Annotated in this window: 191 protein-coding genes and 4 pseudogenes (1 of these 195 cut by a window edge); 105 read left to right on the forward strand and 90 right to left on the reverse strand. The window is 59.6% G+C overall.

Annotation, left to right across the window (positions count from 1 at the left end; all coding sequences use genetic code 11):
* The 5 genes from ACTHLA_RS13030 to ACTHLA_RS13050 form a co-directional block, all read right to left on the reverse strand.
* Positions 1-307, reverse strand: a 307-nt coding sequence (locus ACTHLA_RS13030; RefSeq protein WP_440189936.1) for a copper resistance protein B, incomplete at its 3' end; no start/stop codon positions are given.
* Positions 297-1,964 carry a multicopper oxidase domain-containing protein gene (locus ACTHLA_RS13035; protein ID WP_440189939.1) on the reverse strand — a complete coding sequence of 556 codons (1,668 nt, stop codon included), beginning with the start codon at positions 1,962-1,964 and terminating at the stop codon, positions 297-299. The genes ACTHLA_RS13030 and ACTHLA_RS13035, both read right to left, overlap by 11 nt.
* A gap of 60 nt (positions 1,965-2,024) precedes the next feature.
* Entirely contained in the window at positions 2,025-2,357 is a 333-nt protein-coding gene (locus ACTHLA_RS13040) for a hypothetical protein (RefSeq protein ID WP_440189942.1), read from the reverse strand.
* Between the two features lie 49 nt (positions 2,358-2,406).
* Positions 2,407-4,839 carry a copper-transporting P-type ATPase gene (locus ACTHLA_RS13045; RefSeq protein ID WP_440189945.1) on the reverse strand — a complete coding sequence of 811 codons (2,433 nt, stop codon included), beginning with the start codon at positions 4,837-4,839 and terminating at the stop codon, positions 2,407-2,409.
* 8 nt (positions 4,840-4,847) lie between these two features.
* The gene (locus ACTHLA_RS13050) at positions 4,848-5,120 is read right to left on the reverse strand and encodes a metal-sensitive transcriptional regulator (RefSeq protein ID WP_440189948.1); all 273 of its coding nucleotides are present in this window, start codon (positions 5,118-5,120) and stop codon (positions 4,848-4,850) included.
* Between the two features lie 467 nt (positions 5,121-5,587).
* On the opposite strand from ACTHLA_RS13050, the gene ACTHLA_RS13055 reads away from it, so the two are divergent.
* Genes ACTHLA_RS13055 through ACTHLA_RS13065 form a run of 3 tightly spaced genes read left to right on the forward strand, consistent with a single transcriptional unit; the run spans position 5,588 to position 8,085 of the window.
* Positions 5,588-5,863: a metal/formaldehyde-sensitive transcriptional repressor gene (locus ACTHLA_RS13055; protein ID WP_440189951.1), complete on the forward strand. Its 276-nt coding sequence runs from the start codon at positions 5,588-5,590 to the stop codon at positions 5,861-5,863.
* A gap of 6 nt (positions 5,864-5,869) precedes the next feature.
* The gene (locus ACTHLA_RS13060) at positions 5,870-6,994 is read left to right on the forward strand and encodes a nickel/cobalt efflux transporter (protein WP_440189954.1); all 1,125 of its coding nucleotides are present in this window, start codon (positions 5,870-5,872) and stop codon (positions 6,992-6,994) included.
* Positions 6,995-7,050: 56 nt separating this feature from the next.
* Positions 7,051-8,085 (forward strand): YncE family protein, encoded by a 1,035-nt coding sequence (locus ACTHLA_RS13065; protein WP_440189957.1) that lies wholly within the window; start codon positions 7,051-7,053, stop codon positions 8,083-8,085.
* A gap of 159 nt (positions 8,086-8,244) precedes the next feature.
* Here the strand turns inward: ACTHLA_RS13065 and ACTHLA_RS13070 are convergent, their stop codons facing one another.
* Positions 8,245-11,466, reverse strand: coding sequence for an error-prone DNA polymerase (locus tag ACTHLA_RS13070; RefSeq protein ID WP_440189960.1), 3,222 nt, complete (start codon positions 11,464-11,466; stop codon positions 8,245-8,247).
* Between the two features lie 143 nt (positions 11,467-11,609).
* Here ACTHLA_RS13070 and ACTHLA_RS13075 point away from each other — a divergent pair, with 143 nt between their 5' ends.
* Positions 11,610-12,092: a hypothetical protein gene (locus ACTHLA_RS13075; protein WP_440189963.1), complete on the forward strand. Its 483-nt coding sequence runs from the start codon at positions 11,610-11,612 to the stop codon at positions 12,090-12,092.
* Positions 12,093-12,367: 275 nt separating this feature from the next.
* Here the strand turns inward: ACTHLA_RS13075 and ACTHLA_RS13080 are convergent, their stop codons facing one another.
* From ACTHLA_RS13080 to ACTHLA_RS13090, 3 genes are all read right to left on the reverse strand, one after another.
* Positions 12,368-13,885 (reverse strand): Y-family DNA polymerase, encoded by a 1,518-nt coding sequence (locus tag ACTHLA_RS13080; RefSeq protein WP_440189966.1) that lies wholly within the window; start codon positions 13,883-13,885, stop codon positions 12,368-12,370.
* Positions 13,806-14,561: an ImuA family protein gene (locus ACTHLA_RS13085; protein WP_440189969.1), complete on the reverse strand. Its 756-nt coding sequence runs from the start codon at positions 14,559-14,561 to the stop codon at positions 13,806-13,808. The genes ACTHLA_RS13080 and ACTHLA_RS13085 overlap by 80 nt, the downstream gene beginning before the upstream one ends.
* Positions 14,562-14,970: 409 nt before the next feature.
* Positions 14,971-15,573, reverse strand: a complete 603-nt coding sequence (locus ACTHLA_RS13090) for a cation transporter (RefSeq protein WP_440189972.1) — start codon at positions 15,571-15,573, stop codon at positions 14,971-14,973.
* 118 nt (positions 15,574-15,691) lie between these two features.
* On the opposite strand from ACTHLA_RS13090, the gene ACTHLA_RS13095 reads away from it, so the two are divergent.
* Entirely contained in the window at positions 15,692-16,345 is a 654-nt protein-coding gene (locus ACTHLA_RS13095) for an SOS response-associated peptidase (protein WP_440189975.1), read from the forward strand.
* 375 nt (positions 16,346-16,720) lie between these two features.
* On the forward strand, positions 16,721-16,912 hold the full coding sequence (locus ACTHLA_RS13100) for a hypothetical protein (protein WP_440189978.1): 192 nt from the start codon (positions 16,721-16,723) through the stop codon (positions 16,910-16,912).
* Positions 16,913-16,947: 35 nt separating this feature from the next.
* Here the strand turns inward: ACTHLA_RS13100 and ACTHLA_RS13105 are convergent, their stop codons facing one another.
* A complete protein-coding gene (locus ACTHLA_RS13105; RefSeq protein ID WP_440189981.1) occupies positions 16,948-17,229 on the reverse strand; it encodes a hypothetical protein in 282 nt (93 codons plus the stop codon).
* 339 nt (positions 17,230-17,568) lie between these two features.
* Here ACTHLA_RS13105 and ACTHLA_RS13110 point away from each other — a divergent pair, with 339 nt between their 5' ends.
* From ACTHLA_RS13110 to ACTHLA_RS13125, 4 genes are all read left to right on the forward strand, one after another.
* A complete protein-coding gene (locus tag ACTHLA_RS13110; protein WP_440189984.1) occupies positions 17,569-18,021 on the forward strand; it encodes a MucR family transcriptional regulator in 453 nt (150 codons plus the stop codon).
* Between the two features lie 498 nt (positions 18,022-18,519).
* Positions 18,520-18,855, forward strand: a complete 336-nt coding sequence (locus ACTHLA_RS13115; protein ID WP_440189987.1) for a helix-turn-helix domain-containing protein — start codon at positions 18,520-18,522, stop codon at positions 18,853-18,855.
* Positions 18,848-19,633 (forward strand): type II toxin-antitoxin system HipA family toxin, encoded by a 786-nt coding sequence (locus ACTHLA_RS13120; RefSeq protein ID WP_440189990.1) that lies wholly within the window; start codon positions 18,848-18,850, stop codon positions 19,631-19,633. The genes ACTHLA_RS13115 and ACTHLA_RS13120 overlap by 8 nt, the downstream gene beginning before the upstream one ends.
* A 77-nt stretch (positions 19,634-19,710) precedes the next feature.
* Positions 19,711-19,995: a hypothetical protein gene (locus ACTHLA_RS13125; protein ID WP_440189993.1), complete on the forward strand. Its 285-nt coding sequence runs from the start codon at positions 19,711-19,713 to the stop codon at positions 19,993-19,995.
* A 277-nt stretch (positions 19,996-20,272) separates the two neighbouring features.
* Here ACTHLA_RS13125 and ACTHLA_RS13130 read toward each other — a convergent pair whose 3' ends face one another.
* The 4 genes from ACTHLA_RS13130 to ACTHLA_RS13145 form a co-directional block, all read right to left on the reverse strand.
* Positions 20,273-21,277 (reverse strand): relaxase/mobilization nuclease domain-containing protein, encoded by a 1,005-nt coding sequence (locus ACTHLA_RS13130; RefSeq protein ID WP_440189996.1) that lies wholly within the window; start codon positions 21,275-21,277, stop codon positions 20,273-20,275.
* Positions 21,274-21,828 (reverse strand): hypothetical protein, encoded by a 555-nt coding sequence (locus ACTHLA_RS13135; protein ID WP_440189999.1) that lies wholly within the window; start codon positions 21,826-21,828, stop codon positions 21,274-21,276. Before ACTHLA_RS13135 ends, ACTHLA_RS13130 begins: the two co-directional genes overlap by 4 nt.
* 264 nt (positions 21,829-22,092) lie before the next feature.
* Complete coding sequence (locus tag ACTHLA_RS13140) at positions 22,093-23,028, reverse strand: ParB/RepB/Spo0J family partition protein (protein ID WP_440190002.1); 936 nt, start codon at positions 23,026-23,028, stop codon at positions 22,093-22,095.
* Positions 23,025-23,843 (reverse strand): ParA family protein, encoded by an 819-nt coding sequence (locus tag ACTHLA_RS13145; RefSeq protein WP_440190005.1) that lies wholly within the window; start codon positions 23,841-23,843, stop codon positions 23,025-23,027. Before ACTHLA_RS13145 ends, ACTHLA_RS13140 begins: the two co-directional genes overlap by 4 nt.
* Positions 23,844-24,150: 307 nt before the next feature.
* On the opposite strand from ACTHLA_RS13145, the gene ACTHLA_RS13150 reads away from it, so the two are divergent.
* On the forward strand, positions 24,151-25,197 hold the full coding sequence (locus ACTHLA_RS13150) for a hypothetical protein (RefSeq protein WP_440190008.1): 1,047 nt from the start codon (positions 24,151-24,153) through the stop codon (positions 25,195-25,197).
* On the forward strand, positions 25,197-26,096 hold the full coding sequence (locus ACTHLA_RS13155) for a GSU2403 family nucleotidyltransferase fold protein (RefSeq protein WP_440190011.1): 900 nt from the start codon (positions 25,197-25,199) through the stop codon (positions 26,094-26,096). Before ACTHLA_RS13150 ends, ACTHLA_RS13155 begins: the two co-directional genes overlap by 1 nt.
* A gap of 59 nt (positions 26,097-26,155) precedes the next feature.
* Here ACTHLA_RS13155 and ACTHLA_RS13160 read toward each other — a convergent pair whose 3' ends face one another.
* The 13 genes from ACTHLA_RS13160 to ACTHLA_RS13220 all read right to left on the reverse strand — a co-directional run bounded on the left by ACTHLA_RS13160 (position 26,156) and on the right by ACTHLA_RS13220 (position 42,849).
* Entirely contained in the window at positions 26,156-26,575 is a 420-nt protein-coding gene (locus ACTHLA_RS13160) for a single-stranded DNA-binding protein (RefSeq protein ID WP_440190014.1), read from the reverse strand.
* A gap of 324 nt (positions 26,576-26,899) precedes the next feature.
* The gene (locus ACTHLA_RS13165) at positions 26,900-27,343 is read right to left on the reverse strand and encodes a Fic family protein (RefSeq protein WP_440190017.1); all 444 of its coding nucleotides are present in this window, start codon (positions 27,341-27,343) and stop codon (positions 26,900-26,902) included.
* Between the two features lie 295 nt (positions 27,344-27,638).
* Positions 27,639-28,568 carry a DUF2493 domain-containing protein gene (locus tag ACTHLA_RS13170; RefSeq protein WP_440190020.1) on the reverse strand — a complete coding sequence of 310 codons (930 nt, stop codon included), beginning with the start codon at positions 28,566-28,568 and terminating at the stop codon, positions 27,639-27,641.
* A 237-nt stretch (positions 28,569-28,805) separates the two neighbouring features.
* On the reverse strand, positions 28,806-29,849 hold the full coding sequence (locus tag ACTHLA_RS13175) for a DUF7146 domain-containing protein (RefSeq protein ID WP_440190022.1): 1,044 nt from the start codon (positions 29,847-29,849) through the stop codon (positions 28,806-28,808).
* Positions 29,846-34,180, reverse strand: a complete 4,335-nt coding sequence (locus ACTHLA_RS13180; protein WP_440190024.1) for a strawberry notch-like NTP hydrolase domain-containing protein — start codon at positions 34,178-34,180, stop codon at positions 29,846-29,848. The genes ACTHLA_RS13175 and ACTHLA_RS13180 overlap by 4 nt, the downstream gene beginning before the upstream one ends.
* A 153-nt stretch (positions 34,181-34,333) precedes the next feature.
* The gene (locus ACTHLA_RS13185; RefSeq protein ID WP_440190027.1) at positions 34,334-34,765 is read right to left on the reverse strand and encodes an antirestriction protein; all 432 of its coding nucleotides are present in this window, start codon (positions 34,763-34,765) and stop codon (positions 34,334-34,336) included.
* 133 nt (positions 34,766-34,898) lie between these two features.
* Positions 34,899-35,543, reverse strand: a complete 645-nt coding sequence (locus tag ACTHLA_RS13190; RefSeq protein ID WP_440190030.1) for an antitoxin of toxin-antitoxin stability system — start codon at positions 35,541-35,543, stop codon at positions 34,899-34,901.
* Positions 35,536-35,949, reverse strand: coding sequence for a hypothetical protein (locus ACTHLA_RS13195; RefSeq protein ID WP_440190033.1), 414 nt, complete (start codon positions 35,947-35,949; stop codon positions 35,536-35,538). The genes ACTHLA_RS13190 and ACTHLA_RS13195 overlap by 8 nt, the downstream gene beginning before the upstream one ends.
* Positions 35,950-36,055: 106 nt before the next feature.
* Positions 36,056-36,517, reverse strand: a complete 462-nt coding sequence (locus tag ACTHLA_RS13200; protein WP_440190036.1) for a hypothetical protein — start codon at positions 36,515-36,517, stop codon at positions 36,056-36,058.
* Positions 36,518-36,587: 70 nt separating this feature from the next.
* A complete protein-coding gene (locus ACTHLA_RS13205; protein ID WP_440190039.1) occupies positions 36,588-38,705 on the reverse strand; it encodes a ParB/RepB/Spo0J family partition protein in 2,118 nt (705 codons plus the stop codon).
* Positions 38,706-39,224: 519 nt separating this feature from the next.
* On the reverse strand, positions 39,225-40,364 hold the full coding sequence (locus tag ACTHLA_RS13210; RefSeq protein ID WP_440190042.1) for a replication initiator protein A: 1,140 nt from the start codon (positions 40,362-40,364) through the stop codon (positions 39,225-39,227).
* 179 nt (positions 40,365-40,543) lie between these two features.
* Entirely contained in the window at positions 40,544-41,602 is a 1,059-nt protein-coding gene (locus ACTHLA_RS13215; RefSeq protein ID WP_440190045.1) for a ParB/RepB/Spo0J family partition protein, read from the reverse strand.
* Between the two features lie 11 nt (positions 41,603-41,613).
* Positions 41,614-42,849 carry an AAA family ATPase gene (locus ACTHLA_RS13220; RefSeq protein WP_440190048.1) on the reverse strand — a complete coding sequence of 412 codons (1,236 nt, stop codon included), beginning with the start codon at positions 42,847-42,849 and terminating at the stop codon, positions 41,614-41,616.
* A 195-nt stretch (positions 42,850-43,044) separates the two neighbouring features.
* On the opposite strand from ACTHLA_RS13220, the gene ACTHLA_RS13225 reads away from it, so the two are divergent.
* The 13 genes from ACTHLA_RS13225 to ACTHLA_RS13285 all read left to right on the forward strand — a co-directional run bounded on the left by ACTHLA_RS13225 (position 43,045) and on the right by ACTHLA_RS13285 (position 57,076).
* A complete protein-coding gene (locus ACTHLA_RS13225) occupies positions 43,045-43,323 on the forward strand; it encodes a hypothetical protein (RefSeq protein ID WP_440190051.1) in 279 nt (92 codons plus the stop codon).
* Between the two features lie 209 nt (positions 43,324-43,532).
* Entirely contained in the window at positions 43,533-44,159 is a 627-nt protein-coding gene (locus ACTHLA_RS13230) for a lytic transglycosylase domain-containing protein (protein ID WP_440190054.1), read from the forward strand.
* Positions 44,160-44,168: 9 nt separating this feature from the next.
* A complete protein-coding gene (locus ACTHLA_RS13235) occupies positions 44,169-44,471 on the forward strand; it encodes a TrbC/VirB2 family protein (protein WP_440190057.1) in 303 nt (100 codons plus the stop codon).
* 3 nt (positions 44,472-44,474) lie between these two features.
* Entirely contained in the window at positions 44,475-44,792 is a 318-nt protein-coding gene (locus ACTHLA_RS13240; RefSeq protein WP_440190060.1) for a VirB3 family type IV secretion system protein, read from the forward strand.
* Positions 44,793-44,795: 3 nt separating this feature from the next.
* Positions 44,796-47,234 (forward strand): VirB4 family type IV secretion/conjugal transfer ATPase, encoded by a 2,439-nt coding sequence (locus ACTHLA_RS13245; RefSeq protein WP_440190063.1) that lies wholly within the window; start codon positions 44,796-44,798, stop codon positions 47,232-47,234.
* A gap of 325 nt (positions 47,235-47,559) precedes the next feature.
* Positions 47,560-48,537 carry a type IV secretion system protein gene (locus tag ACTHLA_RS13250; RefSeq protein ID WP_440190066.1) on the forward strand — a complete coding sequence of 326 codons (978 nt, stop codon included), beginning with the start codon at positions 47,560-47,562 and terminating at the stop codon, positions 48,535-48,537.
* A gap of 8 nt (positions 48,538-48,545) precedes the next feature.
* The gene (locus ACTHLA_RS13255; RefSeq protein WP_440190069.1) at positions 48,546-49,346 is read left to right on the forward strand and encodes a type IV secretion system protein; all 801 of its coding nucleotides are present in this window, start codon (positions 48,546-48,548) and stop codon (positions 49,344-49,346) included.
* 5 nt (positions 49,347-49,351) lie between these two features.
* Positions 49,352-50,104, forward strand: coding sequence for a virB8 family protein (locus tag ACTHLA_RS13260; protein WP_440190072.1), 753 nt, complete (start codon positions 49,352-49,354; stop codon positions 50,102-50,104).
* A gap of 8 nt (positions 50,105-50,112) precedes the next feature.
* Complete coding sequence (locus ACTHLA_RS13265; RefSeq protein WP_440190075.1) at positions 50,113-50,922, forward strand: TrbG/VirB9 family P-type conjugative transfer protein; 810 nt, start codon at positions 50,113-50,115, stop codon at positions 50,920-50,922.
* Positions 50,912-52,246 carry a type IV secretion system protein VirB10 gene (gene virB10, locus ACTHLA_RS13270; protein WP_440190078.1) on the forward strand — a complete coding sequence of 445 codons (1,335 nt, stop codon included), beginning with the start codon at positions 50,912-50,914 and terminating at the stop codon, positions 52,244-52,246. The genes ACTHLA_RS13265 and virB10 overlap by 11 nt, the downstream gene beginning before the upstream one ends.
* The gene (virB11, locus tag ACTHLA_RS13275) at positions 52,218-53,336 is read left to right on the forward strand and encodes a P-type DNA transfer ATPase VirB11 (RefSeq protein WP_440190081.1); all 1,119 of its coding nucleotides are present in this window, start codon (positions 52,218-52,220) and stop codon (positions 53,334-53,336) included. Before virB10 ends, virB11 (ACTHLA_RS13275) begins: the two co-directional genes overlap by 29 nt.
* Positions 53,333-55,336: a type IV secretory system conjugative DNA transfer family protein gene (locus tag ACTHLA_RS13280; RefSeq protein ID WP_440190084.1), complete on the forward strand. Its 2,004-nt coding sequence runs from the start codon at positions 53,333-53,335 to the stop codon at positions 55,334-55,336. The genes virB11 (ACTHLA_RS13275) and ACTHLA_RS13280 overlap by 4 nt, the downstream gene beginning before the upstream one ends.
* 255 nt (positions 55,337-55,591) lie before the next feature.
* A complete protein-coding gene (locus tag ACTHLA_RS13285) occupies positions 55,592-57,076 on the forward strand; it encodes an LPD7 domain-containing protein (protein ID WP_440190087.1) in 1,485 nt (494 codons plus the stop codon).
* 64 nt (positions 57,077-57,140) lie between these two features.
* Here the strand turns inward: ACTHLA_RS13285 and ACTHLA_RS13290 are convergent, their stop codons facing one another.
* Both ACTHLA_RS13290 and ACTHLA_RS13295 read right to left on the reverse strand, forming a co-directional pair.
* Entirely contained in the window at positions 57,141-57,527 is a 387-nt protein-coding gene (locus ACTHLA_RS13290; protein ID WP_440190090.1) for a helix-turn-helix domain-containing protein, read from the reverse strand.
* Positions 57,528-57,640: 113 nt separating this feature from the next.
* Positions 57,641-57,916, reverse strand: a complete 276-nt coding sequence (locus ACTHLA_RS13295; protein WP_440190093.1) for an HU family DNA-binding protein — start codon at positions 57,914-57,916, stop codon at positions 57,641-57,643.
* A gap of 255 nt (positions 57,917-58,171) precedes the next feature.
* Here ACTHLA_RS13295 and ACTHLA_RS13300 point away from each other — a divergent pair, with 255 nt between their 5' ends.
* From ACTHLA_RS13300 to ACTHLA_RS13310, 3 genes are read left to right on the forward strand one after another with little or no spacing between them, the layout of a single operon-like run.
* Positions 58,172-58,846: a response regulator transcription factor gene (locus tag ACTHLA_RS13300; protein ID WP_440190096.1), complete on the forward strand. Its 675-nt coding sequence runs from the start codon at positions 58,172-58,174 to the stop codon at positions 58,844-58,846.
* A 54-nt stretch (positions 58,847-58,900) separates the two neighbouring features.
* Positions 58,901-59,248, forward strand: a complete 348-nt coding sequence (locus tag ACTHLA_RS13305; protein ID WP_440190099.1) for a hypothetical protein — start codon at positions 58,901-58,903, stop codon at positions 59,246-59,248.
* 10 nt (positions 59,249-59,258) lie between these two features.
* Positions 59,259-59,702 (forward strand): hypothetical protein, encoded by a 444-nt coding sequence (locus tag ACTHLA_RS13310; protein WP_440190102.1) that lies wholly within the window; start codon positions 59,259-59,261, stop codon positions 59,700-59,702.
* A 94-nt stretch (positions 59,703-59,796) separates the two neighbouring features.
* Here the strand turns inward: ACTHLA_RS13310 and ACTHLA_RS13315 are convergent, their stop codons facing one another.
* Complete coding sequence (locus ACTHLA_RS13315; RefSeq protein ID WP_440190105.1) at positions 59,797-61,074, reverse strand: MFS transporter; 1,278 nt, start codon at positions 61,072-61,074, stop codon at positions 59,797-59,799.
* 298 nt (positions 61,075-61,372) lie between these two features.
* Between ACTHLA_RS13315 and ACTHLA_RS13320 the strand changes: the two genes are divergently transcribed.
* Entirely contained in the window at positions 61,373-62,329 is a 957-nt protein-coding gene (locus ACTHLA_RS13320) for a hypothetical protein (protein ID WP_440190108.1), read from the forward strand.
* 600 nt (positions 62,330-62,929) lie between these two features.
* On the opposite strand, the gene ACTHLA_RS13325 is transcribed toward ACTHLA_RS13320, so the two are convergent.
* The 3 genes from ACTHLA_RS13325 to ACTHLA_RS13335 form a co-directional block, all read right to left on the reverse strand.
* Positions 62,930-64,411, reverse strand: coding sequence for a methyl-accepting chemotaxis protein (locus ACTHLA_RS13325; RefSeq protein ID WP_440190111.1), 1,482 nt, complete (start codon positions 64,409-64,411; stop codon positions 62,930-62,932).
* Between the two features lie 436 nt (positions 64,412-64,847).
* Positions 64,848-67,184 carry a S8 family peptidase gene (locus tag ACTHLA_RS13330; RefSeq protein WP_440190114.1) on the reverse strand — a complete coding sequence of 779 codons (2,337 nt, stop codon included), beginning with the start codon at positions 67,182-67,184 and terminating at the stop codon, positions 64,848-64,850.
* A gap of 9 nt (positions 67,185-67,193) precedes the next feature.
* The gene (locus ACTHLA_RS13335; protein WP_440190117.1) at positions 67,194-68,177 is read right to left on the reverse strand and encodes an AAA family ATPase; all 984 of its coding nucleotides are present in this window, start codon (positions 68,175-68,177) and stop codon (positions 67,194-67,196) included.
* Between the two features lie 452 nt (positions 68,178-68,629).
* Here ACTHLA_RS13335 and ACTHLA_RS13340 point away from each other — a divergent pair, with 452 nt between their 5' ends.
* A complete protein-coding gene (locus ACTHLA_RS13340) occupies positions 68,630-70,063 on the forward strand; it encodes a helix-turn-helix domain-containing protein (protein WP_440190120.1) in 1,434 nt (477 codons plus the stop codon).
* A 285-nt stretch (positions 70,064-70,348) separates the two neighbouring features.
* On the opposite strand, the gene ACTHLA_RS13345 is transcribed toward ACTHLA_RS13340, so the two are convergent.
* The 5 genes and pseudogenes from ACTHLA_RS13345 to ACTHLA_RS13365 form a co-directional block, all read right to left on the reverse strand.
* Entirely contained in the window at positions 70,349-72,616 is a 2,268-nt protein-coding gene (locus tag ACTHLA_RS13345; RefSeq protein ID WP_440190123.1) for an ATP-binding protein, read from the reverse strand.
* Positions 72,617-72,649: 33 nt separating this feature from the next.
* Positions 72,650-72,979, reverse strand: a complete 330-nt coding sequence (locus ACTHLA_RS13350) for an AAA family ATPase (RefSeq protein ID WP_440190126.1) — start codon at positions 72,977-72,979, stop codon at positions 72,650-72,652.
* The gene (locus ACTHLA_RS13355) at positions 72,976-73,587 is read right to left on the reverse strand and encodes a metallophosphoesterase family protein (RefSeq protein WP_440190542.1); all 612 of its coding nucleotides are present in this window, start codon (positions 73,585-73,587) and stop codon (positions 72,976-72,978) included. The genes ACTHLA_RS13350 and ACTHLA_RS13355 overlap by 4 nt, the downstream gene beginning before the upstream one ends.
* 84 nt (positions 73,588-73,671) lie before the next feature.
* Positions 73,672-74,100: pseudogene (locus ACTHLA_RS13360) on the reverse strand (metallophosphoesterase family protein); the annotation flags it as partial.
* Entirely contained in the window at positions 74,100-80,015 is a 5,916-nt protein-coding gene (locus ACTHLA_RS13365) for a DUF3320 domain-containing protein (RefSeq protein WP_440190129.1), read from the reverse strand. The pseudogene ACTHLA_RS13360 and the gene ACTHLA_RS13365, both read right to left, overlap by 1 nt.
* A gap of 387 nt (positions 80,016-80,402) precedes the next feature.
* On the opposite strand from ACTHLA_RS13365, the gene ACTHLA_RS13370 reads away from it, so the two are divergent.
* The 5 genes from ACTHLA_RS13370 (at position 80,403) to ACTHLA_RS13390 (ending at position 84,918) form a co-directional block, all read left to right on the forward strand.
* On the forward strand, positions 80,403-81,998 hold the full coding sequence (locus tag ACTHLA_RS13370) for a hypothetical protein (protein ID WP_440190132.1): 1,596 nt from the start codon (positions 80,403-80,405) through the stop codon (positions 81,996-81,998).
* 44 nt (positions 81,999-82,042) lie between these two features.
* Positions 82,043-82,351 (forward strand): E2 domain-containing protein, encoded by a 309-nt coding sequence (locus tag ACTHLA_RS13375; protein ID WP_440190528.1) that lies wholly within the window; start codon positions 82,043-82,045, stop codon positions 82,349-82,351.
* Between the two features lie 63 nt (positions 82,352-82,414).
* Positions 82,415-83,550, forward strand: a protein-coding gene (locus tag ACTHLA_RS13380; protein WP_440190135.1) for an IS3 family transposase whose coding sequence is annotated in 2 segments (ribosomal slippage) — positions 82,415-82,670 and positions 82,670-83,550 — 1,137 coding nt in all. Because the reading frame shifts where the segments join, the coding sequence is not laid out codon by codon here.
* A gap of 62 nt (positions 83,551-83,612) precedes the next feature.
* A complete protein-coding gene (locus ACTHLA_RS13385) occupies positions 83,613-83,990 on the forward strand; it encodes an E2 domain-associated cysteine-rich protein (protein WP_440190138.1) in 378 nt (125 codons plus the stop codon).
* 13 nt (positions 83,991-84,003) lie between these two features.
* The gene (locus ACTHLA_RS13390) at positions 84,004-84,918 is read left to right on the forward strand and encodes a TIR domain-containing protein (protein WP_440190141.1); all 915 of its coding nucleotides are present in this window, start codon (positions 84,004-84,006) and stop codon (positions 84,916-84,918) included.
* A gap of 99 nt (positions 84,919-85,017) precedes the next feature.
* Here ACTHLA_RS13390 and ACTHLA_RS13395 read toward each other — a convergent pair whose 3' ends face one another.
* From ACTHLA_RS13395 to ACTHLA_RS13410, 4 genes are all read right to left on the reverse strand, one after another.
* On the reverse strand, positions 85,018-85,500 hold the full coding sequence (locus ACTHLA_RS13395) for an RES family NAD+ phosphorylase (protein WP_440190144.1): 483 nt from the start codon (positions 85,498-85,500) through the stop codon (positions 85,018-85,020).
* Positions 85,497-85,982 (reverse strand): antitoxin Xre-like helix-turn-helix domain-containing protein, encoded by a 486-nt coding sequence (locus ACTHLA_RS13400; protein WP_440190147.1) that lies wholly within the window; start codon positions 85,980-85,982, stop codon positions 85,497-85,499. Before ACTHLA_RS13400 ends, ACTHLA_RS13395 begins: the two co-directional genes overlap by 4 nt.
* A 253-nt stretch (positions 85,983-86,235) precedes the next feature.
* Positions 86,236-86,547, reverse strand: coding sequence for a helix-turn-helix domain-containing protein (locus ACTHLA_RS13405; protein WP_440190150.1), 312 nt, complete (start codon positions 86,545-86,547; stop codon positions 86,236-86,238).
* A gap of 64 nt (positions 86,548-86,611) precedes the next feature.
* Complete coding sequence (locus ACTHLA_RS13410) at positions 86,612-86,983, reverse strand: helix-turn-helix domain-containing protein (protein WP_440190153.1); 372 nt, start codon at positions 86,981-86,983, stop codon at positions 86,612-86,614.
* 32 nt (positions 86,984-87,015) lie between these two features.
* Here ACTHLA_RS13410 and ACTHLA_RS13415 point away from each other — a divergent pair, with 32 nt between their 5' ends.
* From ACTHLA_RS13415 to ACTHLA_RS13425, 3 genes are all read left to right on the forward strand, one after another.
* Positions 87,016-87,273 carry a hypothetical protein gene (locus ACTHLA_RS13415; protein ID WP_440190156.1) on the forward strand — a complete coding sequence of 86 codons (258 nt, stop codon included), beginning with the start codon at positions 87,016-87,018 and terminating at the stop codon, positions 87,271-87,273.
* Positions 87,270-87,842, forward strand: a complete 573-nt coding sequence (locus ACTHLA_RS13420; protein ID WP_440190159.1) for an RNA polymerase sigma factor — start codon at positions 87,270-87,272, stop codon at positions 87,840-87,842. Before ACTHLA_RS13415 ends, ACTHLA_RS13420 begins: the two co-directional genes overlap by 4 nt.
* A 66-nt stretch (positions 87,843-87,908) precedes the next feature.
* The gene (locus ACTHLA_RS13425; RefSeq protein ID WP_440190162.1) at positions 87,909-88,859 is read left to right on the forward strand and encodes a FecR family protein; all 951 of its coding nucleotides are present in this window, start codon (positions 87,909-87,911) and stop codon (positions 88,857-88,859) included.
* A gap of 200 nt (positions 88,860-89,059) precedes the next feature.
* Here the strand turns inward: ACTHLA_RS13425 and virB11 (ACTHLA_RS13430) are convergent, their stop codons facing one another.
* From virB11 (ACTHLA_RS13430) to ACTHLA_RS13470, 9 genes are all read right to left on the reverse strand, one after another.
* Positions 89,060-90,016 carry a P-type DNA transfer ATPase VirB11 gene (gene virB11, locus ACTHLA_RS13430; protein ID WP_440190165.1) on the reverse strand — a complete coding sequence of 319 codons (957 nt, stop codon included), beginning with the start codon at positions 90,014-90,016 and terminating at the stop codon, positions 89,060-89,062.
* A complete protein-coding gene (locus ACTHLA_RS13435; RefSeq protein ID WP_440190168.1) occupies positions 90,013-90,648 on the reverse strand; it encodes a TrbI/VirB10 family protein in 636 nt (211 codons plus the stop codon). The genes virB11 (ACTHLA_RS13430) and ACTHLA_RS13435 overlap by 4 nt, the downstream gene beginning before the upstream one ends.
* Before the next feature lie 368 nt (positions 90,649-91,016).
* On the reverse strand, positions 91,017-91,607 hold the full coding sequence (locus ACTHLA_RS13440) for a TrbG/VirB9 family P-type conjugative transfer protein (RefSeq protein WP_440190171.1): 591 nt from the start codon (positions 91,605-91,607) through the stop codon (positions 91,017-91,019).
* A 107-nt stretch (positions 91,608-91,714) separates the two neighbouring features.
* A complete protein-coding gene (locus ACTHLA_RS13445; protein WP_440190174.1) occupies positions 91,715-92,515 on the reverse strand; it encodes a virB8 family protein in 801 nt (266 codons plus the stop codon).
* Positions 92,512-93,735, reverse strand: coding sequence for a type IV secretion system protein (locus ACTHLA_RS13450; protein WP_440190177.1), 1,224 nt, complete (start codon positions 93,733-93,735; stop codon positions 92,512-92,514). The genes ACTHLA_RS13445 and ACTHLA_RS13450 overlap by 4 nt, the downstream gene beginning before the upstream one ends.
* Positions 93,732-96,089 (reverse strand): VirB4 family type IV secretion/conjugal transfer ATPase, encoded by a 2,358-nt coding sequence (locus ACTHLA_RS13455; protein ID WP_440190180.1) that lies wholly within the window; start codon positions 96,087-96,089, stop codon positions 93,732-93,734. Before ACTHLA_RS13455 ends, ACTHLA_RS13450 begins: the two co-directional genes overlap by 4 nt.
* Positions 96,086-96,370: a type IV secretion system protein VirB3 gene (locus tag ACTHLA_RS13460; protein WP_440190183.1), complete on the reverse strand. Its 285-nt coding sequence runs from the start codon at positions 96,368-96,370 to the stop codon at positions 96,086-96,088. Before ACTHLA_RS13460 ends, ACTHLA_RS13455 begins: the two co-directional genes overlap by 4 nt.
* Positions 96,371-96,373: 3 nt before the next feature.
* Positions 96,374-96,694 carry a TrbC/VirB2 family protein gene (locus ACTHLA_RS13465; protein ID WP_440190186.1) on the reverse strand — a complete coding sequence of 107 codons (321 nt, stop codon included), beginning with the start codon at positions 96,692-96,694 and terminating at the stop codon, positions 96,374-96,376.
* 116 nt (positions 96,695-96,810) lie between these two features.
* Entirely contained in the window at positions 96,811-99,075 is a 2,265-nt protein-coding gene (locus tag ACTHLA_RS13470) for a hypothetical protein (protein ID WP_440190189.1), read from the reverse strand.
* 691 nt (positions 99,076-99,766) lie between these two features.
* Here ACTHLA_RS13470 and ACTHLA_RS13475 point away from each other — a divergent pair.
* Positions 99,767-102,298 (forward strand): TonB-dependent receptor domain-containing protein, encoded by a 2,532-nt coding sequence (locus ACTHLA_RS13475; RefSeq protein WP_440190192.1) that lies wholly within the window; start codon positions 99,767-99,769, stop codon positions 102,296-102,298.
* Between the two features lie 51 nt (positions 102,299-102,349).
* Positions 102,350-104,446: an Atxe2 family lasso peptide isopeptidase gene (locus ACTHLA_RS13480; protein ID WP_440190195.1), complete on the forward strand. Its 2,097-nt coding sequence runs from the start codon at positions 102,350-102,352 to the stop codon at positions 104,444-104,446.
* Here ACTHLA_RS13480 and ACTHLA_RS13485 read toward each other — a convergent pair.
* The 6 genes from ACTHLA_RS13485 to ACTHLA_RS13510 all read right to left on the reverse strand — a co-directional run bounded on the left by ACTHLA_RS13485 (position 104,387) and on the right by ACTHLA_RS13510 (position 108,300).
* Complete coding sequence (locus ACTHLA_RS13485) at positions 104,387-105,148, reverse strand: asparagine synthase-related protein (protein ID WP_440190198.1); 762 nt, start codon at positions 105,146-105,148, stop codon at positions 104,387-104,389. The two genes, ACTHLA_RS13480 and ACTHLA_RS13485, sit on opposite strands and share 60 nt — an antisense overlap.
* A 62-nt stretch (positions 105,149-105,210) precedes the next feature.
* Positions 105,211-106,101 (reverse strand): hypothetical protein, encoded by an 891-nt coding sequence (locus ACTHLA_RS13490; protein ID WP_440190201.1) that lies wholly within the window; start codon positions 106,099-106,101, stop codon positions 105,211-105,213.
* Positions 106,101-106,727 carry a lasso peptide biosynthesis B2 protein gene (locus ACTHLA_RS13495; RefSeq protein ID WP_440190204.1) on the reverse strand — a complete coding sequence of 209 codons (627 nt, stop codon included), beginning with the start codon at positions 106,725-106,727 and terminating at the stop codon, positions 106,101-106,103. The genes ACTHLA_RS13490 and ACTHLA_RS13495 overlap by 1 nt, the downstream gene beginning before the upstream one ends.
* A gap of 58 nt (positions 106,728-106,785) precedes the next feature.
* Positions 106,786-106,932, reverse strand: coding sequence for a hypothetical protein (locus ACTHLA_RS13500; RefSeq protein ID WP_440190207.1), 147 nt, complete (start codon positions 106,930-106,932; stop codon positions 106,786-106,788).
* A 116-nt stretch (positions 106,933-107,048) separates the two neighbouring features.
* A complete protein-coding gene (locus tag ACTHLA_RS13505) occupies positions 107,049-107,702 on the reverse strand; it encodes a GntR family transcriptional regulator (protein WP_440190210.1) in 654 nt (217 codons plus the stop codon).
* A gap of 238 nt (positions 107,703-107,940) precedes the next feature.
* The gene (locus tag ACTHLA_RS13510; protein ID WP_440190213.1) at positions 107,941-108,300 is read right to left on the reverse strand and encodes a hypothetical protein; all 360 of its coding nucleotides are present in this window, start codon (positions 108,298-108,300) and stop codon (positions 107,941-107,943) included.
* Positions 108,301-108,422: 122 nt separating this feature from the next.
* Between ACTHLA_RS13510 and ACTHLA_RS13515 the strand changes: the two genes are divergently transcribed.
* Both ACTHLA_RS13515 and ACTHLA_RS13520 read left to right on the forward strand, forming a co-directional pair.
* Positions 108,423-108,584: a hypothetical protein gene (locus ACTHLA_RS13515; protein WP_440190545.1), complete on the forward strand. Its 162-nt coding sequence runs from the start codon at positions 108,423-108,425 to the stop codon at positions 108,582-108,584.
* Between the two features lie 497 nt (positions 108,585-109,081).
* Positions 109,082-110,449, forward strand: a complete 1,368-nt coding sequence (locus ACTHLA_RS13520; protein WP_440190216.1) for a hypothetical protein — start codon at positions 109,082-109,084, stop codon at positions 110,447-110,449.
* Positions 110,450-110,576: 127 nt separating this feature from the next.
* On the opposite strand, the gene ACTHLA_RS13525 is transcribed toward ACTHLA_RS13520, so the two are convergent.
* Positions 110,577-112,610 carry a tetratricopeptide repeat-containing sulfotransferase family protein gene (locus tag ACTHLA_RS13525; protein WP_440190219.1) on the reverse strand — a complete coding sequence of 678 codons (2,034 nt, stop codon included), beginning with the start codon at positions 112,608-112,610 and terminating at the stop codon, positions 110,577-110,579.
* Between the two features lie 264 nt (positions 112,611-112,874).
* Between ACTHLA_RS13525 and ACTHLA_RS13530 the strand changes: the two genes are divergently transcribed.
* Positions 112,875-114,431 (forward strand): ISL3 family transposase, encoded by a 1,557-nt coding sequence (locus tag ACTHLA_RS13530; protein ID WP_440190222.1) that lies wholly within the window; start codon positions 112,875-112,877, stop codon positions 114,429-114,431.
* Between the two features lie 53 nt (positions 114,432-114,484).
* On the opposite strand, the pseudogene ACTHLA_RS13535 reads toward ACTHLA_RS13530, so the two are convergent.
* Positions 114,485-114,565 (reverse strand): annotated as a pseudogene (locus ACTHLA_RS13535) (IS6 family transposase); the annotation flags it as partial.
* A 209-nt stretch (positions 114,566-114,774) separates the two neighbouring features.
* Here ACTHLA_RS13535 and ACTHLA_RS13540 point away from each other — a divergent pair.
* The 3 genes from ACTHLA_RS13540 to ACTHLA_RS13550 all read left to right on the forward strand — a co-directional run bounded on the left by ACTHLA_RS13540 (position 114,775) and on the right by ACTHLA_RS13550 (position 116,733).
* A complete protein-coding gene (locus ACTHLA_RS13540; protein WP_440190225.1) occupies positions 114,775-116,019 on the forward strand; it encodes an ATP-binding protein in 1,245 nt (414 codons plus the stop codon).
* A 138-nt stretch (positions 116,020-116,157) separates the two neighbouring features.
* The gene (locus ACTHLA_RS13545) at positions 116,158-116,451 is read left to right on the forward strand and encodes a recombinase family protein (protein ID WP_440190228.1); all 294 of its coding nucleotides are present in this window, start codon (positions 116,158-116,160) and stop codon (positions 116,449-116,451) included.
* Positions 116,452-116,583: 132 nt separating this feature from the next.
* Positions 116,584-116,733: a helix-turn-helix domain-containing protein gene (locus ACTHLA_RS13550; RefSeq protein WP_440190531.1), complete on the forward strand. Its 150-nt coding sequence runs from the start codon at positions 116,584-116,586 to the stop codon at positions 116,731-116,733.
* 162 nt (positions 116,734-116,895) lie between these two features.
* Here ACTHLA_RS13550 and ACTHLA_RS13555 read toward each other — a convergent pair whose 3' ends face one another.
* From ACTHLA_RS13555 to ACTHLA_RS13570, 4 genes are read right to left on the reverse strand one after another with little or no spacing between them, the layout of a single operon-like run.
* The gene (locus tag ACTHLA_RS13555; protein WP_440190231.1) at positions 116,896-118,158 is read right to left on the reverse strand and encodes a histidine-type phosphatase; all 1,263 of its coding nucleotides are present in this window, start codon (positions 118,156-118,158) and stop codon (positions 116,896-116,898) included.
* A gap of 2 nt (positions 118,159-118,160) precedes the next feature.
* A complete protein-coding gene (locus tag ACTHLA_RS13560; protein WP_440190234.1) occupies positions 118,161-119,105 on the reverse strand; it encodes a family 43 glycosylhydrolase in 945 nt (314 codons plus the stop codon).
* A 27-nt stretch (positions 119,106-119,132) separates the two neighbouring features.
* Entirely contained in the window at positions 119,133-119,900 is a 768-nt protein-coding gene (locus ACTHLA_RS13565; RefSeq protein ID WP_440190237.1) for an FCD domain-containing protein, read from the reverse strand.
* A gap of 15 nt (positions 119,901-119,915) precedes the next feature.
* Positions 119,916-122,765 carry a glycosyl hydrolase 115 family protein gene (locus tag ACTHLA_RS13570; protein WP_440190534.1) on the reverse strand — a complete coding sequence of 950 codons (2,850 nt, stop codon included), beginning with the start codon at positions 122,763-122,765 and terminating at the stop codon, positions 119,916-119,918.
* Between the two features lie 188 nt (positions 122,766-122,953).
* Here ACTHLA_RS13570 and ACTHLA_RS13575 point away from each other — a divergent pair, with 188 nt between their 5' ends.
* The 6 genes from ACTHLA_RS13575 (at position 122,954) to ACTHLA_RS13600 (ending at position 132,484) form a co-directional block, all read left to right on the forward strand.
* The gene (locus ACTHLA_RS13575) at positions 122,954-124,462 is read left to right on the forward strand and encodes a CoA-acylating methylmalonate-semialdehyde dehydrogenase (RefSeq protein ID WP_440190240.1); all 1,509 of its coding nucleotides are present in this window, start codon (positions 122,954-122,956) and stop codon (positions 124,460-124,462) included.
* A gap of 89 nt (positions 124,463-124,551) precedes the next feature.
* Entirely contained in the window at positions 124,552-125,514 is a 963-nt protein-coding gene (locus ACTHLA_RS13580) for a substrate-binding domain-containing protein (protein ID WP_440190243.1), read from the forward strand.
* Between the two features lie 17 nt (positions 125,515-125,531).
* A complete protein-coding gene (locus tag ACTHLA_RS13585; RefSeq protein WP_440190246.1) occupies positions 125,532-127,037 on the forward strand; it encodes a sugar ABC transporter ATP-binding protein in 1,506 nt (501 codons plus the stop codon).
* The gene (locus tag ACTHLA_RS13590) at positions 127,024-128,019 is read left to right on the forward strand and encodes an ABC transporter permease (RefSeq protein ID WP_440190249.1); all 996 of its coding nucleotides are present in this window, start codon (positions 127,024-127,026) and stop codon (positions 128,017-128,019) included. Before ACTHLA_RS13585 ends, ACTHLA_RS13590 begins: the two co-directional genes overlap by 14 nt.
* Positions 128,016-130,298: a GH92 family glycosyl hydrolase gene (locus tag ACTHLA_RS13595; protein ID WP_440190252.1), complete on the forward strand. Its 2,283-nt coding sequence runs from the start codon at positions 128,016-128,018 to the stop codon at positions 130,296-130,298. The genes ACTHLA_RS13590 and ACTHLA_RS13595 overlap by 4 nt, the downstream gene beginning before the upstream one ends.
* Complete coding sequence (locus ACTHLA_RS13600; RefSeq protein ID WP_440190255.1) at positions 130,295-132,484, forward strand: GH92 family glycosyl hydrolase; 2,190 nt, start codon at positions 130,295-130,297, stop codon at positions 132,482-132,484. The genes ACTHLA_RS13595 and ACTHLA_RS13600 overlap by 4 nt, the downstream gene beginning before the upstream one ends.
* 6 nt (positions 132,485-132,490) lie before the next feature.
* Here the strand turns inward: ACTHLA_RS13600 and iolG are convergent, their stop codons facing one another.
* A complete protein-coding gene (gene iolG, locus ACTHLA_RS13605; protein ID WP_440190258.1) occupies positions 132,491-133,474 on the reverse strand; it encodes an inositol 2-dehydrogenase in 984 nt (327 codons plus the stop codon).
* A 176-nt stretch (positions 133,475-133,650) separates the two neighbouring features.
* On the opposite strand from iolG, the gene ACTHLA_RS13610 reads away from it, so the two are divergent.
* From ACTHLA_RS13610 to ACTHLA_RS13635, 6 genes are all read left to right on the forward strand, one after another.
* Complete coding sequence (locus tag ACTHLA_RS13610; protein WP_440190261.1) at positions 133,651-134,514, forward strand: MurR/RpiR family transcriptional regulator; 864 nt, start codon at positions 133,651-133,653, stop codon at positions 134,512-134,514.
* Between the two features lie 85 nt (positions 134,515-134,599).
* Complete coding sequence (locus ACTHLA_RS13615; protein ID WP_440190264.1) at positions 134,600-136,540, forward strand: bifunctional 5-dehydro-2-deoxygluconokinase/5-dehydro-2-deoxyphosphogluconate aldolase; 1,941 nt, start codon at positions 134,600-134,602, stop codon at positions 136,538-136,540.
* A complete protein-coding gene (gene iolD, locus ACTHLA_RS13620) occupies positions 136,537-138,372 on the forward strand; it encodes a 3D-(3,5/4)-trihydroxycyclohexane-1,2-dione acylhydrolase (decyclizing) (protein ID WP_440190267.1) in 1,836 nt (611 codons plus the stop codon). The genes ACTHLA_RS13615 and iolD overlap by 4 nt, the downstream gene beginning before the upstream one ends.
* Positions 138,369-139,274, forward strand: coding sequence for a myo-inosose-2 dehydratase (gene iolE, locus ACTHLA_RS13625; RefSeq protein ID WP_440190270.1), 906 nt, complete (start codon positions 138,369-138,371; stop codon positions 139,272-139,274). Before iolD ends, iolE begins: the two co-directional genes overlap by 4 nt.
* Entirely contained in the window at positions 139,271-140,077 is an 807-nt protein-coding gene (gene iolB / locus ACTHLA_RS13630; RefSeq protein ID WP_440190273.1) for a 5-deoxy-glucuronate isomerase, read from the forward strand. Before iolE ends, iolB begins: the two co-directional genes overlap by 4 nt.
* The gene (locus ACTHLA_RS13635) at positions 140,056-141,597 is read left to right on the forward strand and encodes a tryptophan halogenase family protein (protein WP_440190276.1); all 1,542 of its coding nucleotides are present in this window, start codon (positions 140,056-140,058) and stop codon (positions 141,595-141,597) included. Before iolB ends, ACTHLA_RS13635 begins: the two co-directional genes overlap by 22 nt.
* A gap of 104 nt (positions 141,598-141,701) precedes the next feature.
* Here ACTHLA_RS13635 and manD read toward each other — a convergent pair whose 3' ends face one another.
* The 3 genes from manD to galA form a co-directional block, all read right to left on the reverse strand.
* Entirely contained in the window at positions 141,702-142,913 is a 1,212-nt protein-coding gene (manD, locus tag ACTHLA_RS13640; RefSeq protein WP_440190279.1) for a D-mannonate dehydratase ManD, read from the reverse strand.
* 213 nt (positions 142,914-143,126) lie between these two features.
* Positions 143,127-145,985, reverse strand: a complete 2,859-nt coding sequence (locus ACTHLA_RS13645) for a TonB-dependent receptor (protein WP_440190282.1) — start codon at positions 145,983-145,985, stop codon at positions 143,127-143,129.
* Between the two features lie 531 nt (positions 145,986-146,516).
* Positions 146,517-149,012, reverse strand: a complete 2,496-nt coding sequence (gene galA / locus ACTHLA_RS13650; RefSeq protein ID WP_440190285.1) for a beta-galactosidase GalA — start codon at positions 149,010-149,012, stop codon at positions 146,517-146,519.
* Positions 149,013-149,219: 207 nt separating this feature from the next.
* On the opposite strand from galA, the gene ACTHLA_RS13655 reads away from it, so the two are divergent.
* From ACTHLA_RS13655 to ACTHLA_RS13680, 6 genes are all read left to right on the forward strand, one after another.
* Positions 149,220-149,993 (forward strand): FadR/GntR family transcriptional regulator, encoded by a 774-nt coding sequence (locus tag ACTHLA_RS13655; RefSeq protein WP_440190536.1) that lies wholly within the window; start codon positions 149,220-149,222, stop codon positions 149,991-149,993.
* Between the two features lie 497 nt (positions 149,994-150,490).
* Positions 150,491-153,121, forward strand: coding sequence for a TonB-dependent receptor (locus ACTHLA_RS13660; RefSeq protein WP_440190288.1), 2,631 nt, complete (start codon positions 150,491-150,493; stop codon positions 153,119-153,121).
* A gap of 118 nt (positions 153,122-153,239) precedes the next feature.
* A complete protein-coding gene (locus ACTHLA_RS13665) occupies positions 153,240-155,549 on the forward strand; it encodes an alpha-N-acetylglucosaminidase (RefSeq protein ID WP_440190291.1) in 2,310 nt (769 codons plus the stop codon).
* Positions 155,546-156,697: an acyltransferase family protein gene (locus ACTHLA_RS13670; RefSeq protein WP_440190294.1), complete on the forward strand. Its 1,152-nt coding sequence runs from the start codon at positions 155,546-155,548 to the stop codon at positions 156,695-156,697. The genes ACTHLA_RS13665 and ACTHLA_RS13670 overlap by 4 nt, the downstream gene beginning before the upstream one ends.
* 3 nt (positions 156,698-156,700) lie before the next feature.
* Complete coding sequence (locus ACTHLA_RS13675) at positions 156,701-157,639, forward strand: BadF/BadG/BcrA/BcrD ATPase family protein (protein ID WP_440190297.1); 939 nt, start codon at positions 156,701-156,703, stop codon at positions 157,637-157,639.
* A complete protein-coding gene (locus ACTHLA_RS13680; protein WP_440190300.1) occupies positions 157,636-158,421 on the forward strand; it encodes a GntR family transcriptional regulator in 786 nt (261 codons plus the stop codon). The genes ACTHLA_RS13675 and ACTHLA_RS13680 overlap by 4 nt, the downstream gene beginning before the upstream one ends.
* Before the next feature lie 201 nt (positions 158,422-158,622).
* On the opposite strand, the pseudogene ACTHLA_RS13685 reads toward ACTHLA_RS13680, so the two are convergent.
* Together ACTHLA_RS13685 and ACTHLA_RS13690 are read right to left on the reverse strand one after the other, a co-directional pair.
* Positions 158,623-158,904 (reverse strand): annotated as a pseudogene (locus ACTHLA_RS13685) (transposase); the annotation flags it as partial.
* A 29-nt stretch (positions 158,905-158,933) separates the two neighbouring features.
* Entirely contained in the window at positions 158,934-159,830 is an 897-nt protein-coding gene (locus tag ACTHLA_RS13690) for a LysR family transcriptional regulator (RefSeq protein ID WP_440190303.1), read from the reverse strand.
* A gap of 113 nt (positions 159,831-159,943) precedes the next feature.
* Here ACTHLA_RS13690 and ACTHLA_RS13695 point away from each other — a divergent pair, with 113 nt between their 5' ends.
* The 6 genes from ACTHLA_RS13695 to ACTHLA_RS13720 all read left to right on the forward strand — a co-directional run bounded on the left by ACTHLA_RS13695 (position 159,944) and on the right by ACTHLA_RS13720 (position 163,622).
* Positions 159,944-160,579 carry a DsbA family protein gene (locus ACTHLA_RS13695; protein WP_440190306.1) on the forward strand — a complete coding sequence of 212 codons (636 nt, stop codon included), beginning with the start codon at positions 159,944-159,946 and terminating at the stop codon, positions 160,577-160,579.
* A gap of 197 nt (positions 160,580-160,776) precedes the next feature.
* The gene (locus tag ACTHLA_RS13700) at positions 160,777-161,655 is read left to right on the forward strand and encodes an MBL fold metallo-hydrolase (protein WP_440190309.1); all 879 of its coding nucleotides are present in this window, start codon (positions 160,777-160,779) and stop codon (positions 161,653-161,655) included.
* A gap of 3 nt (positions 161,656-161,658) precedes the next feature.
* Positions 161,659-162,048: a nuclear transport factor 2 family protein gene (locus ACTHLA_RS13705; protein WP_440190312.1), complete on the forward strand. Its 390-nt coding sequence runs from the start codon at positions 161,659-161,661 to the stop codon at positions 162,046-162,048.
* 20 nt (positions 162,049-162,068) lie between these two features.
* Positions 162,069-162,560 carry a nuclear transport factor 2 family protein gene (locus ACTHLA_RS13710; RefSeq protein ID WP_440190315.1) on the forward strand — a complete coding sequence of 164 codons (492 nt, stop codon included), beginning with the start codon at positions 162,069-162,071 and terminating at the stop codon, positions 162,558-162,560.
* 287 nt (positions 162,561-162,847) lie between these two features.
* A complete protein-coding gene (locus ACTHLA_RS13715) occupies positions 162,848-163,015 on the forward strand; it encodes a hypothetical protein (protein ID WP_440190318.1) in 168 nt (55 codons plus the stop codon).
* Positions 163,016-163,427: 412 nt separating this feature from the next.
* Positions 163,428-163,622, forward strand: a complete 195-nt coding sequence (locus tag ACTHLA_RS13720; protein ID WP_440190320.1) for a hypothetical protein — start codon at positions 163,428-163,430, stop codon at positions 163,620-163,622.
* Positions 163,623-163,829: 207 nt separating this feature from the next.
* Here the strand turns inward: ACTHLA_RS13720 and ACTHLA_RS13725 are convergent, their stop codons facing one another.
* The 5 genes from ACTHLA_RS13725 to ACTHLA_RS13745 form a co-directional block, all read right to left on the reverse strand.
* Positions 163,830-165,341 (reverse strand): tryptophan halogenase family protein, encoded by a 1,512-nt coding sequence (locus ACTHLA_RS13725; protein ID WP_440190323.1) that lies wholly within the window; start codon positions 165,339-165,341, stop codon positions 163,830-163,832.
* A 138-nt stretch (positions 165,342-165,479) separates the two neighbouring features.
* Positions 165,480-168,536: a TonB-dependent receptor gene (locus ACTHLA_RS13730; protein ID WP_440190326.1), complete on the reverse strand. Its 3,057-nt coding sequence runs from the start codon at positions 168,534-168,536 to the stop codon at positions 165,480-165,482.
* Positions 168,537-169,096: 560 nt separating this feature from the next.
* The gene (locus ACTHLA_RS13735) at positions 169,097-169,276 is read right to left on the reverse strand and encodes a TlpA family protein disulfide reductase (RefSeq protein ID WP_440190329.1); all 180 of its coding nucleotides are present in this window, start codon (positions 169,274-169,276) and stop codon (positions 169,097-169,099) included.
* 66 nt (positions 169,277-169,342) lie between these two features.
* Positions 169,343-169,684: a hypothetical protein gene (locus ACTHLA_RS13740; RefSeq protein WP_440190332.1), complete on the reverse strand. Its 342-nt coding sequence runs from the start codon at positions 169,682-169,684 to the stop codon at positions 169,343-169,345.
* A 48-nt stretch (positions 169,685-169,732) separates the two neighbouring features.
* The gene (locus ACTHLA_RS13745; protein WP_440190335.1) at positions 169,733-170,203 is read right to left on the reverse strand and encodes an Ig-like domain-containing protein; all 471 of its coding nucleotides are present in this window, start codon (positions 170,201-170,203) and stop codon (positions 169,733-169,735) included.
* Positions 170,204-170,343: 140 nt separating this feature from the next.
* On the opposite strand from ACTHLA_RS13745, the gene ACTHLA_RS13750 reads away from it, so the two are divergent.
* The gene (locus tag ACTHLA_RS13750) at positions 170,344-175,113 is read left to right on the forward strand and encodes a polymorphic toxin-type HINT domain-containing protein (protein WP_440190338.1); all 4,770 of its coding nucleotides are present in this window, start codon (positions 170,344-170,346) and stop codon (positions 175,111-175,113) included.
* Entirely contained in the window at positions 175,110-175,802 is a 693-nt protein-coding gene (locus tag ACTHLA_RS13755; RefSeq protein ID WP_440190341.1) for a hypothetical protein, read from the forward strand. Before ACTHLA_RS13750 ends, ACTHLA_RS13755 begins: the two co-directional genes overlap by 4 nt.
* Before the next feature lie 315 nt (positions 175,803-176,117).
* Here the strand turns inward: ACTHLA_RS13755 and ACTHLA_RS13760 are convergent.
* Both ACTHLA_RS13760 and ACTHLA_RS13765 read right to left on the reverse strand, forming a co-directional pair.
* Positions 176,118-177,064, reverse strand: a protein-coding gene (locus tag ACTHLA_RS13760) for an IS630 family transposase (RefSeq protein WP_440190344.1) whose coding sequence is annotated in 2 segments (ribosomal slippage) — positions 176,118-176,725 and positions 176,725-177,064 — 948 coding nt in all. Because the reading frame shifts where the segments join, the coding sequence is not laid out codon by codon here.
* Positions 177,065-177,193: 129 nt separating this feature from the next.
* Entirely contained in the window at positions 177,194-177,862 is a 669-nt protein-coding gene (locus ACTHLA_RS13765; RefSeq protein ID WP_440190347.1) for a hypothetical protein, read from the reverse strand.
* 466 nt (positions 177,863-178,328) lie between these two features.
* Between ACTHLA_RS13765 and ACTHLA_RS13770 the strand changes: the two genes are divergently transcribed.
* From ACTHLA_RS13770 to ACTHLA_RS13825, 12 genes and pseudogenes are all read left to right on the forward strand, one after another.
* Complete coding sequence (locus ACTHLA_RS13770) at positions 178,329-178,916, forward strand: type II secretion system protein (RefSeq protein ID WP_440190350.1); 588 nt, start codon at positions 178,329-178,331, stop codon at positions 178,914-178,916.
* A gap of 20 nt (positions 178,917-178,936) precedes the next feature.
* Positions 178,937-179,686, forward strand: a complete 750-nt coding sequence (locus ACTHLA_RS13775) for a hypothetical protein (protein WP_440190353.1) — start codon at positions 178,937-178,939, stop codon at positions 179,684-179,686.
* On the forward strand, positions 179,683-180,216 hold the full coding sequence (locus ACTHLA_RS13780) for a GspMb/PilO family protein (protein ID WP_440190356.1): 534 nt from the start codon (positions 179,683-179,685) through the stop codon (positions 180,214-180,216). The genes ACTHLA_RS13775 and ACTHLA_RS13780 overlap by 4 nt, the downstream gene beginning before the upstream one ends.
* On the forward strand, positions 180,204-180,674 hold the full coding sequence (locus ACTHLA_RS13785) for a hypothetical protein (protein ID WP_440190359.1): 471 nt from the start codon (positions 180,204-180,206) through the stop codon (positions 180,672-180,674). Before ACTHLA_RS13780 ends, ACTHLA_RS13785 begins: the two co-directional genes overlap by 13 nt.
* A gap of 36 nt (positions 180,675-180,710) precedes the next feature.
* Positions 180,711-182,609, forward strand: a complete 1,899-nt coding sequence (gspD, locus tag ACTHLA_RS13790; RefSeq protein ID WP_440190362.1) for a type II secretion system secretin GspD — start codon at positions 180,711-180,713, stop codon at positions 182,607-182,609.
* Positions 182,596-183,240 carry a hypothetical protein gene (locus tag ACTHLA_RS13795; RefSeq protein ID WP_440190365.1) on the forward strand — a complete coding sequence of 215 codons (645 nt, stop codon included), beginning with the start codon at positions 182,596-182,598 and terminating at the stop codon, positions 183,238-183,240. The genes gspD and ACTHLA_RS13795 overlap by 14 nt, the downstream gene beginning before the upstream one ends.
* Complete coding sequence (gene gspG / locus ACTHLA_RS13800; RefSeq protein ID WP_440190368.1) at positions 183,213-183,665, forward strand: type II secretion system major pseudopilin GspG; 453 nt, start codon at positions 183,213-183,215, stop codon at positions 183,663-183,665. Before ACTHLA_RS13795 ends, gspG begins: the two co-directional genes overlap by 28 nt.
* Positions 183,666-183,668: 3 nt before the next feature.
* Positions 183,669-183,944: pseudogene (locus tag ACTHLA_RS13805) on the forward strand (prepilin peptidase); the annotation flags it as partial.
* 54 nt (positions 183,945-183,998) lie between these two features.
* A complete protein-coding gene (locus tag ACTHLA_RS13810; RefSeq protein ID WP_440190539.1) occupies positions 183,999-184,403 on the forward strand; it encodes a prepilin peptidase in 405 nt (134 codons plus the stop codon).
* Between the two features lie 121 nt (positions 184,404-184,524).
* Complete coding sequence (locus ACTHLA_RS13815) at positions 184,525-186,198, forward strand: GspE/PulE family protein (RefSeq protein ID WP_440190371.1); 1,674 nt, start codon at positions 184,525-184,527, stop codon at positions 186,196-186,198.
* 3 nt (positions 186,199-186,201) lie between these two features.
* Complete coding sequence (locus ACTHLA_RS13820) at positions 186,202-187,428, forward strand: type II secretion system F family protein (protein WP_440190374.1); 1,227 nt, start codon at positions 186,202-186,204, stop codon at positions 187,426-187,428.
* A 21-nt stretch (positions 187,429-187,449) separates the two neighbouring features.
* Positions 187,450-188,298, forward strand: a complete 849-nt coding sequence (locus tag ACTHLA_RS13825) for a hypothetical protein (protein ID WP_440190377.1) — start codon at positions 187,450-187,452, stop codon at positions 188,296-188,298.
* A 310-nt stretch (positions 188,299-188,608) separates the two neighbouring features.
* Here the strand turns inward: ACTHLA_RS13825 and ACTHLA_RS13830 are convergent.
* A protein-coding gene (locus tag ACTHLA_RS13830) for an IS3 family transposase (RefSeq protein WP_440190380.1) occupies positions 188,609-190,095 on the reverse strand; the annotation gives its coding sequence in 2 pieces (ribosomal slippage) (positions 188,609-189,666 and positions 189,666-190,095; 1,488 coding nt in all).
* Between the two features lie 766 nt (positions 190,096-190,861).
* Between ACTHLA_RS13830 and ACTHLA_RS13835 the strand changes: the two genes are divergently transcribed.
* Complete coding sequence (locus ACTHLA_RS13835; protein ID WP_440190383.1) at positions 190,862-195,130, forward strand: RHS repeat-associated core domain-containing protein; 4,269 nt, start codon at positions 190,862-190,864, stop codon at positions 195,128-195,130.
* A 47-nt stretch (positions 195,131-195,177) separates the two neighbouring features.
* Complete coding sequence (locus ACTHLA_RS13840) at positions 195,178-195,747, forward strand: hypothetical protein (RefSeq protein ID WP_440190386.1); 570 nt, start codon at positions 195,178-195,180, stop codon at positions 195,745-195,747.
* Between the two features lie 169 nt (positions 195,748-195,916).
* On the opposite strand, the gene ACTHLA_RS13845 is transcribed toward ACTHLA_RS13840, so the two are convergent.
* Positions 195,917-196,617, reverse strand: a protein-coding gene (locus ACTHLA_RS13845) for an IS6 family transposase (RefSeq protein WP_440190389.1) whose coding sequence is annotated in 2 segments (ribosomal slippage) — positions 195,917-196,473 and positions 196,473-196,617 — 702 coding nt in all. Because the reading frame shifts where the segments join, the coding sequence is not laid out codon by codon here.
* A gap of 565 nt (positions 196,618-197,182) precedes the next feature.
* Between ACTHLA_RS13845 and ACTHLA_RS13850 the strand changes: the two genes are divergently transcribed.
* From ACTHLA_RS13850 to ACTHLA_RS13860, 3 genes are all read left to right on the forward strand, one after another.
* Positions 197,183-197,665 carry a MarR family winged helix-turn-helix transcriptional regulator gene (locus ACTHLA_RS13850; protein WP_440190392.1) on the forward strand — a complete coding sequence of 161 codons (483 nt, stop codon included), beginning with the start codon at positions 197,183-197,185 and terminating at the stop codon, positions 197,663-197,665.
* Positions 197,662-199,098 carry a chloride channel protein gene (locus ACTHLA_RS13855; RefSeq protein WP_440190395.1) on the forward strand — a complete coding sequence of 479 codons (1,437 nt, stop codon included), beginning with the start codon at positions 197,662-197,664 and terminating at the stop codon, positions 199,096-199,098. Before ACTHLA_RS13850 ends, ACTHLA_RS13855 begins: the two co-directional genes overlap by 4 nt.
* A 115-nt stretch (positions 199,099-199,213) precedes the next feature.
* A complete protein-coding gene (locus tag ACTHLA_RS13860) occupies positions 199,214-200,791 on the forward strand; it encodes an MFS transporter (protein WP_440190398.1) in 1,578 nt (525 codons plus the stop codon).
* 157 nt (positions 200,792-200,948) lie between these two features.
* Here the strand turns inward: ACTHLA_RS13860 and ACTHLA_RS13865 are convergent, their stop codons facing one another.
* The gene (locus ACTHLA_RS13865; protein ID WP_440190401.1) at positions 200,949-201,173 is read right to left on the reverse strand and encodes a hypothetical protein; all 225 of its coding nucleotides are present in this window, start codon (positions 201,171-201,173) and stop codon (positions 200,949-200,951) included.
* 401 nt (positions 201,174-201,574) lie between these two features.
* On the reverse strand, positions 201,575-201,976 hold the full coding sequence (locus tag ACTHLA_RS13870) for a helix-turn-helix domain-containing protein (RefSeq protein WP_440190404.1): 402 nt from the start codon (positions 201,974-201,976) through the stop codon (positions 201,575-201,577).
* A 255-nt stretch (positions 201,977-202,231) separates the two neighbouring features.
* Between ACTHLA_RS13870 and ACTHLA_RS13875 the strand changes: the two genes are divergently transcribed.
* Positions 202,232-202,996, forward strand: a complete 765-nt coding sequence (locus ACTHLA_RS13875) for a helix-turn-helix transcriptional regulator (protein WP_440190407.1) — start codon at positions 202,232-202,234, stop codon at positions 202,994-202,996.
* 5 nt (positions 202,997-203,001) lie between these two features.
* On the opposite strand, the gene ACTHLA_RS13880 is transcribed toward ACTHLA_RS13875, so the two are convergent.
* From ACTHLA_RS13880 to ACTHLA_RS13895, 4 genes are all read right to left on the reverse strand, one after another.
* Positions 203,002-203,238: a hypothetical protein gene (locus ACTHLA_RS13880; RefSeq protein ID WP_440190410.1), complete on the reverse strand. Its 237-nt coding sequence runs from the start codon at positions 203,236-203,238 to the stop codon at positions 203,002-203,004.
* 126 nt (positions 203,239-203,364) lie between these two features.
* The gene (locus tag ACTHLA_RS13885; RefSeq protein ID WP_440190413.1) at positions 203,365-203,586 is read right to left on the reverse strand and encodes a helix-turn-helix domain-containing protein; all 222 of its coding nucleotides are present in this window, start codon (positions 203,584-203,586) and stop codon (positions 203,365-203,367) included.
* Positions 203,587-203,711: 125 nt separating this feature from the next.
* Positions 203,712-204,365: an acyl-homoserine-lactone synthase gene (locus tag ACTHLA_RS13890; protein ID WP_440190416.1), complete on the reverse strand. Its 654-nt coding sequence runs from the start codon at positions 204,363-204,365 to the stop codon at positions 203,712-203,714.
* Positions 204,366-204,456: 91 nt separating this feature from the next.
* Entirely contained in the window at positions 204,457-205,203 is a 747-nt protein-coding gene (locus ACTHLA_RS13895) for a helix-turn-helix transcriptional regulator (protein WP_440190419.1), read from the reverse strand.
* A gap of 186 nt (positions 205,204-205,389) precedes the next feature.
* Between ACTHLA_RS13895 and ACTHLA_RS13900 the strand changes: the two genes are divergently transcribed.
* Entirely contained in the window at positions 205,390-206,316 is a 927-nt protein-coding gene (locus ACTHLA_RS13900; protein ID WP_440190422.1) for a fatty acid desaturase, read from the forward strand.
* A 547-nt stretch (positions 206,317-206,863) separates the two neighbouring features.
* Here ACTHLA_RS13900 and ACTHLA_RS13905 read toward each other — a convergent pair.
* Both ACTHLA_RS13905 and ACTHLA_RS13910 read right to left on the reverse strand, forming a co-directional pair.
* Positions 206,864-207,418: a cytochrome b gene (locus ACTHLA_RS13905; protein ID WP_440190425.1), complete on the reverse strand. Its 555-nt coding sequence runs from the start codon at positions 207,416-207,418 to the stop codon at positions 206,864-206,866.
* 79 nt (positions 207,419-207,497) lie between these two features.
* Complete coding sequence (locus ACTHLA_RS13910) at positions 207,498-208,631, reverse strand: ABC transporter substrate-binding protein (protein WP_440190428.1); 1,134 nt, start codon at positions 208,629-208,631, stop codon at positions 207,498-207,500.
* 152 nt (positions 208,632-208,783) lie between these two features.
* On the opposite strand from ACTHLA_RS13910, the gene ACTHLA_RS13915 reads away from it, so the two are divergent.
* From ACTHLA_RS13915 to dctA, 11 genes are all read left to right on the forward strand, one after another.
* A complete protein-coding gene (locus tag ACTHLA_RS13915) occupies positions 208,784-209,452 on the forward strand; it encodes a response regulator transcription factor (RefSeq protein ID WP_440190431.1) in 669 nt (222 codons plus the stop codon).
* On the forward strand, positions 209,452-210,879 hold the full coding sequence (locus tag ACTHLA_RS13920) for a sensor histidine kinase (RefSeq protein WP_440190434.1): 1,428 nt from the start codon (positions 209,452-209,454) through the stop codon (positions 210,877-210,879). The genes ACTHLA_RS13915 and ACTHLA_RS13920 overlap by 1 nt, the downstream gene beginning before the upstream one ends.
* Positions 210,880-211,041: 162 nt before the next feature.
* The gene (locus ACTHLA_RS13925) at positions 211,042-212,370 is read left to right on the forward strand and encodes an MFS transporter (RefSeq protein WP_440190437.1); all 1,329 of its coding nucleotides are present in this window, start codon (positions 211,042-211,044) and stop codon (positions 212,368-212,370) included.
* A 337-nt stretch (positions 212,371-212,707) separates the two neighbouring features.
* Positions 212,708-214,948, forward strand: coding sequence for a TonB-dependent siderophore receptor (locus ACTHLA_RS13930; RefSeq protein WP_440190440.1), 2,241 nt, complete (start codon positions 212,708-212,710; stop codon positions 214,946-214,948).
* Between the two features lie 170 nt (positions 214,949-215,118).
* Positions 215,119-217,170 (forward strand): PepSY domain-containing protein, encoded by a 2,052-nt coding sequence (locus ACTHLA_RS13935; protein WP_440190443.1) that lies wholly within the window; start codon positions 215,119-215,121, stop codon positions 217,168-217,170.
* 18 nt (positions 217,171-217,188) lie between these two features.
* A complete protein-coding gene (locus ACTHLA_RS13940; protein WP_440190446.1) occupies positions 217,189-218,004 on the forward strand; it encodes a hypothetical protein in 816 nt (271 codons plus the stop codon).
* 13 nt (positions 218,005-218,017) lie between these two features.
* A complete protein-coding gene (locus ACTHLA_RS13945; protein WP_440190449.1) occupies positions 218,018-219,058 on the forward strand; it encodes an ABC transporter substrate-binding protein in 1,041 nt (346 codons plus the stop codon).
* Between the two features lie 133 nt (positions 219,059-219,191).
* Positions 219,192-219,908 carry a hypothetical protein gene (locus ACTHLA_RS13950; protein ID WP_440190452.1) on the forward strand — a complete coding sequence of 239 codons (717 nt, stop codon included), beginning with the start codon at positions 219,192-219,194 and terminating at the stop codon, positions 219,906-219,908.
* A gap of 4 nt (positions 219,909-219,912) precedes the next feature.
* Complete coding sequence (locus tag ACTHLA_RS13955) at positions 219,913-220,569, forward strand: response regulator transcription factor (RefSeq protein ID WP_440190455.1); 657 nt, start codon at positions 219,913-219,915, stop codon at positions 220,567-220,569.
* Between the two features lie 155 nt (positions 220,570-220,724).
* Positions 220,725-221,702 carry a YncE family protein gene (locus ACTHLA_RS13960; RefSeq protein WP_440190458.1) on the forward strand — a complete coding sequence of 326 codons (978 nt, stop codon included), beginning with the start codon at positions 220,725-220,727 and terminating at the stop codon, positions 221,700-221,702.
* 56 nt (positions 221,703-221,758) lie between these two features.
* Positions 221,759-223,096, forward strand: a complete 1,338-nt coding sequence (gene dctA, locus ACTHLA_RS13965) for a C4-dicarboxylate transporter DctA (protein WP_440190461.1) — start codon at positions 221,759-221,761, stop codon at positions 223,094-223,096.
* 95 nt (positions 223,097-223,191) lie between these two features.
* Here dctA and ACTHLA_RS13970 read toward each other — a convergent pair whose 3' ends face one another.
* A complete protein-coding gene (locus ACTHLA_RS13970) occupies positions 223,192-223,575 on the reverse strand; it encodes a hypothetical protein (protein WP_440190464.1) in 384 nt (127 codons plus the stop codon).
* A gap of 134 nt (positions 223,576-223,709) precedes the next feature.
* On the opposite strand from ACTHLA_RS13970, the gene ACTHLA_RS13975 reads away from it, so the two are divergent.
* Entirely contained in the window at positions 223,710-225,056 is a 1,347-nt protein-coding gene (locus ACTHLA_RS13975; RefSeq protein ID WP_440190467.1) for a diguanylate cyclase, read from the forward strand.
* A gap of 109 nt (positions 225,057-225,165) precedes the next feature.
* Here the strand turns inward: ACTHLA_RS13975 and ACTHLA_RS13980 are convergent, their stop codons facing one another.
* The 3 genes from ACTHLA_RS13980 to ACTHLA_RS13990 are packed head-to-tail and all read right to left on the reverse strand — an operon-like array spanning position 225,166 to position 227,284.
* Positions 225,166-226,563 carry an alpha/beta hydrolase family protein gene (locus ACTHLA_RS13980; protein WP_440190470.1) on the reverse strand — a complete coding sequence of 466 codons (1,398 nt, stop codon included), beginning with the start codon at positions 226,561-226,563 and terminating at the stop codon, positions 225,166-225,168.
* A gap of 35 nt (positions 226,564-226,598) precedes the next feature.
* On the reverse strand, positions 226,599-226,979 hold the full coding sequence (locus ACTHLA_RS13985; RefSeq protein ID WP_440190473.1) for a hypothetical protein: 381 nt from the start codon (positions 226,977-226,979) through the stop codon (positions 226,599-226,601).
* Positions 226,976-227,284, reverse strand: coding sequence for an autorepressor SdpR family transcription factor (locus ACTHLA_RS13990; protein ID WP_440190476.1), 309 nt, complete (start codon positions 227,282-227,284; stop codon positions 226,976-226,978). Before ACTHLA_RS13990 ends, ACTHLA_RS13985 begins: the two co-directional genes overlap by 4 nt.
* A 509-nt stretch (positions 227,285-227,793) precedes the next feature.
* Here ACTHLA_RS13990 and ACTHLA_RS13995 point away from each other — a divergent pair.
* Both ACTHLA_RS13995 and ACTHLA_RS14000 read left to right on the forward strand, forming a co-directional pair.
* Positions 227,794-229,548 (forward strand): ABC transporter permease, encoded by a 1,755-nt coding sequence (locus ACTHLA_RS13995; RefSeq protein WP_440190479.1) that lies wholly within the window; start codon positions 227,794-227,796, stop codon positions 229,546-229,548.
* 11 nt (positions 229,549-229,559) lie between these two features.
* A protein-coding gene (locus ACTHLA_RS14000) for an ABC transporter ATP-binding protein (RefSeq protein WP_440190482.1) crosses the window boundary here: on the forward strand, positions 229,560-230,686 show its 5' portion. Its footprint extends 184 nt past the window's final position; the window shows 1,127 of its 1,311 coding nt (coding positions 1-1,127); the start codon lies at positions 229,560-229,562; the stop codon falls past the right edge of the window.

Raw genomic sequence — 230,686 nt, forward strand, 5'->3', positions numbered from 1 at the left:
GACGCACGCCCATCTGCGCATCCCAGAAGGTTGCGATGTTACGGCTGTACAGGGCCCAGACCTCGGCATGCTCGGTCTTGGCGCCCGACCGTTCGCCCTCGCTTGTCAGCCACCGCTTGTTGTCATCGCCGCCGATCCAGCCATCGAGGTCCCAGCTGGCGGTGTTCTGACCGTCATAGCGGCCCAGATCGGTCTCCAGTCGGATAGAATGAAACACGCTCTGGCCATGTGACGACATATCCGTGGCCTGCGCCGCCGTGGCGCACAGCATCAGGGCGGCGGTCATCAGTATCGCTTTAGTGCGCATGATCGCCTCCCTTCATGTCTTTCATGTGCGACATGTCCATTTTGGGCATATCCATTTTGGGCATCTGATCCGGCTTTTGCCCGGGTGGCAGCACGACAAAGTGCGTCATCATGCCAGACATCATGTGGTAGAGCAGATGGCAGTGCAGCGGCCATTCGCCGGGGTTATCGCCGCTTACCAGCACCGAAACCGTCTGCCCCGGCGGCACGATCACCGTATGCTTGTTGGGCAGCTTGTCAACGTCCTGACCATTATCCAACTGGAAGAACATGCCGTGCAGGTGCATGGGGTGCGCCATCATCGTTTCATTGACGAAGTTGATGCGGACGCGCTCACCATAGCCGATCTCGATACGCGAGTCCGGCCCGAACTTTTTACCATTCAGCGTCCAGATATAGCGCTCCATATTGCCGCCCAACCTGATCTCGATGGTGCGGTCCGCCTCGCGCGTATCGGTCTGCGTACCGGCATAGGCCAGATCGCTGTAATCGAGCACCTTGGCGCCGTCAGGTGCGCCGGACTGCGGCCAGCCCGCCTCGTCCGCCATCGATGACATATCCATGTGCGGATCGTCGCGCATCATGACCTCCATATTCATATCGGCCATGTTGAGCAGCGGACGCGGGCGCGGCGTTGGCGCCGGGCCACGCGTGCCTTCCTTTGGCGCGAGGGTGGCCAGGGCAAAGCCGGTGCGGTCGATCGATTCCGCCGCGATGGTATAGGCCTTGTCATCCGTCGGGGTGACGATGACGTCATAGGTTTCAGCATTGCCGATGCGAAATTCGTCGACTGTGACCGGCGTGACAGGCTGACCGTCGGCGGCCACCACGGTCATCTTCAGACCCGGAATGCGCACATCATACATGGTCATAGCCGAGGCGTTGATCAGGCGTAAACGCACGCTCTCGCCCGGCGTGAAAAGGCCGGTCCAGTTCTCGGCATTGGTCATGCCGTTGACGAGGAAATGATAGCCTTCGACATCGGCAATATCGGTGCGCAACATGCGCATCTTGCCCCAGCTCATTGAGGTCTTCAGCGCCTTGCCGAAGCCTTCCGTTTTCGCGTCTTTGAAAAAGTCGCCTAGGGTGCGGCGGTGGAACTGATAATAGTCCGACGACATCTTCAGGTGCGACAGGATCGCCTCGGCGCTTTCGGTGCTGAAATCCGACAGCACCAGCACATAGTCATGATCGGCAGGTATGGGCGCGCGTACGCGGTGATCGGGCGCAGGGTCAATGACGATGCCGCCGTAAAGCCCGTCCTGTTCCTGCCCGCCGGAATGGGAATGATACCAGTAGGTGCCCGCCTGTTTGATGGGAAAGCGATAGGTGTAGGTCGCGCCCGCAGCGATGCCGTCAAAGCCGTTAAAGCCGGGCGCACCGTCCTCGGCGGCGGGGACGATCAGGCCGTGCCAGTGCACCGAGGCGGTGTCTTTCATCGTGTTGACGACGTGAATGACCGCCTCATCGCCTTCGGTGAAACGCAAAGTCGGCCCCGGCAGCGTGCCGTTGATGGTGATTTTTTCGGTGGTCTTGCCGTCCAGCGTGACCTTCTGGCGGGCAAGGGTTAGCGTATATTCGACCGTCTTTGCGGTCGTCGGCAGGGCGCTTAGCCCGCCGCTACATATGAGCAATAACGCCAAAATAGCGTGTTTCATGGAGATATCCTGAGGGTATGAGGAAACGGGCCGCGCCGGGAATAGCGCGACGACGAAGCATCAGACCGTAAGGCGTGGCGGGCGTTTAAGCGTATCGGAGGGGCTGCAAGGCCAGGCCGCATTGGGCGCGACATGCAAAGCCATGCGCGTAAAGCCCGGAAGCTGGATGGCGCTCACCGGCAAGACCGCCAGCGTACCGGGGCAATGACTGAGCGGACAGCTACAACCATCATGGCAACAGTCTTTTGAGGTGTTGGCCTTTTCAGGGTGCGCCTGATGCTCAGCACACGCCTTGGTGCTTATCTGGGCGTGCATCATGTGCATGGCCTCAGTCGGCTGCGCCAAGGCGTGCAGGGGAGAAGCGATCGTTACAAAGACGAACAGCAACGCCATCCACAAACCTGTCCAACCTCGGTTCTGCATATGTGACCTACATCGCACCCTACAATTTAGCGCTGCGTATGCGCAGGGCGTTGCCGATCACCGAGACCGAACTGAGCGACATGGCCGCGCTGGCGATCATCGGCGACAGCAAAATCCCAAAGACGGGGTACAAGACGCCCGCCGCCAAAGGCACGCCCAGACCGTTATAGATGAAGGCGAAGAACAGGTTCTGACGGATATTACGCATGACGATCTGGCTGAGACGGCGCGCGCGGACAATACCGCTCAGATCACCCTTGACCAGGGTCAGACCGGCGCTTTCCATGGCGATGTCGGTGCCATTGCCCATGGCAATGCCGACCGTGGCCGCCGCCAGCGCCGGGGCGTCATTGACGCCATCGCCCGCCATCGCCACCTTGCGCCCCTGACGCACCAGATCTTGCACCACCTCGGCCTTGCGTTGCGGCAGGACATCGGCTTCGAAATCGTCAATGCCGAGATCGCGCGCAATGGCGGCTGCCGTCACCTTATTGTCGCCGGTCAGCATAACGATCTTCAGCCCCTCAGCGCGCAGAGCGTCGAGCGCCGCCGCCGTATCGGCCTTGATGGCGTCGGCAATGGCGATCAGCCCCGCCGCCTGACCATCAATGGCGATGAAGACCGTGGTCTGCCCCTGTTCGCGATGGGCCTTCGCCTTCTGGGCCAGCCCGCTAAGATCGAGTTTCAGGGCTTCGAACAGCGCACTGTTGCCCAGGGCGACCTTCGCCCCGTCAACGAGACCCGTTACCCCCTGCCCGGTCATGGACTGGAAGTCGCTGACCTCAAAAAGGTGCAGCCTGCGATCCTTGCCAGCCGCAACAATGGCTGCGCCCAGCGGATGCTCGCTTGAGCCTTCCAGCGACGCCGCCAGCGACAGCAGCCGCGCGTCGGTGAAACCCGGCAGGGTGTCGATGGCCACCAGACGCGGCTTGCCTTCGGTCAGGGTGCCGGTCTTGTCCACCACCAGCGTATCGACCTGCTGGAACGCTTCCAGCGCCTCGGCGTCGCGCACCAGAATACCCGCGCGGGCGGCACGGCCCGTTCCGGCCATGATCGACATCGGCGTCGCCAGTCCGAGGGCGCACGGACAGGCGATGATCAGCACCGCAATCGCGCTCAGAATGGCATAGGCCAGCTTCGGTTCCGGCCCGACCAGCCACCAGACGACAAAGGTCAGGGCCGCCACCGCCATGACGACCGGCACGAACCAGCCCGAGACCTTGTCGGCGACGCGCTGGATCGGCGCGCGCGAACGCTGGGCCGAGGACACCATATTGACGATCTGCGACAGCAAGGTATCGCCGCCAACGCGTGTCGCCTTCATGACGAAGGACCCGGCCTGATTCACCGTGCAGCCGGTGACCGCATCGCCCGCCGTTTTCGCCACCGGCATGGCCTCGCCCGTGATCATCGCCTCATCGACATGGCTGTCGCCGCTGAGCACCTCGCCATCGACCGGCACCTTTTCGCCGGGACGGACGCGCAAACGATCCCCGCTTTGCACCTCGGCCAAAGGCACGATTTCGTCCGTACCGTCAGCGCGGATGCGTGTCGCCTCATTGGGCGCCAGCCGCAACAGGGAGCGGATCGCCTCACCGGTCTGGGCGCGCGCCTTCAGCTCCAGAACCTGCCCCAGCAGGACGAGAGCGGTAATGACGGCGGCGGCTTCGAAATAGACCTTACCGCGCGCTTCCGGCGGGAACAGGCCCGGCAGCAGCGCCGCAACCAGGCTGTAGACAAAGGCGACGCCCGTCCCCAGCGCAATCAGGGTGAACATGTTGAGGTTGCGGGTCTTGAGCGAGTCCCAGCCACGCACAAAGAAGGGCGCACCCGCCCACAGCACCACCGGCGCGGACAAGGCCATCTGAATGAAGAGCGAGACGCGTTCCGGAATCAGGTGAGACAGGCCGAAAACGTGACCGCCCATCACCAGGATCAACAAAGGCACGCTCAACGCCACAGCCACCCAGAAACGTCGGCTCATATCCGTCAGTTCGTGATTGTCGCCATCGTCGAGGCTGACCGTTTCGGGTTCCAGCGCCATGCCGCAGATCGGGCAACTGCCCGGGCCTTCCTGACGAATTTCAGGGTGCATCGGGCAGGTGTACATCCCGCCCTCCTTCACCATGCCAGCAGGTTTCGGGGCCGCAGAATGACCGGAGCAGCAGCTATGGGACGCCGGTTCAAAATCGGGATGAGGATGCCCCTTATGATCCCCATGATGGCCTGAAGCAGCGGCCTCGCCCTCGGGCACGAGAAACATCTGACATTTGGGGCAACGTCCCGGCCCGTCCTGACGCACCTCGGGGTGCATGGGACAGACATAGATGCCCTTGGCCTCCACGGTGGGCGCCTGGGCCTCAGTGTGGTTTTCGGCCTTGTGATGGCAGCACGCCCCACCGGAAGCGTGATCGCCGGAAGTGTGTTTGTTGGGCGTGTGTTCGTTTGGCATGACCATACCTATTCGTACTTCTTCAGAAGCGTCATGATTTCCGCCAGTTGCGTATCGCGCCGCGCTTCGTCCTCGCAGCAGGACTTGGTCAGGCAGGATTTCATGTGCGTTTCCAGAACGCTCAACTCGATCGTTTTCAGGGCCGAGCGCACGGCGCGCAACTGGGTGAGGATGTCGACGCAGTACTGCCCGCTCTCGATCATCCGCTTGACGCCCTCAATCTGGCCGCCCGCGCGGTTCAGGCGCGGTAGTTCTTTTTGGTGCGAAGGGTGGGCGGACATAGGAGAGCCTCATATACCCAATGGGGTATGCTATAAATATACCTTAATGGGGTATGCCGCAAGGGGGATTCGCCCGCGGCCAGAAATTGTCCGAGATCAGAGTTTGAGGTTAGGCATAAGATAGGGTGAATTCTTGTTTCGGGCGCTCGAAGGTTGGAGCGGCTTTTTCTGGCCAACCAATAGGCCCTTGTTCCAAGGTTGGCTGTGAGTGGGTAATGGGTCTTCAGACATGACGGTTTCTCCGCCGGCCCTCCCACCGCAACTCGCTTCTGCATCTGAGCAATATACCACAGCTTCTATCGATCGCCGACGCGGTGATATCGGGGCAAATGTCTGCTTTGGGCGACCTATCAGATCGAACTCGGGATGACCTCATTGGGGCGCTGAGGCGAAGTGAGGCTGCGCTGTTAGGCCTCGACAGGTTTGCGAAAATATAGCATAGGTAGGTATCGTATATTGGACTCCACATGCACGCTGATAAAGACAAGGACAAGCTTCTGGCCCGCGTCCGCCGCATCAAGGGGCAGGTCGAAGCGATTGAACGGGCGCTGATCGCCGAGGCCGAAAGCGAGAAGATCCTCCACGCCATCGCCGCCGCGCGTGGCGGGATTTCCGGCCTGATGGGTGAGGTGGTCGAGCATCACGTCCGCCATCACCTGGCCGACGATCCTGACCATCCCGGCGTGCTGAGGCCGCAGGCCCAGCAGGCGCTCATCGACATCTTCAATTCTTATATCAAGTAAACCACCATGAACGATTTCGCTCATCTTTTGCAGCAAGGCGCGAATAACGCCTGGCTGTTCATTCCCTCCGCCATCCTGCTCGGCGCCCTGCATGGGCTGGAACCGGGGCATTCCAAGACCATGATGGCCGCCTTCATCGTCGCGGTGCGTGGCACCATCGGTCAGGCGGTGCTGCTGGGGCTGTCGGCAACGGTGTCGCATACGCTGATCGTCTGGCTGATCGCACTGGGCGGCCTTTATCTTGGCCAGAACTGGAACAGCGAGACGGTTGAACCCTATATGCAGGTCATCTCCGCCGTCATTATGCTGGGGATCGCGTTCTGGATGATGTGGCGCACCTGGTCCTATGGCCGGGGCGATCACGGTCACGGCCATGATCATGACCATCACCACGATGAGAGCAAACGTGTCGAAACGGGCCATGGCCGGGTGCGTCTGGACATCTTCGAGCAAGGGCAACCGCCGCGCTTTCGTCTTTATCGCGAAACCGGATCAAGCTGGCGCGCCGAAGAGGTTCAGGTCGAAACTGTACGCCCAGATGGCGCGGCCCAGGTCTTCACTTTCGTGCAGAAGGGCGGCTTTCTGGAATCGTTGGATGATATTCCCGAACCGCATGCGTTTAAGGCGCGTCTTGTTCTGGGGCACGGCGGCCATGCCCATAGCTACAGCCTTGTCTATGAAGAACACCATCACCACCACCATGATGACGCGCCAGACGGCGTTGTGGCAGGCTTCGCTGGCGCCGAACCCTATGCCGACGCCCATGAGCGTGAGCACGCCGAAGAGATCGAGCGTCGCTTCGCTGGTCAAAAGGTCACGACACCCCAGATTATCATGTTCGGGCTGACGGGTGGCCTTATCCCGTGCCCGGCCTCGATCACGGTGCTGCTTCTATGTCTGCAACTGAAACGGATTGCTTTGGGGGCGACCCTGGTATTTTGCTTCAGTATTGGCCTTGCCCTGACCATGGTCGCGTCGGGCGTTCTGGCCGCATGGAGCGTCAGGCATGTGTCCAAACGCTTCAAGGGCTTCGGCAAGCTGGCGAACCGGGCGCCTTATCTGTCCGGCGCTTTGATTATCGCCGTCGCCCTCTATGTCGGGTGGACGGGGCTGAAGGTTTTGATGGGGTGAGGCCGTGCCTTTATGCGGCTTTCGTGTAGAGTAGCAGGGACGATAGGGCATCGGGTGTGAAGACCATGGCGCGGTATGCAATCCATTTCTTCCTGGCGGGCTTGATGATGGCGGGCACAGTGGCGCTTGCCGGATGCGCCCATGCGACCAGGGCCGCTCAGCCGTCACTGGTGCTGGAAAGAACGATCCCGCTGGCCGATGTGAAGGGTCGAATTGACCATCTGGCGCTGGACCTTACCCACCACCGCTTGTTTGTGGCGGAAATCGCCAACGGCTCGGTCGATGCCGTGGCATTAGATGCGGGTTCTGGGGAAGGGGGAGCTGTGGCGGGCCGCATCACCGAGCTGAGCGAACCGCAAGGACTGGTCTATCTGCCGCAGGGCAACGAACTGGTCGTTGCCTGTGGCGGCGATGGTTCGATCCGATTCTATGACGCCAGCACCCTGACCTTAAAGCGCAAACTGGACGGATTTGACGATGCTGACGATATCAGGATCGATCCGTCGAACGGGCATGTCGTTATCGGCTTTGGCGCAGGCGGCCTGGTGATTATCGATCCGGCAAGCTACAGCGTGATCGGTAAGATCGCCCTGCCGTCCCACCCCGAAGGTTTTGAGATTGCGCCCGATGGCAAGATAGCCTTTGTCAACCTGCCGCGCAGCCTGTCGATTGCGGTCGTCGATATGTCTAAGGGCCAGCAGGTTTCGTCCTGGTCTACCGGGACGGTGCTTGAGAATTTCCCGATGGCGATCAATACGGCGGAGCACCTTATTGCCGTCGGCTTCCGGCTGCCCGGTCGGTTTGTGACCTTCGATGACCGGACAGGTGGCATCACATCCAGTCTCAGCGGCTGCGGGCAGACCGACGATCTATTCTACGACGCTAAACGCCAGCGCTACTACATGCTGTGCGGTACGGGCTCCATCGATATCTTCGGCAAGCGCAAGGGACAGATCGCTAGACTCGACGACTTCTCGACCGGTGGCCGCAGCCGGACAGGTCTGTTCTCAAGTGAGGCGGATCGTCTCTATGTCGCCGTCAGCGCCGCAACGCAAACGCCCGCGCATGTGTTGGTTATCGCACCGCAATAATTTTAGGATTATAGCCGCAATGTGAGTGGCACTATGGCCCACGATGCTGACCCGATACATAATCTGGTTGCGCGGAAGCGGGATATCTATGTCCGCTTTCGGGCATGCCGTGTAATTACCCAAGACATGACCGCTAAGGGCCAACTGCGGTCGACCCCCTCACCTAAAATCCCGGCTCGCATGCTGCAGGGGCGCGTCTTTACGCGCTATCCTCGGATCCTCCCGACTGCCGCCATTGCGGAACTCATCGCCCGCCTGACACGGCGGCTGCAGGACGTCGCCGCGTTGCCCAACTTCTGACAGCAGGTGCGATAAATCGACGAGGCTGCGCGCGATCAGGTGCACGACCTCACCTTCGCGTTGAATATGGCCCGTGACGAGGATCATGGAAGCGCCCTGCAATTGCCTGCGATATTGCTCCCCGACCTGTTCCCAGACCACGACATTGGCGTCGCCGCTTTCATCCTCGATGGTCATAAAGACTACGCCTCTGGCCGAGCCCGGCTTTTGCCGCACCAGCACCATGCCGGCGACCTGAACATAGCGTCGGTCCTTTGAGCTCATGGCCTCCTTGCAGGTGATCAGGCCCCTCGCCTTCAGGTCGTCTCGTAGGAAGGACAAAGGGTGAGCACGCAGGGAGAGGCCGAGATTGTTATAGTCCTCGACCACCTCGGCGCCGGGACGCATGGGTTTAAGGTCGACCTTTGGCTCCTGCGTAACGGACATGGCCATATCTTCATCCAGGCCTTCGCGATCGAACAAAGGCAGTGGCGCGCCGTTCAAGGCGCGAATAGCGAAAAGCGCCTCACGCCTTGCCAGTTTGAACGCCTCCATGAAGGCATCCGCATGGGCGAGCCGCCGCAAGGACGCCGAGCTCGCGCCGGCGCGCCGCCACAGGTCCTGTATCGAGGTGAAGGGCCTTTGGTCGCGGTGCAGGACCAGATTGACAATATCGGCGGCGCGCAGGCCCTTCACCATCTGGAACCCCAGCCGGACCGCAAAGCGACCTATCCTGTTCGTCGGCTCCAGTGTGCAATCCCAGCGTGAGGCCTGGATGCAGACCGGACGCACCTCGACGCCGTGCTCGATGGCGTTTCTGACGATCTGCGCGGGGGCATAAAAGCCCATAGGCTGACTGTTGAGCAAGCTGGCGCAGAAGACGTCTGGGTGGTGGCATTTCATCCAGGCGGAGGCATAGGCGATCAGGGCGAACGACGCGGCGTGGCTTTCGGGGAAGCCATAGGAGCCGAAGCCCTCCAACTGCCCGAAAAGCTGCTCAGCGTAATCGCGGCTATATCCGTTCGCCAGCATGCCATCGATGATCTCGTCATGGAATTTCGACACCCCGCCCGTATGCTTGAAGGTCGCCATGGCGCGGCGCACAAGATCAGCCTTGCCGGGCGAGAAGCCCGCGCATTCGACCACCACCTTCATGGCCTGTTCCTGAAACAGCGGCACGCCGAGCGTCTTGCCTAAGATGGCTTCCAGTTCGGGTTTGGGAAACGACACCGGCTCCTTACCTTCGCGGCGACGCAGGTAAGGATGGACCATATCGCCCTGGATGGGTCCTGGCCTGACGATGGCGACCTCGATGACCAGGTCATAAAAGGTGCGCGGCTTGATGCGCGGCAGCATGGACATCTGGGCGCGCGACTCGATCTGGAAGGTCCCCAGCGTATCGGCGCGCCTGATCATGGCGTATGTCCTGGGGTCCTCCGCCGGAATGGTAGCAATATCGAGCGCGATCCCCTTATGCTGCTCAAGAAGATCGAATGAGCGCTTCATGCAGCTCATCATCCCTAAGGCCAGGCAATCGACCTTCATGAATTTGAGCGCGTCGATATCGTCCTTGTCCCATTCGATGACCTGACGATCCTTCATGGCGGCGGGCTCGATCGGGACGAGTTCATCCAGCCGGTCATGGGTCAGGACAAAGCCGCCGGGATGCTGCGATAGGTGCCGCGGCACATTGAGCAGTTGCAGATGCAGATCGATCGCCAGGCGCAGACGCCGGTCATTGAGGTTCAGGCCTAAGCCTTCGGCGTCTTCTGTCCTGAAGCCGCCGCGATGCCAGTGGCTGATCTGTTTGGAGATGGTCTTGATCGTATCTTCCGGATAGCCCATCACCTTCAGGACCGCCCGGATCGCGCCACGGGTGCGAAACCGCGTCACGACGGCGGTCAGCGCCGCATGGTTGCGCCCATAGGCCTCAAACACCCATTGCAGCACCTCTTCGCGCCTCTGATGCTCGAAATCGACGTCGATATCGGGCGGCTCACGTCGCTCTTCGGAGATGAAGCGCTCGAATAAAAGGTCATTGCGGTCCGGATCGATCGAGGTGATGCCCAGCACGAAACAGACGCAGGAATTGGCGGCGGAGCCTCTGCCCTGACACAGGATGTCCCTGGAGCGCGCGAACCGGACGATAGAATTGACGGTCAGAAAATAGGGCGCGTAATCGAGCTTCTCGATCAGGGCGAGCTCATGCTTTAAGAGCCCGATCACCTTTTCGGGCACGCCTTGCTGATAACGCCACTTCGCGCCCTGCCAGACAAGGCGCTTTAAGGCCTCATTGGCGGACAGGCCCGGCAGCAATCGCTCTTCGGGGTACTGGTATTTGAGCTCATCGAGCGAGAAGCGACAGCGGTCGGCGATCTCCTGCGTGCGCGACACGGCGTCCGGATAGTCCGCAAACAGTCGCCGCATCTCCGCCTCGTCCTTGAGATAACGATCGGCATAGAGATGGCGGCGCTCGCCGATCTCGTCGATCGTGCAATTATGGCGGATGCAGGTGACGACATCGTGCAACCGGTCGCGGTCATGCACATGATAGAGCACGTCATTGGTGACAAGGGTTGGCACGCGCAATGAAAACGCCATCTGCGCCAGCTCATGCAGCCGCAGATGATCGCCCTGTCGGCGGCGCAAACTGAGCGCCATATAGGCGCGATCGCCAAACAGAGCCTTGAAGCGGCGCAGACGCTGCGCGCACAGTTCATCCGGCTGGTCGGGGACGAAGACAGCGATCAGGCCGTCATGAAAATCCTCGACATCCTCCCACCCCAGATCGCATTTGCCCTTGCCCGCGCGCTTCTTGCCCAGCGACAAAAGCCGACACAGATGGGCATAGCCGGCGCGGTCCATCGGATAGACGAGCAGCGATGTCCCATCCCTCAGCTCCAGCCAGCCGCCGATAATCAGCCGTACGCCTGTGGCTTGCGCCGCCACATGGGCGCGCACCATCCCCGCCAGCGTATTGTGGTCGGTGATCGCAAGCGCCTCCATGCCCAGCGCCTTAGCCTCGAAGAACAGCTCATCGGGCGATGAGCAGGCGCGCAGAAAGGAAAAGTGCGAGGCGCATTGCAGTTCGACATAGGACATGTTCCTATTTTGTTCTTAATGTCGCCAGAGTCAATCCGCGCCCTGGATTTGACAGACCTTAAGGTAATTTCGCGTTTCCTTCGCGGCGCTAAACTATGACAAGGTCGCCTGCGTAGAATTTACGAGTAAACCCAAGCGAATCCATGACCCAGCCCACTCGCCCCAGGACAACGCATGAGCCCGTCTACGAATTGCGCGCCAGGCGTCGGTTGCGCTGGATTTCCTACCTCGTGAAGACGGTTGGCGAGGTCTGTGCGCCGGATCTGTGCGACAAGTTCGGCATATCGCGAAGGCAGGCCTCAAGCGATCTGTCGCTCTATCAAAGGCTGTTTCCGAAGGTCATCCATTACGATCCGAGGATCGCCAGATATGTGGTCGTCGGCGATCCGCCGCCGGAGCACGACGAAGGCAATGCCCGGGTGCTGATTAAATTGCAGGCCAATGGCGACTACGCCATCCTGGTCGACCATGCCGCCCCCGTGCAGGTCTACGTCACAGGTCCAGACGGCGTCACCAGAGAGGTCAACACGCTACAGGGCGTCGTCACGTCACAGATGATGGATAGGCTGATTGAAGACGGCGACCTGCGTAAGTTTACCCCGCAAAGACCCGCGCCGACCCCATGATGCTTTATTCGGGCTCATTCCCGTTCGCGGGCTCTGGCCGTTGAGCGTCATGCGCGTCATGCGTCTGTCGGGGGCGGTAAAGCATCCTCGTCGCCGTATCGCAGCCCTCAAGCCCATCGTCCCTGTCGTCGGGCCGTAACAGAGCGACCATCCATCTCCATAGTGGCTGCAACCCCATCGCGCCCTCCCCCCACTTCGCCGTTCGATAAGCGAAGTCTAGCGCACAATTGCCTGAGGCTCAACGCGACCGGGTCCGCAAAGGGACGGCCCTCGCCCTAAGCGAACTTTCCATGCAGGAACCAGCTCAGGGCGCCTGTATCGCTGTTGACGCCGTCGCCCGTGCGGAAGACCCAGAAACGCTCGCCTGAATCGGCCTCCAGGATATAATAGTCCCGCACCTGTCCGTCTTCGTCCTCGCTCAGCCACCACTCGCCCTTGATGCGCTCAGGCCCATCGGCCCTGGCGACATGGTAGCGCTGGCCGCGCCATGTAAAGGCGCGCGGCGGATGGTCGGGCAGGACCGCCAGCGCCTGGATCGCTTCAGGACAACGATAAAGCCTGGGCGGTCGCTTAAAGCCCGCATTGCGGCTGGAGCTTGCCGCAGCCTGTGTCGGTCCAATCCTGCGAACAGAACGCTCAGGCATGTCGGTCGCCAGCGAAACCGCGCGGTAGAGGCGCTTGTCACCATAACGGTTGGCGAGCGTGTCCCACAGATCCTCGACATCGGCCCTGGTTTCCGAAGAAAAATCCGCTTTCGTCTGGCTAAGCGTCAGTCTTTCGGCCTGGGCGACCACGAGCTTCATCTTCTCGATGCCAAAGCCCGGCTCAACCGCTTCGATCTTGTCGCAGAGGAGTTTCGACAGACGCTTTATATCCCGCACGGGCCTTGCGGTCATGACCGAGGTCGTGAGGATACGGTTATCGACGCGGACATGGTGCAGATCGAGCCGCCTGGCGCCTTTGCCCTCAACCTCCAGCCTGTCGCAGATCTGCCCGACGAGACGGCGGGTGTACTTTTCGATCGTCTCCGGCGCGCCAATCGGTTCGGCGAAGACGCGTTCGACGAAGATCAGCTCAGGGCTCTCCACAGGCGTAATTGGCTCATGCACACGACCGAAGGCCTGATCGACGCGGCGAAACAGCTCAGGCCCGAAACGCTGCGTCATCGCCGCCCGCGGCTTGGCGGCAAGCTCGCCGATCGTCTCGATGCCGAGGACCCGCAGCTCATCGATCAGATCATTAAATAAGCGCAGGGCCATCACCGGCAGATTGATGATCGCCTCGCCTGTCTGTCCCGCCGGAACGATCCTGGCGGCTTCACCCCCAAACCGCGCCACGGCGTGCGCTGCGCCCCATGTGTCGGCCAGGGCCGCCCGCGCCGTGACGCCGGCCGTCTCAAGACGGCGCAGCAGATCGCGCATCAGCCCCTCCTCACCCCCGAACAGATGATCGCAACCGGCGGTATCGAGGACAAGGCCATCTGGCGGATCCGACGCGACCCTGGGCGAATAGCGCCGCAGCGCCCACAGGGCGAGTTTCTCAAGACCTTCAGCGTCGGCCTCCGGCCTGGCGTCCAGGAGGTCAAGCTCAGGCAGCAGAAGCTGAGCGCGCGCGACCGGCATGCCCGGATAGACGCCATAGCGGCGCGCCAGATCATCGGCGCTGAAGATGACGCGCTTTGAACCAAGCTTCGTCTTCAGCGCCAGCGGGACATCACGAGACGGCGCGCCAGGCAGGCGTCTTTGTCTGTCCGTCGGCCAGTACGGCAGGTAGATGGATAAAACCCTTGTCATCGCAGGCTTCAACCTCGAACTCGGCGCAGTCCGCGCCACGGCAACGCATCAATTCCAAAAACCATCTTGGCCGCCCCAGCCCTCGCACCGGCAAGGGCGCCGATGGCAGTTCGGTGACCCGCCAGCGTGTACAGGTTGCGGTCGGCGCGCCAAAGTCACGCGCATCGACCTGTCGTCGCCAGCGCCGGACGATCAGCGCCAGGCTTCCTGTCGCCTCGGCGGCCATCTGCAGCCTTTGTGACGCCACGCGCGACAGTTTGGCGACCTCGCCGACGACGCAGGCGAGCCCGCCGTGCCGCAGGGCCTCCTCGCAGCAGCCTAAGATCGCCTCATCATCGGCCGCTTCGAAAAAGACGACGCGGTCTTCGGACAGACCGAAACCGCTTAAGGCCGGGCTGAACAGATCAGCCTGCGCATAGGCCCACAACACCTGACCCGATGTGCGCGCCGCGATCCCGGCCGCAAAGGAGATGGCTGCGGCGCCATCTACCGCGCCATGGGCGCCGCCAGCGATCTCATGAAGGGCGCCAAGCCAAAGCCCGCCCTTGGGAAGGCGCTGATCGATCTCTGGTACGCCGAATGGTAAGACGCCGTCAGAACGCGCCGCGCCACTCTTGCCGAGGCGCTCGATGCGCTCTCGTAAGGCGGTAAGTTGCGCGCGGTCGCCAGCGGCCATGGCATGATCGGTCCTTCTCAGTGCGCCCATGAGGGCAAAAGCGATATTGTGTTCGCTTTTTGTTCTTAAAAATGACTGCCGTCAAGATGCCGTCATGGCGCTTACCGCCTCTGTCATGCGTCATCAGAAGACACGGAGGAAGGATTCATGCGCCCGAACAAACACTTCGCCTGATATGTTCAGGTGAAATTTTTTGACGAGACGCCCGCCAGAGAGGGGCAAGGTCTCAGCGCTTTATCCCGTCACAGGGATAGCGGAGAGCTGGTCAATCCCAGGCCCGACCTCGTCAAGGCCTCCGCTACGCGCCACCACTTCACCGACGCCATGGCCTTTGGCGGCAGGCTGTCGCAAGGGGGTGGAAATCAATGGATCTTCATGAGCGCCGGTCAGGCCTCCAGGTCGGAGCGAGCTAGGGTTGCACCGAGCGGTGTTCCTCGTGGGCGGCCTCCCAGATTTCGCGGGCGGCGTCGAGGTTCATCCAGGCGATCGCGAAGCCGACGACAAGGTCGGGCCAGGCGCTCGGCCATAAGACGGTAATCCCAGCGGCGGCCATGATGGCTATATTGGCGAAGGCGTCGTTCCGGGCCGACAGGAAGGCGGCCCTGGTCAGGCTGCCCCTGTGATGACGGAAGCGGGCCAGCACGAAGGCGCAGCTCAGATTAACGAAAAGCGCGCCAAGGCCGGTCAGCGATAGCGCCCGAGGCTCGGGCGGCGCGAACGAATGGAACTTTTGCCAGGCGGTCCACACAAAGGCGCCGGCCGGCGCAAGCAGGATGACCGCCATCAACATGCCGACGCGGGCGCGCAGTTTTGCAGGCCAGCCGAGCGCCACGACGATCAGGAGATTGACCGAAGCATCCTCGAAGAAATCGACGCTGTCGGCGAACAATGACACCGAGCCGATCATCCGGGCGACGATGAACTCGATAACGAAATAGGTTAGATTGACGAGCGCGACGACCGCAATAGCTGTCCGCAACGCGTGATGAGCCTTCTGGTCGTCGTCTGACATCGAGCCTCCCCTGATCCTGCGCCCTGGCTCTATGAGCAAGGCGGGATCAAAAAGCCGCACAACGCCCGCCTTGCGCATGCTGCCGAGATGAGGAATGCTCCACGGCAGGGAGGACGCTATGTGTAATCTATACTCCATGCGCAGCAACAAGGAAGCGATCCGGGACATTACCCGCTTCCTGCGCGCTACCCCTGAGATGGACAATCTCGCCCCCTACCCCGCCATCTTCGCCAATGGCTGGGGCCCGATCGTGCGCAACACGCCTGCCGGGCGCGAACTGGCGCGGGTGCGCTGGGGCATGCCCTCGCCGAAATTTGCGCTTCAGGGCAAGAGCTATGACAGCGGCGTCACTAATGTGCGCAATACCGCCTCACCCCACTGGCGGCGCTGGCTGGAGGTGGAGAACCGTTGCGCCGTCCCGGCGACCTCATTTTGCGAACCCGATCAGGCGACGGGGACAAAGGCCAATACCTGGTTTGCGCTGGATCAGGACCGTCCGCTGTTCTTCTTCGCGGGTATCTGGACGCCCGCCTGGACCAGCGTCCGTAAGGTGAAGGATGGCGAGACGACGGACGATCTTTATGCGTTTCTCACCACCGATGCCAATGCCGAGGTGGCCGCCGTCCATCCCAAGGCCATGCCCGTTATCTTGCGCACGGCTGATGAGGTCCAGGCCTGGCTGACCCTGCCGCAGGCCGAGGCGCTCCTCATGCAAAAGCCGCTGCCGGACGGGTGTTTGAAGACGGTCTCCGTGGGCGTCAAGCAGGACTGAGGTCCGTGGCGAAGCAGCTTTGAGGTCGGGTCAATTTGTCCGTGACGTCCCCGAGCTTGGAACCGGGCTTTGTGTACAGGCCATTGCCCGTCGCGCCCGTTTCACAGTGAAGCACGTGCTCGCGCGGCGATATTTGGCGCGACTTGACGAGCGCGCCTATCCAGCCAGGCTATGAACACGCCGGACGCCAAGGCGCCGACAAGACCATATACGTGCAGAGCCCACAGCTTACGCCTCCACAGTTCTACGCAAAATGTCATTCGCGCCAGACTACATCACGATGAAAACATGAGTCACGTGAATGCAAGCTATGTGGTTATATAAAGTATGTGCAATTTTAAGTGATGTGTTTCATGGCGCCACTTAGGAGGTGATATGTTGGACCTCCATGCGGTCGCATTGGCCGCCTTCGCCGACCTGATCGGAGGCGGGGCTGAACGATCTGAAGTGATCGACACCTTAAGGTGTCTGGCGCCGACGCATGTGTCAGGTAGACGTAAAATGCTGCTGGATGACTATATTGCACGCCTTGTTTTTGATGTTAGCGCCGGAACGACGACACCATAGACGGCGGCGGAAGGTTTAGCGGAATCGCTGATCGCTTAGACAGATGAGATCTCTACGGCAGCCATCTTCACTAAAGCACTACGCTCGTCAGAATAAGTCGCCACCAGATAAGGGCTTGATGATTGTATAAGCGCATGGCCGTCGATGAAGTCGGGATGATCAGCCGCCAGCGTCTTCAAGACCTTTAGGTATTTAGCCCATGTGATCCGACCGGAATCGCGTTGCTCCAGCGCCTCATCCAGCGCCTTTACGACGAGGTCATAGTCCTCGCCGTGCTGGAATTCGCCTCCGTGATCATAGACCTCAAACCTGATCAAGACCCGCCTCCTCCTCGAATGTCGAGCCACGAACCTCGCGTCGCTCCTCAGGCATTGATAGGTCAAGTCGCTCGCTACGCAAACTGCTTGTCGCGAAGTCTTCGGTCTCGCACCTGGAGTAAGGCGGCGTGACGCCACCAAGTCTAACGCTCCTGCCTCGCCCCTAATAAAACGCGATAGCATTCGGGACAATCAACAATCATAACTTGCAGTTCGGTTGCTATTTGCAACCCGATGCTAAGCAATGTGCGTGATAAAGAAGATTTGACAAAGGCTAGATTTAACGACTATAGCGCGAGGCCAGAATTTCTTTAACGTCATTTCATGAACAGGTGAGTAATGGAAGAAAATGCAAATCTGAGGGACATGGTCGTCGAAATTGTCGCCGCCTATGTCAGCAAGAATTCTATCCCGGCCTTAGAATTGCCAGCTCTGATTTCGAGCGTGCACAAGTCGATCGCAGGTCTCGCCAATGGCGATGACGCCAAGCCTGCCGAACCGCAGCAACCGGCTGTCTCGGTCAAGAAATCGGTCGGTTCCGATTACATCATCTGCCTGGAAGACGGTCGCAAGTTCAAGTCTCTGAAACGTCACCTGCGCACCAAGTACGGCATGAGCCCGGAAGACTACCGCGCCAAGTGGGGCCTGCCCAAGGATTATCCGATGGTCGCGCCCTCCTATGCTGAAGCGCGCTCCAACCTGGCAAAGCAAATGGGTCTGGGCCAGGGGGGGCGCCAAGCCGCGCGGTCGCAAAGCCGCCAACTCTTAACGAGAGGCCCGCTTGGCGCTTGAACCGTCAAGAGTTTCCGGTCCTTATTGCGCACGACGATAACGGTTGCGTGAGACGCGGACTTGGCGCTTGAGGCGGTTCGCCGACTGTGGTTGAGGTGGAATTCGCATCGCCCTCCCCCCCCTCGGGCGATGCGGTGTCAGCAAGGCCGATCGCCCCCCGATCGGCCTTGCATTGTCTTCGGGCTTGACGCCACGGCCAAGCCACAGCCAAAGCGCCCTCACCTTCGGGATTACCATCTTATCGCTCTGGCTGGCTTTGATGACGTAGACGCTCGCGACAGCCCAAATGGTGACATAGTGAGTTTGTCACTCATGTCATTGGAGATTGCTATGCTTGGCGTTTGCACCATCGGTTTGGACTTAGCGAAGAATGTAATTCCGGTCCACGGGACGCTTCCACGTCGCGAGGGTTAGGTTTGTTCCGGCATCACTACCAGTCGTGAGAAAATGTAATCTTCGTGCTACATAATTAGATTATATGTAGCACGAAGATATCAAATGCCAACACCACACACCCCTCCAGCCGCCGTAAAGCGCGCGCTGCGCAAGCTTGGCGCCGACCTCCACGACGCTCGCCGGCGTCGTAAACTGCCGATGGCGGTTGTGGCCGAGCGCGCCTTCACATCGCGTTCAACCTTGCAAAAGGTCGAGGCTGGCGACACCAATGTCAGCATCGGTATCTATGCAGGGGTCCTACAGGCGCTGGGCCTTCTCGATGGATTGAGCCAGATCGCCGATATCGGTAACGACAAGGTCGGGCAGGCGTTAGCCAGCGCAGACCTGCCTAAGCATGTCCACCTGAAGCGGTCGACGAAGCCGTCTCGCGATGCGTGATTTCGAAGTTCACGAAGACCTTCAGCTCATCTTCACCCCAGGTTCCTCGCTTGGCGGCGCGCGCCCCAAGGCGTCGGTAATCGATCAGCATGGCTACCTCGCTATCGCCAAGTTTCCCAAAGAGACCGATGACTACAGCATGGAAACCTGGGAGGAAATCGCGCTGCGCCTGGCGAGGCAAGCGGGTATAGCCACGCCAACGCATGAGCTATTCGAAGTTGCCGGCAAGAAGGTGATGCTGTCGCGCCGCTTTGACCGAGAGGGCGCGATCCGCATCCCATTCCTGTCGGCAATGGCTATGATGGGCGCCAAGGACGGTGAGCGCGGCAGCTACTCCGAAATTGTCGACGCCATCACGCAGTATGGCGCTCAGGGCAAAACGGATGCCCACGCCCTCTACCGCCGTATCGCTTTCAACGTACTGATCTCCAATGTCGACGATCACCTGCGCAACCACGGCTTCCTATGGCTGGGCAAGACTGGATGGTCGTTGTCGCCCGCCTACGATCTCAATCCCGTGCCCACCGACCTCAAAGCACGCGTGCTGACGACAAACATCGACCTCGATGAAGGCGCCTGCTCACTCGATCTCCTCGAACAGGCGTCGGAATATTTCGGGCTGACGCTGGCCCAGGCTCGGGCGATCATCAAGGAGGTTGCAACAGTGACCAAGAATTGGCGCCAGACTGCAAAGGCCGTCGGGGCACGCCCCGCCGAAATCAACCGTATGGCCAGCGCCTTCGAGCATGACGATCTGCAGCGAGCCTTAGCGCTCTAACCTAGACGTAATACCCCGTGAACCAAGAGCTGAGCAGAGTGCTTGCCAGTGCGCGGTCACATGCTAAAAGCCAAAACATGCAACACACCGCTTATTTGAGTAGGCCCGCTGTCGAGATTGGGGCCTCGCTGATCATTGCAGGCAATCAGCTTGCCACCGGAGATAACTTGGATATCGTGACGTCTGATCACAAGTCTTTCGCTGTGGCCGTCGCGGCCTTCGGGCTCGCGAGGCTGGTGATAAAGACTGAGGTCGGGCTATTCGAATGCGGCCCGTGGAAAAACGACGACGAACCCATGCAGCCTATCCAGGGCCCCGCATCGCGATGGACAGTCGGCAAACTGCTAAGCGCGTCGATCTGAAATCGGCGCCTAACTGACCAAAATTAGTATAGAAACATTGGTCGGTAGAGCCACAACAACCGATCCCCAAAGCCCTCTTCGGGGTTTCACAGACCGCAATTCCACTCCAAAACCAGGGTCGAAACAAGGCAATAGCCTAATTGAAGAATACCCAATTTTGATTCCGAATGGAGTCAATCGGTTGCAATACGGGCCGCCGAATTCGTTAACAAATGGTTAACGCAAGGGATCGCCCACCCCTTCTTTGGACAGGCTTAATCACCACCCTCACTGACAATCACCGCTTGGGCTCCCCTTCGACAGTTCGATCCGGCTTCGGCCCGAAGCGCGAGATAAATTCCGACACCTTAGCGGCAAGCCCCCGGTCCGCCGGATCTTCCGACCGCGCCAAGACATCGACCACGGTGCGATAGTAATTGATGCGGCCTGTCTCCAGCTTACGCGCACGCTCTAACCGACCATTATCTGCCGTCCCGGGTTCGCCTTCGCCACGAGAGCCTTTACGCGAAGCGATCGCCAGGGCGCCGCGATCGACCCCCGGCTTGCGGTTCAGCCGGGCAAGTCGGCTCGTCGCATTGGCGTCTATCCCGTGCGCCCGTAGCTGCGCCGCGAAGCCCTCCCGCCAACGCTGCAGATCCGCCTTGCGCGGATTTAGGCGACGGCCGGAACGGGATTGGGTTTTGACCGAAAGGTGCACATGCGGATGGGCCGGCGGGTTGGGATCAGGGTCGGTTGCCTGCGTGTGATAGGCGAACACATACTGATGCTCCTGAAACTCCGCAGCGGCGAAGGCCCGGACGGCCCGCTTCATGCTGACTTCGTCCGTATGCGCCGGCATCGAAAACACGATGTTCAACGTATCCCGGCGATCGCTCACGGCGCTGATTTCCTCAACCCCACCCCAACGCCAGTCCTCCTTGAGATCCTTCAACTGATCCCTGCCCTTGAGAAAAAGCCCGTCCTGGTCCTCAAGGTCGATCTCACCTTTGCGGCTGATATAGTCGATGTGGCGCCCGATATGCGTCATGCCCCTGCACGACGACGTAATCTTGACCATGACCTCGGGGACCTTGCGCACGGTTCTGGCCAAACGGTCGCGAACCGCCTGGGCGCGCTCGGCAGTTGTCCTCCCCCGCCTTCCCTTTGCCGATGTCGATGCAGGAACCAGAACCGACGGCGTGATCGTCTTCGAGGCTTGGCGCATCGATTTGACCTGCGACTGATACTCCCCCGCCTCCCACTCCACGAGGAAGCCGTCGACATAGATCTTCGGCAGTTTCATCGCCGCCACCGCTTGCTGTTGGCGTGCAGCAAAACCGCGACGGCCTGGGTGTGCTCCTTCAGAAAGGTTGAGACATATTCGATCTGCGCCAGGGTCAGTTCGTCCTTATCGACGCGCTGGTTCATGTTATAGGCGATCTGGTTGATATTGCGGCCAAGCGCCAGCAGCAATTGGCTCGACCTGGCCAGGGCCTCGACCTCGTCTCTCGCCAGATGCTGCTCCCCGGTCAGGTGGGTGCGAACCAGCGCGGTCAGCCAGCGTGGCGCGCTTGTTCCTTCCCGGTCGGACGCAGCGGTCAAGGCCATATGCTCGGCCGGAGAAACCCGGATCTCGACGCGGCGCCGCCCGTCCTCGCCTTTAACCGGGTAATCCGCAGGATGAGGCGGCAGCTCCGAAGGCTGGCCGTTCAGCACCACGCCCAGGACACGACGAACAGCTTCACTGGGGGTGAGACCGCGCGCCTTACACCAAGCGTTCCAGGGCTCCTTCAAATCCTTGAGGTCGACGGCGATGCGGTTTGATCGCGGTGAGATCTTCGTCCTTTCAACCATGATGCGAGAGCACCAACGGACCGTGTCCGACAAATTCGGCGATCAGCCTATCCTGCCAACCTAAAGCCAAACCCAATTCGTTTCTCATGAGAAAAGGACTGGCATCGCTCAATCTGCCATCTGTGTAGGAAGGGGCTTTGCCGCCCCCTCTTCTCGCGAGCACGAATTCACCCTTGCAAGGATGAAATCGTGCGCGGCTCACGCCGCCGCGCCGCATCATGTGCGCGGGTTCGGCTTGCCGGGGGATGAGGATTGCGTATCCCATCATTCGGTCAAGCCCCGATTGATCGGCTCATAGCGCCGGGCATCGTCAAGGCGGAGGAACACCACCTCGCGATTGGCCACCTGGTCGACCTCAGCTGTGTCGTCCCATTTCACTAGCACGTGTTCGTCCTCATTTGCGCGCCGGTTCAAGACGACAACGCCGTGCCTTTCACCGACCCGAACGGCGATGACAGGGCGCTTGATTTCGGACGGATCGTCGACTCTCCGCGGTCGCCCGCGCTTCGGCGCTGCGTTCGCCGCTTCATCGCCCCTCCCCTCTTCGGCCTTGAGCCTTCGCTTCAAGTCCTCGACCGACCGGCGCGTCACCTCGACGTCTCCGGCCAGCCAGGCTTTGACCGCATCAGGATGGAGCTTGTGCAACGACCGCAACTCATAGATCGTTTCCGGCGAGGTCGTGCGGCCGGTCTGGTAAAGCGCCTCGATTTCCGCCGGCGGATTGATCAGAGCCAGATGTTTCGTCACGGTCGACGGCGGAACAGCAAGCTTATGCGCGATCTCGCCAACCTTCATGCCGCAGGCCATCTTGTCCTCCATGAACTGGGCAAGCTCCATGGGCGTCAGGTCCTTACGTTGCAGATTCTCGATCACCTGCTCGAAGTCGCTGGGGACGTTGTCGATCCACGCCGGAATCTGTGTCAGACCCGCCTGAATGGACGCCCGACGACGGCGCGCGCCGAACTTCACCATGTAGTTGCCGGGAATGTTCGGGTGCGGCCTGATCGAGATCGGCACCTTCACGCCGTGAACGCTGATGCTGGCCGCCAACTCAATCAGGTCGTCAAACGCCTTGCGGGGTTGGTCCGGGTCTTCCTGGATCAAATCGATGTCCAACATCAGCGGCTTGCCAGATGCCCGGGCCGCTGCCGGGTCAACAAAGGCATCCAGCGCACTCAGATCGATGGTCCTGCTGTTCATGCCGAAACCCTCCCTGCAACCGCAAGATCCATCCCCTCCAGCACCATATCAAAGACGGGCCGAATTTCCCGCCAGGCGTCACGCGCGCTGGTTTTCGGAAGGTCGGCGACAAACAGGCCGGCGGCCTGGGCTTCGGCGATCGCCGTCCGCTTCTGGATCAGACCGAAGGTGTTCCCCCTCTCCGACCGCTGTGAAAGCAACAGGCTGCCGTAGTTTTTCGCAAGCGCCTGGAAATTGCCCCGTTGAAAGGGGGTCGGTTCAACTAGGTTCGGTAAAATACCAAGGAACCGAAGCTCGGGATTCAAAGTGGATTGGATCAGACCGATGCCATAGCGGTTGTGCCCCAACAGGGCGGTGACGCCTTCGATGGCTTCCTGATTGAGTTGAATCGGCGCCAGGACATGGGTGCCCGCAATCAGGGCGGCGGCATATCGAATATCGGGGTTGGGATTGGTGTCTATGATACAGACGTCGAACCGGCTCCAAGCCTTGAGGGAAGCAAGGAAACGGTTGGCGAAGGCATTGTGCTCTGAAGGACGCCGTTCCAGGCTCGAGAGACGATCATCGCCGCCGACTAAAACCAGCGCGCCGTCGGGCAATGGGGGTGGCCTCTGCGCCTCGAAGACGTCGCTTGCGGTGAATTCAACCACCTCGACTGTTTCGTTTAAACGTAAGGGACGTGACGTGTTCTGCTGGTGATCGAGATCGATGACCAGAACAGTCAGGCCCTGTCGGCGCTGGTAGAGCGCGAATTGCGTGGCCACGGCGCTTTTACCGACCCCGCCCTTTTGATTGGCCAATACGAGAGTTTTCATGCGTCGCCTCGAATATTGTGACGACGCAACCTATCATTTATTTATTAATGCGCTACGCGTTATATATATAACGCAACAGGCAAAGAGACATTTTGCGATATAATGGCGCCTTCTTCGGGATTAAGGCCCAAGACTGAAGACGCAAAGCCCCCTCCCTTGCTTACGGCGTCAAACGCGCCATAGGAGAGCTTGAAGCCTTATATTCACCGCACAGTAAATATTGACTTTTCGCTGAATATTCACTATGCATGCCATATTCACTGCGCAGGAAATATAGCGAATGGATTTGTCGCCTTACGAAGAAGGCATGATCGACAGCTTCCGCAAAACCTGGGACACCCTCCCGGGCACGATCCTCGACGTCCAGGCGCCGAATGACACGAGTGCCGATGCTCTGATCCTGATGACGATCAACGACAGTCAGCTCGTCCTTGTGGTCGAAGTCAAGCGCCAGGTCTTCCCCCGTGACGTCCGCGAGATTCGCTGGCGCCTCGAGCGCGGCTATGGCCGGCAATTCGGGAAGCCAGGTGAGCAACAGTACATTCCGATGATCATGGCCGATGCCATCTCGCCCGGCGCGCGCGAAGATATGCGCCGTGATGGCACCGCCTATTTTGAATCCGGTGGCAGCCTGTTCATTCCCGCCAAGTCCGCCTACATGCTGATCGACAAGCCGTCAGAAAAGGGGGCATCGGCCAAGGCCATGACGACGGTCTTCGAAGGCCAGCGCGCCATGGTCCTGCACGCGATCTGGGAGACTCTGTCGGACGAGCCATGGTTCAGTGTCAAGCAGATCGCCGAGAGCAGTGGCGCATCGACCGGCACCGTATCGGAAACGCTGAACGAACTGGAGCGTCGAGACTGGGTCGAGGCCGTTGGCGCCGGGCCGAACAAGCTGCGTCGCCTGACTAATCCGTCAAACCTGCTCGACGAATGGAAGGCGTACCAACTGACCCAAAGGCCGCCGCAGATGAAACGCTACTTCGTCCCAGGTAAGATTCCAGACATCGTCCGCCAGCTAACCGATGACACGATTGACTACGAAATCACCGGTGAGATGGCTGGCCAGCACTATGCCCCCTATCTGACCAAGGTCTCGACCCTGGTTTGCCGATACACCTATGGTCAGCTTGTCGATCACTTTCTGGAGCAAATCAAAGCCAGGCCGGTGAGTGAAGGCTGGAACTTCGGCATGATCAACATGAGCCAGGCTGTTCACCAATTACGTTTTCATCGGAAGGAAGAGGGCGTCAAGTACGCCTCCCCCCTCCAAACCTATCTCGACCTGCTGCAAGGGTCGGGACGATCCAAAGACCTCGCAGAACACCTGCGCGAACAAAAGCTGAAATACTGATGGCTAAGCACCAAACACACGCCGAACACGACCCGACGATCACTGCTGACTGCGAAAGCGTCCTTGTTACCCTGCTGAGCGGTCTCGGGCCGTGGCGGGACTCGGTTTATCTCGTCGGTGGCCTGGCGCCGCGCTACATCATCGAAGCCCGCCCGCCCGAGGTGCCGGCCCACGCTGGCACCTCCGATGTTGACGTTGTCGTCGACATGGCCGTGCTTGCCAATACTGAAGCCTACAAGAGCCTAGAAGACAACCTACACAAGATGGGTTTCACACGGGTGCTCAAGTCTGATGGCAAGGCGTACAACTGGCGTTGGCAAGTCCTGACCGACAACGGCAACACCATCATCCTCGAGTTCCTGTCATGGGACCCCAAGCGCAAGGAAGGCCACCCCCAGGAGCTGCCGACCGAAGGCGCCATCACCGCCCTCAACATTCCGCATGCCGATATCGTCTTCGATATGAACGACGCTCGCGAAATCTCAGCGCCGTTGTTGGGTGCGGAAGGCAATGCAACGGTCACGGTGCGCCACGCCAACCTGGTCGGGTTCGTGTGCCTGAAAGCACTGGCGCTCGAAGGCCGCGGCGAACGCAAGGACGCCCACGACCTGATTTATTGCCTTGAAAACAACGCTGACGGCATGACCGGCGCGATCGCTCAGTTCAGAGAAGCGCTGCAAGGTCGCCATGCTGAGGTGGTCGCCGAAGCCCTCGCCATCGTCAGACGCAAGTTCGCGGACGACAAGCATGGCCTAGGTTTCCGCAAGGATGGTCCGACCAAGGCCGCGCTGTTTGAACTTGGGAACGGCAGCGGTGAAGTGTATCGTGAAGCCCTGCTATTGCGGCAGCGCGAAATCAACGCCGTCGTCGAGGAATTCCTTGGCCAACTAAACGTCTGAGGGGATGGCAGACAGCAATAAGGCCCCCCGGCCGAAGCCGAGGGGCACGATATTCATGATCAGAACGGGATTTCGTCGTCCAGGTCGGTGCGGGGTTCGTCCCGCTTGGCGCGTTTGGACTTGGCGGCGGCTTTCGGTTCGCTCTGCCCATCATGATGGGCTTGGGCGAGGAGCGAGGTGCTGCCGGTAAGTTCGGCGTTGTGGTACTTGACCCCATCGCGCTCCGACTGGCTGTAGCGGAGTTGGCCCATGAACTGGATCAGGTCGCCCTTCCCGTAGTTCTTTTCGATATAATCGACGCGCTTGTCGCCCCAGACGGTGATGCGATGCCAGGTCGTGCGCTTGACCCATTCGCCATCGCGGCCCTTGTAGCCGTCGTCGGTGGCCAGTGAGAGGGTGGCGAGCCGGGCGCCGTCGTTGAGTGTCCGGCAAACAGGCTTTTCACCAAGGCGGCCAATGAGAGTGACTGTGTTGTTCATCGTAGTCTCCATGATCTTTACCCTTGGGGCCCATCCCCATCGGGCCGCGGCTTCACCGCGATCATGCGACGTGATTGGCCGGCCGAAGCGGCGCGCCACACCCGCAGGGGCGCAACGGAGTGGAGCAGGGCAAAGCCCTTGGGGCGAGACGCAGGCCGGGCTACGTCAAGCATGATTGATCGCGGTGATCTGCGCCCGAAGGCTTAGGTCACTGGGGTCAGATTTGGGGACGGAACAACCCTGCGACGATGGCTGCGGCCAAAGTCGTGCTTCGTCGGGCACGCGTCGCCCGCATCAAGCAATGGCGTCATGCCGCCAGAGGCGTCAAGGCAGGCCGTACCAGGTCGAGCGTCCGCCACCGCGCCGCGCCAACAAGCCCTTGGCGACAAGTGTTGTAAAGGTCGACCCAAGCGTATCCGCACTGGCGCCGCTCTGACGGACCATATTGCGTGTCGTGAACACGGCGATGATGAAGAGGGGATGGGCCAAACGACGTTCGCGCGCGTCGTTCAGCCACGCCACCAGTTCGGCCATGCGGTGGGGTGTATCGAAAGGCGTCGCGGTCTGAGATAACACCCCGATCATCCTGCCGACTGCGTCAAACGCACCGACGTCGTTGCGCACGGTCTTATATTCGCCGCGATGGCGTTCGTCCTTGTCGCTATAATGAAGAAGGTCGCGATGAAGCTGTTTGATATGGTTCTCTGTGACAGGTGTGTCCGACCAGGCGTGATAGACGGTCTCCATCACCTCGGCATAACCCGCCACCTCCTGCTTATCGCGCGTCGCGAACTTGCGGATTTCAAGATTGGCCAGCAGATGTTCGACCTCGCGATATGTCAGCTTGCTCCCCTAGAGACGGGAGGAGGAGCCAATACTTTCGATGGTTGCGATATGGCGGAGGGCGCGGAGCCGTTCCGGCGCCAGGTTTCCGAGCGCGCGCCGCCCCCCCCCTTGAACTCGTCGACCTCAGATAAGAGAGACGGGAGTTCGCTTGTGGCGCTGATGGTCTGGATATTGAGCATGCCGGAATATGTACCGGATTAGACCGGAATACGGGAGCCTATTGGCCCCCTATCCGAAGAACCCGGATGCCTTTGGCGCGGGCCTTGTCCGCCAGGTTTTCCTGAATGCCTGTCCCGCCGTCCACGACGATCACGCCGATGGGCAAGATATCGAGCATCTGGTCGTTGCGCTTGAACGGGGCCGCCTTGCCGTGTCGGGTCCAGTCCGGCTTGAAGGCGATCTGAGTGACCTGACGGTTGTCGGCCCACTTCGCCGCGATCAGCTCCGCGCCTTTGGGTGAGCCCCCGTGGCAAAGGACCATGTCGGGGTGGCGGTCGCGCGTTTTGTCGAGCGCTCTCCAGATGGACTGGTGGTCGGCGCAGTCCAGACCGCCGGTGAAGACGATCTTCGGACCGGCGGGCACAAGCACATCGGTCGACGCCTTCAGTTTGGCAGCCAGGAATTCGCGACTGTCGACCACGGCCGAGGTCATGGCCTTATGATTGACCTGGGAGCCGTATTTCGAACGCCAGGGCGAGCGTGTGTAGGCATGGTAGAGATCGGCTGCCTGATCACGCATAGCTTCCAGAGTATCGCGCCTGGCGGAAATCCCTAGTCCCGCTACGATCAGGCGTTCGAGTTCCACGGAGCGGACCTCCGATCCGTCCTGGTCTTTCTGAGACCGGCGTTGGACGACCTCGTTGTCGTCGAGCTGGCGGTTCAACCGGTCCGCCGCGCGATGGAACAGATTGACCGCGCCCCAAAGGAGGTCCTCAAGGTCTGGCTCCAAGACTGTATCGTCGAAGGTTCCGATGAGCGCGTCCATGATGTCGAGGACGGCGCCTTGCACCTGGACATCCTCCGGGTGCGCACGCGGGTCGGGTTCATCAAGGTTCGGACGATAGCCGTAAAGCTCAAGTTCTGTCAGGTAGTGGTCTGTCGCGCTACCCTGGTGAGCGGGCTCAAGATCGGTGTCGTGATAGGTCATGGGGTCATCCTCGTCTGCTGACCGCGCCCTCGCGGCCTTCATGGCGATGAAAAACCCAAGCCCCTGCGGTCCGCACCGGCCCTGGGGCCGGCCGAAACGCAGAGAAGGATGCCTTCAGGCATTGCAGACCGCAGGGGCTTGGGTTTCGTTCGCCCTCTGAAGAAGGCCGAAGGCGCGTCCTCGACTTAAGAGGACGACCCCATGACCTACCAAAAGGCCGCGGCCTCCGTTCATCAGCTACGCGACTACAAACCGCTCGACGAGACGCTGCGGCAATTGTTCCCTGACACGATGGCCGAGCCGCCCACGCCCGAGCTTCATCAGGTCACTACTGAGGTCATCGAGTTCTGGCGCGATCAGCACGACCTCGACGCCCGCAGCCCGGCCCCGGGCAAACAGGGCGTCGGTCGCCACATCTCCCGCGTGATCGTTGTCGCGGATCACCAACAGAGTGCGCAACTCAGCCGGAAAGAGCAGGGCCGAAAGATGGTTGGCGCTGGTCGCTGAAACGAGCGCAATTGCGGGCATGACGGCGCGCAATGACAGCGTCGTTTCCAGCCCCTCCCCGACCGCCAGAACGTCGCTTGCCGCACCGAACCGGGTCCCGTTGCCAAGTAAATCTCCCTTGGACCGGCGCTTTGGCTCCACGGGCGCCTTCTCGCGACCATCGCGGCGTAGAAAGGTGCGTGAGACACCGGTCAGGTCGTCTTGCAGGTCGGTTATAGACGCGATCAGGCCGGGCCAAAAGACGGGCTTACCGCCTTCGCCCGAACTATGGAAGCATCGTGGGTGGAATCGCAAAGCGTTGAAATCCGGCTGCCAAATTATGCCGCGGCTATTCAGATAGGTTTCCGCAATCGATCCGCGCAAACCTCGGCTTGACGTAAACAGCCGGGCCGCGAACTGCCGGGCATTGGCGCTACGATCGGCGAAACACCGGCGTTCGGACCCTACGACGGGCGTGGGGTCTGGCAAGGCCAGAAACCGGCAGGCTTCCGCCATTACCTCACGGAACTCTGTCAGACCGCGCGCATGTCGGATGATATCGAGCAGATTGCCGTGATCTCCTGTCGCTTCGTCGGACCATTTCCCGGCTGCCCCCTTGCCCGCGGTCGGTCCACGCAAGCGAACGTGCATGGATCGACCGGGAACGCCTGTGGCGTCCCCGATCATCCAATAGTTACCGCTCTTGTGTCCTTTCGACAGGTATGTTCGACAAACCGCATCTGCCCGCGCCGCGAGTTGTTCGGCTATGTCCTGAGCGTCGGGAAAGCGCGTCATGCCGCCTCCTTCTCGCTCACGCGCTCGATCGGAAAGGCGTCGAACAATTTTGCCAACACACCGACGCCGTCGTTTGAGGTCGGGACGAAGAGGCGCAGCTTCCAGGTGATGATTTCCGAGAACAGGCCTAAGGTCTTCAGCTGGTCTCGGCGACTGTCGGCGAAGCCCGACAGCTCAATGCGATGGCTTCCCATAACACGAACCCGGCGAAGCTGAAGGCCATCGGCCAGAGCCAGGAGGGTTTGCCCCTCCATCAAGGCGGCGTGGGCATCGGCAGGTTCGAGATTGACGCCGCCCAAAGCGGTCGCGTTGGCGACCCATGCCGGCGACACCCATCGGCCGACGACGCGTTCGCCCTCGTCGGTCTGGAGGCGATAAACGCGTGTAGAACCGTCCGGAAGCCGGTTCCAGATCGGCAACAGCAGGCCCGACACGACATGGATCACATCGTCGACAAACTCAGGTACGGTGGCCACCTCTGCCTCCCAGGCCTCAACGAATCTCTCGCTGTCAACTTCGCGCCAGCCACTATCACCCATCGATTCCACGGACGTAAAGCGCTCATGCTTTGGTCCCATCAGAACCACCCGCTCCTCTATGCCCCCGTCCTCCAGAATTTGACTTCGTGCTCTTTGCTGAAGGCAGGCGCGCCCCGTTTTTTCATTGACCAGGAACACGCCTCCGCGAGCTTCGGCGGCGTCGAGAATTTCGGCAAGAGACGTCATTTCGCTGCGCCGCCGCCGCGTTATGCTAACCAGCGTCGTTTGTGCGCCCGTCGACGGGTGCTCGTTGATAACGCGCCGGTCAGTAATTCGAAAACTCACGGCCTGCAGGGTCTCCAGACCGATCTCGTAGGCGCCCGATGCGATCGCGCCTTCGATCTTCGCGGATAAAAGGTCTTCGAACGCCGTGAACAGCACATCCTGCATCGAGATGGTCAGAGCGAGCAAACGATTGAGGAAGGTGTTGATCGGCGGCAGGTCGTCCCGGAGACCCATTTCATCACCAAGCTTGAGGCCCGTAATGGCTTCGAATGTGTTGAGCGAGCAACCATTCAGCTTTCCGGAGTAGACAAGCTTGTAAAGCTGACGAAGGGCGTCGCGGCCGTAAACGCTCTCCAGATTGTCCTCTGGCCGGAACAGGCCCTGGCCGCCTGTCTGGCGCTGTCCGCGCGTCAGCGCGCCCAAGGTGTCCAGTCTGCGGGCGATGGTTGCCAGAAACCTGCGCTCGGCCTTCACGTTGGTCGCAATGGGCCGGAACAATGGCGGCTGCGCCTGATTGGTGCGATTTGTGCGCCCGAGGCCTTGTACCGCCGCGTCCGCCTTCCAGCCGAATTCAAGCAGATAGTGGACACGTAGGCGCTGGTTTCTTGCCGACAGCTCGGCATGGTAGCTGCGACCAGTTCCACCGGCCTCGCTGAAGATCAGGATCTGTTTCTGGTCGTCCATGAAGGCTTGGGCTTCTACCAGGTTGGCCGCGCCCGGTCGGCTTTCGACGACGAAGCGCTCGCCTTTGCGGACGATGCGCCGCGAACGGCCGGTGACTTCGGCCACCATGTCGGTTCCGAAGTGCTGGACAATCTGATCGAGCGCTCCCGGCACGGCCGGCAGACTGGCGAGCTTTTCGATCAGGCCGTCGCGCTTGGCCACCGCGTCGCGGCATTCGACAGGCTGGCCATCGGCATAGACCGGGCGCGACACGATCTTCCCGTCGTCGGTCGAAAAAGGTTCATAGAGTTGCACGGGAAAGGAGTGGCGCAGGTAATCGAGGACATATTCCCTGGGGGTGATATCGACCTGGATATCGTTCCATTCGTCTGTCGGCGTCTCGGACAGTCGGCGTTCGGTCAGCGCCTCCCCGGTCGAAACGATCTGGATGACGGCGCAATGCCCTTCATCCAGGTTCTGCCGGATCGCCTTCAACAAGGTTGGCGTCTTCATCGAGGTCAGCAGATGACCGAAAAACCGCTGTTTCGTGCTCTCGAACGCGCTCTTGGCAGCCGACTTGGCCTGGCGGTTCATTGTCCCATTATCGCCGGTGACATTCGCCGCCTTCATAGCCGCGTCGAGATTGTTATGGATGACGCCGAAGGCGCCCGCGTAGGCGTCGTAAATGCGCACCTGCTCCGGGCTCAGATCGTGGACCAGCATATCATATTCCACACCCTCAAAGGACAATGAGCGAGCGGTATAGAGGCCCATGGAGCGTAGATCGCGCGCCAGGACCTCCATGGCCGCGACGCCGCCGTTCTCGATGGCCGAGATGAAATCTCCACGCGTGGCGAACGGGAAATCCTCGCCCCCCCACAAGCCCAGACGTTGGGCATAGGCGAGGTTATGAACATTGGTCGCGCCGGTGGCGGAGACATAGACGACACGGGCATCCGGCAGCGCATGCTGAAGACGAAGACCCGCCCTGCCCTGCTGCGAGGCATCGGCCTCGCCCCATTCGGACGCACCGCCCGCTGCATTTTGCATGGCATGGCTTTCGTCGAAGATGATGACCCCGTCGAAGTCTCGGCCAAGCCAATCGACAATCTGCTGGATGCGCGACGCCTTGGTTCCGCGTTCCTCGGACCGAAGGGTTGCGTAGGTGGTGAACAGTACCGCCTCGTCCACCGTAATGGCGCGCCCAGGCTTCCAGCGCGATAGAGGGGTGACTTCCAACCGCTCACGCCCGAGCGCCGACCAGTCGCGCTGCGCGTCCTCAAGAAGCTTGTCGGACTTGGAGATCCACAGGGCTTTGCGCCGGCCCTTCAGCCAGTTATCGAGAATGATGGCCGCCGATTGCCGGCCCTTCCCCGCCCCCGTGCCGTCGCCGAGGAACCAACCCCTGCGGAAACGAAAGGCGCCGTCCGCGCCCTCGCTGGCCGCCGCCAGAACGTCAAAGCTCTCGTCGACGGTCCACCAGCCGGAAAGATGCGCACTATGCGCTTCCCCGGCATAGATCACCGATTCCAGTTGGGCGTCCGACAAAAGACCCGTCTGGACCGCCCCGGCCGGGAGCAAAGGCCGATAGGTGGGCTTAGGCGGCGCAACGGACGCCATCGCGGCGGACTGCACCAGCTGCGTTGGGTGCGGCTTGGAGTCCGGAATGGCGATGGTCTGGAGACTATATGGCTCGTAAATCGCGTCAGAGAGCCGTACAGCGGCCTCGGGCGCCCATTCCTTCACCACGTAGGCCAATTCGACGCCCTTGGCTTCCTGAGGCTCGTAGGCGGGCTTCTGGCGACGCAAGACCGTGGAGCCTGGGGACTTATTGCCTGTCGGACCGGCTCGATCGCGTGCTACCGGAGCCGTAAGGGAGAGCAGCGGACGTTGCGGAACGTGGCTGACGACCCAGCTCAGCAGGGTTTCCACATCTGGAGCGACGCCGAGCGAGGGCGGCAGGAGGGTTGGATCGTGCGCCGGTATTTTCTCGATTACGGTCAAGCGCGTCTCCACGGTCGTGCCGTGACGCGCATAGACGCTTCCATCGATGGCCGAGCTAAACACGATCCGCCCGACTTGCTGAAGATCGACGAAGGCTTCACGCCAGGCCGGTTCGTCGGGAGACAGGGACGCGCCTGTAATGGCCACCAGGCGGCCGCCGCTGGCCAGACGAGCAAGCGCCGAACGGATATGCTTCATCGCCGCGCCCCGCACGGACCCGCTCACACCTTTCAGCACCGAAAATGGCGGATTCATCAAGACGACGGTCGGTTTCGTAGCCGGGTCAAGATAATCGTCAAGCTGCGCGGCGTCGAAGCGCGACCGTGCGGCGTCCGGAAACAAACGGTCGAGCACCTCGGCGCGGCCGGGCTCGAGCTCGTTGAGGATAAGTCCGGCGCCCATCATTTCCGCCAGGATCGCCAGCATGCCGGTGCCGGCGGACGGTTCGAGGACCGTATCGGAGTCGGTAATCATGGCTGCCGCCGCCGCGACCCAGCCAAGGGGAAGCGGCGTAGAAAACTGCTGATAGGTCTGACTGTCGATTGAGCGCTTCGTGTGGGTTGGCGCCAGGGCGGCAACCTTGTGGAGGGTTGGCAATAGAGCCGAGGCCGGCGGCGTCTTGCGTCGCAGGGCAGCCCCATACTTGCGGATGAACAGCACGCTGGCCACCTCGCACGCATCGTAGGCGCTCTTCCAGTCCCAGGCGCCTTCGCTGTCGCTCCCCCCGAAGGCATCGGTCATGACATTGCGGAGGAGAACGGCGTCCAGTCGACCGCCCGTTTCCATAGTGGGCAAAAGGGCCGTGGCTGCATCGAGGGTTGCCTGGGCGGCGGCGGACGCCGCAGACGACGTCGTGGGGTGGGCCGCGGCGAGGCAGGCGGTGGAAACGGGAGCATTCATGGGAGTTGTCCTTATGGCGTTGACAGTGCGAGCCCCGGCCTCTCTCGAAGCCCTGGGAACTCGCTCCTCCCTCGCCCCCTCTCCCTTTCCCCGACGGCATGAAAATAGCGCCCAACCTTACGGTTGGACGCTGGAGCTTCGTCGCACCCCCGATCAGTCGATGGCGCCGAAAATGACCCGCGCTTCGGGATGGTCTGCGGCGTAGTCGTACAGGCGGTAATAGCCCTCGGACAGCAGGTCCGATCCGTACTGGAAGGACAGATGGGAGAAGGTGAACAGGGTTGCGATGATACCCGCGGCCTCTGCGGAAGCCTCACCTTCAAATCCATTGGTGTCGCAAGCTATGCGGTAGCGTTCCTTGGTCGGCGGGGCCAAGAACAGGGGGGCGCCTGCGAGCGCGAAGAAGTCCCAGAGGCCGCCCTGGTAGTCTTCGGGGCTCAGGCGGCCCATGAAACCATAAACGGTAGTCTCGGCGACGATGATGTGCCGCCCTCCGAAGAGGGTCGGCAGGAACATCTCCCGGTCCGTTTCGCTGACGATCTGGGCGACGCCGCGAACACTTGCGGGGGTGGTGTGGGTCAACATGGTGTCTCCTGTTGGAAAGGGGCTGTGAGCGCCACCGGTTGCTCTGTGACTACCGGCGGCTTCCCTTCCGACGCCCCCTCTTCCTCTCGATGACGCGGCCGCAGACGCGTCGGGCCCAGCGCCTTGGCGCGCATCAGCCGTGGAACCGGCCATCCTCAGCGAAGCGGTATTGATTTGCTTCAATCGCCTCGTCGATCGCGCTGTCGGCGTTCAGGTGGTCGAAGTCCTGTTCCAGACGACGATAGAGCCAGCGCGCGAGATCGCGCAGGCATTCCGTCACAACCCCCTCGGCGTCGCGTGTCATGCCCTGGCCTAGATCATGGGTCCGCTCGACGTCCACGATCATGCAATATTCGTGGTAATAGTGACCGCGATGACGGGCATGTGCCGCCAGCTGGTAGAAGTTGCGGCGCTGGACCTCCCCCAGGCGGTCCGCGATCCTGTGCAGGTCGGAATCCGAAGGGGCATGGGCGCGAATAGCCTTGGACGCGCCCGTCCGATAGCGGTAATCACCCTCAAAGCAGGCGCCGTCTCCTTGGCTCCAGAAGCCCCGGAAGTAGATACGGGGCTTTTGACGCGCGCCGCCGCCCATGAGGCGGACGCTCGATGTCCCAAGGGCGATGCCGAGCTGGTCGCAGATGATCTCAAAATCATCATAGACAAACTCGTACCAGGGATAGTCCAAGGCGCCATCCCGGTACCATTCGCGCGCCCTTCCCTTGGCCTCGTCCGTCAGCTCTTCGAACCTATAAACGGTGATCGCGCACTGCTCAGGCATGGTCGTCGTCTCCGTGCAGGGCTGCGGCCAGCCATTCGAAGGTGGACAGCCAGGCGACGGTTTCGCGTTTGCCGAGATCGATCACCTGGGCGCCGCCGCCGAAGCCATCAAGGCGCGCTTTCGAACAGGTGTTGGCGTATTCGAAGCCCCACAGACCTTTAAGATCGAAGGCTTCGGCGCAACGCAAAACAAACGCGATCAACGCCTCGACGTCACCTGCGCCGCCGTCATCCAGAAATAGCGTCGACGAACCAGGCTCGGGATCGAGACTTAAGTGAAAGCCCCCGCTCCAGATGATGTCCTCATGTGCCTCGGGGTCCTTGTTGAAGAGCTCGTACGCGAGCAAGGCGTTCTCGATTGTGGTCACGTCGAGAGCGCACGAAAACTGTGTGTAATAATCGGCCATGCCGACCTCCATAATGAAAAGCCCGGCGCGGCGGCCGGGCGTATTGGTTGCTGTGGGGGCGCCCAGATCCGATGGGCCGTCGTTGTTCCAGCGACGGCTAAGAGGGTCAGTCAGCGATGGCGGCATCGCCGACGACGATGAGAGGCGGGATGGGCGCATCCGCCTTGTCGAAATAGGCAAGGACCGCCTCGAAGGCGCCGAGACGTCTTACGACGTCAGCACCGATGAGCGTGACGTCCTCTTCGTCAGCGAGATAGGTCTCGGGGTTTCCGGTTCCGGTGAAGACGACGCGATGGGCCGCCCATTGGCCCGGATAACCGCCAGACCAGCGCGCAAAAGGCAGACCCTTGCGCACGCAAAAGGCCTCCAGTTCCTCGAAACGGCCCCAGGGGACGTCATGAGCGCAAAGGCGAAGCGGGCGCCCTATAGCACGGTCCGAAGGCTGAAATGCCTCGCCATCCCATTCGACGCAGAGGCCCTCCTGTTGAATATGCAGCGTGAGTTCGGAAAATGCGTCGGGAGCAACCCTGCCCCCGATGGTGATCGACGCGGAAACGCGGTCAGCCATGATAAATCTCCTGACAATGGTGTTGGTGAAAAAAGGAGGAGGACCCGCTCACCGGCCCCCCTCCCCTGCCTCACTCGGCCGCGACGGGCGCCGGATCGGCTTCTTCGTCGGCGAGATCAGCGCCGTCCTCGAGGAACGCCGGAAGAGCGTCGGTCGCGGCTTGGGGATCGGCGTCGGTCGATTCCGACCCCCGCAGGACTTCCGGCAGCCAGCCCGTGTCGGCCAGCAGGCGCTCCGCCTCCACGACCATGTCGCCTTTTTTCAGGTGATCGATCATTTGCGCTTTACGGTCGCCACAGCCTTCGCGAACGGCCTCTAGTATCCGTGCGCGGGGAACACGATTGAGGTAGGTTTCCGCCGTCGGACGCCAGCCCAGAGCGACGAGATCGAGGTCGGTTGCCCGGGCGACCCGCATCGCTTGCTTTAGCCGGATATCGAGACTGTGTTCGGTGACGCCGGCGCCGTAGGGATTGGGCCTTTCTTTGATCGCATTGACGCCGAAACTGACGCAAAAGGCGAGGAGTTCGGACCTGACATCATCGGTTTCTCCGTCGAGCCAGTCCCAGAGCGCCTGGTCGTCAGCAGGAATGACGTCGCCCCAAAGCGAATGACGATGGGCCATCGCCTCGGCCGGGACGGTTTCATTCAGGCCCTTTGGCGCGATATTGACCATGGAGGGATGGAATACCGAGACCTGCAGGCAAGATCCGCCGTGCTGAAGATGGAAGGTATCGCTCACCAGCTTGTGCAACAGCATGGTCATCGCCACGCGGGGATTACGCGCCACCGCATCGCGCAGAGCGACTGTTCGGTAAGCGGTCAGTTCGAGGATCAGCTTTTCCGGAATTGGGCGCACGACATCGCCCTCGTCTTCCTCAGCCGCCGGTGCGGGCGCGTGCGCTGAACCGATCGCAATGATTGCCGCCGGCTTTGCGGAGTCTTGCGCATCGCCGTCATCAGCCGGATCGTCACCCTGCGGGTCTTCGGTCAATTCGTCTTCCGGCCGGATGTAGCCGCGCAGGATCTGCGGGCTGCCGGCGCGATCGACCGTGACAATGACCCCTGCCCTGCCGATTTCGGCGGCATCGAATTTGGCGGTATCCTGGGGACCTTCGAACGCCTCGATTTTTGTCTCTAGCTCGCCCAGGCGAGCATCGATTTCGTCCGGCAGTTCGTCCCAGTCGCTGTATTCATCGTTCAGCGCATCGTATTCGACTTTCAGGGCGTTGAGAACGGCTTGATCGTCCTCGTTGAGGTCTGCGCCAGTCGGGTCGAGCTTCCGCAGGCCGTAAAGATGATCGAATGGGAGGCTCGGCAGGACTTCGACCCACTTCCAGCCTTCGATCGCAACCTCATCAGCTATTGCGTGGAGCTTGTCGCCGACGAGGCGGTCGAGCAACACCGCGTCCTGAAGCCAACCACTTTCGTCCGCACTGAAGAGGTCGCGCAAAACGGCCCCGCCCGCAGCTTCATAGGCCTCTACGCCGATAAAAACGGCGCGGCGGTCGGTAGTTGCGACGGCTGAGTCCGTCAGGTGTCGACGGATATGATAGGCCTCGCGCATATAGGCGGGGACGGCCTTAAGCTGTTGCCAAAGCTCTTCCTGACGTTGGTGATCTCCCGTGACGGAAAACGCCGTCAGTTGGTCCAGGCTTAATTCGTCCGCCGCATAGAGGTTTAGGAGCGCCGGTGACACGGAGGCAAGGCGCAGGCGTTGGCGAACAACCGAGACACTGACGAAATAGCGCGCCGCGATGTCTTCCTCGCTCATGTTCTGCCGACGAAGCGCGAGAAAGGCGCGATATTGATCGAGAGGGTGCAACGCGACCCGGTGGGTGTTTTCTGCGAGGCTATCGTCCTCAAGCGAGGTGTCGCTGGTCTGGCTCTTGATCACACACGGAATAGGCGCCGTTTTGGGTAAGCGCTTGGCCTTCACAAGTTGCTCCAGCGCGCGGAAGCGCCGGCCGCCGGCGGGCACCTCATATTTGCCGGTTTCGGCTCCCTCTTCGTCCAGAATGGGGCGAACATTCAGGCTTTGCAGTAAGCCGCGAACGGCGATGTCTTCGCGCAGATCGTCGAGCGAGACGCCGGCATGGATCTGACGAACATTGGCTTGGGATAGGACGAGCTTGTTGAAGGGGATATCGAGCGAGCGGCTCAGCGGGATGAGGTTTTTCGTCGTGGTCATCGGATAGCTCCAAACGGGCGCCGAAAGACTCTCTTTCGACCTCCAACCCGTCGGAAACCTCGAAGCGACCTTTTCCTCTCAGTTCCTGCCTGACCATCAAGCAGGGAACGGCGTAAGACGGGGCGCAAAGCGTCCCTAACGCCGACCTTCCTAAACAGACTTAAATCAAAATCATCAAAGCCTGGTTAGAGCGTTAAGAGAGATATATTTAGAAAGTTAAGGGTCCGAATATTTAACAAATATTATTTATAAACAGATACTTAAACGAAGCGAGCGTTCTTGAAATGACAGGGGATTGTTCCTGAAGGATCAAGAGGGGCGTTCCTGAAAGATCAATGCGTTGTCCCCGAAGGATCAAAGGCTGTTCCTGATGTGTCGAAGGTCCGGTGAAAAGGCCACAGGATTGAATCTATTTTCGCGAATAGGAAGGAAAAGTCGTTCAAATTGATTCGCTGACCTGCGGAAACGACTCCTCGACGAGACAGATCGGGCCCGTATGCTGTCACTTCGGGAACGCTTTTATCCAGCGCGGAGCTGATGCCGGTTTTTTTCGTGATAGCGTTTCACGAAACCGATGAACGCGCTTTGGTAGCGTTCCGGGCTTCGGTCGGATTGCTCGCTGAGCCAGCCCCGAAACTCCGCATGGAGGGCCTGGAAATCCCAGCCGCGATAGTGCGTGCGCAGGTAGGCGAGCGTATCGTCTGTCAGGTAGTTTCTCGGTTCATCCGCGTCAGTCCTGGCATAGGTCTTTGCAGGCGCGGCCGGGATGTTTGATTTTTGAGCTTGATTGGAGGTGGCTGGACGCAGGCTGTCGGAGGGCTCTGCGCTCGCCTCCTGGCGGCGGGACATGACAAGCAGGGGCTCTCGGCTGGTGACGGAGTCAGCCAGTCGCAGATCGAAACCTGGGAGGTCGTTTCGGCGGACGATTGCCGCGATCTCAAATTTGAAGCGCCGGTATTGGCCTTCTGCGCCTGACTTCTCAAAAAGCGTCGGCAGCGCAATAGCGAAACCCTCGGGCCCGGCGCCGCCGGCATGCTTGCGAGCGACCTTATAGAGCCAACGCTCCCGGCCGCCGGTGATATCGAAATATGCTCGGTCGATCGACAAGACGCCGCCATTCATGAGGACGCCGTCGTAGAACCAGCTCGAGAGGGAGATGCTCAAGCCTTTCGAGCGCTCGGTCTTTGCGTCAACGAGTTGGCTCCAGTTGTCCAACCACGAGAAGGTCGCCTCAAACCGCTTTTCCGCACGTATGTTCGTCTTTACCGTGGTGGATTGCAGACGGTCCAGAGCACCGGCCAGGAGCTCGTATGAACGACCGGAGATAGGTCGTCCAATGGATCTTAGGAGATCATAGGGCATGATCTTGAGGGTGCGGGGAATGTCGTTTACGCGGCGCTGTTTGAGATCGTTCAGAACGCTTGCGCAATATATCAGGATGTCTGCGTCCCAGATTGTCGCCATGCCGTAATCGGGGTTGGCTGAGACGTGAACAAATGTTTTGCCGTCGGGAGACGTATAGTCGATCGGCTTCAAGCGTTTGGACTTCGCCAAGCTAAAGAATGGCCGTTCCATCACTTCACGCTGGTCGCGCAGGTTCAGGTCTGCCAGGTAGGGCAAAAACAGGTCGATCTGCTCGTTTTTGTCGGCTCGGTCCATAAGGTCCTGATTTTAAATACGGGCGATAGCCGAGAAATCTTTCCCCGGGGAAAGATCAGTCTATGGCGATTCTCTCGCAGGCGGAGTCTGCCGTTCAGGAGGCGTTTTTGACGCGTAGGATCCGCTTGTCACTTCGCTCTTCGCGCCATCATTCCCAAAATCTTTCCCCGGGGAAAGATTCAGGATCGAAGCCCCCTGCCCTGCTTTTCGAGCGCCTTTAGCGCCGATTTGAACATCGTGACCAACTCGGTTTCTGAAGCGCCTGAGCCGGCGTGAAGGCGCACCGATACGCCGTTTCGATTCGAGGACAGAACACTGAGCGCGGTTCGTCCGTTTGAGGCTTCGAATTTTATGATGGGTTCATCGCCTGAGGCCTGGGAGCCTGCGTCGAGCAAGCGTTTGACCACTTCGGCCGCGACAATAATCGCCCGCTCGCCCGCCCGCGCCAGCGCCTGTTCAGCGGAGAGTTTCGCGGCTTCCTCGCGAATGGCCTTCGTCAAGGACGCGTCCGCGGCCTGTAGTTTTTGAGCGAGGGGATAAACCAGCTTCAACTGGATGTCCGCTGGGCTCGAAAATGCCGCAACCGCCCAGTCGGGCAAGGAGCCGACCGTAAGCATTTTGGACAACCAGCCCTGGGACAGTTTCAAGCGTTCCGCCATCCTGACCTGTTTGCCGCCGTAGTGATGGCTTAAGGCCGCCAGATAGGTCTTGGCGCGTTCGAAATCAGACACGTCCTTCCGCGCGCGGTTCTCAATGTCGGATAGCCGGAAGGCGGCCTCATCGTCGAGATTGTGAACCTGCGCAAGGAACATCATTTCCGGGTAATTGTTTGCGCGCAGCCACTGGATGGCCCAATGGCGCCTTGACCCGGCAATGACCTCATAATCAAACGCCGGATCATCCTGAACGCGGCGGACAATAGCGGGAACCTTCTGGCCGCCTTCGGACAGGATCGCGTCAATCAGATCGCGCACGCTCTCTTCAGAGAGGGAGGCTTGATGCCGCGCATTTCCGTGCCAAATTCGAACCCGGGCGGGATCGAGAAGCAGCTGGGTCACCTGGCGGACTTCGCCGTTCGCAACGCGAGCCAGGGCCGATTCCCGGGCCAGTAAGTTCATTGCCGGACGAGCGCCGGTATCTGTCGCCGTCGGTGGCCGGGGTTGTTCCGCAGAAGGGGAGGGGGCGCTGACCTCGGGGTTGAGCAAAGCGTCGAGATAGGCGGTTTGTTTGCGTGACATTGACGACCTCCTTACCCGGCCGCCAGCATCATGGACGACTCGCTTTCGGCGCGGCCCCAGCGTCGGCGAATGAGTTGCTCTACCTGCGCCATCGCCTCGTCGATATTGTTCCGGCAGCGTTTATGGGTTTTCGGCGTCCCGATCGGACGATCCAATTCGTAGACGGTCATCATCCGCAGGGCGGCGTGGCTGATTTCTGCGGACTCCAACATGGCGACGGGCAGCAGGGAGGGCCCAAAGGCTTGCTCCATCAGGCGCTGGATCATCGTATGGCTCGGATCATTGGTCGCGAACTTCGAGCAGATGAGCCGGCAGAAATCGTATTCGACCTGAATACCAGAGTCTTTCAACTGCCCGATCACCTGGCTTAGCATGGATAGGAACTGGACGGTGGAGCAGAAGTCGGGCGTGGTGGCGGCAAGCGGAATGAGCAGCGCATTGGCCGCTTGCATGACCGCCAGCGAAATCGTTCCCAGGGCGGGGGGAGGGTCCAAAAGAACGACATCGTAGTTTTGCGCCAGCTCGCTCAGCCCCAGGCGCAGTTTGCGGAACCGGGAGGCCAGGACGCTTCCACCGCTCGAGCCTGCGGCGGCAAGTTCGTACTCCACGTCGAACATCTGCAGATTTGACGGAATGAGGTCGACATTGGGCCAAGCCGTACGCTTTACAGCGTAGGTCAGGTCATCCTGTGTGGGCTCTATGGAGAGATACGGGTATAAGGTTTCTTCCCTGCGGATTGCAAAATGCGGATTGAACCCAAAAAGGGTCGTGGTCGTCGCCTGACTGTCGCAGTCGACAACAAGGACGCGGTAGCCCTGCACGGCCAAATAGTGAGCCAGATGGGTCGTTACGGTCGACTTTCCCACGCCGCCTTTGAAGTTCTGAACCGTGATGATCGCAGGCGGATCTTCAGGCGCTCGCCGGGGCGAGGCGCCAAGGACCTGGCGCATATTGAGCAATGCTGGGATATCGTAACCTAAGCGGCGCCCGGATTCGCTTTCCGGCGGAGCGGGAAGGCGGCCATCTTCTTCGGCCATTCGAATGCGATTGGTTGAACAGCCAAGAAGTTGGGCGGCTTCGGCGACCCCGAGTCGGACGTTCAGGGATTTTTCGGCGCCGGGGAGAAAAGCTGTCTTGCGTAGACGCTCGACCATCTGTTCGCCGGCATCCGCCAGTTGCCCAATGCGCTCAACTTCGGCAAAATGCGATGCACCAAAATTGGCTTCATTCCATTGATTTGAACTCAATTTAGCCTCCGCTTGGCTCAATGAACCTTTTGGCTGAAAAAAATATCAATAATCGTTCAATCGGCCCATATGGTTAATTCCTCGTTAACCGCGGTAAGTCAACGATTCGATTGTAAAGTCGCCTTTGAGTGAAACGGCTCCCATGCTATCAGGGGTCAACAATCGCCAAGCAAGGAATCAGGTGAGGGAGCGGCTTTGAAGGAAACCAAGATCTACGCGGTTGAGAAGCGCTTCAAGGAAGTCTTTGGACTGATGACGCGCGACGATCTCTACATCCGCGAGACTCCCGCTAAAACCTTCATTGTCACCGTGCCCCATCCAAGCGAGGACATCGAATATGTCCTTAGCGTCTATCGTCACCCGAATGAACCGAAGGAATTTGTCGACCTCGGTCGCTGCGTCAAGACGGCTCTCGAACTGGGCGCTGCGTCGATTCATTTCCGCATATCGAACGACGAAGCGGGTGCGTCGTAACCTGCTGAATCCGAACGGAACAGTCACGCTTCTCAGCGCGCCAGATTGCGTAAAGCGTATAACGCAATAAGCATTTTGTACATAATGGAAGTCGCGTTTTATATAAAACGCGACATTTTTCTGTTGCCAACCGCCACTGCAGGTATTAGGTCTGCATCGGTAGAACAACCTTAAGTTTCCAAACTCTCTGAATAAATGGTGGCGTGCGGATGGAATTCGCGGCAATGGCGGAGCTTTGCGCTCCCGGCATAGAGTTAAGTACGCTCAGGCGTATCGCATCGGTTGAGTCTGGGTTTAACCCGTTAGCCATTGGCGTGGTGGGCGGCAGGCTGCAGCGGCAGCCGCGAACATTGCCAGAAGCCCTGGCGACGGTGCGGATGCTCCATGATCAGGGCTTCGACTACTCGCTGGGCATTGTCCAGATCCATCAAAAGAACTTCGCTAAGTACGGCCTGACCCCGGAAACCGCTTTCGATCCGTGCGTCAATCTGCGCGTTGGCAGCCTGATTTTTAAGGATTGCTATAAGAGGGCAGGGGGCTCTGACAACGCTCTGGGCGATGCGCTGAGCTGCTACTATTCAGGCAATTTCAAAGCGGGTTACAGCCTCGGCTATGTCGCCAAGGTCCAGGCCGCGGGCGCCAATGATGATGGCGCCGCGCCCGTGCCCGTCGTGGCCAGATCCACCCGCAATGCCATGCGCAGAACCTCGAAGGCGCGACCAAGCGCGCCGGAACCTCTTTTTGTCACGGTGGTCCCGCCGCCGCTTACCGCTGTCGCCCCTGTCGGCGACATTTCCCCCACCGCGAAGGGCCGACAGACGGCGCTTCTGTTTTAGGAGTCACCAGTGAAGGTTTCGACCAAAAAGATAGTTTCCGGCGCGGGCGTGGCTCTGGGCTACGGCCTTGTCGCCGCCTCGCCTTGCTTCGCGCAGGTCTCGCAGCTGACCAGCGGTCTCGACTGGATCAAATCGACCATCACCGGCATCGGCGTCGTGGTCATTGTCATTGCGATCATGTGGACCGGAATCCAGATGATGTTCCAGCACGCCAAATGGTCCCAGGTCGCCCACATCTTCTTTGGCGGCATACTGGTCGGCGGCGCAGCCGCCATCGGTCCGCAACTGTTCGGCGGCGGTTCGGGGGGCTGATCTATGAGTTACCGCGATCCCGTCTTTCGCGGCTGCACGCGCCCGCCCATGTTTCTCGGCGCGCCGATGGCGCCCTTCATCCTGGTGACGGGCATGGCCATTCTTCTGGCCATGCTCGGGCTGTTCGTCAGCGTCTACATCTCCGTGGCTGTGATAACGGCCTATGTGCCGATCTATGCCTGGATGCGGGCCGTCACCAAGACCGACGACCAGAGACTAAACCAGCTGATCCTGCGCTTGCGTTTGCGGGCCAGGATGCAGGGCGCACGACGGGCCTGGGACGCGCTGACCTATACGCCCATCGCCTTTAAGAAGAGATAGCCGATGAGATCCAGGGCTCAGCTTAAGGCGGCGGTGGCGGCGCAGGCGCCGGTGGCCGACTATGTCCCGTTCGGCGCGCATGTTGAGCCAGACGTCATCAAGCTCAAGCGCTCCGGCGATTTCGTCGCGACCTGGCGTTTAGCTGGCATCGGTTTTGAGACGCAGGATGTCGCGGACATCGCCGCGGCCAAGGAAGGGCTGATCAATCTGCTGCGCAGCCTGGGCGGCGGCCAGTTCGCCATCTGGTCCCACAAGGTCCGCCGACGGGTAACCGAGCGCCTGAGCGGCGACTACGACAACGCCTTCGCGGCCCGGCTAAACGCGGACTATTACGCGACGTTCGATCGGCACAAGCAGATGCGGACGGAACTTTATCTGTCGCTGCTCTATCGGCCCAATGTCGGCAAGGTTCCGAACATCCTCGGCAATCTGTTCGGCCTCGGCCGCCGGTCGCTCGAGGACATCAAGGCCGCCGACCGTGAAGCCCTGGATGAACTCTCCGATGCCGCCAAGATGGTCGAACGCGCCCTGGAACCCTACCGCCCGCAGCGGCTGGGAACGGTTTTGAGGGGCAAGGTCGTCTGTTCGGATATGCTGACCCTGTTTGGCTATCTGGTGAACGGTGTCTGGGAAGATGTCCCGCTGCGACGCGCGGGCATCGATCAGCACCTGCCGACGAGCCGGCTGCATTTCGGCGACAATAATGGTCGCCTGCAGATCGTGCACCCGGCCGGACGCAGGTTTGTCGGCTTTCTCGACATTCAGGACTATCCCAAATGGACCGAAAGCGGCGTTGCGAACGCGATCCTTTACGCCGATTACGAATTTATCGAGACACAGAGCTTTTCCATCCTGAACCGGCGCGACGCACAGTCCGCTCTCGAGCAGCAGCGCGGGCAAATGCACGCGGCTGAGGATGCGTCGGAGACGGAAATCAACGAGATCACGGAGGCCCTGGACGACCTGACGTCTGGCCAGATCGACGTCGGCGAATACCACTATTCCCTGGCCATCCTAACCGAGAGCGCCGATGCCTTAAGCAAGGCCATGTCAGATGCGCGCGCTGTTCTGCAGGACCAGGCTGGCTTCAAGATGTCGATCATTGATGTCGTGCCCGAGGCGGCGTGGTTTGCCCAACTGCCTGGCAACTGGGATCTGCGCCCCCGGGAGGCCAAGCTGACCAGCCGAAACTTCGCGGGCCTCTCGCCCTTTCACAATTTTGAGTTCGGCAAGCGCGACGGCAATCCGTGGGGTGAGGCGGTGGCGCTCTTTCAGACACCGTCCGGCCAGCCCTTCTATTTCAATTTTCATGTCTCCCCGGCCCAGGAGAATTCGGAAGGCGAGGCCCTGGCCGGCAACACCTTTATTTGTGGCGCAACCGGGTCGGGCAAGACCGTTCTGCAAACCTCGCTTCTGGCCTTCTCGTTGAAATATCAGGGCTTGCGCGCTGTTTGCTTCGACAAGGACCGCGGCATGGAGATCGGCATCCGCGCGCTTGGCGGCAGCTATCGGGCGCTGGAACGCGGTGCGCCGACCGGCTTCAATCCTTTCAGGCTCGAGCCGAACGACGAGAACATCCAGTTTTGCGAACGCCTCGTGAAGCTTCTGGTTGGCGGCGCGCTCACGGCGCGCGATGAAAACGAGATATCCCACGCCGTGCGCACCGTCATGGGCGAGCATGTCACAGCCGATGTCCGATGCTTATCGCTTGTGGCCCAGAACCTCTCAGCGGTTGGCGACAACTCCCTGTCTGAGCGGTTGCACAAGTGGCTGCGCGGCGGGGCGCTCGGCTGGGTGTTCGACAATGCCGAGGACAGCTTAGATTTCCAGAAGGCCAGGATTTACGGCTTCGACTACACCGAATTTCTCGATGACCCGGAAATCCGGACGCCTGTCATGGCCTATCTGCTGCACGTTACGGAGGCTCTGATCGACGGCCGCCCGTTCCTATACATCATGGAGGAATTCTGGAAGCCGCTGATGGATGCGCATTTCAGCGACTTTGCGCTGAACAAGCAGAAGACCATTCGCAAGCAAAACGGCCTCGGCGTCTTCGTCACCCAGTCGCCGTCCGACGTGCTGACCCATCCGATCGGTCGCACCATGGTCGAGCAGAGTGTGACGCAGATCTACCTGCCGAACCCGCGCGCCGATCGAGGCGACTATGTCGATGGATTCAAGCTGACCGAGGCGGAGTTCGATGTCGTCCGGTCCTTGGGTGAAGCCTCAAGGATGTTCGTGGTCAAACAGGGACGGACAAGCGCGATTTGTCGTTTTGACCTGGCCGGTATGACTGAGGTGCTCTCGGTCATATCTGGAACGACGGAAAACATCGCCAGGCTCGACGCCCTTCGCGCCAAGGTCGGCGACGCGCCGGAAGCCTGGTTGCCGCTCTTCCTCGATTCTCAAACCATTCTAGCAGCGAAGAGACAAATTGCATGAAGCCGCTTATCCTTGCGACCGTTATCGCCACGTTCGGCGCCGCCGCTGCCCATGCGGCGCCTCCGCCAAAAACGGCGCTGGACGATCCCGACCTTTTCGCCGTTGTGACGCCGGACCGGTTGCTTGGGGGTATGACGCGTCGGAAATGGCTCACCCTATGGCCCGTGCCCGGCAGAGAATACTGGGCTGCTTGGGACTGTAAGGGTAAGCCGTGCGATACACCCGAAAGGGCCCATGAGAGGGCTACAGCCAAACTCGTTCAGCGGCTGGAGACGGATCCAAAGCCAGAAGACGCCCCCTCGGTTCCGCGTACGGGCGCTGTCAAATGAACTTCTTCGAGTCCTTTGAGCAGGGGATGGATGCGCAACTGGCGCACTATCTGAGCAACACGGCGGCATCGCTGTGCGCGATCATTGCGCCAGCCGTCGCCGCCGGCATCGTGATCTACATCATCCTGATCGGCTACGCGATCATCCGGGGAGAGGCCCAGGACTCGCTGCATTCGACGATGTGGAAGGTCGTGAAGTGGTCGCTCGTTGCCGCGCTCGCCCTGAGCGCGGGCGGCTTCAACACCTTTGTTGTCGGTGGCCTAAATGGTATCGAGACAGGCCTGTTTCAGGCCACGACAGGGGCAGCGAGTGGCGGCGTCCTACTGGATGATTGCCTGACAAAGTACATCGACCTGTTCAACCTGCTGGTCCAGAACGTCAAAACCGACGGCGCAGGCGTCTTCCCGAATGTCGCGGTCTGTTTCGCCATCCTGATGCTGGCGATAGCCTCGCTCATCTTCTTCGGTCTTGCCGTCTGCGTCTTCATGCTGGCCAAGGTCGCCTTGGTTCTGGTCATCGCGCTAGGGCCCGCCTTCATCGCGACGCTCATCTTCCCACCGATCCAGCGCTTCGCCGACGCCTGGCTGTCGGCGGCCCTGAATACCGTGATCATCAAGGTGCTGGCCGGCATTATCCTGGCGATCAGCACCCTGTTCCTGAAGGGCATTGTCGAACGGACCTCCGGCAATTTCGAGACCACGGCGATCTTGATGGACTGCCTCAAGATCCTGATCCTGTCGGTCTCCTTCGGCGCCATCTTCGGCTACCTGCCGATGCTTGCCGCTCAGCTCGTCGGCGGCGCGCCCATGCCGTATGTCACCATGCCCCGCATCGGACGCGGGTCGCGCTCGTCCCAGCCGCGAACAGCGCCAGCGTCTTTCTCGGGCGGCCAGATCCAGCAGGGGCGCAACGTGGCGGCCTACACCTTGGTCCCCGCCTACCGCCGCAACGTCATTGGTCATCTCAACAGATAGGCGCCGTCATGCCCGTACTTCCCGTCGTCTCGCATAAATCCGTTTCCGCCATAGCCGTCGTCCTGGCGCTCGCCCTGCCGGCAACGGCGGCCTACGCCATCGGCGGCCTGGGCGATATCGTTTACGACCCGTCCAACTACCTGCAGGCCGTCAGGCAGGTCCAGGCCTGGGAGCAGCAATATCAGCAGATGACCCAATCCCTGGCCAAGGCCGAGGCGACATTCCAGCAGGCCAAGGCGCAGGTCGACGCTGTGACCGGCGTGCGCGGCTTCGGCGACATCCTCAATAATCCGCTCTTGAGGAATGTCGTGCCTGCCGATCTGTCGTCGACCTTGACCGGGCTCAATTCGACGGGCGCGCTGTCGGGAAAGGCCCTGGAACTGCGCAAGGCCTCCGCTGTCTACGACTGTGGCGATATGACGGAAGCCGGGGCGGAGGTCAGCTGTCAGGCCCTGCTGGGCCAGAACGCGCAGGTCCGAGCCATCCAGCAGGACACCATGGTGCTCCTTAATGAGCGCACGACGCAGATTGACGCCCTGCGCGGGCAAATCGATGCGACCCAGGACCCGAAGGCCATAGCGGAACTGCAGGCGCGTCTGGAAGCCGAACAGGCCCAGGTCGCCAACGACCAAAACAAGATCGCGCTCGCCAACGCCATGATGGCCGCCAACGCGCAAGCTGCGGCCCAGGCCGAACAGGAACGGGTCAACGCCTTGATGGCGAGTAACAAGACTTCGGCGCTCGACGGTTTCGCCTTCACCTCGCTTGGCTACCAGCCCGGCACACAAGTCGCCGATGTGGAACAATAACGCTGATGGCCAAAGATACCGTCACCAAGGCTGAGTTGCCGACCTTCTTTGCCGATGCGCAAGGCTGGGAAGCGGACAGGCTTCACCGCACCGAGAAAAGTGAAAAGCGCGCCTGGTTCGTCGCTGGTTGTTCGTGTCTGGTTACCGCCGTGGCCGTGACGGCCGTTGTCGCCATGATGCCGCTGAAACGGATCGTGCCTTATGTCTATGCGATCGACCGCCAGACGGGTGAGCTGACCATCATGGATGCGGCCAACCAGCGTCAGATTGTCGGCAACCAGGATCTTCTCGATAAGCATTTCGCGGGGGCCTATGTCGTCGCGCGCGACAGCTACGACTGGAGACTTCTGCAGACCGATTATAACGATACCCTGGCCTTTTCCGCGCCCCAGGTGGCGCGTGACTATGCCGCCCGGTTCGATGGCCCGAAGGCGGTCAATAAGGTCTGGGGACCGAACATCGAACGCCGGGTGGTCGTAACCTCGATCCAGCTGGCGCCGGACGCCATCAGCAAGAAGGCGGTGGTCAGGTACACGATCCAGCAGCGCGATCTGCAGACCAATACCCTCCAGCCGCTGGAGCATTATATCGCGACCATCGCCTATGAGTATCACCCGGAACGCACCGGCAAGGAACAGGACCTGATCAAGAACCCTCTGGGCTTCACGGTGACGGGTTTCCGCGCCGACCCGGAGATCGGGGGCGCGCCGGGCGCGCTGGCAGGCTCAGAAGGGCAGGGGGCAATGGTCCAGCCATGAGACTTTTCGTGATCATAGCTCTCTACCTGATGACTGTGGGCGCTGTCGTCGCCGCGCCGGCGCCCGTCCAAAGTGATCCACGGATCCGGACGCTCGACTATGTCGCTGACGGCGTCATTACAGTTCCGGTGTCGACGGGGGTGGTGACGCGCGTCGTGCTCGAGCGGGGCGAGAATATCATTGCCGCCGCCACGGGCGCGCCCTCGAAGTGCGATAGCGCCGCGCATCTATGGTGCATTGTGGCGGATGCCGACGCCAACGAGGTTTGGATCAAGCCGAAGGCGGGCGCCCGGCGCAATAATCTTGAACTGAAAACCGACAAACGCGACTACAGTTTCGACCTTGTTGTCGGTAAGGTGACGACCTATCGCATCGTGCTGCGCTATCCTCAGGCTCCGGTCAGCGCAAAGCCTCAAACGCCCAGCGAACAGGAGACGGTCGCAGCGCGTCTCGCGCAGAACAAGCCGATCGCAAAAAACCTGAACTATTCTCTGGAGAGCAATCGAAAGGGCGCGGACATCACGCCCAAGGCGGTCTTCGACGACGGGCTTTTCACTTATTTCAAGTTTCCCGGAAATAGCGAAGTGCCGACCATTTTCGTCATTGGATCGGATGGCAAGGAAGCGCGCGCCAATTTCAACATGGCGGGCGACTATGTCGTCGTTCAACAACTCGGCCGCCAGTTTGTGCTGCGACTGGGCAAGTCCGTGGTCTCGGTCTGGAACGAGAGTTTCGACCCCACCGGCTCGGCGCCGGTAAATGGAACAACGGCGCCGGGTGTCAGCCGCGAGACGGTGGGAGCGGGCAATGATCAGTGACGATTCTCAAAAGGAACAGCAGGGCCCGCCGCCGAACGCGATCGCCAGCGACGGCATGATGGATGACATTGTCAGCGTCAATGATCGCGGTCGGCGTCAATCCGGCCGCTTGGGTCCGTTTCTCACCCTGGGCGGCGTCGCCCTCGTCGTCATGATCGGGGCGCTCGCCACCCTCAATGTCGTCAAGGCGAAGTTCTCCGGGCCGAAACACCCGCCGGCGGCCGCTACGGCGTCGGCAGCCGGACTGGCGCGGACCTTCGATACCGAGACCGCCCCGGCGCTTCCCGGCGCCTCTGCGGCATCCCCTGTCGCCGCGTCGCCAGCCTGTCCGGATGGATCTGCTGGCAACGAACTGCGCGGCCAGGACGGCATCGTCGTGCGGAACGCGGCCGGACAATCGGTGCGGGTGTGTCCGAATGGACAGGTGCTGGCAGCAATGACCGCGCAGCCCATCCCCGTTCAGCGCACAACGCAGCGCCCTGTCGGGATTTCAGGGGCGAGGGGCGCCGCCGCGCGGCCGATGCGCGCCCCGGACGGGCCGATGATGCTCAATGGCGGACGCTATGGCGGCGCCCCGCTCCAGCAGGCCTTAAATGACCCGCAGGCCGCGCTGGGCGCCGTTCAGCAGGCGACGGGCTCGGCCCAGCCCAAGGCCGAGGGCCTCTTGACCGGTCCCGCAGCCGGCACGTTGGAGGCGGAACTGACACCCTCAAAGACGCCGATGGTGCAAGCGGCGCGGATCGAAAACCTCAACCTTCTCCTCCCGAAGGGCCGAACGATCGATTGTGGCATGTCGATGCGGATCATCTCCTCCCTGGCGGGTGAAGCGAGCTGCGTCGTGACGCAGAATGTCTATTCGGCCAATGGCAAGGTGGTGCTGATCGAACGCGGCAGCGAAGCCGTCGGCGAATATCGCTCCGGCGCCTCGATCGGGCAGAAACGTCTGTTCGTGCTGTGGAACCGCATCATCACGCCGGGCGGGGTCGTTATCAACCTGGATAGTCCAGGGGCGGACGAGCTTGGATCGACCGGCCTGACCGGCAAGGTCGATAGTCACTGGTTCGAGCGCGTGGGTTCGGCCTTCCTGCTGTCGACCGTCCAGGACGCCATCCAGTACGAGGTCGCGCAGGCCCAAACGGGTTCTGGCGCGACGCTCGTTCTTGGCAACACCGCCCAGGCCGGCGATACGATGGCTCAAAAGGTCCTCAACGCAAGCATCAATATTCCGCCAACCATTTACAAGAACCAGGGCGATCGCGCGGTGATCTACGTCGCCCGCGATCTGGACTTCTCCAATGTTTACCGACTCCGCGCCCAGCAATAGGTTCGGGCGCGACACCGCCGTCCGCGAACTTCTGCGGCCGCTGGAGCCCTTTTTCGCGCTTAAGGACGTGACCGAGATCGTGGTCAACCGGCCGTGCGAAGTCCTGTATGAACAGGGCGCCGAGTGGCGCTCGGTCCATGTCCCGGAGCTACCCTTTCCGCGACTGATGTCGCTGGTCAGGGCTATCGCAACCTTTACCGACCAGGATGTCGGGCCGAAGAAGCCGATCCTTTCCGCCATCCTGCCTGACGGGCAGCGTATCCAGATCATGGCGCCGCCAGCTGTTCCGCCCGACACCCTGTCTTTAAGCATTCGCCTGCCCGGGCAGGCCATTCGGAGCCTTCAGGACTATCAAGCCGAAGGCGCCTTCGACCGCTTCGTCTGGGCGGCGCCGACGGATCCGCCGCGTTTGGCTGGCGACCTGGATCGCGTTGATATGGCGCTCATGGACACCTTGCGGTCCCGCGACCTTGGCGCCTTCTTCACCGCGGCGGTCGAAAACCGGCGCAATATCGCCGTCGTCGGAGATACCGGATCGGGCAAGACGACCTTGATGAAGACGCTTTGCCAGCACATTCCGGCACGAGAACGAATCATAACCATTGAGGATGTTCGCGAAGTGTTCCTGCCGACCCACGAGAACCTGGTGCATCTGCTTTACAGCAAGGGCGGGCAGGGCGTCGCCGAGGTCTCCCCGGCTGACCTGATCGCGGCCTGCATGCGCATGCGTCCTGACCGGGTCCTGCTGGCCGAGCTGCGCGGCTCTGAAGCCTTCGACTTTCTGAAACTGTTGACGACCGGGCATAGCGGTTCGATCACCTCCTATCACGCCGAGAGCTGCGCCCTGGCGCTTGAGCGCTATGTGCTGATGGCCAAGGAGCATGCGGACGCCGCCATCTTCGACGCTGATGGCCTGAAGCGGCTGGTCCGCCTGACGCTCGACATTATCGTTCATGTCAGGGCCGAGATTGTTTCAGATCCGGGCGGCGAGACCCGCAAGCGCCGCTTCGTCAGCGAAATTCATTTCGATCCCGTCGGCCGCCGTCGCGATCGCTTCGAAGACTATGTCGTCATGCGCGGGGCCGCATGAGCGACAAACTCCGCCCTTATATCGCGGCCTTCGTTGTCGTCGTCTACGTCACGATCGCAGCCACCTTGGCGCTTTGGGCGGCCGGGGCGTTGTTTTTCATCATGCACCGGTCCTTGCCGCACGCCGTCACGCCGCTGACCTGGCTCACCTATGCGCATTTCTACTGGCGTGACGCGCATCAGCGTCGGTTGCTCTTGCTGTCGATCCTCGCTCCCGGCGCGATCGCGCTGTTTCCGTTGGGCGCGATCTTCAGCGCGCTTGCCGGCAAGGAGAGGGAGCTCCACGGCTCGGCCCGCTTTGCGACGCGGGCCGAGGTCCGCAAGGCCGGGCTGACGGGCAGCGAGGGCATCATCGTCGGCAAGTACGAAGACCGCTTCCTCCAGTTTCCGGGCCAGCAATTCGTCCTTTTGGCGGCGCCGACGCGGTCGGGCAAGGGCGTGTCCTTCGTCATCCCGAACCTGCTCAACTGGCCGGACAGTTGCGTCGTCCTCGACATCAAGCTCGAGAACTTTCTGCTGACATCCGCCTATCGTGCGCGGCACGGCCAGAAGGTCTTCTTGTTCAACCCTTACGCCGAGGACGGCCGCACCCACCGTTGGAACCCGCTTGATGGCGTCAGTCGCGATCCGAACCTGCGCGTCGGCGATCTCCTGACTCTGGCCACCAGCCTCTATCCGGCCAATCCGGGCGATAAGGACGCCTTCTGGGCGGACAGCGCTCGCAACCTGTTTCTCGGCCTGGCGCTCATGGTGATGGAGACGCCGGAGCTGCCGACGACGATCGGCGAGATATTGCGGCAGTCCGGCGGGAAGGGCAGGGGCCTCAAGGACGACCTTACCGATCGCCTGAACCATCGCAATGCCGGGGAAACGCCCTATTCCTCCGACTGCATGGGCGCCTTGAACCGGTTCCTTGGCGCGTCAGAAAATACTCTGGCGAATATCATCAGCTCGTTCACCGCGCCGTTGGTTCCCTTCGCCAATCCGCTCGTCGACGCCGCCACCTCGGCCAGCGACTTCGACATCGGCCGAGTGCGCGATGAGAAGATGACGATCTATATCGGCATCCAGCCCAACCGGCTTGCCGATGCGAGCCTGCTGCTCAACCTCCTCTTCAGCCAGCTCATCAACGTCAACACCAGGGAACTGCCGAGCCAGGACCGCCATCCCATACCGTGCCTGCTGATCCTTGACGAGTTTCCGGCGCTCGGCAAGATCGGCGTGATCGCCCGGGCCAATGCCTTTATTGCCGGCTATGGCCTGCGTCTTCTGACCATCATCCAGAGCGTGGCCCAGCTCGAAGGCGTCTACGGCCCGCACGATGCGCGAACCCTGATCACCAACCACGCCATGCAGGTGCTGTTCACGCCGCGCGAACAGCGTGACGCTGCGGCCTACAGTGAAATGCTGGGCGCCTACACGGTCAAGAGCACCTCGACCGGCCGCTCGATCAGCCGGGGTTTCGGGGCGGGTGGTTCGAACAGCGAGAACGTGTCCGATCAAAGACGGGCGCTGCTTTTGCCGCAGGAACTGAAGGAACTCCCGGACGACGAACAGATCATCGTGTTGGAGAACACGCGTCCGATCCGATCGGCAAAGGCCAGGTTCTTCAGGGAAGCCGCCTTTATCGACCGGCTGAAGGCGGTAAGTCGCAGCCTTCATGCGCTGAAGGGCCTGCCGTCGAAGCAGGTTCTGGACAAGGTGGCTTTCGAGGAACGCGAACTGTCCGTCAGCGTGCCGAAGGTCGACATTGATGGCCATATTGCGCGCGTTGAGCAGAGGCTGCGCCCGCTCACACTGGACGACCCCATCGATTTGTCGCGTCTGAACGTGGATATGGCGGCCTTGCCGGCCTTCGTCGATCCGCAAGCGCCGTCCGATGCTGAGGTCGAACAGTTTGTGGACGCCTTCTTTGCGCTTGGTGACAGCAAGCCCGAACCTGTTGAGCTGCGGCTGCGATTCCCCGAGGCGGAACCCGAAACGAAGATGCTGGAGGCCTGAATGAACTTACGATCGATCCTTGCCGTACTGTCGGCTGGCGTGCTTGCGGGTTGTAGCTCGGCCGCGCCCTTGGCGCCCATAGGCTTGCATAAACGTCCGGCGAACACGCCAGCCGACAGCACGGCAAGCCTGATGGCGCCAACGAACCGAAGCACGCCTATAAATTCGGCAAGCTTGACCGCCCCTCAACAGCGACCGCCAGGTGCGTCCGCACCAGGAACCGTCGTGTCGAAATCCAGGTAGCATAGGTGGACTATGGCCACGAAGAAGGACGCCAGATTGGACGTTGAGGCCTTGAGCGCGGAGGTGGCGGACCGCTTCGACGCGGTCGCGTGGGCCCGGTTCAATTCCAGCGACATGGCGGCACGGTCGGAGACGCGGTTCGAGGTGATGCGTATCCGGGACGACTTGATGAAGGTTGCGCGCGCCGATCCAATCCAAGCGGCCAAGATCTGGGACGAGCATGTCCCTGACTATGTGCCGCGACCCTATGAGCTGCCGACGATCGCGCCGGAGCCCGTGATCTTTAACACCATCGAGCCTGGCCGACGGCGGCGAAAGCTTGGCCACGAACCCGACCTCGATCTGTCGCCGGAAACGGGGGCCGCGAAGAAAGAGGCAGATGCCGGCCGAGCCGAATTGGCGGATGCGCCTAAGGCGCCATCTCAAGTTCGTCCTGACAAGGTCAGCGCCAAAGCTGAAGACCCGAACGCCGCCCGTATCCGGCTCCTGCTGGAGGGCCTGAACAAGCAGTATCTGAAGGCGAACGAAAAGTATCACTTCCGGAACAAGGGTGGGGAGGTTGCCTTCGAGGCCCGGGAGAAAAGGCTTTTGACGCAGCACGATACGCCCACCGTTGTGACCTCGATGATCGACCTCGCTGAGGCCCGGGGCTGGTCGTCGTTGAAGCTGACCGGTACGGACGCGTTCCGGCGCGAGGCTTGGCTGCAGGCCAGTCTTCGCAATTTAGAGGTCAGCGGTTATCAGCCGAACACGCTTGATAAGTCGAAGCTGGAGGAGATCCGCGCTGAACGCAGGAATCAGGCATCGGTCAACACGATCTCCGAACAAAGCCGCGCGAAGAGCGCTCGTGCGCCAGCCGGCCCAGGATTCGCCCCCATTGTGGAGGACGGGACGGGCGAGCCGCGCATGCCTCTGACGCCGATCCAGGAACAATTCCTGAAGGTGATGGAGGCGACGATGAAGCATCGTGGCGATAGTCAGGACGCAATAGTCAAGGCGCGGGCGCTGGCAAACGAGCGGCTGACACATGAACGCATCCATGCCGGAACCCTGGTCGATATCGGCACGGCGCCCTATCAGGACAAGCCGGGACGCAAGCCGAGCCATTACGTAACGCTTCAGGACGACAAGGGTCAGACCGTCAAGATTTGGGGTGTCGACCTGCCACGCGCCCTGGAGGCGTCCGGGGCCCAGCTCGGCGACAAGGTGGCCCTGGCTTTCAGGGGGCGCCAGCCCGTGTCGGTTGACGCGCCAGTGAACGACGTCGCGGGCAAAACTATCCATACAAAGAAGCAGGCCGTCGACCGAAATGCCTGGGAGATCGTCCAATTCGATCGGCTGCGCGAAGACGCGAAGGCGTCTGTGCTTAAGGCTGTCGAGCGGCAGGACCAGCCAGCGCGTCTCAAGGTCTTCGACCGTTCAGCAAAGTCGGCCTTACCGGTTGCGAAGCCGCAGATCGCTCGGTCCGCGCGGCGTGGGCTTGAACGCAGCGTATAATCGCCAGCTGGCGGCGTGATGTGTTCCGTCCCCTGGGCGCTCGCCTGCATCGGCGTGGCGCGGATCAGGCTTTGCGGGCTTGGGTTTTGAGGGTCGAGATCATGGCCTGGACGGCCTGCTGGTAGGCCGGGGGGAGGTTGCAATAGTCGGCGGCGAGCTTGCGACCTTCGTCGGTCTGATAGAAGTGCGCCTTGGTCGGCGCGCCGCCCTTGTCGCAAGCGGTGGGCTCGACATAGCGATAAAAGTCTTCGACCGACACCCCGAAATATCGCGCGAGTTCGAACAGACGCTGTGCGCTCAAGCGATTGGCGCCGAACTCATATTTCTGAACCTGAGCGGCGCTGATCTTCATAACGGCGCCCAGTTGCGCCTGGGTCAGCCCCGCGGAGTCGCGCAGCTCGCGCATAACCTTGCCGACCAGGACATCGACTGACTCCGCCTCGCGCGTCATGGGCAGACCTTCATTGCAGTTGCATACCCACTTATCCTAATGAGCCTTGCCGCGTGGGACAAGACAGCGCAGAGCGACCGGACTTGGCGCGTCTGCGCATATCTCAGATGTTATTATGCGTTCAGACGATCCTTGACGGTCTTGGCGGGCTGGAACACGAGCTTCTTGGAGGCTGCGATCTGAACCGTGGCGCCAGTTTGCGGGTTGCGGCCCTCGCGCGCGGCGCGCGCCTGCACCTTGAACTTGCCAAATCCCGGCAGGTTGATTTCCTGGCCCAGAACTGCGGCTTGCGTAATGGCGCCGAGCATTTGCTCGACAATGGCCTTGGCTGCGGCCTTGGACAGCTTGTGCTCTGCGGCGATCGCTTCGACCAGATCTGACGTGTTCATGGATGAGGCTCCGTTGATAAAGATGTTAAGAAAGCAGCTTCGCAGATTTTTGTCATGAGGCAATCGCGCGCGGGGCTTTGCTGGCCCTTGCGCGCGTTTTCTTGTTGATCACTGCGCATTGGGCGTCCGCATCGTCGCGCACCCGGAAATAGACCTGCCTGATCGGTATTTAGGTTTGGCGAATGCGGCGGTCCTATCTATGGTTTTCGGCTCTGACGCCACACGGCGACGCAGATGCCAAGAAGGAGCCTTTTCGTGTCGAAACAGGCCGGAACGAGTAAGAGCGGCGCCGCTGGACTTCAGGCGCTCACGCCGCGTCAGAGACAGGTGCTGCGCCTCTATAGTCAGCATAAGACCGCAAAGGTGATCGCGCTTGAACTGGGGCTTGGGGTGCACACCGTCAACGACCACCTCGCTGAAATCCGCACGCGTCTGGGGGTAACAACGACCAAGGCGGCTGCGCTTATGCTTCTCGCCTCAGAGTCTGGGCCAGCCCCCCCTAATGAATCGGGGGCCAAGCCGATGGGGATAGCCGCATCGTCCTCATTGGCGGCAGGTGACGGCCATGGAAACCGCAGAGCCTTTGAACCGGACGCAACTTTGCCTGGGCTGGTCGGACCTGGAGACAGCGATGATGTCTCTGGCGACGCCCTCCAGGCGGGGCGCTGTGCCGGAGACCCTGGCTTTCCTGAGACGGCGCGCACAGATCGATCCGCCTCAGGCGATGGCGTTCACCTTAGTGGCCGCGACCGCCTGGGTGGCAAGCGAGGATTAGCGCTTTATCGCCGTCTTAAGCGTTTCACGCTGGTTGAGTGGACTGGCGTCACCCTTGTGACCATGTTCGTCGTCGTGCTTGTGACGTTGGGCGTGGTCGGCGGGCTGGCGGGCATTCTTGATCTCATCCAGCAACTGGGAGACCGCGCCGGGTAAGCTGAACCGGCGGGTCGTGGACCCGCCAGGACGGCGGCTGAAGAGGGCTGAAGCATGAAAAAATCTGAGATGGTGTTTATGGGCGCGGAGCAACTCCTTGTGACGGAGAATGCCGTCGATCAGGCTTTGACGGAGGCGGGCGAACTTCTGGCTGTCCTGACCCGCCTGCGCGTAGGCAACGGCGTGTCCGGCGTCGTAGGCCAACCGGCGGTGACCGCTATTTTGAACGCTGCGCGTCACCTTGGCGAAGCTCGCAAGGAAATGATCGACGCTCACGCACATCTTGACGTCGTGAAGACCCAGCTGGGCTGTCGAACCCTCATGGTGGGCACCTTACCCGATAAACCCTTGCCCGGACACGACACGTCTGACGCAGGACGCGTCGTTCCAATTCCAGCCTGAAACGGACCTCATGATCGATTTGCTTCACTGGCTCTGGACGTGGGGGCTCACCGCGGCCCTCCTTATCATCAGTTTCGTGGCGATCTGGCGCGGCGGCTGGGCTGAAAAGTCCGCCGCCCTTGTCATTGTCGCGGCCTGGTTCCTGACGCCCTTGCTGCAGCATCACTATGCGCCGAGCGCCGCCTTTGTAGCGCTGGATGGCGTGACGGCCCTGATCCTGTTTTTGATCTCAGCCGCCTGTCGTCGCCTTTGGGCCTTGTTCACCTCCGCCTCAATGATCGGCGCGTTCCTCTGTCATTTTCTGGCCGAGGCGCTTCAGCATATCGGCTATTTTTCTTACATCACCACGATTGGCCTCTTAGGCGGCGCGTATCTGGTTCTGGGTCTGGCGGTGGGCGTCGTCGAGCATGAGTATCTTAGCAGACGCCGAACACCGGTTGATTCCTTGACCTGATGAGACCAAGCGGGCGTTCGAGCCAGATACCTGCATCTGGGTTTTAAATTCCTCGTCCAGATGTGCGGACAACAATGTCCGGGCGTTGAGGAGGTTATCTGGATTTAGCGGCGCTTTCGGGCGCCAGAAAAAAGACGGGCAGGACCAGGACCGCTACGCAGGCGATCATGGCACCAGGCGCCATCGTCCAGCCTGTGCGGTCGATGAGCAGTTGCGCCACATAAGGGGTTAAGCCGCCAAAAATGGCCGTGGCGGCCGTGGCGCCCAGGGCGAGGCCGCTGAGGCGACCTTCGCCGGGGAACTGCTCAGCAGTCGCCACCGCGCCAACGGCGCTTACGCCGCCGGCCAGGGCCGCGAGGATCAAGGCGCCAACGAGGACAATGGATTTCGAACCGTTCGCCATCATCCAGAACAGGGTGACCGGAAGTATGGCGCTGGAGGCGGCCAGGCCCATCAGGACGGGTTTACGTCCGATCTTATCTGCAATCAGGCCCGTCACTGGCGTGACCGCGATGACCATCGCGGCGGCGAGGGTCGATAGCCACAGGGCGTCTCGCTCGGACATCGCGCGGGCTGACGATAAGAAAGCGGGCACATAGGTTATGCCGACATAGTAGGTGATTGAGCCCAGCGCCGAAATGGCGAAGGAGCGATATATGCCTATGCGATGATGCTTGAGGACGTGCCAGATCGGAGATTCTGGCCTCGTCCCGGCCTGCCTCTGGCGTTCAAACTCGGGCGATTCATGCATTGAGGCGCGTGCGATCCAGACGATCAGCGCCAGACCCGCCCCCACAAGGAAGGGAATACGCCACGCCCAATGTGAAAGCTGAACAGAGCTGGTCAGGTGAACCGTGACGGCCGCTACGCCGACGGCCAGCAAGGCGCCGATTTCACTGGCTGCGGCGGCCAGGGATGCAATAAACCCTCTGCGCGCGGGCGGCGCGCCTTCGAGAAGGTAGGCGACGACGCCGGTATATTCGCCGCCTACTGCGAATCCCATGATGCACCGAAGCAGCAGCAGGAGCCAGCCCGCCCCTGCGCCGATCTGCGCATAGGTCGGCAGCAGCGCGAGAAAGAGCATTGCAATGGTCATGACGACCATCGAAACGAGCAGGGTGAACCTGCGTCCCATCCGATCCCCGAGATGGCCAAAGACCAGGGCGCCCAAGGGACGCATAAGATAGGCGATCGCAAAGCCGGCGAGCGTGGCGAGTAGCGAAGCTTCCCCGCCGCCGAAGAACACCTTTGAGAGGGTTGTGGCGAAATAGAGATAGAGCGTGAAGTCGTACCATTCCACGATCGTCGAAAAGGCGGCGATTATCAAAGATGCCCTTGAAACGCGCCCATCAGGGAGGTGCTCACTTGCCATGCCGCTCGCTTTCTGAAGACAGAGCGTCTGCCATTTTAGGCCCCTGCGTCAAGCCCCTGCCTTGGAGGAGTCGCCGGAATTGGCCCATACCGGTCGAACAATTATATATAGCGAGAGATGTAAAAGCAGAAGTTAGAGGTTATTCTACACGGTTCGCGTGAAATCTAAGGCACTTAGTTGATCCAGTTTGCCACGGCAATGGCTTCCGTCTTTCCGATGAACGCATTACATTAACGGCTAAGCAAGGGGTGCGCTTAGGCGAACTGCCTAAAAGGGCAATCGGTCTAAAGGGGGATTTATGGATGAGCGGTACACCAAGACGCAGGATACCTTGTCGCTTTTGCTGGCGATGTACTATCGCGAAGCTTCAGGAAGCGTCGACCGAGACTGGGTGAAGCGTACTTTTGAGCTCGCTGATGCGAAATGGGCAATAAACCTTGTCAATGTGATTTATGAAGCGTGCAGCAACTACGAGCAGTCCAACGATGTGCGAGAGAGAAATCTAAGTTCGGGTGAGGGGGAGTGGGAATCCCTGTTCGAATTTCCAATAAGGAGCCCCAAGCCACAGGAAAAACCCTCAGAGCTCGATATTATGACCGGCATGGAATATTTTGGGGAACGTTTCCCGCAGTTGCTCAAGATCTTTCACGATTTCGGTGTGCCTAACGCCTTCTTGTTGATGCGGCAGTCAAATAAGGATTTATGGCAACCTTTCGACAGCGCGAAATTTGATGACGCTGAAAGAAAATGGGAAGTTGCCGAGACCTCTACAGTAATTCTCAATGAAGGATTGCCTACAGACAAAGCATGGATCGCCTCGTCTCTAGTTCATTGTTATTTCAAAGCAATCGCCGAAGTTCGCATGATCAGGCAGTATGGCCCGTCCCTTCAGAGGCTGACCGCCCTAGCGAAATCGTGCGATCTAATGGGAAGAGCGACAGCTCTGCTATTTGTAGGCTCCAACGAAGAGGTAATCAAGCCGTTCAGAAGTGGGCGCCGGTCGGCAGAAGCGTCTAAAGGGCGTGTCCCTAAATGGGAGCGAGCCCTCTTCCCCCTTGTTAAAACCTGGTGCGAGCAAGACCTCCGTTTGACGCTCAACGGCCTTGTAGAGCGCACAATCGAATTCAAGATGACGCCAGAGGGACGGCGTATTGGTCTACCGGGAGCTGATGCGATTAAGGCGGGAATTAGAAGGATGGAGCGGTACTCGTCGGAGCCGTTGCAGATTCCGCGCCGCGGGGGTGTGAAGGCTTAGCTCACCCCTTGAAGGCTCGTGTAACCTTTGAAGGCGAGGCTCTAACCTGTACCTCTAGGGCGTGACCAACCAAGAAAGTCAACGTCAAAAGAGATGAAACAAGTCGCAAAATTAGAGTTTAGCTTTAAACTTCAGTTGCCTATCAGCAAACGGGCGCTGTTTATCATGATGACGGTGGCAGGGTTTGTCTTGGAGCTCGCGAAACGTTGAAGGTTGTCTATAACTGCGCCTTAATGGCAGCCCCTAGACGCCTCGGTGCGGGCTGCGATGGAGGCTGGAATGGCAATAACGCAGGTCCGAGATAAGATCATGCTTCACTCACTCGACGCTCCGTCATTTGAATAGCTTCAGCCTGAGCTGCTGCCGGTTCTTCAGTATCTTGCAGAATGAGCTGCACAAGGCGCGCACGCCGACTCTGTATGCGCTTAGGTTACAGACCTTGCCCTCAAAATTAATCTGGATTTGCGGAGTGGGGTTCGCAGTATCATCATTGTCCGGTTTTGGGAATACCAAACGATCTGAAACAAATGTCGCCTTTGGGCGCAAGGGGGAAGCCAAGGACTTAGCTACGCACCTCGACCGAATGTAAATGCCAACGCCTCACGCGACGAGGCGCTCCACATTCGCCTTTACGCTTTCTGACGATGAGGCCACCGAACTGAAGGCGCCTGTGATGCGCGTAAGGCTTTCCTCAATCTCATGCACCGCCGAGACGGCGGCCTGCATGTTGGCGGATATCTCACCGGTCACGGCGTGTTGCTCCTCAATGGCGCTGGCGACGTTGCTGACGCTGTCCAGCACATGCGTCATGGAGCCTGAGATCAGGGACAGGGCGTCAGCGACCTCGGTGCTGACCGCCTGGATCTTGGCGATTTCTTCGCCGATGGTCTTGGTCGAGGCTGACGCCTGGTTCGCGAGCGTCTTGACCTCGGATGCAACGACCGCAAAGCCCTTGCCAGCTTCGCCAGCCCTGGCCGATTCAATCGTGGCGTTCAACGCCAGAAGATTGATCTGGGAAGCGATCCCTTGAATGAAGCTCACGACATTGTTCATCGCGTCCGCAGATTCAGCCAGTCGTCCTGCCGACGAATTGGCGACCTCCGCGTTTTTGAAAACGCCTTCGACGCTTCCGCGCGCCGCCGACATGCTTTCGGCGATCTCGCGCACGCTGGCGCTGAGTTCTTCTGCCGCGGCGGCCACGGCGTTCACCATGGAACTTGTTTCGGTCGAGGCGCTGGACGCGCCCGACGCCATCTGGTTGGCGCCGTCCATTTGCACCAGCACGTCGCCGAGCTGACCGTCGATCTCGCGGCTAATGCCTTCGTTACGTATCCGCCGTTTGACAGTTTCGGTCACATCGGTCGCGAACTTGACCACCTTGGTGACGGCGCCTGTATCATCGAAGATCGGGTTGTAAGACGCCTGGATGAAGACCTCGCGCCCGCCCTTGCCGAGGCGGCGGAACTCGGCGGCGATAAATTCGCCTGCTGCAAGCTTCTCCCAGAAGCGTTTATAGTCCTCTGAAGCGACATAGGCGGGATCGCAGAACGTCTGATGGTGTTGGCCTTTGATCTCGGTGAGCGAATAACCCAGAATTTGCAGGAAGTTATCATTGGCGGTCAGGACGACGCCGTCTGTTGTAAATTCGATCACGCCTTGCGCGCGGTCAATCGCCGCCATCTTGCCAGCGGCGTCCATGGCCTGAACCTTAACCTCGGTGATATCGGAAGCGAACTTGATGACCTTGGTCACACGGCCCGAGCGGTCGAACACCGGATTATAGGTCGCCTGCAACCAGACGATCCGCCCGCCCGATCCCACCCGCTTGAAAGCGCCAGACTGGAATTTGCCCGTGGCGAGGTCTTTCCAGAACCGGGCATAGTCCTCGCTCTGCCTGAAAGCGTCGTCGCAGAACATCTCATGATGACGACCGACCACCTCTTCGCGCCGATAACCCATAGCGCGCAGGAAGTTATCATTGGCGGTGAGCACGCGGCCCTCGGGCGTGAACTCAATCACGGCCTGGGATGCATTGAGGGCGGCGACAACCGCGCTGAGATCACCATTTTGACGAATGAACATCACCTGTCTCCAAGTCCGATTTACGATCGGATAACGGCGTGATGTTTTCGTCAGCAACAATTAAGGCAAGTTTAAAAAAGAGATGCCTGGTTCAAATTTCCATAGATTTGAAAAGGACGTATTCTGTTCGGAAATTTTCCTGTCACGGACGGGGGCGCCGCGCCGGTCAAAATGCCCATGTCCGGTTTCGGGCGGTGAAAAGTAATGACATGAGATGACCGCAATGGGCGCCATTGCGCCGTTTTATGGAGGTGAGCTATCGGATGACATCCGACGATGCCCACACGACGATTTTTTCGGGTGGCCCCTGGACGAGGCTTCTCACCTATAGTCCGCGTGTAGGCGATCCCTGCCTAATTCATGAAGTACTACCAGCGGTCGTTTGCGAACTGCGAGAACACCGAGAAGTCTGGGATACGGCGATCTCGAGAAAGGGCTAAACCCGCAACCGCGCCTGCAGTCGAGCGTAAAGCTGCAGCTCGGTCTGATGTTCCATTTCCACGACGACGGCGAACTTCTGCGTCGCCGTGATGGGCGCCGCCCAGCCGCCCTCGCAGCGAACTACTAGGTAGTATGTATCGCCATGATGCGCTGTGTCGCGGACGAACTCAACACTGGCGGTCTGAAGCGTTCCCCTTTCGCGCTCTTCTGGACCAGGTCGCAATGCACAATTGTTGCTGGCGGGAATTTCTGGAAACTTTCCCTCGGCTTTAGTACGGGCGCGGAAATGCTCGAAGATCACATCCGGCTCCATGCCGCGGATGACACGAAAGCTCATCGAGATGCCGGCATAGTCCGATCGAGTATGGCGAACTGGGGGATCGTAAGCGAGGCTGACACGCAGTGTGCGCCGCCCGCCGCCCTGGAAGGTGTCCGGGACCGGAATAGCGTAGACCGCGAAATAATCGACTTCCAAGACATCGTCGGCATAGAGGACAACCCGATGGTCGTCTGAGTAGCTGGCCTTGACCGGATCGACCAGGCCATTGCCGCAGACGCGATGCAGATCACCCGGCTGCAAGCCGCGCAAGCGTTCAACTGCCGCCTCAGGAATCGAAGCGGCATTTGCCATAAGCGCCCGTAGAAGGTTCGCCGAGGCGTCAGGCAAAAGCGTGAGCAACTGCGCGGCCTTATTGGCGACCATTGGGCCGGCGTAGGAAGTGCCGGATCCAGCCGTGAACAGTCGATCGAATTGCCTGTGGTGCAGAGTCAACATCCCGGCCGATGGATAGGTATCGCCCTGGCGCATGCGCTGGATATACGGGTCGACGATCATCGTGCCGCCCAAATCGACAAAGTCGGGCTTAAGGCTGCCGCCTATCCCAAGCCCGACGCGGCTGAAGGGCGCTGGCTCAAGAGCCTGGGTGATCGGCCGCATTCTGACGTCGTCAGCCTCGTCTTGCGCCAGCCCGGGCCCATGGGCGAGCGCGCCAACGGTGAGGACATTGATGGCGCTGGCCGGCTCAAGCAGCCGATTGCTGGCTTCCGTTAGATAGGTGGGATATTCCGTGACGCCTTGTTCGAAGCGGGTCCCCCCGCGTGGTGACCGGTTGCCGGCCGATACGACGATCAGGACGTCCAACTCTCTCGCCAGCTCGTCGAGCGTGGCGGCCCAAGCGCCCACCTTGCCACCATCATAGACGCGGTTCACGTCGCCCAGCGAGATAATGAAGATGCGCGCGCCATATTCGCCGTGGAGCCTGCGAATGGCCTCGTCCATTTGCGACGGGACAAGTCGGCGGTCTTCGAACGCACCTCGTTCGTTCACCACCTTGGCCATGGCCAAACGCGCAGCGCTTGCAAATTGCCCCGCTTCGATCTGACGTCGCAGATCGCCATAGAGACCAATCCCGCTGACTCGCGTGCCGTGGCCGAACTCGTCAGCCGAGCCGAGGCTCTCTGGAACGCCGATCGCCGCGACCAGAAAAGGATCAATCAGCGGATGGGCATTTATGCCGCTGTCCAGAACAGCGATGACGGGCGCGGTAGCAGCCAGTTCTTCTATCGGCGGGAGCTCGGGAAGCGTAAGGTCAATCGCCTCTTGGGTAGCGAGGTCGGGCTGGGGCGGCATGTCGACTGACGCGACCTCCGTCAGATCGAGAACCGTGCGCAATGCCTTTCCGTTTACCCTGGCGCGCAGGACGGTCAGCGACGGCCCGACATAGGTGTCGTAATGTTCGCCCCCAACACTCTCGATATATTTGCCGATCTGCCCGGCCTTGCGTTCGCGAGCCTCTTTCCGTCCAGTGTCCCAAAGCTCAATATCGACCAGGAGGAGGTCCTCGTCTCTGAAGTCGCCCGGTTCGGTAAAGCCTGCCTCCCGGAAGCGCACTCCAATCCGGTCGCGAGCCTCGATGTCTCCGATCTCGGCAATGGAGCCTATGAAGCCGGCGTGGCTGGGGTTCTTGTTGCCTACCTTCAGAGGCCCGCCATATTCCGCGAGCTTGCGCCGGAAGTCGGCAAGATCGTCGGTTGACGAAAATAGGACGAGCGTGCGATCTACATCGGTCGACAGTACGGTCAGTCCAGCCCCTTCCCAGTCAACTTCGTGCTCGTAGCCGTCCATCCGCACACGCAGGATCAGGGACGGATCGATATACTCGGGCTTGCGGCGTTTCTGCTGTTCAGCGATGGCCCCGTCGAGCTCCCCGGACAGTTTGTCAGCGTGGCTTTTGGGTTGAGGACGATCCACCACCACGCCGAAACCGGGGCGTTTGCGGCGCTCCAGGCGCTCCTGGCGGCGGACAAGTCTCAGGTGCTGGTAGTTGGGCATTCGTCTCTTTTAAGTTGCGAGCCTGGAGAGACCGGAGCGCCGGCGGCGCTCATCACTGATCGCCTTGGTGAAATCCGCCCCCCGGACCTGTTTGCGTCGGTCGATAATCGAGGCCTTGATGGCTTGTACACAAATCCTCTCCACCTCAGCGTAGGAATAGCCCTCCAGCGAATCCGCAAACTCCAGCGGATTGAAGTTGCGATCGACGTTGCGGAATTTCATTTGAAGATAGCGCTCGATCATTTTGGCATCTGGCCGATCAAACCAGACGACTTCATCAAAGCGGCGCCAGATAGCCGGGTCGAGCGACTGGTCGAGGTTAGTCGCCGCCACCAGGAAACCCTTGGGCTGCATGCGATCGATGAAAATCAGCAGGCTGTTGACGACGCGACGCAGTTCATTGTGCTCGCTCGGGTCATCCCGCGCGCGCGCCAGCGCGTCGAATTCGTCGAGGAACATGACGCAGGGCTGCTTGCGCGCGAACTCGAAGATCTTGCGAATGTTCCCCGCCGTTTCACCCAGATAGGACGAAATGATCCGGTCCAGTTTGACGACGAACAAGGGTAGTCCGAGTTCACCAGCGAAAATTTCCGCGCAAAGCGTTTTGCCGCAGCCAGGCGGACCGCAGAACAGAAGCTTGGAGCGCACCGTCATGCCATTGCGGCGAATATCCTCACCGCGTTTGAATTCCTTAATAAGGCCATGGAAGACGCGCGTATTCGTGGCGCTCAAGACGATATCGTTCTGATTATGGACGATGTCGACGCGATCCATGAAGTCGTTGGCCGCGTCTGGAAAGGGGATAAGTGGGGCGAGCGTCTTGGCCCCGGCCGGCGTGCCGGTCGTGCTGTCCAGCGATTTGCGCAGCGAGCGCGCCAATACCTTGTTGTTCTTCTGCTCTTCTTCGAGAATAATCTGCTCGGCGACGGTGCGGAACTCCGCCTCTCGACCGTAACTCGCGAGCAGCTTCTTCATCAACTCGCCGCGCGCCATGTTACACCTTCCTCCCGTTAAACGATTATTATAGCCCGATTCATTGGCAGAGGCCAGTAGCGAGGTCGCTTGTCCCTGCCACAGGGGCCCAATTTTGCGCCGTCACCCACGCCTTCAGGTGACCAAGTTGGCGCGCTGAAGGCGTGGGTTGTGCCAGTCCTATCAGGTAGGCCGCCCTGGAGCTAGTCATGGCGGTCCGTCAAGGCCGCGAACCCAAGACTGATGGCGGCGAGAAGCACGCCATAGACGAGGGGGGCAGGGTGCCAAGCCGACGCAAGGCAAATAGAAGCCGTCGCGATATGCAGTGTTTGTTCGGTAGAAAGTTTCATCGTAGGGTCCTGTGCTGGAACCCGGCCGGGTCGTTCTTGTTTCAGCGCGCCCTTATTACTTATGCTCTCTCGGACGAACACGCGTTCCCAAAGGCTTGCCGAAAGTTATCGAAAGTTACCGTTATGCAGACTCCCGGTGCGAATTTTGGCCTTCTGGTGCGAGAAAAGCGCGGCATTGAACAGCTCTCGCAGGATGCCTTGGTCGCAATTACTGGCCTGACCAAGGCGCGAATTTCCGACCTGGAAAACGGTAAAATCGCCAATCCGCACGCCAAGACAATCGACGCCCTCTGCGTCGCCCTGAACATTACAAGGGCCGAGCGCCGGGCTTGCCACACCGGCTCGCCGCCCGACATGCCGTCGCGCGTTCTCGAAAACCTGGCGCTTCGTTTCGGCATGGACAACCCCGATGCGCTCGAAGCCGATTTCGAAGCGTTCCTTCGTGAAAAAGCTACGGAATTTCGTGACATGAAGGGGCGATTGGCGGCAATCGGCGAAACCAATCAAGCGATTCGGTCTTTGATCGACGAGGCGCAAGCAGCCCTTGAGCGGGGGCAGATGGACCTAGCGGACAACCTACTGGAACGCGCCGAGGCCGTACAGTTAGCGCAAAAGACCCTACCGATGGTCGAGCAACAGTCAAACCTTAGCTTGGAACGAGGCAAGGCGGCCCTGTTCACCGGTGACGTCGAGCGCGCTGCGCGGCACTTCGAAAGGTCTGCTCGATATTATGCCGCCTTTGACGTGACCCTCGAAATGGCCGCTCGTTGGAAATACGTCGGCACCCTTCGCGAGTACGCCTACCGGTACCGCAACGCTCAGGCCCTGTTCGAAGCGCGTGACGCGTTGACACACAATCTTGCCGTTTGGACAGAGACTGCCCACCCTAACGAATGGGCAAAATCAAAGAACGCGCTCGGTGCGGTGTTTACCCGCCTGGCGCAATTTGACCGGCCTGAATTGCAGACCGGCCATTATTGGGAAAGCCGGCGTCATTTTGAAGATTTGCGCGCCAACGCCGATCCCAGACTGATGGCGGAGTTTCGCGCCTTTGCCGAGGTCAATCTCGCAACTGTCCTTCAGGAGCGTTCGATGGCTTCATCTGACGCCGGACACATCGAGAATGTTCTGGAAGCCTTGCGGCTGCAAGTGTCCGCGCTTTCGGTGCTTACGCGAGAAAAAGAGGCTGTCCAATGGGGCATCCTTCAGCACAATCTTGCCTGCTCTTTTATCAAGATGGCATCTTTACAAGGGGACAGCTCGGCAGCGGCCGCCAATCTGGAAGCGGCAATCGAGCACGCGAACCTGTCGTTCGAAGTGCGTGATGGACCTGACGAGTTGCAATACTGGATCGCTTCTGCCCGAACGAAGAGCGAGGCCCTGATCAACCTGTCGAACTTAGCGGCCGAGGGCGCCGGTGGACACCGATCGGAGGCTGCGGATCTGCTCGATCTGGCCTTGGCGAAAATATCGGAGGCGGACCATCCTCATCAGTGGAGCGAGTTGCAATGCCAGCTTTCTCGCTTGTCGCCCGATTGGAAACCCTCGGTAGGATGAGTCTGTGACACCACGTCCGCATTTGGACTAACGAGCCATTAGGCGCCAATGTCCGCTTCAGAGCAAAAAAACGCGAACCCCCACCCGACCAGCCCTATTTCCGGTTAGGGCGCGAAGGCGACTTGCCGGTTCTGCCCGAAGGGGACATGTTCGAGCTTAAAGATGCCGGTGCCGGAATTTTGGTCCGTTGTTGCTTCTACAGAAAAACCATACCCATTAGGTATCAGACAGTGGCCGTGGTTCACGACTAGGGAGAGGTCTGGCTGCCTGTGCACGTTAACACAACTATGGCGTGGCAGGCGTCCAGTCTGAAAGCCTCAACCGATTTCCACCCAAGCGCGAAAAGGCCCGCTGTCGACAGGAGAACACAATGATTTGCTGTTCGCGGGCTTGTCGATGCAGGGCATCAAACATTTTTTCGATTCGATCGTCGTCTGAATATACAAGTGCATCATCCAGTATCACCGGTGCCGGACGTCCTGTACGCGCCAGAAGGCGAGCAAATGCAAGGCGTGTGAGTACCGCCATTTGTTCTCTCATGCCCCCGCTCAATGCCGGAATTTGCTCTTGCTGACCATTCCGACAAATGGCGTTCGGCAAAAGAGTTTCATCATCGAATGTAATCGTGGCGTCGTCGAACATCAGGCCAAGTAGCGGTCGCAACTCGTTCATGACGGGTTCAAAATATTGCTCACGCGCTGCGCCCTTTGTTGTCAGCAGCGTATCTTTGAGTTTACGCAGGACAGTGACCTCGTGTTCAAAGCGTGTCACCTGTTCTTCGATTATACGCAGTTGGTCGCGAGCTTCCTGCAGATCTTCCTCGATAGCTTGGCCGGTCTTTGCGTGAATGCGGCCATTAAGTTCCGATTCCATGTTCTGGAGTTGTGCCTTGTCCGTGTTCTGGGCATGGAGAACTGATCGCGCGCGTAGGAGAGAGGCTTCGGCATTTTCGAGATTAATTGTGGCCTCAACAAGCGCGTCGAGACGAGCCTGAGCTTCGGTCAGCTCTGTTTCGAGCTGCGTCGCAGTCTCGTTCAATTCGCGCCACTTGCCGAGCCGTTGGTCCTGAGGACCCAAAACGGCTTCGAGTTGCTCAATTTCCGCCTCAAGCTGTTTTGCTTTCCCTTCGGCCGCGACAAGGTCGTTCGTGGCCTGTTCAAGAACAGGTCTGAGTTCGGCAGCCTTGAGCCTTGCTGCGACAACACTTGCGTCCGCGGCCTCCAGCTGTTCGCGAACCTCATTTAGGTCGCCTGTCGGCTCGATATCGACCTGGATCACTGCCTCGAGGCCCACTACGGAGTCACGCAATGTATCGAGTCCGTCCGGAGCTGCGATCGACAGTTTATGTCGCGATAAATCGACCTCTGCCCTAAGAATGCGAACCTCTTCCTGAATTCGGCGCGCCATCGCCAGGTTCTCGATGCCGAGCGCGTCGAGGCACTCACGGTATTTTGCCTCCACTTTCGATATGTCATCGTCATCAGTGAACTCAGGAGGTTGCACAGCGAGCACGCCTAGGCCGGGCAATGTCAAATGGGTCGGGCCTGCGAGCGCCTGTTCAAGCTTATCCGGCAATAGGTCGTCACCTATGCGGATCGACGGCTCGATACCGGACCCGTAGACCATAGTGAGTGTGGTCTTCTTAACCGCCTGGGTAGCGCGCAAGCGCGTCATCTCCTGTTCGAGACGCTCTATATCGTTGACCGCTTCCTCTTTTAGTTCACGGGTGCGGATCTTGGCTTCAATTGTTTCAATCTTCTCTCGCAGGCTCTCTGCCTGGGACAATGCCTCTCGCACCTTTTCCAGCTTGTCAGCCGCTTCGCGAGCTTTTGCGGCGCGCTCCAGTATCGCAAGCTGTTCGCGCAATTGACGTTCGGTCTTTTCGGCGGCGTCCGTGGCCTCGTTTGCAGCTTGTTGAGCCAGGCGTACTTGTTCGCACCGATTTATGGCGCCTTTGCGCACGTCATTTGCCGCCTCTAAATCCTTTTCTACGGCTGCGAGCCGGTTCATAGTTTGCTCGAAAGTGTTTCTGTTCGTTATCGCCAAATCGCGCTGGCTTTTTTTGAGCGCAGTTTCGGCCTTAGCCGTCTTATGTTGTTCAGCGTGCAGCTTCGCGGCTTCGAATTGCTTCTCCGCCGCGTCCACCGCCAGCCGCATCTCAGCTAATTGTTCGGGGTCGTCAAGTTCGGTCAGCCGAGTTCGAATGAGGTGGCGCTCTTTAAGGGCGTCATGAAGAGCGTTGACTTCGATTTCCAGTTGGCCAACGCGCTCGGCCAGGCCGTTGCGGGCCGTAACGGCGGCTTCGTAGGGGCCACCACTCTTCGCCTTATAGGTGGCCGTCACCAGCTTGCTCAATTCAGACTCGCATGCGTCCAGGATAGCGCGCATCCGCCTACCACCAGTGATGGATTCGACTTCCCCCTGAACAGAGGTCAGGACAGTCTCACGCGCTTGTTTTTCGTTTTCTTCCTCGGCCTTAGCCTTTCGGTCGAGACCGGTGTTGCCCTGCCGGACCCAAAGCAAGCCTGCCGGACCCGTTGTCCCGCCGCTCACGAGGTCACGAATGAATGCTTCAGCATCATCAGCCTAGTGCAAGAGCCGATTTTGGGTGAGGTTGGTAACTTGCGCTGCCCTGCCGCCATAAAACTGCTTTCTCAGCCGAAAGCGTCCCTCGCTCGTTTCGACGTCCGCCTCAATTAGCGGGTTGCCCCCACTATAGGGGCGCAGACTTTGAATAGCTGCAGGGGTCGTTGAATGGCTTTGAAAGAAGAGGGCGTGCAGGGAGTCAAAGCAGGTCGACTTGCCAAACTCATTGGCTTCGCAAAGGACATTCACGCCATCGCCGATATTCTCGATGGCGACGCCCCTGCCGGCGAACCGGCGAATGTTATGCAATCTAAGAGCGTTAATTTTCATGTGCCGAACTCTTCGCTATAGCTAAAAAGGCGCACAAGCGCGTCGCCGGCAATATGGCGCTCTTGCTCACTTAGAGCAGGATTGAGGCTTTCTTCATATAGCGCATCGGCGGCTTGTCTAAGGGCGCCAGCCGTGTCGATCTGATCGAGATTGTCCGGAGTGCAGTCGGTCTTCAAATCGTCCGTCAGGAAGTTTGTCAAAGCGAACTCAGGTGCGATAGCCGAGACCGCCGCGCTCAAATTGGTACGTTCGGCCATTCCAGTACGTCCCGTGACTTCGAGCCTCATAAGGATTTGCCGTCGCATGGCACTGAGTGGCAAGCGTCCGTTCAATACCTCCACGGGATCTTCCCCCGACAATAGATCGAGTGACAGCGTGCGCCACTCGAATAGGCCGGTACTGACCGGAGTGACATCAGGTACCGAGCCGGGCTCGGCAATCTCCACAATCAGCGCAGTACCAGGTAGGTTATGTTTGAATCGGTCAGGTTCTGGCGTCCCGCTGTACCAGGTCCGCTCATTGATACGCATCTGGCCGTGCCAGTCACCGAGGGCCAAATAGTCCAGACCTGCGAGACGCGCCCGGTCTGGCGCGATGACGTCGGTCACAACCGCGTCTTCGGAAAAGGTTTGTATCGCCCCATGGGCCAATCCGATCCGGATAGCGGACCCGGTATCGATGTTTGTCATCCACTCGGTGACGTCCCGACCTGGCCGTCGCGTGCTGCAGGGGGCTGGCAGAACTACGACTTGATCGTGCAACCAAAGGGGCTCCTCTGTCAGGGCGAGCAACACATTGTCAGCCTTTTTCGAAGCGACTTCTCGCCAAAGCTCCTCAGCCTGGAGGGAATCGTGATTGCCTGGCAGCAAGACCCACCGCAGATCGGTGTGGTTGCCCATTGCGGCAATGGCCTGGCGAAGGACTTCCTGAGCCGGCGTTTCGGTGTCGAAGACGTCACCAGCGACCAGTACAGTTGCCACGTGATTGGCGCGCGCCTGTGTCGCCAGCCGCTCGATGGCAGTGTGGCGGGCATCCTTGAGGCGTCCTCGGAGATCTTCGGGCATATTACCAAAGCGCTTGCCCAGGTGCAAATCCGAGGTGTGTAGAAAGCGGAACGGCATCAGATATTCCCAATTGAATTGGCGTGCGCAAGGGCTTCGTCTAGGCGCGCGCGGGAACTGGCCGTTAGCCGTTCGACACCAAGGAGACGGGCCAGTTCAAGGGTAGGGTCGCGAGCGAGGAGAAGGTCCGGATTATCGAGGATCAGCGAGGCGAGTTCAGGCAAGGCGATGTCGGTCGGTGCACGACGATGTTCGGCGCCTAAAGGTGGGCGATAGGGGATGCGCTCACTGAGCGTACCCTTCTTCCAGATGAACTCACCGCTGGATTCTGAGACGCGATCAACGTCGCGAGCGTAAATGTCGATGCGTTCTCGGATCTTGGGCCCCGTGCGCAGCCATCCGTGAGCGCGCGCAATGCGTTGCGCTAGTATGTCGGAGCGGATGGGGGCTTCCGTAGCTACGATCCGTTCGATCATAGCCCTGAGTGTATGGCGATAATCGAAATCGTGGAAGCGATCTGGATCTGGTAATAGATCGGACAAGTCAGTGGAGCGATAGCCGTCGGTGTCGTCCGCTGCAGCGGATGTATCGATATGCGACAACTTTACATTTGGGGCAACGATCGGCTCGACGGCAAGTGGCGCTGAGTTCGCCATTAAGACGTCCGGTCCCTGGCTTTCTGGTTCAATTTCCCCGGCAACTTGTTCGCTGTCTTCCACGTCGTGGCCCATATCTGATCGAACCGTTTCGGTTGTGGATTCCAAAGGTGCCTTGGTGCGGCTGTCAGCAAGAAGGTTTGTCAGGCTCTCATGGAGGCGGTCGACCGCGCCCTTGGTATCGAACCACCAGTCGGTCGACCAGACACGAAGAATATTCCATCCGAGGCCACGTAGGACTTGTTCGCGGACTTTGTCACGATCGCGGGCCGTGGCCGCGCGATGATAAGTGGCGCCATCGCATTCAACACCCGCTAGATAGGCGCCAGCCAGGTCGGGATGACGAATGCCTATGTCGATGCGGAAGCCAGACACACCCACTTGGGGGATCGTTTGCCAGCCCTTTGACTCGAGTGCGTCAATGACGGCGGCTTCGAATGGCGAGTCGACACCGCCAATGGAACCATGATCATAAGCCGGCAATGCGACGGCCCCGCGTTCGGCAAAATCGAGAAAGGTCTTGAGGTGCTGGACGCCGATGGCTTTCGTGCGCGACGTGTCGATCTGATCCGCGGTGAAGCCCGAGAAGACGATAAGCTCCTGTCTGGCGCGGGTGACCGCGACGTTCAACCGTCGTTCGCCTCCATCTCGGTTTAACGCACCAAAATCCATGTAGGTCTTACCGGCTGAATCTTTCCAGAATGTGATTGAAAAAAGTATCACGTCGCGTTCATCGCCTTGGACGTTTTCGAGGTTCTTGACGATAGCGGGTTCCGTGCGCTCCTCGGCGAAGAACCATTCGATCGCCGGCTGCCCGCGGCGAGCTTCATCCAGCAGGTCCATAATGAGACCTTGCTGCTGGCTGTTGAAGGTGATGATACCCAAAGTAGGTCTGGAGGCTTCGGGTAGCATCAGCCATGACACCATCCTCCGAACGGCTTCGTCCGCGACCGCACGCGCCTCAATTGGATTAGTCCGGCTCTTGCCTTTGTCGTAAACGCCGTTTTTGATTGCGCGCAGTTGCACCGCGCGATCTTCCACAGTCGGCGATGGGAAAGTGATCAGACGGTTCTGGTAGTAGTGGTGGTTCGAGAATGCGATGAGAGACTCGTTGCGACTGCGGTAGTGCCAACGCAGATCCCGCATCGGGATACCGGAGGCCTTGGCCTCATCCAGGATACTCTCCATGTCCACTTCATGCTCGGGCGTCTCGTCGTCTGTTTCGTCCTCATTGCGTCCGAAGAAATTTGTCGGTGGCAATTGCTTTGGGTCGCCAACGATAATTGTTTGCTTACCCCGTGCGATTGCGCCAACGGCGTCCCAGGTGGTGATCTGAGACGCTTCGTCGAAGATGACGACATCAAAAAGCGTCTTATCCGGTGGCAAATACTGCGCGATTGAGAGCGGTGACATCAGCATACACGGCGCTAGTTTCGGAAAGGCGGTCGGTAGAGCGCCGATCATTTCGCGGATGGTGCGGCTAGGCTTCTGCAAATCCATTTGATGGCGCAGGAGCCCGAGTTCGGACTTGCGCGGAACGCTCTGGACCTCAGGCAGATCATGCGCCAGAGCCGCCATCACGCGCGCAGTCGCGGCCTTGCGGACGATGTCATCGAGATGTCGGAAGTCTTCGATGGCATGTTCGTGCTGGAAGCGGCGGAATTGCCGCAGAACCGGATCGGCGTCGAGAGCCAGCGGCAGCCACCAGCGGGCGTATCCGAGATGGAAAGCGGCTTCGCTCTGCGTGGCTGGAATCGTGCCGGTCTCGATATCGGAGATCAGAGGCGCCAGGCCGCGAGTCGCTGCCCGATTGCGCAATTCGCACCAGGCGGTCCAGTCTCGTATGATGTGGCGGGCGTTCAACAATCCATCCATTGAATGGCGGATTTGTTCGAGAGAAGTTTCGCCGTCGAGTGACAACTCGCGGTCGGCCTGGCGATTGAATTGACGGATGGCTTCTGCGAATGTGGCATGGGTGCGCGCAAATGCTTCGGCCTCCAGATACAGGGGCGCATCGCGATCGGTGGCGCATAAGGCCGACTTCAGATTGGCGATCAGGGCCCGGCCGCTTTCAGGGGCCAAATTCAGGCGGCGCACGACATCGCGCAGGCGTTCTGCAATCGCCAAATGGCGATCGACGTCGTTAACCACCGTGTCGAGACCCGAATAAGGAACGGCGCGTTTTGCCAACTGGTTTTCGAGAATGCTTTTCCGCCGGTCTTGCATTCGAGCAAGTCTGGCAAGGTCTTCTCCCGGTTTGGGGATGCCGCCGCTCGTGTGCATTTGTAATTGCTTGCGTATGCCGCCTTGCTTCAGAAGACTGAAGGGCCAAATAGCTGAGACGGCTTGAGCCCAGGCGCGTTCCAACGACTCGACCGGAATGCGCGCGATTCCCTCACGCGGATAAGGTGTCGATAGGGCTGTTTCGGCCGCGGCGTATTCATTTAGGTCTGAATCCAGTTGGGACAAGGCGGGTCGCAACTGCTGAAACTCGGGATCGAACATGACGCTTAGGTCTATGCCCGCATGGTCACGCAGAAGAGTGGCGAGAACGGCAAGACGTTCAATCGTCGGAAGGTCGACGGACCTGTCGTCCGGCAACGCCAAAAGGGTTGTGAAGCGCCTAAGGCAACGCTCCAGATCTTCGCCAGCCTCGCGTAAGGTTTGCACCCGGGCGACTAAGGTCTCTTGCCATGATGAGGACCATTGCTCGACGTTCAGGAGATCCAAGACTGGACGTTTGTCCATCGCCTGCCATACGCGTCCTAATTCGCCAGCCAAGCTCGCGAGATCTTCCCGTTGAGGCTTGTCGTGTATATCCATGTCGTTCCACACGAGGGCGGGCGCGTGCCGCGTTGCGCCTTCCAGTGCAATGCCCATGGCGGCAAAGGGTGTTAATCCATTTCGTCCGGATCGGTGGAGCGCATCGACGTACGCATTCAGTTGGTCACGACGGATCTTGAGCTTGTCATTGATCTCGAACCAGGCGCTCGCGTCCTGCCGATGGCTCTCCCAAGATGTACGCAGTTGCGCCAAGAACCGGCGACGATCGGATTTGTTGGAATGCAGTTCCAAGCAATGATCGCCGAGTCCATGGTCCCGTAGGCGACGGTAGACGACGTCAAGTGCAGCGGTTTTCTCGGCGACAAACAGCACTGTTTTCCCGGCCGCTAAGCAGTTGGCGATCATGTTGGCGATAGTCTGGCTCTTCCCGGTTCCAGGCGGCCCGACAATGACGAAATCCCGACCTTCGGCCGCCGCCATGCTGGCAGCGATCTGGGAAGAATCCGCTGGCAGGAGAGAGATTATTTCGGACGGTGCGACGGTATCCAGATCACATTCTTCACGAAATCCACCTCCGCCATCGAAGGGTTGTTCGGGTGTGTCGATGAGATGGCGAACCACCCTATTGCCGCGCAGCGCATCAGTGCGATCGGTCAAATCCTTCCACATCAAATATTTGGCGAAGGAAAAAGTGGAAAGAGCGGTCTCGTCGACCACTTCCATGCCAGGAATTTCACGCACGGCCTGACGCATGAGGCCGAGGACACGTGGCACGTCTATACCGTGATCATCCTCCGGCAAGTCGCCGGCGAACTGCGGCAGCTTAAGGTCAAAGTCGCGTTCGAGAAACTGTAAGAGGGTCGCGTTGAAGCGCGGCTCATCCTCGTGGTATACTAAGGTGAAGCGCGACGAAGCGCTCTTGCGTTCCAGTTTCACGGGAATCAGCAGGAGCGGCGCTCTGTATGTCTTGACGTCGGTCGCTGATTTTTTCCAACGCAGAAAGCCGACCGCAAGGAAAAGGGTATTAGTTCCGCTCTCGGCGAGGTCGCTACGCGCCTGACGATAAAGATCGATCAACCGAGCTTCCAGGGCTTTTGCGTCGAGAGGTGAGGGCAACTCATCGCGCTCCAGCGACTGGGCGGCGAATTCGCGATGAATGTCGCGCCCCCGTACCTCACGGTAAAGAGCTTCGTCGCGTTCACCCAACGGGTTCTGCTGAGGCAAAGATATCAAATGTATGGCTTTGCCGGAGGCTAAACGATCTTCCAGGAAAGAAACATCGGTGCACAGGAAGGGAATGGTCTTCCTGGTATCCGGAAAATTGAGCAGGCGATTCCGGAGGGTCAGGTCGAGTAGCTTCTTTTGCCAGCGATTAATGCGACCGTTAGCCGTCGTCGGTTTGATTTCTGCCCATTCAGCTGGCAAATCGCCTGCGAGTGGAGGTTGGGGCAAAGAGACTTCGCAGAACTCACCTTGGTTATCTGGAACGGCGTCCATTCTTGCTTCGTGCGAGGCGAGGGGCGTGATGCCACCGCTGCGCGCGCGGTGCACATCAATCGCAGCGACGAAACCAGAAGTCTCGACTTCGGCTAGTCGACGCGCAAGTACCTCCATCGCCTGACCGAGGCTCATGGCCGGACGATGGGTCACGCCGGTGGTTTCTAGCACCAGCAATTCCTTGGAAGCGATGGCTTTGCGGATGTCCATGTCGTCGAATTCGACGGTATTGGCCAGGGTGCGTTTGGTCAGCCAGACGCCGACCGCGGCGTGACCGGAAAACAGGAGAAGGACAGGATTCAACCCGGCCGCTTCCAATGCGCCTGCAAGCAAGACTGTCGTATCCAAACAGGTAGCGAGGCCATCGGCGATTTGAACCGATGGCCGCCGGATCTTTTGTCCTCGGAGTTCGAAGCTCGCTGGCGGTTCGGCATAGTGCAGGCCGAGACGGCAAATTGCGGAGTACAGCGCGCCGGTCAGCATGAAAGTGCGTTCGGGTGAGCCCGATTGATAGCCGTCCAAGCCTGAAGGATGGCCGGCCGCTGCCAGCTGCTCGGCGGCGACGTGCAACACCTTCGAGACGCCTGGATCGTTCGGCATCACAAATGCCGGTAGGAGCTGGATCATATCACTGCAACCGCCCCATTCATCGCGCGCGAGAAGGCGAATGGGCACGTCCTGAGTCTCCAGGATTTTATCGGGTGTTCGTAAAACGATTGTGACGCATCCTCGTTCGGCTTCGTTGAGGCCAGCGAGATAGCCTGGATCGAGGTGAATGCGGCGATCGGCGAGTGTTAAGGTTTCCTCGGGCCCCAGGCGGTCAATAGTCCACGTCTTGGCGCGGATAAAACCGGGCTGGGAAACGAGTTCGACCTGAAGGTTTGTTAAGGCCTCGAGCCGACGATTGGTGACAGAAATCGAACGTAGGAGTGGCACAGCGTTTTGAAACGAGGCGTACGTTATGGATGGGGCCAAATCCGCGACAACCCACCGCTCATCTACGGTTTCTGTCTGATATTCATATTCGTCAGTGGACATATGGCCTCCCCTTCCACCAGATAGTTGTATTTATGCTAATTTTACAACCGAAGGGCAAGGCACAAAAGAACCGCCTTGAAGAACCATCAAAATTTCACGGAACGCGCACCGGCAACACCTCTAATAATCTGATGTTTCTTGCCCTTGCTAATTTTGGTTCAAACCCTGTATCCTTTAGGTTGAAGCGCTGACGAGGGAAAACGCCCAAATTCGAGTGTTTTTACAAAAACTATGCCTATTTTCGGGATTTCATCTCGAAGTGTTGAAGGCCGCATACGTTCGGTGCGCACGAATGGGGAACATAAATTTCAGGGATGCAATTTACACGGTAGATTCAACATGCGAATCGAGCCGAAATCAAAAACGACAATATCTGAGGAATTTAGAATGGCTTGGAACGCCCAACGTAGCCGAGAGCGCATAGCAAAATTTAACAATCAATTCGTGGCATCAAGTGTCGTGGTTGAGGACTTTGCCACGCAGTATCGCCCCCGCATCCTAAAAGAAACCCGCCAAGAAGGGGGCGGCTCAGGAATTAAGGTTACCGCTCTACCATATGGTAGAGCGGTGTTGACTGACGGTGTGCATATTTACGCAAACCTCATGGACTTCAACACTACTTACGCTGATCAAAATTCTGAGAATGAAGCAAGCCAAAGGCGTGCGATGCAGTTTTTGCACCTGCACTACGGCGCGTCTGACCGTTTGGTTTCTACATTTGAGATCCAAAGAGTTGACTACCACTCTGCCCGTTTACATGCGGTTGTTCTATCACCAACAGGCGACGAACATGAACGTGTTTTAAAAGCCGTCGCTTTCGCTAATTCTTTTGTCGAAATGGTCCGCCGGACAAACGAGTTGTTTGGCGGACGTTACTCTACACAGGTCCGCATAGGTATCGATACGGGGAAAGCCGTTGCCATAAATAGTGGCCGCAGGAATGAGCCAGACCCCCTGTTCGTCGGCTCTCCTGCGAACAAAGCGGCCCATTTGGCACAAGGCGAAGACGCTGGTGTATTTTTAAGTGAACGTGTTCAACGTGTTTTAAATGGGGCTGTGAGCAATCAGGTTCCTGCCTTTAAATTGAATGAGCAATCGTTCCGCATACATGATGCTGAAATTAAAAAACTGCGGACCTCCTCTGGAACGCTTTTAGATGAGTCCATCCGCCGTACGATCAACGAATACATGGACGAACTCCGCATCAAGGACACGGGCATAAGCCCATCGCCAGCGGTGTTTAATTTCCACGAACACGAACCGCCGCTTAAGAGTATTGACTTCGAGCAGCTCCCACCAAGCAATGCCATCCGGATGCCTATGGCGTCCATTTACGCCGATATTGACGGCTACACCGCCTATATCGACCAAGCCATTGCAACTGGCGCCATCGCTCAGGCAGTTCAAAACTTACATGTCATTCGTGGTGAATTCAGCGCAGTTCTCCGTGACGATTTTGGAGGCCGAAAAATACGGTTTATTGGTGATTGCATTCACGGGGTAATTGCATCCGGCACAGCAAACAACGTCGACTCCACGAAAACGGTTAAAGAGTCTGTTAAATCTGCGGCGGCGGTACGATCGTCCTTTGAGCTGTGCAAGTCTATCCTGCCGGGCATTCAAAATCTTGGCCTAGCAATTGGCATCGAATACGGCACTTCGCCCATATGTCGTATTGGCCTACGTGGCGATGCGAGCGTTCGGTGTGCGGTTAGCGGGGCGATAATAAGGTCAGAAGAACTGCAAATCCAGTGTGACGGAACCCAAACAGCTCTCGGGGAAAAGGCATTGGCCGCAGGTGGCATGAATGTACGGCAGGTTTTTAAGGGAGGGGTTTGTGAAAATCTCGATTACGATTCTGCTGTTAATCTAATTGATGGGATTTCCTCTCCTGCTGTGGTGACTGGGGCCTCAGCGCCGCTTGCGACGGCTAAATCGATGCAGGCACATACACCGCTCAAGGCGCATACTAGGGCGGTCTGATATTGCTCCAGCATCTGGTACATAGCGCACCTAACTGGTTCACAGTGAAAAGCCACTCTTTGAGCAAAATTCAAGGAGTGGCATACCCAGCTTCCACAATTTGGGTGAGTTCAGGCATCAGCCTTACCATCACAGGAAAAGTCACATCAATCGCCGTCACCGAGACTACGCCGGGGATGATCTTGCCGAGCTTCTGCCCTGAACGACACATAAACGGCGACTCCAGTTTTTGCCTTGGCTTGAAGCCTGTACGGCCCGATGATCCAAATTCGGCTGCGCTTTGGTGGTTACATCTCCTGCAATATTTACAGTGCCAGAGCACAGCTGCGAAGGTCGGCATTTGGTCAATGTGAGGTGGTCCCCGAAAATCGGACATGGTGCTAAGCTTGTGTCGTTCTCCACGAAGGACGAGACAAATGACAGGCAAGCGCACGAAGTATTCGGGTGATTTCAAAGCGAAGGTGGCGCTGGAAGCGATCAAGGGCGAGATGACCCTGGCTCAGCTGGCGGCCAAGCACGGGGTCCACCAGACCCTGATCAATAGCTGGAAACGCCAAGCCATCGATAATATGGCGACGGCATTTTCAGGCAAGGCCGAACAGGTGGAGGCCAGCCGAGAGGCGGAGGTCGAGAAGCTCCACGCCAAGATCGGCCAGTTGTTGGTGGAGAGGGATTTTTTGCGCAAAGCCTCCGGTCGATGAGTTCCGGGCGGAGGCGTGAGATGATCGACCCGAAACATCCGACCTTGTCGGTGAAACGCCAGTGCCAGTTGGTCTCGATCAGCCGGTCCTGTTTCTACGGTGGCCGGCAGGGCGAAAGCCCGCTGAACCTCGCTCTGATGCGGCGGATCGACGAGCAGTTCATGGAGACGCCGTTCTACGGCAGTCGTCAGATGGCGCGTCACCTCAAGCGCCAGGGCTACGATGTCGGTCGCAAACGTATCCGGCGCCTGATGGCAAGGATGGGTTTGCAGGCGGTCTACCAGAAGCCCAAGACAACGGTCCGGCATCCGGAGCATCGCACCTATCCCTATCTGCTGCGCGGTCTGGTCATCGACCGGCCCGATCAGGTCTGGTGCGCCGATATAACCTATATCCCGATGCGCCGCGGCTTCTTGTACCTCGTCGCCATCATGGATTGGTTTAGCCGCAAGGTCCTGGCTTGGCGGCTCAGCAATACGATGGACGTCGAGTTCTGCATCGCAGCCCTGGAGGAAGCGATGACGAAACACGGCCGACCGGACATCTTCAACACCGACCAGGGCAGCCAGTTCACCAGCCCAAGGTTTACGGAGATCCTGCGAGACGCCAACGTCCGCCTGTCCATGGACGGACGCGGACGCTGGCTCGACAATGTGTTTATCGAGCGGCTATGGCGCTCGCTGAAATATGAGTGCGTCTATCTCCATGCCTTTGAGACCGGATCGGAAGCCCGGCTTGGCATCGGCGGATGGATCGAATATTACAATCAGCGCCGGCCCCATTCGACTCTAGGCGCGCAGACACCTGACGAGGTCTATCAGGGGATCGGAACAACGAGGAAAGCGGCATAATCACACCAAAGACACAAGCTTAGCTAAGCCGCAAACCTGTCCGTGAAACCGGGACCACCTCAATGCACCATGCGAGAGATCATGGCGAAGGTGGCCAGTTTCAGGAAGCGGCGATTGAATTGGCAAATGAATTGGAGGTGTCAGAGGATTACGAGCGCGCCTATGAGGGGCTGCCCTCATGGATCACAGATAGCTCCCTGCATCTCCTTCATAGGGATGGCAGGCCAATTAACGGCAGATTACCGTGCCCACGCGGCTGTCATTGGAAAAGAAGGCCATCGCGTCCAATCCTGCGAACGGACTGCAAGCTGCGGGCAAAGCTTGATCGATTGGTGCTCCTGGAACGCAAAAGACGGTTGGCCTTAGAAAAATTTTGGACGGGCATAAAGCAAAATAAGGTGCGGTGTTGTGGAACAATGCGAGATTGCCCATTAAAATGATGGAGGAAAATGGATGATTGAAAAGTATACAGGCGATAAGGGTAAACGTCTGAGAGTGGAATCTTTGGCATCTCAACGCACTGTTATGAATGCGGCTGGCCTTGCGGAAGCATTGGAAACTCACATCGAACCACTGCCTATTGCTAAGGGCGCTGTACTCATCCAACAGGATGCAGACGATGACGATGTTTTTTTTATCTTTTCCGGTTCATTCAAGATTGAAGTAAATGGCCGTCAAGTTTCTACTCGTGGTCGAGATGATACAGTGGGCGAGATGGCTGCGCTTGAGCCAGGACAAAAGCGGTCAGCTACAGTTACAGCGTTAGAAGACAGTGTCGTAGGCAAGATTTCCGAGGCGAAATTTAACGAAATTGCCGCTCAGCACGGCCAACTTTACAAATTTATTGCCAAACAACTGGCACGTCGGCTTCTGGAACGTAATAAGCATGTCGGAGTGCATAGAGACCAGATAAAGGTCTTTATTATTTCCTCGAAGGAGGCATTGCACATTGCAAGAGCCGTCAAAGATGAATTTGAGCACGATCCGTTCATTGTGCAAATTTGGACAAATGACGTCTTCCGGATAGGCCGTTACACATTAGACGACTTAGAAGTATTGGTGGACGATTCAGATTTTGCGATAGCAATAGCTCACGCGGACGACGTTGTAATTAGTCGTGACGATGAATGGCCAGCAGCAAGAGACAACGTAGTTTTCGAGTTGGGTCTATTTATGGGCAGGCTTGGCAAAGAACGAACCATATTGCTTGAACCGAGGGACGCCCAACTTAAACTTCCGAGTGATATGAGAGGCATCACAAATGCTACCTATTCTCTCGCTAAGGGCGGAAATTTGTCCACGGCTCTGGGCACAGCCTGTAATCAGATGCGGACGCTATTCCACAAAATGGGACCGTATAACGGATAAGCACGTCCATTTTTAGTGCAGAGGAAGAACGCCAATGTCGCCTTCGGGGCGCGAGGCGGCCTACGCCTGCACTGAAATCGCGATCGTTCGGGTGATGGTCTAAGGTCGGATGCGACCGTCATAGATGAATCTCGTCGTCCTGACGATCTTGATCTGGGCTGCGTCCGGGTGGGCGGGATTGATCAGGATGTTCGTTTCCTGGGGGATAATGACGGAGGGGACGATCAGGATCGCCGAACGCTTTGATGTAAGCCAGCTATCACCGTAATCGAGCGTTTCCTTGGGCGCGGGCTGAGCATCCCAAACGGCGGGGAGGACGCCAAGCGCCTGGATATCTTCGGCCTCGTTCCAAAGGGTTGAGGGGATGGTGATTTCCAGCACGTATCGATTTAAAGGCCACGCGCCGGTGTCGGTATGGACGATGGTTTCGAGCGCCGCCAGCGCAACGCTGCTAGCCGCGTAAACGACGGGGTATCCCTTACGATTCCATCGTCCGCCAGAGATTTCGGCGCCCTTGCCCGACATGTCATCGTAACTGTAGTTCGGAGAGGCCGAGGCGATCCGGAATACGGACCGCGTCACGAAAAGGCGCCTGTCTGGCTTCGCGCCAGAATCTGCGAAATCATTTCTCGACCATCCGAAGTGTCCATAAACTCCTCCGGTCGACGGTTACCCAAGGCTGCCAAGGGACGCGATATCCAGCCCTTAAGCCATTGCGCGGCGTCGAACCCCTCCGGATCGCCAGACTCCTGAATGATCGTCTCGACTTGACCGATGAGCTTGGCGAAGCCGATCACACGGTCGCTGCTGTCGACGCTCAGGCGGGCGCTTTCCGACTTCTTGCGCGCGGCCGTGGCGCGAGGAATGCGCAGGAGAACGTAAAGCTTTGAGCGGCTCTCGCCCAAGCGATCCGCAAGGCTATCGACATAGCCAACCGGCACGCCCTCGCGCACGAAGCTGTCGCGCTCCAAAGCAGATCGTTGGAAAAGCTGAGCCGTTCCGCTTGCCACCTTCCAGTCAGCGGTGTTTGCGGCTTGCGTGCTTATGGCCGATGTTGGCGCCATGACATGTCTCCTTTGAGACGTAAGATAGTCTCAAATGGACGCTTTTGCAATCAAGCGTGTTTGGGGGCTTAAAATGGCGACGAGGCTGGTCGGGGGGCGACCAGCCTCGCTAATTTTAGCGCCAGCGGGGGGATTGCTGACGCCGGTAAAGCTCAGCACAGACTTTAAATGCGATCAACCGATTATGGATCGCCTCACGGAAGAGTGACGTAAGCCGGACAGAGGGTCATTTACCCGTTAGTGATTCACGAATTTATTTTGATTTATCGGGCTTTTTCCGTTTAGAGGGAGCGCGACCGGCACGCGACTTCGGGACGCGCTTTGTGGGTGCTGCAGCTATCTCGTTTGGAACCCCGTAGGTCTGGAAAAGCTCGCCAGCGCTAATCTCGAGGGCTTCTGCAATTCTGTAAATTGTCCTGCAGGTCGGATTACGCTCACCATTTTCGAGTTGGCTCAAATATCCTTGGTCGATGGTAAGGAGGCGTAGAGCGAGCTCTTTTTGCGAGACGCCGAGCATCTCGCGAACCCGCTTTAAGTTCCAGCCAACGAGCCCTTCTACGTGCATTTCGAAAGGCTACGAAATTACCGAGCTTTACCTGTATGGATCACCCTCCATATTCAGGAATTTATTAGCCTATTTGCTTGGCGGCTCGACCAGCGCGAGACTTCTTTACCGCTGATCCCGCGGCCGCTGAAATGTGCTCAGGAAGGCCGTTTACGAGGAATAGGTCACCAACAGGCACGTCGAGGGCTTGAGCGAGTTTATACAACGTGCGTCCTGTCGGGTTACGCTCACCAGCTTCCAATTGGCTAATGTAACCCTGATCAATCGTCCCCAAACGAAGGGCTATCTCCTCCTGAGACAATCCGGATGCGGTTCGGATCCGTTTAAAATTCCATCCGATTAGCGCATCAACATCCATCGCTTTAGCAAAGCGATTTGAGCGCCTTTCGCCATTTATCACCCTCCATATTGATGTAATAAAAATATGGATTATCATCCATATTCAGCGGCAGTCTCCGGAGGGGTGAAATGGCGGGTGATCATTTAGAGGAAGAAGTGAACCGCAAGATGGCTGCGGTAATTTTGCGCCAAAACATTCGAAGGCTCGCCGACAGAAAGCAGACTGACGTCTCCTCGTTCATTGCGACGCTAAGGCCGGATGGTAGTGAAACGGCATCCCAAGAATTCAAGATCTCAGCTTCACAACTCTTCGCCTTAGCAAAGCATTTCGATGTCCCGGTCTCCAGATTCTTTGAAGATGAAGCGGGGAAGGTGGTGACGCCGTGAGCTGGGTTCGCGAGGTCGATATCTGGTTCTGCGATGAAGTGATGCCGCATCAGGCGGTCTTTATCGCACAGGCCTATCGGGTCACGGGCAGACGCGAGGTGGCGCGCGATCTGGTGCAGGATGTCTATACCGAGATCATGCAGGGCGACAAATGGCGCTCGGTCGCCAATGCCCGCGCCTTCGTGCGCCGCGCCGTTCACAACGCCGCCGTCAACTGGGTCCGGCGGCAAAGGGTTGTCCTCATGCAGCCCCTGTCAGGTTCTGAGGAGCTGGATTTTGTAGACGCCGGCCCCGACGCCTTCGAGACTGTTTCCGGACGCGAGGAGCTGGCCAGCGTCATTGCCGCTCTTGAACATCTGCCGACCCGATGCCGCGAAGTGGTGACCCTGCGGCGCATCGAAGACCTGACGCCCCGTGAAATCGCCAACCGTCTGGGCATCAGTCTGGTCACCGTCGAGCGCCATCTGGCGCGCGGTCTCACCCTCCTATGCGATCAGTTGTCCGAATCCGCGCCGCGCCGAAACCGGGGCAGGGGCTGGCGCACCGGGCAAGCTTCAGGGACCGAATAGACGCTTCGTGACGAATTCACTATGCTTACGCCGGTGGGAGGGACCGGCGATGATCGAGGATATGCGGTGAACACGGAGGACACATCTTCCTGGGATCAGCTTCGCGCTGAAGCCGCCGACTGGCTTGCCCGCATGGATTCCGGTTCTGCCGATCCTTCGGATTTTGAAGCCTGGCGGGCGGCTGATCCGCGCCATGCGGTGGCCTTTGCCCAGATTTTGAGCGTGACGCGCGCGCTCGACAAGGCCAAGCCCGATCTGAAAGCCGAATTGCCGCCTGTGCGGGCTGTAAACCGCCGCCATCTCCTGTGGGGGAGTGTTGGCCTTGTGGGTGTGCTGGGTGGTGGGCTCGCCTATTCGTTCGCAACCGCCAGAGCCAGCGTCGTGACAGGCATTGGCCAAACACAAAGCGTCAATCTACCGCTTGGCGCGCGCATGGAGCTGAACACTGACACGCGCGTAGAGTGGAAGGCGCAAGGCACGCGTCTCGATGTCTGGCTCAAGCGCGGGGAGGTGGCGCTCACCCTGACCGATCCGCGTCAGGTCTGCCGTCTGTTCTCGCCCACCAATGAAGCCCGCCTCACGAACAGCTACGTCAATGCTCGTCTTCGTGGCGGCCTGCTCGATCTTTCCGTCATGCGCGGCGCCTGCGCGGTAAAGAGCCGCGAGGGGCGGGGAGGGATCGAAAAGCCAGTCGTCGTTCAAGCGCGCCAGGCCGTGCTGGCCTCCGCCGATCAGCAGATTATCAGGCCGTTGGCGCAGACCGATCTCAACCTGATTACTGGATGGCCCAATGGTGAGCTGGTCGTACAGGGCCAAACTCTTGAGTCCGTGGTCACAGAGTATAACCGCTACACGACGCGCAAGATCGTCATCGCCGACCCGGCCCTCGCCAACATCCGCATAGGGGGGCGGTTTACGACACGAGATCCGAAGGTGTTTCTTGAGGCCTTGCACGATGGTTTTGGCATATCCGTCGTGGACGACGGCGGTGGGGCGATCGCCTTGACGCGCGCTTAAGGACGAAAGCCGTTGTCGTCAGTTCATCCGCAGTCAGGAACCGTATGCGCGCTCGTATCGCAGCCTAGATGCTGTCATGAACGGGCATCGCAAATCCTCCAGCGTCATTGACACGCCGTTTAAGATGACGAGGTTCGGTTTGAGGAGCGCGATGCGCGGGTTCGTTAAAACAGGCCAATTGCGACAGAACCGTCCAGCGGCTAAACACCCAGGCTGAGGACATCAGAAACGCAGCGTCGGCCATTTACGCGGTCGATTTGGACAACGATGTCGATCATTGATCTCACCAGGGCAAGCGCATTGGCGTAGTCAAGATTGTGTGCGCCTTGCAGTATCATGATCGCCAACTGCCTTAACGCCCCTTCGGTGCTGTCGGCGTGGATTGTGGTGATTGAACCCGGATGCCCAGTGTTTATCGCCCGCAGGAAGGTGTAGGCTTCTGCGCCGCGCAGCTCACCTAGCAAGATGCGGTCTGGCCGCATGCGCAAAGCCGCTTCCAGCAGGTCGTTCGGCGTGACGTTCGCCTCGCCCCGCCCGCCGCGGGCGGCAATAAGCTGAACCCTGTTGGCGTGGCCCGGTTGCAGTTCCGCCGCATCTTCAATGGTGATCAGCCGTTCTGAGAGCGGTATTTCGGCAAGAAGGGAGTTAAGCAGGGTCGTCTTACCGCTCGACGTCCCGCCGGAAATGACAATATTCCGCTTTTGCCGAACCGCCTCGGCCAGATATATCGGCAAAGCCTCCGCGGGGGCAGGCGAGACGCTCCGGCGTTGATCTGGCTCCAACGTATAAGAGGTTAGAGGCATGACCGTGGCGCGATGGCGGCGACTGGCCATGGCGATATGCTGTTGCGTGGCCGGCGGCATGACGATCTGTATGCGGGCACCGTCGGGTAAGCTGGCGCTAAGCAACGGGTGGGCGCGACTGAGCCCCTGATGCGCGTAAACGGCGACCTGACGCGCCAGACGCTGAAGATAGTCGTTGTCAAGCGTCGGCATTTTCAAGCACGCTATTTGACCGCCAAGTTGCTCCCGCCAGATCTCGCCCGGACGATTGATGTAGATGTCGGTGGTATCTGCATCGGCAAGCAGCGGTCTCAACGGTTCGAGATAATGACTGAGATAATCTGCCGAACTTTCGGTCGAATCCTGTCTGTTCATCGTCTTGGCAAGACCCCGGTGAAGTCCATGTCCCTGTTCACGAAGACCATAATCGGGGCGCCTGCCGCGACACGAATCGTCGAGGCGTTCGCGCCCTGAGACGCACCTGCCTGAGCGACCGTGCCGGCAGTCTGGGCCGGGATGCCCAGGACGACAGATCCATTGCCTGGGCGCGATGCCAAGGCAACGCCAACGGTCAGGGCCGTTTGAAAGGCTGCCGCGCCCATGCGCTTCAGCAAATGCGTATCGACCTTGCCCGCGACGCCGGCGCCGCCCTGAAGATCAGCGCCTTGCGCCGCCAGTTTGATAGCGACGCCATCCGGACGGATCATGCGTGTCCATATGATGGTGACGCGGTTTTGGTTGGCGCCGGTATTGGCGTGAATGTCACCGATCAGGTGGCTGCCGCGCGGTATCAGGATGCGCGTGCCATCGAATCCCCGCGTGTCGCCGGTTGTGATGGCGCGCACGGCCCCGCCCTCGCTGGAATCGACCGGCGTCTCGATCGCGGCAGGGATAAGCGTACCTTGAGGAACCAGCGTGGCGCGATTGTGCAAAATGACGGCGCGCGCCGGGGTATCATCGGGCGACGCGCTTTCGGTCGATGCTGCCGACGGCAGATCAATCGTCATAACGGGTTCGGACAACCGTGGCGATGGCGGCGGCGGCGCCTGCTGCTGAACGGGCGGATTGACGTATTGAATGACCGGGGGCGGGGGCGGACTTTGAATATAGCGGACTTCGGGAGGCGCCTGCATGGCTGGCGGCGGCGTTGGCGGCGGCGGAATTTCCAGTGGCGCAATGGCCGGAGGAAGCGACGCAGCCACGGGTACAGTAAGCGGTGTGACGGCTTTGTGAGCGCCGAGATGGGCATGCGTCGCCCAGATAAAGCCTCCCCCCGCCAGACACAGGGCTATGCCGACAATAACGGGCGAGGGCCCCGCTCGCGGCAAGGTTACTCTCGGCGTGGGATCTTCAGGTCTGTGGGCGTCTTCGTCAGTCATTTCGACGCCTTATCGATAACACGTATCGCCGTTGCGCGCTGTTTTCCGAGCCGAAAGACAAAACGGTCGGCAACGAGGTCGATTACATATTGGCCGTTGCGCACGGCGCCATTGATCAAGACCTCCTGCTCCTGTTCGTTGATCATGAAGATAGCCGGAATTTGGCCGTCATCACGCCATTCGATAAAGGTCGATGCGCCGTCATCGAACATAGACGCAGGCCGGATCGATGAGGCGCCGGTAAAGTGGAAATGGGCCTTTGGCGCTGCCTGAGGCGCTGATTGCGCTAAGCTTACCGGATAGATGAACCGCAATAATACCGGCGTGGACGCGTCTGGGGCGGGGATGGCGATCAGGTCAAAATTGTAGTCTCGCGTATCGGTGACCACGGTAAGATTGGTGTCGGTCGCGCCCTGCATAGGTTTGATGAACAAGTGATCGGCGCTGTGATTGGTCACGGCCTGCCAGACGGCGCTGTTGCCAAGGGCGACGGTTTCAATCCGCTCGTCAGGAGAAAATTCAACCGTCAGAGCATATCCCAAAGCGACGCGCAGTTCGACCACCTCATCCGGATCGTAATCGACCATTTGTATCCGGGGATCTTTCGGACCAGGCTCCGGCGTCACGGACGCTCGGGCCTGCGCGGAGGCGATCGGAAAGAGGGCAAGCATGGCGAGGATACTTCGGCGCCTCATCACGGTTTCCTCGCGGCTGGGGGCGTCGTGTCTTCCGTATTGGCGACGCTGTCGGGAACAGCCGCTGATGCAGTCGTGTCCGGCGCGCCAAGCGGAATGTCCATGGTGTAACCCGGCGCGGGCTGCGGTGGCGGCGCGGCTTCATCACTCCTTTCATAATGCATCACCTGAAAACCGAGCGGATTGATCAACCGGTCTTCCGCGCGCATGGGCGCATCGGTAAATTGGTACGTTATCACAGCGGCATAGTAGCTGGGCGTGCTACTGGCATTGCCTTGATCCATTCGGGTCGTGGTGAAGCGAACAAGGGCTGTGCGCGGCCCCAGCTTAGAAACCGTCTCGATGTTCACCGAGACCACCGCCGAACGCGGATACAGGCTGAGCGGGCTTTGGGGATTTTGCGCTGGCATGACCGCAGCGTATGCGCTGCGCGCCTGGCCGCCTGACCAGAGCATGACCTTGTGATAATCCGCACTGAGCGTTGTGATATCAAATTCTTCTCGGGCCGCGACATATTGCGCCAACATTGACCGGATCAGGGCCGCGTCGGCGCGTAGAGTTTGGCTGCCGTCCTTGTTGAGCACCTCGACAAATCCGGTCTGCCGGTCAACCAGGACCGGGACAACGCGTGTCGATTTGAGCGGCGTCAGACTGACCAGCGCAACCGCTTCGGCAAGGGCGATCAAGGCCGCAGCGCCTGCGACAATCCAGGCGCGCTTGCGGGCCCGCTGCGCGCCTTCGGCCTCGCTTTGCGCCCAACTGGCGCTCTTTGCATAATAGGATGGCATATCTGTCTTCATGAAATCATGTCCCGCTTCGCCGCACCCGTCGAGGCTCGCAAGTATCCAGGTCGTCGCAGCCCCTGACCCGCGCTGGCTAAAGGCTCACTGGTGCCCCCGGTGCGTGAGGCGGTGCTCGCGCTGGCGTCGCCAAGGCTGTCGCTCCGCCGCGACTCATTGCCTGCTGACATCGTCCCGACCGCATCAGTAACGCGCTGCACCCGCGATACAGGCGCTTCGACACGCAGGTCGGATGATGTCCGCCAAGGCGACGCCGGCGCATGCGGTGATGTCTCCGCAACCGTCCGCGCGCGCATCATACCGCCGACGCTCTGAACAGAACGGCTGCGCACCAGCCCACTCGCTGCAAGCAGGGCGATCACCGTTATGGCGATACCACCCGCGAGGAAGAAGAATCCGACCAGCAGCACGTCGCTGGCGTCGCTGGACGCCTGCGTCAAATGCTCCAGATCATGGGCAAAAAACGATAATTCAAGCGCACAATTTACGGCATAGCCCACCTGGGCCAGGAAGAGCGCGACAAAGCCCCTGAACCAGCCGATGAACAGACCGGTCGATATGTCGAAAAGCGCCGCGGCGATGAACAGCGGTCCCACCGCCAGGACGACCGACTGGGCCAATCGCGCCGCAAGACCGAAACCCACGCATGACAGCATGAATAGGGCGCTGCCCTTATCCTGCGCCGGTTTGACGGGCGATGGCGGCGCTGCCGAGGTAGGTGTGGGGCCAGATATTGGGCCAGGCGCGGGAGTGACGACCGGCGGGCTTACCGCTGAATCTGCGCTGGGAGCCGCTTGCTCGGGGCCGGACAGGGCATCCAGATAGCCAGCGGCTGTATGACTGGCTTCGGTCAGGGCGGGCGCTCGCAACCCTATGGGCGCCAGAGCCATGTTCGCAAGTTCCGATGGCCCTTGGATCGACACCGTGTAGATCAGAGAGGAATAGGCACCGAAGGTTGTGGTCACGGCGATGATGACGCCCAGTCGCAAGGTGGCGTAGACCAGGCTCGCTGTATCGATGTGATGACTGAGGATTAGGCGATAGCCGAAGCCAGCGACATAAAGCACCATCAGGACCGAAACCAGCGCGGTTGGCAGACCGTGCCACAGACCGCCTTGGAAAGCGGCCAGATCAATCTGTTGCGACTGGCATTCGACATAGCTCGCCAGACGCTCGGCAATCCCCGCGCTATCGGATAGGGCTGGACAGACGACGCTCATCTCAGTCTCTCCAGAAAAACCGGCATCCAGTCATTCGGATCATCCCCAACGTCGGCGCGCACCTCATCCAGCCGCCGGATCGCGCTTTCACGACCGGACAGGACATGCAGAAGTTCCGCCTCACCGGTTAGATCGAGACGGGCTACGACGCTTTCACGGGCGTGCTTGACCAGAAAACAATGGGCATGGTCCGGCAAGGAGCGGATCAGATCGAACTCGTGCTGGCTCAATCCGAAGCCGTCAACATAATCCGCCGCCTGCGCACGCGCATTCGGCAGGAAGATATGCGTAGCAGCCTGTTCCACGATCGCCGAGGATATTCGGCTGGCCAGTGCGTCCTGAGCGCTCTGGGTGACGAAGCCCACCAATCCGTTGCGCTTGCGGATCGTCTTTTCCCAGTCGCGTATGCGCGCCACAAAAATATCGTCGTCCAGCGCCTTCCAGCCTTCATCGACAACGATAATGGCGGGAGAGCCGTCAAGGCGCTCCTCAACGCGGTGGAACAGATACATCATGGCTGGTGTGCGCGTCGTCGGTGAGTCAAGCAACTGCGTCATGTCGAAGCCCACAACCGCGGCCTCAAGTCCGACCTGATCTTCGGCATTGTCAAACAGCCAGGCATGCTCTCCATTACCGAACCACGGACGTAGCCGCGCATAAAGGTCGCTCGCGCTCGGTCGTTCTGCGCCGCGCAGCAGATCCGCAAAGGCGCGAAGGCGCTGCAGGTTCGGCGGCGCCGCAAAATTGGCGTCGATGGCCGCTTCGATCACCATTAGCTCTTCCGCGCTCGGTACGGCGTCTGGGGAGACAAGGCGCGATATCCACTCGATGAGGAAACGGCGGTTCGCCGGCGTCTCTTCGAGCGCCAAGGGATTGAGCCCCGACGTCTCACCAGGACGAAGGGTGCGATAGCGACCGCCAACCGCACGGATGAATATCTCCGAACCTCGGTCCTTATCGAAGAACACCAGACGCGGGCGGAACTTCAACGCCTGGGCCAGCAGGAAATTCAGCACGACCGTCTTGCCCGAACCGGACGGCCCGATAACGCTGAAATTACCGAGATCTCCATGGTGAAAATTGAAGAAGTACGGTCCTGCGGCCGTCGTTTCCAGGACCGTGACCGCCTCCCCCCAATAGCCTTGCGGCTCGCCGATGGCGAAATTGTGGAACGAGGCGAAGCTGGCGAAATTACGCCCGGCAATCAAGGCGCGGCGCGAGATAAAGCGCATATTGCCAGGGAACTGCGCCCAGAATGCAGGTTCAAGCGCCAGATCTTCGCGCACGCCAACAATACCGATATCCGCCAGGACCGCCTGCGCGTCGGCCAGACCTTGCGCAACGTCCTTTTCATCTGAGGCGCTTAACATCAAGGTCATGTGATGTTCGCCGAACACGGCGCGACCGGCCGCCAGGTCGTCGCTGGCCCCTGTCAGTTCGTTGCGCAACGTGACCGCCTCATCATCGCTGGCGCGCATCCGGCGCAGCGCCAGATTCACCCGGCGCAGCGCAGGATCGCGGTCGACAAAGGCAAAACTCTGAGTCAGTACGAATTCGGCAGGCAACCGTAACAATTCGTCGAGCATCCCTGGCCGCGATGTTCCGGGATAGTCCTTGATCGACAGAATACCGAAATAGCGACGGTCCTGCTCAGCATAAGGCGCCAATTCACCGATATTGCGCCCAAAGCTTAATCGACGCGTCGGCACGTGCGAAGCCAGGCTACCCTCCGGCAATAATCGCGGCTGACTGAAGCCATTGTAGGTCTGCGCCAGAAATTCCAGAATTCCAGAATAGTGTTGGTCATCGCGCATGTAGACGCCAAGCGTGCGGGGTCTGTAAGCGGCCAGCGAAGCGATAAGGATTTCCCGGGCCTCATTAAGGTCGCGCAGCGCTTCACGCAGGTCGCCGTCGGCGCGACCGGCATCGCTCGACATGCCCTCGATCAGGCGCTGCATTACCCCCTTGCCGCCCTGGGTCGGGCGACGCAGCAAGGTGACATAGATGTCGTTGACATAGAGGGCCTTCGTGTCTAGCCGCCGATACCAGCGCTCGTTAAGACTCCGGCTAAAGGCGTCGTCATAGGAGGCATTGAGCGCCGGTTCGACACGACGGCGAACGATGTGGTAATAAAGCGCAAAACGCGAGGCGCTGAGCGCCTTGAAAGCCGCATCTCTCAGGTCTTTGCGGTAGTTAAGCTCACTGGTGTCTGAGGTCTCAAACAACAGCCCCTTCAAGACGATGGTCTGCATGAGAACCTTGTCCTGAAGCATGACTGTGTGATCGTCGACATGCGCAAGATAGGGCAGGCGATCGCCGCCACGGACTTCTTTTTCGTAGGCTGCTCTGGTCATGGACTATAGGAATTACACCCCCACAGCTTCCGGTTCGGCACGTGCGGACAACGAGAGCTGGTCACGATCCAGATGTCGAAGATGCGCGGGTCATACATATGCGCGATCCAGCCGGCCAGATGGATGACGAGCGCTGCGATAATGACCCACAAGGCCTTGAAGATCAGGAACAACTCCGTCGTGACCACAATGTTTGCGATCAGGAAGCTGTAGGTCACACCCAGAAACATCTGCGGCTTGGTAAGGGCGACAAAAAGACGGTCGCGTTCAAGTGTATCCATGTCTCAGAAGCCGCCACTGGCCGCCGTCTGGATACCCGCAACGATACTGGCCGCGCCAAAGAGGATAAAACAGCCCAAAATGACTGCCGCCCCGTGACGCCAGTTTAGGCGCCCCGTCAGCATCATATATCCGACAAAGGCGACCGCAATCACCGCAACAACCGTCGCCGTCGTGCCAAGTAATGTTCCCTGTATCCAGTGCAGGGCCCCCACAATAGCGCCGGACCCCTGCGGGTCGGCGTAGGCCTGAGCTTGGGCTGGAAGAGCGACAAGAGCCGTAAGCACGCCCGGTAACGCCCGCGATATGATCTGCGTATCTTTCATGGACTAAATACAACCTTTAAAAACTGACCGTTTTGTTTGCTGCCAGAGGGGCGCATGAGGCCGCACCGGCAAGCCGGGGCCGACGGCTTTACGACCGTCGGTCCCGCATCTCATTATCAGTTCGGAGACGTTCCATAGACGATGCCGCGACCGGCGTTGGTGGCGCCATAGACGGTACCGAAGGTTTTCGGATCGCCCGCAAGCATGCGGAAGCCGCCATACTGATGCTGGGCGTCGTCGATCCGCGTCCAGCTGCCGCCGCCGTCGACCGAGCGGAAGACGCCTTTGACGTTGTTGTAGGCGCCGGCGACATACATGGCCGGATAGGACTGGCCGGAGGCTGCCTTGCCAAAGCCCATGGCCTGAATGCTCGTAGGACCGGAAACCTGACTCCATGTGCCTGAGCCGCAGCTTGTATTGTGCAGCAGGCCGCTATAGCCGTATAGCCAGACGTCGCAGGACTTGCCGAACGGCGTAATCATGGTGTGCCAGGCGATGGGTGTGGTCGGCTGGGTCCAACTGACGCCCTTGTTGGTGCTGACATAGACCTTGCCGGTCGTACGATCATAGGCATAGAAGTTGTTCACGTTCGCACCGTCGGCGACGACGGCGATGCCCGCCGGCAGCGAAGTCGAGGTCCAGCTGTAGGTGCCGTTGGTCGAGACGGCCGGTACGACGCCGCTATCGCCGGGCGACCAGACGATGGCGCTGCCGTCGGCGTTGATGGCGATGTTGCCGCCGCCGTTGACCGTGACGCCGCTCGGATTGCTGGTGAAGGGCGACCAGCTGTAGCCGCCGTTGTACGAAATGCCGGCGGCCGCGCTGCCGTACTGGCCGACGCGCACCATGACGTTCGGCGCGCTCTTGGCCCAGTCGAGCGACGTGGTGTTGCCGCAGGTAGGATTCGAGAACGCTGTGGCCGGGGCCTGTGTCATGCTGGTATGGAAGAAGCCGCACACGTCGCCCATCCCGCTCACCAGCGGGACCGATCCACCCCAGGAGAAGGTGCTAGGAGACGCCAGGCTGAGCGGGACGGTTTCTTCCACGCCATTTTCATCGAGCGCGAAATTGACGGTCCCCCCGCTCGCAGACGCCGTCAGGTTCTGGGTTGACATAATGCCGCCCCCCCAGGTGACGAAGGCGTGGTTGGTGTTGAACGGATCAAGCGCAACGCCGCTCCAATTGCCGATATAGCTACGAGTTCCGTTCCACGGCGCCGCACTGAGATTGATGTTGACATTGGCGGTGGCGTCGACCCAGGACTGACCTCCGTTGGTGGTCCGGTACAGGGACTCACCGTGGCCGTCATAGCGGTTAACGCTCATCACAGCGACGGTGCCCGAATGCGCCGGATCGACCGACAGACCCGAGAAGCCGTAGTCGTCGAACCAGCCAGCCAGTTGCTGGCTGTCGTTGGTCGGTGTTATGTTGGTCCAGTTGCTGCCGGCAACATTGTACTTCCACACCTGGCCATGCTCCAGGCCGCTTGGCCCACCGCCGCTCTGCCCCGAAGCTGCCCGCGAATAGGTGATGTAGAGGTTGCCGTCAGGACCGATCTGGCCCTGTTGCGGAAGCAAGCCCGTCGGTGCGCCCGAAACCAGCGACCAGGTGTTGCCGCCATCGGTACTGCGATAAAGGGTGGTTCCGTTGGCGGCTGCTGTCGCGGTGCTGACGCCGACAAAAATGGTCTTGGTGGCCTGACCCGAGGCGCTTGACGGCTTGTACATGGCGACGAAGCTTATGCCAGCGCCAGTGCCGTCGCTTGACAAGGCGGGAAAGCTCGTAACCTGGGACCAATTATAACCGTAATTCGTGCTCTTCCAAAGACCGTTGGTGGAGCTGCTGGCAGAGGCGTTGGCTGTGCCGTAGAACAGGTTCGTGCCCAGATTCGGATCAACCACCAGGCGTGAGCCGACATTGCGGCCGGCCTCGTTGCCGTTGACCTCGAACGTAAACGGTACAATCTGGAAGCTGTATCCCTGGTTCCATGAAATCAGCAAGGCGCCGCAGCAGTTGGTTTGCCAGTCATGGCCGCCACCGGCCACCATATAGAGCATATTAGTGTTATTGGGGTCGACGGCGATCGCTTCGACGAAGTCGTAAGCATCCTGATCGGGGGTCAGGAAGTCCAGCAGTGGCGTCCAGGTGTTGTTGGACGAGTTGTATCGGTAGGCGCCACCCACGTCGGTACGGGCATAAAACAGGTTTTGCTGGCCGGGATGAGCGATGATCTCGGGCACATAACCGCCGCCGCCGATTTTAGCGGTCTGCCAAGTGTAGCTCTGGGCGCTGGCGGGCGAAACTGTAGATATAGCGGCCGTGGCGACAAACGCGCCTATAGCCAGGCCCCGCAAGAGGGCGCGACGCAGGGTGCTTTTCATGATGTTCCTTCCTGTTGTTTCCTCGGTCAGACCTTGAGCAGGCACATGGAACCCTGCCGCCAATTCTCACAAAGGTTTTTTTTATGCAAATATGGACGCTGCACGTGCCAATGCATATATGAGATAAGTTCGCATGTAAAAGCCATTTTCATAGAACATACATAACATCACTCGTTAGTTTCGCATATCGACGCCTTGAGAGTGAAAATACCACAATATAAACAGCAAGATAGACTTGACGAGAGAGTCAATTCAAGTTCGCGCCCCTCCCGAATGATGCGACATTTATATAAGAAACGCAGATTCATATTTACATCTTCGCAGCGCTAAAAAACACTGTGCAGCTCAGAGTCGCAGGAGTCTCTTGATCGACTCCCGCGCCAGATGTTTGCCCTTTTGCTGCGACATGCCAAATCAGGCCTGATGTCCGTAATCGGTCCAGCAGCAGCTTAAGGGCGCCGCCGTAAGGCCAGAAGCCCAAGGCGGGCGATTCCCCTAAGCGCAACGCCACAGCGTCTGTACGTGACCAGGCCCCCCAGGAATTTGGACAGAAGTACGACTTTCGTTTGTTTTCTATCCTTGTCAGCAGCCGACGCTAGTCGCCCGGCGCAAAGCCCTGCTTGATGGGTTTGGCGCTGCCGCGTGTCTCCACTTCAGGGTCACAAAAGTGACATGGAAAAAGGGGTGGCACATGGTCCTGTCTGCGCGTCGCGTATTGCGTCTTTCGTCCTCTGCTCTTGCAATGGCTTTTATGCTTTCCGGCGCGCCCGGCGCAAAGGCGATCGCTGAGCAAAAAACCTATGCCTTCAACATTCCCGCCGAGAGCACTGCCCAGGCGCTGACCGATTTCTCGCATCAGGCCGGCATCCAGATCGTCTTCCCTTATGACGCGGTCGCCGATCATCAGGCCCCTGCGATTTCCGGCCAACTGAGCCGTATGAGCGTACTGGATCTCCTGCTCAAAGGAACGAATCTTGAAATCGCCCGCGCCACGGACGACGTCATCGTGCTGCGGGTCAAGGCGATCGCTGTCACAGAGCCGACGACCGAGGTCGTCGTCACGGGCACGCGGATCAAGGGCGCGGCGCCGACCTCGCCCGTTCGGACCCTTATCCGAAAAGATATTGACCGTTCTGGCTACACCCAGACCGGCGACCTCGTGCGCAGTCTGCCTGAGAATTTCAATGGGGGTCAGAACCCAGGCATTCAGTCCACCAACTCAAATTACAACAACAATCTGACCGGATCTTCGACGGTCAACTTACGGGGCTTGGGCTCGGACTCGACTCTAACGCTGCTGAATGGGCGGCGTCTCGCCGGTGATGGCTTCTTCTCAGGTCCAGATATTTCCGCCATTCCGCTAGGCGCGATTCAGAGAGTGGACATCGTCACGGATGGAGCTTCGGCCCTCTACGGCTCGGACGCCGTCGCAGGTGTGGTCAATTTCGTTTTGCGTAAAGATTTTCAAGGCGCCGACCTGACGGCGAGTCTTGGCGGCGCAAGCGACGGCGGCGGTGAACAGGAAGCCTACAGTCTTCTATCCGGCCAGGCTTGGCGGAGTGGGCATATTATGGCGAGCCTCGCCTATCAGCACGAAGCACCGATCCTTGCATCGCAACGCGATTATACAAGCACGGCGGTTCCTACCAATTCGCTATTAGAGGCCCAGCTGCAAAAGTCCGCGTTTTTAAACGCTGAGCAAGATCTGGGCGATCGTCTGTCTCTCCATGTCGACACGCTCTATGCCGAACGTCATTCGGGCAGCGACCAGCAGGCGACGGCCACGTCAACGCGATATACGCTTTGGCAAAAGGCCTACGACACGATGGTGAATCCAGGGCTCTCCTATCGCCTGAGCGACGGCTGGACGTTTGACCTGGATGGCTCCTATGCGCGCAACGCGAATGGGCTCACCCAACTCAATCACACCTCTGGTTCTCTCAGTCAAACGCAGTACCTGAACGCAACCAACGCTCTTGACGGTGTTGTAACCGGTCGCGCCTTCAGTCTCCCCGGCGGGCCGGTTAAACTGGCCTTTGGCGCCTCGCACCGGGAGGAACTTTATCGCGATAGCGCGAACGATCACGCCAAGCGACAGGTCAACGGCGTTTTTGCCGAGGCCTATGCGAGCCTCATTGCGCCGCAGTCAGCGCGCCTCGGGCTCAGGGCTTTCAATATTAGTCTCGCTATCCGTTCAGAAACCTATAGCGACTTTGGAAACACGACCAATCCCAAACTGGGTGTGCGCTATAAACCCACCGACGATCTCGTTTTGCGCGCCACCTGGGGCAAGTCGTTCAAGGCGCCGTCTCTCTATCAAATCTCGTTCCCTAACTACGCCTTCCTCTACAAAACAACTCAGGTCGGCGGCCAGGACGCCACGCAACTTGCGCTCTTTGACTTTGGCGGAAACACCGATCTCCAGCCGCAGCGCGCGACCTCATGGACCGCCGGATGGGATTGGACGCCAGCGTACTTTCAAGGTCTGAAAGTCAGCGCCACCTACTACCATGTCGATTATGTCGACAGGATTGTCTATCCCATTACAGTCACCGGCAAGGCCTTGAGCGATCCGCAATATGCGCCTTTCATCACCTTGGCGCCCTCAGAAGCCATGCAAGCTGAGGTCATCGCCTCCGCCACTCGGTTTGCTAACTTTTCTGGCCTGACCTACGACCCCTCGAGGGTGTCGGCTTATATTTTCGATCGCTACACCAATGCGAGCTCTCAAGTCGCCGATGGCGTCGATGTGGCGGTGAGCAAGACCTTTGAGCTTGGCTCCCGGCGTCTTGAGACCTTTGTCAACGCCACGTGGTCTAAGCTCGATCAGCAAATTTCAGATCTGGCGCCCTCGGTGCGATTGTCGGGGACATTGTTTAATCCGCCCTCAATTCGGTTTCGTGGCGGCGCGACCTGGCTCGACGGACCGCTTAGCCTGACGCTTATCGACAACTATGTCGGCGCCGAAACTGACACAGCTCTGACGCCTGAAGCTCATATCAAGCCCTGGTCAACACTCGATGTAACCGCCTCCTACACCTTCGATAAGATGAGCGGACCGCTACACGCTGTGACCTTGTCGCTTGCGGTCTCCAACCTCCTGGACGCCGCGCCGCCCTATGCCTTCGGACCCAGCCTGAATTCACCCGGGGTATTTTTCGATAGCACCAACGCATCGGCAATCGGTCGCTACGCCAATGTCAGCTTGACGAAACACTTTTAGCTGCTTTCGGACCGTTCGTCGTCACGGGCGGTCCGTCCTTGTGAGCCTCTTATGATCAAGTATCGCTTCACACTGGCTGGGATCAGTCTCGCCTGTCTGTGCGCCTTGCCCGCCAAGGCTGAAAACATCTCTCCCCGCGCGCTCGTAGAGCTGGCGGACATTTCTCACGTCAAAATATCCCCTGATGGCGCCGAGGTTGCCTTTCGTGTCGAGCGGCCTTCCGTCGAACGCAATACGGTTTTAACGACGTGGTACGTCAAGCGCCTCCATTCAGACGCGCCGCCCATCGCGATTGCGGATGGCGGCACGGCGCTTCACACAGACGCCGGCCTCGTTCTGAACGAAGCGCCTATATGGTCTCCAGATAGCCAATATGTGTTTTATCGGGCGCTCTGGAAGGGACAGGTACAGCTCTGGTCCGCGCGCGCCGACGGCTCAGGCGCGCATGCCTTGACCTCGGAGCCTGGCGACATCATTGACGCAACGCTCGCGACGGACGGCCAGAGTCTGCTGTTCAGGACCGGCGCCGTCAGAGCCGATATTCGCGCTGCCGAGATGAAGGAATATAATCAGGGCATTCGAATCGACGGCAGCGTGAACATTGGCATGCCGCTGTTTCGATACAATGATTATGATGCCGGTCTCTACACGCATCGCTTCAATGGCGCCTGGATGCAGCAAGGCCGTCTGCTCAGTGACGCGCCCTTGAGCGTCAAGCGCGTTAACTGGCTCAGCTTGCAGGTGAACGCCGCGAGCCAGGCGGACTGGTCGCAGGCCACACATGACGCGACGATGCCCGCAGGTGCGCCTGCTGACGCCACGATGATTGCAAAAGGAGCGGATGGGGCTGCGGCGTTTATCACCCAAACGACACGATCCGCCCTTACGGCCCTTCAGGCTGGACATACGCTTATCTGCCCGGCTCCGTCGTGCACGCAGGCGCGCATAACGTCCGTGCGCTGGCGTCCCGGCGCGTCAGAGGTTATCTTTACAAGCACCCCGGTAAACTCTGTCGCGATGGAGACGCTTCATGCCTGGAATGTCGTAACGGGCAAGGTGCGCGATCTCCTCGCGACTGACGGAACCTTAACTGGCCAGCCCTCCGGATTGGTCGAGGACGGCTGCTCGGTAGGAAAAGACGACGCCGTATGTGTGCTGGCTTCGGAAAATACGCCGCCGTGCCTGGTTCAGGTCGATCTGGACACCGGCCAGGTAAAAACCCTATTCGACCCGAATGCCGGCGTGCGCATAGCGGAGTCTGAACACGCCCGGGCCCTGAGCTGGAAGGATAAGGAAGGTCTTGCGTTCTCGGGAGTCTTCATGCCGGCGCAAGGCGCCAAACCGTTGCACGGCTATCCTCTCTTTATCCAGTATTATAAGTGCAAGGGCTTTCCGCGTGGCGGGGTCGGCGATGAGTGGCCTTTTAGAAGCCTGTCGGAAGCCGGCATCGCCGTGCTTTGCATCCAGGCGCGTCCGCCCCATCCTGACGACGCGGTGGCGGACTACAAAATGGCGCAAAGCGGCGTTAGCGCGGCAATCGATCTCCTCAGCCGGACAGCCAACATCGATCCGGACCGAGTCGGCATGGGCGGGCTCAGTTTCGGAAGCGAGATCACGATGTGGATGGCGATGCGCACCAACCTGTTGCGAACTGCCTCGATTTCCTCGCCATCAATTACCCCCTTTTACTATTGGATCCATATGAACAACGCCACGGGCTTCCAGGCGCGGCTGAAACGCAGATGGGGGCTTGGAGCGCCGAACCCGGGCGATCCGCAATGGCGCACAGTATCGCCCGCATTTCAGACCGATAATGTCCACATCCCGCTCCTGTTTCAGATGTCCGAAGAAGAATATCTACAGAGCATTGAATATGTAGCGCCTCTATGGACTCGGCATCTGGCCGATATGTATGTCTTTCCCTACGAGCCACACATCAAATATCAGCCCGTACACAAGCTTGCCGTCTATACGCGTAACCTCGACTGGCTGCGCTACTGGCTGCAAGACTATGAAGATCCGGCCCCTGAAAAGGCGGAACAATACGCGCTTTGGCGGCAGATGAAGGCGCATGACGGATCGAGGGGCTTAAGTACGCAGGGCGAGAATCCGGCGACTCCACATGTCGGCCTGAGCCAATTGCAATAAGCGATGAAACCCTCGACCATGTTCCGCAACGGGAAGTGAAAGGCGACGTTCAATGTCCGCACGATCGAGCAGGCCTTCTCGTATAAGCCAGCCGTCCAGAAGGGTAGAGCGGACTTGACTGTAAAGCCGCTCAGCAATCGACTGGTTTAATGCAGAGAAATCTCCCTTGGAGCGACGGGCGACAATATCTGAAGGCAAAATGTCCGAAAAGGCGTGTCGTACGACAGCGCGGTCTTGCCGGCCCTCAATCCAAAGCCAGGTGGGTATGCGAAGGCAGGTCTCGATGACAGGCTGCGATACCAAAGGCTGAAAGATCTCGGGCGCAGCGCGTTCGCGTGCGGCAGGGGCGGGTCGAAGACTGCCCAGGATGCTGCGAACGTGATCTATTTTTCCCGGCAAGCATCCGCTCATACCCTTCTGCCACATCGATCGGGGAACCGGCAGGCATCTGGCGTCCCAGCTGAGACCGTCAAGGCAGGGCGTCGTTAGGCGCGGCAGGCGCAGCGCCTTTTTTAGGGCCAGACCCACGGCTTCCCATACGGTGACGCCGTGAAGCTGCGCCAGGTCTAGCGTTGCACGAAAGGTTTGCCGTCCCAGGCCATGTGAGAGCAGCGCGTCCGATACAGGTCCCGCTGTATTCAATTTGCAAAAAATGCTGTCCCCGCCATTGCCATTGTAGAAGCCATCACAGTCAAATTCCACGCCTTGCGCCCGGAAAGCCTGATCAGCTAGCGAATGCAGTATGCCGTCCTGTGGTCGGGGGTCTAACGCAGACGGGGCCGTGACTTCGACGTTGTCAGCGCAAAGGATGAGATCGGCTTGCCGTATTTTAAGGAGGTCGGCGATTTGTTGCGCATAGAGGCGTTCGTCGCAGCCATCCCCGGGTGGAATAAGAGTAGAAGCCAGCGCCAGTGTTCCGGGGCCATGCAGGCGCCAACGAGCGATGAATCCAAACCGCCGGATAATTGCAGCAGTCCGCGTTGTGATAGCGATCCCCACGCGCGCACGCAGCCGATGAGGTTGTCGCGCAAAACCGCGCGCGCCTCTGCGGGTGTGCTAAGGCGCTCTTGGCGGCGCGTGAACCGCCAAGGCGACCACAGCATCTGCAATGAGACGCCGGATCGGTCAATGCGCAGGCCCATTCCCGGCAGGAGTTCATTGACGCCGGACAGGCAGGTTGTTTGAAGGGGAAAGCCTGGACATTTCAGATAATGGGTCATTCCCACAACGTCTGGCGACGGCGTGATCCACCCCAATTCAATGACGTCCGTCAGGCGGCTAAAGAGGATGAGCGCGTCATCACGCCGAAAGACATAGCAAGGCGTCTGGCCACCCGGATCGCGGAACACGGTGATGGAGTTGGCGTCACACTCCAAGGCAAGGTATGCACCCCAGTAATCCCTGAGCAGGCTCTCAATTCCGCCTCGGACGTCATGAGATTGGCGATCAACTAGAGAAAAATCGGCCCGGCGGAACAGTCGGCCGAACACGAGACAGTCTTCGCTTAAATCCAGCACGGGGGCGCCATCCGATACCCATATGGCGGCTCCGCGGCATCTTACGGATTGCAGGTCATCTCGGGCGTTCGCGACCTCCGACCAAGGAGGAGGGCCAGCGTCCCGTTGCAATGGCAGCACGATCAGGAAGTCGTTCATCACAAGGACCAGATCGGGGTGAAGAGGCGGGCTCGATCCGGCGTTTCGTTGAGCAAACGTGTTTCCGTTTGGACCCAGCAATGCGCCATGAACGGCGCCAGCTTAACGCCAAAGACGAGCTTGGCCTGTAGGCCTTCACCACGCAAAACCTGCATTAACGCCAAGGAGTCCTTCAGACAGATCCGACGAGAGGGCAGGAAGGGACGTAACTTCAAATAGGCCGCAGCGACACAGCCCAAAGCGGCTTCATCAGCCCTCGCTTGCTGTTTTGGTTGAAGGTCCATCAATATCTGACGGAGGGTTTGGTGGCGCAGAGCTTGGCGTGTCTGCCAAAGTGCAAAAGCGCAGCGCCACATGAGAGCGGGCGACGTCTTCGTCTGAGAGACGTACAGCGATTGTGCGGGTACGAAGGTTCGAAACAGCTCAAGCGGCGCGCGTGGTTCCCCATCCTGGGTAAGCCCCAGGGCGGCGAAGCGTTCGCGTATCTCAAGCCGTGGCGCGCACCCGTCTAACCAGCCGCGAAAATCGCTCGCCTGGTCAGGCGGGAGCATAAAATAGCGATCGCGGACGAAATCAATGCCAACGAGTTGGCCAGAGTCCGAACACAGGGACACTCTTGGGATCATTCTGACGCCTCGAAATGCAGGAGAGAAGCGTCGGCCAATTATGACCGGCGCTTCCAGGTCAGGCGTCGATCAGCGCGACTTCATAGAGCTTGTCGGGCTCTTCGATGCCTTGCGGATCGCCGCCGAGCGTGGCGACGCTCGCCTTGCCAAGGTCGATCAGGTCGTCTTGGGCGATTTCGTTCGCCGTCATGTCCGTCTTCGTCATTGTCAGTCTCCTGTCTGGATGCGTCATGAAAAGCCATGACCAGGAGAGGCTAGGCGGACCCTTGGCGGATCGTTGAGGTATTCTCAAATGACCTGCCGATTATTGCCGACGGATTGTCACGAGATTATTTGCGGAGGGGGCGCGGTCGGACCAGCGAGCGGCGCCTGATGCAACATGCGCACCAGATCGCTCACCAATGCCCGGCGGCGCCGATGATAGGTCACGAGGCTGCGGCCTAAACCGCCGAAATCGCGATTATCCAGATGATCGATAAGCATCACGAGATCGTCGCGGCGTTTGTCGAGCAGGTTTCCCATAACAAGGCGTATCGCCCGAAGCCGGTCGTTGTTTCGGGCGACCGCGGCCACATGATGCGTGTTACCCGACAAAGATGCGATCGTCAGAAAAAGACGCTCGGCGCTACGGACGAGATCTGGTTCAAGGTCGGCCCTAAGGGGCGCCATGTCCGGCAACAGGTGGATCGGAAGGTTACGCGACTTAGCTGCGCTGACCAGAAGGTGGCAATTCCAGTCGAGTAAATCTCTGATGGCCGATTCTGTCACGCGCGGCAGGTGAAAGCCTTCATGGGCCTCATTGTCTAAGAGCTCTTCTCCGACCAGCCTGTAAAGCGCGATGCGCACCGGCGTGACGCTGACGCGATGACGGTCCGCCAGCGTCGCCGCCTCGACGCGGGCGCCGGGCGCATAGGTTCCGGCCAGGATATCGGTCTTTATGGCGCGATAAACGCGCTCATTTACTGATCCCTTCATGATCCAGCCCTCTGATTGCTTAAATCGGTAACGCCCCGAAGCCGGAAACTATCGAGAGGCCGCGCGTTGACGCTCAACTAGCAAGAGTTATTTCAATAATTGAAATATCGCAATACGATAATTTATGTCGCCCACCCCCAAATAGGGTGGGAGGGAAGAGATAGCCTCGTGGAGGGGGGAAGCGGCCTGCGAGCTAGCTAAGGACATGCGAAAATGCCCATCAGAGCGATGCTTGCTCTTAATCGCGCTCAAAGAAGATATGACCATTTCTGGAAATGCGAATCGCCAGCGCGAGACAGTCTGCCAGGCTGCGAAAATGGCGTTGCCGCGCCGGTATGTTTCCAGTTGCTAGGCCGAATTCGCGACTGATGATGTCCTTATGTATAAGCCGAAGTTCATAGCGTGCGCGCTTGATCCGAATAACTACTTTGAACCTCTCCGAGGTTCGCGCCATTTCGTGTAATTCAGTTTCTGACAGATATGTGGGGTTCGCCCTTCGTTGTTGGTCTTCACAAGGCGTAATATTTGACGCGTCGTCGCAGAGACGAAAATCTGTTGCCTGTGCCGTTGCGGCGATTCTGTCCAGGAATTGGGTCAACACGCCGCCTTATAGATAGAAATTATCACATTACGATATTTTCTACCCATGCGTCTCAACCTGCGCAAGCGCAAATCTTCTCAGACGTGTGGTTATGCCGTGGACCTCGCCCAGCGTCAGCCATGCGCCAGATCGGCAAGTACCTCGCCTTCTACAATGCCCAGCGCCCGCATTTGGTGCACACGGGCCGCACGCCCGACCAGGTCTATTTCTCAAGCTTGCCAGTCGTGAGCACGCCGCCCGCAACACCTGATGCATCAAATTCGGCTCTTTATCGCCGCTGAGGCCGATATCAGCGAAGCGCGGGATTGGCAGACAGTGAAAGTCATGGCCTCGGCGACAGGTTCGTGGACGAGCTAGAAACAGTCATGAAACGGGTAGCGATTGCACCAAATCGATTCCCATCTGTCTTGCCAGGCGTGCGCCGGGCGCTTTTGGCGATCTTCCCCTATGCCGTCTTTTTCCGGGAGAAGGGCGACGTGATCTTTATAATTTCTTGCTTTCACAGCAGCCGCGACCCTAAAATTGGCAGGGCAGGATATAACGCGAAAAGGGCCGGCCCGCTGTCTATTGGCTCCGATTGCCGCTTTCGAATCATATGCGCGAGTGTAGGCGAATTGGCCAGCATCGTGGCCTCTGTAAAAATACCGTGGCCGACATCGTCAAAAGAACATGGACTCAGGTATGAGAAATAGCGTTCAGGCGTCAATTCATAAAGCGGTGAACGCCGAACCCGATGCAATGGCGGTATCCACAAGTGGCGACCACCCGGAGATTTACGATGCCCAGCAGCCATGACCTCAGCGGCTTGATGAAGTTTCTCGGTCGCGATCCCTGGCGAGAATGCTTTGCCGAGGTTTTCGACGAACACCTCGGCCCCGTTCTGGATGCAGGCGGTCTGGAATTCGACGACCTCGAGGCGCTTATTGGCAACGATCTGGCCATGACGCTTTGGGGCTGTGCCTTTGAAGACTTCCTCACCCGGGAGTTCGAGGTTGAGGGCGGCAACATTGTCGATGAGTACCTCAGGCGGCGGGGCTGGACGGAAAGCGCTGGGTCCAAGGCCTACATCAAGGCCCTGCGCACCTCTGTCATGAGCCTGTATGAGGTGTCTGACGTCGTCCCGGGGAAATCGCTCATGGCGCGCGACCTTATCCGCGGCGGGGAGCCCGTGCTGGTCAGCGAGGGCACGGCGACGAAAAGTCTGAAGCAGTGGGACAAGATCGCCGCGCGTATCGTCCCCGTGCTGAGCAAGGCTGTGTTTGCCGGCGGCCTGTTGGCTTTCTCCACCGAGATGCAGGATTTGTTGTTTGATGGTTTAAGGCGTCTCCATGGTCGCAAGAACGCCAAATCCTTGCCACAGCTTACAGCCGACACCCTGCGGGCGTCAGCTTTCATGTTTACGCTCGTGTGGGTAACCGAGACGGTAGGACGGATTGCGAGTGACGGCGGCCCATCGCTGCAGAACTTCGAGGGTGAGGAAATACTGTTCCACGACGTTCGCTTTCCACTAGCGAATGGCATAGCTCAGAAGGATGTCGTCGCCCGGCTGAACACACTTCCAGGCCTGAGCCAAGAAACAGCAAAGTTTTGGAACTGGCTGGAAATCGAAACCTCGAGTTCAGGGAACAAGACCAAGAAGCCTGGCGGACTGTCCCTTGACACATCAATGGACGGCAGTGGTAAGCGCGTGCTTGGGAATGTCGAATTAAAAGGGCGTTTCCTGCATCTATCGGTAAATTCCGCTGCCCGCGCCGACAAGGGGAGAGCGCTGTTGGCTGAAGCCCTCGCAGATTTGCTGCGCGCACCCCTTACCGAGATACGTACAGTAGAGCAGATGATGGCCGACCGGACTGACAGGCCACCTGAAGACCCTGGGTTGGACATGCCCCCGGAAATCGCCGAACAGATCATCCATCAACTCTTGGACAAGCAATACCGGGAAACACTCGACCAACCCGTGGGGATGCTTGGCGAAAAAACACCGCGTGAGGCCGTCAGAACTTCAAAAGGGAAGCAGCAGGTTGTCGATTGGCTGAAGTATCTCGAAAATCAGACCGCCAGGCACCCGGACCCTTCCGATCCAATGACAACCTACAGCTTTCAATGGATGTGGAAGGAACTCGGCGTCGAGGCTATGCGAAAGTAAACCCGTTTGGTGTCTCGTTATGTCCACTTAGCGTGGTTTTTGGCTCCCGCTTACGGCGTGACCCCAGGAAGCTCACACGCGCAAGTGCAAGGGTCTGCCAGCTTTGACGAACTTCTGAATGGGGTCCTCAGTCTCGCCAGGTTTGCAATGCATCGCCAAGCGTGAGCTTAAGCGGATCAAGCCAAGCTTCAAACGCGCGCCAGCCATCAACCCCATCGCGATTGATCGGCTGCCGCACCTGTTGAGCGCTGGGGGTGCGCACGGCGCGGCGATTTTGATGAAACGCAAGGCATTCGTTCGCGAAGGGCAGATCGCACGCGTCCAGCAACCGGCGAATCTGGCTTTCGGGATCGGCGACAAGATCCTCGTGGATCATCAGCATGACCTTATCCGGCAACGTGGCCTGCCAATGCTTCATCAGATCCAGATATATTCGGTATACCCTGCCAACACCTTCCAGATTGTAGGAATTGCTATGGCCATTATCGAGATGGTGAGCAACGCCAAATAATTGTCTGAAATTTGAAAAACAGCAGGCCATCGGGCTGCGGCGGGCGTCAATAATACGCGCGTGAGGCAGGATAAGATGAATAAAGCCAATATTACGAAAATTTCTGGGCAGCTTATCAACAAACCGGGGGCGATCAGTTACGCGACTGATCCGGGTTTCGGCCAGATAGCGCTGGCCCAGTTCGCGCGCCTCGGACGCCGTCAGCCGCGCGATGCGGTCGGGATCGGGCCCATCTGGCTGCAAATCTTCCAGCATCGCCGGGATATTGGGCAATTCGCCCAGACCTTCGACCTGCGGATGGCTGGCCAGAATTTGTTCGATCAGGCTTGATCCCCCGCGGGTCAAGCCGACGACAAATATCGGATCGGCGCCATCATCGCCCCAATCGCGCCTTTGCGCAAAAAACGCCGGACTATAGGCGCGCTTGATCGCAATCGCTTCGGCGGCGTCGTGATCGGGCGAAAAGAGGCTTTGCCCGCGGTGGGCGTTGTAGAAAAACCAAGCGGCTTCGGGATCTTTGCGATCTTCCATCGCCTTGCCCAGAGCAAACGACAGACCGATGCGATCGGTGGCGCTGGTGGTCTCGGCCGCCAGCGCGGCGCGCATCTGCGCGATGTCGGCATCTGAAAAACGATATGTCTTGAGATCGGCCAGGCACCAGTAGGCATATCCATAATCTGATCTTGCGTCGATCACCGCGCGATAGGCCGCAATGGCCGCGGCCACATCACCGATCGTACGCAAGGCGTCCGCCAGCAGCATGGAGATGCGCGTCCACGCCGCCTGGTCCGAAAACGGCTGCGCCTGGTCAAGCAGCCCCCGGCAAATCGCGATGACTTCATCATAGCGTCCGGCGCTCATCGCAATGACCGCTCGCTGGGCGGAAATGCGAAACGCGGCTTCGTCATCGTCGCTATCAGCGGTGTTCAGCAACGGCGCCAGCACAGCCTCGGCTTCGGCATCGCGTCGGCAGGAAACCAGCGCTTCGACATATTCGAGCCGCGCCGCACGATGGTCTGGCGATAGGGTCAGGACCTCGGCGAGGTACCGCCGCGCAGCACGACTATTTCCGCGCTTCCTGCTGATCTTTGCCAAAAGCCTGGGCGCCTCCGGGTGATAGCCTTCTGCCCGCATATAAGTCTTGACCGTCTTCTCCGCGCGTTCAAGATCACCGTCGGAAAACAGAGACATGCCTTCGATCAATGGGTCTGGGAGCGCCTTGAGCGCATCCTGTTGCCGCGCAGCGAAGGTGGCGTTGGCGGTGTCGCCGATGATGCGATAGACCGCTTCGAGCATACGCCAGCTTTGCGGCAGCGCAGGATTTATCCGCACCGCCACCGACAGCGCCGCGATCGCTGAAGGCGCGTCATGGCGCAAAACGTGGCAAAAACCACGCTCCTGATGCATCAGACTGAAATGTGGCGCGACAGCTTCCAATCTGGCGCAACTGGCCAGCGCTTCTTCGGTATGGCCAAGAGTGCGCAAGCTGCTCGCTTCGATCAGCAGCAAATCGCGATTGCCCGGATAGGCAAATAGCAATTGCCGGGCATGATGGAGCGCTTCGGGATACCGACCCGCCTGTTGCAAGCCACGCAACGTCGCAATGTCTGCGATTAGATTATCCAGGTCAAGCGTGGTGGTGAGGTGCAATACGAAGATCCCCGTCAGGGCCGGACCGGAATTTTATCTAACGATACCGACATGTTGATGCATGTTCAATACGGACAGTGGTAACTGTAGCGTCCACCTACGGCGTAAACCGCGGGCTCTCGCCATGCTTTTTGCACACAAAGATGTGGATCGGCGTGCAAAAAGCCCCCCCTAATCGGGGTGATCGGCACCTAAAAGGGGCTCTGACTCAAATTTGATGCAGTTTGGGCGTCTGCTGGCTTTGGTTTCACCAGAGAATCAACGATGCAAAAAGCCCTTAGACCTTCTAACCTAGTGCCCCCAGGCTTCGAGGTTGTGAGTGCTGTGAGCGACGGCGCGGTGACCGTGGTCACGGTACGCGCGACGAGCAGAGGCAGCATTTGTCCTTGCTGCGGATCATTATCCGAACGTGTCCGCAGCCGTTATTGTCGCCGTGTCGGTGATTTGCCACTGGCTGGGAGGCAGGTGCGCCTTGTTATTTCGGCGCGGCGCTTTCAGTGCGACTTCGCCTCATGCAAGCGACGCATCTTTACCGAGCGGTACGATAGTGCGGTCCTCGGCCCATGGGCGCGCCGGACCGTTCGACTCGACTATGTCGTTCACCAACTCGGCTTGGCGTTGGGAGGGCGCCCGGCCGCCAGCTTTGCCTCGCGCTTGATGGTTCCGGTGAGCAACGATACATTGCTGCGTGTCGTTCGACGGCGAAGCAGCAAGGTGTTTACACCCCCAAGCGTAATCGGTATCGACGACTGGGCCTGGCGTCGCAATCAACGCTACGGGACGATTATCTGCGACCTGGAACGGCGGCGCCCAATCCGACTTCTTCCCGATAGAGAGCCGGCAACGGCCGAGGCGTGGCTTCGCGGCCAACCGCAAATTGCCATTGTCGCCAGGGACCGCGGCGGTGGCTACGGTGGGGCGGTGGCCAAGGCGCTACCCCAAGCGGTACAAGTGGCCGATCGCGGGCATCTGATGGAGAATGCCAGCCAGGCATTCCGCGACGCCGTGCGAAAATCTATGCGCCAAGTCCGGACGGCAATTGGCGCAACTGTAATCAATCCGGACTTGCTCACCTCCGCAGAACGGCTCCAGTATGAAGGCTACCTGCGGCGCGAAGACGCCAACGCCGCGGTCCTTAAGCAATCAGCAAGCGGAACTTCAATCCGAGAGATCACCCGGCTTACCGGTCACAGCCGTGGCTTAGTCAGGAAAATTTTGCGAGGCCAACGTTCGGACGTCTTTAGGGTTCGCGAGAGTTCCCTTGAACTGCACTTGCCATGGCTGGATGAACAATGGGCAGCCGGCCATCGAAATGGCGCCGAACTTTGGCGGCGTCTCAAAGGCTTGGGTTTCCGAGGTTCGCAGCGGGTCGTTACCGAATGGGCGACACGGCGGCGGCGCTCGGAAAAGGCCGACGCTGAAAGCCTTCAACGTATCCCGTCTGCAAGAACTATTGCCAGGCTTATGACGGTGGGCCGAGATACTTTATCGAAGGCGGAGACCGTGCTCATCGCGTCTATCGAAGGCGGTGTTCCGCCGCTGGTCGAAGCGCGCGACCTCGTTGCGAACTTCCATACCATGATCCGTAAAAAGGCAACGGCCGAACTCGACCCTTGGGTCGAACAAGCAAAGGCCAGCCTACTCAGTTCGTTCGCTAACGGCGTCGCCAAGGACCACGCGGCCGTAAGCGCCGCAATATCCTCGTCATGGTCAAACGGCCAGACAGAAGGCCAGATCACCAAGCTGAAGCTTGTGAAGCGCCAAATGTACGGCCGAGCCAAGATCGATCTTCTTCAGGCGCGGTTGGTGGACGCCTATTGATCGCAACCTGCACCAAAATTGCGTCAGAGCCCCTTTTCGACGCCGGTTGACAAGCTGATGCCGTATTTGCAGTACCAGCGGACCGCCCAAAGAATGATCACGCCCTTGTAGTGCCGACCTTTGAAATCATTCATACCGTCAACCGAACGCCAAAAGCGCCGATTTGGGGACGCCGGGGAAATTTGCAACAGAGCCACCCTCTCAGCCGTCCGGCCTTTTGTGTGAGCACTCTGCGTACAAATATTTTAAAATCGCGGATACTTTATTTTAATTTCGCGAGATTATAAATTGAATTTCGTGGACATCGATTCTATATAAACGCGGACATGAGAAGGGGTGAACTGTGACCGTTACATATCAGCGCTGGCAGGCTTCGTCGATCCGGACTGCACTCAAGGAGCGCAGGGTCATCCTGCTGGAAGGGCCGAGGCAGTGCGGAAAGACCACACTTGCCCGACAGATGGCCGGAGGAGGCGAGGGGACGATCTACCGCACGTTGGATGATCAGACCCTTCTCAACTCGGCCTTCGAAGATCCCCATGGCTTTGTCGCCCACGGCAATGAGTTGATGATCATTGACGAGGTCCAACGCGCCCCTCTGCTATTACCTGCCGTGAAGAAGGATGTCGACGAGAACGAAACACCAGGCCGTTTTATTCTCACGGGCTCTGCAAATATCCAGTCCCTACCCAAGGTGAATGAGTCCCTGGCCGGGCGTGTCCGAAAGGTGCGTCTCAGACCGCTTAGCGAGGGCGAACTGGAAAATGCTCAGCCGCAATTCCTGGCAAGAATCTTTGCCGGCGATGCAAAGTCCCTGCCTGCATCTACTTTGAACAAGGACGACTATCTCACCCGAGCCCTCCGCGGCGGCTTTCCTGAAGCCGTACGACTGGGGAGCGAGCGGCAGCGCCGCCTGTGGCACAAGGACTACCTGCAGGCGCTCATTGATCGCGACCTTCGGGATATCGCCAATATCCGCCGGCAGGATAGCCTGCTGAAGCTGATCGAAGCCTTGGCCGCCTGGTCATCGAAATACATGGATGTATCCGCTATCGGCGCTTCGCTATCGCTGACCCATGGGACTCTCGAGTCCTATATCAACGCCGTCGAAACCTTGTACCTGGTCGATCGTGTCCGCCCCTGGACGAAGACCGACTACGCACGGATCGGCAAGAAAGATAAACTGTTCATGGCGGATACGGGCCTGATGGCGTCCTGCATGGGGTGGTCTCTGGACAAGGTGCGGCTGAACGGCGAGTTGAACGGCAAACTGATAGAGACATTTGTCTACACTCAACTTGCAGCGCTGGTCGATGCGAGTTCGGGGGAGTACACACTCAGTCATTACCGGGACCGGGAAAAACGCGAAGTCGACTTTCTCGTTGAGAACGACGATGCCATCGTCGGCATCGAAGTCAAAGCCGGAACAAATATCGATGCGGACAGTTTCAAGCATCTGAAGTGGTTCAAGGCGAATATGGCTGGAGAGAAACCCTTCTACAGCATCGTGCTTTATTCCGGCGAGTATACCGTATCTTTCGGCGAGGGCCTGTGGGCCGTCCCGACAAGCGCGCTTTGGTGCGCATAATAAATGCCGTGGGAAATATACCGAATAATATCAATATATTATATCATTTTCCAGAAAAAGTCACGACCAGATAACAGGCTGCGCCGAAGCGCGCGAAACTCTGTGGTGGAATCAACCCGTTTTGCAACAGGGTTGTGCATGTTGATAGGTTACGCCCGCGTCTCGAAATCCGAGGTCCAGGACGCCGCCTCCCAGGTTGACGCCTTGAAGGCTGCTGGCTGCGCGAAAGCCTTCGAGGAAACCTTCTCGGGCTGCCGTTGGGATCTCCCGCAGTTCAATCGCATGCTCGACGAGCTGCGCTCCGACGACGTCGTTATCGTGTCAGGTCTGGATCACCTTGCAAGCTCTCTGGTGGACCTGATCCCCATGAGTGAGAAGATACTGAGGCGCGACGTCAAAATTCGCGCGATGTCAGAACCCGTTGAAATATAAGGGCCGTCGGCACAAATCATAAGCGTGCTTGCGAAGTTTGATCGAGACCAGTTGAAGCTGCGAACAGGTGAAGGCCAAAAAGCTGCCCGTGCCCGAGGCAATGGCGGCGGCCGCTCCGCCAAGCTCTCCCCTATGCAGCAACGAGAGATAATGGACATGTTGGCTGCCGGGCGACCGGCCGCTGATCTGGCGCGATTGTTCCGAGTCCACCGTTCCACGATCAGTCGATTGGTGTCAAAAACTCCGAGACTCGGCGCGATGTCGCCGCGCAATGTTCGTTGAATGTTCGCCGAGTTGGCCAAAATCCCAGTGACGTTGTCATTGGGCCTTTTAAGCCGCCTCAGCCACGGGTCGAAATGGCGACCTTTGAACATGGACTTCAGCCCCCTCACAAATCAAAGGCGCGCATCTCTCCCAAAGTCGTAAAATTTTTGCGACACAACCCTATTTCGTGGCTCCATTAATAAGGCTGACGAAACTGCTCATCGAACAGTCTTCGTGCGATGTGGCGGATGGGCAATCTGGGATCGTCACCTTATCAATTTCAGGCGGCTGCGTTAGAGAAAGAGCGCTAGCGGCGCGAAGTTGTTGCAGGCTCTGGGCGACGTAACGGACGCGCACAAAAGCTTCACCGCTCGCGCCGCTTCGCCAGACTTCGAACACGAGCCCTCCGCCGGGCGCCGCCTGGCCGGGTCCGTAGTCCGGCAGGCGCCAATCGAGGCCCAAAAGTCCGGCCAGCATGTAGAGTGTGCCATCGTGGCCGACGATAACCGTTATGGGGGCGCCGCCGCCAACGCCTTCCGGGGCGCCTTGCAAAGTCGCCGCCAGCTTTTCGGCAAGATAGGATGTGGTTTGTCGCCCCATTTCAGGCGCGCGCAGGCGTAGGTCGAAGGATGCGGCGTGCAGGGCGAACAGATGTGTCAGGGTTGAAGCATCAACGCCGCGCCAGCCGAGGGCGGAGAAATCCTGACCGTCGGCATAGCCCATGAGCAGGCTCTCGATCAAGGTTCCGGTGGCCACGGCGGGGGACGTCACTGTCGCCATGCCGTCATCGCTGGTCGTCAGCGCGACAGGCGTCCTATCCAGATGAATCTTGTCGCCCGGCGTATGCGCCGATGTGCAGGGGACGGCGTCGCATTGCCACATCAGCGCCTCGACCTGATCGACGCCGGGGCGAAGGCGCGCATCCCAACGGACGAGATTGCCGCCGCTGCGCGCCAGAATCGCCGCCTTCTGCCGTTCGGTATCGGGCATGGCCACGCCTGCTCGGAAGGCGTCGAACAAAGGATCGGCGACGCCCGCAGCGACACGATGGACGATTGCGTCGCAGCCGGGGCTCAGGCCTTCGGCCAGGCCTGCCGCTGTCGCTTCGGTGCGCTCGGTGGCGTTGGCCCAGTAATAGACCTGATCGCAGTCCTTGGCGCTGTCCAGCAGGCCGTCGCGAACGTAGAGGTCGCGATAATAGGCTCCGAGCAGGGCGGCCAGCCGCTTGCCTCTGGGCGTCAGTTCGCCGGGCGCGACGCTGAAGGCGGGCCAGGGGCGAACGCTGTAAGCATTGAGCTGCTCCGGAGTCTTCATGGCGCTGCGTACGCCGTGGCGCATCAGGATGACAACGCGCTCCAGCCGGTCGGGCGGCGATGCGCAGACCGGACCGGCGCAAGCCGCAAGCGCCGCGATCAGTGTTAGGAGACGCCGGACGATCTTCATGGCTAACGCTTGACTTGGTTCATGGCGCCGCTTGTATAGCTCAGAGGCGCAAAGGTGATGGAGCGTTTGTAATCGCCGCCGCCGGGTAGAAGATTGTCGTGGTAGAACAGCCAGTCGCGACCGCCATAGCTGATGATCGCCTGATGATTGGTCGAGATTTTACGGTAGTCCAGCACGACGCCGCGATAGGTGTAGGGCCCCATCGGCGATGTGGCGGTCGCATAGACGATCTGGCCCGGCCAGCCGGTCGAGAAGGTGAAATAGTAAAGTCCGTCATGTTTGTTCAGATAGGGCGCTTCGCCGTATTTGACCTTGGGGTCGGTCGCAGGAAAGCCGTCGATGCGGATATCCTCGATGGAGCCTTCGGTTTCCGTCATGTCGGCTTTGAGCCGGACGATCTTGGGGACGCGCGTGCCGAAGACCATATAGGCCTGGCCGTCGTCGTCGATGAGCACAGCCGGGTCGATCGGCTCCGCGCCCGCATTGGCGTCGCGCGCCTTGTCGATCAGCGCGTCGCCGCGCGCGTCCTTGAACGGGCCTTTGGGATCGTCGGAGACGGCGACGCCGATCTTATCGCCCCCGACGGGCGCATAGAAATAGTATTTACCGTTGCGATAAGCCGCTTCCGGCGCCCACGCCTTGGCGTCGGGCCGCGCCCAGGAAAACACGCGGACTGACAGAAAAGAGCCCTGATCCGTCCAGTGGCGCATGTCTTTGGATGTAAACAGACGCCAGTCGGTTGAATCCCAGTACTTGCCGGAATTGTCCTGATCATTGGTGGTGTAGAGATAGATCCGTCCCTTGAAAACGTGCGGCGATGGATCGGCGCAGAAGCGTTGCGAGACGGGCGCTGGCCCTGCTTCCGGCGCAGCGCCAGCGGATGGCGACAGGGCGGCGCAACTGAGCGACAGGGCGGTGAGGCAGATGGGGGCGATTCTGATCGGCATTGGTTTTAGCATTGTCTTTCCGAGCATTCAGGGACGTTTCCTGCGGGTTGGCGGATCCAGTTCATCCGCGCCGAGCCAGTTCGACAGGAAGGTTTTGACATTTTCGATATGGCTCCACATGGCGACGTAGGCTGCGTCGCCGTCCCGCCGACGCAGGGCGTCGACAATGCGGTCGTGATCCCGTACCCAGCGGTCGCGATAGCGCTTGTCCTTGATATGCTCATGCAGGCGCCGCCAAAGCGGATTGTCATGACGGCGCTGACGCAGTTGCTCGACCAGCAGCACCAGCTCGTTATTCTGCGTCGCCTGCGCAATAGCGGTATGGAACAGGCTGTCAAAGCCTTCCTTCGGCTCGCCGAAGGCGGCGGCGCGATGGCCCTCATAGGCCTGTTCAATGGCGCGGATATCGTCATCGCCTGCATTCTGCGCCGCCAGTCGCGCGATATGGCTTTCCAGCCACTGACGCGCCTGCAGGAGTTCAAACGGTCCGGCGGGCGGATGCGCGTCGGTCAGCCTGGTCTCCGACGGCGCGGCGTTTTCAAAGGCGAGGGGCGTGATATAGATGCCAGATCCGTGCCGCGGCTCAATCAGGCCCTTAACCTCCAGCATGACAAGGGCGTCGCGGATCACGGTTCGACCAACATCGTAGCCTTGCGCCAGTTCACGTTCGGGCGGCAGGCGACCGGTGGCGTCGAATTCGCGCGCGCGGATGCGGCGGATCAGGTCTTCGCCTATATCCTGATAGGCGCGTCGTTCACGCGGGTGCGGGTGAAGCGGGGGCGCATGCTCGTCCATGTGAAGATCCTGCCGTTAATGAGATTGCGCCTGAGACTGCGTCTGAGTCTGCGGCCATGACGATGCGGGGCCGTAATGCGCCCGCGCGCCATCCAGGTCGATGTCGATCCGGTCCAGCATGACGCCGGGATCGAGCGGCCAGACCTTGAGCGTATGTTCGCCCGCCGCCAGCATACGCAGCGGCAGTTCGCGCACCGCCGTATTGGTCAGTACGTTTTCGCGCCATTGGTCGCTGCGGCCAAGGGTGGAGAAGTCGAAGGTCTGCACCGGGCCGTCATCGAGTTGCGCGGCCATGCGAACCTTCATGTCGCGCGTCAGCGGATGCGTGGGCAGGGCGATCAGTTTCAGCACGCCGCCTGCAGCGGTCGAGGTGGCGAAGCGATAGACGGCGGGGTCGCTTTGCGGCGGCGCGTCGTCGGGCTGGGCGGGCAGGTCGAGGCGCGCGCGCAACACGCCGCCCATGCTGCCGAGGCCGTCAATGCGCCGCCAGTCGGCGCCTGTGGTCTGACCGGCGGCGGGAAGGGTCACGATCCGGTTGTCCTCGACGGGGACGCCCGCAGGCAATTCCGGCAGAACGCGGACATAGATCACATGATCTTCGCCGCCACAGGACAGATGAATCTCCGAATCGCCCGCCGGGCCCTGGCCGTCATAATGCAGCACAAGTCGCGCCTCATAGCGGTCGTCGCCGTTCAGCGCTCCGGAGGTCGCCGAAAGAGCCAGATGATCGGCGCCCTTTGTCTGGCGCCAGACTGCGTCGATGGGCTGATGCGCGAACAATGCGACGGGCCGGTCTTCGGCGCGCCCGGCGACGAACGGCAGGGTGTTGTGGTCATTGTACCATTGGCCCGACAGGGCGATGCCACAGCCGGTCTTGGTCGAAGCCGACCAACTCGGCCACATCGGTTCGTCGAAGACCGGCAGATCGCGCGGCGCCATGTCCATGATGTTGCGCCACTTGCCGTTTTCAAGCCCGTTATAGGTTGCAGTGTCGGCGACGATCTGCGCATGGGCGGCCTTGGCCTCAGCGACATAGGCATTGGCGCTGGCGCGTTGCTCGCGCGCATAGAGGCTGGCCAGATCGAGGCTCATAATGCGCGTATTGAGGTTGGCGGCGGCGCGCACAGGATAGAGAACCAGCTCGAAATAGGCTGACTTGCGGTCGGCGGGCATGAGCGCCGCCAGTTTTTCGGCGCGCGCCGTTATGTCTTGATAGGCCCGGATGCGGGCCTGCGCCTCTTCGCCATCGGCCTCGGCGAAGGCGTCCGGCTGGTTCGGCGTCACCCATTCGGTCTGGCCAAAGCCCATGAATTCCGGGCGGCGCGCGAAGGCCAGGTCATAATAGCGCATCATCAAGTCGGCCAGTTCATCGGCATGTTCGGGGCCGAACTGCGCGCTCATGAAGCCCTTGAGATACGCGCGCGGCGTTTCGTCGAAGCGCCTGGCGTCGAAGGCCAGGTCAAGAAAATACTGGGTCAGATATTCGGCGGGTTTGATGTCGCCAACATTGACGATCCAGATACGCCGGTCGTTCTCGGCGTAGGCGCGCTGCATTTCTTCATGCACGAGCGCGGGATGGGTGGTGGCCAGCCACAGATAATCGTGCGGTCGTCCCCAGTAGGACAGGTGATAATAGACGCCGGAGCCGCCGGAGCGCTGCTGCTCGGCGGGCGTCGATAATTCGCGGATATAGCCGTAATTGTCGTCCGCCCACATCAAGGTGACGTCGTCCGGAATTTTCAGACCGGCGTCATAGGCTTCCTGCAATTCGTGATAGGCGACATAGACCTGCGGCACATAGGCGATCGGCGTTTTCAGCTCTTTTTCAAGAAGCTTGCGTTGCTGGCCGATCACATCCTCCAGAATCTGTTCGCGCTGCGCCGTCGTCGTCGCACCCTGCATCGGGCCGTCATGAACGCCGCGCAGGCCGACCGTATAGATGTCTTCGTAGGGTTTGCTCTGGTCGATGCGCTCGCGCCAGTAATCGAGAATGGCGCTGCGATTATGGGTGAAGTCGAACGGGCCTTTTTTCGTCTCGTCCCATTCGCGCAGATTGTTGCGCAGCATGGGTTCGGCATGCGAGGTGCCGATGACAATAGCGTAGTCTTTCGCCAGAGGCGCATTGCCGGGATTGCCGAAGAAGGGCGTCGAAATCGAGTGCATGGCGGGCCAGAGCGTATCGGCCTTGAGCCGCCACAGAAGCTGATAGACCTTGGCGTAGGTTTTGGGGCCGATATTGCCGGTTTCAGGATCGAGCGTTTTGGCCGCCCATGGCTCCAGCCCCCAGTCCTCATCATTAATAAAGACGCCGCGATACTTCACCGATGGAGTGTGTGAGGTGACGACCGCGTCGGAAATCGCCAGCCGGTCCTGACGGCGCGGCGTCACGTCCGCCCACCAGCTCCAGGCCGAAATCCCCAGTTCTCGCGACAGATCGACCGCGCCATAGACCGCGCCGCGTACGTCGGAACCGGCGATCAGCACGTAGGCGCGGCCTTCGCGACGGATCACGACGCGGCGATAGACCTCCCATTGCCCCTTGAGGTCGGAGAGGTCGACCCCGCCTTCGCGCGCCAGCTTCCGGATGGCCGGAGCGTCGTAGAGGCCGATCAGAATGCAGGTTCTGGCGCAGGTTTCCGGCGTCGCTGAGGTCTTGGGCGCTTGTCCGCTCAGGGCGGTCAGATCGCCCGCCAGCATATCGGTCGCCAGAGCCATTGTCCGGCCCGCGCCATGATCGACATGCACAAGACTGGTCAGATCGCGCCCGTTGAACAGGGGCAGCTCTCCCGCCGCCGCCGGCAGGGCGTAGCCCCCGGCGACCAGCGCGATCAGGCTGAAGCCCAGGCGTTTCACGAACGACATCATCACCTTGTTTATCCCTGTTCTGGTGTTCTGTCGGCGCAGTGGTCGACCTCTTTTCCCCGATGGGTCGGAAACATTATAAAACGGATATTGCAATCAATTACAATATGAAATATTCATTCTGAAGCTGGCGCGAACCGTCAAAAAGGGGTGGCGAACACCCTGACAACCCGTGGGAGGGACAAGGCCAGATGCAACAGGTCAGCCACTTTATCGGTGGACGCATCGTCTCGCAAGCCTCGCGCTTCGCTGATGTCTTCGACCCCAACACAGGGCGCGTTCAGGCGCGGGTCGAGCTGGGCGACGCGGTGCTGCTGGAGACGGCTGTAGCGTCGGCCGCAAGGGCGCAGAAAGGCTGGGCCGCCACCAATCCGCAGCGGCGGGCGCGCGTTCTGTTCGAGTTTGTGCGTCTGGTCAATCGCGACCGCGACGCCCTGGCGGCGTTGTTGTCCAGCGAACACGGCAAGGTCATCGCGGATGCGCATGGCGACATCCAGCGCGGTCTGGAGGTGGTCGAATTCGCCTGCGGCGTCCCGCATTTAATCAAGGGCGATATGACCTCAGGCGCGGGGCCGGGCATCGACGTCTATTCGCTGCGCCAGCCGCTCGGCGTTGTGGCGGGCATTACGCCGTTCAACTTTCCGGCCATGATCCCTTTGTGGATGTGCGCGCCCGCTATCGCCTGCGGCAACGCTTTCATCCTCAAGCCATCCGAGCGCACCCCGTCCGTGCCGTTGCGCCTGGCCGAGCTGTGGCTGGAGGCGGGCCTGCCCGAAGGCGTATTCAATGTCGTCATGGGCGATAAGGAGATGGTGGACGCCATTCTTGATCATCCGCAGATTCGGGCCGTCAGCTTCGTCGGCTCGTCCGATATCGCGCAATATGTCTATGGGCGCGGCGCGGCGGCGGGCAAACGCATGCAATGCATGGGCGGAGCCAAGAACCACGGCATAGTCCTGCCCGACGCCGATCTCGATCAGGCTGTGGCCGATATTGTCGGTGCGGCGTTCGGCTCGGCGGGCGAACGCTGCATGGCCCTGCCGGTGGTCGCGCCGGTGGGCGAGGCGACCGCTGACGCCGTGCGTCAGAAGCTGGAAGCGGCCATAGACGGTTTGCGCGTCGGCGTCTCCGGCGATCCGCAGGCGCATTACGGCCCGGTGGTCACCGCCGCGCACAAGGCGCGGATCGAGGACTATATCGCGCTGGGCGTAAGCGAAGGCGCCGAGCTGGCGCGCGATGGACGCGGGCTTTCGCTGCAAGGGCATGAGGGCGGTTTCTTCTTGGGGCCGACCCTGTTCGACCACGTCAAAGCCTCCATGCGCAGCTATCAGGACGAAATCTTCGGGCCGGTGCTGCAAATGGTGCGCGCTGACAGTTTCGAGGCGGCGCTGGACCTGCCTTCGCGCCATGCTTACGGCAATGGCGTCGCCATCTTCACACGCAACGGCGCGCGGGCGCGTGACTTTGCGGCCCGCGTCGAGGTCGGCATGGTCGGGATCAATGTGCCGATCCCCGTGCCGGTCGCCTATCACTCCTTCGGCGGCTGGAAGCGTTCGGGCTTTGGCGATCTCAACCAGTACGGCGAAGACGGGGTGCGCTTTTACACCCGCGTCAAGACGGTGACGCAGCGCTGGCCCGCCGACGAGGCGCATGCGGGCGATACCGCCGCAGACGGTTTTGTGATACCCACCATGCGTTAGACGGCCTGGGCGCCGCCGCAAGGATGTCTGAATAGAATAAAAAAGATCGAATCCTGTCATTCGGTTCACAACACAGAGGAAACGCCGCCATGTCGATCTCACGTCGTCTCATTCTCGGCACAGCCCTGGGACTGGCCTTAACCGCCGCCCTGTCCGGCTGCGCAAAGTCCGGTTCGGACGCGCAGACCGTCGTGGTCAGTTTCAGCGACCTGTCGCAGCCCTTCTTTGTCGCCATGCGCGCCGATCTTGAGGACGAGGCGAAAAAGCTCGGCGTTAAGGTACAGGTGCTGGACGGTCAGAACAATTCCTCCAAACAGGTCGCGGACGTGCAGGCCGCAGAGGTGCAGGGCGTCGGCGCGGTCATCCTGGCCCCGACCGACTCCAAGGCGCTGGCCTCGACCACGGACGAACTGATCCAGCAGGGGATCGTCGTCGCCACGGTCGATCGCCATATTGAAGGCGGCAAACAGACCGTGCCGCATTTCGGGGCCGACAATGTCGCGGGCGGGCGCCTGATGGGCGACTGGGTGGTCAAGACCTTCCCCAAGGGCGCGCGCGTGGTGGTGATCACCAACGATCCCGGCTCATCGACCTCCATCGAACGCGTGCAGGGCGTGCATGAGGCGCTGGCGGCGGGCGGGCCGGCCTTTAAGATCCTTACCGAGCAAACCGCCTATTCCAAGCGCGATCAGGCCCTGACGGTGACGCAGAATATTCTGACCTCGATGGGCGGCGACCATCCCGATGCGATTCTGTGTCTGAACGACGATATGGCCATGGGCGCGCTGGAGGCGGTGCGCGGGGCGGGCCTGTCGCCGCAGCAGGTGCGCGTCCTCGGCTTCGACGCCATACCCGAAGCCCTCGCCAAGGTGCGCGATGGCGAGATGGCGGCGACGGTCGAACAGAATCCCGGCAAACAGATCCGACTGGCGCTCGATTCGGTCGTGGCGGCGCTGCGCGATCACAAGCCCCTGACCTCGCACGCCATCGAGCCGGTGCTGATCACCAAGGACAATCTCAATCAGGCCGCGCGCATTTCGGAAGTCCGTTAGGACGAGCGGCGGGGACCATGGCGCTGCTGGAGATTACCGGGCTATGCAAGCGTTTTGGAGGCGTTACGGCGCTGGACGGCGCCGCCCTGCGCGTCGAGGCGGGCGAGGTCCACGCCCTGCTGGGCGAGAACGGCGCCGGCAAGTCCACGCTTCTGAAGACCCTCGCCGGAGCGCAGGGCTGCGACGCCGGCGACTTGCGTTTTGACGGCGCGCTTTTGTCGCCGAAGGATACGCCCGCCCGGAGGCAGGCGCAGGGCATTGTCACCATCTATCAGGAGTTTAATCTTCAGCCGTTTCTGAGCGTGGCCGACAACATGTATCTGGGCCGCGAGCCGACGCGTCGCGGCCTTGTGGACCGCAAGCGGCTGATGCGGCAGGCGCAGGACGTGCTGGACGCGCTGGAATTACGGCTCGATCCGGCCTGTCCTGTCGGACGACTGAGCGTGGCCGAACAGCAGATGGTCGAGATCGCCCGCGCCCTGACCCTGAATGCGCGCCTCATCATCATGGACGAACCCAGCGCGGCCTTGAGCGCGCGCGAGGTCGACATCCTGCACCGGCTGATCCGTCGTCTGAAGACGCGCGGCGTCGCGGTCATCTATGTCACCCACCGGCTGAAGGAGGTAATGGAGGTCTGCGATCGCTACACCGTGCTGCGTGACGGTTGTTTCGTCGCGGACGGCGAGGTGGCGCAGACCGACATAGACGGTCTGATCCGGCTGATGGTCGGGCGCGACGTCGAGTTCGCGCGCCGCGCCGCGCCCGCCGCCTTTGGCGAGGTGGTTCTGTCGGCGCGCGGCGTTTGCAGCGCGCGCTTGCATGAGATCAATCTTGAGGTGCGCGCGGGCGAAATTGTCGGACTGGCCGGTCTGGTCGGATCTGGCCGGACTGAACTGGCGCGCATCCTGTTCGGCGCCGACCGCAAGACTTCCGGCGAGGTCTGGCTGAATGGCGCACGGCTCGATGCGCGCTCGCCCGCCGAGGCGCTGGCGGCGGGGATCGCGCTTGTGCCGGAGGACCGCAAGGCCCAGGGCTGCTTTCTGACCCATTCCGTGCGGCATAATCTGAGCTTGTCGGGGCTCAAGGCGCTATCGAACGGCCTGGGGTTCATCGACTTCAAGGCCGAAGCGGCTCTTGTCGACCGCTACCGTCAGCGTCTAAGCATCCGCATGGGCCATGATGAGGCGGCGATATCGACGCTCTCCGGCGGCAATCAGCAAAAGGTGTTGCTGGCGCGTTGCATGGCCCTGTCGCCAAAGGCGCTGATCGTGGATGAGCCGACGCGCGGCGTCGATGTCGGCGCCAAGGCAGAGGTGCATCAGGCCCTGTTTGAACTGGCGGCCTCGGGTGTGGCGGTGATCGTGATTTCGTCGGAATTGCCGGAAGTGATGGCGGTCAGCGACCGCATCATCGTGTTCCGCGAAGGCCGCGTGACCGGCCTTGTCAATAATCATCAAGCGGGCGTCACCGAGGAGGGACTTATGTGTCTGATGTCGGCGGAAAGGACGGATGGGTATGCATGAGGCCGAAACGAGGGCGGTTGCAAGCCGTCGCAGCGACGTCGTCGCCTTTCTGAATCGTTGGGGCGCAGGCCTGTTCCTGATCGCGCTTATCCTTATCTTCACGGCGCAGAACCCGCATTTTCTGTCGCTGCGCAATGCGACCAATATCCTGACCGAGGTATCTATCTATGGCGTGATCGCCATCGGCATGACCCTGGTCATCCTGACGGCGGGCGTCGATCTGTCGGTCGGCTCTCTGCTGGCCTTTGCGGCGATGGCGGCGGCGTGGAGCGCGCAACACCTACCGCCGGGCGTACCGCAATGGCCGGTTGCTTTGATCGTCGCCGCTCTGATCGGCCTGATCGCAGGCTATTTGCAGGGCAAGGCGGTGACCCTGCTGAGCGTTCCGGCCTTCATCGTCACCCTGGGCGGCATGACCGTCTGGCGCGGCGCCACCCTGATGCTCAATAATGGCGGTCCCATAGCCGGTTTCGACGACGGCTATCGCTGGTGGGGGACAGGCGCGATCCTAGGCGTTCCCGTGCCAGTGGCGCTGTTCGCGCTTGTGGCGATTTTGGGCCATGTCGCCCTGCGCATGACGCGCTACGGCCGCCGGGTCTATGCGGTCGGCGGCAATGCCGAAGCAGCGAGGCTGGCCGGGGTCAATGTCAAGGCGGTGCTGGTCAGCGTCTATGCGCTGGTCGGCCTGTTGGCGGGCCTGTCCGGCTTTCTTCTGTCGGCGCGGCTGAATTCGGCCGAAGCGGTCGCGGGCGTCAATTACGAACTGCGCGTCATCGCCTCAGTAGTGATCGGCGGGGCCAGCCTATCCGGCGGCGCCGGGGATATTCGCGGTACGGTCATCGGCACGCTGCTGATCGGCGTCCTGTCCAACGGTCTCGTCATCATGCACGTCTCGTCCTATCTGCAACAGATCGTCATCGGCCTGATCATCGTCGCCGCCGTCGCCTTCGACGTCTTCGCCAAGTCGAGGGCCAGATCATGAGCAAAAACTGGCATAGACTGATCCTATGCGCGCTACTGGCGCTGGCGACGCCGTTCTGGGTGCAGGAAGTCTGGGCGCAGGAAGAGCCGGTGCGGCTGGCCGATCCATTCGTCGGCGCCGACGGCGGGGGCAATACGGTCCCGGGCGCGGGCGTCCCTTTCGGCTTCGTCTCGCTCAGCCCCGATACGGCGATGGGCGACACCAGCGGCTACGATTCCTCCAGCGCTATCACCGGTTTCAGCTTCACCCACGTCACCGGCACGGGCGGCAAGAGCAAGTACGGCAATTTCCGCGTCACGCCTCTGCTGGGCGATCTCGGCGTCAGCAATCTTGTCTTTGCGCGTTCCGATGAGACGGCGTCTCCCGGCTATTATGCCGTCAGCCTGGGCGCCGATCCGGCGCGGCGCATAAGGGTCGAGCTGACGGCGACGCGGTTGGCCGGTCTAATGCGCGTGACCTTTCCAAAGGGGCAGGGGCCTGCGCGGCTCGTCCTGGACGCGACTTCGGTGATCGCCCTTCGCGGCGAGGGACAGCGCGTCACCGGCGCGCATGTCAATATTCTGGACCCGCAAACCGTTTCGGGCTGGGTCAGCGTCGAAGGCGGCTGGAACCCCGCGCCCTACAAGCTCTATTTCTACGCGCGCTATTCGCGTTCGGCGCAGGATTTCGGCGCCTGGCGCGCGCGGCAGGGCGAACTGATGCGGCAGGCAGGCCCCGGCGCGCTTGATGGCGAACCGCAGGCCAAGACAGCCGCCGCCAAGGCGGACCTGATGGTCGATTACGATACGCACAAAGAGTTTGCGCATCGTCTGGGCGCCTATGCCGGTTTCGACGCGGACGCCGACCCCTCGGTCGAGCTGAAACTGGCGGTTTCCTTTATCGGCGTCGAAAAGGCGAAGGCCAATCTGGAGCAGGAGATTCCCGGCTGGGATTTCGCAGCGGTGCGTTCTGCCGCCGAGTCGCAATGGCGCGACGCCCTTGGCCGCATCGAGGTCAGCGGCGGCGACGATGCGCAGCGCCGCATCTTCTACAGCGCCCTTTATCGCAGCCACACCATGCCGCACGACTTGAGCGGCGAGAATGTCTGGTGGGCGTCGTCCGAGCCGCATTATGAGGATTTCTACACCCTGTGGGATACCTTCCGCACCCTGCATCCTTTGCTCACCATCATCGAGCCGGAGCGGCAGCGTGACATGGTGCGCTCCTTGCTCGACACCTATCGCCACACCGGCTGGCTGCCCGATGCGCGCATAGCCGGCGCTAATGGCATGACCCAGGGCGGATCGAACGGCGACGTGGTGATCGCCGACGCCATCGTCAAGGATCTGGGCGGATTTGACCCAGACCTTGCCTATGCGGCGATCAAAAAGGACGCCGATATCGACAGCGACGCCCCCTTTATCCAGGGCCGGGTGCTGAAAGACTATCTCCGGCTCGGCTATGTGCCGCTGACCGAGGCGCGTTCGGCTTCGCGCACCCTGGAATACGCCTATGACGATTTCGCGGTTGGCGAGGTTGCGGCGCGGCTGGGCCACGCGGACGATGCGGCGCGCTATCGCGCGCGTTCGGGCAGCTGGCGCAACATCTGGGACGACAGTCTGGGCTGCGTCCATCCGCGCTATCCGGACGGGCGGTGGCTGGAAAACTATAGCTGTGACTATACCTATCCCGATAAGACCGGGCCGTGGTGGGAGGCGCCGTTTTACGAGGGCAATGGCCTGCAATACTCAACCTATGTTCCGCAGGATATCCCCGGCCTGATCGCCAGGGTGGGCGGACCCGCGGCCTTTGTCGGCTGGCTCGATCACCTGTTCGACGGCCATTACGATCAGGGCAATGAGCCGGACATTCTGGCGCCGTGGCTCTATATCGACGCCGGGCGCCCCGATCTCAGCGAGGCGCGCGTGCGTCAGATTCTGCGCGACGATTATCATCTCGCGCGCGACGGCCTGCCCGGCAATGACGACGCCGGAACCATGTCGTCCTGGTATGTATGGAGCAGCCTCGGCCTCTACCCTCTGGCCGGTCAGCCGGTCTATTATATCGGATCGCCGGTCTTCATCCGCAGCGTCATCCATCTTGCAGGCGGGCGCAGCTTCACCATTTCCGCGCCGCTGGCCTCGTCCACGAATCTCTACATTACCGGCGCGCGCCTGAACGGTCGGCCGCTCAAAGCGGCGCGCCTTAGCCATGCGAAACTCATGGCGGGCGGCGTTCTCGAACTCGACATGGGGCCGAAGCCGAACGGTTGGGGCCAGACGCCGAGGGGATTACAATGAAAACCATCGTCCTGATCGGCCTGTGCCTGTTGTCCCTGCCGCTTGCCGCCGTCGCGCAGGAGCGTCCGCTCTACAGCTATGTCGATCCGATGGTTGGCACGGGCAATGACAATCAGGGCGACACCATACCCGGCCCGGCCTTGCCGCATGGCTCGGTCCATCCCAGTCCGGAAACCCTGACCGGCTCCAATGCTGGCTACGACGCCACAGCCCCGATCAGTGGGTTTGGGCAATTGCATACCCAGGGCTCCGGCGGGCGCACCACCTACGGAACCTTCCTGATCTCGCCGCAGACGGGCGCGCCTGAGTTCGACGAGGACAAGCACCTGTCGCCCAAATCGCAGGAACACGCCGCCGCCGACATGTACAGCGTCCGGCTCGATCGCTACGCCACGACGGTCGACGTGACTCCGGCGCATTACGCCGCCATCTATCGTCTGAGCTTTCCGGATACCGATCAGGCCGATGTCGTCTTCGACATCACGCGCAAAATCGCCGGGCTGACCGCCAGCGACAACGCCGAAATCTGGCTCGATCCCAGCACAGGCGTGATCGAAGGCCGGGTCAAGGCCAAGACCTACTGGAATCCGGCGAAGGTCGATATCTGGTTTTCAGCGCAACTCGACACCCTGCCTGCGGCATGGGGCGTGTTCAGGGACGGCGAAAGGCTGAATTGCGAGACGCATGCGACCTCCGGTCCCGATCAGAGGCTCGGCGCCTGGCTGAGTTTTCCGGCGAAGGCGGGCAAGCCGGTTCTCCTCAAGATCGCCGTCTCCTTTACCGGCCTTGAACGCGCGCGCTTCCTGCTGGCGCACGACATACCCGGCTGGGATTTTGACGAGGTGCGCGCTAAAGCGCAGGAGGCGTGGAACGGGACGCTTCGCAGCATTGAAATTTCCGGCGTTCCCGACGCCGACAAGACGCGCTTTTACACCGCCCTCTATCACACCGCCATCCAGCCGCGCGACCGCAGCCTCGATCAGGCGGATTCGGAGCTGTCGCAGCCGAAATGGGATGATTATTATACGCTGTGGGACACGTATCGCACAGAATTTCCGCTGATGTCGCTGATCGCTCCGCATCTTTACGCGTCTAATATCGCCTCGATGGTTCACACCTTCGATGAATTCGGCGCAGTTGACACAGTCTTTGTCGCCGGTCGCAACTATCATGTCGGCCAGGGCGGCGACGAGGCGGACAATGTGATCGGCGAGGGCCTTTTGCGCGGCGTTCCGGGCGTCGACTGGGCGGCGGCGTGGCGCATCACCCATTTCAACGCCTTCTACCGACGCAGCCCGCGCTATCTGATCGACGGCTATTTCGCCGTTGGCGATTTAAGCCCGGAACCCGACAATCAGCGCGCCCGGTCGGGTTCCTCAAGCATCGGTTTCGCGCTCAATGACTATTTCGCAGCCCAGGTCGCGCAAAAAGCCGGTCAGGCCGACGAGGCGGCGGCTTTGCTGGCGCGTTCGCAGAACTGGCGCAAGGTATGGGACGCCGAGGCTCGCAGCGACGGCTACAGCGGTTTCATCATGCCGCGCTACGCCGACGGACGCTTTCAGGAAATCGACCCCAAGGCGGGCTGGGACGGCAAGACCTACAACAATCTCGGCTTCTACGAAGGCACAGCCTGGGTCTATTCTTATGACATGTTGCAGGATATTCCGGGCATGATCGCGGCCATGGGCGGTCCCGACAAGTTTGGCGAACGGTTGCAACACGCCCTGTCATCGGGCCTGATCGACATCACCAATGAGCCGTCCTTCGCCACGCCCTGGCTGTTTCACAATATCGGACGCCCGGACCTGTCCGCATACTGGGCCGATCAGATTTTCCGAAAGTTCACCGCAGACGCCTATCCGGGTGACGAGGACAATGGCGCGATGAGTTCGCACTATGTTTTCAACCGCATCGGCTTCTTTCCGAAGCTGGGCGGCGACCTCTATTATCTGCACGGCCCGCGCCAGCCTCTGACCGTGATCAATCTGGAAGGCGGCAAGCGTTTTGAGATCGTGGCGCGCCATGCGGGGGCGAAAAATATCTATATCCAGAAGGCGACTTTGAATGGCAAGCCGTTGAACGCAGCCTTCCTGCGTCAGGCCGACATCATGGCGGGCGGGCGGCTTGAACTGGTCATGGGGAGTAAGCCCGATGGCTGGGGCGTCGGCTATGACGCCCCGGAATAGGGGGGGTTAAAGTCGCACAGGCTGGCCGCTTGCGACGGACTCAGCGGCGGCCTCGGCGAGACGCAGGGCCTGCACCGCGTCGTCGAAACCAACCAGAGGTGCAGTCTCGCCTGCGACAACCGCTGCGAAATGGTCCATTTCCCGCCGATAAGCTTCGGCATAGCGGTCCAGGAAGAAGTTCTGTAAGGCGTCCAGCTCAGCGCCCCGTTCGCCCCAGTGCGACACTGTGGTTTCCAGCACGTTGTCCGCTTTCAAAAGTCCTTTTTCGCCATAGGCCTCGATGCGCTGATCGTAGCCATAGCCGGAACGACGCGAATTGCTGATCGTGCAGATTCGGCCTGAAGCGGTTCGCAGCGTCGTCCGCGCCGTGTCGATGTCGCCCGCCCTGCCGATCTCCGAGTCGATCAGGCAGGACGCGGCGGCGTAAACCTCATTCGGCTCCTCGCCGAGCAGGAAGCGCGCCATATCGAAATCATGGATCGCCATATCCTTGAACAGGCCCCCGGATACCTTGACATAGGCGATGGGCGGCGGCGCCGGGTCATGGCTGATGATCGTGACCGTCTCCAGCTTACCGATGCGGCCAGCGTCGATCTGCGCCTTGAGCGCGCCAAAATGCGTGTCGAAACGGCGGTTAAAACCCAGCAAAAGACGGCGCGCGCCGCCCAGGTGCGCCGCCGCTTCGCGGGCGCGCGTCAGGTCTTGATCGATTGGCTTTTCGCACAGGACCGCCTTACCAGCCGCGATTGCGCGCAGGGTTTGGTCGAGGTGCTGATCGGTGGGCGATGCGATCACCACGCCATCAATGGACGGGTCGTTCAGCACGGCGTCCACATCGCGCGTCTCGGCGCCGGTCGCGGCGGCCAGTTCCGCGGCGATGTCGCCCATCGGGTCGGCGATGGCCGCCAGGTGCAGCCTGGAATGGCGCGCAACATTGCGCGCGTGGATTTTGCCGATACGACCGGCGCCGAGAACTGCGATCTTGAACATGGGCTTCCTCTGTGTGAGCGCGGATAAAATAAATATTCCAAATTTGGAAAATTATGCGCTAATCTGGTGCACGAATTAGAAAAGAGCGTGCGTTTTTCGGATTTGGAACAAAAATTCCAACACCTGTCAATCAGGAAAGCGCGGCATAAAAGAGCGAATCCATGGGAGGAGATATAATGTCCGATGACGTCACAGGCGCGCCCGCGACTCTGGAAGCCTTGCGTGCGGAAATCATGCGTCAGTTCGACGGCGCATCGCGGCGCATGAAACAGGTGGCGACCTATGTGCTGGACAAACCCGAAGACATGGCCTTTGAGACGCTTGCGGTGATTTCCGAGCGTTCAGGCGTGCAGCCATCGGCCATTGTGCGCTTCGCCAAGCAGTTGGGTTATCCCGGCGCCTCGCAGATGCAGAAGATTATTCGCGACGAATTACTGGCCAGTCACATATCGCTCACCTACGGCGAGCGCGCGCGACAGTTTGCGGCGGAAAAGGGTGACGAAGGGCAGGGCGGCAGCTTTCTTGACGAATTCGCTGAAGCCGACGCCCTTTCGCTCAGCCATCTGCGCGATTCGATCGGTCAGGCGCAGATCGATGCGGCGGTTGCTGCGATTCAAGCCGCCAAGACAGTCTATATAGTCGGTTTCCGGCGTTCGTTTCCGCCAGCCGCCTATCTGGCCTATGCACTGCAAAGGGCGGGAAAGCGCACGTTTTTCGCCGATGGCGCAGGCGGGCTATGGGGCAATCAGTTGCGTGGGATCACCGACGAGGATTTGCTGATCGCCATCAGCTTCCGGCCCTATGCCGAGGAGACGGTCGCCTGCCACGGCTACGCGCTTGAGCGCGGCGCGCCGGTGATCGCTATCACTGACTCCAATGTCTCGCCTCTGACGCGCGGCGCTGAGCAGACCCTGCTGGTGCGCGAGGCCGAGGTGCGCGCCTTCCGCTCTCTGACCTCGACCCTGTGTCTGGTGCAAAGTCTGGTCGTGGCTTACGTTTTCGCCAGCCAGAGTGCGAATGGGCCATCGGCTTCATCATAAGTGAAATAAAAATTGCAATAAATGCATTTAAAGAATAATTATTTCACATAGATATAAAGGACAGGGCCACACCGGAGGAAGCCGAATGGGGGATGAAGCCAGAACGCTTGACGTGATTACGTTGGGGCGAGCCAGCGTCGACCTCTACGGTCAGCAACTGGGCGGACGTCTGGAGGATATGGCGTCCTTCGCCAAATATGTCGGCGGCAGTCCGACCAATACGGCCATCGGCGCCGCGCGACTGGGGCTGAAATCCGGCCTGATCACACGCGTCGGCGCCGATCATATGGGTCGCTTCATCCTCGAATCGCTGGCGCGCGAAAAGGTGGACGCGCGGGGCGTCGTAACCGATCCTCACCGCCTGACGGCGCTGGTCGTCCTGGGCATTGTCGACAAGGAGACTTTTCCACTCATCTTCTATCGCGAAAACTGCGCCGACATGGCCATCGACATGGCCGATATCGACAGCGACTGGCTGGCCTCGGCGCGCGCGCTTGTCGTGGACGGCACGCATCTGTCGCAGCCGGGCGTCTTCGCCGCCAGTCTGGCGGCGATTCGGACGGTGAAGGCGGCGGGCGGCAGGATCGCTTTCGACGTCGATTACCGTCCTGTCCTGTGGGGGCTGACCGCGCGCGATATGGGCGAGCAGCGCTACATCGCCAATGCCGAGGTCAGCGAACGGCTGGCGACCGTCGCGCCCCTGTGTGACCTGATCATCGGCACCGAGGAGGAGATGCGCGTCCTTGGCGGCCATGACGACCTGATCGAAGCCCTGCGGCGGGTGCGCGCCATGACGGAGGCGGTTCTGGTCTGCAAGCTGGGGGCGGACGGCTGCGTCATCATTGACGGTCCCGTCCCGCCGCGCGTCGCGGACGGCCTGATGGTTCCGGGCTTTCCCATCGAGGTCATGAATGTTCTGGGCGCGGGCGACGCGTTCAGCGCGGGCTTCCTGCGCGGCTGGCTGGGTGGAGAGAGTTTGCAGACCTGCGGGCGCTGGGCCAATGCCTGCGGCGCGATCGTGGTGATGCGCCATGGCTGCGCGCCCGCCATGCCAAGCTTTGATGAATTACAGGCCTTTCTGGCCATGCCGCATCCGCTGAGCGCGCAGGCGCTCAGCGAACTTGACCATATCCACTGGGCGCGCACCCGTCATCGCGACTATGATCCTCTGATGGTTCTGGCCATCGACCATCGTTTCCAGTTCGAGGAGCTGAGCGAGGCGACCGGCGCCGATGAGACGCGCATTTCGGCCTTCAAGACCCTGGCGCTCAGGGCGCTCGACCGCCTGGCCGAAGGCGACGCCGCGTTCGGCGTGCTGCTCGACGGGCGCTATGGGTCGCAGGCCCTGAGCGCGGCGGCGCACATGACCTACTGGATCGGCCGTCCCATCGAGATTCCCAGATCGCGCCCCCTGCGCTTCGAGGGCGGCCCGGATGTCGGCCTTGAGATAATGAGCTGGCCCGCCAACCACGTCGTCAAATGCCTTCTGACCTATCATCCCGACGACGAGCCGGCCTTGCGCGCCGAGCAGGAGCGCCAGATCGTCATTCTGGCCGACGCCTGCCGCCGCAGCGGGCATGAATTCCTGCTGGAGCTGATCCTGCCGTCCGCGCCGCCCGCCGCCGCCGATACGCGCAGCCGCGCCATGCAGCGCTTTTACGATCTGGGCGTCCGGCCGGACTGGTGGAAGCTGGAGCCCGTGGCCGACGCCGGCGTCTGGCGTCACATCGCCGAGGTCATCGCCGATAACGATCCTCTGTGCCGCGGCGTCGTCCTGCTGGGTCTGGCCGCGCCGGAAGCGGAACTGCTCGAAGCCTTCGCCGTGGCGACGCGCTTTGACTGCGTCAAGGGCTTCGCCGTCGGCCGCACCATATTCCAGGAGGCCGCCGAGCAATGGCTGACGGGCGGACTGGATGACGAGGGCGCCATGGCGGCGATGGCGTCGCGGCTGGGGCGGCTTGTCGAAGGCTGGCGCAGCATGCAAGATGCGGCCCGCAGCGTAGAGCAGAAGGACGACGTCGCGTGACTCTGGTGAGATTAACCGCCGCGCAGGCGCTGGTGCGCTATCTGACGCGTCAGTCGGTTATGATCGATTCCGCTGCGGTCCCTTTTTTCGCGGGCGCCTGGGCGATCTTCGGCCATGGCAATGTCGCGGGCCTGGGCGAGGCCCTCCATGCGGCGTGTGATGATCTGCCGACCTTCCGCGCGCACAATGAGCAGGCGATGGCGCACACCGCCATCGCCTACGCCAAGCAGACAGCGCGTCGCCGCGCCTTTGTCTGTACGTCTTCGATCGGTCCGGGCGCGACCAATATGGTCACCGCCGCCGCCCTTGCGCACGTCAATCGCCTGCCGGTCCTGTTTCTGCCCGGCGACGTCTTCGCCAGCCGCCGTCCGGACCCGGTGCTGCAACAGATTGAGGATTTCGGCGACGGCCTGATCAGCGCCAATGACTGTTTCCGGCCCGTATCGCGCTATTTTGACCGCATCACTCGCCCGGAGCAGCTTTTGAAGGCCCTGCCGCGCGCCATGAGCGTGCTGACCGATCCGGTCGAATGCGGCCCCGTCACCCTGTCTCTGTGTCAGGACGTGCAGGCCGAGGCGTATGACTGGCCCGAAGCTTTTTTCGCGCCACGCCTCTGGTCGATGCGTCGGCCCGGTCCCGATGCGGAGGAACTGGCCGGGCTGATCGACAAGCTGCGCGCGGCGAAACGTCCGCTGATCATTGTCGGCGGCGGCGTCAAATACAGCGGCGCCGAAGCGGCGCTGGCGCGGCTGGCGTGCGAAACAAGCGTCGTCTTTTGCGAAACCCAGGCCGGCAAGGGCGCTCTGGTCCATGACGCGCCCGGCAATCTCGGCGCGATCGGCGTCACCGGCGGCGATCCGGCCAATCGGGCGGCGCGGGAGGCGGACCTGATTTTAGCCGTTGGTACGCGCTTGCAGGACTTCACCACGGGATCGGCGGCCCTTTTCAATCCGCAGGCGCAGCTCTGCGCGATCAATGTCTGCGCTTTTGACGCATTGAAATTCAATGCCCATGCCGTGGTCGGCGATGCGCGGACGGTGCTGGACGCGCTGCCTTCGGACGCTATCTCACTTGACGCCGATTGGCGCGCGAGCCTCATGAAGACGAAAGCCGTCTGGGACCGCGCGGTTGACGCCCTTGTGTCCGCCGCTGGGGACATGACCGAGGCGCGCGCGCTTGGCGCGGTCATGCGGGCGGCGGATAAAAACGCGATCGTCGTGGCGGCGGCGGGCGGCCTGCCCGGCGATCTGCACAAGCTGTGGCGCACGCGTCGACCGGGCGGCTACCATATGGAATACGGCTATTCCTGCATGGGCTATGAGATCGCCGGCGGCGTCGGCGTCGCCATGGCGGAGCCGGATCGCGATATCTATGTGCTGGTCGGCGACGGCAGCTATCTGATGATGAATTCCGAGATCGCCACGGCGGTCATGTTGGGCCTGCGCCTGACCCTGATCGTCATTGACAATCAGGGCTTCGGCTGCATTCATCGCCTTCAGGCCGCCACCGGCAATGCCGCGTTCAACAACCGGCTGACAGATTCGCGCCACGAGGTTTTGCCGCGGATCGATTTCGTCGCCCATGCAAAGGCCCTGGGCGCCGCCGCCGTCAGGGCGCAGACGCCCGCAGAGCTGGAAGCCTTTATCGCCGCGGCGCGCGCGCGCGGCGGGGTCAACGCCATTGTCGTCGAAACCGATGCGCGTAACGGCCTCGCGGCGGGCGGAGCCTGGTGGGATGTGGCCGTGCCAGAAGTCTCGGACGCAGAATCCGTGCGTGCGGCGCGCGTCAAGTATGAACAGCATATCAAGGACAGGACGGAGAAGCAGGTATGAGCATCAGGTACGGCGTCAGCCCGATCGCATGGATTAATGACGACATGCCGGAACTGGGCGGCGATACGCCGCTGGACGATGTCCTGCGCGATATCGCCGAGCTTGGCTTCGCCGGTTCCGAGTTGGGCGGCGCCTTTCCGCGCGATCCGGCGGTGCTGAAGGCAAGGCTGGACCGCTTCGGCCTCGGTCTGGTCGGCGGCTGGTACAGTTGCGAACTGCTGACCCGCACGGCGCAAGAGGAAATTACCGCTATGCAGCCGCATCTTGCCCTGCTCAAGGCGATGGGCTGCAAGGTGTTCGTGATCTGCGAAACCAGCAACGCCATCCACAGCCTTCGCGGGATTCCGCTCAAGGCGCGCCCGCAACTGGACGCCGAGGGTTGGCGCGAGTTCGGTCGGCGCCTCAGCGAGGTCGGCGACTATGTGCGCGCGCAGGGGCTGGAGATGGCCTATCACTATCATCTCGGCACCGTGGTGCAGGATCAGGCCGATCTTGACGCCTTTTTCGCCCATACGCGCGACAGCGTGCGTATCACGCTGGACACCGGCCATGCGGTTCTGGGCGGAATCGATCCATTCCGCGTCATCGCCGAGCATCCGAAGCGCATCAGCCATGTGCACTGCAAGGATGTGCGGCAGGCCGTCTTCGACGCGACGGCGGGCGCTGAGGCAAGCTTCCTCGATGGCGTGCTGGCGGGAATGTTCACCGTTCCGGGCGACGGCTCCATCGATTTTGGCCGCGTGATGCGCGACCTCGCCGGGATCGGCTATAGCGGCTGGATCATTCTCGAAGCTGAACAGGATCCGGCCAAGGCCGATCCGCGCACCTATGCCGAACTGGGCCTGCGCAGCTTACGCGCGGCGGCGACGGCGGCGGGCCTGAAAGAGGCCGTGGCGGCATGAGCCGACTGCGCCTACGTCCATGCGCGCCCGAAGCCGACGGCAAGGTGCTGGAGGTTACGCCAAAGAGCGTGGGCTGGCGTCATGTCGGCTTTCGTCTGCACTGGCTGACGCCGGGACGTTCCCTGAGCGGCTTTGAGCCGGATCGCGAAATCTGCCTGGTGCTGGTGTCCGGAACGGCGGACATCCGGGTTGGAGTGACGTCTTTCGCGGAGGTCGGCGGGCGCGCTTCGCCCTTTGAAGACAGGGCGCCGGGGGCCGTGTACGTCCCGGCGGGTCAGGCATTCGAGGTCGTGGCGCGTGACGCGGTCGAACTGGCCGTCTGTTCCGCTCCCGGTCAGCTGGGACGCAATCCGCGCCGGATCGAGGCGGATGACATGTCGCGCGAAACGCGCGGCCAGGGGACCAATACGCGTCATGTGCGCAATATCCTGCCGCAGGACCAGCCCGCCGACAGCCTGCTGGTGGTCGAGGTGATCACGCCCGGCGGGCACTGGTCCAGCTATCCGCCGCATAAACACGACAGCAGCGACGGCGAACGCGAAACGGCGCTGGAAGAAACCTATTATTTCCGCGTCGACCCGCCGCAGGGCTTCGCCATGCAGCGCGTCTATACCGACGACCGCAGGCTGGACGAGGCGATTGTCGTCGAGGACGGCGATCTGGTCATGACGCCGCAGGGTTATCATCCGGTCGGCGCCGCGCATGGCTATAATCTCTATTATCTCAATGTCATGGCCGGACCGGAGCGCCGCTGGATCTTCCGCAACGACCCGGCGCACGCATGGCTGGCGGGGACGCAATGATGACGGGCGATCAGACAGGACCGATCCGGAAGGTGGTGATCGCCGGCGGCGGCACGGCGGGCTGGATGACGGCGGCCTGGTTCGCCAAAATCCTCAAGGCGGACGTGCCGGAGATCGTGCTGATCGAAAGCGAGGAGATCGGCGCGGTCGGGGTAGGCGAGGCGACCACGCCCTATATTCACGTTTATAATCGCTGCATCGGCCTGAACGAGGACGAGTTCGTGCGCTTCACGCGCGGCACGTTCAAGCTGGGCATCGAATTCGTCAACTGGGGCGCGCAGGGTCAGCGCTATTTCCACGGCTTCGGGCGACACGGGCGCGATTACGGTTCGCTGCCCTTCCACGCCCTGTGGCTGCGTCATGCGCTTGAGACGGGCGACGACCCGCTGGAAAATTACAGCCTGACCTCTCTGGCGGCGCGCGACGGGCGCTTCATGCGGCCGGTCGGGTCGAACTCGCCGCTGGCGGAGATCGCCTACGCCTATCAGTTCGACGCCAGTCTCTATGCGCGCTACCTGCGCAACCTGTCCGAAGCCGAAGGCGTCACGCGCATCGAGGGGCGCATTGAGGACGTCGCTCTGGATGCGCGCGGCTTTATCGAAAGCCTGAACATGGCCGACGGGCGCGTCGTCGCCGGCGATCTGTTCATCGACTGCACCGGCTTTCGCGCCCGTCTGCTGGGCGAGGCTCTGGGCGTTGGTTTCGTCGACTGGACGGACTGGCTGCCGTGCGACCGCGCCTTCGCCATGCCGACGCGGCGCAATGGCCCGCCGCCGCCCTATACCCGCTCGACGGCGCTCGGCGCTGGCTGGCAGTGGCGCATACCTTTGCAGCATCGCGACGGCAACGGCCATGTCTTCGCCAGCAGCTTCATCGACGAAGACCGCGCCCTGACCGACCTGCACGCCCACCTGGAGGGTGAACCTCTGGCCGAGGCGCGGTTGATCCGCTTCAGCACTGGGAGGCGCGCGCGCTTCTGGGAGAAGAACTGCGTCGCGGTCGGCCTGTCGGCGGGTTTTCTGGAGCCGCTGGAATCGACCTCCATCATGCTGATTCAGAACGCGATCGCGCGCCTGCAATACCTGTTTCCCGACAAGGGTTTCGCCGAAGCGGACATCGCCGCGTACAACGCCGCCATGACGCGCGAATACGAAGACGTGCGCGATTTCCTCATCCTGCATTACAAGGCGGGCGGGCGCGACGACACCGACTTCTGGCGCTATTGCGCCAACATGCCGGTTCCCGACGCGCTGAATGAACGCATGGCCCTGTTCAGCAGCAGGGGTCGCATCCCCGAGGAGCGCGGCGAGCAGTTCCGAACGCCAAGCTGGCTGGCCGTCATGTGGGGACAGGGCCTGCGCCCGATAGCGCCCGATCCGCTGACGCTGAGCATCGACGCCGAGACCATAGACCGGTGGCTTTTCGATCTGCGTGAGGTGATCGGGCGCTGCCGCGACCATATGCCGCGTCACGAGGACTTCATCGCGCAGCATTGCAGGGCGGATCTGAGCGCGGCCTGACTGCGGTAAAATATCTGCGCTCCGAAAAAAAGAGCCCGGCGTGGGGTGCGCCGGGCTTAAAGTCAACAAGGTGTAGGGAAGACGCCTTGTTATGAGTTTGGCCGCTACCAGTTGAACATCGTGCCGTCTTCGAGGCGGTTCACCGGCAAATAGGCGCGGCTGTAGGGATAGAGGGCGGCCTTGCCCTCATCGATGTCGACGCCCAGGCCGGGCGCGTCGCCCGGATGCAGCAGGCCGTCGCTGAAGCTGTAGGCGTGCGGGAAGACCGCATCGGTTTCCGCCGTGTGGCGCATATATTCCTGCAAGCCGAAATTCGGGATCGACATGTCGAAATGCAGCGCCGCCGCCATGGTGATTGGCGACAGGTCGGTCGCGCCGTGGCAGCCGGTGCGCACCTGATAGAGGTCGGCCAAGGCGGCGATGCGGCGCATATGGCTGATGCCGCCCGCGTGCAGGACCGTTGCGCGGATAAAGTCGATGAGCTGGTTCTGGATCAGATCCTTGCAGCTCCAGATATTGGCGAAGATCTCGCCGACGGCCAGCGGCGTGGTGGTGTGCTGGCGGATCAGGCGGAAGGCTTCCTGATTTTCGGCGGGCGTGGCGTCTTCCAGCCAGAACAGGCGGTAAGGCTCCAGATCCTTACCGAGGCGACCGGCCTCAATCGGCGTCAGGCGATGGTGAACATCGTGCAGCAGGCGCACATCCCAGCCCAGCGCCTCACGCGCGGCGGCGAACAGCTTGGGGATATGGCTGAGATAGCGTTCCGTGGACCAGAGATTCTCAGTCGGCATGTCGTTGTCGGCGGGTTCGTAGAACATCTTGTCGCCGGACACGCCATAGGTCGAGCTGAGTCCCGGCACGCCGGTTTGCAGCCGAATGGCCTTATAGCCCATCGCCTTGTATTTCAGGGCTTCGGCGATGGTGTCGTCGATGGTTTCGCCATTGGCGTGACCATAGACGGTGACGCCGTCGCGGCAGGCGCCGCCTAGAAGCTGATAAACCGGCAGGCCCGCAAGCTTACCCTTGATGTCCCACAAGGCCATGTCGACGGCGGCGATGGCGGTCATGCCGACCGGTCCGCCGCGCCAGTAGGCGCCGCGATACAGAAACTGCCAGATGTCCTCGATCTGGTGCGCGTCGCGACCGATCAGGCAGGGTATGAGATGGTCCTGCAAATAGCTGGCGACAGCCAGTTCGCGGCCGTTGAGGGTGGCGTCGCCAACGCCATGCGCGCCGTCGCTGGTCTCGATCTTCAGGGTGACGAAATTGCGTCCCGGCGAGGTGACGATCACGCGGGCGGAGGTAATTTTTGACATGGAATTTGCCGAAAAAAAGAGGCGGAGCCAGGTAACGCGGCTCCGCCCGAAGGTACTGTCGGGGAGTTAGAAGGTAGCCTTGACCGTCAGCGTATAGGTGCTGCCGTCATAGTCGATCCAGCGGATCAGGCGCGTATCGTTTTCGTATTCGTAGCGCTTGGCGTTGGTCATGTTATAACCGTCCAGCGAGATCGAGATGCGGTCGTTGATATTTTACGAAGCCGACATGTCGAGCTGGCCGCGCGGCTTAACCGAACGGGCGCCGCCCGTATAGGTGCCGTTCGAGTTGAGCGCGTAGCTGGAGCGCCAGTTATAGGTGGCGCGCACACCCCACTTGCTGGTTTCGTAGAACCCGATCAGGTTGAACGTGTTCTTCGAAATGCCAGGGAAGGGCGCAATGGCCGGGCTTTTCGACTGGGTGAAGGCGTAGTTGAAGTCGCCGCCGAAATTCTTCCAGAAGCTCGGCAGGAAGTCGAGATTCTGTTGCAGATTGAACTCCAGACCATGCACATAGGTCGGCTTGTCGAGATTGTAGGCGCCCGACGCGTTGACATAGACGGTCTTGCTGGTCGTGCTGAGGCTGGTGGCGATACAATGCACGCCGTCCCAGTTGAGCGGGCCATATCCCCAATTCGAACCATCCGACGGGCACAAAATGGCCGGATCGCTGGTGCCGGTGATGCGGCCCGTGATCTTCTTGTCGAAATAGGCCAGCGAGATCACGCCGCCCGGACGGTTGTACCATTCAAGTGAGAGATCATAAGAATCCGCAAGATAGGGGTGAAGCTTGTTATTGCCGATGCGGACCGAGGCGTTGTAGATCGACAGCGAAGGCGTCGAACTGCTGCCGTCCAGCAGAGGCTGGCCGAACTGCGACACCGGCGAGTACTGACGGGCCTGCGGACGGACATAGGTCTTGTAGTAGGCGCCGCGCAGCACCAGATTATCCCGGATATCTGCGACGAAAATCGCTGAGGGCAGCCAGTAGTGGTACTTGTTCTCGATCTGGTGCCAGCTGTAGTTCGACAGCGAGCCGACGCTGTCGGCGAACGGCGACGTCTGGTCAAGCGTCTCAATGGTGTTGTCGGTCGCTTCGTAGCGCAGACCGAAATTGCCGCGGACGCGGTGACCGCCAAGCTGGGTGTCGTACTTGGCCTGGATATAGGCTTCGCTCAGATCGTTGGCGTTGGTGAAGTTGTAGTTGGCGAAGGCGCCGTCCGCATATTCGATATTGAAGCCGACCGCGCTCAGACCGCCGCCATTATACGCCGTGACCGGGGTGAGGGCGTCGATATATCTCTGGGCGTCGATGACCTGCCAGTTGGTCGTGGTCGAAGCATTGCCGCCCATGAAATCGTTCGCCGAAGGCGAGGTCATCAGCATGTCTGAAGTGATGTTGCCGAGCTGAATGCCGTAAGCCATATTGCGGAAGCCGCGCGACTTGAAGCGGTTCTGTTCGAGGCGGAAGCCGCCCTGAACGCTGGTGATCGGGCCCCAGTCGGTGTAGCGCTCGACATCGAGCTGCGCGGAATTGACCTGATTATAGGCGTAGCTTTCCGAACCCGAGACATTGAGCTGATAGGCGCCGTCCGATGTGTACCAGTTTTCCGGATCGTCTGACGACCAGGTCGTCCAGTCCGCCATCAGCACGTTCTGCGGATTGGGCGTGACGTCGAAAGAGAAGTCGCCAAGATTGCCCAGACCGGTATTGAGATGCGCGACGACGCCATTACCGGCGGCGGTGGAATTGGTTTGCAGGTCAAGCTCGGTTTCCAGCGATGAGGTCATGCCGGTCGAAACCGCCACGGCGCCGGCTATCCGCCACTTCTCATTATGCCAATCGCCATTGACGACCATGCCCTTGGACTGCTGGTGCTGCGAATACAGACGTGTCGAGGACTTGGCGGGGAAGTTGGACCAGGTGACGTCCGGATAGAGGTAGCGGCCATCCGAAGTTTGAATCGGATCGCCATTCGGCGTGACCGTGCCCGCGCCGTCCCACATCGAATCGATCAGGAAATATTGCTGCGTCTTGGGCAGGTTGCGGTCGCTGTAATAGCCGTTGACGCCCAGCTTGGTGTTGTCGTTCGGCTTCCATTCCATGCCGCCCGAAGCCGTCCACAGATTGCCGACATTCATGCGCGTATATTGACGCAGGGCGCTGTCGTACCAGATGCCGGACGTGCCCTTCGAGCCCGTCGCGCTCGTCACATAAGGTCCGACGTCCGCCTGCTGGACGCCCAGGGCACTCGCCAGGGAGCGGCAGAAGGAGGCTGTGCTCGAACAGGCGGTCGGTGAAAAATAGCCGCCGTATTGCGACGCGAAATCGGCATTGCTCAGACCGGTGACTGAGGGATCGAGCACGCTGTAGCTGTTGAAGATCAGCGAGTCGCGACGGAAGTTCTCGCGCTTGTAGGCGACGGTGCCGAACACGGCGAAGTCGGGCGTAATGTGCTTGTTGTAGCCGAGGGTGAAGGCCGGCGATCCGAGTTTGCCCAATGTGTTGTATTCATAGGCCGCCTTGGCGAAGCCGCCATCCTTGCGCGACAGGGCCGGGGCGATCTGCATGTCGACGTTGCCCGACAGGCCACCGGACTGCGCATTGGCCATCGGCGACTTTTCAATCACGAAGGCGGTGAAGATGTCGGAATTAAAGGCGCCCAGAGGACCGCTGGAATCGTTGCTCAGTGACGGCGGCTCGGCGAAAGCCTGACCATTCAGGGTCGTGCGCGCATAGGAGCCCGGCATGCCGCGAACATTGATGGTCGCATTGCGGCCTTCGGCTTCGCGGTTGATCTGCACGCCCGGAATGCGTTGCAGAGCCTCGCCGACGTTCAGATCGGGAAAGCGACCGAGACCGTCCGAGGAAATCCCATCGGTGATTTCGATATTGTCCTTCTTGGCGCGGACGGCGTCGGCGTAGCTCTTTTTAAAGCCGGTGACGACCACGACCGTGCTATTGTCCGAAGCGGGCGTTGCGTCCGTCTGAGCGTAGGCTGCGCCTGCGCTGAGCCCCATCAAAACAGTCGCTCCAAGCAGGACCTGCTTCAGCTTGCCGCTGCGCAACCGCATGTTCCTCTCCATTATCGTTCTCCTGTGCAGCCCGCGAAATTGACCCGGCGGGCAAGTGGCAATGTCTGGCAAAGTCACGCGAGCGTTCTCCGTGAAACGCGCTCATTTGTTTGGCGGCATTGGCCAACCAATTAAACCTGAGGTAGCGCCTCATCGGTGGCGGATTTAGGCGACTTTCCGGCAAAGCAGGGCCTCGTTACCTCGGCCGACTGCGTGACGCTTACCTTCTGGCGCCTTACCGCCTAATTTTTCACCTGGATGCGTGTCTTATGCTTGTTTTGGGTTGCAGAGATGAAGTGTTCCATCCCCTTTGCAACATAACGAGACTATAAATGGTTGACCAAAATGTCAATTTCATTTCGTTAAAATATGATAATTTTATTTCATTTCTTTCTGGAAAACCAACTTTCATAGATGGCTTTCAGTGGGACTTTACGTCAATTTTATGTTCTAATTCTGTATGTTACGCTATATATTTGTGTCGCGAAGATTGATCGAGGCGTGGCTCGGAAGCAACATATCCTACAGATCCTATATGCAGCGTAGGTGCAGGCTGAACCTTTGACCTTTCATGGACGCAGCGAGCCGCAATTCGCCTGCCTGATCCTTGCGTGTTCGGATGATGACCTGCGCCAAACCGTTGAACAGTCGTCGCTCGCTGGCCTTATCGGCCTCTAGACTCGTTGGATCGCCATTGCCTACGCCGACAATATCGCCCGGCCCATTGACAGCGAACCGGATGAGGTCGCTCGCCGTCGGCGCCGGAATGTCTTTACCGTCCAGAGCCTCGACGCGAATCAGGGCGACGTCCTGGCCGTCGGCGCGAAGAACGTCGTGGTCGCAGCTCAGAGATAGCCGCGCCGCCGCGCCCGCCGTCTGACGACGCGCCTTCTGTACGACCTTGTCGCCCCTGTAGCCGTACGCAACGATCTCGCCCGGCTGATACACGGCGTCCCAGGCGATGTGGCTGTCTTTCGCGCAGGGCTTGCGGCCCAGGGACTTACCGTTGACGAACAGTTCGACAGAATCGAGATTGGTGTAAACCCAGACCGGAATCGTCTGGCCTTCCTTGCCCGCCCAGTTCCAGTGCGGCAGAACGTGCAGTACTGGCTCATCCTGCCACCAGGATTTGTAGTACCAGTAGATGTCCTTGGGGAAGCCGCAGGTGTCCAGGATCCCGAAATGCGACGAAATTTCCGGCCAGCGGTTGAAAGGCGTCGGTTCGCCGCGATAATCGAACCCGGTCCAGACCAGCCCGCCGGACAGATAGGGTCTCGCATTGTAAAAGCTCCACCACGCTTCAGCGGTCTTGGCGTAGGAGGGCGCGTCGAGATCGTAGGCGCGCACATAGCCTTTTACGTCGTCACGCACATATTCGCCGCGCGTCGAAACCGCGCTGGCCGTCTCGGTGCCAATGATCGGCATGTCGGGGTAGAGTTTGCGGAACGGTTCAATATCCTGTTCGTGATAATTAAAGCCCATCACATCGAGCGCGGGCGTGATGCCGTAACCTGCATGGTGATTCATGGCGGCTGTCACAGGTCGTGTTGGGTCCAACGTCTTGACCACGCGGCGCATGTCCTGCGCGATTTTCAGGCCGCGCTCTGTACCCTGCTGCGCCGTTTCCTCATTGCCGATCGACCATAGCATGATGCTGGGATGGTTGCGGTCGCGCCGGATCAGGGCCGCCAGTTGATCGAGTCCTTCCGGCGTCGACGTCATCATGCGCGTCTCGTCGATGACCAGCACGCCCAGTTCGTCGCAGGCGTCGAGCAGGGCGGGGGCGGGCGGGTTATGCGAACAGCGCCAGGCGTTCGCGCCCATCGCCTTAAGCTGGCTGACGCGCCACCTGTGCAGGGTGTCGGTCAGGGCGACGCCGACGCCGGCATGGTCCTGATGGTTGTTGGTTCCGCGTATCTTGAGCCACTGCCCGTTGAGGAAGAAGCCTTTCTGCGCGTCAAAACGCATATCGCGCAGGCCGAAGCGCGTCACGACCGCGTCGATGAGTTGACCGTCGCGGGAAAGCTCTGTGCGAACCGTATAGAGGTGCGGATCGTCCAGCGACCACAGGTGCGGCTTTGCGATCTGCGCCGCCTGCGTCACCGTCGCCTGACTGTGGGCGGCGAGGCTGACAGGCGAGGCGACCTCCGCCGCAATATGGCCTGCGGCGTCGAAAAGGCGCGAGGTTACGATGATCTGCGCATCCGCATCGGCGTCATTGCGCGTTTCAATATCGAGGCGGACCGAGCCTGAGACCTCGCCGCGCGCCCACACGCCCCATTGCGGCACATGCACTGGATCGGTTTTGACCAGCCAGACGTGGCGGTAAATACCGGCGCCCTCATAGAACCAGCCTTCGCCCAGGCTCGCATCGGCGCGCACCAGCAACACATTGGGGCCGTCGGCGTTGACGAAGTCGGTGATGTCGACGCTGAACGACGTGTAGCCGCTCTCATGCCGCGTCAGAATATAGTTGTTGAGGATGATGTAGGCGTCACGGAACACACCCTCGAATTCCAGGCTCAGGCGACGCCTATCATCGCCTGGCTCAAGCGTGAAGACCTTGCGATACCAGCCAATGCTGTTCTCTGGAAAGCGCCGCCCGATCGCTTTGTAGCCATGACCAGCGGTTGGATCGCCGTCTTCGGGATTGGAAGGGAGAGTGAAAAAATCGTTTCGGGCGAAGGGCAAGCCAACCGCCCAATCGTGCGGCAGATCGACCTGCGTCCAGCCGCTGTCGTCAAAGTCGGCTGCGGCGGGCAGGGCGACGCCCTGTCCCTGTTTGGCGAAGGTCTTCTGGTCGCGTCCAAAGCCGAAATCACGATTTTCGTCGGCGGCGTGGCCAAGATGAAAACGCCAGTCGAAATCGAAAAGTCGCCTCACGCGCGGCGCCAGGGCCTTTGCATCGTCCGCCCGATCTGGACTCGCCAAATCTTGCGCCGCCCGGTCCGCAGCGGATGCGGCTTTGCCGATCAGACCCATGGCAACGGAGGCGCCCAGAAGGCGGCGGCGGTTCAAGTGCGGCATAAATGATCTCCTCCGGCCCGCGTCTCAGGCGTGTGGCCCTGTGCTGTCAGCCATGCTCAGAATACATAGTTTTCAATTTTATTCAGTTTGAAATCTGTGTTTCACAAAAGCAAGAGGCGCTGTGATATTGTTTGACCAATTTTTGAAATCAACCTAATTGGATAACAAGTGGCACATTCCGGTAGCGGAGCGCATCCTAAAGTGACGATGGCTGGTGAGGATCAGGCGCCAAAAACGGATTCGGACAAGGACGTCCGCGCCTATCAGGTGGTTGGCAAATCCCTTCTGGAGAGAATCCGCGCCGGCGAATTTCGTGCGGCGGGCAAGTTGCCCACAGAGCGCGAACTGGCGGAAATCTATGGGGTGGGACGCGCTGTCGTCCGCGATGCGCTCGTCATGCTGGAGGTCAAGGGGCTGGTGCAGTCCCGCCAGGGGTCAGGCATCTACATTACACCCCGCGCCTATGAGGTCGAAGCGTCCGCCGCCGCAGACGCTCCGGAGGCGTTGACGGATCTGCCGCCAGCGGGGCCGCTGGAGTTTTTGCAGGCTCATCAATGGTTTGACAGTCAGATCAGTCGACTTGCGGCCAGCGCGGCCAGTGAGGATGAACTGGCAGATATTCAGCAGGCCTGCGATAATTGCCGCAAGGCGCGCAGTTTCGAGGACTTCGAGGACTTGGATATGGCGTTTCGACTGGCGCTGGCGCGCGCCAGCCATAATGCCGAACTGGTCAATCTCACCTATCAGTTGGGCCGGCGCAGGGCCAACAATCCCTTATGGCGGGATGCCTATGCGCCATTGTTTCGACAGGGCGGGGCCGACATTGAGGGGCGGAGCCGGATTGTCGATGCGATGCGCCGACGCGATCCCGATGCGGCCTTTGTCGCAACCTGGCAATATATTCAGGATATAAAGGACGAACTCGTGATGGCGGCGGCAAAATCATCGCAGCGCCGTTCCGCCCGTCGTCCCCTGTCGTGATATTGCTCCTGGCGAACCCTTAGGTTTGGATTAGATTGGTTATGTAAATCTATGGGCTACGATTTAAGGATTTATTGGTTTTCCAATTTTCACTTTTGAGGACTGGTTGACAAATACCTAGGCCGCCGCATAGCAAGATGTTGCAAAATTGCATCAAAAATTCTAAAAAATATGTATATAGAATTTTGATATAAGTTGAATTAACTTATTGAAAATAAAGCGAATATTCTTCATTTCTTCATCGTTTCTTGTTATTTCAAACTGAGTTTTTGTGCCGTTTCGCCATGACCTCCCTGGCGCGGAACGCATTTCAAATTGACATGCCAATTTTTCGCATCATAGTTCATGTGGTGAAATTGGCGCGCCAATGAAGCCCCTCTCCGGGTCGGTTCAGCGCTGATTGGTAATAGCTGTCATACGATTTGCCACGCCGGAAGATTCTTTGTGTGTATGCGCCGGGCGGTTGGAAGCAGCGCTGCTGAAGGGGATTATCAGCCATGAAATTGAAGACATTAGCTTTAATGAGTACGGCCCTGATCGGCATGACGGGCGCCACGACGGCGCTCGCCCAGTCCGCTACGGGCGGCGCCACGGAAGTGGTTGTTACGGGGTTCCGCAAAAGTCTGGCGACGGCGTTAAACGCGAAAAAGCACGAAGAGCGTATCTCGGACGGTATTTCCTCTGAAGACCTGGGCAAGTTCCCTAGCGAAAACATCGCCGAGGCCATTCAGCGCATTCCCGGCGTGCAGATGGCCGATGTCAACGGGCGCGGCGCGACGATCTCCATCCGCGGACTCGGGCCTCAATACGCGATGACGACCGTAAATGGTCAGGCTTTCAAAAGCCCGGACTTCACCGACGGTTTCCGCTATGACGTGATCCAGACCGAACTGGCTTCGGCGGTGCAGGTCTACAAGTCGCCCAGCGCCGATATGGACGCGGGCGGGCTGGCCGGAACGGTCAATATCGAGACGGTGAAGCCGCTCGAGCAGAAGGGCCGCCACATCGTCGTTTCGGTCAAGGCGCAGGACTCGCAACTGGCCAAGGGCAACGCTACGCCCAAGGGCAGCATCAGCTATCTCGACCATTTCGACGACGGCAAGATCGGCGTGTTTCTTGGCGCCTCCTATCAGGAGCTGACCGACCGCGCCGACTATTTCTGGATCGACCGCTGGGTCAATGCCGACGGCAGCGCCTTCAACACCGCCCGCCGCCCGCGCTATCGCCGCATCGATCGCGACACCCTGCGCCAGCAGTTCAACGCCGCCTTCCAGTACCGCCCGATCGACGGGCTGGAAATGGGCCTGACAGCCATCTATTCCAAGGACAATACGCGCTATGACGTGAACCAGCAGGTCTTTCTGTTCAACACGTCGCGCATCCAGACGCTGGCCTCGACCGCCGACACCGCCACGGTGATCAAGGCGACAGATTTCACCATGGAGAACAACCGCCAGCTTGAGACGCGCAATCTCAAGACCAGCGCCTTCACCTACGATCTGAAATGGACAGGCGATCCAAACTGGAAGGTGACCAGCGTTCTGCACTACACTCAAGGGGAGGCGCATCTGACGGAGGAGGCGGCCATTTTGGGCATTAATATCGCCTCGGCCACGCTGGACATGAGCGATCCGAGCGATGTCAAGTTCGACGTGTCGACCAATCTGTCCGATCCCGGCGTCTATGCGCTCGACACCCTGACGCGCAACGAATATCCGGATGGCGCTCAACACCATGACATGACCGATCAGGCCGCAGGCCAGATCGACGTAACGCGCTATATCGACAAGGGCCTGCTCTATTCTGTGTCGGGCGGGCTCAAGGTCTATCGTGAAACCTTCTCACGCTATTCGACCCGCCGCGACCTCGACGGTAATCTTGACGCCTCTGTCTCACCGCTGATGACCAATTCCAACGAACTGATCAGCGACTTCCTGGATGGCAATGACAGCATCCAGACGTCCTGGGTGGCGCCGGACACGACCGCCTATCGCGCAGCCCTGGCGGCGGCCGACATCAATGTCCCCAAGGTTTTCGACCCGTCCGGCTCCTACGGTGTGATCCGCAACGTCGCCTCAGCCTATCTTATGGCCAATTTCAGGGGTGAGGTCGCTGGCCTGCCGGTGCATGGCGATGTCGGCGTACGCGACGAACAAACCCATCAACTCGTCAAGGGCTACCTGTCGGGCGACGCCAACCCGCTCAACAGCAATGTCAATCTGGCGATCGGAACCTACCAGACGCCGATGAGCTATTCCAACGTGCTGCCGTCGGGCAATCTTGTGATCGATATTACGCCGAACCTGTTGCTGCGCGCCGCAGCCGCCAAGGTGCTGGTGCGACCGATCCTCGATTCCAGAACGCAGTTGACGACCACAGTGTCATCCAGCGTCGATGCGAATAACGTGCGAAACTACACCATCTCAGAAGGTTCGGCGACCCTGAAACCTCTGACCGCCGACCAATTCGATCTGGGGCTGGAATGGTATTACGGCCACAATAACGGCCTGAGCGTCGCCGGTTTCGTCAAGAACGTGAAGAACGGCACCTTCACGGCCAGCAACCTATGTCCGGCCAGCTTCAACGGGACGGCGCTGTCGCTGGTGTCGAACGAATGCGTCGACTCGTCCGGTTCGACCTATCTGATCAGCCAGACCCTGAACGACAATTCCGTCGTCAAAATCAAGGGGTTTGAGGTCAACTGGGAGCAGTCTTTCGACCAGTGGCTGCCGGTCAAGGGCTTTGGCGTGACCAGCAACTATACGCACGTCACACCGTCATCGAAAGCGACCGGCTTCTATCTGGCCAACCTCTCCAAGGACACGGTCAACCTGACGACCTATTGGGAAAACAGCAAATTCAGCGCCCGCATTTCGGCCAATTACCGCAGCGCCTACAACCAGACCAGCGCCGAAAGCTTCTTTGCGACCGAGAACCACACCATCGAAGGCCGCACCCAGTACGACATCACCCTGGGTTATAATATCAATGATCGCCTGAGCGTCTCGTTCGGCGGCCTCAACGTCACCAACGCGCTGGAAAAGGCGTATAAGGACATCAAGAGCCGCTGGCAGATGACGAGCGTGGTCGGCCCGTCCTACTATCTGAGCCTGCAATACAAGATGTAGATTCAGGATCGGCGGTCGCATCCCCCTAAGGCCGCCATGCGTACTGTCCGGACCCGCCGTTCTCCCCGGCGCGTCCGGACAGGTCGGCGAGGCAAACCGGCAAATAAGAGGATCGTCCATGCCCCCTATTGATCGACGCCAATTCCTGGTCGCCGGACTCGCCGCTTCCGCGACGGGTCTGTCGGCGTTTTCAGCGCGAGCGGAAAATGGGACGGAGGCCGCGCAGGCGGTTCTGCGGCGGTTTATCGGCGCCGCATCCGACCGTTTCACGCTTCGCCTCGCGTCGGCATCTGACGCAAGGCCGTGGCACCAGACCGAGGCGAGGGGCGGTCGCGTCAGCATAACGGGCTCCGATCCGGTGGCGCTGACGCGCGGCGCCTACAGCTTTTTGACCTCGACCGGCGCGGCGTCGATGAGTTGGGAAGGCGATCAGTTGAGCCTGCCGCGCCATTTGGCCGATCATGGCCGCGTCCGGCGGGAAAGCCCGTTCCGGTATCGCGCCTATATGAACACCTGCACCTTTGGTTATACGACTCCGTGGTGGGACGAAGCGCGCTGGCGTCGCGAAATCGACTGGATGGCGCTGCATGGCATCAACCTGCCGCTGGCGATGGAGGGGCAGGAATATGTCTGGCAGGCGTTGTGGCGCGAGCAGGGGCTGAGCGAGGCCGAATTGGCGGCCTATTTTTCGGGCCCTGCCTTCACCCCTTGGCAGCGCATGGGCAATATCGAAGGCTATGACGCGCCTTTGCCGCAGGCATGGATATTGAAAAAGCGCGACCTGCAAAAAAAGATTCTCGCCCAGATGCGCGCTCTCGGCATGACGCCGGTCCTGCCCGCCTTCGGCGGCTATGTGCCAAAGGCCTTCGCGGAAAAGCATCCGGAGGCGCGGATCTACCGCATGCGCGCCTGGGAGGGTTTTCATGAAACCTGGTGGCTTGACCCCGCCGATCCCCTATTCGCGAAACTGGCCGGACGCTTTCTCGACCTCTACACGGAGGTCTATGGCGCGGGCACGCACTATCTGGCCGACGCCTTTAACGAGATGTTGCCGCCGGTGGCGCAGGATCCGCGCGCGGCGGCGAACAGCAGCTATGGCGACGCCACCGCCAACGCCGAGGCGGCGGCAAAGCTCGATCCGGCCCTGAAGGCGCAGCGTCTGGCCGATTACGGGGCCGCGCTCTACGCTTCGGTGGCGCAGGCGCGGCCCGGCGCGGTCTGGGTGATGCAGGGCTGGCTGTTCGGCGCCGATAAGGCCTTCTGGGCCGCCGACGCTATCGCCGCGTTCTTAAGCCGGGTTCCCGACGAAAAGATGATGATTCTCGACATCGGCAATGATCGCTATCCCGATGTCTGGACGCGCGCCGAAGCCTTCAGGGGCAAGAGTTGGATCTATGGCTATGTGCATAATTACGGCGGCTCGAACCCGATGTATGGCGATCTCGGCTTCTATCGCGACGACCTGCAGGCCCTGACCCGGCGCGAAGACACCGGCAACTTGAGCGGTTTCGGCGTCTTCCCTGAAGGGCTCGACACTAATTCCATTGTCTATGAATATCTCTATGATCTGGCTTGGGGCGACGCGGCGGACAGCCAGGACGCTTGGCTTCACGCGTATCTGCGCGCCCGTTATGGTCAATCGCCGTCGCCGGGCCTTATGGCGGCCTGGAACAGACTGATCGAGGCGGCTTATCAGACGCGCTACTGGACCCCGCGTTGGTGGAAAAGCCGGGCGGGGGCCTACCTGTTCTTTAAGCGACCGACCCTCGACGCCGTCGACTTCGGCGAAATTCCCGGCGACCATCATGAGCTGGGGCAGGCGGTGGACGCTCTGATCCTGAGCGCGGACGACCTGAAGGACAATTACCTGTTCGTCTTCGACCTCATCGAAGCCGTGCGCCACTATGTCAGCGGTGAGATCGACGGACGCATCGGGGCCGCCATCAGGGCCTATGCGTCCGGCGATCTGGCGCGCGGCGACGCGCTTAATCAAGCCATTGGCGATCTGGCGCTCAGGCTCGACGCCCTGCTCGGCCACCAACCCGACACACTGACTAGCTGGACAAAAGCGGCGCGCGACTATGGCGACACGCCGCAAGACAAGGCCGCCTATGTCGAAAACGCGCGCGCCCAGATCACCGTCTGGGGCGGCAAAGGCAATCTCAACGACTATGCCTCCAAGGCGTGGCAGGGCATGTACGCCAGCTTCTACCTGCCGCGTTGGCGGCGCTTTTTCGACGTCCTGCGCCAGAGCGCGGCGGCGAAGACGGCATTCGATCAGGACGCCTTCACCGCCGCCGTCATCGTCTGGGAGCATGACTGGGTGAAATCGAACGCCGGGGAGGGGCTGTCGCGGCCCACCGACCCGGTGGGCGATGCGCGCGCGCTGATGCGCATGACCAGAACAGAACAGGGAGTGATCTTATGAGCGAAGCCATGAAACCGGTGCGGTTTCGCGCGCTCGACGTCTTTCGCGGCCTGACCATCGCCGTGATGATCGTCGTTAACACGATGGGGGCGGGCGCAACGCCCTTCGCCATATTGCAACACGCGCCATGGTTCGGCTTCACCGTCGCCGACGTGGTCTTTCCGTCCTTCCTATTCGCGGTCGGCAACGCCATGAGCTTCGCGATGAAGCCAGGCATGTCCGAACGCGACTATCTGCTGAAGGTCGCCAGACGCACGGCCCTGATCTTCCTGCTCGGCTATCTGATGTACTGGTTCCCGTTCTTTCATCGTCTCGCCGATGGAAGTTGGGCGTTCAACCCGATCGGGGAAACGCGCATCATGGGTGTGCTGCAACGCATCGCCCTGTGCTTCGGGATCGCGGCGCTGGCCTGTCGCTACTTATCGTGGCGCTGGCTGCTCGTCTTGAGCCTTGGCTTGTTGTTCGGTTATTGGGGCATATTGATGGCGTTCGGCCAGCCGGGCGCGCAGCTCACGCCGCTCGGCAATGCCGCGGCCATGCTCGACCGCGCCATACTCGGCTTGCCGCACATGTACGCCAAGGGGCATGGCTATGATCCGGAGGGTCTGCTCAGCACCATGCCCGCCATCGTCAATGTCATAGCTGGCTTTCTGGCAGGGCAATATATCCGCTGGTTCCTGAAACAGGAGGGCGACAAGACGATGCTCGTGCGGCGGCTGGCCGTGGCCGGAGTGGCCCTGTGCGCCGCCGGACTCCTTTGGAGCCTCGCCTTTCCGCTGGCCAAGCGCATCTGGACCTCCAGCTTCGTCACCCTGACCGTGGGCATAGACCTGATCGTGATCGCCCTCCTGATCGCCTATGTCGAGATCTGGGGCCAGGGCCGCAAGCGGGTTCCGGGCATGCGCTTCTGCGAGATCTTCGGGCGCAATCCGCTGGCCATCTACCTGTTCTCCGAACTGTTCGTCGTGGTCCTGCAACTGATCCGCGTCCCGCCGGATACGGGCCTTTACGACTGGATCGGCGTGCGCGTGTTCCAGACCCTGGCGCCGGGACCGGTGGGAACCCTTCTGTGCGCCATCGCCTATATGCTGACCTGCTGGCTGCTGGCCTGGGCGCTCGACCGCAAGAACGTCATCATCAAGATTTGAGCCATGAAAAGGTCGCGCTCCAAGGGCGCGCAAAAAACGATGCAGACCAATCCTCCTCTATATTTCATCGGCGTTGACGGCGGCGGCACCCGCTGCCGCGCGCGCCTGCAAAACCGCGCCGGTCAGACGCTTGGCGAAGGCATGGGCGGCGCCTCCAATATCCGGCTCGGCATGGGCACGGTCTGGCGCAACATCATGATCGCGGTCGATCAGGCCCTAGCGCAGGCCCGCCTGTCGCATGCCGACCTGCCCGATATTCATATCGGGTTGGGCCTGGCAGGCGTGTCGTCTTCGACCAGCGCTCAGGTGACGATGGATTCTGGTCCGGCCTTCGGCGCCATGTCGGTGTCCAGCGACGCGCATGCGGCATGCCTCGGCGCGTTTTCAGGCCGAGACGGCGGCATATTGATCACCGGCACGGGCAGCGCAGGCTATGTGTTCATCGCAGGCGTCGGTCGTTCTCTGGGCGGCTGGGGCTTCGAGGTCGGCGATGACGGCTCGGCGGCAGGTCTGGGCCGCGCCGCCCTGCGCGCCGCTTTGCGCAGTCTCGACGAGATCGCTCCGGCCAGCGCCATGACGCGCGCCCTTATCTCCGATCTCGGCGGCAAGGCGGCGGACGCCATCGCCTTTGTGACCACGGCGACGCCCAGCGATTACGGCGCGCTGGCCCCCATGATCATCGCGCACGCCCTCAGCGGCGATATCGTCGCCATGCGCCTCGTACAGGATGTCGCCGACGAGATAGGACTTTACGTGGCGCGTTTGCGCAGCCTAGGCGCCGATCGCATAGCGCTCATCGGCGGTATGGCCGATCCGATCGAGCCGTGGCTCAATCCGGCGATCCGCACCCTGTTGACACGCCCGGAAAATGACGCCGTTGAAGGAGCGCTGCTGCTGGCGCGCCGGAATGATCGCGACCTTCTGCAAGGAGCGCCTGCATGACCGCGCATCCGACCGTACTTGACGTCGCATCCGCCATCGATCTGCCTGAACTGATTGGGCGCCTAACGTCCGATGCCGTCACACCACTATATCTGCAGCTTCAAATTCGTCTGCGCAACGCCATTGTTCAACGCGTCCTGCCGCCAGGTTCGGCCCTACCGCCGGAGCGCTTGGTCGCCGAAGCATTCGGCGTATCGCGCATCACGGTTCGTAAGGCGATGGAGGGGCTGGTCGCAGAAAATCTGATCGTCCGGCGGCGCGGCATGGGAGCTTTTGTGCTGCAAAGGATGGAAAAGAGCTTTTCGAGCCTTTCGTCCTTTTCTCAGGATATGGCGACGCGAGGACGCCGAGCGGGTTCGCACTGGCTGAACAAGAGCGAGGGAATTGTTTCGCCTGAGGAAGCCATGGCGCTCGGTCTTTCACCTGGCGAAATTGTGTGTCGCTTTGAGCGTCTCCGTTTTGCCGACGACAACCTGGTCGCGCTGGAATTCACCTGCGTTCCCATGTTTTGTCTGGGATCGATAGATGTGGTCGAAGACTCGCTTTACGCTGCGCTGGAGAAGACGGGACATCGACCGGTGCGCGCCTTGCAACGGTTGCGCGCCGTAGCCTTAACGCCGGATCAGGCCGAGAGTTTGAAGGTGACGGCAGGCGCCCCAGGTCTGTTCATTGAGAGGCGCAGTTTCCTTGCGGATGGGCGTAGCTGTGAATTGAATCGTTCTTATTACCGGGGCGATGGTTATGATATCATCGCGGAGACCTTAGAATTCAATTCTATGTAATCTTTACAAACGCTTGTGCGTCTTCGTGCGAGTTCTCAGCGTAGACTGCCTAGCGAGGCAGCAAGCTTGGACGTTGCGCCGACAGAGCCCGACGCCAGGCTCTTCGTCAACGATGTGGCCCCTTCTGGGTCTCCACCCTGTGGGCTCGATCCCTAAGGCGATTGGGGCGGCTGTCATACATTTAGGCCCAGGACTCATTGATTAGAGCCAGAAGATGACGGTTGCGGCAATGGCAATTGCTGAGAAGAAGGTGTGTGCGCATCTGTCATAGCGGGTATGGATGCGTCGCCAGTCTTTCAGCTTTCCGAACATATATTCGCTCTTGTGCCGACACCTGTAGAGCGCTTTGTCGTAAGGGATCATCACCTTGCGATTGGCCTTGGGCGGTATGCAGGGCTTGATGCCGCGCTGTTGGAGCGCCTCTCGAAACCAGTCGGCGTCGTATCCCTTGTCGGCCAACAGTTCTGAAGCGGGCGGGAAGCCCCCCTTTTAGCAGGCTTGCCGCTTCGCGGTCATGACAGCTTCGGGGCCGCCCTACTCAGCAAGGACACAAAGGCCGAGACTTTTGCCGGGCGGAAGCGTGCGGCAGGGTAAACGGCGTGAATCCCCCCTGACGGCAGGGACCATTCCGGCAGGACATGCACAAGAGCGCCCTGTGTCACATACGGCTGGGCAAGGTAATCGGGCAGCACGGCCAGTCCTCCGCCGGCAAGCGCCGCAGACAACGTGCCCGGCGTCGAATTGATCGTCAAAACCTGGTGCAGATGGACCGTCTGCCGGTCGAAGTCGCCTTTGGCGAAATGCCAGGACAGGGGATCGCGCAATCCGCCATGGGCGATGAAAGCCAATGCCGCTAGGTCGGCCGGCGTCGCCACTGGCGAAGCGGCCGCGAATTCGGGGCAGGCCACCAGCAGTTGCCGGAACGACCCGATCCGTCGGGCCTGAAGTGAGGAATCATCGAGCCAGCCGACGCGTATGGCGACGTCGATCTGGTGCGCCACGAGATCGAGCCGGTTATCGGACAACATCAGGTCTACGGTGCAGGCCGGATGGGCCTTGACGAATTCGGCGGCGACCGGCGCGATGTTCAAAGCGCCATAGTCGGTCGGCGCCGCTATGCGCAAGAGGCCCATTGGCGCGGCATTGACCTCGGCCATCTCGCCAACTGCGTCCTCGGCTTCGCGCAGGATCATCAGGCACCGGGCATGGAAAAGACGCCCGGCTTCCGTCGGTTCGACGCGGCGAGTCGTTCGCGACAGCAGGCTTGTCCGCAATTCGGCCTCAAGCCGGGCGACCTGCTGGCTAACGACCGCCTTAGTGATCCCGAGGCGTTCGGCGGCGCGGGTGAACGAGCCCGTATCGACGACGGCCGCGAAATAGGCAAGGCGGTTAAGGTTGATTGAGTCCATGGTGGGTTTTCTTTATTGTATGCCATTCTAACACAGTATGTCGTTTTGATAGTCATTTATCCATAAATGAAAAAGGCGTACCCAGTGGCCTGTCACCACACGGAGCCAAGATCATGCGGATCACCTACCTCTTCGACCCGTTATGCGGCTGGTGCTACGGCGCCTCGCCCGCCTTGGAACGTCTTTCGGTCCTTGAGGACGTGACGATCGCCTTGGCGCCGACCGGCCTGTTCGCCGGTGACCACGCCCGACCGATGGATGCGCAGTTCGCCGCCTATGCCTGGCAGAACGACCAGCGAATCCAGCGCCTTACCGGGCAGGTCTTTTCGGAAGCCTACCGCACGAATGTCCTCAATCAGGCGGGCGGCCTGTTCGACTCGGCGCCGGCTACGCTCGCGGTTGTGGCCGTCGGCCTGACCGATCCCGCCGGCCAGATCGTCGCGCTGAAGGCTCTGCAACGGGCCCGCTATGTGGACGGACGGAATAATTCCGATATGGCGGTTGTCGCCGATGTTCTGAGCGACGCCGGCTTTACAGAAGCAGCCGTGCAAATCTGCAACCCGGTCGAACGCCTCCTTGCCGCTTACAGGCAGACCGTCGCCGCAGCGCGAGCGGATATGGCCCGCTTCGGCGCAAACGGCGTGCCCGCCTTAGTCGTCGGTGAAGGTGCAGGTCGCCATCTGCTGCGCACCAATGCCCTCTTCACCGATTTCGAGCAACTGACCGAAGACCTTCGGCGCGCCGCATAGCTAATGGAGGGCTCATGCCAACCAATAACTTCCCGGCGCTCGGTCACACCTGCGAAGCCCGCTTCGGAGCCATGGCCTTTGTGCTGAAATTCGACCGGATCTGACCTTTCTCAACCTGACAGGCTCGTGGACCCGCCACGCCTGACGTCCACCCTTTTTCTTCCCCCGAGGTTTCCATGCTCTCCAGGAGATTTGTCATGACATCGACTCTTGCTACCGGCCTTGCCGCCGTATTCACGTCGGCCAGCGACGCGTCCGCCGCAGCCGCGAAACTGGACTGGAAGGCCTTCCCGGCCGGTCCCAACGGCTTTTTCCGCGCGCCGGTGCTGGTTTCTGGCCCGACGGAAGCGCTGCTCATCGACGCAGGCTTCACCTATCCCGACGGCCGCGCCCTGGCGGAAGCCATCAAGGCGACCGGCAAGACCCTGACGATCATCTATATCAGCCAGTCCGATCCCGACTACTATTTCAGCCTCAAGCCGATCAAGGAGGCCTTCCCGAACGCGAAGGTCCTGGCGGCGCCTTCGACCATCGCCGCCATCAATGGTAGTGTCGAAAAGAAGCTCGCCGTCTGGGGACCGCAGCTTAAGGAAAACGGCCCGCAGAGCCTGGCTGACATCGTCATACCGGAGGCCTTCGAGGGCAAATCCCTGACGGTCGACGGGCAGACCGTCGAGATCGTGACCGCGCAAGGGTTGGGAAACCGCTACTATCTGTGGGCGCCGTCCCTGCAGGCAGTATTCGGCGGCGTTCTGGTGTTTTCGGGCGTTCACGTCTGGACGGCCGACACGCCGACGAAGGAAAGCCGCGCCGCCTGGATCGCCGAGCTCGACCGAATCGCCGCCCGTAAGCCCGCGATCGTCGTCCCCGGCCATATGGGGCCTGAAGTCGCCACTGACCTGTCGGGCGTCGCGCACACCCGGGCCTATCTGGCGGCCTTCGACGAGGAACTGGCGAAGGCGAAGGGCTCGGCGTCGCTGAAGGCAGCCATGGAGGCGCGCTTCCCCGGCCTCGGCATGGATGTGGCTCTAGATATCGGCTCGAAGGTGGCCACCGGCGACATGAAGTGGGGCTGAGCCATGGGCCGGAATCTCGACATCATCCGCGCCACCTACGAGGGCTCGTCAGAGGATAACGGCCGCAATCTCCTGACCGTTCTCGCGCAGGACGTGGAATGGACTGAGACCGAGGGCTTTCCCTATGCCGGCGCCTATGTCGGTCCGCAGGCCATCGTCGAAGGCGTCTTCAAGCGCCTCGGCAGCGAGTGGACCGGCTATCGCGCCGAAGTCCACACCTATCTCGAAGACGGCGACCAGGTCGCCGCCTTCGGCGGCTATTCCGGAACCAACAACGCGACCGGCAAGTCCATGCAGGCGCCGTTCGCCCATCTCTACCGCCTGGAAGACGGCAAGATCGTCCGCATGCAGCAGTATGTCGATACGGTTCTTGTCGCCCGCGCGCTCGGCTGATCAAATCTAAGGAGACAAACATGACGACCTTCAAATCGTTCGCCGTGGCGCTTGTAGCCGTCGCCGCCATGTCCACCCCGGCCCTGGCCCACGCCAAGACGATCAGCGCCAAGGCTGCAGCTGCGCAATACCGCCTGACCCAGACCAACAAGTCTCTGGTTATTAAAGCCTATCAGGAATTGTTCGGCGATCATGACCTTACGGCGGTCGACCGCTACTGGGCCGAAAACTATATCCAGCATAATCCGTCCATGAAGGACGGCCGTGACTCGGTCAAACAACTGCTCGAAACCATGGGAATCACCCACTGGCCGAAGCAGAAGGTCGACTTCAAGCGGGTCATTGCCGAGGGTGATCTGGTTATGACGGAGGTCGTCCAGCCAAAGTCGGGCGATATGCCGGAGACGGTGATCGTCGACATTTTCCGCGTCGAGAACGGCAAAATCGCCGAACACTGGGACGTGATGCAGGCTGTGCCCCCCAATCCCATTAATCCGCGTCCCATGTACTGACAGCGTTTGAGGCGGTCCGAGCCAACCGCCTCATCTTCCAGGTCGCATTCACCAAGCGAGGTCGCCATGAACCGTCGTTCCACCCTGTTACCGCCCTGTCGCTTGCCCTCCTTACCCTCGCCGCCGCGTCACAAGCCCTTGCCGGTGGCAAAACCCTGACCAGCCGCAGACGGCTGCGCGACTTTCTCGACGCGCTGAGGCCCACGACATAAACAAGTTCAGGTCGCTCTACCTGTCCGAAGGATACATCCAGCACGAGACTCTTGCGACAAAAGCCTGGCCTTGCGATGGAAGTGGTCAACGAAGACTTTGCCGGCGGCGCGTCGGAGGTGTTCGATCTCGCCCACGACATTGAGGACCAGCTCTTCGACGTCAGCGAGGCGCTGGAAAAACTCCAGGAAGCAATCTCTAGGCTGACGGATTTACAGCCCGAAAGCCTCCAGTGGGGCAATTAAATTCCTATGGCGCTCATTTCTTGACGGGTCGACATGGTAGCAAATGCGGTCCATACTCAACCCCCAGATATCTGATAGGGGGAGCATGGAAATTGTTGGGAAGTCGCTATCGGCGATATTGGTAATCCTGGGCGTCACGAGCCTCGTCTGGGAATTGCTCTGCTATTCAGGCGGCAGCCTTGGGATTGCTCTCTCCGTCTTGTTCATGGTCTTGGTAGCAGTTGGTGCGTTTCGCACGTTCAAGCAGCAAGGCAAGGCACGCTAAGGGGGCTTCAATATGATAGCAGCATACATTCCAGGGTTTTTAGTTGTTTGCGCGGTCACGCTTATACTGCAATGGCCGCTAAGGGTCGTGAACCACACGGAATTCGGAACCAAGTACCGCTGGGCTCTCGCGGGATTCAGTTGGGCCGTGGCTATGTACGCCGGCATGACTGCTACGCCCGTGATTTCTAACGTCCTGACCGGAAAAGGACTCAATATTGCGGCTTTGTTGATCGGAATCCCGGTATGGATGCTTGCCGGAACCCTTTTCGGCGTTGCAATGTGGCTATATACCTGCTGGCTTAAACGGAAAGGCAAGTCCAAAGGCTTCTCGGCGCAATGACGCAATAAAGAGATGGCAGAGGAGGAAGCGATCAATCGAGCAGTGCTTCCAGCCCCCGATTTTCTTCATTGCAGGCGCCAAGTACTATGTCGCGATACGTACCTTTGCCGGGATTTACCCCTATTTGCTGATGACCTGAACCTGCAGGTTTTTGACTCGAAGGTGACCATCTTCGCGCAAGTATGCGGATTTAGGTTTGAGACTCGATCAGCCTACCGTGTCTGACAGACAATGACGCATGATATAGTCGCCATGTAGCGGAGTGCTCGCCGTCATCTGCCTGATCAGTTGTCGAATTCTAAGGAAGTGCTCGCGAAGTTCGTGCTCATCCAGCAGGTCGATGAAGGGGTCGTAGCTTTCCGGCGTCAAGCCCAGGCCAAGATAGAGCGCCACCCATGACGGTTCAGTGAAGCTGTTAGGATCATAGACGACGACACGTCCGGTCGCCTTGAAGGTATCCAATTGGTGTTGCAACGCCCCAGAGACGGGACCTTCGGCGCAATGGCGCCAGAATGCGGAGTCGCGGCGGCCCGTGAGCTTGTAGTGCATGATCACGAAATCGCGGATGGACTCATACTGTAATGCAGTTTGCCGATTGAATTCGGCGGCTAGTTGCGGGCGAAATGACGTATCCGGAAAATTTTCCAACAGCCCAGCGACCGCACTCTCGATCAGCCGGATCGCCGTCGATTCGAGTGGCTCTATGAAGCCGCTCGACAGCCCTATCGCGACGCAATTATTGATCCAGGCTTTGTTGCGTCGTCCTGGAGTAAAGCGCAGACGGCGGGATGATGCTAGCGCTTCGCCGTCAAGACCTTCCAGGAGAAGCTCTTCGGCATCTGTGTGGTTCATAAAGTGGCTGCTGTATACATGCCCGTTGCCCGTTCGATGCTGCAGCGGTATGCGCCATGTCCAGCCTGCAGGCTTTGCCGTCGAGGTCGTGAACGGCGTCAACGGGTCCTTTCGCGCGCAAGGAATAGTAATCGCGCTGTCGCACAGCAACTGTTCGCTCCAGTCGGTATAACCAGCCTTCATTGCGCCCTCAATAAGCAGGCCTTTGAATCCGGAGCAATCGATGAAGAGATCACCGGCGATCTGGCGACCATCCGTGAGACGGACCGCGCGGATGAAACCGCTTTCGGCATCGAGATCAATGTCAATGATCTTGCCTTCGGTATGATTCACGCCACGCTTGCACGCAAAGTCCCGCAGGTAGGCCGCATAAAGCGACGCATCGAGGTGATAGCCGTAGGTATAGGCGTTGCTCGCCGAAGGACGATCGCCGCTTGGGTGGGTGAACTTGTTCTGGCGCGCAAGCACTGTGGCTACCGACCATTCCTCATAATCGGGGAAATTTGGGTCAGCCGCCTTAAGTCGGAGCCAGTGCATGTAGGGCGAGCGGCCTTCAATGCTGGGACCGAAATCCCCGAACCCGTGAAAGAACCGGTTGCCGACATGACCCCAGTCTCTGAATTCAATGCCCAGCTTGAAGCTGGCCTTAGTCTTGCGGATAAAGTCCGCCTCGTCGATGCCCAGGCTGCGGTTATAATACCGCACAGTCGGCAAGGTCGCTTCGCCAACGCCGACAGTGCCGATGTCCGTCGACTCAACCAGCTCGATAACGCAGGCTCTCCCTAGGCGCTGAATTAGGGGCGCGGCCGTCATCCACCCGGCCGTGCCGCCACCCACGATGACGATTTTCTCGATGGGTCTGGTCACAGAAATTCCCGAAAAGAGCGCCCTCCCGCTGTGTTAGACGCGGGAGGGCAAGTTGCAGCCCTTTAACATGAACCGGTAACGCCGGGCCGAGCGTCGCGGTTTTGATCGGCAGTTGGGAAGTGACCCGCCGATCAAGCTTTAGAACGTCATGCGGATCTGGGCTGAGAAGCTGCGACCACTTTTGTACCAAGCCAGACCATGGAACCCAACGTGTTGCTGCACGAGTTCCTTGTAGGTCGAATCGAGCAGGTTCTGTCCCTCAAGGCCCAAAGTGACCTTGTCGGTGATCTTGTAGAAGATCCCGCCATCCAACTGCCCATAATCGGCGCCATAAACAGGTAGACCAAACTGAATGTTCTGCTTACCGTAATTCGGGCTGCTGACGTCCGTATTCGTGCCGTTGCCCCCATTCGCCGCATTTACGTTGACGCCAAGCAGATACCGGCTGCGCCAGCTATAGGCCAAACGACCCGAAATCGGACCTTTGTCGTACAGGATCGCCAGGTTGTAGGCATATTTCGACAGGTTCTGCAAAGGCAGGTTGCCGAAGGTCCGACCGTCCGTATCGCAGCCGTTGAGGTTGAGGGTCAGGTTGGCGGTCTGGCTGTTGGTTGAATCGCAATAGGCGCCGGTCACGGGGGTATACAGCTTGCGCTGGCTATCGATATAGGTAAAGTTCGCCTGCAGACCAAAGCCTTTAGCCCAGTCAGGCAGATAGTCGTCATAGTACTGTTGGTAAGCGACCTCCATGCCCTTTATCGTGCCGCTGGCGCCATTGATCGGACCTGTCGCAGAGAAGATGTGCGCGTTACCCGCAGTATCGTTTTCCGTTACATTGAAGATCTGATTGATGACCACATCCTTCAGGTTTTTGGAGAACAGCGCGCCTGTGAGCGAGCCGGTCGGCGCGAAGTACCATTCCAGCGTCAAATCCAGGTTGTCCGACTTTGTAGGTCTTAAATTCGGGTTGCCACTGCTTGAGCCGGTGAACTGCTGAACATTGGATGTGGAATCGATACTCGTTCCCAAGGAAGTAAACGCCTGGAGCTGTGAGAAATCGGGTCTTGAGATGCCTTTCGATAAAGCCAGTCGCGCCTGAAGGTCATGCGTAAACTTAAAGCGAAGATTCAAGCTGGGCAGGACATTGGTGAAGCTGTTTGAGGCATGGATGGGCGAACTAAAGCCAGTGAAGGAGGAATAGTTCCCGGCAGGAAGTTTGGGATCGGGTGTGAAGCTTGCGAGCGTCATGTACCCGTCGGCCTTATCCTCGGTTTTCACGACACGGACGCCGATATTGCCGTCGAAGGGGATTGAAGTTGTGTCGGACCCGAAACGCAGCGTCAGATAGGCCGCGGACGTTTTTTCGCTCTGTGTATTCAGGCCGCCCTTGGAGGGATCGCCGCTCAAAGACGCCGCAGTCCAGCCATTGACGCAACTTGGATCCAGTTGCTGGCAAAGCTGGGTCTGGAAGCTCTGCAAGGTCGCAAATGTGTTCGGCCAGCCGTTGGCCAGGGAGGTCGCCGGGAAGACGACGGCCGACGGCACGTTGGTTGCGCCGTTCATGTAGTTCTTGAAGCTGAACGTCTTATATGGCGCAGGGAACAGATTGAAGTAAGCAAGAGTTGGCTCGTGCCAGCCAAGCATCCAGGTCTGGGACACAGCTGCCCAATTGTAGCCGTTACCGGGTTCAGAAAGCTCGGTTTCAGCGCTTCGGTCACTGAACCGCATACCGGCGCGCCACGATTTCAGGAAGCCGTCTCCGATTTCATAGTCAGCGTCGCCGCGCCACGACCAATCTTTGCCCGTGGCGCGGCTCAGGCCGTCCATGGTGAAGGCCCAGTAATAATTATTGGGATTGGTCAGATAGGCGGTGTCGACCGAGGCCGTCGGAAATCTTCCGGTTAAATTATAGGTCTCGTAGGGTATATTCACGCCGGAGGCGACGGTGAAGTCATCACTGTTTGTTGACGCGTAGACATATTGCAGGTCCGACTTCAGAGACAGCTTGTCATTGACGTCCCAGTTGATCTTCCATGACGAGTCCGTTGTCGTGGACATACGATCAGCCGATCGGACGTCGTCATTGAACGGAACGCCATTGTCAGCATTATCAGCCTCCGTCCCCGCGACGACGATATCGTTCTTGATGATGAAATTTGTGCCGGCTGCTGGTACGAGATTGTACGGATTTACCGACGCGAAGAAGGCGTCTTCGTCCCAATGGAACTTGTAAGACGAGCGGAATACGGTCAGCGACGTGTCAACAGAGTCATTAGGGCGCCATTGCAGTGCGAGATACTGGCCGTCACGTTTGCGGTTGTAGGCAAGCGTCCGCCAGGAGGAGTCGCCGCCTGCGGAAATCCAAGTGGTTTTGCCCGCGGGAAGCCAGGCCGAGTTGGCTGCATTGGTGGTCGCTTCGAGGCTTTGAATTCGCGGGTATAATGAAAACTCCTCAACGCCGTCTGTACGGGTCTGTGTTTCCGAGTGCGCCAAATCGACAAGCAGGCCGAAATCGCCGACTCCTGTATGCCAGCGGTTCGAAAACAGGAAGGATGCTGATGGCTTGGCTGACCCTCCAGCCAGTTCGCCGTAGTTGGCGCCGACAGCGCCACTGATCTTCATGCCTTTGAAGTCGAATGGCATCGCGGTGCGAAGATTGACAAGACCACTGATCGCGCCTTCGATCTGTTCGGCGGATGGGTTCTTGTAGACATCTACGCCCGCCATCAGTTCAGGTGGCACATCCTCAAAGCTTAGCGAGCGCCCGCCGTTGGCGCTGAAGCTGTCGCGGCCATTGATTTCCGAACGCACATAGGTCATGCCGCGAATGGTGACGCCACTGCCCTCAACGGCGAAGTGCTCGGGGTCGGTGTGGCCTGCAATATCATTGTACGAGTGGCTTATCGAAACCCCGACAATGCGTTGCAGGACCTCCGTCACGGAGCGATCGGGCAATTTGCCGATATCGTCGGCGACAATCGAGTCGACTACCTCATCCGAAGTTTGCTTGATTTTCTGCGCAGATTTCAGGGCTGCGCGCTGGCCAGTGACAACGACAACTGTGCTGTCGCCGGCGCCTGTCTTATTCGCATCCTGGGCGAAGACCGGTCCGGCCATAGCAAGACCTACGCCAAGCGCTAGAACGGAAGCGCCCAAGCAAAGGCCAGACTTTGTGCGGTTACGTGACAAACTCATTTTTCCTCTCCCTGAGGTATTTTCCTCATCAAGAGCGCCACCCCCTCACTGGCGGTCCATTGTTCTTTTGTGTCGCGCTTTCGGGCGGTGGTTTGTCGGGGGCGATCCGTTAGAAAGCGCGCCACGACCATCGACCCGCGCGAACCAGTTGGCAACAATGAAGTTTCGTCAATAAAATAACATTTTATAAAGAGCCAAATTTGCAACATTTTCATGTCCAAAAAGGCAGTGTAGTCGACAGGGCGGGCCTATCATAATATCCTGCAACATATTGAATAAAAGATATATTTGTGACCCTTTCAGGCTAAAGGCTTCAGACACATAATTTTATTAATGATGTCACTTTTCCTAATAATGGTCGAGGGTCGGATCTCCTCGCTCAACCATGGCGCTGCACGATAAAGATGACGCAGGTGCAGGCCGTCTATGCCGTCGTTCTGTCCACACACAATGTCTAGGCCGATTAGAGGTGTCGTGGTTTGCGTCAGATAGAAATGTCACTGGCGCCTGCTGTGGAGTAGGGCGGCGGGCGGGCGCGAAGGTCTCACATCGCGCAGAGCTTAAGCGTCGATCACAGGCAGTTCGTAAGGGCACGGTCCGCACCAGGTCGCCCAGTAGTTCAAGAGGACGTCATTGCCCGCCATCTGAGCCGGCGAAAACGTCTTGTGATCGAAGGTGCGTACGGTGAATTTAAGCGCCCGCTGCCGGATTGGACGAGGGTTTCGGATAGGCGTTAGCATTGGACGCCAGCAACGCCGTTACTGTGCAACAGGTTGCGGCGATAAAGCCAGAACGAGGTCGTAAATTCATTGTCTTGAGACGATCACCTTGGCGGAGGCGGTGTTGCCTTTGTCATCGGTGACGGAGAAGGGGATTGTGTGCTGGGTGTTGGGCTGAGGACTGAGCGTGACGCCGTCTTTGGGGTCAGTGAGGGTGAGGGGGGCTCTGGTTGATGAGACGCACTGTTTGAGGATGTTGTCCGGCGAGAGGGTGAAGCTGACCTTTGTGTCGGGTGAGAGCCCGTTCATCGGGATGACGAGATCCTTGCAGGTGACGGCGGGCTGATCCTGGGCGAGGGCGTGGGATGCGCAGGCAAGAGAGGCGAGCGCAAGAGCTGAGACGAGCAGGGGCGGGACGATGGCGCGCATGGGCGTAATCCTGTGAGGCGACGGAAGATGGCTGTTTCGATGGTGGAGCTACTGCCTGTGATAGACCATGGTGCCGGTCCCAGTTCCGCCGTGACCGTCGGAGACGGTGAGATTGTAGGAATAGGACTGGCCAGCGCTAAGCGTGAAGGTGGGCGCTGAGGTGGGACTTGTGACGGTTAGGACATCGCCGTCGGGATCGTTGCATGGCGCGGAGAGTGTGCCTGTGACACTAATCGACGGCACATAGGTTGGAACGCCGGTAATGTTGATGGTTTGCGTCACGCAGATTGGCGGATGGTTCGGTCCGCCACCGAGCACGCCGTTCAGCGCGGTCTGAGCCTGGGTTCGATTGTCGGCATTGTCATAGGAATAGCCGGTCTTGGCGCCCGAAGGGTAGGTCACGGTCTGAAGCCGTCCAAGATCGTCATAGGTGTAGCTGTTGGTCGTGGTCTGAGCCGCCGCAGCAAGTGGCGTGGCCGATAGTGCCGCGACGATGAACAGCGCATGAATGCAACGCATTCCGATCCCCCCTCTTTAATGACCGCCTGCCTATATCGCCTGAGTTGTGGCTTGACAGGAATTTTGCTCAGGATATGGTGCAATGTCGCATATGTAAATATGCAAATCATATGTAAATTAAAATTGGGGGGCTTCTCGGCATGTTCAGCCATAAATCCGTGCGCGCCAAATTGGCTGCGTTGGCGCTGGCTATTTCAGGCATCCTCGGCGCGGGTTCGGTTGCCGCGCAAACCCTGATTCAGCCGCCGGTGATCGCCAGAGTTGACTCGAATGGGGTCGACCTGACGACCGGCAAGTTTACGCTTCCGGGTCTTAATGTCGATATTGGCAGCGCCGGCAGCGGCCTATCGCGCATTGCCGGTCTCAATGGTTCCGACAATAATGTCGGCACGCTGAACCTGACAATCGTAGGCAGTTCCAGCCCCGTTTATTATTTTTATCTGGATGCCAGCCTGGGCGGAGTGACGAACCGTCACTACATTGGCTACGCCCTCAACAATACTGTAAATTTCGATTTTACCAATAATGGCCCCTACTACAATAACGGCACCCGCCTGGATTGTGATGGAGCTACACTGACCCCGTCACCTGGCGCTTTTTGCCACCTGACGCTGAGCGACGGCACGATCGCGACGTACGACCGTTCCTTGAACAGCGCCACACAATTCGGCACGATGACGACGGTGACCAAACCCGATGGCGAAGTTCTGACCTACACCTATTACATGGTCGGAAACCAGGTGAAGGCGATCAAATCGGTTAGCAGCACGCTGGGCTGGATGCTCAAATATGAGGTCGATGCCAACTATAAGGTCATCAAAATCACGGCTATCAATAGCGCGGCGGCTTATTGTGATCCTCAGGCGACGTCGTGTTCAGTTAGCGCGAGCTATCCGTACGCGACTCTGTCGACAAACGGGGCGACCACCACAATAGCTCGCAACGGCACGAACCTTGTCAGTTACACAATCAATGGCAATGTTGTTACGCTGACCTCTCCCAATGGCGTCACCAAGACCATAACTTACAACGGATCGGATACATCAGGTCAGGTTGTGTCGGTGTCGACTGGCGGCTCGACCTGGAACTACGCCTATGTGATCGGGTCGAACGGCAATCCGTCCCAGACCACAGTGACGGCGCCCAATGGGACCACGACAAAGTTGACAGTCGGCCCATTCGGCGTTGAATCGACAACTGATGAAGCCGGACGGGTCATGACCTATGTTTATGACACCAGTACATCAAGCCCTACGATCGGGAAGTTGCTCAAGGTGGTGGCGCCTGATGGGAATGCAACAACAGGCGGCTATACGGCCTACACTTACGATGGCCGCGGCAATGTCATCAATACATTAGTCGTCCCCAAGTATGGCGCGACCAATGGCGTCGCCAATGCGGGTGCGGCGCTCGTAACTCAGGCCCACTTTCCTTCTTGCGACTACAGCCCGACCGGCAATTACAAGTACTGCAACAAGCCGGACTACGTGATCGACCCAAATGGGGTTCGCACGGACTATGCCTATGATATTCGACACGGCGGCGTTCTGACTGAGACGAGACCGGTCGTGAATGGGGTGACCGCTCAGATCCGTTACAGCTACAGCCAGCTTACGCCGCAAGTGAAGAACAGCAGCGGCGGTCTTGTGGCTCAGGCTCCGGTCTGGCGGCTGACGGGGGTGTCGAGCTGCATGAGCTCGAACTGGACCGGTTCGTCCTGCGCCGTGGGTGCAGCTGATGAGCAGAAGACAACCATTGCCTACACGTCGACCAACCTGCTGCCCAACAGCTCTACGGTTCAACTGGGAGATGGATCGCTCGCGCAGACCACCACGACCAGCTATACCGACAACGGCGACGTAGCGACGGTCGATGGTCCCAAGCCAGGAGCGGTCGATACCGCCTATAAGTTTTACGACGGCCTCGGCCGGGTGATTGGCGCGATCGGCCCTGATCCAGATGGGACCGGACCGCGGAATCGCCCGGCGACACGCACCTACTATGACGCTGACGGCCACGCCGTTGAAGTCGATACGGGTACCGCATCCGGCACGGATATCAACGCCCTGAACGGCATGACTGTGCAGGAGCGCGACACCAACGTCTACAACAGTTATGGTCAGGCGACCGTCGCGCAACACTTTATTGGCAATGCGGGGACGCCCAAGGACGTCACCCAGCGCTCTTACGACAATATGTTACGCCTGAGCTGCGAGGCGATGCGTCTCAATCCGGTTGATTATGGCGCATTGCCGTCCTCAGCCTGTTCGCTCGGCACGACCAACGCCGACGGCTCGCACGACCGCATCACGCATTATAACTATGATCCGGTCACCGGCGCGCTTGTCAGCATGGTCAGCGGCTATGGCACGAGCGTGGCGCGGACGGATGTCCTCAAGGCCTATGACGCCTCCAGCGCGACTTCGACCGGGACATTGAGCTATGTCGAGGACGCCAAGGGCAACCGGACCAGCTATTTCTACGACGGCTTCAATCGGTTGATTAAAACCTGCTATCCGCTTGTCGGCGCCGGCCACGCCAGCTCGACCACGGACTGCGAACAGCAGAGCTATCGTACGACGACGGTGACGGGGGTCAGTCAGGCGACATCGCTGGTCAATACGGTCACCCTGCGCGACAATGCCAGCATCACCTTCGGCTATGATGCGCTCGGTCGCGTCTCGAACAAATCGGGCGCGGTGAGCGAAAGCTTCACCTATGACAACTTCGATCAGGTAAAGACCCACATCAACAATACGACGGGCGGGTCATCGGCGTCTGAGACCTACACCTATAATGCTCTGGGCTGGCTGATGAGCGACCAACAACCGATGGGCGCGGTGTCCTATCAATATGACGCCTACGGCAAGCGCACGCGCCTGACCTGGCCGGATGGTTTCTTCGTCACCTACGGCTTCGACGATGGCGACGAACTGACGGGCATCTATGAGAACGGCTCGGCGCAGATCGCCAGCTTCGGCTACGACAACTATGGCCGTCGCACAGGGCTTGGCCGCGGCAGCGGCTATGGGACGGGTTATGGCTATGATGGCGCCTTGCGTCTGCAGACGCTTACGCTTCCGGCGGTGAGCGGGGGCGATACAGTCAGCCTGGGCTATAATCAGGCCGACCAGATCACCTCGCGGACGAATTCTAACGGCGCTTACGCTGCGGCCAATCCGACGGCGGATAATACGACCAGCTATAGCATCGATGGCCTGAACCGCATCACGACCGCAGGCGCTTCGAGCCTGGGCTATGATGCGCGGGGCAATCTGGCTTCCGATGGCTCCGTTGGCTACGCCTACAACGCCAACAACTTGCTGACCTCGACCAGCAATCGTGTAAGCTTCGCCTACGACGCGGAGAACCGTCTGCAAAGCTATACCGTGGTCGGGGTGACGACGAAGTTCCTCTATGATGGAACCGACCTGATCGCGGAATACGACGCTTCGGGCAATCTCCTGCGCCGCTACGTGCATGGGCCGGGCACGGATGAACCGCTGGTGTGGTACGAGTACCAAAGCGCCCCGATCGGTAAGCGCTACCTGATGGCCGATGAGCGCGGCTCGATAGTCGGTGTCACCGACGCCTCAGGCCATATTCTGGCGGTCAACACCTATGACGCCTATGGCGTGCCGTCCTCAAGCAACAACGCCTATGCCGGTCGCTTCCGCTACACGGGCCAGATCTACCTGCCGGAACTGGGCATCTATGACTTCAAGGCCCGCATGTACGCCCCGACCCTCGGGCGCTTCATGCAGACCGACCCCATCGGCTATGGCGATGGCATGAACTGGTACGACTACGTCCACGGCGATCCGATCAATGGCTCGGATTCCAGCGGCTTGGATGGGAGCGGGGATGTCACTGCAACCGGCAACTGTATTGATACGGACGCTACCGGCGCGGTATGTACTCCAATCATCATTGTCACCGGGCACAGGCCAGACCATAACCCGTGCGGCGGCGATGTTCTCAACAGGATGGGCTGCTGGGCCGACAGTTATGACGACTGGACGAATCAACACCCCTGGCTGAGCGCGGGCGTCGATCTTGGCGTCACACTCCTGTGCCCGGAGTGTGGGGAGCTGAAATCACTCTATGATTTTGCGCGCCATCCGTCTCTGCTCACGGCGGCGGCGCTTATTCCGGGTGAGAAGATCTTTGCCAAGGGCGGCGGGCTGGTCTTCAAAGCGCTGAAAGACACAGGCTGTGGTTGCTTCGTTGAAGGCACGGAAGTCGAAACCCCGAAAGGGCTTGTCCCGATCGAAGACATCAAGGTCGGTGATCTGGTCCTGGCCTATGATGAGCATTCCGGCAAAACCGTCAGCGAGCCCGTCAGAGGCCTGATCCGCCCGGAGCCGAAGCCGACCTATTCGCTGGTGTTCAAGGGCGAGCATGGTGAAGCGGACAATTTCCGCGCCACGGCTGACCACCCCTGGTTCACGACCAACGGCCACTGGATCCACACCGAAGATCTGAAGGCGGGCGACCAGATCGCCACTGCAACAGGAGAGGCCTTCACCCTCGCGTCAATCAAGCTCTCCGGCAAAGTCGAGCAAACCTATAACCTCGAAGTGATGGACCTGCATACCTTCCTCGTAGGCAAAGACCACCTGGTCGTGCATAATAGCAAATGCATGCTTGCAATTGAATTGCATCATCTTTTACCCCGAAAATTCGCCAAACAATTTGCAAAAGTCGGGCTAGATATTGAAGATTACAAAGTACCACTCACCTTTGCGGAGCATAGGGCTGCAGGTTCGGGGCTCCACGCTGGCAAGGCTGCGTCAAGTTGGAATGGCGTTTGGGATAATTTTTTCGCACAAAATAGAAATTTCACTCAACAAGACGTTTTAGATCAACTGGCCAAAATGCGGGCAGATTTTGGAGTACCTGGAAAATGACACTTATAATCTCGGATTTTTGGCTTATCCGCCCCGAAAATAATCCTCCGCAAGCTGAATGGGACGATACAATGGATATAGAACAAATCCATTGTCCTGTTGACCCTGCTCACACGCGAGGGGGCAAAAGACTTTCCGATCTTCATGTAATACTTGAAGATGATTCCCCCGAAGATTTTATTCGAACGTGGTATTCGGAGTGGATAATTCAAGATCACGTCTTAAAAGAACTCCGGGAGGAAAATGTGACTGGCTTTGAAGTTCGACCAGTCGAAGCAAGATTTAAAAACAATAAAAATATACCCCCTAAGTTATGGGAGATTGTGGTAACGGGATGGGGTGGAATGGCTGACCCAGCGTCAGGCATTACGCTTGATAAAACCAGATCCTGCAACGCCTGTGGATTTCTTCGCTATACTGGCGCCACCCACCCAGAAAAGATCCTTGACACTAAGCAATGGGACGGCGGAGATTTCTTTATGGTCTGGCCATTGGTGACATGTATCTTCTTGTCACCTAAAGCAAAGCAGCTTCTTTCTGAGAAACTCTATACGGGTTGCAATCTGTCGAAAGCGAGCGAGATCACATTTTCGTCTCACGTTATTCCGGGATTCGGACCGGGACGTCTTTCTTATTGGATGCCCGACACTCGAGCGCATGAGCTAGGAGATGGGCTTGGAATTTATTGATTCTAGGTAAGCGATGGGGTGGACGCCCCCACTCGACGGCATCAAAGTGCCAGAACGGTCATTGGGGACTAAGCAAGAGAGGAAGCGTCCGTGGAAAAGTTTAACACCGTCGGCCTCGATTTGGCAAAGAATACGATCCAGGTTCATGTCGCGGATTGCAACGGCGCGGCACTGGTTCGCCGCAATACCAGATTGCTTGCTCTTTGACTCGTTCGTGATTTTGCATTGGTGGCGAACGCTGATTCCCTTCTGTGGGAGGGAGATGGCAAATGGTTCTCAAACAGAGCAGGAGCCGGCAATTAGAGCGTTTTCCGTTCATGTTGGATCATACCCGCAGCTGGTGAAGTAGTTCCTGCACTCTGCTGGTGTGATGTGGCCGATGAGATTGCCGATGGCAGCCCATAGACCGTCGACGGTGCGTTCGGCGGACTTCCGGAGAAGGGCCTTCAGTTTGGAGAAGGCCTTTTCGATTGGATTGAAGTCTGGGCTGTAGGGCGGCAGGAACGCCAACTTGGCGCCGGCATTTTCTATCAGCTCTCTGGCGGCGGCGCGCTTGTGACTGGACAAGTTGTCCATGATCACAATGTCGCCCGGCTTGAGGGTTGGTGCGAAGATCTGCTCGACGTAGGCCTCAAACCAACCGCCGTTGATCGGGCCGTCCAAGACCATCGGCGCCACCATGCCGCCCAGACGCAGTCCAGCGATAAAGGTCGTCGTCTTGCGGTGCCCGTGTGGAAAACCCATGCGCAAGCGCTGCCCCTTTTTGCATCGCCCGTGCGAACGCGTCATGTTTGTCGCCGTCCATGTTTCGTCGATAAAGACCAGCTTCTCAGGGTCCAAATCGAGTTGGCTTTCAAACCAGCAACGGCGGCGCTGCAATACATCCGGACGGTCCTGCTCTATGGCGTGGCCAGTCTTTTTTTACGCGTTTGGTCGTGACGAACCAAAAACCGATGCAGTGCCGATTGGCTAACGATCACCCCCATCACGGCAACAGCTTCACGCAAATCAGCAAGGGTTGCATCTCGATTTTCGGCCAGCCAGGCCAATATCGGCCCCGCGTGGGCTTCAATCCGGTGCGAGTGCCGGTCGCCGCCAAGCGGGCCTGGCCGCAAATGGCCCTGACGCTTCTGTAAATGACGCCACCGGCTGACGCTGGCCGCGCTGACACCGAAGCGATCGGCCGCTTCGCGATGCGTTGCGCCGGTCGCGACCGCCGCCAGAACCCGCTCTCGAAGATCTACGGAAAGGGCTTTCGACATATCCGCCGGCCTCCCTCCGGCAGATAGTTTGAATCAGAACCACGCTGATTTGAAAACCCCCGCCGATTCATTCAGATAGGAAAACGCTCTAGAACACGCTCGTAAGTGAAGTAGAGCCTCATTTCTCTGCTAAATTCTCGGAAACACCACCTTCACATCCTGCTGCCCATAGGCCATCAGGTACGGCCCACATTGTGCCAAAGCCGAAATCGCCTGGTTCTCTGACCTCAATAGCTTATCATCGATACGCGTCCCCGGTGCACGCAGGATCGTTGGCGGCTTTGCCAAATTCCCCAATGGCGAAAAACTCACCTGCAGTGTAACGCTCTGCGTCGACTTATCCGCCACACGCCGCCAACAGGGTTCAATCGCCTTCCAGAGGTCATTCATCGTCGCGTTATTGCTGTTATTGACCTCAACGTGGGAGGCCTTCTGTGTCTTGGCGGCTTCACTCGGCTCGGAGGGCGAAGACGGCTGGAATGGGTCGGCGCCGAACACCTGGGCTAGCGACTTCGGCTGCGGTTTAGAGAGACCATAATCGCTCGGCCTGGCGTCGCGCGGTGTCGCCTGATCCGCCATTTGTTGAAACGCCTGCAGGGCGTCCTGCTGTGGGGTCGGCTGCTGCGCTTGAACCTGACTCGGCGCGGCGTCGGAAGGGTGGTGCACACCCACCAGATCGAGCTGGAAGCCCTCCACGTCCGCTTGCCCTTCGCCTTTTGTGTCCCTTTCCGCCGTCTTGCTTGAAGAGATGGCAAAGGCCGTGAAGAGAAGAAGGTGCAGCAGAACCGAGGCGCTCACGGCGAGCGTCCGTCTGAGATTATGTTTCGGCTTTTTTTGCACATCCCCCATAGGGGCAATCTACAACGCTTGATTGCTGATTGTGAAGCCATCTGTTACGCTCATGACGATAAATCTGCGTGTTCTTGGAGCGCAGTTGGGAAGAGGCGATGCGGGGGCGGTCACAAGCGGATGCGGGTTTTATGATGGTCGACGCCATGATCGGCGTCGCCATCATCGCTTTGTCGCTAACCCTGTGCTTAAGCGCGCTGAGGATTGCCCGTCATTCGCGCGAAGCCGCGCGCCGCACTGATGCCGCCCGTCTTGCTCTAGTCCACGCCCTGGCTACGGCGCCATCGCGTCCGGGAAGCTATCAAGGACGGGACGGAGACCTCGCCACTGACGTCACCGTGACAAGTCTGCAGTTGGACCGCGTCGAGCTTTGCCAACTCGATGCAACTGTGACCCAAGGCGCTCCGCACAAGATATGGCGCATGACGGCAACGCGTTGGTGCGAGCCGTCGACCTCATGACCTTCGATGCTCAATCCCCGGATGCCGGATTCACCCTGACAGAAATGCTGGTCGCCTTGCTCATCATCAGCCTGTCGATGGCTGGCCTGCTCGCAGCCGTGAAGCTCGTTTCGCGCTACGACCAAAGGCTGGTCGCGGCGCGCAATGAGGCCAGAGGCGTCAAGACCTTCGCCGCGAATCTGGAAACCCAGCTCCTGACGCGACAACCGATCGAAGACGACCGCATCGATGGCGATGTCAAGACGATAGGCTATCCGTGCGACCCCAGCGTTCAGAGAGGCGTGCACGATTGCCATCTCAGTGTCCCTCAAGGCGATCTCAGCTATGTCAGCCAGGGCGAGAGCCTTAAGGCCTGGCCGATTCAGAACCTCAAACCCGGCGAAACCCGTCGTCTTGAGGCCGTTATATGGCGCAGTGCAGCGGGGAAAACTTTGGCGATTGTTAAATTACCAGTTGAACAGGGAGCCGATTGCCAGTTTGATATGATTTCCCGAACCTGCCGAGCCTTGAGCGAAGATCAAAAGAGCGCGGCGGGCGGGTAGGGGGACCAGGGCGCGGGGCCATGAACGATCTCAACATCCCACAAAGGACAGGCTTCAAGCCGTTCACGCGCGTCGTCACAGCGCCGCCGGCCTGGCCGTGGGATCAGACACGCGCTGCAAGGCTGGAGGCGCAGCACACATCCCCTTTATCTGGCGACGATGTCACGGTGATCGTGCGTCGTCTCAGCGGCTGGGCGTGGAATGAACCTGGCAGGTTCGTCGCGATCTACCTGCGCGGCGTCGATCTGCGCGAGGGCCTCAAATTCCAGGTCGAGGCTCAAGGGCAGACTCTGACCATCGACATGCCCTCGCGCGCGAGCAAAATTGCGCAGAGTCGCGACCGGGCCCAGATCCTGGCGTTTGGCGGCGTGATTCTGGTCGGCCTGATTGCGATGGCGAGCCTGGCCCTGCATCGCCGCGCCGCAGAGGCCGATCAGCTCACGCAACTGGAGGCGCGCCTGGAGCAGCAGGCGCATCAGGCGGAACGGTCGCGCCGCGCCCATGCCGATGCGCTGGCGCTGGAGGATCTTGGCGTGCGCAATCGGACGATCGATCAGGCGATGGATGATCTCAAAACCTTGAGCCTGAAACGTGATCCCAACGCCCGGATCGACGCCTTCTACTGGAACCATGGTTATTGGGCGGTGGAGGCGCGGGGAACATCCTCACCCGTCAATGACGCCACTGTGCCCTTGCGCAGGGCGACGAAGCCTGTGCGCAAGGGCGTGTGGCTCTGGGTGTCGGCCAGTGAAGATGGAGCCGGTTCATGATCGATGACTACTTGTCGTCACGAAGACGGCCCCAAACCCGGTCGATGGAGATTCCCCTACTGGCCTGGGGCGTCGCTGGCCTGCTGGCTCTGGTCGGGCTCGGCGTCCTGTTTCTATCACGACCGACGGACGCCAAGGCGCGCCTCGTGGCCCTGGAGGCGCAAAGTAAGAGCATCCGCTCGGCTACCGACGCGCGGGGCGATCTGACGTCGTTTCCGGCGGGCTCCGTGTGCGCCGGACAGGTCGATGACGCTTTGCGCAACCAACTCACCAACGCTTTGATGAACAGCGGCCTGAAGGTCGAGGCGCTCGATATCGCCGACGCCGGTCAGGCGGGTGATCGCTTCCCTTTACGCGCGTACAAACTGACCCTCAAAGGCAGCGGAAGCTATGAAGAGGCGATGCGCGGCCTGCAGGCGCTGAAGCGTTACCAACCCAGATTGTTCCTCGATACCCTGTCCTTGCGCAATGAGACCAGTTCAGTGGACCTTGATGTAGAGGGGCGTCTGTTCTGTCGATGGAAAAGCTGAAGCCCTATCTGATGGTGAGCGCGTGCGGCGTCATCGCCGTCCTTGTTTTGTCCTTATTGTTCGATCCGACGCGCGCGGACGTCAGCCGAATGGATGCGCTTGCGGCGCTCAAGCCGAAGTCTGAGGCGCCATCTTCGTTGAATCCGGTCAACGATGACGTCACGCTTTTGAGCAGCCGTCCGGTCTTCATCATGAGCACGGGCGTGGGGGCGTACAAGGATAAAACGTTTCAGATTTTCGGATTGTCGATCTCACCCGGCCGGAAGGCGGCGCTGGTTGCAATCGACGGAGGCCAGCCCGCCTGGATCAGCGTAGGGCAGGTGAGCGACGATGTGCAACTGACGGACGTCACCGCCACCTCGGCGCGCTTCGACACGCCTTTGGGCGAACGCATTGTCAGCATCAATGATGCGCCGACGCAGCAAGGCTCCGCCTCGTCGTCGGCGGCCGGGGGATAGGATTTGAGTTTGCGTCTTCGATCGAGTTTGGCGGCCTTGAGTGTTAGCCTGCTTTCTGCGCCTCTGGCGCTCGGCGCCGCTATTCCGGCGAGCGCCTATGCCGCAACCGGCCAGCAGACCTATATATTCGCATTCAAGGATGCGGACATCTCGCAGGTCGCCCAGGAAATCCTGGGCAACAGTCTCGGCGTCGCTTACCGCGTTGAGCCAGGCGTGACAGGGAAGATGACCTTCACCATTGAGCAACGCCTGACGCGCGCGCAGCTCCTGGCGGCCTTTGAAACGGCGCTGGCGCAGTACGATGTGGTCATGACGCATGATGGCGATACAGTCGTCTTGCAATCGCGTAAGACCGCGGCTGTGGGCGGACAGATCACGACCGGCGCGTCACGCCCCTCCGGCGTCGGCTATCAGGTCCGCGCGGTGCCGATCAATTACGGCTCCGCCAGCGAAATCGCTAAAGCCTTGGGCACAGTGTCCGATTCCAATCTGGTCCTGTTCTCATCCGACAAGCTGAACCTGATCATCCTTGGCGGACGCTCGGAAGAACTTGATAACGCCCTGACGACCATCGCCCTGTTCGACAAGAGCACGCTGGCGGATTCGAGGATCAGGTTTTTCAATCTGAGCAATGCGAGCGCAGAGGATGTGGCTGACGATCTCGGCAGCATCCTCAAGGCGTCGGGGACGTCGAGCGTCGCCATCGCGCCTATGAAGCGGCTCAATGGTATTTTCGCGTTTTCGCAGTCCAGCCAGGCCCTCGACCAGGTCGGCGAATTCATCCGCCGCCTGGATGTGCCGTCGCAGGATATGGCGACGAAGGTGTTCGTCTATCATCCTAAGGGTGCCTCGGCCGAAAGCCTCGCTGCGACACTCAGCGCGGTCGCGGGCATCAGCTCAGGCGCGAATGAGCCCTCAGCATCGCCGGTAGATTCGTCCTCAACGACGAACGGTCAAGCGGCGGGCTCCAGGCTGGCGGCGGCTTCTGCTCAGGGCTCTCAGCCCATGAGCGCCAATGGCCAGAATATCCGCGTTGTCGCCGACAAGGACACCAATTCGGTGATCATCGACGCGCCCGATGCGGTTCTCGTTCACCTGCAGCAGGTGTTGCAGGATATCGACCGCGAGCCGGCGCAGATCTTTATCGAAGCCTCGATTGTCGAGGTCACGCTTAATAAGGACCTCAATTACGGCATCGACTGGTCGAAGCTTGCCTCGCATGGCGACCTGACGGTGAGCAACTACTCGTCCAATTCCACGTCGTTCTCCCCGATCGCGCCCGGGTTTTCGGCGACCTATGTCGGCAGCGATATCTCCGCAGCGCTAACCGCCTTAAGTTCTCAGTCCAAGGTCAAGATTGTCTCGGCGCCCAAGATCACCACGATTGAGAACTCCCCGGCGACCTTGCAGGTTGGCGACCAGGTGCCCGTGGTCGTACAGTCCGCCCAGTCGACCACGACCAGTACGGCGCCGCTGGTCAATTCTGTCGATTACCGAGACACAGGCGTGCTGCTCAAGGTGACGCCGCGCATCACCAATGGAAACCGCATCCTCCTCGACATCTCCCAGGAGGTTAGCTCTGTCGCTAAAACGGTAACGTCCGGCATCGACTCGCCGACCATCAATCAACGCAAGCTCGCCTCCAGCCTGATCGTGCCCGAGGGCGCCGTCGTCGCTCTTGGGGGGCTGATCAGTTCCAGCGACTCCACCAGCGACAACGGCGTGCCGGGCTTGAAGTCTATTCCGCTTATCGGTGGTCTGTTCAAAGGGCAGACGAATAGTGGCCAGCGGACCGAACTGATCATTCTTCTTAAAGCCCGAATCATGCGCGATCAGTCGGATTACACGGCCCTGACCAGTAATCTCAGCGCCGATTTACGGGATCTGATGCGCAGCGGCTTTATTGACGTGTCAGCGAACCATGCCACGCCATGAGGATCCGCAGGCGGGCTACGCCAGTCTCACAGCCATTATCCTGTGCGCGGCGCTTTCGATCCTGTGCACGGGGATGATCACGCTGGCGACATCGCAGGCGAGATCCGCTAAACGCGCCCTTTATCGCGCTCAGCAGCAGGAGGCGATGAATACGGCGCTGTTGCGCACGGGCGCGCATATCGCCATGATCTCTGGCGCGGCGACCGTTACGCGGGATGAGGCGATAGCGACGCCGCAAGGGACGATGACGGTTCATGTCCGCGCCGAGCAGGAGGCGCGTAAATGGCCATTGGGCCAGATCGAAAAGATTGATCCCAAGATTCTGGCCGACTACACCGCCTTGAGCCCGGAAGCGCTAGGGCAAACGCAAAACCAGGATTGTCGAAAGACCTTATTTTCCGAGGTCGGTCAGACGCCGCCGGATCATGCGTTTCCAAAGCCGGTCGGACTGATTGCGTCGGGCAGCCATGACGGTGAGGTCTGGCGCCTGCGCGCGGTCAGCGGCAATCGCGTCATTGAGGAAGATGTGCGCTTTTTAGGTGATCCATCGCATATTTACGCAATAGTGTCGCAAGACGAGAAAGCCCTGGGGGAGTCGCCGACATGCCGGTACCTGAAAACGCAGCCGTGATCGAAAGCGAGCTTCGGGACGATCCAGAAGGCGGTTACACCCTGACCGAAATGCTGGTCGTGATCGTCATCATCGCCCTGATTGCCGCGGTGCTGACGCCGTCGCTGCTTGGCCAGCTCGGTCGGGCCCGCGCGAAGACGGCCAGCCTGCAACTGGATACGACGGCGACCTCGCTTGAAATGTTCAAGGATGATGTCGGTCGGTTCCCGACGCAGCAGGAAGGTCTCAAAGCTCTTGTTACCGATCCCGGAATTGATGGCTGGCTTGGGCCTTACCTGAAATCGGACAAATCGATCAACGACCCTTGGGGGCGGCCTATCGTCTATACGATCTCAGATCAGGGCGCGAGCGTGACCATTCTGGGGGCGGATGGCAAGCCCGGCGGGCAGGGGGCCGACAAGGATATTACCGAGACGGTGAAGTAGGGCGTGCCTGACAGCGCCGTTGTCATCGAATTTTCGGCCGCTGCGCTCGTTGGCGCGAGCATCGGCGCATTCGCTGCGACCGCAGCGGTACGCCTGGCCGATGGGCGCAATCCCTGGCATGGGCGGTCGTGTTGCGACGGCTGCGGGAGGCAGCTTTCCGTCTACGAGACTGTTCCGATTATTAGCTATGTGACGTCTCGGGGAAGGTGCCGGACCTGTCACGCTAAGATCGATCCATTGCATCCGGTATCCGAAAGCACTGGTCTCGTCCTCTTGCCTTTGTGCCTGTGGTTGCGGCCTGGGTTGGAAGGGGTGCTTCTGGGCGCGCTCGCCATGTTGCTTCTGACGACTGCGATCGTGGACATGCGCACCTATCGGTTGCTGGATGTTTTCACGATACCGATTGCGGCTGTCAGCGCACTACTTGCCTTCAGGCAAAACGAACTTGGGTTAGGGCTTCTGGCATCCGCTCTGAGCGTCCTGATTTTGTCTCTGCTAAAGCTTATACTTGAGCGGAGGCGTCAAAAGTCCATGCTGGGTTGGGGAGATGTGAAGCTTGTCGCTGCATTGGCGCTGGGCCTGCACAACGGGACGCCGGTGATGATGTGTGTCGCCGCTTGCTTAGGACTGGCTGTGGTTCCAATCCGGTCGAAACAAAAGGCTGGCGCCATACCGTTTGGGCCCATGCTTTCGGCGGCGACGATGTTGACCTACCTTGTGTTCAAAGACCATTTTTGATCGTGCAAAGCCGTTTCGGGAAAGCGCATGTGACGCCTTTTATAATGCTGGCTCCGGCTGGCTTTGAACGTCTATTGATTGCGCATTGAGATTAAGCGATGACTATAGGGGGAGGGGCGCGATGTCCGATTTCGATCTTGTTCGCGAAGATGTTCTCGACCGCATGCTCACGGAGAGCTTGATCACGCCCGAAGCCGTCGGCCGGGCGCGGGTCGTGTCCGATCGCACCGGCCAGCCGCTTGAGCAGGTGCTCAATCAACTGGGCCTGCTGCCAGATGACGATCTGGCCACCGCCTACGCGGCGGTAACCGGCTTGCCCGTCTGGGATTTGGGTCTTGAGCCGCCGATAGTCGATTTGGCGGACGTCGGCGTGGGGCAGGAATTTCTGCGCAAGGTGAGGGCCTTACCCATCCGCCTGGACGGTGAAACCCTGGTGTGCGCCGTTTGCGATCCATTCGATGATGAAATGCGCGCCGGCCTGGGCTTCGCCACCGGGCGCGACGTGCGGTTCCTTGTTGCGCGGCTGGGCGACTGGCGGCGCGCCTTCGATGCGGACGCTTATGAGATTCAAAGCGATAGCTTCCTCGATGAACGCCGCGTCGAACGCGACATGGCTTTCGTTGAAGATCACGGTGTTGAAGGCAAGGCGGTTGAATTGGTGACTCAGGCCTTTGCCGCCGCCGTAGAGCGCAACGCCTCGGATATCCATTTCGAGCCCAGACGGAATGATCTCTTGATCCGTTTGCGCGTCGATGGCCGCATGATCGATTACATGACCGTCTCGTCCGATCTGGCAGGCCCTTGCGTCTCACGCATCAAGGTGTTGTCCAATCTTAATGTTGGAGAGCGAAGGCTGCCTCAGGACGGGCGCGCCTCGTTCATCAATGCCGGGCGCTCGATTGATGTTCGCGTCGCCACTTCGCCCAATGTGTTCGGCGAGAGCGCGGTGCTGCGACTTCTCGACCGGGCCAGCGCCCCTCAGGATATCGCCTCACTGCATTTACCGCCTCATATCGTCGCGCTTCTCGACAAGGCCGTGAGCGCGCCGCACGGTCTTTTCCTCGTTACCGGCCCGACGGGGTCGGGTAAGACGACCACGCTTTACGCCTTGCTGGCGGCCTTCAAGGGCTCGGGTAAAAAGATATTGAGCGTCGAGGATCCGGTCGAACGGCATTTTGAGCACGTCTCGCAGACCCAGGTGCAAAGCGGCATCGGCCTGACCTTCGCCACATGCCTACGCTCCTTTCTGCGCCAGGATCCGGATGTTATCCTTGTCGGAGAAATCCGAGACGCCGAGACGGCGGCGGTCGCCGTGCAGGCGGCCATGACAGGGCACCTTGTGCTGGCGTCCGTCCATGCCAATACCGCTCTTGCGGTTGCGCCGCGACTTCATGATATGGGCATTGAAACTTACCAACTGGCGGCTTCGATGAAAGGCGTGGTGGCGCAGCGCCTGGTGCGCAGGCTCTGCTCGGCCTGTCGCCAACCTTGCGAGGCCAGCGAGGGCTTGATGGGTCTGGCGCGCCGTCTCGGTCAGCCCGCTCCTGCGCGCGCTTTCGAGCCAATAGGCTGCCCCAAATGTCGTGGCTCGGGCTATTTAGGACGCATCGCCTTGGCCGAAGGCTATTGGAGCGATGACCGCTTTTTGGGACTGGTCAGCGCCGGCGCGCATCTTGAGACCCTTAAAACTTGGTGGCGCGAAACCGAGCAGATTTCCATGGCGGCGGAAGGACTCCGGCAGATCGAACTTGGCGAGACCACGCTTGAAGAAATCCTCATGATCATGGATGCGTGAGCCATGAGCGTCCTGGTAAGCTTTCGCTATAAGGCCGTGCAACCGAACGGCAAGTCCAAACAGGGAAGCATTTACGCGTCCAGCGAAGCCGACGCCTATGCGCGCCTTAGGGCGGAGAATTTGTCGCCGCTCCTGATCCGAACGGATGCCGCGCAGGCGACCAAATCCAGAGCTGACCACGGATATAGCCTCTTACGTCGGCTTAGGCGCAAATCCATCACCGATCAGGAGCTTGAAGACCTGTTTCGCAATCTTGCGGTTCTGCTTCGCGCCGGCGCGGATATCCGCACGGCCCTGGGGGTGCTAGGGCAGGAAACCGCGGGCCTGAGGCTGGTGTCACAGGCCATTCTGGGCGGATCCAGTCTGGATCTGGCCCTGGCGCCGGTCATTCCCAAACCCCTGTCCCATCTGCGCGGACTGATCGCAGCGGGCGAGGCGAGGGGGGACATCTCCGCGGGCCTCGACAGCGCGGCCAGCGTTTTGGCGATGCGCCGCAAGATTCGCCAGCAACTGTTTGAAGCCTTGAGTTATCCCGCTTTCGTTTTCGTAAGCGCCATAGCCGCCCTGAGCATCATTCTTCTTGTAGTGGTCCCCGCGATCGCGCCGCTTTTGCTCGATAACGGTCAAAGACTGCCGATCTATTTTTCGTTCATTTTCGCTATCAGTCAGGGGCTTGGATATGGTTGGCCCTATCTCTTGGCGGCCCTCCTTATGGCCGCGATTGCGGTGAGTCTCGGGTGGCGCTTTGGCGGCTTGAAAGCCTGGACCGACCGATGGCTCCTGGATGGTCCGCTCCGCTCCATCGCGCGTTCTCTGGTCTATGGCGGGTATTCCCGCGCTCTGGGCGAGAGCCTCCAGTCGGGCGCCAGCATTCTGGATGCGCTACGGCTGTGTCAGCGAAGCCTGGCGAACACTGAGGCCCGTAAGCGAACCGATATCGTCTCAACCATGATCCGTCAGGGACGAACCTTGAGCGACGCCTTTCGAGAGGTTCGTGGCTTGCCGCAGACCATTGTTCGTCTATGTGAGGTTGGCGAGGCCTCCAGCACGCTTGGTCCGATGCTAATGCGCGCTGGCGAGCGCGAAGAGACGGCTGCACTGGTCAAGATCGACAAGGGCTCCAAGCTTCTGGGGCCTTTGCTGATTATTGGCCTTGGAGCGCTGATTGGCGGCCTGATGGCGGGTGTTCTGACCGCACTGACGGATATCGGGTCTATAAGCGGGGCCTGAGGGGCCCATGAAGGGGGACGAATGATGAAACTCAAACACATCGCGCCGAAAGGCCGAAAAGCTTGGCGATGCCTTCTATTTGTTTTGGCAGGGCTTCTACAAGCGCGCGTCGGCAGCGCCAGCCAGACCCTTTACAGTTATGATGCTTTAGGTCGCTTAACTCAGGTCGTAAGCGATAACGGCTCTGTCGACAAATACAGCTATGACAGCGCTGGAAATCGCATCCAAACTGAAACGCGAAATACAGTCAGGTATCTTCATGCCAATGAATCCCTCTGTTCGCCGGACGGTCACACATGTCTGATCATGCAAGGAGACGGCAACCTAGTGCTTTACACCGATGGCGTTGCGCGCTGGAGCAGTCAGACGAACGGGACATCTTCCAACCTGATGGCGATGCAGGGCGACGGCAATCTCGTTGTCTATGGCGACAAAGCTTATTGGGACAGCGGCACACCGGGAAATCCTGGCTCAAGCCTGTCCGTAACCGATGATGGCGCAGCCACGATCACCAGCGCAAAGAACGTCCCAATCTGGTCAACGAACACCGGAAAGGTGCTTGTGCTGAATGTCGACAAATCGATTACCTCGCCTGATGGTCGCTTCAGGCTGCTGATGCAAGGCGACGGCAATCTGGTTCTGTATGAGGGCAACAGCGCTCTATGGTCGTCGCAAACGAACGGATCAGGCGCAAATCTCGCAGCCTTCGGCTTGGATTGTCGACTTGCGGTCTATCAAGACGGCATAACGCGCTGGTCGTCGGGAGCCCAATCTACATCAGGATGTAATTTGGCGCTGCAAAATGACGGAAATCTCGTCATCTATTCCTTAGGGAGCCCCGTCTGGGCGAGCGATACGGGCGGGCATTGAGACGCTTTTTGAGACCGAACGACTCCGTCTTGAGGTAGGGGAATGCCAAAATGAGGAAGACAAGCTCAGGTGCAAATCGTTAACTGACCGCGCCGGCGACGATACCGTTATTTGTCACTGGCACCGAATTGCCATTCTTGCGGATGGCCGACACGGCGCAGGGTGTTGTGCGGCGTTTCCATCAACCTGATTCCCTCCTAAAACTCCCGGAGAGGTTGGAGTTATTCGGAGACCATTTCAAGAAACGGCTTAAAGAAGCGATCTCGTCGGCGGAACGTGTCAACGATTGTGAGACAGCCGGATTTCGAGATTAAGCTTGCATTTCGTCCTTTTGGGCTGGCGGGTTGATCCAGACGGCGGTGGGTTTGAGCGGTGGCTGAGGTGACCGGTTGACGAAGCGCTCTGGGTTCAGCCGGAATGCCTGGTCGAGGATCGTCTGTCGGGCGGCGTAGATTTCATCGACCTGGCCATAATGAACCTGATCTGGGGTCATCAAGCCGATGCCGAGATGATGGTGGTCACGGTTATACCAGGTGAAGAAGTGGCGGCAGAAGGTCTTGGCGTCCTGGATACAGCCGAACCGCTTTGGGAACTGCGGCTGATATTTCAGGGTTTTGAAGTGGCTTTCCGAGAAGGGATTGTCGTTCGAGGTATAGGGCCTGCTGTGGGATTTGGTGACGCCAAGGTCCGCCAGCAGGAATGCGGTGGCCTTGGCGGTCATGGCTGGGCCGCGGTCTGCGTGGAGGGTGAGCTGATCGGGGGCAACGCCATGTTTGGCGACGCTTTGCTGGAACAGTGGCTTGAACAGCGCGGCGCTTTCGGTGTCGGCGACGTGCCATCCGACCACGCGGCGGCTGAAGATGTCAATGATCACATAGAGATAGAAGTAGGTCCATTTCTGCGGCCCCATCAGCTTGGTGATGTCCCAGGACCACACCTGATTGGGCCCTTGCGGCAGCAGTTCGGGCTTTTGATAGACCACATGTCGCCGTTGCTGCCGGCGTTCGCGGACCTCGGCATGTTCGTGGAGGATGCGGAACATGGTGCGGATCGAGCAATGGTAGATGCCCTGGTCGAGCAGCGTGGCATAGATTTCGGCAGGCGCAAGATCGACATACTGCGGTTCGCGCAGCAGCGCGATGACGCGCTGCCGCTCTGGTGGTGGCAGCGCGCGTGCCGGTGTCGGTCGGGGCTTGCGTGCAGCAAGCGGTCGGATCGCTGCCACCTGCCGGCGATGGAAAGTCGCGCGCGACACGCCCAGCGCAGCGCAGGCCGCCGCCAGAATGCCGGAATTGGGCTTTAGCGCCGCCAGTTGTTCCATCAGGATTTCTCGTCGTCCGTGATCGACAGACCCAGCAGCAGAGCAACTTTTTTTTGGATGTCGATCACAGCTTCGGCTCGTTCCAACCGCTTTTCCAGGCGCTTGTAGGCGCGCTGCAACTGGGCATGTTCGGCGGACAGCGGATGCGCGGCAACGGGTTTGGGCCCGCGCTTGACCGGGCTTAAGCCTTCATAGGCGCCGGCCTCGCGCTGCCGCCGCCAATCGGTGATCGCGGAGGAATAGAGCCCCTCGCGCCGCAGGATGGCGCCGATCGCCCCCGGAATGCCGGCAGCGCGATCGATTTCGCCCAGAATGCGCAGCTTCTCCCCAGCCGTGAATTTGCGCCGCCTGCGCGGGGCAGATAGTTCAGGGGACGCAGCCGCTGGCGCCGAAACCAGCGTCGGCCTACGGCCTTCCTCGGTCTCAGCGCCAGCGGCTGCAGGGTATTCGTCGGGTGTAATGCGCGGCATAACCATAGTGATATCCCATCAGCGCCCTCAAGGGTAAACTTCCGGCGGGTCTTTGTCTCACTGACGTTGGCACGGAGGGGGCGAACAAGGCCGGGAGCGACCTTCTCTAAAACCCTCGTTTTTTAGAAGGGAAGAGAAATGTTGCTTGCGGACGTTCGAGCTCAAGGCCGGTGATACGTAATGGAGCCGACGCCAGTACCGCCATGTCCATCTGACACCGTAAATGGAAAACTAACTTGCGTGGTTCCGGGAGGAATCGTTTGCGATGCAGGCAGGGTCGGAGACGTAACCGACATGGAATCCCCATCCGCATCAGAACATAGAGCTAATATCTGAGAGGATGTGACACTCACTGTCGCAGTAGCATAAGAGGGCAGGCCGGTTAGTACGATTGTTGTGCTGGAGCATGTTGGTGCGTGGTTCTGCGTAGGTGTCCCTGGCATCACCACGTTTCCGTCAAGCGCCGTAACTGCTGTCGCCCGATTACCCGCGCTATCGTACTGATATCCAGTTTTCGCCCCCGACGGATGAGTCACGGTCGTCACCCGCCCCGTCTCGTCATAGGTGTAGGTTGTTGTATCCTGCGCTGAGCATGGAGCTGCCAGTGCAAATATCCCGGTCACTACGGACGCCACCAGATAAGCGGATTTCGCCATCTTTTCCCCCCTTATGATCATTCTTTGGGGAATTGTTAGCGCTAAAAGTGTGCATTGACAACCGACAATAGCTGCCGTACTCCTGAAAATAATAATAATTTAGGGGAGGGGGACACATGCGCATTCAGCGTCATGCTCTTCAGTTGTTTGCCGTCATTTCAGGTGTTTTCTCTTTAGGGTTGATCGCCAGTTCATCTTTGGCGCAGACATCCATCCTGCCTCCCCCCGTCATACGCTCTGTCGACTCGAACGGAGTCGATCTGATCAGCGGTAAATTCATGTACCCGGCGCCGTCGATCTCGACGGCTGGTATCAACGTAGCCCCTGTCGGCGACGCCGCGATTTTTATCGACAATTGGACAGGCGTGCTGAATAGTTCCTCCGACGCCAATGGAAGCTACCTCACCGTCAGCATCGGCGGCGCGAGCGAGAAATTCAAATCCCTCGGCAACAATACCTATACGCCCGTTGTGGGCGGGGTTGACGCTCTGAATTGCCAGACGGGACCGTGCATCTACACGCTCAAGGACGGGACACAGATCTATTTCAGTTCCTCTTTAAGCCAGACGAATGGCGCTCAGGCCAATGCCGGCATGATGACCCAGATGATCAAGCCGGACGGGGAACAGATAACGCTCTACTACACGCCCTATGTTTTCAATATTCCGGCGAATGTGACGCCGCCGACCTATACCGAAAATATTCTAAGCGCGGTCGTCAGCTCAAAAGGCTGGATGATCAAGTATGAGGCGACGCGCGCTGCCTACGACGCCTATATCAACAAGGCCTACATCATCAACACGAGCGACGATTATTGCGATCCGGCGGCCGCTTCGTGTACGGCGGCGGACGCCAGTTCGTGGCCGACCCTGAGTCTCACGCCGGGTTCCGGAACCGCGTCGCTCTACAAAGATTACAACAATACGACGCTGCTGACGAGAAACTGGCCCGGACCGCAGAACAGCTATGTAGGCTCGATCGTCACGCCAACGGGCGTGACCAAGTCAATTACGGTCGATAGCAACACACTCCAGACCACGAAAATCCAGGTCGGCTCAACCTACTGGACCTACAGCTATTCAGTCAGCGGGAATGTCCAGACGACGACCGTGACCGACGTCAGCGGGCACCACAGGATTGTGACTGTGGATATAACGACCGGGAACCTGCTCTCGGATCAGGATGAGCTGGGCCGAACCACAAAGTACGCCTACGACAGCAATGGCCGAGTCACCCAGGTCATCGCGCCTGACGCAACCTGGAGCGGCTCGACGCCGACAGGCGGCTACACGCAGTACAGCTATGACAGTCGGGGTAATATCACCACCATCAGCGTCTTTCCGAAAGGCGGCGGAACGCCTCTGACGCAAACGGCCAGCTACCCGACGACTTGCTCCAATGTGAAGACCTGCAACAAACCTGACTATGTTGTCGATGAAAATGGCGTTCGCACGGACTTCACTTATGATGGCAATAGCGGCAACGTTCTAACGGTCACCAAACCTGCCGTGAACGGCGTTCGCGCTCAGGTTCGCTACAGCTATAGCCAGGTAACGCCGTACGCGAAGAATGCTTCCGGCAGCCTTGTCGCTCAAGCGCCGGTCTGGGAATTAAGCGGTGCGTCTCAGTGCATGACCCAAGACCTCGCGACTTGTGTCGGAGGAACCGATGAAGCGAAGACGTCAATCGCTTATAATACGACTAATGTGCTGCCGACGTCTCAAACGACCAGCGAAGGCAATGGCGCCCTGCCGCAAACGTCGAGCCTTACCTACGACAACAATGGCAACGTCATCTATTCAGTCGCGCCTGGAAAGTCGGACGGCGCCTATAGCTTTTACGACCAGAAAAACAGACTCGTTGGCACGATAAGTCCCGACCCTGACGGCGCAGGCGCCCGCCCCCGCCTCGCGAAACGCCTGACCTACGATGGCGACGGCCACGTTATTAAAACAGAGAGCGGCACGACTTACGGAACGACTTACAACGATTTGATCAACAATATGTCGGTCCTGACTACGGTGACGACCGATTATAGCACGACGACCGGATTGCCGACCACCGCACGTCAGTACGATGGCGGAACGTTGACGCATCTGATGCAGACCAATTACGACAATCTCTACCGCACCAACTGCGTTGCCGAGAGGCTGAACGCGTCGGTTTATAGCTCTATCACCTCCACAGATGCTTGCGCCCTGGGCTCTGCAGGCGCCGACGGTAATGACCGCATCATCAGATACACTTACGATATCACCGGCGCTGTAACTTCCGTCACAAGCGCGTACGGAACGGCGGCTGCCAGCACGGACACCACGCAATATGATGCGACCAACGGTCTGGTCTCGGCGGTGTTAGACGGCAAAGGTAACAAGACCGCCTATACCTACGACGTTTTCGATCGCATGGCGAAAGCCTGCTATCCGACAGCCAGCGCGGGAGGGACGCCCAATACGAGCGATTGCGAGCAGAAAGTCTTTTACAACAATCTCGTCAGCCAGGTGATTCTGCGCGATGGCCAAACCATCAATTTCTATTACGATCCACTGGGGCGTGTGTCCTCGAAGTCCGGTGCGGTGAGCGAAAGCTTTGCCTACAATAATTTCGGCAAGGTCACGTCACACAGCAATAACGGTCATACGTCTAACTACGCCTATAATTCCTTGGGCTGGCTAACGCAGGAGTCGAACGATTCCGTTGGCGGCGCGGTTGTCGCCTACGAGTATGACGGCATCGGCCGCCTAACTCAACGTTATTGGCCCGACGGGCACTATGTGAGCTACGGCTATGACGACGGCGACGAACTGACCAGCATCGGCATCGACGGCGGTAGCGCCGAAGTAGCGTACGACTACGACAATTACGGTCGCCGGGCCCACATGTATCGGAGCAGCGGCCAGACGACGACCTATGCCTATGACAATACTTCGCGTCTGACGGGACTTACGCAGCCATCCAACACCTACGGCTTCACCTATACCCAGGCCGACCAGATCAAGACTCGGACTCAGACGAACACAGCTTTCCGCTACACGCCGGGCGCCAATCAGAGCATCTCATATAGCATCAACGGCCTGAACCAGGTCGCCAATATCAATGGCGCAAACTTCGGCTACGACGCGCGCGGCAACACCACGAGTGACGGCGGCGGCGTGTATAGCTATAACGCCAACAATCTTCTCGCCTCAGCTACGCAATCGGGTGTAACCAGCACTCTGACCTATGACGCCGAGAACCGCCTTTACAGTATCGCCAAGAACGGCGCCACGACGCGCTTCGTCTATGACGGCGACAGCCTGATCGCCGAATACGACGGCAATGGCAATCTGCTTCGTCGCTATGTGTTCGGCCCCGGCGAGGACGAACCTGTGATCTGGTATGAAGGCTCGAGTTTCTCGGACAAGCGCTGGCTGTTCGCGGACAACCAAGGCTCGATCGTTCAGGCTGGGTCAAATGTCGATGTGTACAGCGAGTATGGCCTACCGGGTGGGGGCAATGTGGGTCGCTTCCAATACACGGGTCAAGTCTGGCTGCCGGAAATCGGCATGTATTATTACAAGGCCCGTTTATACAATCCTGCCATCGGCCGTTTCATGCAGACCGATCCCATTGGCTACGGCGACGGACTGAACTGGTATGCTTATGTCCATGACGATCCGATAAATGCACTGGATCCTTCAGGTCAATATACTGGCTGGGGGCCAGTCTACGATATTGGAAATGGCTGCACCGTCCAACCATTTAATACCGCAGGCCCTACCAGCGATGACGGAAACGGTAATTTATCATTCCAGATAAACCAATCTTGGACAGTTGACTGTTCCGGTACGAACCCGTCTCAGTCCTTCCCAGAATTGGGACAGCATAACCCCTATAATGTGGGAGGAGGCGCTATCCTTAAGCCTGCGCCTCGTAATTCGCATGATTGTAAGGCTGCGTTGAGAACTGCAGGAGGAGACCAAGCTGGTGTCTCGCGTGCATATGCGGCGTGGGCGACTTTGGGAAATGCGGCATCGAATAACGATATTAATATTAGTCTTCTGGCTGCCATAGGCGTAAGGGAAACAGACTTTCAGAACAAAGACTCTTATGACAATGGGTGGGGAGTGTTCCAATTGACGAATCGGCCGGGCGTTACCCATGCCCAAGCTTGGGATGTTCCATTCGCTGCGAATTACGCTGCGGGAATGTTAAACTCAAACTATTCATCGGCAAGACAGTATTCAAATTTGACATCTGATCAGAAAACACAAATAGCGGCCGATCTATACAATATGAGCCCTCGCCATCTTACATCAGATCCGAACGCAGATGATCAACATACTACTGGTCACAATTACGGGAGTAACGTAGTCGGGCTGCAATCCTGCTTCAAGGGTGGGTAAAGTGGTCATTGTGGGCTTAATTTAGCTGGAGCCACAGGGAGCCTTTTATGAAACAACGGATAAAAGTAAATCAAACTACAGCCTTGGAGGCACTTTTGGTCTTCTGGCTATCGTTAGCGAGTGTGCCTGCTTTTGCATCTCCAGCGACTCATTGTGGGCTCGACGACGATTTGAAGTTGTTTTTGCAGAACTATATGAAGGGGGCACATGAAGCCCCTCGCAGAACAACGAAGGTATCCATTGCTGATGTGCAACTCAAAGGCATAAAAAGGAAAGAGATTATTGTATATGTCTCTGACTCCGAGGGCTATTATTGCCGAAGTGGCGGATGCGAGATGGTTGTATTGGAAACTAGCGCTGCATCCTACAAAGTACTTGGCGATATTGACTTGGTCAGGCGTCCGATACGCGTCCTGTCCACATGGACGAATGGACATCCCGATCTCGGAGTTTGGGTGCAGGGCGGTGGTATCCAGCCGGGCTATGAAGCCAAGCTCAAATTTGATGGAAAAACATATCCCGATAATCCAACCGGGGCTCCCGCCGAGCGACTTAAGATGGCTTCCGGGAAGGTCGTTATTAAGATCGGAGATGATGGCGTGCTATTGTATCCGTAACGACGTCGCAAACATTAGATTGGATTAGCCCTAGGTCCGCCATGGCCAATCGAGATACTAAGGTCGGGTAAATCCCGGCAAAAAAGGCACGTATCGCGACACAAGATTGAGCATAAGGTTTTGTCGCAAACGTTGGCCTGTGGTAGAGTACGGCAGTTGACATTGTGAATTATGCCGCGAGGCTATCGAACTGATCGGCCAAGGTGAGAGTCCCGGTGTCGATCGGCTCCAGTTGCCGCTTTCGGATCATATGCACGAGCTCAATACCACTGAGGATGATGTCGGCACAGATTGCCGATTTGAAGCCAAGCATGGGCCCGACGCGGCGCTTGATCCTGCGGTGATCTTGCTCGATACGGTTGTTCATATATTTGCTGTTGCGGATCTTGATCGGTTCGTCGGCGATCTCTGCCTGTGACACTTTCAGTCTCGCTTCGACATCGGCCTCGAGGATCGCTGTTCGGTTGGTTTGAGATCCGTCGATGGTGATCTGGATTGGCCTTTCATGTCGGTCCAAGGCCTTGCACATAAAGCGTTTGGCAGCAGCAAGATCTCGGTTTTTGCTGAAGTAGAATTCCACCGTGGCGCCGGCCTTGTCGATGGCCCTGTAGAGATACTGCCATTCGCCACCGACCTTTATATACGTCTCATCCAGATGCCATTTGCCAAGGACGCTGCGCTTGCGGCGACTGAACGCCTCGAGCAGCTGTGGCGTGAAGCGCACCACCAGCGATGGATGGTTGAGTGATCGAGCCGGATGCCGCGTTCGAGGATCATTTCCTCCAGGTTCCGAAGGCTGAGGCCGTAGGCCAGATACCAGCGAACGCACAGCAGAATGACCGAACGGTCGAAATGGCGACCTTTGAACATGGAATCCCCTTCACAAACCAAAGGCGCGAAATTCTCCCAAAGTCGTAAAATTTTTGCGACAAAACCCTCCAATGTCATTGGCTATTTTTATGCCAAAGCACGTCAGCGTATGAAGGCCTAAGTGATCGCGGATCGCACTGGCCAAACCGACGCGGTTAGAGCCTAAGCGGCAGATAAAAACAATATAATCAATATGTTGCAAATTTTCGCCTAATAATAATTATGGGAAATTATTTGTGCGGCAAGACAGCTTGCTACCGATAATACAAATTATGTACGATAAATATAACTTATTGAAATATATTAATTACGTTTGACATTTCGGGTACGTGTAACTCCCCGCTGTCCGAAGACTAGCAGCCGTTAGCGTCAGCCGCAAATCCGACTAGCGGGCGCCGCGCGTCACCGTGAAATTCTCTTAACCAGATATAGCGATCCTACCTCGGGCAGGCCAGGCTGAACCCACGCGCCGACGGCTTCCTCTATTTCCCCCGAAATCACATCCCCACTGGACAATCCAGATGGAAATATATATCGGCACCTATATATTTGGAGCTGATAAGATATGCGGAAGACAGATCCGTCACAAACGATCATGGACGCACTGCGCCGGATCGTGCAGGCCTTGCGCCGCGCCTCGGCGCGTTATGAACGCGAGGCAGGCCTGACCAGTGCGCAGGTCTTTATCCTGAAAACCCTGCACAGCCGCCCCGGCGTCTCGGTCAATGCGTTGGCCGCCGCAACTCACACACAACAAAGCACCGTCTCGGAAGTCGTAACGCGGCTGGAAACCAGGGGCCTGATTGAACGCCGACCGGCGGCGCAGGACCGGCGACGCGTCGAATTGCGGCTGACGCCGCAGGGCGAGCAGTTGATCGCGAACGATGCGGCCACGCCGCAGGAAGCGCTCGTCGCCGCCATCGCCGACCTGCCCGCCGAGAAACGCGCCGCTCTAGCGGAGGGGCTGAGCGCGCTGATTATCACGGCGGGCTTGGGCGACGAGGCCCCGCATCTGTTTTTTGAATCGCCTTCACAGGATGCGTCATGAGCTCCCACGACCCGCAGCACGATCTGGAAAAGGCCTCGACCACGCCCGGCCTGCCTTTGTCGCTGGGCATAGGGCCGCTGATAGAAAAAGCCGATGTCGAGCATCATCCGCGCGCGCTCGACGTCCGCAGCCTGCTGATCTGCGCCCTGTGCATGGGGCTGGCCGCCGTGGTGGCGCCGGTGGCGCGCCTTCTGATGCTGCTGATCGGGCTGATCACCAATCTCGTCTTCTACGGGCGCGTCTCCGGGGATCTCGTCTCGCCCGCAGGCAGCCCGCTGGGCGTGTGGATCGTCGTCGTTCCGGTCATCGGTTCGGTGATTGTCGGCCTGATGGCGCGCTATGGCGCGAAGGCGATTCGCGGCCACGGCATTCCCGAAGCCATGGAGCAGATCCTGACCAATGACAGCCGCATCCCCGTGCGCATGACCTTCTTAAAACCCCTGTCCGCCGCCGTCGCCATCGGCACGGGCGGACCATTCGGGGCGGAAGGCCCGATCATCGCCACCGGCGGCGCGCTCGGCTCGCTACTGGGCCAGTTGATCCATGTCAGCGCCCATGAGCGCAAGACCCTGCTGGCGGCGGGCGCGGCGGCGGGCATGACCGCCATTTTCGGCACGCCCTTCTCGGCCATATTGCTGGCCATCGAACTGCTGGTGTTCGAGTTCCGCCCCCGCTCCTTCATCCCCATCGCCCTGGCGGCGCTGACCGCGATCTGGCTGCGCCCGTGGCTGTTCGGCGTGGCACCTGTGTTCGCTGCGCCCATTCTGCCCGCCGCATCCCAAACCGCCCTCATCGGCTATGCTCTCGAAGGCCTTGTAATGGGCGTGCTGGCGGTTGGCATTGCGCGCTCGACCTATCTGATCGAAGACCTGTTTGAGAAGCTGCCGCTGCATTGGATGTGGTGGCCCGCCATAGGCGGCCTTATGGTCGGACTGGTCGGTCTCGTCTCGCCGCATACAATGGGCGTCGGCTACGACAATATTGAGCGCATTCTGAGCGGGACGTTTCTGGGAACCGCCCTGCTGGTCTTCTGCGTACTGAAATTCCTGTCATGGTCAATCGCGCTGGGTAGCGGCACATCGGGCGGTACGCTGGCGCCGATCTTCACCATCGGCGGCGGCCTTGGCGTGCTGATCGGTCAGGGCCTGAACGCCACGGGCCTCATCGTCGATCTGCGTATGGCCGGGCTGGTCGGCATGGCGGCCTGCTTCGCCGGGGCGTCGCGCGCCCTGTTCGCCTCGATTCTGTTCGCGCTCGAAATCACCGGCCAGTTCAGCCCACTGCTGCCCCTGATCGCGGGCTGCGTCACGGCCTTCCTCGTTTCGGCCTTTCTGATGCGCACCACCATCATGACCGAGAAGCTGGCGCGGCGCGGCACGCATGTCCCGTCCGATTATGTGGCGTCGGTAGGCGCAAAAGCTGACAAGGCCTGAATGTTGCCAATGTAGCAACACTCGTTGCAAGGAAAAATTCATCAACTCGTTGAATTTTTTTATTTAACTATAAAAGAAACTCTGCCTTTGATTTATAAAACACTATGGGGCGAATATGGACGCGCGGGTTTTTCTCGATCGTAAGGGCGTATGGGCGTTTGGCCTGGGTTGTATTCTGGTGACCACGGGCGTGCTTTTGCACATTCCGATGTTCATGATGGGTCAATCCATGGGCTTCCGCCTTGCCGGCATGCCGATGGATCCCGACATGATCGCGGGCATGTACATGATCATCATCGGGGTCGGCGTCGCCGGCTACGGCCTGTTGCCGCGCGCCATCCGCCAGACGAAGGACGCCGCCGCGCATATCGCGGTCGTCGCGCCGGAGGACGCAAAACTCGGCCCCGCGCACTGGCGGCTGATGGCGGTGCTGGTGGTCGCGCTGATCATCGACGTGATGAAGCCCGCCACGCTCGGCTTCGTCATGCCCGGCATGATCCGCGAATATCAGGTCGCGCCGCAGCACGCCGCCCTGGTGCCGTTTTTCGCCCTGGTCGGCACGGCCATGGGCTCGGTGCTGTGGGGCATGCTGGCCGACATCTACGGGCGCAAGGCGTCGATCCTGCTGTCCTCGGTCGTGTTCGTCGGCACCTCGATCTGCGGCGCCATGCCGTCGCTGAACTGGAACATGATCATGTGCTTCCTGATGGGGCTGGGCGCAGGCGGCATGCTGCCCGCCACCTATGCGCTGCTGGCCGAGACAATGCCGTCGCGCCATCGTGGCTGGGCGCTGGTGCTGGTGGGAGGGCTGGGCGCGGTCGGCGGCTATTTCGCGGCGTCCGGCTTTGCGTGGTGGCTGACGCCGGTATGGAGCTGGCGCATCCTGTGGCTGCTCAACCTGCCGACCGGCCTGCTGCTGATCTGCATGGGCGGCCTGATCCCGGAATCGGCCAAGTTCCTGCTCGCACGCGGACGCGACGCCGAGGCGCACAAGGTGATGCGCCTGTTCGGCACGCACAGCCACAGGCTGGCCGAAGGTGAAGAAGACGAGACCGAGATCATCAGCCACCACCATGGCCACCACGACGCCCCGGACGAGACGCTGTGGACGCCGGGCCTGATCGGCAAGACGGCGGCCCTGACCATCGCTGCGCTCGGCTGGGGCCTGATCAATTTCGGCCTTTTGTTGTGGATGCCCAACGATCTGGTCGCCAAGGGCTATTCGATGGCCGTGTCGTCAAAGCTGCTGGCGGAATCGGCGCTGATTGCCTTTCCGACCGTGTTCATATGCACATGGCTTTACAGCCGCTGGAGCACACGCGGCGCGCTGACCGCAGCGCTGTTCGTCACTCTCCTGGGCCTCGTCGGCGTCTGGGCGCTGGAGGCGCATCTCCTGCCCAATCCGGTGCTGCCGGTCGCCCTCTTGATCGTCGGCTCCAACGGCGTGATCGCCATCCTCCTGCCCTACGCCTCCGAAAGCTATCCGCTGCGCGTGCGCGGCCGCGCCACGGGCTGGATCGCGGCCTGCACCAAGGGCGGCGGCGTATTTGCGCAGGGCCTCAGCATCCTCGCCCTGGCGCCGCCACTGGGTCTGGCCGCCGCTCTGATCGCCGCGCCGATGCTGACGGCGCTGGCCCTGTTTGTGCGATACGGCACAGAGACGCGTGGCCTGGATTTACGACGCTTGGAGTAGGACGATGGCTTTGCGCTCCTTTAGGCGACATCTTCTAGGGGTTAAGTAGTCCCAAGAGAAGACATTCGATAGACTACGATCCTTTGAAGGATGTGGAGTTCTATAATTGTCTTATGTCAGCCGAACGTGCGATGCCAACTTCTTGAAAGGTACATTGTCAAACCCCCGCCCGTTGTTCATCGTGTTGAAGGACTTGATTTAGCGCTTGAATCTTTCGCTCCTGATACCGGTTCAACACGCCGCTAAACGCGTCTTCCAATTGCTCTACGGCTTCATCCTCACCAATTTGGGCGGCAAAGACGCGAAGCTCATCAATCCGTTTTAAAACAAATTCAGCGACCTGGTCGTCCGTTCGCCGCGTAACAGCAAGGGTATCAGGCATCTTCTGGATCTCCTGGTTTTCCATCTGGGAATCGACATCCAAAAATGAAATCAGGATTCGCCTAATACAATCTTTACGCGCATTGTGGGCGCCTAATGTCGCTCCTGCTATTGCTCAAGGCGCCGATTCATACCCGCCGAACGCACAGCCGTTCGCCGCAGCTAATCCGCCGACACTTTAACCTGTTCCCGATCTCATTGAGAGTGGCGTTGGAGACATGGCCCTCACTTAAGAGGTCGCCAGCGGTTTTCGTCTGTACGAGACCGCAGCGACGGCACGTCATGCGAAGCTTTTCATGTGTTGGGAGCGATTTTAGCTCAGCCCTTCCCCAGCGCTCCATCTCGTCCGCCAGAAACCGCGCAAAGCTCACGGTGCTGACGTCCGGTGCTGACGCCGCTGACCTACGCTTCGTCATCCGCCAGGGTGCGAACCAGATCCAGGATCTTACGCCGGTGCCTGGGGCTGATGATACGAGGGAAAGCTTCGGCGAGCTGAATACCTTCGGTCGTCAAAAGGAAAGAGTTCGCCGTCTGCTCCGACTCAGATTCACTGAAACCCGCAACGGCTTCGCCCAATCCGTCATAAAAATAGCTGATCGGCGCGCGCAGCACCTTTGCGATCGCAAACAGCTTCGACGCGCTGATGCGATTTGAGCCGCGCTCGTATTTTTGCACCTGCTGGAATGTCAGCTCAATTTCATCAGCAAGACCCTGCTGACTTAAGCCGAGAAACTTACGGCGCAGGCGCACGCGCGCGCCCACGTGGACATCAACCGGATTCGGCGCGTTATCGTCGAAAGGCATTTAGATCCCCTTGCAATGGTCAAACGCGGCGTCCTTGCGCGCCGCGGTCACACTTTTGGCGACGTTGACGTCGCGGTTCAGCACGCGGGCACAGTCATAAACGGGCGCGAAGCAAAAGGCCTGATTCGCGAAACAAAAGCGCTATAATAGACCGATTCACAATTTTAGCAAGAAACAATAATTTTATTCTACCCAGGCGCGCCCATGCCGCCTAATCACATTATCGAATTACGATTCGCGTGCAACGAGTTTTAAATGGGACATTTCCAGGCTATCGGCGGACATCTTGGCGAAACCTATCGCTTTGAAGATTTTGTCTGTGACTGCACAGGCGCAAGGACAACGCAAGGGCTGTTCGAGCTCTTTACAAGAGCTATGGCGCGTCAGGGCTTTGACCGCATCATCTTTTCCGTGCCGCGTGACCTGGACGTTCCTGAAGAGCAGAACAGACTTGGCCTTTTCCATAATTATCCGGAAGACTGGCAGGCCTATTATGATGAAAAAGGCTTCGCAGCTATTGATCCGGTTTTACGGGCGGCGGGGATGTATGACTGGGCGTTCGAGTGGTCCGGTTTGGAGCGCGATTTTCAGCTCAGCGACCGCCAGACCCGATTTATGCGGTTAGGGGAAGAAGCCGGGCTGCACAACGGCGTTGGCGTTCCGTTTCGCGGTTCGCGCGCGCAAATCGCTGGCGTCGCGCTGGCCACGTCGCGACATGACGATGAGCGATGCGCCAACCTGGATCTGATCAACGCCTATTGCACGCAATTCTACGTGACCTTCAAGCGCCTGGCCGTTCGGGGTCAGGGATCCGCAGACTGCGTTTTCCTGACCCCGAAGGAATCCGAGATTCTGTGCTTTGTCGCGAACGGCTGCACCGATGACGATATCGCCGACAAGCTGAGCATTTCGCGTAATACAGTGGACACCCATTTGCGGCACATTTTCCATAAGCTGGATGTCAACAGCCGCGTCGCCGCCTCCGTCAAGGCGATCACGGCGGGGCTTATTTTCCCCTAAAGCGCTTAGGTCTCGAACATCCGCGCCTGTAAGGCCGCGCGTAAACGTGACACGTGGGCTTCAAGCCCGTTGCCAAGCGCCTGGTTTAGCACCTCAGCTAAATGCGGAAGATTCGCCCGGCGCGCCTCTTCAGACAGAAATTCCAGCGCAACGAAGATACGCTGCGCCATGTTTTCGGTGTTGCCCTTTTCGTCGACTTGTGGTGCGTCTTGAGTTTCAGCGGTAGCGACTTTTAACGACATGAGACCCTCCTTCATGTGCGTGAGTCCTGATCGCAGCCATGTTTTGTTTTTGGCCGGGTGGCTCACCTCGCCAACACAGCATTATTCGCCGGTGTGCGGCATCACGTAGGTTCGTGATGCCGCAACTTAATTTGGCCCTACGGGCTCGTCCGGGTCGTGAAAATAACCCAGTGTGACATGAAAGCGTCTGGCGAGATGGTAAAGAATGGCAGGTGTCGCCTGACACCGACCGGCCTCGATGTCTTCATAATCCGCAATCGGAATGCCGAGCAGATCGCTAACCTGTTGAGCGGTAAGATCCAGCGTTCGCCGCCGCCTTGAGATCTGACTTCCGATGACCTGATCCACAAAATCTCTGCTTGCCTGCATTCGGATAGTCTCTCTGGCCTCGGAAGCGGAAAGCGCCACGCTTGCACTTGCGAGTCACTTGCAACACTTTCGGCGATTTTGCAACTCTTGCGCGTTTCAGATCCTCACGCGGCGCATTGCTCGGTCTCAGCTCCCACGGGGCCGACGATTGCCTCGTCAAGATCAAGCACGCCGCTTATACCTGTGGTCGCGTTTACGTTGCGTAACTGATCGCGGTTAATGTCGATTGCGGCGGCCTGAATGCGCGCATGTGCGCCAATCTCCTGAACAGGTCCGAGACGGTCCAGTGACACGCCGGAGCGTTCGAAAACCGACCGCAGGATCAGGGTCGGCATCAGGCCGACAATCTTGCGAATCTCGTTGGCCAGCCCGAACTCGACGTAGGCGCACGCCAGCTTATGGCAGATGGCTCGTCTCTGCCCCGCCGGCAGGTTCTTATCGATGCAGAACCGCGTCCCTTCCCATACCTTCGGATCATGCAAAAGGCTGTGATCCTCAACAAGATCGGGCCAATGATCGGCAAGCATGCAGCCCAGATGCGTCGGCGTCAGGCGGCTGACGCCGAGCACGTTTTTGTCGTCTTCGGTGTAAACCAGATATACCGAAGCGAGTGTGTCATATTCGTCGAACTCCATGCCGTTGAAGGAGTGGACGTCGTAGTGCTGGCGGTCGATAAACTCCTGGTGCCGCAGGCGAAACTGCCCGAAGTACAGCTCGCCGCGTGACGTCATATTGCGATAAGAAATAGCCCGGATCATGTGCGCCTCCCTAATTGGACACGCACACTCAACACCGGGGCGATCGCAGCAAACATCACGCGGGCGCGTGACCACCGGCTCACTCAGGCCGTTACAGGTGGATCAATCCCGCCAATATGCCCTTCACGACGGCTCCGACGCGGTTATTGACCTCAAGCTTTTGGTAGATATGGCGTAAATGGGTGTCGACGGTGTTGGCGCTGATATTCAGCTTGCGACCGATCTCATCATCGCTGATGCCCGTTGCGACCCAGTGCAGAATCTCCTGCTCTTTTTTCGACAGGGCCGCAACGATCGCCTCCGGTTTTTCGCGCCTGTGGCGCAGGCGTTTAAAGGACAGGTAGAATTGGTTGCAGTAGGCGGACACGAGGTCAAGGCTTGGTCGGCAGGCGTCAAGCTTTTGGGAGGTTGCCAGGGCCACGCCCGCAATCTGGGCCCGGTCGCCGTGAAGCGGTATGCCGACGCCATTATGAAGGCCAGCTTCTTCCCCCAGACGGAAGAAGCGGATCTGTCGGCTCGACAGGGCGTGTGAACGTTCGATATCGCGCCAGCGAAACGCCCATGGGTAGGTGCCAGCCGCCTGCAGCACCGGATCGATGCGAGCGAAGTCTTTCTCGGCATAATATTTCTGCCAGTCGTCTGGATAGTTCTGGAACAGACCGATCCGGTTGTCGTCGTCCGGCAAATCCTGATCGCGAGGGACCGAAAAGATGATGCGATCAAACCCGTATGTCTGCATCGCCTCGGTGAAGCGATCGAACAGCTGGTCGACCGAATAAATGTTGTTAGTGGTTTCGATGAAGTCCTCGAAGTGATGCCCATTGGCTTTTAACAGCATTTTACGCCCCTTTTCTCGTGCAAAAACATGAGGGTCGTGAACCGCGTTAACCACGTCACGCCCGAGGGCATTCTTACGATCGCTCGCCTATTCGGGGAATTTTATCCAGGTCACGCGCGCGCGTGATGGTCCATGCGCATCCTTCACATAGCCTTCCCGACGGATTGCTCTTTTCGGGAGGACAAGATGGGTTACGATCGCGACACCACTATCAACGGCTACCTCAAGCCGCAGGACCTCAAGCGTCTGAGTCGGCGCATACCTCTGACATGGGCGCGCGATTGCGCGCTCGACTGGATTGTCATCGCGCTTACCTTCTGCGCGCTCGGCGTGTCACATGCCTGGTGGCTGGCGCCGTTGGCCGTCCTCATCGTTGGCAATCGTCAGCATGCTTTGGCGCTCCTGGGCCATGACGGCACGCATTGCACCATCTGTTACGACAAGCGTCTGAACGACCTTACCAATGATCTGTTCGCCTGGATGCCGCTTGGGCTGACAGGCGACGGCTATCGCAATCTGCACATTTTGCATCATCGCGATCTGGGTAGCGAGCGCGATCCGGAAATCGTCTACAAGGGCCTTCGTGCGAACCAGTGGGATTTGCCTGCGAAGTTGCCTGACGTCCTCATGCTTGCGGCGCGCGATCTCATCGGCGGCGGTCTTATCGACTACAAGATCATTTTCGAATATTCGAAGCCCACGCGCTTGAGGGCCTATCTCTGGCTCGCCTTTTGGCATGTCGCCTTTACGGGGACGATGATCGCGCTTGGTCTTTGGTGGGTTCCGCTCATCTGGTACGTCTCGCTGCTGACCAGCTTCATCATGTTTTTCCGGCTGCGTATGTGGATTGAGCATCAGGGCACCGACACCACGCAACGCCTACACCTGAACTGGTGGCAAGGCCCGCTTCTGGCGCCCCACCTGAGCTGGCATCATTGGGAGCACCATTTCTGGCCGTCGATACCTTACAGCCGACTGCCGCAATTACGCAGGCTGATCCCGCAGGTCAAAACCCGTACACTGATAGAACTAATCAGCTATTACGAGGCCGTCAGCGCGATCCCCTCTGGAACAGCCCTGCGCAGATCACACGAGGAACTTCCGACTGAATAACGCCTCGGGTTTCGAACACCGTCGTTACCATAAACTGAGCATTCGTCGCTTTTGGGGTCTCGGTAATGGCACATCGAGCCACGCTCTAAGCCAGACTAAGAGCGTGGCTCCTGAGCGCCCAAAGAAGAAATGAAGCTGGTGCAGTGGCAGATCAATAAAAGGCGGAAGTGCCTCATCACGCCACCAGTTGAATGCACGTACGGCTTGTTAACCTCGGTCACAATTACCGAACTTCCGTTCCGAGTCGCCTGGGAGATCATGCAGACCGCTTCGCCATTCTGGAAAACGACCTCGTCAAACAAATCTTTCGACCGATAAGCCTTCTGGGCAGGTTATAAAAGCAATGGTATTTTCAAGGTTGAGGCGGACCGGGCGACCTGAGGTGATGTTGAGGACGGATCCCCTTGCATTTATCTTTTATCGCCCTACGCGGTCAGTCAAACCAGCCCAACACGAGGTTCAGTCACTGAGAAGCCGACCGTCACCGGCGAGGTCCTAAGGGGTACAGAGAATAGAGTTTCGGGAATAATGTTGTCGAGGCTTTGGATCAAAGATTAGAAATGTCAGACCGGTGAGGCAGCATCGCCATAAGGGTTTGATCGCGCAGGACTAGGTGATGATAGAGCGCGGCCACCGCATGCAGGCCAACTATGCCAGCTAGAATGTTGGCCGCCAGATCGTGCCACGAATTGACATCATGCTTGAGCGCGCCAAGGCCGATTTCGGGCAACTTGACGAGGTTGAACATCGGGAAGCCGCGTGCGAAAGCATTGACAATCCCAAGCATCACAACCGCAGCCAACAAACCATAAAGTCCTGAGTGCACGATGCTGGCGATCTTACGAAGCAGGCCCCGCTCCGGTAGCGGCCCTTGCCGCTTTGACCCAAAACGCCAGACCAGACGCAAGGCAAATACCGCCGCGAGTCCAAACCCCAAAAGCACATGGACAGACCAGACGTCGACACGAAACGGCCCGCGCGGCAGAAGGCCGGTTGTGCGCCCCATCACCCACAACACAATGACCAGAACGGCGCTTGTCCAGTGATAGGCGCGTGTACGCGCATCGTAATGAATGGCTGTGATTGTCTCGCCTGTTGTCATGGTCCCGCCTGTTCTCGCATTGTCAGGCACTGTGACCCGGTTTTACTGTCAACAACCTGTCATACCTTGAGGCAATGGATCAAACCTGATCACCGGTCACGGACGGGGGCTGCGCCGCAGCGTCATATGGGAATATCTCGCGCCAGCGCTCGGCAAACCGCCGACGTTTGAGCTTATCTAGCCCAACCAGTAGAGCGGGTCCCAAACGTATACCGCGCGTTTCGCCATGTGCGGTTTCCAGAAGGCTGCCCTGAGTCATATCGGTTCGCACCGGGTTCATGAATAGGTTTGATAACTGGCTCTGACCACGCTTTGACAACAGATAGTCTAGAAAAACGCTCGCCGCGTTCGGATGAGGGGCCACACGCGGGATAAACACGATCCGCGACATGAGAAGCGTGTAGTCCTGCGGCACTACAAGGCCGATGGGGCTATGGGCATGGGCCTGTTCCGACACATAGGAGCTGATCAGATTATAGGCCAGAAGACGCTTTCCGGCGGCCAGATCGCTGACCATTTCTTGACTAGCGGCATAGAGCTGCGTGTCGACATCGGCCAGGGCGTGCAGCAGCCGGTCGGTATCGGGCGTGGCCTGTTCGTCCTGGCTTAGAAACAGATAGCCGGCAGCGGAGGCGAGAGGATCATAGGTCGCCACCTTGCGGCGATACGTGTCCGGCTTGCGTGTCAGAAGATCGACAAATGCCCCGTGTGTCGAAGGCAAATCGGCGGGGTCCATTAAGGTCTTGTTATAGGCGAATACGATGGGTTCGGCTGTCGCGCCATAGGCCTGTCGTTTCCAAACAGCCCATTCCGGCAAGGCGCGCGCTTCAGGGGATTCGTACGGGCGCGCATAACCGTCATTGACCAGCTTGATCTGACGATCCATCGCCGAACTCCAGGCAATGTCAGCCAATCCGGCGCCCTCATCACCTTCCTTGATGATCTGGCGATTGAGTTCTATGGTGTGCAGGTTGACGTAATCGACGCGGATCGGCGCGAACGCCTTTTGAAAGTCATCGATCAGTGGCTGCATCTTCGTCTTTTCGGTTGCGGAATAGACGGTCACGACACCTTCACGCCGGGCTTCAGCGAGGCGATGATGGGAGCTGCGAGCATAGGCCTGACTGCGCGGCGCGGCGGGTGAGCAGCTGTTTTCCAGCAGGGCTAGCGCAGGCGTCGCCGCCATCATTCCCAGAAAACTGCGTCGCTTCATAGCTGACCCCTGAGCCACCGCGGCCGCCTCTTGTCCGTCTGGACATGCAGCCTTGCGGCATATAACGATGATCCGGCGCGCAAGACCAGACCCAAAACTATATGGCGAAAACCGGCGGCGCGCCCCTGCAGGGCGGAAGAAGCGAACGGATCATGGCGCGTATATTAGTCGTGGAAGATGATGCGGCCTTGTCGCGTGGCCTGAGCAGCCTGATCGCCGCCTCAGGACATGCCGTTGATGTGGCCGCCAATGGGCAGGACGCGCTCGACATGGCGCATGACGAACCTTATGCGCTGATCATTCTCGATATCGGCCTGCCGGACGTGACCGGATTTGATGTGCTGGCGCGTCTGCGTCAGAACAGAGAAAAAGTGCCGGTCCTGATGCTGACGGCGCGCGATAGGGTTACCGACAAGGTGCGCGGACTGGATCTCGGCGCCGACGACTATCTGCTGAAGCCCTTCGATCCGATGGAGTTGGAAGCCCGGATGCGCGCGCTGCTACGGCGCAGTACGGGCGAAGCCTCGCCGGTTATTCAGATTGGCGCTCTCAGTTTTGACGCCACAACTGGCCTCGTGACGGTCAATGACCGCGAGATAAATCTTCGCCGTCGCGAACGCGCTGTGCTGGAGCGCCTGATCGCCCGGCCTGGCAAGGTCGTACCGAAAGAGCGGTTAGCCGCCGAAGTGTTCAATTACGACGATGACGTCGCACCCAATGCGATCGAACTGTATGTGGCGCGGCTGCGGCGCAAGCTGGAGCCCGACGGCCCTCAGATCCGCACCCTGCGCGGACTTGGCTATATGCTGGATCCGGGCTGATGGCCGAGGCGGTCAACAGTCATGCGCTTCCGGCGGAGCGTTCGCCGTCCCTGACCGGACGGCTAATCGGCGGGCTGATTGTGCCAATGGTGCTGCTGGCGCTGGCGCTCGGCATTGCCGGAGCCATCTCGGTGCGCCATGCCGTTACGACCGTCAGCGACACCATCCTGCTGGCCTCCTCGCACGCCATTGCCGAAACCCTGGCCGTCGACAAGGGCGAGGTTACGCTGGACCTGCCGCCTTCTGCCTTTGGCATGTTGGAAAACAACGCCCAGGATAATGTCTATTACACCATCCACCACAAGGGGCAGGTGATCACCGGCTATGCCGATCTGCCGCTGATCGGCGCAGGCCTTGCCGATGGCGAACATACCTTTATCGACGACGTTTATCGCGGCCAGCCCATTCGCCTAGTGGCCGAGGCGCGTCGCCTGCCGCGGCTGAATGGCCTGATCGTGGTCGAGGTGGCTGAGACGACCAGCGGGCGAACTGTGATTTCCCGTCATATACTCTGGATTCTCGGCAGTCTGGAAGGTGCGCTGATCCTGCTGGTTCTGGTGCTGATTCCGCTTGCGATACGTTGGGGCCTGCATCCGCTGGTGCGCCTGCGCGCCACGATGGACAGCCGCAATGCGCAGGATTTCACGCCGATCCCTCTGGCGCAGGCCCCCGCCGAGCTGCGCGGACTGGTCAGTTCGTTCAATGCCCTGCTGCATCGCCTCGATCTGGCGGTGGAGGGGGTGCGCCGGTTCAGCGCCGACGCTTCGCATCAGATGCGCACGCCTCTCTCGGTGCTGCGCAGCCATGTCGCCCTTCTGAAAAAGGCCAGTCCACCCGACAAGACCTCCCGCAGCTCATTGCATGACATAGACGAGGCCGTTGACAGGCTTGAGCGGCTGGTCACGCAGCTTCTGGCGCTTGGCCGCGTCGATGGAGCGACGCCCCTGCCGACTGCGCAAACGCCCTGCAACCTGTCGCAGCTTGTGCAGGAGGCGGCTTCTGATCTGGCCATGATGGCGACGCGACGCCGGGTCAATCTGGCGCTGGAAGCCCCGGCTTACCCCGTCTGGGCCATGACGGACGAGCCTCTCGCCCATGAAGTGATCACCAATCTGATCGACAACGCCATCCGCTATAACCGTCCGCGCGGACATGTGACTCTGAGCGTTTTTGCTGCGGACGGACGGGCGCGGGTCAGCATCGAGGATGACGGCCCCGGCATTCCGCCCGCTGACCGCGAGCGGGTCTTCGAGCGTTTCATCCGCCTGTCGCCGGACGCCGATCACAGCGGCAGCGGGTTGGGTCTGGCGATTGCGCGCACGCTGGGTGATACGCTGGGCGCACATATCACCCTCTCGACGCCCGAGAATGGCCAAGGTCTGCGTGTCGTCGTCGATTTCCCGTTAGCCGATGGCGAATACGCCTGATTCTTACTCCGAACTGTAAATTTTACAGTGACCTGACAGCTTCATGACAGCTTGAACGCCTAGGGTCTGGCGCAGGGCCGACACCACGCCAACAGATCAGGCCTCCGGATCACGACCGCCGCGCGCTTCGGTGCGCCTGAGCGGTCCACAGGGACGAATATCTTGACACTTTTGATAACAGCCGAAAACCGTGTCCGCCTGAAGGCCACGCTCCAGGTCGCCAGTGGCAACTTCCTGGAAATGTACGATTTCATGGTCTTTGGCTATTACGCCGCGGCCATCGGCAAGGCGTTTTTCCCATCGGGCAATCCGCTCGTTTCGCTGCTGGCCGCCTTCATGGCCTTCGGCGCGGGCTTCCTGATGCGTCCTTTGGGCGCGATCGTGCTTGGCGCCTATACCGACCGGATTGGCCGGCGCAAGGGCCTTATTCTCACCCTGTCGCTGATGTCGGTCGGCACGCTTTTGCTGGCCATCGTGCCCGGCTACAGCCGCATCGGCCTTCTGGCGCCCGTTCTGGTGCTGTGCGGACGCCTGTTGCAGGGTCTTTCGGCAGGTGTCGAACTCGGTTCGGTGTCGGTCTATCTGTCGGAAATGGCCACACCTGCCACGCGCGGTTTCTGGGTGTCGTGGCAATCGGCCAGCCAGCAGGTGGCGGTGATCTTCGCCGCCTTCCTTGGCCTGACCTTGAATCATTTTCTGGACGCCAGCCAGATCTCGGCCTGGGGCTGGCGCATTCCACTGCTCATCGGCCTGTCGCTGGTGCCGCTTTTGTTCAAGCTGAGAGCATCTCTGAGCGAAACGGCCGCATTTGAGGCCGCGCCGCATCATCCTGATCTTGCCGAGATCGGCAGCACGCTCGTGCGCCATTTTGGTATCATCATAACTGGGATGATGATGGTGATGATGACGACGGTCTGCTTCTACCTGATCACCGCCTATACCCCCACATTCGGTCGCAGCGTTCTGCACCTCAAGGTGTGGCAAAGCATGCTGGTCACGGTCTGCGTCGGTGTGACCAACCTGATCTGGCTGCCGCTGTCGGGCGCCCTGTCCGACCGTATCGGGCGCAAGCCGATCATGATCGCCATGACCTTGCTGGCGATCCTTACCGCCTACCCCGCCCTGATCTGGCTGACAACAGCGCCGTCCTTCATGCGTCTTCTTTTGGTAGAGCTATGGCTGTCTTTCATCTTCGGCAGCTATAATGGCGCCACCGTCGTTTATCTCACCGAAGTCGTGCCGCCGCGCGTTCGCGCCACCGGCTTCAGCCTCGCCTATTCACTGGCTACCTGTCTGGGCGGCTTTACGCCTGCAATTGCGACTGCTCTGATCGCCTATACTGGTAATAAGGCCGCGCCGGGCCTGTGGCTGAGCGCCGCCGCCGTCGTCGCCCTGATCGGTATCCTGTGCAGCCGGCCTTTTGCGGCCAGCCCGGCGCCTGCAAGCGCCGTGCGCGTCAAAGCGGCTCTATCCGGTGAACATCGGGGCTGAGACAGGTTGATTTAAATTTTTCGGAGAATTTTGACGACAGCTATGTGACAGCTTGAGTCGCTAGTCTCAACACTAACCAAGGGGCGAAGTAAACTATCGCCTGAGAGCAGGGAAACGACCGTCAGCTACAGCCAATCGTGCCAGAGGGCATGCTTGCCGTTACTGACGCCGAAATGAATGTCTTCCTCTGTAACATAGAAGAATATGCCAGTTCTTCGCGGTTGCAGCACAGGCAGTCTGATTTCCTGTCGCTTTCATGGCGGCCCTCTGGACAAAGCGTAAAACACGATAACAACGGTCACGGCGGACTCTCCGATGACCGGCAGGGAGGCTAAACATGAAAACCCGTACAAAACTGCTGATAGGCGTCTGGCTGGCGACGCCGCTGATGTGGCCGCCACTCACTGGCCATGCCCAAACAGCCGACCAGACCACTGCCGGAGCAACCGCCCCGACAACGACTGACGATGCATCGAAGGACAAGGACACCACCCTGGTCGTCGTCACCGGCAAGTTTCTCGACCGCAACGCCAGTTCTGGCACCAAGCTGAAAATTCCGGTCATGGACACGCCGATGACGGTGGCTACCTATTCCGGCTCATTCATGCGCGCCATTGAAGTGACGCAAGTTGCTGATCTCTACAAGTACATGACAGGCGTGCAGCGTGCGGGCAATACGGGTTACGACATGACTCTGCGCGGCTTCAAGACCGCCGCCACCGACCGCAACGCCATCATGACGGATGGTTTACCGGGCCTGACCGTGCGTTTCGGCTCGCCGCCCACCATCGGCACCGACCATGTCGAGGTCGTCAAGGGACCGGCTTCGATCTTCTATGGCCAGGTTCAGCCCGGTGGTTTCGTCAATATCGTCACCAAGAAGCCGGAGCGTTTCCAGCACACGGAAATCGAAGCCACAGGCGATGCCAGCCTGGCCGGTTACGGCCATGAGGGCGGCGGCGCCATCGCCGTCGATTCCACCGGGCCCGTTCCCGGCACGGATAAGCATTTTCTGTACCGCATCGTCGCCCAGGGCGGCAGCACGCATGGCTTCCGTGATAACGATTTCGAATATCCGGTCTATGTCGCGCCCAGCCTGACCTGGGAGATGAGCAGCGAAACCCGCGCAACGCTGCAGCTTGAATATCGCCGCACGAAGACGCACTACGATTCCTATCTCGTGGCTCCCGGTAACCTGATCGCCAATGTGGCGCCGATCAACACCACCTATCAGGAGCCGGGCGACAGCCAGTATGAACGCGGCGCGACCGCCAGCCTGTTCGTCACGCACGATTTTTCGACCAGTCTGCATGGCAATCTCAGCTATCGCTATGTGAATCACGAAGACGGCGCGACCGGTCTTGATGTCAACAAGATCTCCGCTGACGGCCTGACCCTTACCCGCCGTGTGCGCGGCCAGATCAACAAGCGGACCTACGGGTTCGGCGACGCCAACCTTTTATGGGATTTCAACGTTGTCGGCATTGCCAATAAGCTGGTCACCGGGGTCAACTGGGGCAGGGAAACCTCGGACTTCGACCGCACTCAGTTCTATAATGCGCCCAATACCGGCACGGACTCCCTGACCGTATCGGTGCTTGACCCGCAACATGGTCTGGCGCGCGACTATTCGACCTATCCGGCCGTCAACAGCAACACCCCCCAAAATCTCAATGACCGCCTGACCACCAATAATGCTTTCGGCGTCTATATCTCTGACCTGATCACCTTCACGCCGCAACTGAAGGCGATGATCGGCGCGCGCTACTCAAAGGAAGACTTCACGATTGCCGAGCTGAAGCTGCCGAATGTGCCAACTCAGTCCGGCTCGAACCACGACGCCCTGCCGATGGCCGGGATCGTGTACGAACCTACCAAATCATGGTCGCTCTACGCCAGTTACTCGACCTCCTTCGTGCCGGTGCCCGCCTCCAATCAGGACATCAACGGCCAGTACAGCTTTACACCGACTACAGCCTCGTCCGTCGAGGTCGGCCTGAAATCAGACCTGCTCGATCACCGCCTGCGCTTCACCATGGCCAGTTTCGATATTCGTAAGAAGCATGTGATCAACACCTTTACCTGCCCGCTCGGCACCTGCGCCGAACAGCTCGGCGCGGAAGAATCCAAGGGGCAGGAACTGGAGATCAATGCCCAGCCCATTCCCAACTGGCAGATCCTCTTCGGCTACTCACACCTCGACTCCATCGTCAGCCAGTCGAACATCGCCAATCAGGTCGGCGCGCTCCTGCCCAATGTGCCCAAGGACAACGCCCACATCTGGACGAGGTATGATATAACTAAAGGCGCGCTCAACGGTCTGGGCCTTGGACTGGGTGTCTCCTATGTCAGCGCCCGCAATGGCCTGCTGCCCACCGCCACCTCGACCGACACCCTGACCATGCCCGCCTATACGATAACCGACCTGGCGCTTTACTATACAATCCGCAATGTCGATCTCACCCTGAAGGTCAGCAACCTGTTCAATACTCGCTATTACGCCAGCGCCTCCAGCGCGATCGCGATCATGCCGGGTGAGCCGGAGACCATGACACTGACACTGAGAACGCATTTCTAGGGTTCGTGCAGGCTGGTGTCCTCCCCACCTGCCTGCCCTTACCGCGTTCCGGCCCGCAGGGCATTTACCCCTCCCGTGACCGGGCGCAAACTGAGCCGTGATCTTTCGGACTGCCTTAGGGAGGGTCACGGCTATTTTATCTCCGCAACCCAGCCGGTGACTTCATCCCAATGCACAGCCGCTTTCGAAAATCCCTGACCTGGCTCCACACATGGGTGGGCCTGACCGCCGGACTGGCGATGGTTTTTCTGGCTGTTACTGGCGGGATCGTGGTCATGCGCGGTCATTTCGAGGATCAGCTCAACGCTCATCTGGTGCGCGCCTCTGTTTGCGCCAGTCCCCTGCCGCTTGACACCCAGGTCGCCAGCGCCAGAAACGCCCATCCTGGCAAGGGCCTCGACAGCATAGAGCTGCGCGCCGAGGCGGCCACCTCCACCGCCGTGCTGTTCAAAGATAAAACCTATGTCTATGTCGATCCCTGCACGGCGAAAATTCTGGGTCAGCAAAATGCCTATGGCGGCTTTTTCGGCACACTGGACGGCTGGCATCGCTTCCGTTTCATCCACAATGGCCGCACGATTGCGGGTATACTTGATCTGACCTTCGCCCTGATCCTGATCGTCGGCGGAGTCATCCTATGGTGGCCACGCCGCCCGGCCGACCTGAAAGCCGCGCTTGTCTTCAATCCGCGACTCAAGGGGCTGGCGGGCGAACTGAGCCTGCACAAGGTGATCGGCATCTGGGCCACGGCGCTACTGCTCTTGCTGACCGTAACGGGCCTGCCCATCGCTTTCGACTGGGCGCGCCTGCCACTGGCCTGGGCGACGCACTCCACGACCGATGCCCCAAAACCGCCGAAGATCGCCATGCCAAAAGGCGCGCACATGACATCGTGGCAATCCCTCGATGACGGTGTACGCACCCATATGCCCGACATGACCTGGATGGCCATCAGCCCGCCCAAGCCCGGTCAGGGCGCGCTCAAGGTCGAGGTGATCGAGCGTAGCGCACCGCATATCGAGGCCAAATCCTATCTGTTCTTCGCTGCCGCAGATGGCCATTTGCTCAGGGCCGCGCCCTACGCCACAGGCGTGTCGGCCGGGCGAAAGGCCTATCTGTACATTCTGGCCCTGCATTCTGGTCTGGTCGGCGGCATCGTCTATCAGCTCGCGCTCGTGATCGCATGTTTCTGCGTGCCGGTTCAGGCCTATACGGGCGCCAATCCCTATCTACGCAAATGGCTACGTAAAAATGCCGCCAAAGCCAGCTCCACACCAAGCCTTTGCTTGCGCGTGGTGAACCGCAAGGTCGAGGCCGAAGATATTGTCAGCTTCGAACTGACCGCCACGGACGGCCGGCCCCTGCCCGCCTTCAGCGCCGGTTCGCATATCGAGGTTGAGATCGCACAGGGCCTGACGCGCCAGTATTCCTTGTGCAACGACCCCAGGGAGACGCACCGTTATCTGATCGCCGTACTCAAAACGCCCGATTCACGCGGCGGCTCCCAGGGTCTGCATGAGCGTGTGCAAACCGGCGATATACTCAAGGTCAGCCTGCCAAAGAACCATTTCCACCTCACCCATATCGAAGGCCCCGTCGTGCTGATAGCGGGTGGCATCGGCATCACGCCGATCCTGTGCATGGCAGAACGCCTTGCCGCGATAGATGCGCCGTTCGTACTCCACTATACGGCCCGCACCGCTGGACGCATGGCCTTCGCCGAGCGCATCACCAGCTCCGGCTTCGCGCAGGCGGCCCACCTCTACCGCAATGACCAGGGTGAGCATCTCGATCTTGATCGCGTGTTCGCCGCCGCCGATCCGGCCAGCCACATCTATGTATGCGGCCCGGCTGGCCTGATTGAGGCCGTGCGCGACCGGGCAGCCGCCGCGGGCTGGGCGCAAGATCATATCCATCAGGAATATTTCAAAGCCGCCGCCAGCGACGCCGTCAACCTGCCCTTCCAGGTCAAGCTGGCCAGTTCGGGGGCTGTGCTGGACGTGGCCGCCGATCAAACCCTCGTCGCGGCCCTTGAACAGCATGGACTGCGTATTCCCACCTCATGTTCGGAGGGCGTATGCGGCGCCTGCCTCACTCAGGTGCTGGAGGGCGAGGTCGAACACCGCGATGTCGTCCTGTCGCCCGCAGAACATGCCCGTAACGATCAGATGACGCCGTGCTGTTCCCGGGCCAGAAGCCCTCTGCTTGTTCTCGATCTTTGAAAGCCGAAAGAGACACCCATGCGCCCCGCCCAGACCCACGTCTTGCCTCTGGTCCAACCCTTGCGCTCCACAGGTACCGCGCTGCTTGCGACGCTGAGCTTCCTTTTGATTGCACATCCGGCCCACGCTGCCGATGAGGAAATTCAGGTCTATATGGATGATATGAGTCAGGCCGGACATTTCGGCCTCGATGTTCATGCTAACTATGTCGTCGATGGTAATGGCGCGCCAGACTATGCGGGCGAACAGTCCCCCCTGCATCGGCTGCGCCTGACGCCGGAGTTCGCCTATGGCCTGACCGATAATATCGAGCTGGGCATGTATTTGCCGCTGGCCGATGTCAGCTCACAGGGCAAGCTGAGCGCCGATGGCGTGAAATTCCGCATCAAGTATATCACCCCGGAAAAGCCGGGGCAGAGCTGGTTTTCCGGTCTTAATCTCGAAGTCGGCCAGGTCGGGCGCAAGCTGGACGTCAATCCTTACAATGGCGAATTGAAAGGCATTCTCGGCAAGCGTTCCGGCCCGTGGACCTTTGCGGTCAATCTCAATCTCGACTTCAAGATTTCCGGGCCGGAGTCGGCGCCAACAACGCTGGAAATAGCCACACGCGTCACCCGTAAAATCGGACGCAACCTTACGATTGGCCTGGAAAATTATAATGGCATGGGCCCGGTCAATAGCCTCGGCCATTTCGCCGCCAATGATCAGGCGGCATATCTCGTTGCCGACAGCAGGCTGGGCAAATGGGATCTGGAACTGGGCCTTGGCGCGGGTTACGGCGCGAGTCGTGACCACACCATCGTCAAAGCCATAATTGGCGTACCTTTTGATTAAACGGAGAGCCCTTATGCGACGCCTGATCCTCAGCGCCTTAGCCTGCCTGCTGCTGGCCCACCCCGCGGATGCTGCGCCACGTGCGGAATATCAGCTCGCCCTCGCCGTCGATGGCGTGACACAGACGCGCAATCTCCCGGTGCTGCTGGCCGAACGTCTCGGCTATTTCCATGATGAGGGCCTAAATGTGCGCCTCCTCGACGCCCCAGCCAAGCCGACGCCGCTCGATTTGCTCGGCGATGGCCGCGCCAACGGGGTAGTGGCCTATTATCACCACACCTTCATGTCCCGCACCGACGCGAAGCTGGACACCGAAGCCGTCGTCGTGCTCGGCATCTCGCCGGGAGAAAAACTGCTTCTGGCCAGCCGCCTCAGGGACAGGGTAAGGACGCCCGCGGACCTGAAGGGCCTGCGGATTTTTACCGGTGGGTCGAATTCCGGCAAGACGACGGCGATGAACGCGCTGATCCTGCACGACGGGCTTTCGCTGGCTGACTACGTGGCTCTGAAACCCACCTCTCAGACCGATATGGCGAAGGCTCTTGTCGATGGTGCGGCGGACGGGGTCGTCGCGCATGAGCCCGACGCCTCGGCCTATGTCGCGTCAGGGGCCGCCTTCGTTTACGCCGACTTCAATTCGCGCGCGGGCGTTTTGGCCAGCCTCGGCGCGCTCTATCCGTCGACCAGCCTCTATCTGCCAACGGGCTGGGTCGAGGCGCACCCCGATCAGGCGCAGCATCTGGTAAACGCCTGTCTGCGCGCTCTGGCCTTTATCCGTGCGCACAGCGCCGCCGAAATCGCGGCGGCTTTGCCGGTAGCCGATAAGGGTCCCGATCCGCAGGCCTATGTCGCCCGCCTCGTCAGCGACAAGCTGATGTTCGACGGCGACGGTTTGATGCCGTCCGATGGGGCGCGCATGGAGCTGGAGGCCATGGCAGCGCTTAACCCCACCTATCGCGGCATCGATGTCGCCGCCACCTATACGGACCGCTTCGTAACCGAAAGCCCGGATGCGCCGCCACTAAAGACTCTGCATGACGCGGCCAACCCATAACAAGCCGATGACAGCTTCTCGGCCTAGAGTCTGATCAAAGATAAATATATGGAGGAAGATCATGTCCCGCATCTGGCCTATCTTTGGCCGCCATCTGGCGTGTGCAGTCGGAATAGCTAGCAGCCTGGGCTTAATGACCAGCGCAGCCCACGCCGCCCAACCCTCATCGGGGCTGGTTATCGAGCTCTATACCCAGCCCAACCAGCGCCCTTCGTTGCGCGCCAGTTTGGCGCAAACACAGCTTCAGAGATTGGAAGCCTGGCGCAAGTCGGGGCTATTGTCCTCTTACCGCCTGTTGTTCACCCGCTATGCCGATGCCGGTCAATGGGATGCGATGGAGGTTCTGACCTTCCCAGACGCCGCGGCCCTCGGTCGCTGGAAAACCGTCGAAGCGGCCACGCCTGCGGGCCTTGCGCCCGAAGCCGCCAGCCTGGTCAGCAAGATCGTCACCACGCCGCAAAGCACGATCGCCGGTTCAGGCGCCTCAAGCAAAGAAGACGCCTCACAGGTTTTTCTGGTCGTACCCTATCACGTCCACGCGCCTCTGCCCGATTATAAGGACTATCTGCGTCCGATTGACCTGCAGTTCGACGCCCTGATGAAAAGCCACGATCTGAACGGTTACGAAATCCACTTCAGCACCTATCCGATCGACCGCCCCTGGCAGTCGTTGATCCTTTTGCGTTACCACGATGACGAAGCTCTGGCCATGCGCGAGGACAGCATGGCGCGCGTGCGGGCCGGGCTGGCTGGCAATCCAGCGTTTCTCAAGGTGACAAGCGACAAGAAGGCGGTCCGAGATGAAGCCGGCCCCGCCGTCGCCGATGAACTGGGCGAAGGCGGATACTGAACACATGCGCCTGCTCCTTGCCGAAGATGACGTCATGCTGGCCCGCGCGCTTTGCGCCGGACTGGCTCAGGCGGGTTACGCGCCTGACTGGGTCGAAGACGGCGAAAGCGCCGTCGAGGCCCTTAGCGTCCATCCCTATCAGGCCGCTATACTGGACATCAACCTGCCCGCCATGTCCGGCGAGGCCGTGCTGCGCACCCTGAGGCAGGGCTCCCGCCTGCCGGTCGTGCTGATCACCGCCAATGACAGGATCGAAGATCGCGTCCGCCATCTCGACAACGGCGCTGACGACTTTCTCGTAAAGCCTTTCGCACTGTCCGAGCTGACAGCCCGTTTGCGAGCGGTGCAGCGCCGTCGCGAAGGCCGCAGCGAAAGCCGCATCTGCCTGGGCGACATTGTGATCGACACCGCCCGGCGGCAGGTCAAGCGAGGCGGCGCACCCGTGCATCTGACCACGCGGGAATATCAGATCCTCTTCCTGCTGATACAGCAGCCGGGCCGCATCATGAGCCGCGCCGAACTGGAAGAACAACTTTATAACTGGGACGGAACGCCCGACAGCAATGCGGTCGAGGTCTCGATCTATACCTTACGCAGGAAGCTTCATCGCAATTTTATCAGCAATGTGCGCGGTGTAGGTTACGCCATAATGATCAACTGATATTTATATGATTTTTTTTCGAAACATCTTTAATTGTTCACTCAGTGTCGGATCATTTTCGCATGTTAAAACTGACTTCGCCTTCCATTTTACTCAGAAAAAATATCATCATGTCAAAGTCTGTCTATGCCGCGCTCGCACTATTGCTTTCCTCAATGGCGGCATCCGCCCATGCCGAAACCAGCCCGCAACCTGCGCCGCAGATAAAAATTCTTAGTGAAATCGCGGTGGGTGGCGAGGGTAGCTGGGACTATGCCAGCCTCGATGCCAGCCGCCGCGCGCTTTATGTTGCGCATAATGCGCATCTTGTCCGCATCGACCTTAACAGCGGCCAGGTCGCGGCGGAATTTGCCGACAGTAACGGCGCCCATATCGCCCTGCCCCTGCCCGGCGCCAAGGCCCTGCTCCTGACCCAGGGCGCAGCGAACAAGGCGTCCTTTATTGACGCTGATACCGGCCAGCTCATCGCTTCGCTGGATACCGCCTCCAAGCCCGACGGCGCGATTTACGATCCGGCCTCAGCCAGGGCCTTCGTGCTCGATAATGCGGGCGCAGAGGTGGATGTGATCGACCCCGCCGCCATGACCATCACCAGCCGCATCTCCGTTCCGGGCGCTCCGGAAGGCAGCGCCACAGATGGCGGCGGCCTTGTCTTCACCCACCTCGAAGACAAGAACAAACTGGTCGTTCTTGACGCCGAAAAACTGGCCGTGAAGGACGTCTATCTGCTCGAGGGCTGCGAAAGCCCCTCCGGCATGGCCTATATTGATGGCCGCGACATGGTGCTGTCGGCCTGCGACAATGGCGTGGCCCGTCTGACCGATACCCGCACCGGCGCGGCTGTCGCCACCCTCGCCATCGGCGAGGGCCCGGATGGCGCTGTCTATGACGCCCGACGGGAGCTCGCCTATATTCCCTGCCGTGACGGCACGTTAAGCGTTATCGCGCTAAATGGCGCGCCGCGCGTGATTCAGACGCTGAAGACCATTCCCGGCGCACGCACCATCGCGCTCGATCCGGACAGCGGCCGTATCTATCTACCGGTCGCCGACCTCGCGCCAGCGTCTGAAGCAGGTGGAAAGCCCGACATCATCCCCGGCAGCTTCCGCATTCTGGTTGCCGGAACGCAATAGATCACATCCAATGCCGGGCGTGCATCTGCGGCGCGCCCCCTGACAAAGGCGCCAACATGGCCATAATCGCTGACATCCATTCCGATCAAACGGCGGCGCGCCCGCACCGGAGCGGTCGCCTCTATCTATGGGTGTTGATGGCCATTGCCGCAGGCGTCGCGCTGGGCCATTTCGCGCCCGATCTTGCGGTTCGCTTCAAACTGCTCGGCGATCTGTTCGTGCAACTGGTCAGACTGGTCATCCCGCCGGTGATCTTCCTGACCATCGTCACCGGCATTGCGGGCATGGGCAGTCTGGGCGCGCTCGGCAAGGTGGCGCTGAAGGCGCTCGGCTATTTTCTTGTCGTATCGACCTTTGCGCTGATTGTCGGCGTCATCTCAGCCAATGTGCTGCATCCGGGCGCGGGCATGAATATCGACCCGGCGACGCTGAACACCGACTCGGTCAAGGACTATGTCGCCAAGGCGCACGACGCCACGGTGACGGGCTTTCTGCGCGACCTGATCCCGACCTCGTTCGTCGGCGTCTTCGTCAAGGGCGACATCTTACAGGTGCTGATCGTGGCCATCCTGTTCGGCGTCGGCTTTTCGATGGCGGGCGAGCGGGCGCGTCCGGCCCTCGTCGTGCTGGAGGCCTTTTCACAGGCCGTATTCCGCGTCGTCGATATCCTGATGAAGCTGGCGCCGCTGGGCGCCTTCGGGGCGATGGCCTTCACTATCGGCAAGTACGGCATCGGCGCCATCGTCAATCTGGCCGCGCTGGTCGGCAGCTTCTATGCGACTTCGCTTGTCTTCATCCTCGTCGTGCTGGGCTTCGTCGCGCTGCTCAACGGTTTTTCCATCCTGCGCCTTCTGGCCTACATCAAAAGCGAGATTTTGCTGGTTATCGGCACCTCGTCGTCGGAATCAGCCCTGCCCAGCCTGATGGAGAAGCTGGAAGCCGCCGGGTGCGGGCGTTCGGTGGTCGGCCTTGTCGTGCCGACCGGCTATTCGTTCAATCTGGATGGCACCAACATCTACATGTCGCTGGCGGCTTTGTTCATCGCGCAGGCGACCAACACCCATCTCAGCCTCGAACAGCAATTGCTGCTGCTGGGCGTCGCCATGCTCAGCTCCAAGGGCGCGGCGGGCGTCACCGGCGCGGGCTTCATCACGCTGGCGGCGACCCTGTCGGTCATCCCCGCCGTGCCGGTCGCCGGCATCGCCATCATTCTCGGCGTCGATCGCTTTATGTCGGAGTGCCGCGCCGTCACCAACTTCATCGGCAATGCGGTGGCCACCATCGTCATCAGCCGCTGGCAGGGCGAACTCGATCAGGATATGTTGGCTGAAGCCTTATCTGGCCGTCGCAACAAAGCTTATCCTCCAGACGTAACCGCGCAGAAATGCGACTGAATTCCATCTCACATTGGCGCCCCATTTAGTCGTTTCAGGGCTCGATAATTCACTGCGAGATCCTCCCCATGAAGCCAAAAAGCGCGAATGGAATTTCAGACAAATTCGAAACAGGCTGCCTGGATTTCATCTCCAAAAATCGACTCAGCCGGGCAGAAGTTTATGATGCCGACATTCAAAGTATTCATAGGCCGCCTCGCGCCCCAAAGCTGACATGGCCAGAGCGAAAGCGGAACCTCCCGGCTGCCAGAGTCGAAAGCCTGGTTCAGCTGTTCAAATCCAGCATTGAGGGCCAGCTCACTATAATGGTCAAAGCCTGAGATGTCCCACGGATCGAGACGCTCTACGGCTTCTTTCGGCGTAGAGGCATCACACTCAGAGACCTCGGTAATTGTGACGAACGTTAACGATTTAGCGACGCCCTTGCACCCTTCGAAGCAAGGCAGGCCCGACGACGCAATGGCCTCCAGAGCGGCCATATGTCGAGTTAATTACCTGACCGCCCGTAAGCGGTCATCGCCGCCCCAATTTTCTCCTGCCAACCGGATCAAGACATGGGGCAACATCGAGGTCAACCGTTTGTACAGGAAATTCTGTCATCATAACGGACTGCATGTGGGTGTCGGAGGAAGTGTTGCTTCAATTCATTCAGGGAAAATCTCTACGGTTTTGGGTCGCCTTGGGTATGTGCATGGCGCTAGCCCCATTGACCGTTTCAGCGATCGGCGGCTTTGTACTGTTTGACCTGGGGGTGATCCGTCCTTTCAGCGACGTCGCACAGCGTCAGCGTCATGAAATTCTGCCAGTTCAGAATTTGCGTGTACTGATCCTGGAGACCCACCCTGCAATTGATGACTACGTCGAAATTAGAGATTATCAATCACTCGACACGTATCGCGCTCAAAGAAAAACGATCGAACGAGAATTTTCCGTTGTGAGTGAGGCGCTTAAGAGCGAGCCGTCGTTACGTCCTCTATTGATGCGGGCACAAGCAAACTGGGCGGACGCCGATCAGTACGCGACCAGCCTTATTGCAGAAGCAAGGCTCCCCGCTACGCCTGAAGAACTGAAGCTCCAACGCCAGTTTCAAGACGAAATTTCAGCGGCCAACGATAAGTTGACGACTATTCATGAACGCTTGGCGGCGGATCTTGACAATGACCACGACACTGCCGTTCGCGCCTACGATCATGCGATCTGGATCGCGGCCATTGCAGCGGTACTGTCGCTTCAGATGGTAGTTGCCGGCGCCTATTTAATTGGTCGTGTTATGGCTAGCAGCGTCGATCGACTCGTTGCAGGTGCATCACGCTTCGCGGAGGGTGATCGCCTTCATCGGATCGAAATTGCAATACCGCCCGAACTTCAACGTGTCGCCGAAGAGTTTAATCGGATGATCGGTCGCATCCACGACTCAGAACAAGCGTTGTCGACGCTGGCGCATGAGGATAGCCTGACAAAACTCGGCAACCGACGCGCGTTTGACGAAGCCATGGTCGAGGTTAGCGCGCGACAGAAGCGCTTTGGCGAACAAACCGCGCTCCTGGCTGTCGATATAGATCACTTCAAACGCGTCAATGACACCTATGGCCACGCGGTCGGGGATCAGGCCATTTCAATAATTGCGGATGCCATGAGGCGCAATGTGCGTCCTTTCGACAAAGTCTTCCGCATCGGCGGCGAAGAGTTCGCGGCAATCCTGCCAGGGGCGGATTCGCTTGGCGCTGTGGATGTTGCAGAGCGACTACGGGAGGTGATCGCCTCAACCTGTTTTGAGACAAGCAGCGGTAATTTGAATTTGACCGTTAGCATCGGCGTGGCGACAACGAAGCAAACTACCGAGCCGATCGCCCTGCTGGAGGCGGCCGATGCTGCCCTCTACAAAGCTAAGAAGACTGGCCGCAATCGCGTTATCGTCAGCAATTACAATGGCGACGACATCCCCACCCAAGTCGGTTGAGCGCCCCATTGCGGTCATTGGCGGATCTCACATCTCTCGCGCCCGAAAGCGGTCATTGGATTTCGATTGTCTCCGCCAACGCGGATCACAGCAGGGGGCGACGTCGGGGTCACTGAGACTTTGGGCCTGATCTTGCCAAACACCAGTCGGCTATGATCTGCAGTGCTTTTGGTGACAGTGTTTCGTCGATGCGGCCAAATTCAGCGGGAGAACCCGTCTTAGCCTCTTGGAACAGATGGTTTAAGCCTGGCAGCTCTCTTACGGTCACATCAGAATCTTCGCTGAGTGCGGCCTTGATTGCCGCCAGGTTTTCCTGGGGCTCGACCTGGAGGTCGAGCGAGCCGCCAATGGCTAGAACGGGGACGCGCACCTTTCGCAGAATGGGCGCGGGGTCGTAACGAAGGAATGAGTACGACCACGGTGTAGTCAAAGCGGCTACATATTGGTCGCCAGCTTCCTTCGTGAAAGCTCCGTTAGCGACCGCTCTTTCAACGCCAGCCTTTAGTTTAATGCGTGCATCGGCCGGATCGATCGAAGATTCGATGATGTCGAAGGCGGCTTTACGCATCGCCGCATCCTTGGCAACCAAGGCCTCTGGGGCGCCGTTGGCGCGTTCTATCAGCTCGCCCTGACGAAGCAGAACCTCGTCGCCCCGCACCCCAGTTCCGGCCATGAGAACGATAAAATCGACGCCAGAATCGGACACAGCCACGGCTGGAGCAATGAGGCCGCCCTCGGAATGCCCGATCAGACCAACATGATGGTGATCGACATCGCTGCGTGTCTTGAGATACGTCGTCGCCGCCAAGGCGTCGGAGATGAAATCCGCCGTTGTCGCGGTAGCGTAATCGCCGGTAGACTCCCCGACGCCCCTCTTGTCGTAGCGCAGGACGGCCAAACCCTGGCGATTGAGATAGTCGGCCAGAACCAGAAAAAGCTTGTGCCCCAGCAGGTTCTCGTCGCGATCATTCGGGCCCGACCCGGAAATCAGCACTACAGTCGGAAATGGACCGGCGCCGGCTGGTTTACTGAAAGCGCCTCTTAAGGTTACGCCTTCCGTCTGGTAGTTGGTAAAACTGATCTGTTCGGTTACGTAAGGCATCTGCCCGTGGGCTATCGCCTCTTCCTGGGGGCGCCTGGGCGCGGAGATTTCCGCTGCCCCGGCGCGATGCAGATCAAGAGGAATGTCCCTGCCCTGACGCCAGGTGCCGGTCCACTGAGCTTTAGCTTGGTTCCACGTGGCCTCATAGCTTCCGTTAACCGGCGGCACTGTAAACTTCAGATGGCCGGAAGACGAATCCACGGTGCCAAGCGGAATCTTTGCGTCGCCTTGGTCCAGGCTTTCCAGCGAGCCGGTAAGTTTGCCGTCGCCCCCGCGCGTCAGATGCACAACGATATGCAATTGCCCCGCGATTACGCCGGCCCAGTCCCCAGCGGCGTCCTCGGCGCGCGCGGCTTCTCCTGCCAGCAGGGCGATGCCCGCTGCCATCCATATAAGCTTTTTCATGAGATCCCCTCGTTGAAGTTTAATGGCGCCTAAATTCAGGCAGGGCACCGAGTACGTCCGTCCAGCCAAACGCAATAGCAAAGCGTAAAAATGATCCCCGCAAAGAGCGCGCCTGTTCCGTAAGCCACGGCCACTGAGATTGGCGCGAAAGCCCAAAGGCCAGCGTAGAGTAAACCGCTCAAAACCAGCGACCAACCAGAAACCCGCATCGCCTGCCGCGCGCAAGCGGATCGCACGACCCTCTTAGGTACGCGATTGCCAAGGAACGCCACCAGCAGCCCGTTCATACCAATAGCGCGTTGGACGACATCACCGTCAACAAGGCCATGATCATGGGCGAGTTTCGTGGTCACCGATATGAGCAGCATGGCGCCGGCGCAAACCAGGCCCACCAGGATTTCATTGTTAATCTTCATTGGGATGCCTCCACCTTGGAATTTTTGCCTGGCGATGAAGTCTCCCCGCCGATACCGAACGAATGGGCAAAGCCCAGAAGCGCCTCTTCGAGCACCGAAAGCTTTAGATGATAGATGACGGATTTACCGGCCTTCTCGACATCGACAAGGCCCGCTTCCCTCAGAACCGCGAAGTGCGCTGACATAGTCGATTTCGTGACGTCGAAATGATCGCCAAGGTCACCTGCGCTCATTGGGCCTTTCTGCAAGAGTTGCAGGACCTGACGGCGCGTAGGATCGGAGAGGGCTTTAAATACCATGTTCATGATTTGATAATTAGCCAATCATCAAATTAAAGTCAACTCTCAAATCTTTCCTGCCGTCGCTTTCACGCTAAAAGGCGAACTTTTTCATCATTTTCGCGAAGAGCCACAAACCGGACATTTCTGCACGGGAACGACACCACCAATCCAAGCCTACATATTCCGGGTGCCAGCTCTGATAGGGCAATATGCAACAGCCAAGTTGCGACGAAGGCCCGCGCGAGAACGCCTGATTTTCCTGCCCAATTCTCGCAGGTTCTCGCACCCGCTGCGACATCGCACGAATTATACGAAGGTATACTCATTGTGTCTTAGCTTGACTTGAACCATGAACGACCTCTAAAGCGCGCACGTCGTCGAAATCAGCATATTCACGACATTTCAAGGAACTCCGAACCCATGCCCAGCGACAGTAGTCGATCCCTACAGCCGTAACGGCTTCGTATAGGCGCCGGCCGGGTCTGGTTACCTGCGGAGATCGTTGCGGCGACCTCTTTATACCCAGGTGAACCATGGTATTCTTTTTCGAAGACGCAAAAGGCGCGCATCCTCTTGCTCGCCTGACGCCAGCCACCATACGTTCGGGTTGGGCGGACGTCGCCGCCTTTGTCCTGCTCGCCAGTCTGGCCGTTCTGGTGCTTCACGGCGCCCAGCAGATGGGCCTGCCGCTGTCTCAGCTCAAGAACACGCCAGTCAGCCTCGATCCGTCGCATCTGCCCGAATATGCGCTGCGCACCAGCCTGCGCATGTTTCTGGCTCTGGGCGCTTCACTGGTCTTTACCTTCATCGTCGCTACCCTGGCCGCGCGCAGCCGCAAGGCCGAAATGATCATCGTGCCCGCGCTCGACATCCTGCAATCCGTGCCGGTGCTGGGCTTTCTGACCTTTACGGTCACCATGTTCATGAACCTGTTTCCGGGCAGCCAGCTCGGCGTGGAATGCGCAGCCATCTTCGCCATCTTCACCGCCCAGGCCTGGAACATGGCGTTCAGCTTCTATCAGTCGCTGCGCACCCTACCATCCGACCTTGACGAAGTGACGCGCAATTTCGGCTTTTCCGCTTGGCGGCGCTTTATCCGGCTCGAACTGCCCTTCGCCATCCCCGGCCTTGTCTGGAACATGATGATGTCCATGTCGGGAAGCTGGTTCTTTGTCGTGGCCTCTGAAGCGATCACGGTCGGCCATACCAGCATCGCCCTGCCTGGAATCGGATCATGGCTGGCAGTTGCGATCGCCCATCAAAACCTTGGCGCAGTAGCCTGGGGCGTCGTGACCATGGCGATCGTCATCCTGATCTATGACCAGGTCTTCTTCCGCCCCATCGTCGTCTGGGCGGACAAGTTCCGCTTCGAGCAAACCGCGTCGGGTGAGGCGCCCCAATCCTGGCTCTATGACCTGGTCCACCGCACCCGTCTGCTGCGCAAAGCCTTTGGCCTGATAGGCCACCCCTTCAAGGCGTTGGCAAGCCTGCGCAACGTGCCGCTGCCGACCGCGCCGCATATCGAGATTTCGGCCAGAACCAACCGCTGGCTCGACATCGGCTGGATCGTGCTGGTCAGCCTCATCTGCCTGATCAGTGTCGTTGAGGTGACGCGCTATATCGCCCACAGCCTGAACTGGAGCGATCTGCTTCAGGTTATCGGCATGGGGCTGGCGACACTGGCGCGCGTCGCTGTGCTGATCGCCCTGGCCAGCTTCGTCTGGGTTCCGGTTGGGGTATGGATTGGCCTTCGTCCGGCCTGGACCGAGCGCTTGCAGCCTGTCACGCAGTTTCTGGCGGCCTTCCCAGCCAATGTCCTGTTCCCTGTCGTCGCCATGCTGGTGGTCGGCCTGCGACTCGATCCGAACATCTGGCTATCGCCTCTGATGATCCTCGGCACCCAATGGTACATCCTGTTCAATGTCATCGCCGGCGCCAGCGTCATTCCGGGCGACATGAAGGAAGTCTCGCACATGTTCGGCCTGCGCGGCTGGCAATGGTGGCGCCAGGTCGCCCTTCCGGCGGTCTTTCCCTACTATGTCACCGGCGCACTCACCGCGTCTGGCGGTTCATGGAACGCCAGTATCGTGGCCGAGGCCGTGGACTGGGGCAAGACCCATCTCGAAGCCTATGGCCTCGGCGCCTACATCGCCAGAGCGACTGCGAACGGGGATTATGCCCGCGTCGCGCTTGGCATCGCCGTGATGAGCATTCTCGTCATTGCCTTTAACCGCTCGGTCTGGCGGCCCATGTACGCCTATGCCGAACGTCGTCTGCGCATCAATTAGGAGGTCAGCCCATGCCCCTCGATCTTGAACCCGCCCGTACGCTCGTCGACGTCCGCAAGGTTCGACACCTCTATGGCAAGTCCGGCGGCAAGGATCTGCTGGTCCTTGACGATGTCAACCTGTCGCTGAAAGAAGGCGAAATCGTCGGCCTACTGGGCCGCTCCGGCTCTGGTAAGTCGACCCTGCTGCGCTCGATTGCCGGCCTGATCAAGCCCAGCGAGGGCATGATCGGCTTTCCGCACCGCATCGGCGAAAAACCGGCTTCGGTGTCGATGGTCTTTCAGACCTTCGCCCTGTTTCCATGGCTGACCGTATTGGAAAACGTCGAGGTCGGACTCGAGGCGCAAAAGGTCGATAAGGAGACCCGGCGCAAGAAAGCGCTGGCCGCGATCGACCTGATCGGGCTCGATGGCTTTGAGAACGCCTACCCGAAGGAGTTGTCCGGCGGCATGCGTCAGCGCGTCGGCCTGGCGCGCGCCCTGGTCGTCGACCCGTCGATTCTTTTGATGGATGAACCGTTTTCGGCGCTCGACGTGCTGACCGCAGAGACCCTGCGCACCGACCTGCTCGACATTTGGTATGAGGGCCGCATGCCGATCCAGTCGATCCTTATGGTCACCCACAATATCGAAGAGGCGGTGCTGATGTGCGACCGCATTTTAGTGTTTTCGTCCAATCCTGGTCGCATTGTCGCCGAGATCCGGGTCGATCTGCCCCAGCCGCGCAACCGCCAAGCGCCCGCCTTCCGCACTCTGGTCGATGACATCTATCGCCGCATGACGCAGAAAAAAGTCGGAGACCAGCCGCGTGAGGGCCTGTTCCCCGGCATGGGTATTGGCATGGCCCTGCCGCGCGTCTCCACCAATACCCTCGCCGGTCTCATGGAGGCCGTGGCCGCCGAGCCCTATAATGGCAAGGCCGATCTCGCCCGGCTGGCGCATGAGACTCAGTACGAGGCGGACCTACTGTTCCCAATCGCCGAAGTGCTGCAACTGTTCCGCTTCGCCGAACTGGAAGGCGGCTCCTTGACTTTGACTCCGGACGCAAGGCGCTTTGCCGACGCCGCCGTCGATGACCGCAAGCGCCTGTTTGCGCGCCACCTGCTCAACTATGTGCCGCTGGCCGCCCATGTGCGGCG

Origin of the sequence: Asticcacaulis sp. (assembly GCF_051956075.1) — a bacterium.
Lineage (GTDB): Bacteria > Pseudomonadota > Alphaproteobacteria > Caulobacterales > Caulobacteraceae > Asticcacaulis.

Coding starts and splice junctions, on each gene's coding strand:
- ACTHLA_RS13590 (WP_440190249.1), top strand. CDS start 127,024: ATGGGTATGCATGAGGCCGAAACGAGGGCGGTTGCAAGCCGTCGCAGC.
- ACTHLA_RS13735 (WP_440190329.1), bottom strand. CDS start 169,276: ATGCTAACGCCTATCCGAAACCCTCGTCCAATCCGGCAGCGGGCGCTT.
- ACTHLA_RS13465 (WP_440190186.1), bottom strand. CDS start 96,694: ATGAAAGATACGCAGATCATATCGCGGGCGTTACCGGGCGTGCTTACG.
- ACTHLA_RS13610 (WP_440190261.1), top strand. CDS start 133,651: ATGTCCGATGACGTCACAGGCGCGCCCGCGACTCTGGAAGCCTTGCGT.
- ACTHLA_RS13835 (WP_440190383.1), top strand. CDS start 190,862: ATGCGCATTCAGCGTCATGCTCTTCAGTTGTTTGCCGTCATTTCAGGT.
- ACTHLA_RS13100 (WP_440189978.1), top strand. CDS start 16,721: ATGTTGGACCTCCATGCGGTCGCATTGGCCGCCTTCGCCGACCTGATC.
- ACTHLA_RS13690 (WP_440190303.1), bottom strand. CDS start 159,830: ATGGACTCAATCAACCTTAACCGCCTTGCCTATTTCGCGGCCGTCGTC.
- ACTHLA_RS13370 (WP_440190132.1), top strand. CDS start 80,403: ATGGCTTGGAACGCCCAACGTAGCCGAGAGCGCATAGCAAAATTTAAC.
- ACTHLA_RS13280 (WP_440190084.1), top strand. CDS start 53,333: ATGAGCGACAAACTCCGCCCTTATATCGCGGCCTTCGTTGTCGTCGTC.
- ACTHLA_RS13770 (WP_440190350.1), top strand. CDS start 178,329: ATGGCGCATGACGGCAACGCGTTGGTGCGAGCCGTCGACCTCATGACC.
- ACTHLA_RS13710 (WP_440190315.1), top strand. CDS start 162,069: ATGACGACCTTCAAATCGTTCGCCGTGGCGCTTGTAGCCGTCGCCGCC.
- iolB (WP_440190273.1), top strand. CDS start 139,271: ATGAGCCGACTGCGCCTACGTCCATGCGCGCCCGAAGCCGACGGCAAG.
- ACTHLA_RS13810 (WP_440190539.1), top strand. CDS start 183,999: ATGTTGCTTCTGACGACTGCGATCGTGGACATGCGCACCTATCGGTTG.
- ACTHLA_RS13135 (WP_440189999.1), bottom strand. CDS start 21,828: ATGGTTGAAAGGACGAAGATCTCACCGCGATCAAACCGCATCGCCGTC.
- ACTHLA_RS13920 (WP_440190434.1), top strand. CDS start 209,452: ATGGCCGAGGCGGTCAACAGTCATGCGCTTCCGGCGGAGCGTTCGCCG.
- ACTHLA_RS13035 (WP_440189939.1), bottom strand. CDS start 1,964: ATGAAACACGCTATTTTGGCGTTATTGCTCATATGTAGCGGCGGGCTA.
- ACTHLA_RS13505 (WP_440190210.1), bottom strand. CDS start 107,702: ATGAAGGGATCAGTAAATGAGCGCGTTTATCGCGCCATAAAGACCGAT.
- ACTHLA_RS13850 (WP_440190392.1), top strand. CDS start 197,183: ATGCGGAAGACAGATCCGTCACAAACGATCATGGACGCACTGCGCCGG.
- ACTHLA_RS13740 (WP_440190332.1), bottom strand. CDS start 169,684: ATGCGCGCCATCGTCCCGCCCCTGCTCGTCTCAGCTCTTGCGCTCGCC.
- gspG (WP_440190368.1), top strand. CDS start 183,213: ATGCCGGTACCTGAAAACGCAGCCGTGATCGAAAGCGAGCTTCGGGAC.
- ACTHLA_RS13645 (WP_440190282.1), bottom strand. CDS start 145,985: ATGCGGTTGCGCAGCGGCAAGCTGAAGCAGGTCCTGCTTGGAGCGACT.
- dctA (WP_440190461.1), top strand. CDS start 221,759: ATGGCCATAATCGCTGACATCCATTCCGATCAAACGGCGGCGCGCCCG.
- ACTHLA_RS13780 (WP_440190356.1), top strand. CDS start 179,683: ATGATCGATGACTACTTGTCGTCACGAAGACGGCCCCAAACCCGGTCG.
- ACTHLA_RS13880 (WP_440190410.1), bottom strand. CDS start 203,238: ATGTCGTTAAAAGTCGCTACCGCTGAAACTCAAGACGCACCACAAGTC.
- ACTHLA_RS13520 (WP_440190216.1), top strand. CDS start 109,082: ATGCCCAGCAGCCATGACCTCAGCGGCTTGATGAAGTTTCTCGGTCGC.
- ACTHLA_RS13730 (WP_440190326.1), bottom strand. CDS start 168,536: ATGAGTTTGTCACGTAACCGCACAAAGTCTGGCCTTTGCTTGGGCGCT.
- ACTHLA_RS13175 (WP_440190022.1), bottom strand. CDS start 29,849: ATGACGCGCTTTCCCGACGCTCAGGACATAGCCGAACAACTCGCGGCG.
- ACTHLA_RS13665 (WP_440190291.1), top strand. CDS start 153,240: ATGCCCCCTATTGATCGACGCCAATTCCTGGTCGCCGGACTCGCCGCT.
- ACTHLA_RS13440 (WP_440190171.1), bottom strand. CDS start 91,607: ATGGTCGATTACGATCCGGATGAGGTGGTCGAACTGCGCGTCGCTTTG.
- ACTHLA_RS13570 (WP_440190534.1), bottom strand. CDS start 122,765: ATGATGTCGTTCGTGAAACGCCTGGGCTTCAGCCTGATCGCGCTGGTC.
- ACTHLA_RS13480 (WP_440190195.1), top strand. CDS start 102,350: ATGATCAAGTATCGCTTCACACTGGCTGGGATCAGTCTCGCCTGTCTG.
- ACTHLA_RS13160 (WP_440190014.1), bottom strand. CDS start 26,575: ATGAACAACACAGTCACTCTCATTGGCCGCCTTGGTGAAAAGCCTGTT.
- ACTHLA_RS13820 (WP_440190374.1), top strand. CDS start 186,202: ATGAGCGTCCTGGTAAGCTTTCGCTATAAGGCCGTGCAACCGAACGGC.
- ACTHLA_RS13495 (WP_440190204.1), bottom strand. CDS start 106,727: ATGATCCCAAGAGTGTCCCTGTGTTCGGACTCTGGCCAACTCGTTGGC.
- ACTHLA_RS13565 (WP_440190237.1), bottom strand. CDS start 119,900: ATGGACGAGCATGCGCCCCCGCTTCACCCGCACCCGCGTGAACGACGC.
- ACTHLA_RS13460 (WP_440190183.1), bottom strand. CDS start 96,370: ATGGATACACTTGAACGCGACCGTCTTTTTGTCGCCCTTACCAAGCCG.
- ACTHLA_RS13545 (WP_440190228.1), top strand. CDS start 116,158: ATGTTGATAGGTTACGCCCGCGTCTCGAAATCCGAGGTCCAGGACGCC.
- ACTHLA_RS13595 (WP_440190252.1), top strand. CDS start 128,016: ATGAGCAAAAACTGGCATAGACTGATCCTATGCGCGCTACTGGCGCTG.
- ACTHLA_RS13080 (WP_440189966.1), bottom strand. CDS start 13,885: ATGACAAGGGTTTTATCCATCTACCTGCCGTACTGGCCGACGGACAGA.
- ACTHLA_RS13055 (WP_440189951.1), top strand. CDS start 5,588: ATGCACGCTGATAAAGACAAGGACAAGCTTCTGGCCCGCGTCCGCCGC.
- ACTHLA_RS13150 (WP_440190008.1), top strand. CDS start 24,151: ATGATCGACAGCTTCCGCAAAACCTGGGACACCCTCCCGGGCACGATC.
- ACTHLA_RS13325 (WP_440190111.1), bottom strand. CDS start 64,411: ATGTTCATTCGTCAAAATGGTGATCTCAGCGCGGTTGTCGCCGCCCTC.
- ACTHLA_RS13350 (WP_440190126.1), bottom strand. CDS start 72,979: ATGAAAATTAACGCTCTTAGATTGCATAACATTCGCCGGTTCGCCGGC.
- ACTHLA_RS13890 (WP_440190416.1), bottom strand. CDS start 204,365: ATGATCCGGGCTATTTCTTATCGCAATATGACGTCACGCGGCGAGCTG.
- ACTHLA_RS13400 (WP_440190147.1), bottom strand. CDS start 85,982: ATGGCGCCAACATCGGCCATAAGCACGCAAGCCGCAAACACCGCTGAC.
- ACTHLA_RS13095 (WP_440189975.1), top strand. CDS start 15,692: ATGTGTAATCTATACTCCATGCGCAGCAACAAGGAAGCGATCCGGGAC.
- ACTHLA_RS13040 (WP_440189942.1), bottom strand. CDS start 2,357: ATGGCGTTGCTGTTCGTCTTTGTAACGATCGCTTCTCCCCTGCACGCC.
- ACTHLA_RS13715 (WP_440190318.1), top strand. CDS start 162,848: ATGGAAGTGGTCAACGAAGACTTTGCCGGCGGCGCGTCGGAGGTGTTC.
- ACTHLA_RS13250 (WP_440190066.1), top strand. CDS start 47,560: ATGAACTTCTTCGAGTCCTTTGAGCAGGGGATGGATGCGCAACTGGCG.
- ACTHLA_RS13310 (WP_440190102.1), top strand. CDS start 59,259: ATGATCGATTTGCTTCACTGGCTCTGGACGTGGGGGCTCACCGCGGCC.
- ACTHLA_RS13560 (WP_440190234.1), bottom strand. CDS start 119,105: ATGCCGATCAGAATCGCCCCCATCTGCCTCACCGCCCTGTCGCTCAGT.
- ACTHLA_RS13860 (WP_440190398.1), top strand. CDS start 199,214: ATGGACGCGCGGGTTTTTCTCGATCGTAAGGGCGTATGGGCGTTTGGC.
- ACTHLA_RS13210 (WP_440190042.1), bottom strand. CDS start 40,364: ATGGACCGAGCCGACAAAAACGAGCAGATCGACCTGTTTTTGCCCTAC.
- ACTHLA_RS13900 (WP_440190422.1), top strand. CDS start 205,390: ATGGGTTACGATCGCGACACCACTATCAACGGCTACCTCAAGCCGCAG.
- ACTHLA_RS13450 (WP_440190177.1), bottom strand. CDS start 93,735: ATGAGCGTCGTCTGTCCAGCCCTATCCGATAGCGCGGGGATTGCCGAG.
- ACTHLA_RS13675 (WP_440190297.1), top strand. CDS start 156,701: ATGAAAAGGTCGCGCTCCAAGGGCGCGCAAAAAACGATGCAGACCAAT.
- ACTHLA_RS13185 (WP_440190027.1), bottom strand. CDS start 34,765: ATGTTGACCCACACCACCCCCGCAAGTGTTCGCGGCGTCGCCCAGATC.
- ACTHLA_RS13680 (WP_440190300.1), top strand. CDS start 157,636: ATGACCGCGCATCCGACCGTACTTGACGTCGCATCCGCCATCGATCTG.
- ACTHLA_RS13385 (WP_440190138.1), top strand. CDS start 83,613: ATGCACCATGCGAGAGATCATGGCGAAGGTGGCCAGTTTCAGGAAGCG.
- manD (WP_440190279.1), bottom strand. CDS start 142,913: ATGTCAAAAATTACCTCCGCCCGCGTGATCGTCACCTCGCCGGGACGC.
- ACTHLA_RS13455 (WP_440190180.1), bottom strand. CDS start 96,089: ATGACCAGAGCAGCCTACGAAAAAGAAGTCCGTGGCGGCGATCGCCTG.
- ACTHLA_RS13230 (WP_440190054.1), top strand. CDS start 43,533: ATGGAATTCGCGGCAATGGCGGAGCTTTGCGCTCCCGGCATAGAGTTA.
- ACTHLA_RS13785 (WP_440190359.1), top strand. CDS start 180,204: ATGGAAAAGCTGAAGCCCTATCTGATGGTGAGCGCGTGCGGCGTCATC.
- ACTHLA_RS13980 (WP_440190470.1), bottom strand. CDS start 226,563: ATGAAAAAGCTTATATGGATGGCAGCGGGCATCGCCCTGCTGGCAGGA.
- ACTHLA_RS13125 (WP_440189993.1), top strand. CDS start 19,711: ATGCAACACACCGCTTATTTGAGTAGGCCCGCTGTCGAGATTGGGGCC.
- ACTHLA_RS13290 (WP_440190090.1), bottom strand. CDS start 57,527: ATGACGCGCGAGGCGGAGTCAGTCGATGTCCTGGTCGGCAAGGTTATG.
- ACTHLA_RS13340 (WP_440190120.1), top strand. CDS start 68,630: ATGCAGACTCCCGGTGCGAATTTTGGCCTTCTGGTGCGAGAAAAGCGC.
- ACTHLA_RS13815 (WP_440190371.1), top strand. CDS start 184,525: ATGTCCGATTTCGATCTTGTTCGCGAAGATGTTCTCGACCGCATGCTC.
- ACTHLA_RS13205 (WP_440190039.1), bottom strand. CDS start 38,705: ATGACCACGACGAAAAACCTCATCCCGCTGAGCCGCTCGCTCGATATC.
- galA (WP_440190285.1), bottom strand. CDS start 149,012: ATGCCGCACTTGAACCGCCGCCGCCTTCTGGGCGCCTCCGTTGCCATG.
- ACTHLA_RS13935 (WP_440190443.1), top strand. CDS start 215,119: ATGCACAGCCGCTTTCGAAAATCCCTGACCTGGCTCCACACATGGGTG.
- ACTHLA_RS13190 (WP_440190030.1), bottom strand. CDS start 35,543: ATGCCTGAGCAGTGCGCGATCACCGTTTATAGGTTCGAAGAGCTGACG.
- ACTHLA_RS13170 (WP_440190020.1), bottom strand. CDS start 28,568: ATGACCTATCACGACACCGATCTTGAGCCCGCTCACCAGGGTAGCGCG.
- ACTHLA_RS13750 (WP_440190338.1), top strand. CDS start 170,344: ATGTTCAGCCATAAATCCGTGCGCGCCAAATTGGCTGCGTTGGCGCTG.
- ACTHLA_RS13670 (WP_440190294.1), top strand. CDS start 155,546: ATGAGCGAAGCCATGAAACCGGTGCGGTTTCGCGCGCTCGACGTCTTT.
- ACTHLA_RS13995 (WP_440190479.1), top strand. CDS start 227,794: ATGGTATTCTTTTTCGAAGACGCAAAAGGCGCGCATCCTCTTGCTCGC.
- ACTHLA_RS13115 (WP_440189987.1), top strand. CDS start 18,520: ATGCCAACACCACACACCCCTCCAGCCGCCGTAAAGCGCGCGCTGCGC.
- ACTHLA_RS13050 (WP_440189948.1), bottom strand. CDS start 5,120: ATGTCCGCCCACCCTTCGCACCAAAAAGAACTACCGCGCCTGAACCGC.
- ACTHLA_RS13840 (WP_440190386.1), top strand. CDS start 195,178: ATGAAACAACGGATAAAAGTAAATCAAACTACAGCCTTGGAGGCACTT.
- ACTHLA_RS13415 (WP_440190156.1), top strand. CDS start 87,016: ATGGCGGGTGATCATTTAGAGGAAGAAGTGAACCGCAAGATGGCTGCG.
- ACTHLA_RS13435 (WP_440190168.1), bottom strand. CDS start 90,648: ATGACGATTGATCTGCCGTCGGCAGCATCGACCGAAAGCGCGTCGCCC.
- ACTHLA_RS13365 (WP_440190129.1), bottom strand. CDS start 80,015: ATGTCCACTGACGAATATGAATATCAGACAGAAACCGTAGATGAGCGG.
- ACTHLA_RS13390 (WP_440190141.1), top strand. CDS start 84,004: ATGATTGAAAAGTATACAGGCGATAAGGGTAAACGTCTGAGAGTGGAA.
- ACTHLA_RS13910 (WP_440190428.1), bottom strand. CDS start 208,631: ATGAAGCGACGCAGTTTTCTGGGAATGATGGCGGCGACGCCTGCGCTA.
- ACTHLA_RS13755 (WP_440190341.1), top strand. CDS start 175,110: ATGACACTTATAATCTCGGATTTTTGGCTTATCCGCCCCGAAAATAAT.
- ACTHLA_RS13140 (WP_440190002.1), bottom strand. CDS start 23,028: ATGAACAGCAGGACCATCGATCTGAGTGCGCTGGATGCCTTTGTTGAC.
- ACTHLA_RS13530 (WP_440190222.1), top strand. CDS start 112,875: ATGCAAAAAGCCCTTAGACCTTCTAACCTAGTGCCCCCAGGCTTCGAG.
- iolE (WP_440190270.1), top strand. CDS start 138,369: ATGAGCATCAGGTACGGCGTCAGCCCGATCGCATGGATTAATGACGAC.
- ACTHLA_RS13870 (WP_440190404.1), bottom strand. CDS start 201,976: ATGCCTTTCGACGATAACGCGCCGAATCCGGTTGATGTCCACGTGGGC.
- ACTHLA_RS13600 (WP_440190255.1), top strand. CDS start 130,295: ATGAAAACCATCGTCCTGATCGGCCTGTGCCTGTTGTCCCTGCCGCTT.
- virB10 (WP_440190078.1), top strand. CDS start 50,912: ATGATCAGTGACGATTCTCAAAAGGAACAGCAGGGCCCGCCGCCGAAC.
- ACTHLA_RS13855 (WP_440190395.1), top strand. CDS start 197,662: ATGAGCTCCCACGACCCGCAGCACGATCTGGAAAAGGCCTCGACCACG.
- ACTHLA_RS13405 (WP_440190150.1), bottom strand. CDS start 86,547: ATGCACGTAGAAGGGCTCGTTGGCTGGAACTTAAAGCGGGTTCGCGAG.
- ACTHLA_RS13075 (WP_440189963.1), top strand. CDS start 11,610: ATGACCCAGCCCACTCGCCCCAGGACAACGCATGAGCCCGTCTACGAA.
- ACTHLA_RS13915 (WP_440190431.1), top strand. CDS start 208,784: ATGGCGCGTATATTAGTCGTGGAAGATGATGCGGCCTTGTCGCGTGGC.
- ACTHLA_RS13660 (WP_440190288.1), top strand. CDS start 150,491: ATGAAATTGAAGACATTAGCTTTAATGAGTACGGCCCTGATCGGCATG.
- ACTHLA_RS13950 (WP_440190452.1), top strand. CDS start 219,192: ATGACCAGCGCAGCCCACGCCGCCCAACCCTCATCGGGGCTGGTTATC.
- ACTHLA_RS13775 (WP_440190353.1), top strand. CDS start 178,937: ATGAACGATCTCAACATCCCACAAAGGACAGGCTTCAAGCCGTTCACG.
- ACTHLA_RS13130 (WP_440189996.1), bottom strand. CDS start 21,277: ATGAAACTGCCGAAGATCTATGTCGACGGCTTCCTCGTGGAGTGGGAG.
- ACTHLA_RS13960 (WP_440190458.1), top strand. CDS start 220,725: ATGGCGGCATCCGCCCATGCCGAAACCAGCCCGCAACCTGCGCCGCAG.
- ACTHLA_RS13320 (WP_440190108.1), top strand. CDS start 61,373: ATGGATGAGCGGTACACCAAGACGCAGGATACCTTGTCGCTTTTGCTG.
- ACTHLA_RS13060 (WP_440189954.1), top strand. CDS start 5,870: ATGAACGATTTCGCTCATCTTTTGCAGCAAGGCGCGAATAACGCCTGG.
- ACTHLA_RS13215 (WP_440190045.1), bottom strand. CDS start 41,602: ATGTCACGCAAACAAACCGCCTATCTCGACGCTTTGCTCAACCCCGAG.
- ACTHLA_RS13200 (WP_440190036.1), bottom strand. CDS start 36,517: ATGGCTGACCGCGTTTCCGCGTCGATCACCATCGGGGGCAGGGTTGCT.
- ACTHLA_RS13875 (WP_440190407.1), top strand. CDS start 202,232: ATGGGACATTTCCAGGCTATCGGCGGACATCTTGGCGAAACCTATCGC.
- ACTHLA_RS13635 (WP_440190276.1), top strand. CDS start 140,056: ATGGCTGGCGGGGACGCAATGATGACGGGCGATCAGACAGGACCGATC.
- ACTHLA_RS13285 (WP_440190087.1), top strand. CDS start 55,592: ATGGCCACGAAGAAGGACGCCAGATTGGACGTTGAGGCCTTGAGCGCG.
- ACTHLA_RS13700 (WP_440190309.1), top strand. CDS start 160,777: ATGACATCGACTCTTGCTACCGGCCTTGCCGCCGTATTCACGTCGGCC.
- ACTHLA_RS13045 (WP_440189945.1), bottom strand. CDS start 4,839: ATGCCAAACGAACACACGCCCAACAAACACACTTCCGGCGATCACGCT.
- ACTHLA_RS13930 (WP_440190440.1), top strand. CDS start 212,708: ATGAAAACCCGTACAAAACTGCTGATAGGCGTCTGGCTGGCGACGCCG.
- ACTHLA_RS13445 (WP_440190174.1), bottom strand. CDS start 92,515: ATGAAGACAGATATGCCATCCTATTATGCAAAGAGCGCCAGTTGGGCG.
- iolG (WP_440190258.1), bottom strand. CDS start 133,474: ATGTTCAAGATCGCAGTTCTCGGCGCCGGTCGTATCGGCAAAATCCAC.
- ACTHLA_RS13090 (WP_440189972.1), bottom strand. CDS start 15,573: ATGTCAGACGACGACCAGAAGGCTCATCACGCGTTGCGGACAGCTATT.
- ACTHLA_RS13155 (WP_440190011.1), top strand. CDS start 25,197: ATGGCTAAGCACCAAACACACGCCGAACACGACCCGACGATCACTGCT.
- ACTHLA_RS13940 (WP_440190446.1), top strand. CDS start 217,189: ATGCGCCCCGCCCAGACCCACGTCTTGCCTCTGGTCCAACCCTTGCGC.
- ACTHLA_RS13195 (WP_440190033.1), bottom strand. CDS start 35,949: ATGGCCGATTATTACACACAGTTTTCGTGCGCTCTCGACGTGACCACA.
- ACTHLA_RS13110 (WP_440189984.1), top strand. CDS start 17,569: ATGGAAGAAAATGCAAATCTGAGGGACATGGTCGTCGAAATTGTCGCC.
- ACTHLA_RS13145 (WP_440190005.1), bottom strand. CDS start 23,843: ATGAAAACTCTCGTATTGGCCAATCAAAAGGGCGGGGTCGGTAAAAGC.
- ACTHLA_RS13335 (WP_440190117.1), bottom strand. CDS start 68,177: ATGGCGCGCGGCGAGTTGATGAAGAAGCTGCTCGCGAGTTACGGTCGA.
- ACTHLA_RS13070 (WP_440189960.1), bottom strand. CDS start 11,466: ATGTCCTATGTCGAACTGCAATGCGCCTCGCACTTTTCCTTTCTGCGC.
- ACTHLA_RS13255 (WP_440190069.1), top strand. CDS start 48,546: ATGCCCGTACTTCCCGTCGTCTCGCATAAATCCGTTTCCGCCATAGCC.
- ACTHLA_RS13180 (WP_440190024.1), bottom strand. CDS start 34,180: ATGAATGCTCCCGTTTCCACCGCCTGCCTCGCCGCGGCCCACCCCACG.
- ACTHLA_RS13260 (WP_440190072.1), top strand. CDS start 49,352: ATGGCCAAAGATACCGTCACCAAGGCTGAGTTGCCGACCTTCTTTGCC.
- virB11 (WP_440190165.1), bottom strand. CDS start 90,016: ATGAACAGACAGGATTCGACCGAAAGTTCGGCAGATTATCTCAGTCAT.
- ACTHLA_RS13490 (WP_440190201.1), bottom strand. CDS start 106,101: ATGAACGACTTCCTGATCGTGCTGCCATTGCAACGGGACGCTGGCCCT.
- ACTHLA_RS13970 (WP_440190464.1), bottom strand. CDS start 223,575: ATGGCCGCTCTGGAGGCCATTGCGTCGTCGGGCCTGCCTTGCTTCGAA.
- virB11 (WP_440190081.1), top strand. CDS start 52,218: ATGTTTACCGACTCCGCGCCCAGCAATAGGTTCGGGCGCGACACCGCC.
- ACTHLA_RS13470 (WP_440190189.1), bottom strand. CDS start 99,075: ATGAAAAGCACCCTGCGTCGCGCCCTCTTGCGGGGCCTGGCTATAGGC.
- ACTHLA_RS13695 (WP_440190306.1), top strand. CDS start 159,944: ATGCGGATCACCTACCTCTTCGACCCGTTATGCGGCTGGTGCTACGGC.
- ACTHLA_RS13865 (WP_440190401.1), bottom strand. CDS start 201,173: ATGCCTGATACCCTTGCTGTTACGCGGCGAACGGACGACCAGGTCGCT.
- ACTHLA_RS13295 (WP_440190093.1), bottom strand. CDS start 57,916: ATGAACACGTCAGATCTGGTCGAAGCGATCGCCGCAGAGCACAAGCTG.
- ACTHLA_RS13795 (WP_440190365.1), top strand. CDS start 182,596: ATGCCACGCCATGAGGATCCGCAGGCGGGCTACGCCAGTCTCACAGCC.
- ACTHLA_RS13410 (WP_440190153.1), bottom strand. CDS start 86,983: ATGATAATCCATATTTTTATTACATCAATATGGAGGGTGATAAATGGC.
- ACTHLA_RS13085 (WP_440189969.1), bottom strand. CDS start 14,561: ATGGCCGCTGGCGACCGCGCGCAACTTACCGCCTTACGAGAGCGCATC.
- ACTHLA_RS13905 (WP_440190425.1), bottom strand. CDS start 207,418: ATGACAACAGGCGAGACAATCACAGCCATTCATTACGATGCGCGTACA.
- ACTHLA_RS13555 (WP_440190231.1), bottom strand. CDS start 118,158: ATGAAGATCGTCCGGCGTCTCCTAACACTGATCGCGGCGCTTGCGGCT.
- ACTHLA_RS13990 (WP_440190476.1), bottom strand. CDS start 227,284: ATGAACATGGTATTTAAAGCCCTCTCCGATCCTACGCGCCGTCAGGTC.
- ACTHLA_RS13330 (WP_440190114.1), bottom strand. CDS start 67,184: ATGCCCAACTACCAGCACCTGAGACTTGTCCGCCGCCAGGAGCGCCTG.
- ACTHLA_RS13825 (WP_440190377.1), top strand. CDS start 187,450: ATGATGAAACTCAAACACATCGCGCCGAAAGGCCGAAAAGCTTGGCGA.
- ACTHLA_RS13975 (WP_440190467.1), top strand. CDS start 223,710: ATGTGGGTGTCGGAGGAAGTGTTGCTTCAATTCATTCAGGGAAAATCT.
- ACTHLA_RS13745 (WP_440190335.1), bottom strand. CDS start 170,203: ATGCGTTGCATTCATGCGCTGTTCATCGTCGCGGCACTATCGGCCACG.
- ACTHLA_RS13305 (WP_440190099.1), top strand. CDS start 58,901: ATGAAAAAATCTGAGATGGTGTTTATGGGCGCGGAGCAACTCCTTGTG.
- ACTHLA_RS13585 (WP_440190246.1), top strand. CDS start 125,532: ATGGCGCTGCTGGAGATTACCGGGCTATGCAAGCGTTTTGGAGGCGTT.
- ACTHLA_RS13945 (WP_440190449.1), top strand. CDS start 218,018: ATGCGACGCCTGATCCTCAGCGCCTTAGCCTGCCTGCTGCTGGCCCAC.
- ACTHLA_RS13580 (WP_440190243.1), top strand. CDS start 124,552: ATGTCGATCTCACGTCGTCTCATTCTCGGCACAGCCCTGGGACTGGCC.
- ACTHLA_RS13705 (WP_440190312.1), top strand. CDS start 161,659: ATGGGCCGGAATCTCGACATCATCCGCGCCACCTACGAGGGCTCGTCA.
- ACTHLA_RS13955 (WP_440190455.1), top strand. CDS start 219,913: ATGCGCCTGCTCCTTGCCGAAGATGACGTCATGCTGGCCCGCGCGCTT.
- ACTHLA_RS13895 (WP_440190419.1), bottom strand. CDS start 205,203: ATGCTGTTAAAAGCCAATGGGCATCACTTCGAGGACTTCATCGAAACC.
- ACTHLA_RS13315 (WP_440190105.1), bottom strand. CDS start 61,074: ATGGCAAGTGAGCACCTCCCTGATGGGCGCGTTTCAAGGGCATCTTTG.
- ACTHLA_RS13985 (WP_440190473.1), bottom strand. CDS start 226,979: ATGAAGATTAACAATGAAATCCTGGTGGGCCTGGTTTGCGCCGGCGCC.
- ACTHLA_RS13575 (WP_440190240.1), top strand. CDS start 122,954: ATGCAACAGGTCAGCCACTTTATCGGTGGACGCATCGTCTCGCAAGCC.
- ACTHLA_RS13615 (WP_440190264.1), top strand. CDS start 134,600: ATGGGGGATGAAGCCAGAACGCTTGACGTGATTACGTTGGGGCGAGCC.
- ACTHLA_RS13515 (WP_440190545.1), top strand. CDS start 108,423: ATGCGCCAGATCGGCAAGTACCTCGCCTTCTACAATGCCCAGCGCCCG.
- ACTHLA_RS13550 (WP_440190531.1), top strand. CDS start 116,584: ATGCAGCAACGAGAGATAATGGACATGTTGGCTGCCGGGCGACCGGCC.
- ACTHLA_RS13120 (WP_440189990.1), top strand. CDS start 18,848: ATGCGTGATTTCGAAGTTCACGAAGACCTTCAGCTCATCTTCACCCCA.
- ACTHLA_RS13475 (WP_440190192.1), top strand. CDS start 99,767: ATGGTCCTGTCTGCGCGTCGCGTATTGCGTCTTTCGTCCTCTGCTCTT.
- ACTHLA_RS13240 (WP_440190060.1), top strand. CDS start 44,475: ATGAGTTACCGCGATCCCGTCTTTCGCGGCTGCACGCGCCCGCCCATG.
- ACTHLA_RS13245 (WP_440190063.1), top strand. CDS start 44,796: ATGAGATCCAGGGCTCAGCTTAAGGCGGCGGTGGCGGCGCAGGCGCCG.
- ACTHLA_RS13500 (WP_440190207.1), bottom strand. CDS start 106,932: ATGACGAAGACGGACATGACGGCGAACGAAATCGCCCAAGACGACCTG.
- ACTHLA_RS13655 (WP_440190536.1), top strand. CDS start 149,220: ATGGCTGGTGAGGATCAGGCGCCAAAAACGGATTCGGACAAGGACGTC.